This window comes from Pinibacter aurantiacus, from assembly GCF_019130065.1.
Classification (GTDB): domain Bacteria; phylum Bacteroidota; class Bacteroidia; order Chitinophagales; family Chitinophagaceae; genus Pinibacter; species Pinibacter aurantiacus.
Map to the genome: position 1 here is coordinate 57,672 of NZ_JAHSPG010000015.1, position 230,686 is coordinate 288,357.

Sequence of the window (230,686 nt, forward strand, 5' to 3'; positions counted from 1 at the left end):
TCAATTCTGGGTATTGAATTTTGGCAAAAAACCGGCGTTTCGTCCCAACTACATCGTACCTAATCTTAACTCAATTGTGCGCTGCCTAAGCGGCGGCAATGGCCTTGCTGTTATTCCCGATTTTCTTTGCTATTCAGAAATAGAACGTGGCCAGATCCAGTTGATATGGGAAGGCGACACAAAACTTACGAACACCCTTTATTTTGGCACAAGAAAGAAAAATGTTCACCAGCAGGAGATTGAACATATTAAGAAGTTGTTCAGGAAGGTGATGAGGAAGTTGTGAGAGAGTTGAGAGTTGAGAATGGAGAGTTGAGAGTTATAATATCACTCTCAACTCTCAACTCTCCATTCTCAACTCTCAACTAAAAAAAACCCAGTTGTTTAGGTTGACAAATTTCACCGTTGATGATTTCATACTCCTGGCCGGGTCTTGAAAGGGCCTTGCGAATCGCCTGCATCTGCGCATCTGAAGCCTCAAATTCTTTCAGAAACTTATTGCCCATTTCCCTGTCTTCCGCGCTTTGCGAAGCAAGCAATCCTTTTACCTTTTCGATCATTGATTTTGTCAACATAGAAACAAAGAAAAAGAAAATCAGGTATTTTTTCAAGCTGACAATCTTTTCAAGGATGCCATGAATTTATCATGAACACTTTTACCAATCAAAAAAAATACCTAAGTTCACACTCTTACTACCTGATTCCTATCTATAACAGAGTATTAAAACAACCAAAACGCCTGGAATTCGTCTGAGATCCTCATTGCCATGAAAACATTTTTTTTAGCTATAACCCTGCTCTCGACAGTGGGACTTGCTGCGCAAAACAAACTGCTGTTTGATACAAGCAAAGTCGATGCTCACACTAAACTAATCGGACGATATGATCAATTCGATAAACAAAAATCCTTCAGTTTTTTGAACTTCATTATCGAGGATCCGGCCACCATAAAAAAAGTTCTTACTGCTTTGCCACTAGGTGCCGAAGAAAAAACAGATTATTCAAATCTGGATTTCAGGATTGACATCATCCAAAACTTTCACAAAACGCAATCATGGATGATCAATCCAAATACGAACAGCATATTGTTCAACGACAGTTTATATGCATTCAACATAGATAAAGTGAAAGCACTGGCAGAAAAATATCCATTTGACTACAGGTTTGATGCGCTGCCATTCAATAACCAGGATCAATTCGATGAGTATTTGGCGAAGCAGGAAAAAGACAAATTCTTTCTGTTTGCCTACGTCAGCTCTTTTGCGTTTGAGGGCACTTTCGAAATACAATTTCCCCGCAACCAAAAATTTCCGAACCCAACAGCCATCCACGACTCTCTTGCGCCGCAAATTGAAAAATTTGTGCCCAAGGGCAAATACAGTATTTCATACATTCTGGACGAAAGAAATCTTGGGGACCCAACACAGTTTATCATAACGATTTATGGCAGCCGTAAACTTTATGATAAATTACGCGTGGAATATTTCCGGAACGAAAACTGGAAACAGAATGTAGCGAAGGGATATTTTTTTTACAGAACCAACTAACACTTGACTGCAACATTGTCGATTGTCGACGTTTTCGATTCACCACTAAGGCACTAAGGCCACTAAGCCTCACTAAGCTATTTTTACACACTCAACTTTTTAGTGAAACTTAGTTCTCTTAGTGTCTTAGTGGTTTTATTTTGGATCTTCTTTCCAGTACTGCTCGGGTATTGTAGTAGTGTTGCCATCACGTTGCGACCTGTAATGTGGCGACATAATCTCAACGCCTGCTTCGGCGCAGCAATCCTGAATATTTTGATGGAGCTGCGAATATATATTTGCGGACTCATTGGGACTTTTCGTGTAGGCATTGAGTTGATAGGAAACATAAAAATCATCAAGGCTCGTTTGCAGCACGAAGGGTGCAGGCTGCTTTAGAATTAAATCTGTTCTGTTGGCTGCTTCTATTAATGCATTTGTTACCTGTTTCCATGGCGTATCATACCCTATCGTAACAGTTGTATGCAGAATAAGGCCCGTATCGGTTGCTTGTGTATTGCTGGAATAATTGATGGTACTGCTCGATAACACACTCGAATTGGGAATAGTAATATCTTCATTTTTGATGGTTCTGATGCGCGTTACAAGCATATTTTTTTCTATCACATCGCCGATCACATCACCAATCTGAACGCGATCGCCAAGTTTAAACGGTCGCATGTAGGTGATAACAAGTCCCGATACAATATTTGAAATGGCGCTGCTGGAACCCAATGACAGCAACACTCCTAAAAACACCGATACTCCCTGGAATGCCGGCGAATGAGAGCCCGGCAAATAAGGAAATATGATCACCAACATAAACGCGTACAATAAAAACCGGAGTATATTAAATGTAGGTTTTGCCCAGTCGCGATGAAATCCACTTAGTCGAATCTTCTCGTCCTCAATTTCCAACACAAAATACCTGATGATCTTGATGAGGTAATTAAACACGAAATAAATGACGAGTATTGTAAAGAGATCTGGCAGGAATCTAACGAAGGCGCGCCACAACGCTTTTGCAGGCGTCAATATCCAGCTTAGCAAGGTTTCAGTCCAACCCATGGTTGTAGGAAAGAGGCTGAAAAGAAATGAGAGAGATGCGTATATCATCAACAGGATCAATCCTGCTTTTATAAATTTCAGCGAACGCAGAAAGAGACTTAAATGCTTCCGTTGAGAGATCAACTGGAATTTTCTAAATGTAATGCCCTTGAAAAATCTGTCGCGCCTCGCACGTGCATAGCCGGCAATTCTTCTAAAAAACAAGTTGATAAGTCTTATCAACAGCAACAGGGCAGCAAGAGTTCCAAGGGCCACCAGAATTCTTCTCAGGCGGTTTTTGAAACTGTATTCCTCCCTTTCCTTGTCGATCTCTTGGGCAATTATGGTCTTGTAGTGTTCTGCCAACTGTTGCTTGCTTTGACCGAACCACATTGCATCCAGATTGGAAACGGACAGAACGGTAATGTCATTGTAAACGATATCCAGATCTATTCCGTTGTTGACAATATTAAATGAATCCTTGTAGTAAAAAGGCAGTTCGTATATCTTTTTAATTTTTCCGGTGATCGCCTGTGTTCTTTCTTTTGTGCCGAATGCGCCGATGCCGACATAAACGAGAAACAGCGTATCATCATGAAGCATAACCGGGTGGCCAGTTGTAATTTTTTTCAGAGAATCTATTGTTTTCAGTTCACGTGCCCTTCGCAGTGAATCTTCAATAAGAATCTTGCCAATATTGGATTCCAGCGCCTTTCTTCTTTTATCGGGCTGGCTATCAAGAACATTTTTCCATTGCTCTTTTAGTACAGAGTCAAGCTGGTTTTGCTGTTGCTGTTTGATCAGTAATTGTTCTACATCAGTGCGGCGTATGGTATCAGCGTTTACACCGTTACTATCTTTTTGTTGACAGAAAGCAATGCCAGCTGTCAAAACAAACAGCAAGAGGAAAGCGAGCAGTTTAACGGATGCACCCGCTTTGGGAATTAAGAGCGCCATCCGGAAGTTTTTATCAAAAGGCATAAACTAACTATAGTATTCTAGCCAACAATTGAAGCGCATTATTGTTCAATAGGTTGCAAAACCGAATGCTGAAAACAAGCGACTGTATTAGTCCTATACATTTTTCTATTTTCAGAAAATATTCTAAGTTCACTCAAAATAACTCCCTACAACAATACCTAAACCATGCAGAAACGTTTTTTAGCTTATCTTCTTTTTGGCATTGGCGTCATCACCGTTACATTTTTTAGACACTATTCGGGCGAAATCATCCCCTATCCGTTTTTATTCTGGCTGTCAGGATTCGCGCTGTTTGGCATTGGTGTATGGCTTCTTCGCAATACGCCTTCTGCTGCAGAAGAGAACATTCAAAAACGCCTGGCCGAAGCAGTTAGCGACCTAAAGGAAAACGGAGAGAAAATCCGAATAGACCTGACGGAATGCGAAGTCAAAGAACATAACTACATTGAGGAAAGAGAAAAGGAAAAAGGCCCCAATGATCCGCTCTTTCTGGCAATAGAACAGAGCATTTATAGCGGAAACACCGGTACTGGTTTCGATAAGCCAAGTTTCGAGCAGGTACAAGTTAAACAAACCGTCATTGTTTTTTCAAGATATAACAGCCGCACTGGACTTACAGATAAATTTGTAAGCAGGGTAATTCCGAAGGACAAGGTGAGTTTATCATTTTACCTCGATCAACAAAAACACACGTTTCTTTACGTAGACAAATCCAATCCCGCCCGCTATTATTTCGATCTTGATTTTTTGGTATCATAAAGCAGCACACTATTGACCTTCGCCTGACATCCGCTCATTAACATCTTCTTTTTACCACCAAGGCTCGTCCCGAATGGATTCATCCGGAGGGCACTAAGCAACACCAAGCCACACTAAAAAGTGCCTGAATTTTACGCACCCCTTAGTGAAACTTAGTGCTCCTTAGTGCCTCAGTGGTTTAAATTCGAGACTTGCCCATAACCCAACTCCAAAAAAGTCAGATTGCTTTGACTGTCAAATGCCACTTTTGAAAATCTCTCCTATTTTTAAAAAGAACGGACTTATTAATAAACGCATATTTCCCCGCTCACGATACATTCGCCAACATTTATCAGCGCTTAAATAACATTAAACACTCCCCCGGAATCCTGGCCGTTCAGAACTTATTTATAAAACACTTATTGTATGCCTGTTTTTTACAAAAGAATTATTGCTCCAATCATCATTATTGTATTAAGCACTTTGCAGTTTCATTTTTTGCAGGCGCAGGACATTTGCGGATTTGACAAATATCAAAATGACCTTATGAAGGATCCGCAGTATAAGGCTTTTGTGATGGAAAAAAATGCGCAAATGCAAACTTATATTGCAACACATCCCAACCTGAAAATATCCCAAAGAAGTGCGGGCCCGTTATATGTCATTCCGGTGGTCGTGCATATAGTTCACACTGGAGAAGCAATAGGCTCTCTTTACAACCCTGGCGACGATCAAATAAAGGCAGCAATTGACTATCTCAATAGTGTTTACAATGGCTCTCTTCCAGGTATCGAAGGAGTTGGCGATGTGCAAATACAATTCGAACTTGCAAAAAGAAGCCCTGATTGTAATACGACAAACGGCATTGACAGAGTAAATGCGTCTTCCATACCGGATTATGCAACATATGGCGTAGTTCGCAACACAAGTTCCGGTGTACCAGCCAACCAGATAAAAGATTATTGCAGATGGAATACAGACAATTACTACAACATTTACGTTGTTAATAAAATTGACGGGAAAGACGGTACATCCGGCCAATATACCGGCGCATTTGCCGCGTTACCGTCGATCACCCCTGCATACGATGGCACGATAATACTCGCCAACGTTATGAGATCCGGCAACAAGGCATTGTCGCATGAAATAGGACATTCGCTTGACTTATATCACCCGTTTGAGGGCTCTTCACAATACAATCAATGCCCCGCAAATAATGATTGTACAAAGGATGGAGACTTTATCTGTGATACTGATCCTATTACCTTTAATCAAAATAATGGGGTAATTGATTTTACGTGTCGTACAAACACTAATTCATGCACAGGCAAACCGTATAGTATCAACACAGAGCACAACTTTATGAACTATACAAATTGTGCAACTCTTTTTACGGCAGATCAAAAAACCAGGATGCTGGCAGCCATGGCCACCTACCCGACAAGAGCTAACCTGGTTGCTAAAACAAACATGGCGCTGGTTCCTACAAACGCAACTCCTGCCTGCACGCCAAAAATCAATTTTGAGATAAAGGAAACATTGATACCGGAAGCGACATCTGCAACCCTCGACTGCAGAGGATATAAGGACTACACATTTAACATGAGCATAGGAAGTGCACCTGTAGGCGCTGATGCAGTTGTCCACCTAAATGTCTCCGGGACTGCCTATGCGAAAGCAGATTTTGATTTAACAACGAATGGCGACTTCAGCAATCCATCGACGGCACTTACATTTCCCGTTGGCTCAATAGCTGCACGATCCTTTACGGTAAGGGTGTATGATGACAAAGCAAATGAACCCACGGAGTCTGTTATTATTTCTTTTTCAGTATCTGGAAGCGGGGCTGTAAAAGGAGAACTGGCGCCAACGCTTACCATTAACATAGCAGATAATGACTCGCCGCCTATTATGCCGGGCACACCCGCCAGTTCTTCGATTGAAAACGGACTAACTTCCTTTGGCCTAAGAACATTCAATCAGACTACATACAGCAAGGTAAAATCACAACTGCTTTACACTGCCTCTGAGCTTACAGCAGCAGGTATACCGGCTAACGTGTCAATTAATAGCATTTCGCTGAACATTCAACAAAAAAACACAACAGCTCCATTTACGGACTTCACAATTAAGCTTACAAATACTTCAACAACTTTTTTAAGCGATGCGACAAAGCATCCGTTTACAGCGCTCACAACCGTAAAAACTTATAATTCCTACAGCACGTCTGCTGGCTGGAACGAGTTTACGTTTGACATTCCTTTTGTTTGGGATGGAGTTAGCAACTTAGGTATAGAGATTTGCTGGGATAATGGAACCACAGGCTCAGGCTCAGATTATGTTCTGGGTTATTTGGATGATGGAGGAGCAGCTTATTCTAATGTTATTTTTAGCAACGGTCCAACGATGAATTGTGCGACACCATCGTCGTTTACTGGCGCTACCAGCCCCGGTTACAAACCTAATCTTAAAATAACATACGGCCTGCCTGGCAATACAGTGGCTACCGCTATCTCAACATCTCAAACAGAATACCTCGGCCCCTATGCCGATGTGTATTTTGTTTCGGCTGCAGGTACTGTATTGGCACGTGTCAAAAATCTTACAGATCATGATTATGGCTGCACATCAGTTTCTATTGACAGGCAGGGAACAAATGCCAGCAAGTTCTGGGATACTGACCCGTCTCATTATCTGGCTGATAAAACATTTAAAATAATTCCGTCAAACAATACACCAAATGGCAGTTATTTGGTTTCACTGTATTACAAGAATGGAGAAATAAACGGATGGCGCACTACCACGAGCCAAAATCTTGATAACGCCCAAATCGTAAAAGTGTCCAATGGTTACTATGTCCCCGATGTTGCACCTGCTTCTCCGCATAGCTCGAGCGTCAGTTACGTGAATGCAACAAACAGTCAATATGCATCGGACTTTATAGTGAGTGGTAATTTTTCCAATACAGGCTTTTCAGGATTTGGATTAGGCATACCGGGTGTAACACCATTGCCAATTGATTTTCTTTCATTCAAGGGAGCAGCAAACAACAATAAAGCAATATTGGATTGGCAGGTTGCTACAAACAAGGGCATAAGCTTGTTTGAAGTGGAAAGAAGCGACAATGGCATGAACTATTCGAAGCTGGGGACAGTTTCTGTTTCACAGTTGCCGGAGATGTCTAATCATTATGTTTTTACCGACAACGATCCCCTGGAGGGAAACAACTACTATCGCATTAAAGAGATTGAATTAAACGGGCATATTTCATATAGCAAGGTTGTCACATTGAATTTTGCAGAGCAGGACAATTTCACTATTTATCCGAACCCTGTGCAAAGCATGTTAATTGTTGAATGCAATAAAGAAACAAGCAAAGCGGTGATGGCAACCATTTTCTCTATAGACGGAAAACTAATAAAACAAATAAAGGCATCGAATTTTGGCAAAAAAATGAATGTAGATGTTGTCAACTTGGCTGCCGGACAATACATCTTACGCCTGGTACCAGGAGATGGCAAAGTAGTTAATATGAAATTTATTAAGCAATAAGCTTCAAATCAGGTAGAGAGATGTGTGTTATGACAGCACTCAATCACCAGGTTTTATACTTAGCCTATTGATTGAGTGCTGTCCTTTTAGTTATGTTTGATTTTTTGGGGTGAATGCAATTCGGTTGAAAAAGGGCGAATGCAATTCGCCCCTACCATTTTCAATTTTCAATTATTTCACACTGTGATCGTTTGGAAAATCTTCTCCGCTCCATATTTTTTGTGCGCTCCATTTTTCTGCTGGCTTTGCCCAAAAATCATCTGTTGCAGGTAGACCGAGAGGCAAGAAAATATTTGAGCAGATATACGGACTTCCCGAGTTGTTATAGAAATCACCGAGGCTTGGTTGTGAGCCATACAAGCCAATGGTTAACCAACCTTCTTTCGTGTAGGTGGTTGGGCTTTCCAATGTTTTCCTGATCACGGCTGTCAACGCGCAGCGTACGCTTGCAGGTGAAAGTTGCGCTGGTAATCTCTTTCTCCATGCCATATCTGCAAGGTGATGAAATGCAGCACCGCGATAAATAATTGATCGACCCGTTGCAGGATACGTGCCGTCGGTGTTGATCAATCTTTCCTGGATGATCGCGTAACGCTCGTTTCGTTTATAAATCTTTGGGATCAATTCTTTGTACGCACTGGTCTTTGTTCCAATGATGTCGCAAATAGTAGCGAGATAAGGATGAATTACATAACTGTTGTAATAATCAAAAGCATAGCCTTCTCCATCGGAGTACATGCCATCTCCGCGGTACCATTGTTCCAGTTGCATCATTGCAAAGTCAACACGCATCGGATCCCACTCGTAGCCAAAGTTTGCGAAGAATGTTTCGTTCATAGCAGAGAAAAGCAACCAGTTGGAGAAAACAGGTTTGAACTGTCTTGTCGTTTTAATAGATGCCACCAATCGTTGCTTGCTTACTGTGTCAAGGTTTTGCCACAACCACGGCGCTCTTATAAAGGCGTAGGCGAGGTAGGATGCATCAACCAGCTGTTGGCCGCCGATGTCAAAACGCATGAAATCTTTTGCAGAAGAATCCAATGCATTCTTCACGCCTTGCAATGCCCACTGGCGATATTGGTTGCGTAACGCCACTTCTTCCGGCGCACCACCTTCAAGTTGCAGCCATGGAGCGATACCGCTTAGTGTGCGCCCCAATACTTCAAGGTAAGCGACTTTCTTACGATGTTCTGCATTATCAATATGTATGGAAACAGTAGTTGGCATGTTAATGCGCAAACTGTCGTGGGCAAGGCTTCGCATCACCGGTTGCACCATTTTATCTAACTGAGCGATCCAAAATTTCCGATCATCTGATCCCGTTACTTCGGTTTTGGTTTCTGTTTTTGTTTTGCTTTTTTTCTGTGCAAATCCAATGCTTCCAATACACAATCCACCTACTAGCAAGAGCCATTTTGTTTTCATAATAAACACGTTGATTATTTTATTGAGAATATTATTTTACCACACACTCCAAAACGCTTACCATTTCTGGCTTTAGATTCGCTTTACCTTCGCCATCCACCTGTTCTGCTTTCTGAACAAATAGATGCAGTCGGTGCTGTTTTTTCCAAAGCTCCGTATCGTATGTCGGTTCCCAGGCGCCTACGTTTTCTTCGTAAATATCTTTTACTGTCCAATTGTTTGCCGACAAATTCTCACAATAAGCTAATGAAATTTTACTGCCGCGTTCAGCATCGCGAAACAACAAGGCTGCTGAAAATTGTTTTCCTGCCTGCCATGCAACGATCTGCGGACGAGCGATAGGAATGCGTTTCGTTCCTGCGCCGCTTAATGAAAATGGTACTTTTCTAAACGACAAAGCATTGGCTTTCCACTCGCCATTTATTTTGTACACTACATGATACTGAGGCACACTGTCGTTCAATTCGCGCCAGTATGTGGCAATGTAAGGATTTCCTGATTTATCAGCGACCATGGATGTTTGATTAATCAACTCGCTGTGCTGAGGAATATGACTTACAACTTCTGCAGTTGAGGCGGTAATGGGTAGTGTATATTTTTCGCCGCCTGATTTTTGCCACGTCATACCTCCATCTTTTGAAACGGCATAGCACAAGTCATGATTGCTTGCTACATCCGGGCTTTCTCTCCACACCCATGAAATGTGAATACCACCCTGTTCATCTGTACATGCCTGCCAGTAAGCATTTCGCTGCCCTTCGCCGTCAATAAGATTTTGTTGTACGCTCTTCCATTGCTTGTCGTTAATGGAATATTTGTTGATGAGCAGGTTGCCATTTCCCGAGCCTCCATCGCGATAGAAGAATAACAGATCGCCATTTTGCAACCGGTAAAATTCAGGATAACTTACTTTGTCTTCGTGCATGCCGGTCATGCCGGTTTGCGACGAAAACTCAAGGGAGCCGGGTGATACAGACTTTGCATAATGCAACTTATTGTTATGATGATCCCATGCGATGTGCAGGTAGCCATCACCATCGGTCATTATGCTGATCACATTATGTGCATCATCTGCATTGCCGGTGAAAGCTGTTCGTTGCAGCTGCCATTTGCCGGAAGGCAATGTTCTTTTTCCTACGACAACAAATTTATCCTTGTCGTAAAATGCAATGTATTGTGTGTTGTTGTTTGTTACCAGGGAGTTTTTTCTAAAGACAGTGACGTTGACAGAGTTGTTTGCCCAGCCTTCACCAACGGCTGATGTGCCGGCAACTGTTATGCCTTTTTTCTGTGCGAGACAACCAAGGGTGCAGCATGCAATGATAAATAAAAGGCAATATTTGATCATGTTGTAAAACGCTTTTTTATTTCTTCAAGGTTTGAATTTATGCAAATAATCGGCAAAATCGTATCGTCATTGCGAGCCCTGCCGAGAATGAAGCTCACATTTAAACAAGATGCCTCTACTAAGCGAATCGGGCGAAGCAATCTCAGTGCTACACGCTCGCTAGAGATTGCTTCGCCCGCTTGCTAATCTTTGACTTTTATTTTTTTCATTTGATCATTCATTCTCCGCAGGGCTCGCAATGACGATGCATCAACGCTTAACAATTGTAGCACCTCAATCATTCCGCTTCAGTTATTCAGTTATTCAGTTATTCAGTTATTTCCTCTCATTCAACACTGGTTTACTCAAGCTGCTTAACTCTTCCTGCGGCTTCAGCAACTCCAGCACCACTACTTCGTTCTTTCCTTTTTTCAGCCACTCTACCGGAACATACAATGTTTGTTGTGGCCCTATGGACCAGTATCTGCCGAGGTTGTGGCCGTTTATCCATACACTTCCCTTGCCCCAATTGCGCATGTCGAGGTAAGTATCTCCTGTTTCTGTCAGATTAAAATATGCCCTCTTAAGTACGGGTTGATCTGTTGAAGATGCGGTCTTGGCAAACTTAATGTCGTCTATATGTTGAAAAGGCAATGAATACATATCCCAACCTTTCAACACTTTTCCATTCAACGACACGCTTGTTGTAATGCCTTTATTGTTCTTTAATAAGTTGGGACCAAAGTTGATGCGGCCCATGTTTTCAACGAGGATATCTATTGTTGCTTCGCCTGCCGGTAAATCAATGACAATGCTGTCTTGCTTCAAACGCCTGTCGAGAACGCCGATCCTTTTTCCGTTGACAAACACTATACCGTAGTCTCTTAATTCTTTTATTGATAACGTTCCGTTGACGCCGCCAGCCTGCTTGGTGCGATACAAAACAAATCCGTAAGGTTGGTGCAATGCTTCAAATGTTTGTGGCATTTCTGTATGAACCGGCTTTGGCAACATTGAAGTAAGGTTAACAGTTTCTATAAAATGAATAGTAGGTAAAATAATTGAAGGCTTTGCTGCAGGAACATCAGGCAATGGTTGATTTGCAGGAAGATGTTTTTGAATTACCTGCCTGAATTTCATAAACTTATCTGTAGCATTTCCTGCTTCATCGAGTGGCGCATCGTAATCATAGCTGCTGATCTGCGGCTCGTAGAAGCCCGAATCGTAACAGTTTGCTCCATTCATAAAATCTCTTGTGGTGCCGCCGTGAAACATGTACATATTTACAGAAAGACCTCCGCCTAGCAGCGTATCTAATCTCCCCATATATTTTTCTGCAGGTACAGTATGGTGAGTTTGCCCCCACCAGTCGAACCATGCAGGGTACCATTCTGCTACATAGAATGGTCCTTTATTGTTGTGATACTTTTGTACGATTGATTTTACTCTGCCCGGATTATCAGTTCCATTTACTGCCGGAAGAAAGCCGGGCAAATAGCCTTTCTCTACATCCTTTGCCGGATCGCATGTGTAAAGGATTCCGTCAAATCCTGCTTCGCGAAATAATTTTTCATTAATGGCTAAATACTCTTTGTCAGATCCATAAGAGCCGTACTCATTTTCAATCTGCACCATCAGAATATTCCCACCGTGTGTGATCAGATAAGGAGACAATTGTTTGCCTACCTGTAAAATATATTTTTTGTATGCTTCAAGGTACTTAGGGTTTTTGCTGCGCACGATCAATCCTTCTTCATCCTGCAGCCAGTATGGGTAACCGCCAAACTCCCACTCTGCGCATACATAAGGGCTAGGTCTTAACACGACCCACAATCCTTCTTCCTGTGCAATTTTTACAAACTCACTAATGTTACTATTGCCTTTGAAATCGTATTGTCCTTTTTGCGGTTCATGCACGTTCCAGAAAACATAAGTACCAATAGTATTGAGGCCCATAGCTTTCGCCATTTTCATTCTTTGTCGCCATGCTTCGCGCGGTACACGCGGATAATGGATTTCGCCGGAAATCATTTGAAAGGGTTTGCCATCCAGCAAAAATGCGGAATCGCCCAATGCAAATGTGTGCTGAACGTTCTGTGCGGTTAACTGTGGGCACAGCGCTATAAGACCCAATGAAAGGAATAGTAATATCTTCTTCATATCTCTCTTTATGGAACGGAATTATCGATTAAGAAACTCAAGACTTCACATATTAATGTCCTACGGACAAAGTTCTTTCTGTTGCATCGTTTCTATTGATATTGATGCCCTACGGGGCAAAGTTGTCATTGCTAAACACCTCCTATTTATGTTGACGATTATACAATCACCATTTCCCGTAGGGAAAAAATATCAATAGAAACACCAGCAATCCATCCTTTTTTGCCCGTAGGGCATTAATGAGCATTCAGCATTTCGTTACTAAACAATCATTTGAAAAATTGGCAGCAGTTTGTTGCTGCTGCCAATGTATTTTGTCTATTAGTTATATCCAGGGTTTTGTTCCAGTTTCGCATCTTTGTTAAGATCGATCTGGCTCTGTGGAATTGGCATCAAAAGGTTTGTTGTCGTAAGCCCTTTGATGGAATATGTTGCAGGATTTGCAACAGCGTTATATTTCAAAGCTCTGTCAACAAGTGTGCCCGTACGAGTCAATGTCAAACGCCTGTTTTCTTCACCTACCAGTTCTCTCGCACGCTCGTCAAGCAGGAAGTCCATTGTCATATCAGCAGCACTTACCTGTGGAGCTTGTGCTCTTGTGCGCAATGCATTGATTGAATTTGCAGCATCTGTTGTTTTACCTTGTTTGATCTGCGCTTCGGCGAGTAACAAATATGTTTCGCCCAAACGCATTAAGATAAAGTCTTTGAGTGTTGCATATCCAAAATCATCTTTAGGATCATAGAAACCCCATTTGGTAGAATACGGGCAGGTTCTGAAGATCGTATCTGCATTGTTAAGTGGCACCGGTTTGCCATAAGTTGCAGGGAAAGCCGGATCGTTATAGATTAATGTTCTGTGAATGTTGAATTGAGAATTTCTCATATCACCAGACGGATACAAACCATACAGGAACCAGTTGTTCAAACGCAAACGTGCAAGCCCTCTTCCACCCAGTGAATCACAAATCTTCATTCCTGAAATAGCATAGTAAGCAGCCACCCACACACGGCGTTGTTGGGCGTTATCCACGTTACCTCCTGCTACAGAGGAAGGATTCTCCTGCTCCAAAACCCAGAGCGCTTCCTTGTTACCTTGCACACGACGTTCGTTACCATACTGGAACATATCGGAGTAGTAATCTCCGGCTCTTCCTGTGTTAATACCATAACGTTTGCTGGTAAGGCTGAACTGACCACTGTTAATAATGGCTTGCGCCTGTTGTTCTGCGAGGTCATTTTTATTCATGCGCAGATAAGTTTCCGCCAGCAATTGCATTGCCTGGTATTTATTTGCACGGCCATATAGTTTTCCTTTTGAATTGCTTTTTACAGCTTCAATGTCGGGCAGGTTGGTTGCGCCAAATGAAAGGTCCTCTACAAGCAGCGCATTGATTGAATCTACGGAAGCGCGTGTGAAATCAGTTTTTGGAGTAGTGATTGGTTTTGTTACCAATGGAACTTTACCAAAACACTGTACCAGTTGATTGTAGCAATATGCCCTGAAGAAACGAGCTTCTCCATCTATCGCTTTTTTGCTGGCTTCGGTCATTCCTTTTAACGAAGGACTTTCAACGTTTGCAATGATCACGTTACAGTTGTTGATAGTTTGGTAGCACCATGTCCACACGCGGTTTGATGCACCATCTGTTGAGTTAAGCAAAGTGTAGTTGTAGTATGGCGTTTCGATTCCTTCCGGTTGGCCGCTATAAGCGATATCGGTACCTACCTGCCACACGCATAACCATCCCTGGTTGTTGGACCAGCAGAGATAGGCTGCAAGGCTGTTGTATAAACCTGTTGCAGAGGCTTCGAATCCGAGTGAATCGCTTAGTGTTGTTGGACTGTAGGCTGACATTGGTTTTTCATCCAGCCAGCTCTTGCTGCAGGACGAGAAAGTGAGCAGCCCTGCAAAAGCAATGAAGATTATGACAATAATTTTTTTCATATCGAATATATTTATCGCACTATCCATGAATGTTCTTTGTTCTCTTTTCTTCTTCATCATGAATGTATTTGTGCGTCTTTATAAAATGGTAGAATTATTTTAATGAAACATTTAAACCAAACACAAATGAACGGATGGTTGGATAGTTGTTTGTCCATGAACCAAGCGTACCGTCTGTACCTGTACCTCTTAGTGCTACGTTGTTTTCAGGATCCCAGCCGATCCATTTTGTCCATGTGTAAAGGTTTCTTCCACTGGCATAAGCTGTTACGCTTCCCAATTTCAGTTTATCTACCAGTCTTTGTGAAAAAGTATAGCTGAGTGTAATGTCTTTTAATCTTGTGTAGCTCGCATCTCTTGGATAAGCGTAACCACGTCTTCCTGTGTTGGCAGCGGTTGTAAGCGCAGGAAACTCCTGGCTCTTGTTTGCTGCAGTCCAGTAACCCACTTCTTGCGGTGTATTACGACGGCCAGACTCATCTACATAGTTCAGGTCGTTGTCATTTTTTGTAACGCCCTGTACCGTTTGCAAGAAGATGCTCAGGTGGAAATTTTTGTAATGGAAAGTATTGGTAAAACCACCCAGCCATTTTGGAGCTGTTTGTCCCTGTACAACGCGGTCGCTGTCAGCAGTAATTTTTCCATCGTGATTGATATCGGCAAATTTGATGAAGCCTGGTTTTGCTGATGGATCTTGTTTGGAAGCATCTTCCCCTTCCTGCCAGATACCTGTCATCTGGTAGTCGTAAATGATGCCCACTGGTTGACCTATGAACCATTTGTTACCCACATCACTTTTTCCATCTCCATAAATATCAACCCATTTGTTTTTGTTACGAGAGAAGTTGATGATGCTTTCCCAACGGAAATCATTGGTAACAATATTTTTCGTGTTCAATGTTACTTCAAAACCCTTGTTGTCAAGTTTACCGATGTTGTCATACACCGATGTAAAGCCAGTCATAACAGGAATGTTGCGGTTTAGAATGATACCGTCTGTTTGGGTGTGATAGGCATCAATTGAACCACTGATGCGGCTGTTCAGCACAGCGAAGTCAATACCAAGGTTCAGGCCTTTAGTAGTTTCCCAATGCAGGTTGCTGTTACCGAGGTTGTCAGCCACCACACCTGTTGAAACCAATCCATTGAATGGATATCTTGCCAATTTATCTTTTGTAATTGTCTGGTAAGGACCCGGAATTGCTTCATTACCTGTTTTACCATATGAACCTCTCAGTTTAAGGCTATTGATGGCTTGCAGGCCTTTCATAAATTTTTCATTGCTGATGTTCCATCCAAAGCCAACAGATGGGAAAACACCGTATTTATCAGTATTTGCACCCATTAAGGAAGAACCATCTCTTCTTACAGTAGCAGTGATCATATAACGGCTGTCGTAGCTATAATTTACACGTGCCATTTGAGAATTGATCCTGTATTGGTTCGCGAACGAAGCAGAAGTTTGAGTAGCACCAGCTCCAAGGTTGTTAAACGACAATTGGTCGTTGATGAAACCTACTGCACCACCTCTTGTTGAGTCGAACAACTTTTGTTGTGCACTGTACAAGCCTGTGAAATCGATATGGTGCTTGCCAAAGTCTTTTGTATAACTCAGGATATTTTCTACAATGTAGCTTCTTGTTTGTGTATTTGTTTTGCTGGCGGTTCCATTCAGGTCGTTTGCCATACGGCCAACGTAGCTACCTGCCAGTGTAGGCAAATACGTGTAAGCACCGTTCAGTCTGAATTTCAAACCTTTCAATGCGCCCGGGAATTTTATTTCCGCATAGCCGTTGCCATTCACATTCGTGCTACGGTTAACCTGGTCGGTGTACTGAGGCAACATCGGGTTGGTGTACAGCAATTCTGCATACATTGGATAGATAATGTATTGACCGTTTGCGTCTGTTACTTGTGCATAAGGGCTCATCGCCGTTGCATTCAGCATATTGATGCGGCCACCATCATAGTTATTGTTGGCAAAGAACAGAGAAGTACCCACGGTAAGAAAATCGGTGATATTAATATCGAGGTTAGAACGGATACTTACTCTTTTATAGTTGAATCCGATCAACGGACCTTTCTCATTCAGGTAGTCACCAGAAACATAATACTTCACATCTTTGTTTCCTCCGGAAATGCTAAGGTTGTGATCTTGTATGATACCTTGTCTGGTTACCACATCCATCCAGTCAGTGGTCTGACCAGAGTTGTAGTATGGAAGCTCGGCGATATTTGGTACATCGTACTGCGGAGTTAACCCGGATTGTGCGTTATAGTCTTTCCATTTTTGCACATAAGAAGCACCTTCTCTTGGTTTAAGAATGTGAGCGATATCTTCTGTACCGTAATATCCATTATAGCGGATCTGCGCTTTACCGCTTCCTCCTCTTTTTGTGGTAATAAGAATTACGCCACTTGAACCATTCACTCCATAAATAGCAACGGCAGAAGCGTCTTTCAAAATTTCAACCGAAGCAATATCATTCGGGTTAATATCATTAATAGAACCGCCGGTTTTGGTTAACGGAACACCATCTACCACCACAAATGGCTCTGTACTTGCATTCACTGAGTTTTGGCCGCGTATATTCACAGAGGGTGTTGAACCCGGAACAGATGATCCGGAAGTAACATTCATACCAGCCACAACACCTTGTATCGCCTGGTACACGTTGGTCACCGGCAACTCGGATAGCCTGGCTTTAGGCACAGAAACCACTGCACCGGTTACGTCTGATCTTTTTTGTGTACCATAACCCACCACTACTACGTCGTTCATCATTTTTGCATCGTCCTCTTTCATGATAACGGAAAGTGATTTATCGCTTTCCACTTTCACTTTGAATTCCTGGTAGCCTATGGCTGTAATGTGTAAAACAGCACCTTTGGCTGCATTGATCTTAAAGGCACCGTTGGCGTCTGTAGCAGTTGCGGCTTTGCTTCCCTCGACAGCAACAGTAGCACCAGTGATCGGAAGGTTTTTGGAATCTGCTACTCTTCCGGCAATCGAGAGTGTAGCATTTTGAGCGTAAGAAAACGGAGCAGCAAATAAAAAGCAGGCTATTAGCAATAGCAGCAGTTTGGTCTGCCGGTGAAGGCAGTGGTCTTTTTTCATATAACGTTTTTGTTTGGTGAGCAATCAGATCGCAGGAATTTGCACCCACCTGAAAAATGTTTGCAAGCAATCCTATGACCCTGTTTGGTACTGTAATATTAGTTTTGAAACAATCCTGAGACGGGGGGTAAAACTTTTAAAAAGGGTGGGTAAAATCACAATTTTGAAAATACCCACCCTTCATCCGCTATGCCTTCCCTTTGATTTTGATCGTGTTATACGTATTATTGAAAGTGTGGCGGTATTTCCTGATATACTCGGACGGTATTACCCCGAACAGCTTTACAAATTGTTCGCGGAAATAACGGGCATCACCAATGCCAACATAATTTGCTGACTGCGTGATGTTCATGTCGCCGGTCAACATTAACACGGCGGCTCTACGTAAACGGATCGACCGGATAAATGCATTGGGTGACTGGCCGGAGATGGCTTTAATTTTTTGGTACAACCTGGAGTGACTCATTCCCATTGCCCGCGCAAATTTTTTCATGTTGAAATCATCTGCATCGAGATTATTCTCCACTACTTCAATGCATCGCTGCAAAAAGTCCTGGTATTCCGCAGATACTTTTACAGAGGATGTGCGCAAGGTGATGTTGTCGAAGAAATATTGTTGCAGTTGACTGCGATTGCGCAGGATCGTTTCTACCCTGGCAGTGAGCAGATCTTTGTCAAAAGGTTTGGTGATGTAGTCGTCCGCCCCGCCTTCGATGCCTTTCAAGCGAACGGCGGCATCTGTGGAAGCGGTGAGCAAAATTACCGGTATGTGATTGAGCCTGGATGACTGTTTGATCTTGGCGCACAATTCAAGACCATCCATTTCGGTCATGTTAATGTCGCTGATGATGAGGTCGGGCAAATGCTCGTCGGCAAGCGCCAAACCTTCTACCCCATCATCGGCCATGTACAAAATGTATTTGTCGTTAAACAAAAGCTTCAGATAATTTCGAACGTCGCGACTATCATCCACCAACAAAATGGAACGTTTTTCTGTGATTACTTCCGTCACTGTTTTTCCGGAAGCAGGCATTTCTTCTGCCAGTGTTTCGGTGAACTTGTCGTCATTTCCCGCCGCCAGCTCTTCCAGCAATTGGTTATTATTGGTTTCTGCAACAGGTTGTGCAACAACGGGCAGGTGCTGTTTTCCTTTTTTCAATTGTATGGAAAATGACGACCCGCTGTTTATCTCGCTGCTGATTTTGATGCTTCCTTTATGTGCTTCTACAAAATGCTTGACCAGGTAAAGACCAATGCCGAATCCGGATTTATGAGTAACGGCATCTGCCGCTTGCGCAAACTTCTCGAAAATCTTCGCCTGATCGCTTTTTGCAATACCGCAACCGCTGTCTGTTATGGTAATAATTACGTTGTCGTTTTCCTCTTCAATGGTAAATGTGATGGAGCCTTTTTCCGGCGTGAATTTGAAAGCGTTGGACAACAAGTTAAAAATGGCAATTTCTATTTTCTCCACGTCCACACATATATTAATGGGTGTGTTCGGAGCATTGAACTGATATTGTATTTGCTTTGCTTTTGCCTGCTGTATGAAGCATTGATAAACGCCATCGCACAACATTTGCAGATTGACCGGCGTAATTTTTAGCATGTCCTCGCCGCTGTCTGCTTTGCGGAAAAGCAATAACTGATCCACCAAACTCAACATTCTCCTTGCATTTCTGTACGCAATGGTTAATGCAAAATCCGGTGCTTCGTCCAGCTTTTCTTTAATCGGATTGATGATGAGCGACAATGGTGTTCTGAACTCATGTGAAATGTTGGTAAAGAATGACAGTTTCTTTTCCGCCATTATTTTATCCTGTTCATTCTTTACATGCGCCAGTTTGATTTCGTATTTAAGTCGCTCCTGTCTGCGTGCATAGGTGATGTAAGCGAAAATCATGGCTGCGGCGATCAATACAAAAAGTGAATAGGCCCACCATGTTCTGTACCACGGCGGCAGTATGATCACCTGCAACAATTTTGTAGCACTGCTCCAACTTCCATCAGCATTGGATGTTTTTACCAGGAAAACATACTTGCCTTCAAGCAGTCGCGAGTAGTTGGCTGTTCTTCCTTTGTTTACATAGTTCCAGCCTTTGTCCCAACCTTGCAGCATGTATGCATACCGGATCTTGTCGGACGTTGAATAATCGAGTGCTATAAAATCAAGTGACAGAGAAGAGCGATCAAATGGCAAAGTGATCTGCCGGATGGTTTGACCATCCACTTCTGCAGAGGATGCGTCACCTTGCGCCGGTTTGTTGTCAACTCGCACACTGGTTAAAAAAATGTTGGTGTTGTCTTTGCGAACAACTACACTATCAGGATAAAAAATATTAAAGCCGTTGATGCCACCAAAAATGAACTCGCCGGAAGACAGCGCCAGCCCGCCATTGAAGCTGAACTGGTTACTTTGCAATCCATCCGATTGCGAGAAATTGTTACAGGCATAAGTGTTGGGATCAAACTTCACAAGGCCGTTGTAAGTGCTCATCCACAGGTTACCGCTCTTATCTTCCAGCATACGAAGAATGGTGTTGCTTGGCAAGCCTTCTGAAGTGGTGAAGCGTTTAAAATTTCCTGTTGCACGATCAAACAGTAACAATCCTCCATCCTGTGTGCCCAGCCAGAAGCGGCCCTTTGAATCTTCCCTTATGCAACGAACAGGATGGCCAATTGCATACACCTGGTGCTTTTTGTTTATCCTGTCAATCTTGATGAGCGAGGTATAATTGCCCGCCCACATATTTCCCTGCTTGTCTTCTGCAATGGTTTGAAGATTGGCAATGGAAGGATCAAATATTTCAAACTTGTTTTCTTTCTTGTTAAAAAGATAAAGACTTCCATCGTTGGTAGTGCCGGCCCAAATATTTTTCTGTGCATCCTGGTACACGAGCCATGCATTTGGTTCGCGGCTGTTGGTGTTGGGATTATATAATTCGAAACGCTCAAAGCGATTGCTGTTTTTCCTGAGCCTGTTTACACCACCGAACCACGTAGATATCCAGATATCCTGCTGGTCGTCTTTAATGATATTGGTTATGAAATTGCTGCTGATAGAACTGCCATTTGCAGGATCGCTTTTGTAGGTGACATAACTGTTGCGACGACGGTCCCAATAGCGCAAACCCGCGCCATCTGTGCCTATATACACGTTATGTTGCCCATCTTCACAGAATGAAAGAATGAAATTATCTACCTTACTTGGAACATTTCCTTTGTACACTACATGTTCAAAAAACGGCTCACTGCATTCCACAAGGTTAATGCCACCGCGCAGTGTACCAATCCATTTGCGATCATTTTTATCGCAACAAACGGAATATACTGAGTTGCTGTTTATCAGTTCTGTTCCATTGGAAGATTTGAAAGACGTGGCCGTCCTTGCATTTGCAGGCAATTCAAAAACACCGGCACCATCCGTACCGATCCACAATGCTTCTTTTTTATCAAAACACAAACTGGTAACCGTCGTGCTCAGCGGAAGATGGTTGTATGAAAGTTCCTGCGTGTTGGCATTGTAATAAACCAGGTCGCTGTTTGTTCCCAACCATAAATTTCCCTGCTTGTCAATCTCCATCACGTTCGCCTGTATTACCTCCGAACTCACCCGCACTATTTCATTTGTTTTGATATCAAATAAAAAAATGCCTTTCCCTTTTATGGAGAGCCAAATCCTTTGCCTTGCCTCGTCATACCTGATGGCGTGCACTTGATAGTTCCACTCCTCTTTGCCGCCAACCTTTAGTGGCAGCTGGATACCAGGGTGCCATGCACCCTTGAAAACAATGAGACCATTGGTGCGTGTGCCCACCAACACCAGTTGATCCTTTATGTTTAGAATGGAAAGCACCTCGCCCTGCAAGTGTTGCTGGGCACCATTTCCATGAACGAGATAAATTGGGTTGGAGAAAGTTTCGTTGTGCTGGCTAAAAATATTGAGTCCGTTTTGCGTACCAACCCAGATGTTATTTTTGCCATCATCGCAAATGGACAACACGTTGTTGGTAGACAAAGAAGTACTATCGCCAATGATGTTCCTGAAAACTTTAAAATTATATCCGTCGAAGCGATTGAGGCCATCATACGTTCCGATCCACATAAAACCGCGGTGGTCCTGGTAGATGGTTGTGATGACGTTATTGGAGAGCCCCTGCTCTATTCCTAAATAGCGAATGGGCAAATCTTTGGCTTCTAATATGGCGCAGAAAGCCAGTAAATATACCAGCAAAAAAGTCTTTCTTATCAGCATCGTTAGTTTTGTGATCCTTATTGTCCGCAAATAAGTGTGAATCGTACAATTAAATTAGCTTTTTCAGAAAAACTTATCAAGTATTTACCCACTTTTGTTGAAAAAAATATTACGCGCAGGAATTCGATGTCATCACGTTATGCAACTGGTATTAATGTTGCATTGCTGCACCAGACCTGACAGGTTTTAAAACCTGTCAGGTCTCGCGGACTCTCCGACATTAACCGCAAAGAACGGAGAGTAGTTTACAGCGAAATGAATAGCAAGTCACAAGAGCGCAAAGGAAACGAAGAGTGTCTTAATGTTCAACACTCTTCGTTTCCTTTGCGCTCTTGCATGTTGCACCAATATTTTGAAACTAAACTTCTTTGCGCCCTTTGCGGTTAAAAAAACGACGCAGTCGGCCAGAAGCCTACTTACCCAAGTATCTATATATTTCACAGGCAGCCAGCAAGAACGCTCCCACACCGAAGTTTGCAGTTGAATTTTTGTCCACCACCTGACCGGGAATGGCCCTGTCTCCTATTGGTTGCACATAACCAATCTTTCCATCTTGCTGCATGGCAGTTTTAGACAGATATGTCCATGATTTTTTTACAACGGGTAAAAATTCGTTTTTATCGAGATAGCCGTTATTCATCCCCCATATTAAACCATAGGTAAAAAATGCAGTACCACTGGTTTCAGGTCCCGGTGCATGTTCCGCATCCTGCAGGCTTCTTGACCAGTAGCCATCAGGCTGTTGCAAAGTTTTTAACGCTTTTGCCATGCCGGTAAATTTTGCGATGTATTCGCTTCTATGTGCATCATTTACAGGTAAGTCTTTCAACACTTTTGCAAGCGCTGCGAAAACCCATCCGTTTCCTCTTGCCCAAAAATCTTTTTTTTCATTCACGGTTTTGTGCGCCGGAAAAACATAGCGGGCATCGCGGTAGTAAAGCTTCTCGGTGGAATCGTACATGATGGAATTGGCGTACTCAAAATATTCGTGCATCTTGTTGAGATACTGAGGATTTTGTGTCACCTTGTGCAACTTCACCATCACGGGCATTACCATGTACAGTCCATCTGCCCACCACCAATAATCATTTTTTGAGGTGGCCATTTCATATTCCATCACCTGTTTTGCCCGGGCTATTTTCTTTTCATCTTTTTCCAAATTATATAGATCAACATAGGTTTGAAAGCAACATTGCCAATCGCCGAACAACACAAAGTCAGGCTTTTCACCGTATGAATATTTCCACTCCGTTGTATCATCAGAAGTTGCACCTTTCCAGTTGTTGTAGCTCGCCCAGGTTTCCGCATACTGCCTGTACTTTTCATTTTTTGTAATCGCATATGCTTCCATATTGCCTGTCTGGTAAGCCGCTACATCCCAAAATGACCGCTGTTCAGGCGCGTGCGTCGATTGCCATTTATCGTTTACCAGATTGATAATATCCAACACTTCTTTTGAACTGCTGTCAAATTGCTTTGTGTTTTTTTGTGTCTTACAGGAAAGAAAAAACAGCGATCCTGTGAGTATGAATAAACTGAGGCTTGCAAATCGTTTCATAGTAAAATTGTGTTTTAAAATTGCACCTTACCGGTTTTAATATCAATTGACCACGGCTTGGGTTCCGGCAGCCACAACTTGCCATCACCAGTTTGAAGCGGCATCCACAGGTAGCGTGAGTCCCACTGTGTTTTGGGTTTCCACTGATCGGCCATAAAAATTACCGTAGTATCTTTTGTTCCTTCCACTTTGAGCATCATGGTTGATTGCGAGCTGTAGGTATTGGTTTCAGGCGGCGCAATATCTTTAAATTCCGACCATGGGCCTTCGAGCGATTTTGCAGTTGCGTATTTATTCGGGTTGGGGTTCCAGCCGGTGAGTGCAGAACCAATGGCATAATACAATCCTTTATAATGCACGATAGCGCCACCTTCCAATGGGGCATTGATCAAACAAACTTCTTTTTCCACTTTCAGATAATCATCGGACAACCTGGCGATGAAGAATCCCTTAGTGGGCCAACTTTCGAAAACGAGATAAGCGGTTCCATCATCATCGATGAACTGGCCGATGTCCCTGCTTTCTTTTTCCAGCGGACGAAAACTTTCACGGTATGTAAATGGTCCTTCGGGTTTGTTACTCGTTGCAACGCCTACCCTCGCCAATTTGTAGCGGGCATCATCCAAATGAAAGTACATCACATAGGTTTTCGTTTTCCTGTTGAAATAAACTTTTGGCCTCTCCAATACCCAGTTACTACCGAGATGCTCGGGGTCGGAAAGCTGTAGCGCATCTCCCATGAACTGCCAGCTCGCCAAATCTTTTGAACGATAACAACTAACGTAGCGAAGGCCGGTATCCAAACCTTGCCTTCGCTGTTCACCATACCAGTAATAATATTTGTCAATTTTTACAATACCGCCTCCGTGTGCCTGGATGTGATTGCCTTTATCATCCGGCCAAACTTCACCGGGATTGATCTTTTTTTGTGCGGTCGCAGAGGTAAGCAATACAATGATTGCCACCATTAACAGAATGTATTTGTTGCCCGGGCGGCAAGCATTCGTTTTATCTTTCATAATAATAAATGATTGAAGGAAAGACTTTTAGCAAAACGAAAGTAGCCTTACAGGAGGTTTTATACAGGGGGTAAATCCTGCTAAAAAGGGGGGCATTTTAATAACTGAATAACTGATTAACTGAATAACTGAAGGTTCAAAGTCAAAGACCCTGCCTGAATATAAACGTTCAGTTATTCAGTTACTCAGTTATTCAGTCCTCAAGCTCTTCGCCGGGTTGGCGATGGCGGCCTTGAAGGCCTGGAAGCCAAGTGTGAAAACTGCTATAATAATGGCTATAAATCCGGACACCACGAAGATCCACCAGTTTAGCTGGATGCGGTAGGCAAAATCCTGCAGCCACTTATTCATCATGAACCAGGAGAATGGAACTGCTACCAGCATGGAGAGCATGATAATTTTCAACAGACTTCCTGTGAGCAACATGGTGATGCTGCCGACGCTGGCACCCAGCACTTTTCTTACACCAATTTCTTTTACCCGCTGGCCAACGGTGAATGTGATCAAACCAAACAAACCAAGACATGCGATGCAAATAGTTAAGATGGTAAAGGCTAGCAATATTTGCCCCTGCTTTTGCTCGGCCTGGTATTGTGCGAGGAAATTTTTATCGAGGAACTGATAGTCGAACGTCGCCGAGGGGTCAAACTTTCTGAATGTTTTCTCCACGTCAACCAAAGATTGCGAGAGGTTGCTTTCATTTAAACGGACATACATGTTATCGCTTTCCATTGCATTCTTTGGCAGCTGCATGATCATCGGTTCTATTTTGTGCTGCAAAGAATAAATGTGATAATCTTTTACAACACCAATAATGTTTGCCGCAGTAATTTTACCCGTTGAATCTTTGCCCCTGGAAATCCTTTTACCGACGCCACTTGTCCAGCCCTGGCGCTGAAGAAAGGCTTCGTTCACAATTATATCATTACTATCGGAAGCTATGTTTTTCGAAAAATTTCGTCCTTCTTTCAAATGTATTTGCATAGCAGGAATAAAATCAGGATCGATTGTTAGGCCATTGGCGAGATTGCTGCGATCTTCGAAGACACCATTTTTTTCAACACTGTAATCTTCCATGCCAATGTTATTATTACCAATCGGATTGCCTGCAGACGCAACTGCTTTCACATTTGGATTTTGCAATAAGGCTTCGCGAAGTGCGGATACTTTTCCTCTCACATCCCTTGAATCAATATGAAAGGTCATCATTTGATTTTTATTGAAGCCGAGGTCTGTATTGCTGACATAGCGAAGCTGTAAATAAATAACGAGCGATGATGTTATTAAAACTACCGTAACGGCAAACTGAAAGAGTACCAATGTTTTTCTGAAAACGACCTGCCCTTTCACATCGCCCAATTGATTTTTCAAAGCAGGAATCGCTTTGAAGCGCGATAAAAACAACGCCGGATATAGGCCCCCAATAAGTCCTGCGATCAGTGTAAAACATAGGAGATAGAAAATGCTTGCAGGCAAACCGAATCTCCATACCGATAACGTTTTTCCTGTAACATCATTGATCAGAGGCATTAGCAACGCTATCAATACCACACTGATAAACGCAGCGGTAATGATCATGCTGATGGACTCTGCAAGAAATAAACTAACGAGATTATTTTTACTGGAACCTACTATTCGCCTGACCGCCACTTCACGCAGGCGCACGGATGCACGGGCCGTGGTGATATTGACATAGTTGATCAAAGCGATGATCAGAATGAGCAAACCAACAATGGACAAAACATAGATGTATTTTATATCGTGGTTCCCGCCCAACTCATACATTAAATGAGAGCGAAGATGTATGGACGTTAATGGTTGCAGTTCAAGATTGAAATGAATGTTCTGGGCATTGATTGTAAGATATTTTGTAACAAATGCCGGCATTTTTGCACGCAGCTTTTCTATGTCTGCATTCTTCTTTAAAAGGAAGTATGAGTAAATGCTAAGATTGCTCCAATCCCCTTTGTAATCAGGAGAAAATGGGCGCAGTGCATTAAATGTAAAATGTGAATTTGCGGGAACGTCTTCTATAACCGCTGCCACATTCACCGGACTTTTATCTATGTAAACTGTTTTGTTGATCGCTGCTGTTGGATCACCAAACAATTTTGCCGCGAGTGTTTTTGTGAGCACAATGGCGTTAGGATCTTTTAGTGCATTTGTGCCGCCGGCGATGAAATGATAAGTAAATACATCGAAGAAAGAAGGATCAGTAAAAAAGATATTCCCTTCTTTAATTGTTTTGTCATTGTAAGTGAGTATGCCACCGCCTTCGGGATCGATTCTTACAGCATCTTCCACTTCCGGAAAATCTTTTCTGAAAGCTGCAGCCGATAATCCTGACGTACCTGTTATGTCAAATTTCTCTTCGCCCCACCATCCGTGAGAAACGAGTCTGAAAATTCTTCCTGCATTTTGGTGGTAGCGATCATAGCTTAATTCATCAGCGATGTACAATGAAATGATCCAAACCGCGGTAAGGCTCAATGCCAGCCCTGAAATATTTATAAAAGAAAAAGCCTTTTGCCTGGTGATGTTGCGAAAAGCTGTTTTAAAAGAATTTCTAAGCATTGAGTATTGTTTGCAAAGCAAAAGATAATAATATGCCAGAAATATTTCTTCAGTATTATCAAAGGTTTAGCAGTTATCGGCACATAGCGCATGTTTGATTCCGATACAAAAAGTGTACGGTTTTGGTACACGAGAGAGCACGCAGATGACACTGATTGAGCTGATCTACACGGATCAATAATTGAATAATTGAATAACTGAATAACTGAAATGCAAGGTCGGGCGTGTTCTCGGTTATTCAGTTACTCAGTTATTCAACTTGTAAAAGATCAGCGCAAATCATTCCAATCAGTGTCATCTGCGTGCTATAAAAAATCAGTTCCTGCAATACTTCCTCACCAGTTCATCATACACACCTTTCCTTCTTGCTTTTTTAGCACGATGCAAAAGCAACGGCGTTATAAGTTTCAGAAATCCCGGTAGTCTTGTATCAGACAAATCAAGCAGTAAAGCAAGATGATCAAGTTTTTTGGGAATGCCGCTCTTGTTTGTGAGCCCATCTTCTGCAAGGCCATAGCTGATCTGCAGGCTTTGCAAAAAGCCTTGTGAGGCCGGAGATATTTTTACATGAAACTTTATGTCGTTGCTCGTGGGATTGAAAAAACGATGCAATTTATTTACGGGCACCGTGGATGTTTCGCCGGGCAATAGTTTATACTCCTTGTCGTCAATTCCTACGCCCAGTACTCCCTCCACAGGAATAAACTCTTCCGAAAAACTGGTGTGATAGTGCAGTGAATTGCCGCCCTCCGGAGCGAGTTCTACCTCGAGCAGCAGGTATTGATTGTTCGTTTCATGCGCCTCTTTGAGCACAGTAACCTTGTCTTTGAATTTGGGGTTTTGAAAAACGCGTAGTTGCATGGTGTGTTTTTCATGCGAACTTATGGAGAAGCGGAGCGCCCTACAATGCGAGAATGGGCGAATTGTCTATTGTAATGCATGAGTCGTAACAAGTCCGAAAGAGAGCACGCCGATGGCACTGATTGGGCTGATTTGCGCTGATCAATAATTGAATAACTGAGTAACTGAATAACTGAAATGCAATATCGAACGTGTTTTCAGTTATTCAGTTACTCAGTTACTCAGTTATTCAACCCGTAAAATCAGTGTAAATCCGTCAAATCCGTGTCATCTGTGTGCTCCCTACTGCGTCGATGGTAGTCCGAGGTTCGAATAATCCCACGCCCTGTCGGCCGACAATCTCCATTGGGAATCTGTCGCAGATGTACCTTTTGTCGTTCCCCAGTCAGCGCTGGGATCTTTCACAGTGCCTTTGCGCCAAATGGTTCTGTTTCGGGTGTCCAGCGCTTCTCCGGCGATAGACCAGAAAAAATTGTTTCTGCTGCTGCTGCTGCCGGCAAACATTATACGTGCCACATTCGGACTTCCAAAAGCATCTATGATTTTGTAAGCGGTACCATCAAGCATGTATGTTCCTGCCGCATCTTGTTTCAGTAAAGCAATGCCACTGTTACCACTTAATTGCAACGGCTTGCTCGCATCACCGCTCGCAGTGCTGGTAGTTCCCCACGAGATGTCTCTTTTTACACTGGCATCCGCTTGTGTTGATGCGATAACGTAGCAATGTCCGCTTTCAAGCGATCCTGTTAATTTCAAATAGGTGGTATTGTCGGGAAAGCGCCAATCTCTTAATGTATTGGCATCACTAACAGCATCATAACCTATCGCATAATGCGAAAGGTCAACATCGTTTCTTGTCCCGTTGTATAACTCTACGTAGTGATTACGCACACCACCCGCATTAGGATCGGTGTTGATCGCAGTTGCTATTTCTGAGATGATGACATCTGACGTTTCATTATCCGGTGGTGGCGCTTCAGGAATGGTGAATTCCACTTTCGAGCTACAGCCCACCATTGATAAAGCGATCGCTATTGTGTATATCAGTTTCATCTGTTTACTTTTTATTTTATTTTGATCAGATGCCCGCCTGAATGACGTCGTCGGGCAGGGCATTCGCATGAAAAATAATCATGCCTTTGGGTTGGTAAATTGTTGTCATACTCATTTCATAATTGCGACTTTAGAATGAAAGTTGTACGGCCAGGTTACTGATCCATGTGGTCTTGTCGGCAATTGCACCATGTTGCTTTATGCAGGTAGTGTTAATACCAATGCGAAACGCGTTGTTCATTATGTATTTGTTGATACCAATCGTAAACCAATCCTGTTTTTGAATAAGCGAGGTAGCGGTATCAAACTCAGGTTTCACAAATGAGTAACGCCCTTCAAAAGCCCAGCCATCCTTGAGTACATAAGATGATTGCAGATTAAGCCCACTTCCCAGGTTATATTTTGAAGAGGCAATTGCAGGCGACATTCTCACCGATGCAGCAGCATCCGTAAAAAGATTTTTTCCATACACAGAGGCATCGGTATATTCACCCACAAACGCGAAGCCTTTGTATTTAAATATGGCATCGACTACGAGTTTGCGATAATCCGCATAAGCGGCATTTCCACTTTCATCATAGATGCCTGTTACTGTACCATGGCCTCCACCTAGTGCGTTGCTTGCTTTTACATTGTAACTTCCTGCAACACCAATACCTAGTTTTGGCGTAGGCTCGCGATAAATATCCTGCGCTATGAATGCATTGTTTTTAATAAAATCACCCATTGGCATAAAGTCTATCCGGCCACCATATTTGAATCCGGCATCGGTCTGTGTGTCCCAAAAGCCTTGCCCTTCGCCAGTTGTAACAGACACCGATGGATACAACCTCATCTTATTACTGATGGTAAAATTAGTTTCGAAGAAAATTCCTCCCTCTCTTGTTGAACCCACAAAATTTTGCATCAATCCCCCGTATATACTTCCGTCAGTCGACTTCCCTGCTGTTGTCGGCCCCATCACTGATGCAAATTTTTCATCTGCCATGGCAAGCCGGTTATTGGTGTTTGTTTGTCTTTCACCGAGTACCAATCTGTATTGTTGATTTTTTGAAGCAAATCCCAACCAACCTTCCAATATACCTGTAGTGCCCGTAAAATCAGATACAAGGCCCATCGTAAGCTGGTTGTTAAATGCAGACACATTGAATGCAAGGCGAACGAGATTAAGCGACATGCGGTTTGTGTGCGTCACTTTGCTGCCGGTGTCAACATCCATCGTTTGCATACCAGGCTGCAGTGTAGCGTTGATGTTGAAAATGAATTTGTCTTTTTTACTGAGCCTGATATACGTGCCTTCTCCAGGTACATAACGGAAGGTTGAATCAATTCTCCCCGACTCAGAAACCTGCGCCTGGGAAGCACTGAAAGCAACCATCGTTATGCAAAATATCAATAGCTCGTATTTGCGCTTCATAGCTGGCATTAATTAGTGTGTAATTGCAATAATTGCTCTTTGGATATTCGATATATCGGGATTTCCTTTTCGTCAAATTTTTTCTTGATAATATTATTCGTGTACATTGAGTTCGCTCCTTCCGGTTCTATAAGGTCCGCAATCACGTTGCTCATGCGCTGATGCGTATCTATTACCAATGCGCCTGCAGGTATGGTTACATCGCGATCATTAAGGTTGACCGAGCCTTTCTTTTCTTCTACATATTGCTGCACTTTCGTTTGCAGGGATTGCGTTACTTCTTTAAACTCAACGCCAGACACCGACAACACTGTTTTTATTTTTTCCGAAACCGGAAAAATCACAAATGCTTCAGGCTTGGGTCTCGCGATAACTGCTGTTTGGGTAATGTTGTAGTTCGCATTGAATGTTATCGTTGTATCGGAGACGGTGCATTCATTTACAAACACGTAATCTTTTTTAATTTTTTCGGGTTTTGATGTGGCCACAGAAGGGCTGCTCGCAGCAATCGCACGAGCATCCGCTTGTGTGAGTGTTGCCTTTATTTCACCAATATTCTGATAAGCTATTTGCAGATATGAAAGGGCTGTGATGGCCGCTGTTTCTATTCGTCGCTTTCCCGCTTTTTCTTTTTCTGACAAACCGCGAATTTCCATCAGCATCGACACACGATTTTGCAATGCATAATTTGTTGCACTTGACCGGCTTGCTATCCCGCCTATATTCAACCAAACTTCATCATCTACTCTAAAAGTGGTTGAGTAATCTGTTACGCGACGCCCTTGCTCTGTTACAGCTTTTTTTGTTGGCTCAACAAACATGTTGCGTATCATGTCACGAATAGCTGGATCTACATTCAAATTGCCAGTGTACAAAAACAACTCATCATAAGAAGATGTAAAACAGTCGTTCAATTCTTTGTAATCTTGTCTTGCAGGAGAATATTCGTGAAAATCTACAACTACGTGCGGATCAAATTTGTTAATTGCCGTTTTAATATTGATGCTTTCTTCAGCATCTAAAATGGTGAGGTCGCGATTCAAATCCACACCATTATTTGAAGCCCTCGATTCTGCATGGCGACCATCAGCATTTACCATCGGCATTACTTGTATAATCACTTTATCAAGAATGGGCAAATACTTCTGATCCTGCATGAGCAGGTATATAAAGTATAACATGCCTTCTGTTGCCAGCGGTTCGTTTCCATGAATGCAACCTATAAATGCCACACGCAGTTTTTCCCTATCATCTATGCTGCTCTTTCTTGTGATCTGTACCATTGGTTGCACCCTGTTTCTTTGTGTTCTGCCAATTGAACCAACGGACATTAAATCAGGATGTTTTTCTGCCAGCTGGCGTATAAACTCCATGACGTTTCTGTAGCTTGTATAATAGTTCTCGTCTGACTTTCCTGACACAATCGGCAGCGGCATGTCATGCGCCGGTTCAGGGAAATACTTCTGGTATATGTCAACTGCCTGCGCACGTAAAGCGGTTGCGCCGTAACAAACAATTATTATAAACAATAGCAGTTTTTTCATATCCCTTAGAATTGAATAGTAAACATTACCTGTCCGTAGATATTTCCTTTCACATCAGAAGTTTTAAGATTTTCTTTATACTCTTGATAACCAGCTTCAATATTTAGTTTCAAATCATGTTCTCTGAAATACCGTGTACCCACAAACGAATAATACCTGTTTTGATCTGCGAAATTTGCAGAGTAAGTGTCATTGTACAATTGGGAGTATCGGGCGGCGCATGCCCATTTACCAAAACAATATCCACCCTGGATGTTTACACCACTACCCAGGTTAATTCTGTTCAATACTGTTGCCTTGATCTGCTCAGGAGTTTGTCCGGTATAAGGAGTAAATTTTCCGCTGAGGTTAAACTCTCCCGCAATACCAGACGGCACAGTAGCATGTGCATATACATACTCACCAAACGCATACCAGCCGCGGTATTTGAACATAAAGTCAAATCCTGCCTTTAAGTAATCAGGCAAGAGTTCGTTCGCCGCGGAGTCGCCGTAAATGTATCGGCCACCATTGGTTCCTTTTGCAGAAGAAATACCATCGGTATAACTAAAAGTAACGCCCACAATTAATTTTGGCACCCGTTCACGAGCGAGGTCATCCATGTAATATTCACCACCTTTGGAGAAAGTTCCGAATGGCAACCAGTCCAGCCTAACCCCATATTTGAAGCCTCCATAATTCTTTTGCAACGCAGCCGTGCCGTCGCCGGTAGTGACTGAAACATAAGGTTTCAAAATGTTGCTACCTCCAGCTTTTATCGTTCCATAATAGCGAATACCATAATCGAAGATGGGATCAAATGCAGTAGAGACGGCACTTCGCTCAATGAAGCCGAGCGATTCACCTTCTATCCTCGCCTCTCGCGTGTCGGCATAATCTGCACGCACGCCAAAGTTGAATCGGTGATTTGTACTCGGTCTATACTCGATCAACGCATCCTGTAAAGTATTGTTGAATGATCGCGTACCTGTGGTGGTGCTTTGAAAATTGCCGGCTAAATTTAAACGTAGTCTGAAATATACTTTATCGTTAAATAAAAATCCTCTGAAGTTAAATCTGGCTCTACGAATATCAAACTGCGGGCTGGTATTTTTGAACTTATCGAGCGTACTCATACCATTTAGCAATTGAAGGCTCTGCGTGAAATTCAAACGCATTTTGGAGGACTCCAGGGTAAGCCCATCGCCCAGTTGATAATTTCTCTTTAAACGAAGAAACTGCGTATGATCCTGATCTTTGGCCGATTGCTCTTCATTTTCTGTAGTCGTTTCGGGAGCATCATCCTCCTGCGCCTTTGCAACATTAAAAGCGCAGCAGCATAACAACAGTATGAACAATTTTCTCATTTTCATTTCCTTGATCAGGATAAGAGTTTATTTATGGGCCAAACAGGCGAATACCGTTGCTTATAAACAAACAGGCGATCGAAAAAGTTCAGCGTGCGAAATCGTTTCCGGAAACGCTGCGGGTGCGGCAGGGCGAATGCAATTCGCCCCTACCATTTTCAATTAACTCTCCATTCTCAATTCTCAACTCTCAACTTTCTCAAAGCTTCCATACACCATTATCTTTCCGTCCTGCATCATTATTCTTCCACGGGCAATGACATCTGTAAGATTAAAATCCGGATCAAACAAACAGATATCGGCATCACCACCAACACGAATACGTCCTTTATGTTTGAGTGACAGGTTTTTCGCAGGACCTGAGGTAATGAGTTTAATCGCTTCTTCTATTGGCACTTTACCGTCCCTGATAAGCTTCTGCACCTGTTTATAATTGAGATCTATCGGCGCTTTCTTAAAGCCCGCAGGGTTCCCGTCTTTATCTTTCAATCCTATGCCTGCATTGCCGTCGCTACTGAAAGTCATATTATCCATTGACACACCTTTTTCAAGCGCATATAATACTTGCTTATAAGGTTCGTCGAACTTAGTACCACCTGTTGTGATGTCGATCATGCCGCCAAGTTTTGCGAAGCGTATTGCTTCTTCAAACAATGGCACCGTGCGGCCAACGTGTGTTGGAGAAATATTTTTGATAGGAAAATGATATTGCTCCACCAGTTCAAGAAGAATACCCATATTGGTTGGCAGCGCTCCAAGGTGTATATGCATGATACCGCCTTTGCCGGAAGTGAGTCCACCAACATGCACATCTTTCAATATGGCAAGCAATTCTTTCGCAGTGGGAAATGATGAACGTTCATCACTTATTGCCACTTTGCAGCCAAGCACTTTATCGATTAGTATCATGTCTTCCAAAACTGTTCCTGTTATGGTAATTGGTGGAATACCAAAGTAGCTGGTAAGCATGTATGCAGTGATGCCTTCGTTATCAAGCGACCTGGTTTTTGCATACAGCGCTTTCAAACTTTTTGTGGCGCCATCAGTGCCCAGCAAGCCCATTACTGTAGTGGTGCCGCAAATGATGAATTCACTCAGCATAATTTCAGGGGTGAGCGAATGGAAGCCGTGCTTACCGCCAGCTCCGGTGATATGCACGTGTTGATCAATAAGGCCAGGCGTTAAAATTTTTCCATCCGCATTAATCACTTCAACGCCAGGAAGATTGGGAGCTATTTGATCATCAATCAATGCTATTTTTTCTCCGCATACCAAAACATCTTTTACACCCAGCAACTCCGGAGCATATACGCGTGCCTGTTTGAACAGTTTGAACATGGAGATCTTTTTAAATGAAAAAATGGTAAACCAGCATAAACACCAATGCTGTTATTAAAGGGATGACGTTTCTTTTTGCAAGATCGAATGGCGACACGCCTGCAATTTTTGCGATACCAACAATCACTCCTGCAATGGGCGACATGGCTCTTCCCATGCTGGAAGCGAACTGCATAGGTAAGATAAGCTCTGCCGCTGGTTCACCTAGCTTCGCCGCAATGTCGGGCACAAGTGGTGCAAATGAAAAGAAAGAGGCATTGCCGCTGCCCATCAGCATGGATGCAAAAAAGATAATGACCGTCATTAAAATACCTATACCCACTGCACCGAAGCCCATGCTTACAGATGCACTGGTGAGGCTATCGATAAAGCCCAACGCTATCAAGCCTGTTGAAAATATTTCTGCACATACGATCAGCGTAACAACAGATGCAAACACTTCGCCCATTCCTTCCCAGAAAACTTTGAGCGAGTCGAAGACTTTTTTCAGGCTGCGTGTTCTTATCAACTCCATCGCCATTGCAACGACCAATGATATCAGCATTGCGGTGGTTGTATCGAGTTGAACAGTAGCGGGAAAAATATGAATGATGGGAGAAAATATGATCAGCAATATCAAAGGCAATACCGGTAACATGGCATAGATAACAGGCGCTTTTGATGTAAACGCTTCTTTTACTACCTCTTGCTCTGAAGGTGCTTCGGGATTCTTGCGATCGTAGTACCTGTTCACAAAAAAATAAACGACCATCAGCAAGAGTGTCATTGGAATGGCAAGCGGCAATTGGCTTTTGATAAAATACTCTACGTTGTGCATCTGCAACAACTGCGATGCACGCGCTGTATTTGCCGACGCCGGCCCCATATCAAATATTGTACAGGCAGAAATAACAGCGACTGCCGATATTCTGCTTACTCCCAAAGAAACCAACACCGGGAAAACGGACGCAACAAGCAACAAGCCCAATCCTGCAGCAGAAGGTGTGCATATAAAAAGCAACTGACCAATAGGAATGACAATAGACGCTGCAATGTAAGGGGATTTCTTAAAAATACTCAGTGGCTTCATGGCCACATACACCAATGCATCACTTGCTCCTATCGCTTTCATATAGGCAACAAAGCCACCTATCGCCATGATCATTAGACCAACATTCGCAGCCTTATCTGCCAGCGATTCTTCAATGCGTTTAAACAGATCAAAAAAGAAGGCACCGGAAGGCTCCTGGAGTTTGGGAATATCATAATGCAGCAACCATGCTATAACTATCATGATAAGGCCCATAAAAAGTAATACAGCCTGTGGATTGAATTTCTTTACGAGCAGGTAGGCAGTAATGCAAATAAATAGGATACTGTTAACCAAACCGACATAATTCATATGCTGATATTAACCGTGTTAATGATTGATTCGCGGGTAACAGATAAAGAATTAACGTGGATGTATTCGGGTTAGCATGAAAATATTGAAAAAAAGAAGACGAAGCAAGAAGGGACGACGGACGCCGGTCGCTTGTTTCGTGGAGCACGTCGTCAAACTGGCTACCAGTGGCCTGTTGCCGGTGGCCAGCGACTAACTAACGTGTATGATTTTACTGTAAAATGGTATTGAAAAAGAAGAATAAACTTCTGCCTGCGTTTAACTGGCGATTTAATTTTATTTGATTGGCGGTAACGACAGACTTATAATTGCCGAGTAGCTTGATATATTTCATACTTCACAATCTCCCAGTGCTTTCCTTTTAGACAAACCGGATCGAAATCGTTGTCTGCTATGGAGTGATTATTCAATTGGCTAATCAACTTTACTTCATCATGCAAATACTCATGTCGTTCTTTGTGAAGGTGAATAAGCTGTTGAAGCGAATGATGATTTAATATTTCATGTATATCCCAAAAATCCTTTTTTCGTCCTCCCCGCAAAATCACATCCATTTTCATTGCTGCTATTTCTTCAACGCTTGCCAGTCTGATGCCATCATGCAATTCAACCTGTCGCATGAAATTATCATTCGTATAATACACATCAAGTTTTATCGCATTGCTGGCATTAGATCCTATCAAATAGGAACATCCCATCCCAATCAGTCCTGTGCCATTAGTTTGAAAGAAGGGAAAAGTATTTCTTAAAAAATTCTCAATGAGAGAATAGTCAATTGAACCATAAGCACTGTCTGTAAATAAATCAATATCAATTGACATTCTGTGTCCAAGATGCAAGCTTAACGCCGTTCCGCCGACTAACCTGAACTGCGCCAAAGCGCTGTTTTGCATCAAAACATTTAAACTCTCCCGTAACGCCGGGTCCACAGTATTCCATTGTAACATTCGCCTCCGGTTTTATAATTCTCCCAAAATTCTTTCTACTTCCTTATTTCCGTAAAATTTTTTGATCTCCTTTTTTTCCTGGCTTGATCCTCGCTCAAACACTCGTTGAATAACAGATCTTTTTTGTTTATGCCAGTCAATATTTTCAATAGTAGTATCCCAAAAAGTAGTTTTTTGAAACTTTGTAATGTCAGGTCTGGATTTGGAAAGCCTGCTTTCTTTTATCTTTTTATAGTCATAAAAAACTTGCAGAATCATAAACAAACCTTCTTCCAATTCTAATTCAGTTTCAATTTTCATCGCAAGAGCTGTGTTCATGTCTCTTTTACCATTGGTAATCGCGCCCAGCGTTTGAGGGTATTCATTTATCGACAATGCAAAACGGCCTTTAGGGAGTTTTCTTTTCTTTAATTCATTATCAAGAAAAATCCCCGGATGTATTCCTTTTAGCTTGTCAACTGCCTCAAAATTCATAAATACAAATGTTAGGTAACTAATGATTATCCAAAACTAAGTAAACTTTTTTGTGTAAACAATTTTGTTTACTTCAAAAAATAACTACCTGATAACAAACAATCTAACAAAATCAGATTTGGCTTGTAAACACAAAAAAGCCGGGCCACCACTAGCCCGGCTGCGTACACACCATGAGTAAGAGTAAACAAAGTTCAGGTCTCTTTTTCTTTAGTCAATATTTTTCGCAAGGCTTGGCCCTCCCATCACTTCTTGTAATTTATCGGTTATCGCTTTTTCATCGCCGGAGTACACCAGTATTTTTCCATCTTTATCCAGTAATACATAGAAAGGTATGAAAGTCGTCATGTACAAACTTCCCACTCGTGCCGGCATGTTCTTTTCCGGGAATTCATCGCAAACTTGCGTCCATGGCATTTTCTCAACATCCATTGCTTTTTTCCACGCATCCCATTTGCTGTCGTCTGAAACGCTAACGATCTCAAGACCTTTAGAATGATATTGGTCGTATACTTTTTTCCAGTGTGGAATGGCTTGTCTGCAAGGATGACACCAGCTTGCCCAAAAATCGATCATCACATATTTTCCCTTTAAAGAAGAAAGTGTGAAAGAACTGCTATCTCTTTTACGAAGCGTAAAATCTGGCGCTGCATGGCCGGGTGTTAATGCAACTCGTTTACCATGATTATCTGCTACGTATTTGTAATAGTTTGACGACGCAGCGTCACCGGTGAAGTTGTGCAGCATAGAATCAACCTGGGTAAGACGTAAGTTGCTTTCGTTAAAAGTGTAGAGCTGACTAAATATATAGGCCCCTACAACAGATGATGGATTTTTTTTCGAATAATCGTCGATCCATTTTAGCTTCGCCGCTGTCTGCAATTTGCTTACAGAGTCGGCTTTGTCCCTATACGCATATTCAGCATCTTTATCTTTTTGCTGTTGAGATATTTGGTAAAACTTTGTGATAACAGAATCATACTGTTTGATGGCTGGATCACTCTCGTATGTTTTCCACACATCATTACCGGGAGAGCCCGTAACGGTGAAGTCCTCTAATTGTGCCCATTTTGAACCGCCGTATTGCGTCTGATCATAATACTTTGAACCGGCAGTGTCGGCATCAACCGTGATATCTGCGTTTTCCGCAAACACATCGAAGCCAAAGGTCCAGTCTCCAGCTGCTACCTGAACCATCATCATTTCTGGTTGTTTCAGTTTACCGGTAAAAACAAACTGGCCACTCTTTACAGGCACGCTGTCGATGGTTTCGGGATTACGATAATCTGCGCCACGGTGAATCAATTTTGCATATCCGTCGCCGAACTTTTTGATATTCACCTTGATATTGAAACTGTCTTTGCTTGCCGTAGCTCCGGATACGGACTGATTATTGTTGCAGGCCGCGATGCCAAGCAAGGCCGCCGCACAGGTAAATAAGGTAAAGGTTGTTTTGTGTGCCATCATGAATAGAGTTTTAATTAAGTAGCAGACTCTCTGATCGGAAAATGCGACTATCAGAAAATGAAAAAAAATTTGTTAAAGCGTTCAAATGATCTTGTGTACGCGGACGAGCAACGTGACCCAATTACGAAGAATGATGAATGATGAACCGATGAAGATGCCGACAATCTTAACCCTATTCATCGTTTATAGCTCACCATTCATCATTGTATTAAAAACTTAACTCAAAACTTTTCTCCACTGGCTGCAAACACTGGCGAAGATTGCAGGTTTGGTAATACAGACCCGCATTGATCTTGCCCGTTTTCGCACTTGCAGCTTTTACCGCCTTTTGAATGAACACTGCTTCGGTCTCGTAGATCAACACACCGGGGTCATTTACGGTAGTCGTTGGCTCTGTTGCTTGCCATTTGCCCACTGCGTGTACATTGTCAGGCAATTGCAAAATGTGATCTATAGGTATGTAAGGCATATTATCCGGCACATAAGAATAGATGTGCCATCCCGGTGCGATTGCAACTTTTACAATAACGGCAATGCTATCATCGCTGTTTACTATTTGCGCATTCAATGTTACAGGCTGCTGCTGACTCGGCATATCGCATTTCAATTGCTTTGCGGCGTCCGCTATTTTTTTATCGAAACCACTTTGCGCATTGGCAAACAATACCGGAAGCAACAATGCTATAAGAATCGTTTTCATCAGTTATACGTATTGATCATGAATCTGTATCCGTTCGTTTCCGAGAAATATAATTTGCTTCTGTTTTTTGCAATCCATTTCTTCCACTCTTTTGCAGTGGTGAAATTTTCTGCGGTGTATTTTTTCAATACGCTCAAAGCAAGAGCCGGATCGTTGTTATCTTCCATCATTTTAACACAAGTATCAAGTAGTTTGATGCTGTGATTGGAAACGCCAATCTTTTGAACAGAAGAGTCAATGGTATAGTCGTAAAAAGCCGCAGCATCACAATACACATAGTCGAGGTTGTCATTGATGTATTTTTGAAATCCCGTTACATCGTTTCCAAACGTTGCAGCATATTTTCCCATGATGCGTGTTGTAAACTCTTCCCATGTTGAAATTGCTTCCTCTCTGCCGATATACATCAACGATTCCTCTTCAGATGATGTTAATGTTTTACCTGCTGCTTTTTTCTCGTCTAGTTCTTTTTTTCGCTTCGCGTTTTGCGTGTTGAAATCTTTGATCATTGCAACGTAATCATCATACTTTGCTCTCGTCAGTTCTTTCGGTATTTCTCTCACCTGGTCAGTCGTCGCCATGGTTTGGTTATACTTTTTTGTAATTGCCATTTTACCGTCAAACTGTTTCATGTACGCTACAACATTTACAAATACTTTCTGTGCTTCGTCCGTCATGTCAGCCGGAGAAGAACCAAATCCCCACAAAAAGAAATTACCATGCCTGCCCAAGGCCACTGCAGTAACATCTTTCTGACACACGCCGCTTGAAATCACTTCAGCATCGGGCCCTTCTGTAAACCTGCTTCCGCGTGACACAAGGCCGATCCTGCATTCGCCATCCAGATACCCTGTTTTATCTACTCTCCACATGGGTAATTGCTTAGGCATAGTATCTCCGGATGAATAATGAAAAATACCATCGGGTGTGTTCTTCATCACCATTGTTGGAGAAACTTTGTTAATCGGCCCTTTGAAAATGGGATGTTGCAAGTTCATGTGGTGTGCATCTGCATCGAGGCATAAACACAACCAGTCAAGTTTCAAACCAATTCTATCGCCCATTTCATTCGCTGTACTCGCAATAAAAACAACGGGCTTCGAAAAATTATCCGGAAGATATCTCGCCGACACATACTTGGTTGTTCTACCATTGGCATCGGTGTCTTGTCTCGTAGGTTCTAATTCTTTTGTTTTAAAATCAAAAATGGTAACATCATAAGGATCAGAATCAGAAGGCTTCCAATCTCTGCAATCTATTGTTGCCACTTCTGTGAAATACTGGCTCAGCAATGCTTTGAACGCAGGCATCCGAACCGGGTATTCTTTTGCAAAAAGTTCTTTGCTCATCATGCCGGGATAAGAGCGCTTAGATTCGGGCATTTGCTTAGATGGATCATAGCCTACAAACAGGACCTTCATTTTGGCCTTTGCAACTGTTTGAGCGGAAAGTTGTCCGCCCAAGCAAATGACAGCAACAGCCAAAATCAATTTTATGATTCTATGTTTCATTTTATTTTCTGTGTTTAAAGTGTTACACCCATTTAGTTATGTCATCAGTTTTGATGCTTAACAAGGCTTCAACAAGCTCTGTCTGACAATCCGCTCACGCTGTCAGGCTGAGCTTGTCGAAGCCTCTGCTGTTAATTCAAAACCTGGTCAAGCTTTTGCTGTAGCATTGCTCCGCGCACATCTTTTGCAATTATTTTTCCGGAAGGATCAACTAGAAGATTGCTCGGTATGCCTTGTATTCCATAGTAAGTGGAGAGTTCATTTTTCCAACCCTTAAGGTCGGAAACCTGTGTCCATGGCATTTTATCGGCAATCACTGCTTTCTTCCAGTTGGCCGATTTGTCATCGAGTGACACGCCTACTACTGTGAAATTCTTGTCTTTGTATTTATCGTATGCCTTGAGCACATTTGGATTTTCTGCTCTGCATGGTCCGCACCAGCTCGCCCAAAAATCAATCAGCACATATTTACCTTTAAATGCAGAAAAATGAACAGGCACGCCACTTGTGTCAGCTTGTGTAAAATCGATCACTTCACTGCCGATGGCACTTCTTTTCAAAATGTCCATTCGCTCAGTAAGCATTTTACCACTTGCAGTTGCAATGGCTTTTGCACTAAGCTGATCGTATAGTTTTTTCACCTCACTGTAATCCATGCCGTATGATGCTCTGGAGGAAACAAGATACATGCTGTAATAGCTGCCTGGGTGTGCAGCAATGTATTTCGCCGCTCTCTCATTCTTTTGAGTCTTTATGTCTTTCAATTTTGTTTCCAGAGCAGCTTGTTCTTCTTCGCTTACATGTCCATACTTCTGATATAACGGACTTTCCTGATCGCTAAGATCTTTGATGGACGCTTCGAAAGCATTCGCTTCGTCCTGCATTTTAGAGCCGGTGATCTTGTAAGAATCTACAGAATCACCAATGCCTGTAATTGATATTTTTCCTTTGTCCGCAAAAAACGGATACGCCCTGTTTGGCAAAAAAAGATACACTTGTGTAGGCTCGGCAATATTTGTTTTCCACACAAACTTTCCGTCAACCACTTTTACAGTGTCTGTCTTGCGTGTTGAACCATCAGCGTATGCGAATTGGATATTTTCGGCTTTTAAACCTTTCAGGTTACCATTCACCGTTGTGCTTTGCGCTGTAGCGGATTGTATGGATGCACATGTTGCGATTGTTATAAGCAACTTGCCTTTTATTCCTTTTATCATAAATTATTGAATTGATATTTTTTAAAAACTTGGTATTGGAAAAACGACTTTAGGATCGTCCGGCTGAATGGTCATTGCCTGTCCGTTATTGTCTGCTGCTGTTCTTGTCATGGGCAAACCGTTGCGGAAATAATCATAACTCGAATGGCCCTCAAACGCAAGCTCTATGCGCCTTTCCTTAAGCACTGCTGCCAATACAGCTGCGTCTGACAGGTTATCAATATCAGATGCCGGTAACCCTGCACGCGTATGTATTTTTTTAAGATCCGCTCTTGCCTGGGTAAAATCACCTGCCTTTGCTGATGCCTCTGCCCTGTTGAGATACACTTCACCCAAACGGAAATATATGTTTGGCGCATAAGTAATCCATGCCATGTTCAGGCAAAGCCATTTGGTTGTTTCTGTGTAGCCGGATGCATCGTTCATCTTCAAAAACGAACCGCGCACATCGCCCGCTGCAATGATGGACTTGAAGTTTGCCGATGGCAAAAAAGTTGCCCCCACATCACTGCCGTAATAATTAACGTAGTGAAACTCCTGCCCCATCTCGCTGCCACCCTGCGCGTTATCATATGCCCAAATAATTTCGTGGTTACTGGCAAAAGATGATTTACCCAGATCTCCAAACTCATCGTCTCCAAACATTTTGATATAATCCGCGCCAGTTGCCAGGGAATATTTGCCGTTGCTTTGATCAATAACGCTGTCTGCGTAAGTCGCAGCAGCATCATTGAAAGTTTTATCAGGGCTTGTGGTAGTGCCACCCATGTAGAGATAAACTCTCGACAACAGGGACCATGCTGCTGCGGTGTTTGCAAAACTGTTTGTTTTTGTTACAGGAGCTTTCATTAGTTGCGCGGCTTGCTGCAGGTCCGCTATAATGAAGTCATACACTTCTTTTACAGTAGAGGGTGCTGGATTATCACTTATACTGCTGCTCTTTTTGATTGGTACGCCAGAGCTGGTTGCAGCATTTTGATAATATGGTTTGCCATAGATCCTGATGAGGTTGAAATAGGTAAACGCACGCAGGAAAATGTTTTCGCCTTTTGCGTAAAGAAATTTGTTTTTGTCTGCGGCCGTCAATGAAGTGAAGCCGCCGGTTTCAAATGCCTGCATACCTTCTAAAGTGGTGTTCACGCTCACGATGATTTGAAACGAACCGCGATAAAAGTCAGAGCTGTAGCCAGATGCAGCGGCAGGGCTGTTTTGAAAGAAATAAGCATCGGTTTCCTTTGAAACGGGACCAAACTGTTGAAGGGTAACGTTATTACCGCGGCCCTCAGAGATATTAAGCCCCGGCAGGTCATATGGCTTGAAGTTTCCACTTGATGCAAGCAAAGTATAATTACCAACAGTTGTTTCGATTATGCCCGCAAGAGAAGACAATTCTCCTTCTGCGCTTACCTTCGTAAGGGGTTTTATGGCGTCTATCTGTTTGTTACAGGATGCCACGATCAGAGATAAAAATATGATGACGAATAGCTTGTTCATGTTAAATGTTTTTTGACGTTTAACTAAAAAGTTAACTGTATACCAAAATTGTATTTGCGTGGAATACCCAGACGAAAAGAAGACTGGCCAAAATCCTGCGCTTCTCCTACTGAAGGACCTTCAGGGTTTGAAGCAACAATTGATTTTGAGTAAATGGTGTAAAGGTTATCTCCACTAAAATAGAAGGTACAGTTGCTTAGCTTCAATTTACTCAGCGTAGCTGCAGGTAAATCATAGCTTAACCGCACACTGCGAAGGGAAGCATTGCTTGCATCATGAATATATTTACCAGATCCATAGTAAGAGGTATTTGCCTGGTAGTATATCCATGGCTCAGTGGCATTGGTTTGTCCCGGCGTTGTCCAAACTGTTTGATTGTTTCTGTATTTTAACTGGTTAAAATCTGCCGGTGATGTTCCCTGGTTCTGTTGGGCCAACCCATCGCTCATCACATATTTCAGAGCATAGGTAATGAGAATATTTAACGAGAATTGTTTGTATGTAAATGAGTTGGTCAACCCGCCATAATATTTCGGCTGAAATGAGCCCATTGTCTGGTTCTGCCTGTTGTCTACCGCCGCGCCAGCTTCTGCAACTGTATTCACATACTCCACACCAGTCTTGGAACCGCTGCCATCAAAAATCAATTTTTCAAAAAGAGGCTTTCCTGTTTGTGGATCTACACCTGCATACTTTACGGCCTTTAACGCATTGATGTCATCTCCCTTGTTAAGATAATAGCCGGTAGAGCCCCAACCTTGCGCAAGAGAATCATTTGCTACGCTAAGAATTTTGTTTACGTTATGGCTGAAGTTGAACGAAGCGCTCCACTGAAAATTCTTACGATTAATAATCCGCGCATTCATCAATACTTCAATACCGCGGTTTTGAACGCTCGCAACGTTTTGCCATTGCGTTGGGAATCCATATGTCGGAGGTAACGTCACTTTCTGCAGCAGGTCCTCAGAACGGCGGTTGTAGGCATCCACTGTTACATCCAGTTTCTTAAATATAGTAAAGTCAATACCGCCACTTAATATTTTGGTTACTTCCCACTTCAAATTAGGATTACCCAATACAGATATGGTTGCACCTCCTTGTCCGCTGTATAAGGTGCGAGGGTCGTATAAGGTTTGCGTAAGGAAGTTGTCACCAAGCTGCGAGCCCGTGGTACCGTAGCTTCCGCGCAGTTTGAGATTATCCACCCAGCTTACATTTCTCATGAAGTTTTCCTTGCTCACAATCCAAGCAGCTCCACCGGAATAGAAGTTTCCATAACGGTTGTCTGCACCGAAACTACTTGATGCGTCGGAGCGAACAGAACCGCTGACTGTGTACTTGTCTTTGTAGGTGTACCCCACTTCGCCAAATGCAGAGAACAATGCCTTTACATCTTTACCGCCTTCTACGTTGCCAGATTTTGTTTGAGGGATGCCGTAGATAGAAAAATCGTATTCAGCACCTACTTGCCTTGCCAAAGAAATTTGTGGGTAGCCGGCTCTCACCTGGTTAACATTGGTTGTAGTGTAATCGTTGGTGGTTTGTCCATATTCCATTGCCACCAATGCTCTTAAGGCATGGTCACCAAATTTCTTTCGGAAGTTCAATTGGTTCGAGGTCAGGTAATTGGAAAGATTGTTTGTATTCGTTCCCAAAAATCCTTGTGGAGCATACCATGTTCCACTACCTGAGTAGGTCCTCACGTCGACGTACTTTTGATTCTTGGAATAATTAAGGCTGCCCGAGTTGGTGCTGGAAATGCTTAACCAGTCAGTAATGCGGTAATCAAGTCTTACAGATCCGGAAAACAACTGCGATTGAATTGTATAGAAATTGTACATCTTGTTAAACAGCGGATTGTCTGTAACTACGTTTGCGCCATCCAACTTGTAGTTGAGCGTTTGGGTGATGTTGCCGTTCGCATCATAAGGATTGGCCCATGGGATCATTGAATAATATGTGGTCACATTTCCATCTGGGTCGCGCTTGCCGTTGTTCAGAATGCCGTTTAATGCAACACCCAGTGAAAGCCTGTCTGTCAAACGTGTATCGAGGTTCATCCTGAAGGTTCCTCTTATCAAACTATTTTGCACACCTGTTGCTTTCTCATTGTAATAGGTACCGCCAAAATAATATTTTGTTCTGTCGTTACCGCCGCTGGCCGCCAGGTTGGCTTCCATTGTTCGGCTTGGCATAAACGTAAACCTCGACCAGTCATAACCATTCGCAACAGCTTCCTGTGTTGGAAGCTTGTACTTGAGATAGTCTTCCACAGTTGGATACCGGGGAGAAAGACTTGCCTGGTTAACACCATAATCTGCTGTGTAATATTGTTTTTGATAGTCGTAAAGCTCCTGCGCATTCATGAACTTCATCGTTCCCTGGTTTGGTTGATTGAAGCCATATTTTGCTTCAACACTTAAACGGGGCTTTACGTCACGCCCTCTTTTCGTGGTTACAACAATTACACCCGCTGCGGCCCTGGAACCGTACACAGCAGTTGCCGCAGCATCTTTCAACACAGTAATGTCCTGTATTTCCTGCGCAGTTACCAACTCTTTTAAGTTTTGGTTGGGCATGATCACGCCATCCAATACGATAAGCGGACCGTAGTTCAACGCAGGCATTACAAATTCATTCACCTGGTCAACGCCCACACCGGCAATACTACTCTGGCCGCGTAAAAATATTTGCCCACCTGAACTTGTTGGGTCTCCTGCATTTTGTTCGGATATGTAAATGCCCGTCGTACGGCCTTTTAAAAGCGATGTAGGGTCAGATGTTGTGAGCCCCTTTCTCAGCTCATCTCCTGAAATCCTTTGCACAGAACCTGTGATCTCACCTGTTTTCTTAGAACTATATCCTGTTGAAATAACAATTTCTTTTTCTTCTACCGGCACCAGTTCCATCATGAAACTCAGGCTCACCGGCTCATTCGACACGGTTACTTTCTTTGTAATTTTTGAATACCCAACACTTGAAATCTCCAGTGTATAGTTTCCCGCAGGTACATTGGGAAACACAAATACGCCGCTTTCATTGGTACTTGTTCCAATGTTCAGTGGCTTCAAATTTACTGAGGCACTAGCCAGCGGCGCTCCCTTATCGCCTACAATTCTTCCGCGAATATCGAACGCGGCAGCTGCCTCAATGGGAGGCTCCGCCGAAACGGCGGGGCGCGTGTACACCACTCTGTTCGGGTCCTGGCGGGATATGATGATCGTTTTGTTTTGGAAACTATACCTCAATGATTGATTGAGGAGAATTGCATCGAGGAACTTATCGATTGACAAATTCTCTGCTTTGATTGAAACGGGTTTTGCGTTCTTCAAAATTTCTTCATCGAAGAAAAACACGTACCCTGTTTGTTTTTCAACAGCGCTAAAGATTTTTTCGAGAGATTCATTTTTAGCGGAAAGTGTAATTTTTTCCTGGGCCACTCCATTTGCATAAACATGTAAAGCTGTCGCAAGAATAAGAATAGAAGTCAGCTTCATAACGAGAACAGTTTTGGTAAAGCAGCGGTGTCTCCACCAGACTCTCCGCATGCAGTTAGCAGTTTTTTGCATACTTTTGGTTTGATTTGGTGATTTAATAAGCAGTCTCGTAAGGACTATTTGATTGCCAGATTTTTCGCCGGAAATGTTCCACCATTTCCGGTTTTTTCTGGATAAAACTTTTGCTCTTATTTACATATAAGTTGTTTTCGTCAGCAATTTTTCTATGGCTTGTAATTCGCTACCAGTCTAGTTTGTAACAACCAGTGTTCTTCCTTCTACTTTAAAATTCACTTCCACATCTTTTAAAATAGCCAGCACCTGCATCAGGCTGAGATCGCGTGTTATTTTTCCTCTGAATGTTCTCTGGGAAATGGTCCCTTCGTATTTCACATCCAGGTCGTACCAGCGTGCAAGCTGGCTCACTACCGATTTTAAACCGGCGTGTTCAAAATCAAACAAACCGTTTTTCCAGGCCATTACCTGGTCGAGGTTCACATTGTTTACAACCTTAAGCTCACTATTATCCATCGAAGCCTGCTGCCCGGGTTTCAACACACAAACCTGCTGGTTGCGTGAAACTTTTACACCACCATCGAGCAACGTGGTGTTGATCTGCGATTCATCTCCATAGGAATTGATATTGAAACGCGTACCCAGCACCTGAACGTCCATGTCATTTACTTTTACATGGAAAGGCTTGGTATGGTCTTTGGCAATTTCAAAATAGGCTTCACCGGTGATCGTTACATTTCTTTCCTTTCCCTTAAATGCTGTGGGATAAGTGATCGAAGATGCTGCATTGAGCCACACCTTGCTACCATCGGGCAATACAAGCTGGTACTGCCTTCCATTGGGCGTACTCATTGTATTGTATACGGCATCATTCGTTGTGGCATCATCTTTATATATCACGCTGCTATTATGAATGCTAACGGTCGCACTTCCCTGTGTTGACAATACACCATTGCCAATGCTATCAAGCAATACTTTACTACCATCGGACAAAGTAAGAATTGCACCATCCTTTCCCGGAGGCAGATCATTGTTGGTTTTTACATTACTTGCCACAGGCTTTTCCGTCTTGCTTTTGTTGATCAGGAAAAATGCCGTTCCACCCACTCCCACGATCAAAATAACAGCCGCTGCATACCGTACCCAGCGCTTGCCAATCGACCTGACAGGCGTGCGTTCCGTTCGCAAGATCTGGCTTATCACAGGCTCCCAATACATAGGGTCATACGAGGCATCGGGAGATGTTGATGAGGCCATTTCTTCCAGTTGCATTTGCAACACCTCGTCTTTCTCATTCAGTCTCAGCCATTCAAAAAGTTGTTCAATCTCGTCATCTGTCGCCTGGTTAGTGGCATACTGACGCACGAGGTAATTAATACGGTTCTCGTCCATTTTGGTTTTTTTAGGCAATTACGTTAAGCAAAGGGATCGCCCCTACGTTAAGCAGACGCGCTAGTGAAGAAATACGACTAGTAGAATTGAAAAAAAAATTTTGGTAGCCTTGCGAATGAAATCTGTAATGCTGTGAACAGCGTTTACAATGTGGTTTTTTACAGTGTTTGGAGAAATACCAAGTCGTTCCGCAATTTCCTTATGGGCAAGACCCTCATTACGGCTTAAAGTGTAAGCAAGCTTTTGTTGAGGTGAAAGGGTATCTATGGCTCGTTTCAGAAGTTCCTGATTTTCGCGTAAAAACATTTCCTCCTCAATCATGTTTTGCTGCCGTAGTTCCACCATTTCTTCTTTTACTTTCTCAATGAAGCGTCTTTCGATGGACTTTTTCCTTAAATATGAAATGGAAAGATTCGATGCAACAGTAAACAGCCACGAGGAAGGATTGTCTTTCCGGGCAACGCTTTCGCGATTGGTCCAGAGCCTTAGAAATACATCCTGCACAATTTCTTCGGCAACGGCATCAGATTTTACAATGCTGAAAACAAAGGGCTGTAAGCGCGGTGTATAATAATGGAAGAGCTGACGAAACGCCTGTTCATCTTCTGCCGCCAGGCGGACAAAAAGTTCATTGTGCATCAGAGCCTCTTGCATTAGTTTGGTTGGTTCGTTTGCTAAAATAGGGATTTGTCAATTAAGAATTAGAAATTAGGAATTAAGAATTGTTCCTGTGTACCATACATGACGGAATTGAACCTTTACTCAAATCAGTGAAGTTTAATAAGCAAAAAGGCTCCGACAAGCTTTGACTGACATCCCGCTTTCGCTGTGTCAGGCTGAGCTTGTCGAAGCCTCGTCAAACAGAAACAATGATTGCCAGCTATTATTAACCCGCCGACATCGAATTCTTAATTCCTAACTCCTAACTCCTAATTCCTAACTCCTACTCAAGCATCCGGAATCACCGGCTCTACCAATCTCATCAATTTATCCAACGATTCCTGCCAGCCCAAATAGCACATCTCAGCAGGTATCACGTCTGGTATTCCTTCCTGTGTAATTTTTATTTCTGTGCCCACGATCACTTTACGAAGCGTAACAGATGTGATCATTTCTCCGGGCAAATTAGGATCATCAAATTTATCAGTGTATTTCAAAAATTCATTGGGCTTTACTTCCAGATACTCACCACCGAATGAATGGCCGTTGCCTGTTGTAAAATTGAGGAAGGACATTCTAAAAGAACCACCCACTTTTACATCCATTTCATGAACGGTACAAAGAAATCCATATGGTGGCAACCATGATGCAATTGCAAGAGCTTCAGTAAATGCACGATACACTTTTTCCGGCGAAGCTTTAAGTACTCTGTGCAGGGAAACACTGTTTGGCATAAGAAAGTTTTTTAGCTCCTACTCGTGTGGCTTTTCGGTTCCGCCCGTTTTTAAAGTGTTGCTGCTCCACTGTATTGTTTATTGGTTGAAATCAACACAACAAAGATGCCAGTAAAATTTGATTTGGAAAGAGGCGAGATAAGACAAAGAGTGGGTTGTTTGCGACGAGAGGAGGTCATTAGCACGCAGATGACGCTGATTGAACGGATTTACACGGATTTTTTCTTGCCGCGTAGTTTTCCTTCTGCTCCGATAGCGGAAAAATTGCAGAGAAATTACCTGTAGATTTTACTACGCAGAATCTCATCGCAAAAACATGTTGCCAAAATATGGAGTGAATAATATTTCCACATTGCTGGCCCTGGCAATAAGGGAAGATTTATTAGACATGTAACGTGTTTCAATAAAAAACAGATCCGGCACAATGGCCGGACCTGTCTTAAAATTTGCGATCGCATCACCCATGTGGATCGACTTATTTACCAACCATTTGCCATTGGTAATTGCTCACTGTTTCCCAACAATGCTTTATCTATGTATTTTTTCAGATCCTCTTTAGCTTCAGGTTTCGGGCAACGGATCTCAATCCATTTTCCGTGTTTGTCAATCAACATGAATCTTGGAATGGCCGTAAGCTGATATTTTCTTCCAAATGCTTTTCCAAAATCATCGATCAATTGCACACCACCGAGTTGTTTTTCATTGACCATGTTCATCCACTTTTGACGGGCATCCATTTTATCAAGTGAAATGCCAACAAAAACGATGTTCTTATTGCCCGCATATTCTTCTTCAATCTCTTTCAAAAAAGGCATTTGCGCTTTGCATGGACCGCACCAGGTTGCCCAAACGTCGATCAACACGACTCTACCCTTAAAGTCTTTCATTGAAACCATTTTACCTGTACTGTCCGGAAGGGAAAAGTCATAGGCAGATTTTCCAATAAAAGCAGTATCTCCGGCATATGCAGCAAAAATGCCTTTATAAGCCTCATTTGCCGGAGAAAGCTTCGCATACTTTTTAAGTGGCTCAAATATTTCCCTGAATTCGCTAAGATTGTTGATTTCAATCTGATCCATTTGATCTTTAAAAAGATAAGATTTCAGCGTGTCATTGCTGATCGAATTTATCATCAACTTTAGCTTTTCGCCTTTTGACAACTGGTCCTTTTTTTCTTTTGGCAAAGCGCCCACATTCAACAGGGCGTACAGTTTCATATATTGCCTTGTTTCTCCTATTTTCAAAAGGGATGTGGTATTGAATTTACCCGGCTGAATAAATGTTTTATAAAAATCAGGGACATCATTGAAATCTTTAGGCTGAGGTCTATAAGCACCTATTTTTTTTGCTGAAAGCTGAAACAATAAATTTATTGGCGCTAATTCTTTGTCAATACAAAGCGCCTCACGAATTTGTGTCTTTACAGCATTGTCTTTAATATCAATATCCTTCACAAATGCGTCCATAGAAGGCTGCAATTTTTTATAGTTATTGACATAAGATGTTAAATCAAAATTATCAGAATTGAATGTTGACAGATTATATCCATAACTGGTGACAGGCAATGTTAGCTGCTGCCAATTATAAAGAATCTGATTCACCAATGATCCGTTAACAGATGAAAGAAAACCCGTTTTGTTGTCAACTTCAACCTGCAGGTTATCTAGCGGTTGTAAGTAAAACCGCGATTTCCAACGAGGCGATACCAGATAATAAAATCCTTTCGATTTTACATTTACCGGAATGGCAAACTCACCTTTACTATTCGTCGTTACAGTAGTCACATTCTTCAACTCTCCTTCTGACACTGTATTTAATGACACCATACTAATTGTTACATTCTTTACAGAGCCAGCCACCAAAGCAAATTTCGGAGACGTGGCGAGTTGTTTTACCTCCCACCCTTTTTTCTGCAGAGAATCAAACTTTGAAGGAGTAATCGACAACGAATAATCTTTATCTGGACTCAAAGGCAACGTAACTAAACAAATTTTATCATTCGTAAAATGACGGCCATGAGGCTTCATTACATTCAACTGAAAACGGTACAACGAGGCTGAGTCCTTTGGAATGGCAAACAAAAAACTTCCGTTCGAAGGTGAAATTTTATATTCTGCCACTCTTTGAATTTTGTTACCATCCAGCTTATTTACCCACAAATCGGCATTCACTTTTTCAGTAACAACGCCGGTTACAATATGGGTAGAACTTTGACCCGATACTGATATCGCAACGAACATCAACGCACCTACCAAAGACTTCTTAATTACTGATTGCATGATCATTCTTTTTCAATGTTTCTTCAATAAGTTCTTTCAACGCTGAATTTGAAGGACGTGGCGCGTCTACACTAACAATCTTTCCCTCCTTATCAAAAACCATAAATCGTGGAATTCCGCCGATATTATAGTACTTCATTATCGATTCATCGAAGTTTGATAACAGCTCAATGTTTGTATATCCTTTCTTCGCAACAAAACCTTTCCATGGATCTTTCCTTGACAACCCGTCAACTGATACTCCAAGAAACACGATGTCTTTTTGATCTTTATACTCTTCTTCCAGTTTCTTGAAATTGGGTTTCTCCGCAAGGCAAGGCGCACACCACATGGCCCATATGTCAAGCACTACCACTTTCCCTTTAAAATCGGACAATGAATAGTGTTTATCGTTGTTGTCGTATAGGGAAAAATTATAAGCCGGTTTTCCTTTTGCATAAGCACTCAACTCATTACATTTTTTTTGATAGTAGTCTTGCAATCCTGCGTTGTCAATGATTTGCTTAAACGGTTGAATTTCTGCAACAAACTGCTCGTAGTTGGTAAGCTGCCCCATATGCGCTGTTGCATAGACCGCACGAACTGTATCGTTATCTATTTTTTTTATTTTTTCCAGGAAAGACGCTCCTAACATTTCTTCACCGCTTTTATACTGCTGAAAAAACTGATAGCCCAGTAAATAGTTTAACATTTCCAAACCGTGTTCAGATTGCAGCAGGTCCGTCTTATCAATGTTTTGCTTTTTTAAGGTTTCGTAAAACCATTGACGGGAGGCAGCGGTATCATATCCTGCATTCATTCTTTCTCCGCAATTAAAAAAAGCAGCAGCTTTAAGAAATAAAACCTCGGTGTTAATCTTATCAATTAAGAGATTGTTGAAATACTTATTTCCAGTGGTGCTCGTTTTCTTTATTTTATCCGCTGTAGCGAGCAATTCCTTATAAGCATCAAAAAACTGATCCCGCTGATTTCTATTTTGCGCCAGTTTATATGATTGATTAAAGATGCTTATCCATTTTTTCAATGAAGCAGTTTCCTTATTGGGATTCGCAATTTTTATACTGTCGAAATCACTTCCCTGGTTATTTGGATAGATATCCACCTTTTGCTTATCTCCCGGATGCAGGTAGATCACATGAGTAAATTCAAACAAATGCGCCCCACCCTTGCGCAGGAAATAAATTGCATCGCCGTCAGCCTGAAATGAAAACTTACAGTTGTTTTTCGCATCGGGACGTTTAAAGCCGAGGCTCATAGCCTGGCCATTCTTCACTCTGTAAAGAAAAACAGCACTCCCTTTATTGTTGTGTACCTGGCAGTTGACTTCCGTTGGTTTACTTCCCGCTGCATAAGCATTGAAGACCACCGGAATAATTAGCAAAGGAACTATCTGTAAGATTTTTCTTATCATCTTTCAAAAATTAAAACTGATTTTTTAAACCTGTTTTGATTTGCTGAGCTACATAGATCAAATGATCTTTTGTGTCTTTGTCTGTAGCCGTCGGAATTGCAGCCAAAATTTCGCTTCGTAGTTTTTCAAGATGCAGGGCAAGATAAGAGCCTACATCTGACGACATTGTAACCGGCGTATTTTCCTGCGCGGCAGCCCCGCCCATGAAAAGAGCGATCAGATTACTTCCCGCTTCTGCCTCTTTAATGGCGGCAAAAACATTCGAAATATAATTCTTCTGAATACTGCGACGATAAATATCTATCGGCTGCTTTGTTTTCAACTCACTCCAGATGCCGGATTTCAAATCATTTAAGAATGCGATCATCGTATAGCAGCTGTCTTTGCCATATCTTCTTTCATGCATCAACAAAGTGTACAATACCCTGTCGCTTAATAATTGGTCAAGCACTCTCGATTGTACGGTGCTCACGCTTCCTAAACGCACGGGATTGCTTATTTTGTTGAGAATATCACTACTAAGCAACCAATCAGGCGTTGTAAATACTTCTTTATTTAAAAACGCAACCGCTTCTCTTTGTTTTGCTGCAGGTTCGGGTGCGTAGATGTTACCCGGTTGCTCTACTGTTTTCCACGTTTCATAAGTGCTGGCAACATTCTTTGTCACATGTAGTACATAACGCAGGTACTGGCTAACTACCTGGCGGTATACACCTACCAAATTAGTATAAAGATCGTTGTCTTCTTTTGTCCATTCGGCCAAATGGGCCATTACATATTTAAGGTTCTTAATGCCGTATTCATTCGCCTTCATGTTGTCGTCACCCAAATCTTCTGATTGACAACGGGCATCATTATTCATGCCCTCTCCACCAAACCATAATCTTGGATTGGCTTTCAGGCTGTCGACGATCCACTGCGAAACGATCTTTTTGTCCGCCTCATCATCTTTTGCATCGGTCCATGTATATCCCCATTTTATTGCCCATTTATCATAATCGTTGATTCGCGGCATAAGTCCGGCCTCGCCAATGCTGTCTTCAGGTTGCGCCACATAGTTGAAACGGGCATAATCCATAATAGAATTTGTGTGACCATGCGCTTCTACCCAATGCTTATCACGTAATTTTTCAACCGGGGTCAGACTACTGCTACCCATGTTGTGACGCAAGCCAAGTGTATGGCCCACTTCATGCGATGACACAAATCGAATCAACGTACCCATCAATGAGTCGCTGAACTTCATTTTGCGTGCGCGTGGATCGTTTGGTCCTGCCTGAATCATGTACCAATCGTGCAATAAAGTCATAACGTTATGATACCATCCCACATAACTTTGCAGCACTTCGCCGCTCCTGGGATCGTGAATATTAGGGCCATAAGCATTTGCTACTTCAGAAGGGAAGTAACGTACAATTTTGTAACGGGCATCTTCCAAACTCATTGTAGTATCATTTTCCGGCCACTCTTTACCCACGATCGCATTTTTAAATCCGGCTGCTTTAAATGCCTCGTTCCAGTCATTGATACCTGCTATAATGTATGGGCGCCATTGTTTAGGAGTTGCAGGGTCCACATAATAAACGATCTGCTCTTTGGGTTCCACCAATTCTCCTCTTTTGTATTTTTCAATATCTTCTGGTTTGGGCTCAAGACGCTGACGTACAATAAAAATTTTAGTATCGGCTTTTTGCTGTTCATCAGCAAACTCATTGTACGCGTCTGCGAAGTAGCCGACTCTTGCATCAAACCTGCGCGGCATCATCGGCTTTTCGGGCATCAAGAAAATGGAAGTAGAAATTTCAAGTGTGATTGCACCTCCAATTTGAGCCGCTTCCAATGGTGCAGCCGCCGGACGCGCGCCTACTCCAGCTGGTGCGCCACCTCCTGATGCTGAATATGTCCGCAACATTTTCACCTCCACATTGATCGGATAGGCCGCAAAGCTTTTTACAAAACTGCGATCTGGCGCCATTGAACCAACTGACAACCCTCTTTTAACTTCTGAGTTAAGTATGGTAAATGAATTTTCCTTTTGAAGAAAATCGGTAACGTCAATGATCGAGGACCTTCCACCGGTGCCTTGCGATTTTACATCAAATAAAACCGCGATTGGGTTGATGTTGGAATTTTTTATTGCTTTGGAGATAGCGTTTGTGCTATCTGTTTCCTGAAGTATGGTAACAACCTTTAAAGCAATTTTTCCTCTTTCTTTTTCAAAAGTTATTACGCGGGTATTCATTACTTCCCCGCCAAACTTGGGACTTCCTCCCGGCACCTTCACGAGCCATGTAGTCAGCAATAGCTGTCGGCCCAGTAATGAGTCAGGTATTTCAAAAAAATATTTATCGTCCGTTTTATAAATGGAAAACAATCCTTTTTTGCTAAGCGTTCCGGGCTTAACAATCTGATTATAGGAACCCGATGTTGTTTTTATTGCAGTTGGCGCAGCTACGTTTGTTTGTGCATAACCAATTGCAGAAAGAAAACCACATAATATTATAGATAAGAAAACTTGTTTCATCCGTTTCGTTTATTTGTGAGCCGCTATTGCGACTGATATGTTTAATACAGACAAGTATTTTTTACGCACTTAGTCTTTTGGATTCAGCTTTTTTCTCAGTTTCGCTTCTACATATTTTAAGTGTGCAAGCGTCATTGGATCCGTGCAAGTTGCTGCAGCAGTTTTGCAGCGATTCGCAATGCTTTCCATGTGAGCACGTACCACAGCAGGAATATCGGTTAGAGAAATATCTGGTGATGTGCTGCCCGGCTCCGGTGTTTTGGACGCTTCTTTCAGGACATTTCCAAGACTTTCGATCCATGATTTCTGCAAGCTTCTTCTATATGTATCTATTATGGTCGGCTTACTATTCAATTCACTCCACAAACCTTTTTCAAGATCTGTCATCAATTCATCTACAGTATAAGTATTCTCTTTTCCATAACGCATTGTTTCAGTGGTCATCTTATACAAGCGGTCAGTTTTGAGCACGTAATACAAAGCATCATACTGTATTCCAATCAATTTTTCTTTTTTAACCGGTTTGCTGAATTTGTTCAGCACGTCAGGGTTCATCAACCATGTTGGCGTTTGAAACACTTCCTTTTGTAAAAAGGCAAGCGCTCTTTTTTGTTTTTCTTTTGGAACAAGGGTATAAACATCGCCAGATTGCTCCACTGTCTTCGCATTTTCATAAGTACCTCCAAGCTGCGTATATGCATGGCGCGTAAGCATTTTGTACCAATCAACAACATCATTGTATGCTCCAGCTGCGTTGTCATACATATCCATATCTGCCCTTGTCCAGCTCAGTAGGTTAGTCATTACAACTTTCAGATTCTTTATACCATACTCGCATGCCTTTACCTGGTCGTTGCTCAAGTCTTCAGTTTGCGCACGCGGATCGGAAGGATCATTGAGGTTGGGATTTACTTCAGCCTTAAAGCTGGTTTTAGCATCCACTGTGCTGGTTGTAAGTTTTGCTAACAGGTCCTTTTCTTTTTCAAAATCATTGACACCTGTATAGCTATATCCATACTTTATGGCCCATTTGTCGTAGTCTCCAATTCGTGGAACAAGACCCTTTGCTGAAATTTTGTCTTCCGGTTGCGCTATATAGTTGTAATGCTGGATATCCATTATTGACGAGGAAAATCCATTGTTCTCCACCCAGTTTTTATCACGAAGTTTTTCTACCGGAGTAGCATAGCTTGCAATGAGGTTGCTGCGAAGTCCAAGAGAAATACCCACCATTCTGCTAATTTCAGCCTGGATCAGCGTACCCATCAATTCATTACTGAATTTTACATTTCTTGCTGCAGGATCAACAGCTGACGCCTGAACAAAATACCAATCGTGCAACGCCTGCAAATTACTATGTGACCATCCGATATATGTTTGCAGTATTTCACCACTGCGCGGATCGTACACTTTAGGTACAGTTGACATGGCCTGGCTTGAAGCGAAATAGCGTATCACTTTATATCTTGCATCTTCCAGCTTCATCGTTGTATCGTTCTCCGGCCATTCTTTACCAACGATAGCGTTTTTATAACCCGCAGCTTTAAATGCCTCGTTCCAATCATTGACACCAGCTATAATGTATTGGCGCCATTGTTTAGGGGTTGCAGGATCTACATAATAAACAATAGGTTCTTTGGGTTCTACCAGTTCGCCTTTTTTGTATTTTTCGATGTCCTCAGATTTGGGCTCCAAACGCTGACGAACAACAAAAGTTTTTACGTCTACTTTTTGTTGATCATCTGAAAACACTTTGCTGCTTTCTGTGCTGTATCCAACACGTGGATCGGCGTATCTCGCATGCATAGGTGCATTTGGAAGCAGCATAACAGAGTTGCTCAACTCAAATGTTACACCAACACTTGGACTTGCATCTGGACCAGCTGCACCCATAGTGTAGGTCTTTAACGTTTTAATCTCTATATTTTGTTGATAAGAATCTGCTGCTAAAAGATAAGATCTATCTGGAGCAACGCCGCCCAATCCCATATTTTTCTTGGCACCAGCATCGAAGCCCGTTATGACATTATCTTTTAAGAAGAAATCTGTAACATCTACAATAGAGCTCTTATTATTTTTTCCGCGAGCTTTAACATCAATTACCATGATGATAGGGTCCATAGATGAGTTGGAAACTGCTTTTGCGATAGCCTGACCGGGAGCAGCGGTAGCTACATTTGTCAGCGCCTTCACGTATAGTTTCTCTTCACTTGCCTTTTCAAAATACACGATAATACTGTTCACCATTTCTCCGTTGAACATTGGACTGCCTGTAGGCACTTTAGCCAAGCGGGTGGAGAAAAGAACGTCCCTGTTAAGCAAAGAGTCAGGGATTTCGAAGAAATATTTTTCATCCTGCTTATATACCGTGAACAAACCATTTTTTGCCACAGCTCTTGAAGTGATGACTTCTGAATATGATTTAATTTTTGGAGACTCCGCCTTTTTTACACCGGTACTATCCTGCGCAACTACATAGTTTACCGCACTTACCAGCGAAAGAAAACCAAATACCTTTTTTAGATTCATAACTAACTTTTGAAATATTATTTCTGTTTCACAAGAACCTTAAAACTACCTCTGTTTAAAGAATAGATTCAAATAATAGGACCAATTTGAAAAAACTTTTGACCAATTTTTAAACAGCCGTTATTACTGATGTTTGAGTATATAAAAAACATCTGCACTAAGGCGCAGATGTTTTGGCAAAACCGCTCCAGGTTTATATTTTGGAGACAGTTGTATTACAAAATAAGATCGCTTCGCCCCGATCGTTACAGTTCCTTCTTTCCTGTATTTTCCAGAACCATATTGTCAAAAGGGGCGAAGCGATCTTCGTTCAAAAAAAATGCAAAAGCGAATACTAACTTTTGAGTCAGCGTCCTACAGCCCCAATCCTTTCTTAAAGGCGATATCTACAATTTTATCAAAGCCAGTGTAGACTGCAAGAGGATTAGTGTTTATATCGCCTGTTGATGTAATACTTAAAAAATAAACTTTATTTCCCTGACCACTCGCTGTTTCATCCGTAGCAACCACCAATACTTTGCTTTCTGTTGAAGGCGCAGTTGTATAGCCGGATTTGAAAACTTTCATTGCCTTAACGACTGTTCCTGCCGGGAATGTGTACCCTACAGCAGAAGTAGATGTAGCGAGCGTCCCAATGGTACAAGTATTAATAGTATTACTGTTTACGTAATAGAATTTCCCTGGCAGGGTTAAAAAAGTTGGGAAAGCAAAAAGCGTAGCTGCATTAATGCCCGGCACTTTTGCTGTTGAAAGAAAGTATCTGCCCGTGGTGTTCGTATTTGCATTTGCGGTGGTTACGGCAAATTGATATAGCCATGTAGAATCGCTTGCGTCATTTCTGAAAACACAACTAAAGGTTGCCGGGGTTGCGGATTGAGGCTGACTGTTTTCTGCATAAAAAAGATTCTTACCTATGCGATTCATATCAAATCCAGAACCAGTAACAGGGTCCAGCGGGGCAGTTCCTTTAGAATATGCGACAAAGTGACCATTCGGAATATCGGTAGTAACATTCACTAACGCACCAGTTTGTGCATTATATTGTAAAAAACATTTGTTCGACTGATCATAGAGTGTTAAAAAATAATCACTCAAGCCGGCATTTAAAACAAACGGAGCAAGCGTCCATGAACCCAATACTGGCGCATTAAACAGAATGGGTGGTGACTTAATAGAGGTTGCATTCACCGCTCTGTAATGTAGCTGGTTATTGTTGATCAAATATTCATATTGGAAACCCTGATTGATGCCGTTTGCCTGCAAATTAATGGATGTAGGTTCAGCAAAAAACCAGCCTGAAGTATAACTAGAATCTGCAAAATCAGTTGACCGCACCTGAACTCCCCCATTAGGATAGAAGAAGGAAACTTTCTGGATACGCAGCGACGCCGAGTAGTTAAGTACATTAACCTTACTTGTACCTGTCGGTAATTTTTTTCCAAAATTTCCAAGGGAGTATAGGTTAGGATACACGGTCCCGGTGCCGGATGTACCGTCTTTTGTTGCAATCAGGGAAATGTCACACCCGCCTTGTGAAGGCTGATCCTGTAATACAACCCAGCCCTCTCCACCCCACGGTGAGGTGTCAACATTCAGCGAATAAAATTTATAAAAGGAAACACCGGTTGTGTTGTCTGTAACCTTTAGCACCAGGCGATACAAATTTGGTGACAGGTTAATTCTTGTTTTTAACTGCTGCGTCGTACCTACAATATATTGAGCAGGATTAGAAATGTTTTGTGCTGTTTGAATAATCATCCATTGATAGGAAAGATTACCAGAAGCCTGGGTTTGAGATAACAGAACGTTTACCGTTAAACTATCAAACTGTTTTACAGAAATAGAATCGTTGGTTATAACTTTACTGGCATCTACATTCAAAGAGTCGGTTGTAACCGTTATTGTATTGATGGCAGTATAGTTATAATTGCCCTTATCCTTTTTACAGGCAACGAATATGAATATAGTCAGCACGGCAACAACAAGTGTGCTCCAAATATTTTTATTGTTCATTGTTTCTAAAACTTTTTTCTCCATTAATAATTTGCTTGTCCTACTTGTATAACAGCATTATTTGCATCAGGATCCCGCAGCGTAGCTCCTACTCCCACGGGAGAAGAGACATTACCCGGATAGTTTGTTCTGATATAGTTTCTTACCAACTGCAAATACTGGGGATAGATAACCGGCGGTTGAGCTTTGGTACCAGGAAACTCGGTAATGGTTGAATCTCCAACAGGATCGTACAAAGCATCAAGGATCAGCTTGTATTTCGTTCTTGTCCAGGTACCAAAATTGGTGATAGAACCCGCCCATTGAGTACCGTTGGTTTCACCCCATGAAGATGGTTTTTGCAAGTACGCGGTCTTTATTTTAATGAAGCTTTTTTTCGTAAACCCCAGCTTAAAATTATTGTTCACCTGAAGCCCCAGAACAAATGTTGCTGTTAGGCTATCCAGATCCGGCGTACGATAGACTAATACCGGTATTTGTGTAGTTACCTGGTTGGCAGGCATTTTATATGGTGTCAATAATTTGTAATGCACGCCTTCTTTCGCATTAATAGCTGAATCTGCCACTGTTTGCACAATGATTTCGCGATCCGCATTTACCGGACTGCCTAAAACTGTAACAGAAACCTTAACGGTATCAACAGTACGACTTGGGTATTTGGCAAAACTGTATCCTAAACTATCGGATGCTGCACTAAAATAAACGGCATCCTGTTCATTGAACATTGTGGGAGACTCTTGCTTGCATGCGGCAAAGCCTGCAGCAACAGCCAATAATATTATGATGATGTACTTTCTTTTCATACTTGATTAATGATTGTATTCGTTTTCAGCATCAGGGATTGGAAATGTATAAACACCGGCAGGAACTGCAGCTGCGGTGGTAGTTACCTGTTTCAGATCTTTGTTCAGACGTTTGTAGTAAAAGAATGTCTGGCCTTCCTGTACAAATTCTTTTCTGTACTCAGCCATGATTTCGCTGGATAAACTGTCGGCATAGTTGATACCGCTGGCATTCAATGCCGGTAAGCCACGGGCTTGGCGAACATTATTTAAGAACATTACACCAGTTGGAATGTCACCATTTGCGTTAGCAGCTTCTGCAGCGATATAATACATTTCAGATACACGTATTACAGGAACATTGCCTTGCAGATAGTAAGGTAAATTGTCATCCTGGAAATACTTGGAAGGCACCTGCACTCCTCCTGTACTTTTGTCAAACCAGGATATAAAGCGATAATCGCTTGCCGCACCACTGCCTTTTCTGTAATACAGGTATTTGTTTCCGACACTATCTGCAGCTGTCGGCGTCGCACCTTTTGTTGCCAATACTTGTAGCGGTGTTCCACTGCTTTTGTTAAATAAATTAAGATTATAAGTTTTCAGATTGCTCGAGTACACTGAGAACACAAGCTCCTGGGAAAACAGCCTGTCTCTTACAGCATTGGTTTGCAGCGCCACATTGGAAGTAATCAGTGGGAATTTTCCGCTGGCAATAACAGCTTTCGCATATTTATCGGCGTTTATCATATCGCCTTTGTACAAATACACACGTGCCATCAAAGCTTCCACGGCCCAATAGTTCATATGATTTTGTGTATATGAAGTAAACGGATCATCTACCGCTTTTAATACAGCGGAGGTATCGGTTTGCGCCAGGATATCTTTTGCCGCAGAGAGATCGCGAATGCATGAATCCAACGCGTTGCTCAAACTGACAAATGGTGTGGCTGTAACTCCATAACGTGTAACATATGGGATGGCTGGCTCATTCATGCCTTTTAAAGGAGCTTGACCAAACATACGTGCCAGATCGAAGTGTAACAAGGCCCGCAATGCCGTAGCCTCTCCTTTTATCCTGTTATAATCATCCCCTTTAAATACCCCTTTCTTATCATCAATCTGGGAAAGCAGGTTGTTAATATTGGCAATATTGTAATACATGCCATTCCAGATATACATCTGCTCGGCTTTTATGGTAGCATCTGCATAGTTGTACGAAGCCAGAGTGAGAAAGAAACTACTGTTTGAACCGACATTTGCAGTTGCTGCATTGTCATAGTCATAAGCAAGGGTAGACAGCATGCTCATAGACAAATTACCTGTGTACAAACCGAAAAGAGCGGCTGAACCTGTAGGTTTGTCAATACCAAGATAAACCCCATTCAATGCATCTTTGAAACCTTGTGCGTCCTTAAATAGTTCCGGTTGCGGCACTTTGTCTTTTGGCCGTACATCTAAAAATTTGTTGCACCCACACAATGTGGCTACTAGCAGGAACACAACAGACGTATAAACCGACATTATATGCTTCGGCATGTTCCCTGTTTTTCTTTTATTGCTATATAAATTGCTCATTGTTATTTTTTAAAAAGTGGTAGACAATCCAAAACTATAGCTACGCGCAAATGGATAAGACGTTCCTCTTTCCGTTTTTATGGTGCCTAAATGAAATGCATTGTTTTGCGTAATGGCTAATCTTGGAGTAGAGAGTCTCAATCTGCGCACCCACCATAAATTGGGAGAAAATGAATAGGCGACTGTGAGACTGCTTGCATCTAAATAATTGTTGTCTTGCACAAATCGTGAAGTGGCATAAGTTGCCTGCAATCCGTTTGTTCCATCAGCAACCAATGCCTTGAACGGAACATGGTCGCCTGGCTGTTTCCATCTTTGCGTGATCACACGCTCATCAGCATTGGTTGAGCGGAGGTCAACATTTTCCACTTTATCAACCAGTGTCTGGTTATACATTTGTCCACCCCACTGAAAGCTCATATTAATGTTCAACGAAAATCCTTTGTACGTGAAATTTGAACCAAATCCTCCTTTTAGTTTAGGCGCAGCATCACCAATCGGTTGTTTGTCTTTCACATCCCACAAAAATGTTTTGCTGCCGTCCAATTTCTGGTACAGTTCTTTACCGGTTGCCGGATCTATGCCTAAAGATTGTACAGCCCATATCTGGCTAAGCGATCTGCCAACCACATATTTTGGCAATGCCTGTAGTTGTTGCTTTATTGAAACCCCTGTGCTATCATACCGTGCATTGATAGCCGCTACTGCAGGAGATAGCGCTGTAATGACATTTTTCGCATGACCAACGTTTAAGGATAAAGACCAGAATATATTTCTTTTACGATCGCGAATGATCGGTGCAGAAAAAGTCACCTCATATCCACTGTTTTTGGTGGCTCCAAGATTGTCCTGGTATTGCAAAAATCCTGTAGAAGGTGCGACGTCTAGCGGCAAGATCAGGTTGTTGGTTCTTTCCTGGAAAACGTCGGCTGAGACATTCAGACGCCCATTCAATAGGACCATAGTAACTCCCAGGTTATTTTTAAGTGTCTGTTGATATTTTAGATTGGGATTTGCATACGCAGGAGCTGTTGCACCTAACTGTAACCTGTAATTATTTTGAATGTTGTACAGATAGATCGATTGGCTTTTGTCCTGAAAATTCTGGTTACCGGTGATACCAGAAGTTAATCTGAATCTCAATTGCTGGATGGTGCGATTGCTAACAAAAAACTTTTCTTTATCTACATTCCATCCTATGCCTCCCGCCCAAAAAGGTGCAAACCTATTGTTTGAACCAAACAGCGAAGACCCGCTCACATTACCGGTAACTTCTGCAGTGTAGCGTTCTGCATAATTATAGCTTAAGCTTGCGAATGAAGAAATGGTGCGGGTGATACCCTGATTGGTTTGCGGCCTCTGTTCAAGTCCATAGCCATTCGCCATGCCGAATTCACCCAGGTGCTCATTAGGTATCCCGTTGACTTTAACCGTTGTTGCATTGGTTGACGTAGCCTGCACTTCAGTGCCTATCGCTGCAAAAAAGGTATGAGCGTTTATTTTTTTATAGTAATCCAGGTTTAGTTTTCCATCAATCACGTTGTTGTTACCTCTTGTTCTTGAATACGAACCCATTGTGCCAAGACCTGCGGACAAAGCGTTAACAAAGCTGGTATGATCAGCCGGTAAAAACTGTTCGACACCCGGTGTGTTGGTACTGTAACTTAAAGCTGCTCTGAATTTCAGATTGTTGTTGATCGTCCATTCGAGATTGGTATTATTCAAAAAGTTGTAATAATATGAGTAGTCCTTAACATTCAATGTTGAGTTGTACGCAGCATTGGTAAAAGTTCCGCCGGGTGCAGGCAGGCCAATACCTAATGTGGTATAATTCGGTTCGAATATCTTGATCACATTTCCAGCTGAATCATATGGCTTAAAATATGGAAACTGACGGGCGTATTGGCTAAAGCTTCCCCATGGAGAATTATTGGCCTTATTGTAACCTACGGTTGTTGAATTGCTCAGGCGAATCTTTTTTCCATTATAAGAAAGGCTATAGCTCAATCCAAAATTGTCACGGCCAGAGCCTTTCATTACACCCACTCCATTATTGTAGTTAAGTGCAAGATTATAGCGAATAGCCCTTGTGCCGCCGGAAACGTTAAGACTATGATTCATTCCAAAACCGGTGCGCACCGGCTGCGAAAGCCAATAGGTATTTGCACCGCTCTGCACCTGTTGCAAGCGTTGATCGTACCACTGCTTCAGTGCCACATCGTTATAATGGTTGTTGGGATCTGAATATATACCCGCCAAACGCTGGGCCTCCAGCAATTGTTTTGCATCCATTAAATGATACGAAGTCAGATCCGGTGCTTGCAGGTTAAAATTTACGGCATAGGAAACCTGAGCTCTTCCCGGCAACGGCTGTTTGGTTTCTACCACAATTACACCATTCGCAGCTTTGGCACCATATGCGGTTGTAGCCGCAGCGTCTTTTAATACGGTAATGCTTGCGATACGGTTGATGTCCATATCAAAAAGCGTTTGTAATGTAGTTTGAAATCCATCGAGGATGATCAATGGCTGATTTGGATTAGACAAATAACTTGACATAATATCACCGCTGGAAACCGCTGAACTATAGTAATCAGACGAGCCGCCTTGCGTAAAAACCGGCAAATTATTCTGACCTCTCAGCTGAATAACGGGCAAACTGTTCGGATCGCTTCCCATTGCATTGTTCTGTTCAATACGCACAGAAGGATCTGCCATTGATAATGCCTGCAAAATATTGGTAGGATTCAACATTTTTAAATCGTCACCACTGTAGGTTTTTGCTGCGCCAGTAAAGTTGCCAGTCGGTCTTTTGTATAACCCGGTGTTCACAACTACTTCATTCATCATGTTTGATGACTGAACCATCTTCACTGCAATGTCGTCATCTCCTTTTTTTACTTTTATTGTAGTAGCAGCATGGCCCACATAAGAAACCCGAAGAGTGGCACCTGCTTCTACATTATGCAATTCAAAGCTACCATCCTTACCGGTAACGGTATGAATATTGGTTCCTTGTATAAAAACCGTGGCGCCAACCAACCGTTCGCCCGCATCATTTTTAACGACTCCTTTCAACACGGGAATTTTCTCCTGCGCAGAAAGCGAAATACAAATAACAGAAAGCACGAGAATCACCAAAGACATCTTCGCGGATATGATTGCGCGGAACTTTATTGATAGTATATTTTTTAGACAGTTCATAATTTCTTTCTCGATTTGATTATTCCGGTTTTATAAAAACATAAGATGCGTTTGACACAACGGGGACCTTAGTATAAGGCAGCGAGGAGAACGGAATATTTTTCCTCTTGTAGTAGAAAAACACCTGTCCTTCACCCAAAAATTCCTTTTGATACTCTTTGCCAATTTCAATATTAATGCTGTCTCTTTTCAATGCTGTTTGAGTATACTTGGGAAGATTGCGATGCACCCTTACTGTATCCAGAAGATTTGTAGCGGTAAGAGAGTCAGCCGCTGCATTGGAAGCTTCCGCAGCAATGTAATAGAGCTCCGTTAAACGGATCATAGGAAGTGCATTTACACTTACCGAACCATTAGTATAAAACTTTTTGGGAGAAATGGTATTTCCAATAGCGGTGCCGGAAGCCGGGTCAACAAAAGCGCCGAGTTTTCTATAATCATTTCCTGATCCGCCTCCCGTTACAAATAAAGAGTTCTGGGAAGTCGGAGATAAACCCAGGGGTTTCACAAATACAGACTTGTTGTAAGCCAGTGCAATATTGCTGCTGCTGTATAACAAAAACAATTGCTCTTTGGTGAACATGAGGTCGGTGTTATTGGTTGCTAATGGAAACATATTACTGTTGATAACAGCCAACGCAGAGCTTTGAGCGTTTGCAAGATCCCCCTTATACATATAGATCCTGGCGAGTAATCCCTTTACTGCCCATATGGTGAAACGGGAGGTTGTCATGTCCGAACTGCTTAGCAAGCTTTGCGCAGTCAACAAATCCGAAATGCATGAATCTATTACAGCTCCGGTTGACAAAACAGGTGAAGCGTAAGGGGAAATTTTTGTTACATAAGGAATAGCAGGTGCGCTTAAACCCGATGCAGCTGGCGAAGGAGCAAACAAACGCAAGAGATCGAAGTGTATGAAAGCACGCAACCCTAAAGCTTCTCCTTTTATTGTGTTGTAATTTCCAGCGGAAAAGACATTTTGCCTGGAGTCGACGTTTGCCAGCACATTGTTCAAATTGGCAACGCATAAATAAAGACTGTCCCAGGCATTTGCAAACGTATTTTTTACGCTGTAATGTCCCACATTATAAGCGGCACTTTGGTAAAACAAAACATCTGTTTGCTTGAAGGAGGTATCATAACTTCTTCCCATGATGGAGAGAACGCCTGTAGTCAAATCTCTTCCATATAAGCTCTGGCTTCCCATTTGCAGGTAAACACCATTTAATGCATCCCTGAATCCTTGCTCACTTGCGAACAATTCATTTTGATCTACCTGCAATTGCGGCTCTACATTTACCCATTTCTGGCATGAGCTAAATGAGAGTGCCGAGATAAGCACAAGAAAAACAACTATATAATTTCTGCTTAACATCTGCTACTATTATGATTTTAAAAACTTGTTGTTATTGAAAAAGTGTACATGTGCTGAAAAGGATAATAAATACCTCTTTGTGCTTTCATTGTGGATGATTGAAAAACATTGTTGGCCACAACTCCAAACATGGTATTCTTCGCACCGATCTTTGAAGAGATCTTGTCTGACAGTTTGTAGCCCAATGAAATTGCAGCGCACTCAAGAGCATTATTTTTTTCTACAAATCTTGTTGTTGCATATGTAGGTGATGTTTTAAGACCATTCACCGACAGGGCTTTGTACAGCGCCACATCTCCCGGCTGTGACCAGCGATTGTTTGCTGCTCTTTCGTCAACATTATAAGTGATATCTGCATTCTCTACATAATCTGCCAATGTTTGATTGTAATAGGAAGCTCCCAGCTGATAAGTGAAATAAACTCCTGCTGAAATGTTTTTTACGGAAACAGTTGTACCAAACGAGCCGCGCCATTTTGGATTAAAATCGCCGGCCAACACTCTGTCGGCTGCATCCCATGTAGAAGTTTCGGTGCCATCTGCTTTCAAAAATTTCTCCTGTCCTGTTGCAGGATCAATGCCAAGAGAACGAACGGCCCAGATACCGGTTAATGACTGCCCCTTTACATAATTAGGCTGAGGCATTGTGTTATCAACGTCAGTATTTGCGTTTAACGCTTCTACGTAGTTGGAAATAGACGTAACGCGGTTTTCATTGTGAATTCCGTTTAGACTTACGGACCATATTATTCCCTTCTTGATATTATTGATAACACGATAGTTTAAAGCAAACTCTAGTCCTTTACTCTCGATAGCTCCAAGATTATCATAGTAACTGAAGTTTAGGAAACCGGTTGAAGCAGGAGATGATACCGGCAGAATCAAATCGCTTGATTTGTTTTTGTACGCATCGATCATAACAGATAACCTGTCCTTAAATAACATTGCCTCTAACCCGATATTTTGCTTTTCAGTTTGCGGAACTTTAAGCGCATTATTAGGATATGCAGTTAAATAAGCACCCTGACCAACGCCAAGAGTACTGTAGCTGCTATTGGTTGGAATATATTGCCTGTCTGTGTAATAATTGTAGGTTGTATGAGATAAATAGGACTGGTAAAATTGATTTCCGGTTGTACCAATGCTACCCTTGATACGTAAACTGCTTACAAATCTATTGGGGTGGAAAAACCTCTCCTGATGCAGGTTCCAGCTTGCGCCAACTGCCCAATAAGGAGCTGTTGTATTTTGGCTGAATTGCGAGGATTGATCGGCGTGACCTGTTAACTCCACTTGATAACGGTTATCATAACTGTAAGTGAAATTGCCGTAAGCAGAAGCCAACCTCGTAACAATAAGGCTTGCTGCTGGCTTGCTGTTCAGGTAAGCACTTCCAAAAGCAATAGAAGACAGTTTGTCGCTTGTAAAACCAACTAATGCAATACCTGCTGACTCACTTTTTGTTTGCATTGCCGTTACTCCTGCAGAACCGTAGAACTGATGCAGTCCTACCCTCTTCAGATAATTCAGATTGAGTCCGCCTTCCATACTCGAAAAATCACTCGACATTTGAATGTAAAGACCCCTTAAGAAAAACATCTCTGGAGTAAAATTTCCGAACGCTGTATGCCCTGGCGGCAGAAAAAAATCAGTTACATCGGATTGTTTATTTGCGCTCACATAGCCATCTGCTTTAAAGCCGTGACCAATGTTCAAGCTCAAAGAAAGCTGGTCGCTAAATCTTGTATACCTGGTTTTATTTGTGGTGGACAATGTGCTATTGTATGCTGGATTGAAAATGCGAACACTATCTCCCTGATATCTGTACTCGTCAAGCACTTTCGAAAAACTTCCCGTCACAGAATCATAGGGGTTCCAATATGCATTTAGTTGCGCATAGTCGAAAAGACTTCCATAAGGAGAATTAAAAGCGTTGGAAGAGGTATATCTGAGGTAATTATTGATGGTGAAGTTTTTCACGCGTGTGCCGATGTAGCCTCCAATATTTACATTCTGCCTCTTTGCGCCCTTCATTACACCTTCAATATCATTATACGAAAAGTCCAAACCATAGCTCAAGTCATCATCACCACCACCAAGCGTCAAATAATGTTTTGATCCAACACCTGTTCTTGTTGGAATAGAAAGCCAGTCCGTATTTACTCCGTTATTGACAAATGCCTGACGTTTTTGATTAAGGGCTGCGTTGTCTCCCCAAAAACCGGCATCTTTTTCCAACTGCAGTTTGTCTGCAGCATTCATTAAATGATAAGAAGACAGATCCGGGGTTGCAATTTGAACTTGGCCCGAATACGTAACATTAAACAGTCCTTTCGCAGGTTTCTTTGTCTTTACCAGCAAAACCCCTGTACCGCCGCGCACACCGTATACGGCTGTAGCTGCCGCGTCTTTTAAAATAACAACCTGACTGATGCGATTGATATCCATGTCAAGTACCGTTTGGAGCGATACCTGTACTCCATCCAATAAAATAACGGGCTGGTTTGGATTTGCTACGTTGCCGGCCACGAAGTCACTGCCAGACGGGTTCAATTGTACATTGGTATTATTAATTCCCGGATAGCTCGCAATGGAAGCAGAAGCAGGGAAATTGTACAAACCACGAATGTTTGTGGATGGCGGAACATTTGGATTATCTCCGTTGTCATTATCTCTTGTGACCAAGAAAGAAGGCGCATATATTTTCAGTGCATCAACAAAACTTACCGGATTTAATCTTCTCAATTCCTCGCCCTCAACTATTGTAGCGGCGCCTGAAAAATGTTCAATGGGTCTTTCATAAAGACCGTTTGAATAGGTATTTGCGAAAGAACCTTCTTTCCTCGCTAAGCGTAATGTAAGTGATGGTTTTGCGATTTTCGACAACGAAAAATATCGATCTAGTGACGTCACAACGATCGCTTCTTTTGGAACGCTGTCAAACTCAATATAGCCATTGGCATTTGTAAACCCTCTTTTCGCACCTGCCATAACCAGTACGCTGTCGAGAGGCAACCCATCTGCCAGATCTTTTACTGACACCCTTACTTTAGGAATAATTCGTGAAGGAACAGAGTCTCTTGTAAAATTGCCCGGGGTTTCTCCAAATGACTTATTGAATGAGCAAAGGAAACTAATGCAGCAAAAAAAACTACCAAACAGTAATCGTATCATGATACGTTGTTATGTGATTTTATTCTAATTAGAAATTCAATTCAGTTGATACAAGATTATTATCCTAGAAATTCAAGGCAGATAAGGTATAGGCAAGATGTGTATTGTCCAGGGGCGCCTGTTTTCAATATGTCGTAAAGAGGATTTGCGGTATGCAGTTTCCTTTTTTCCAGCTCTTAAATTCAGATGCGATGTTAAAGTAGGTAACATTTCCTTAACACATGATAGGCATTTGACATGTGCGACTTTTGATTACATCAATTGCAGAAATTAATTGACGAATTCTTCGTCCGTTAAATGACCAAATTCATCTATAAAATTTTCAAATATGTCAATCAATCGGGAAAATGATTTAACTATTTGATCATTTTAGGGAACGAATTAATCATTATAGAGTGTAAATTGTGAGAGAATTGAATTTAAATATATACCCGGTGCTGGCACTCCCCTTCAAAAAAAATCGCTTTGTCGTCTTTGTTATCCATTGGATAACATGGCTTTTTTTGCATTTTATCATATTTCTGCCGACCCTGGTGAATATGACAAAAATTTCCACCGAGCAGTTCTTTTTTAACCACTTTGTTCTTATTACACTCAACTTTCTCCTTTTTTACGTAACAGCCTTTCACGTTATGTCGCTGATTGGCTCGTTGCAGAAAAAATGGTTTTGGGTGCTGCTGGGTTCTTTGATTTTAACGATAGCATTCACCTATTTCAAATTCAGGCTTGAAGTCTATAATACCGATTACCTTTTAAGTAAAACCCCGTTTAATACTGGGTTACAAAGAAAAGCACCACCACAGCCACTTGGTTTTTTCAGCTATCGCTTCCGGAGTTATTTTCAACTTAACATTTTAACCAACTTTTCGATCGTTGTTGTTGGCTTTGCCTATCGGCTTTTGCTGAGTTGGCTTCAGGGAGAAAAAATCAGGAAGGACCTTGAAACTCAAAATCTCAGAACCGAACTGTCTTACCTGAAAATGCAGGTGAACCCGCATTTTCTTTTTAATGCACTGAACAACATCTACTCCCTTGCTGTAATAGAAGAAAGTACAAGAACAGGCAATAGCATTTTGAAGCTTTCTGAGCTCATACGGTATATGCTGTACGAAAAAGAGGATGACTCAAATAAAGTGAGTCTGCATAAAGAATTAAGGCACATTAACAGCTATATTGACCTGGAGAAACTGCGGCATTCGGAAGATGTGTATATCAATTTTTCAATAGAAGGCGATATTTCCGGCAAACGCATTGTGCCTTTACTGTTATTCCCGCTTCTTGAAAATTCATTCAAACACGGAATAATTACTGACTGTAAGAAGCCTGTGGTCATTGAGATGACCATAACTGATAAGGAGCTGAAGTTCCACATTGCCAACTACAACAACAACTATCAAAAAGATAAAGTGGGCGGAATTGGCTTGCAGAATGTAAGAAAACGGCTCGATCTTATCTACGCGAATAACTATACTTTCGACATTCAACACACGAATGATATGCATATCGTGAATTTAATTTTACCTTTATAGCAATAACGTCAAGTATGCTATGCTAAAGTGCACTATTATCGATGATGAACCCCTTGCAACTGCGCTGCTGGAAAATTATATCAGCAAGGTTCCTTTTCTTGAATTGGTCAAAACGTTTAACAACCCAATGGACGGTTTGATTGATTTCAACACTAACCCTGTTGACTTGATTTTTCTTGATATTCAAATGCCACAGCTGACGGGTATTCAGTTTATGAAGCTGCTGCAAAACCGTGCGCAGGTTATTATCACTTCTGCATACGAAGAATATGCAATTGAAGGTTTCGAGCACAATGTAACGGACTACTTACTTAAACCCATTTCATTTGAACGATTTTATAAAGGGGTTGAAAAGGCATACAACCTGACGAACCCAACGCAAAAAATAGAAGGCGCTCCCGAGCTGCATGCCCCAACCGGTGGCTACATTTTTATTAAGGTGGAAACTAAAATGGTACGAGTTGAGCTCGATGACATTTTGTTTATCGAAGGGCTAAAGAACTACGTTTCCATTTACACAAAAACACAGCGCATCGTTACGCTGCAGGTAATGAAACAATTGGAAAAAGTATTGCCTCCCAATCGTTTTGTAAGAATACACAAATCATACATTGTTGCGCTGGACAAGATCGTTTCAATCGAGCGGCAGGAAATTCACATTAAGGACCAAATCCTTCCAATTGGAGTTACTTACCAGGAAGGTTTTTTTAAATTGCTTGAGTCGAGGAAAGCCTAGAGATATGCGAAGTACGGTGTATGGTGTATGGTGTATGGTGTACGATATTCATCAAAATGATACTCTCTATTGCATTTCGTACACCATGCATCGTACCTCTCTAAAAATATACTCCAGGCACCAGATCTTCCAGTAATGAATTCTGCACCGGCTTCCAGCCAAGCGTTTTGCGGCTTTGCTCACTTGAGGCAAGGCAGTTAATGGATGCAAAATGCATGAACCAACCGAAATGAGCTTCAGCCTCTTTTCCATCTTTACTTACTGTTGGCAAATGCAGGCCTTCACCAATCGCCGTTGCAATCCTGCGAAAAGTAATGCCTTCTTCTGCAACTGAATGAAAGATTCTTTGCGCGGGCTGTTGTTCAATAATCAAACGATACATTACTGCTGCATCTAGGCGATGGACTGCCGGCCAGTGATTGCTGCCTTCGCCGATGTAAGCGGATACGCCTTTTTCTTTCGCCATTCCTATCACCATCGGCACAAAACCATGATCGCCTTTGTCATGCACTGTTGGCGGGAGTCTAACGATATAAGTTTTTACCCCTTGTTGTGCAAGGGCATTGGCCGCTTCTTCGGAGGCTGCACGTGGAGCAACATCTGAGGCGGGTGGATTGTCATTTTCTGTAAGTGCTTTGCCGTAGTTCATTATCCCCACTCCGGAGGTAATAACGAATGGCCGACCAGAACCAGCCAGTACAGAACCAATTGCAGTGATCACTTTCCGATCATCTTCGCAATTCTCTTTGAAGCGGCTAAAATCGTGATTGAACGCTGTATGAATGACCGCATCGCATTGTGAAGCGCCATTTTTAAGACTTTCCAAATCATTGAGATTGCCGCGATATACTTCTGCCCCAGTTTGGCTCAATGCTTCTGCAGCGGTGTCTGAACGAACCATTCCCAACACTGTGTGGCCAGCCTGCAAAAGTTCTCTAACAATGGCAGAACCAACAAATCCTGATGCTCCTGTAACAAATACACGCATATGATTGACTTAATTTTATGATGCAAATTTCAGTCACGCCGATTTGAAAAAAATGGTCATTTGACCAAAATTCCATCAACGATTTATTTGTGCATGACGGATACGTGTCAGCGTTTTTATTGAGATGCCGAGGTAAGCGGCAATCATGTGAAGAGGTAATCGTGCAAGCAGGTCAGGGTAATGTTGAACAAAGTCATTATACTTCTCTTCTGGTGTTGCGCTGAGAGATAGGAATAGACGTTGACGGCTGTTGTAGCTGCTTCCCAAAATCAGTTGCTGTGAAAAGGTCATCAATTCCGGCACCTCTTCCAGCAAGAGATCAAAATCTGTCTTCGTCCAAAGCAATACTTCACTTTTTTCTATGGCAGCAATATTGAATGATGAAGGGATTTGTTTGTTATAACTTTCCGCATCCACTATCCATGAATGCTCCTGCGAGAAGTACAAAATGTGCTCGCTGCCATCCGCCACTGTCCCAAAGGTTCGCAGCAAACCTTTTACTACAAATGTTTTATAACGGCATACTTGTCCTTCCTGTAGCAATAGCTCGTTGCGCTGAAGCATTCTCGGCATTGCCAGGGAACTTGCCCTTTCAATTTCTTCGCTGCTTAAGTTGGTATGCGTTTGTAAATATGTTTCGAATCCGGAAACCATAGACTGTTCAAAATTACATGATCCGGCGAGAATAATTTTCCTGTTTATTTGCCATAGCACTGTCTTTTTCGGTTGGAGATGTTTAAAGTTATTCAATGCCTGCGGTCAATAAGAAAAGCCCGCTTGCAATACGCCATGTTATCGCCACAAATATGAAGGCCTGTAAAAATCAATGATCTTACAGGCCTTGATACTTTAGCGTATTCGATCCGTTAATTATATCTTCTTATCCTGAACGAACAACTGAAATCATGCACCGCAGAATTATCAAATTCAATCAGTTTGCTACTGAACGACCCACTGATAAAACCTCCAATTTCACCGAATTCCGTAATGGTCAGGGGAATCTGTACTGGCCAATAGCCTCGACCGCTCGTAAATGCAGGGGAAAAAACTTCGGTTAGATAATGTGTACTACCAATTGTCTTGTTTCCGTCAAACTGAAAACTGATCTGTGGATTGTTGTTTACATTTCGACTCAAGGTTACGATCTGCGTACGAATATTTGTTGAAGTATCAGGAGTCATTGTAAGATAGTAGCCTCCGACAGTATCTGCCGGTTCTGTCAGGGAAGTAGTGACGCCGTCGATGGTGTAAGTAATATTTCCCATTGTGCTGGTGCCGCAAGCTGTTAAAGTACCAAGATTGTTCGTGCCTGCCGTTATTGTTATAACCTGCGGTGTGCCTTGAAGATTTGTTGCGTTGTCAACCGCCACAACATTTACTGAAAGATTACTACATGCAATTCCTGTAAAACTGAATGCGCCGTTTACCACGGGAATTCTGTTATAAAATCCATGATCATAAGTTTGAACGTATCCATTCTGCACAGGTTTGCTTGCGCAATTGTTCACAGAGCCGCTGATTGTCACAACGCTTTGTCCAATATTGCCCGTCACCTGGCCAAGATCTATATCAGTCGAGGTCGTTGTGAAATTTTGTGCATATGCAGCAATGGCGCAAGGTGTAAGTACCTGCAAAATAAGATTGCTATTTGCAAATACAGCACCACTGATATTACCGTCGGCATCTGTGTATCCAAAGCGACCATAACCCGCATTCAACGGCATGCCCGCAACGGTAACGCTCACGGGTACATGCGACAATGGATTGAGTGATGCATCAACGACCCTCGCTTTAAAATTAACAAGGGGAACACCCGCTGCCCCTGCCCAAAAAGAGAAGTGCGAAGTAGTACCGCAATATGTATTGTCTTTCTTAACCGCTGTACCTTCTTGCTTCCATAATCCTGTACCTTCATTAAATGACCACAACGTTATGGACTCTGGCGCTGATGCCGCAAGAGAAGACGAAATGGGAATGAAAATACTGGCAGTTTTCCCTTGCGCAATTTGTAATGCCTGACCGTTGTCGCCTGTAAGTTCTACTGCTACTGCGCCATAAGAACGCAATGCTTTCAAATGACCCACGCTATCTGTGGCACGACCGTCGCCGGGCATACCGGCCTGAAAATTCTCTGTCGCTGAGGGGTCAATATTTTTTATGGAAACGTGCACCTGCCCGGTGTAAGCACTGCTGGTTGCAGCAGCTACAACACCGTTTGCAGGCAATATGATTTTGCCCCCATCGTTCGTCGCGATCTCACCCCCGGATGCTGCGGAAACAACACCTGTCTCACTTTTTGTAAGCAATTGCATTCTCACAAATCCACTTTTATTTTTTTCAGGCACAAACGTTTTATACCCCATGAAATAACCTTTGCAATAGACTTTCACAACACCTGCCGCTGCGGGTACTTCAGTATTTGACAAAGAAAAATAACCATATTCATCTGTTAACATTTGTGAGCTTCCAACTGACACAGTCGCCATAGCAACGGGTTTGCCGGATTCATTCATCACATAACCAGAAATTGAAGTACTAATTTTAGAAATAAGATCCGGTGTAATCGGATCGGGCTCTTTAACAGAGGGTTGGTCATTTTTTCTGCAGCCGGTATTAAAGACAATGGCTAGCAGAAGGAGCGCTTTTAGGAGGTTTTTCATAACGTAAAAGGGTCAACGCTGTTGTAGCGTTGACCCCTGAACGAACTTTCTGGTTTTTTATTTTGCAAATTCCATCCTTCCTTCAACACCTACCCAAGATTCACTGCATAGTGCACATTACCGGTAACCTCTCTACTCAATACTCGAAAAACTATACTTGCCTGAACCCACTTTCAGCACCACATATCCTTTTTCTGTGCCGGCAACCTGGATGTCTTTTTGCGCAGCCAAAGCCTTTCCTCCTTCCATAACCTTGTCAGCATTTGTTGCGGGCACGTAAACCGTTGCAGTTGTATTTGCAGGAATTTCTACATCCAGTGTTAGTTTGTCATTTTCTTTTTTCCATTCTGCACTAAGTCTTCCATATGGTACCAAATAACTTGCTGAGGCTTGTGTGAAGCCGCCTCCAACATGCGGTTGAATGCGGATCTTTTTATACCCAACGCTATCTTCATCCAAACCAACCATTACGCGATACATCCAATCTCCTATCGCTCCGTATGCATAGTGATTGAATGAGTTCATTGTTTCGGACTGAAACGTGCCATCTGTTTTTATACCATCCCAACGTTCCCAAATTGTTGTGGCGCCCATCTTCACAGGATATAACCATGAAGGATAGCTTTCCTGCAGCAATAATTTATACGCAACATCGGAATAACCGAAACGACTGAGCACATGACAGAGATAGGGTGTTCCTAAAAAGCCTGTTGTCAAATGATTGTTGTATCGTTCAATATTTTTCACCAAACGATCTGCCGCTTGCTGGCGAAGGCTTTCAGGCATCATATCAAACTGAAGCGCCAATACATAAGAGGTTTGCGTGTTTGATATGGTAAGGCCATTGGGAGTAAGATACTCTCTTACAAATGCATCTTTAATATTTTTCAGCAACGCAGTATATTTAGCAACGTCATCTGTTTTACCCAATACTCCCGCTGCATTGATCAACAGTTGTGTGGAGTGTGCGTAGAAGCATTGTGCAATTAGATTTTTGTCCGTTACAGCAGAAGCTCCATCGGGATCGTTGTTACCAACGCTATAGAAAAGCCAGTCGCCAAAGTGGTTGCCATTTTTCCATAAATTATCAACTGCTTGCCCCTGCATATAACCTACCCACTTTTGCATACTTGGGTATTGCGCTTCTATAATTCTATTATCGCCATATGCGAGATAGAGGTTCCATGGAATAATCGTTGAAACGTCGGCCCAGCCTGTAGAACCGGCATCCCAATTAGCGAGGATATTGGGTATAACGTGCGGAACACGACCATCGGGCATTTGGTCAGCGGCAACATCTTTTAACCATTTCGTGAAGAAATTATTCGCGCCGCGTAAAAAAGTTGCTGTGCGTGAAAACACCTGTGCATCTCCCGTCCATCCCAGTCGTTCATCTCTTTGCGGACAATCAGTTGGCACATCTAAAAAGTTGCCTCGCAATCCCCACTCGATGTTATGCTGCAATTGATTGATCAGTGCATTGGAAGAATTGAACGTTCCCGTTTGCTCCATATCTGAATACAAAACAACGGCAGTGAAATTTTCAGGTTTTAATTCGCCGGGATAACCTTCTACTTTTATGTAACGGAAACCATGCCATGTAAAATGCGGTTCAAAGACTTCGTTTGCATTTCCTTGCAAAATATAATGATCCTGCGCTTTTGCATTCCTCAAGTTTTCTGTATAAAAATTCCCCGTTTTGTCTAACACCTCTGCATGTGATATTGTGATCTTATCTCCGGCCTTACCATTGGCATTCACTACAACCCAGCCCACCAGGTTTTGTCCGAAATCAATCACCTGTTCGCCCTTAGGCGTAGTGAAAATTTTTACGGGTTTAAATGTTTCATGTTTTTTAACCGGCTCGTTGTAAGTGGCTACCAGCAAATCTTTCGAAAAATCATTTACTTTAACGCTGCTCCATTTCTCATCATTATAGCCGACGGTTGCCCAACCTTTTTTATCAAGACGTGCATCAATTGTTTCTCCTGCATAAATGCCATTTGAGCGAATAGCGCCCGTTGAAGACTTCCAACTATCATCTGAAACGATTCGCTTTGTGGTACCGTCAGTGTATGTTATATCCAACTGAAAGAGTAAAGAAATATCTTTTCCATAATGATTTCTACCGTGGTCAAATGAAAAGGCTCCGCGGTACCAGCCATCGCCAAGCGTTACGCCAATGGCGTTTGTTCCTTTTTTTAGCAAATCAGTTACATCGTATGCCTGGTATTGCAAGCGCTTGTTATAACTTGTCCAGCCCGGTGTAAGATAAGCTTCCCCAATTTTCTTTCCATTGAGTTGCGCTTCATACAAACCATGTGCGGTAATGTATGCTGTGGCTTCTTTTATTTTTTTATCGCTTGCAAATTCTTTTCTCATCAACGGCGCTGCCCAAACACTATCTTCCTGGTAACCCGGGCTTATCCATGAAGCTTTCCAGTCTGCAGGTTGTAATAAGCCCATTTGAAAAGATGCCGGGGTACTCCATGCAGAAACCTTGTTGTTATTGTCCCAAACGCGAACCTGCCAGTAATAGTGCTTTCCGGCAACTAATGATGGCCCCTGGTATGCAACAAGAATGGATTGACCTGAAGAAATTCTACCGGTTTGCCATAACACTTTATTTTTTGTCAAACGTGCTTTGTCATCGCTTAGTTTTATTTCATAAGCGTTTTGCACAACATTTCTTTTCTCGGAAATAAGTTGCCAACTGAAGCGTGGCTGTGTAACATCTAACCCAACAGGATTTGTAAGACTCTCTGTTTTCAAGCGTTGCACGCTAACCTGTGCGTTTGCACACATAACAATTGCATGCAGTACAAAAAGGAGAAATGGTAGTTTCTTCATGGTACTGGTGAAAGTTAATTGAAAATTGAAAGTTGAAAGTTGAAAATGAACGGGAGGCAGAACGCAGTTTTTCATGATTGTCCTGATTTTTTAAATAGTATAACAAGATCATGAAAAATCTTGACAATCATGAGAATCTGCGTCCTGCTTTTTCTCATTTTCAATTTTCAACTTTCAATTTTCAATTTTCAATTAAACTAAATTATTCTGTTCTCAAACTTTTGACAGGATTGGCCGACGCGGCTTTGATTGCCTGGTATACGACTGTGACAAACGCAACAAACATAATGAGCAACAGCGGCAGGAAGAAAAACCAAAGGCCTATGCTGATATGGAATGCATAATCCTTCAGCCAGTTTTGAAGCAGTAAGTACGCAACAGGTATGGCGATCAATCCCGCATACAGCATGAGTTTAATGTAGTCTCTGGTAACGAGTGCGGTGATCTGTGCAATATTTGCACCAAGCACTTTCCTGATACCAATTTCCTTTGTTCGTTTGGCTATACTGTACAACGACAAGCCGAGTAAACCAAGATTGGCTATGATGATCGCAAGCACAGTGAACCACCAAAGCACTGTAGAGAACAATTGGTCATCTTTATATTGGCGATTGAAAAATTCATCGAGGAAAAAATACTGCAAGGGACTTTGGGGAAAAGCAGCGGACCACGTTTGCTTGGCGCGTTCGATTACCTGTTCAATATTACTTGTTTTTAACTTCAGGGAAAAATTGCCCATGTTAATATGCCTGTTAGGATAGTAAATAACAGGATCATAATTATATCGAAATGACTGCTGGTGATAATCGTTCATCACCCCTACGATCTTGCAAGTGGCTCCATTACTGGCTTTCAGCACCTGGTTGACCGCCTCGGAGGGTTTGGCAAAGCCAAATACCCTGGCTGCTGTTTCGTTAACGATAACGTTTACCGGCTTAGTTGAATCGTTGGTAAATGGCACGTCCTTGTCAAAATTTCTTCCCGCTAAAATACTCAATCCAAAATGCGGTATGAAAAGCTCATCGATACCAAAAGTTCTGCAACGCTTGTCATCATTGGAAGACAGCAACCTGAAGCCTTCGGTGCTTCCCACTTCGCCGCCGGGCACATCGGTAGAGGTGGTAACATATTCAACGCCGGGAATTTGCTGCAAATCGTTTATTGTTTTTTCAACAAGGGCAATCTTACTGCTATCCAGATCGACTGTTTGCTTCAACACAAGCGTTTGATCTATGTTGATCCCCAGATCACGGCTACTCATGAATTTTAGTTGTTTGTAAAAACCAATAGCACTTCCAATCAAAATGATGGCAATTGAATATTGAAGAATAACAAGCGTTTTTCTGAAGAACGCCTTGTCTTTTACGTTAGCAACTCCTGCAGCAGACTTCAGTGTTTGTACCGGTCTGAAAGATGACAACACAAACGCAGGATAAAAACCGGCAACCAATGTGCTGATAATAAACAACGCTGTGATGCCCAGCCAGAAAGCCCAACTCGTTGTTTGAAGGGCAGCGGCGTCCTGGCTAATGAGCCGGGCAAAGAACGGCAATGACAACTTGAAAAATACTATCCCCAAAACGATCGCTATCATGTTCACCAAAAATGTTTCGGCCAGGAATTGTCGCACCAGTTGTTGCTTCGATGCACCTACTACTTTACGCACGCCAACTTCTTTAGAGCGTTCCAACGAATGAGCTGTTGAGAGATTCACGTAGTTGATCAATGCTATCAGCAAAATGAATAGCGCCGCAATGCCCAAATATTTTAGGTACGAAAGGTTACCACTGCCAGCCATTTCATAATCGTAATCAGATTTTGTGTGAATGTCTTTTAGCGGTTGTATATTAAATGAAACGTTGTAGCCGCTCGTCTTCATAAGGTCTGCCATGTAACGCTCCGCAAACGCGGGCATTTTCTTTTGCAAAGCAGCAGCATCTGTTCCCGGCTTCAATAAAAGGTAGGTGTAAAAGTCGCTCCATGTCCAGCTGTCATTTGCTCTTCCTCCGGTGATCTGAATGTATTTATTGTAGTTAAGAAGAACGTGAAACTGCAAATGTGAATTGGCCGGAATTTCTTTCAACACCGCTGTTACTTTATAATCCTCATGATCATAGTGCAATAGTTTTCCGACAGGGTTTTCATTGCCGAAATATTTCTGAGCAGTGGAGTGTGTAATAACCGCATCATTCAATTCTGTAAACGCGCTGGCAGCGTCGCCTTTTTCAAAAGGAAAAGAGAACACTTTGAACACAGCGGGATCAACATAGTAAATCATCCCTTCTTCAAAGATCTTCTGATCCTCGTGTTGCATTACGCCCCAACGCTTTCTGAAACGCACCACTTCTTCTATTTCAGGAAAATCTTTTTTCATGGCTGGTGCAACGGAAGGAAATGTAAAAGCAAATGCTTGCGGCTTTCCGTTTGTTTCGCTGATCATCATTGGCACACGATAGATGCGATCTTTATTAGCATTGAACGTATCAAAACTGTATTCAAAACGCAGGTAGTGTACAATCAGCAAAAACGCTGCAATACCTATTGACAAACCAGATATATTGATGAATGAAAAAGTCTTGTTCTTGAGAAGATTTCTCCATGCAGTTTTAAAATAGTTCTTGATCATACGAGATTTTTTTAAGGCGAGATGCTATTGTGCATGGTGGTACTTGCCAAAAAAATGCCAATCGTTTTAAATACTGCAAGTCAATTGATTAGCGTAATTAATCTGAAACCATTGTCCGGTTTTGATACAATCGAACGTTCACTATTGAGCAATGACTGAATAACTGAATAACTGAATAACTGAACTTGAAAGTCAGCGTTGCATCAATAATTCCATTATTCAATTATTCGAATAGTCAACACTCATTATCTTCGGCCTTTCAACCGTTACCCCAATGAATCAGTCAAAAGTCTTTTTCTATCTAGCCATATTCAATGTATTGCTTGCTTTGACCGTTATAGCTGATTGCCACTTTCTTCCCCGAAAAATAATAAACGAAAAATTTGATTTCGTTTCGGGAGTAGAAAGCAGATCAAGAAGCAGCCACTATCACACCACCTACTTCGTTTGTAAATCCGGTAGAAAATACCAGGTGCCGGAAGATTTCCATTTTGAGCTAAATGGAGATTCAAGCCTGGCCGTTCAACAATCTGTCATTTTTCAAATTCCAATGACGATATCATCACCTTCTGCCTCCCTGCAGAACGAGTCAAGCATCAGTCAAATAGACATACCGCTGTTTTTAGGGGTAATAATTGGCTTGATAATTACTTCATTCTATGTAATAGTAAACAAAAGAACTATCTCAAGCTCTGGTTACGATTTTTTACTTTTCTGCATTGCTTTTTATGTTGGGTTCATTCTAATAGTTTTTTGGTAGAACACAATGACAATAGAGGAGATTACTATCTTTCTACACCTGCACTCGCTCATCACGTCCTCACCAGAGCCACCATTCAGCGCCAAACCCAATGTATTGCCCAAAGCTTTTGCTGCCGGTTTGTTGCAGATAATCGGAATAAAGATTGTCGCTGGCGAATTTGTTGTAGAAGGCGATTTCGTATATAAAGCGCAACTGCGGCCTGCTCCAGACGTCGCGTTTTGCGAAAGGCACTATGGTTGGAATGATGCCAAGTTTAAACATTGTAGCATAAGGTTGCGTGCCATCTTTTCGGGCTGCGTAGTTGGCCTCATGCATCAGGTGGAACCAATTGGTGATGTACCATGTTCCCCGGAAGCCGACGGCAATATCCGTTTTGCGGTTAAACACCATTCTGCCCATAAAGTCTGGGGCTTTATTGCTACTGTCAGCCGCGCCTTTACTATGGGTGTAAATGGCATAAGCATTCAGTGAATAATCGCGATTAAAGTTGGCCAGGAAATGTTCTGTCAGTGCAAGGGAAGACGCTTTTTTAAATTTCTGGGTACTAATATTTGGCGCGCCGTAGGTAAGAAAGGTCCTTGAACCACCGCCGTCCCCGCCATTTGCAATGCCATAGCCATATCTTATCGTAAGCTGCTGGAAAGAACCTGCCAGCAACTTCTTTAGCTCGATCTGATGCTTTACGCCCAACACAAAACCAAGATCTGCAGGATAACTGTAATTAGCTGTGTCGTTTTTTGAGGCATCGTTCAATTTGTGAAACTCGCCCATCAGCTTGAATTGTCCGTACTTGTTGAACAACTGCTGCTCTATGATGTAGACTTGCCTGCCGCGAAGTCCCAGCACCGGTGTGGTATCGCGAATGTTCAAATAAAAATAAGGAGGAACTGAACTATTGGTATCCACCGCGCCGGGCAGCATAACAGAAAATTGCGTGTTCTTATATTTGACACCAACTCCCTGGCTGCTATGATCGTCGAAGTGAAAATAGTCGATGATGTGTATGTCTCCGCCGCGAAAATAACGGGCACCGATCCACGCGGACCAGTTGGAACCGGCAATCTTTTTGGCCTCCACATATAGCTCCGGTATTGTAGTGGTGATGCTGCCGTAAGACTTTGAAGTACTGTTTCCAATCAATTGCCCTTGTGTGGGAAAGAACCCAAAGCGTATCTGTGCATCCAGCGTAGAAGTGTCTTTGTTTGCAGTGCCCGGAAAAAAATGGAAAGCGGTACCAAGCTCAAAATAGTCTCCCTGCTCGAGCCTGCCACCAATGGCACCCATGCCCTTCAAATTTAGACTGCGCCCTACTTTGCCGGTAACATCGGGCGCCCAGCCGACACCTACGCGGCCGTAGGAACCAATGGAAAAATACTTGTTTTGAATAACGGGCTCTTGTGCCGCCGCTGAAAACATCAGCATAATGGCATAACAGCCAAATATAACAGGCAAGATCGAACGGCGCATGGCGTGGGATTTGGTCTATTAACAACCCAGTTCGGATTGGGTTTAATTTCCGGAAAAAGATTTCAGGAAGGGCGGAGAGACTGAATAACTGATTAACTGAATAACTGAGTGGTTTGAATGAAACTCCCAAACTATCACTTGAAACATTCAGTTATTCAGTTAATCAGTTAATCAGTTATTCAGTTAATTCTCCCGGCAATATCCTTCGCTATCTTCATTGCATCCTGCGCTATTTCCCGTATCTGTCCTGTGGGGCTTATCCAGTAACCGCAGAAATACAATCCATCTTTTCCGAAATACTTTTGATGATCTACGCTCACCAGCAAGTCACCAAAACGCTCTTTTTCTACGTGAACGATTTTTTCGTTTATAGTGCGAAATCCAATAGCAGCAATGATCGCGTCAAACTTATCTACCCTTCCGTTTTTGAAATACACTATGTTGTCAGCAATGTGGTCAACCCCTCCCATCACCTGTATATTGCCTTGCCGGATGTGCTTGATCGTTCCTACATCAAGTACAGGCGCTTTATGATCTCTTTGTATTTGCGTCAAAGGTCCATATGGCATTTGCTGTAATCCAAGTTTGCCAATATCGCCTATCAACAACTTCATCAGTGGCTTGCTGATCAGGTCCGCAACAGGAGGTGGCAAAGGATTCAGTAAAATACTTAGCTCGAGCACAGGAATGCCGAGCACGTCCCGCGGCACTATGTTAACGCGTGAACGAACGGACATCACGGGCTTCGCTCCCTGCTCAAACAAGTCTATAGCTATTTCGCAGGCAGAATTGCCGAAACCAACCACCAACACCTTTTGTCCGCTAAAGTCTGCTCCTGTTTTGTATTCACTGCTGTGCACGATCTTTCCGGGAAATGTTTCCATCCCTTTAAAGAAAACAGTTCTGGGTTCGGCAAAAGCACCGGTTGCCATCACCACGTATTTTGATTCTATGACCTGTTTATCTGTCTGTGTGATCCATACGCCGTCAATTCTCTTTACGGAAAATGCTTCCGTGTTGAAGAGCGGCTCGATATTAAAAGCAGATTTGTATTCGTTTAAATATTCTATAACCTGTTGTCTCGCGGGATAGCGAGGAATATGATGATCAAATTTTTTGTATGGAAGATGCGAAAATTTTTTACTGGTGTGTAAATGTAAACGATCGTAGTGCCTGTGCCATGGAGCAGCAATGCAATCGCTTTTTTCAATAATAGCATATTCAATTCCCTGCTTTTGTAAAGAAGCAGCAACGGCCAAACCGGCAATGCTTGCGCCAATTACAAGCGTATTGATGACCATAGGAAACAATTAATAATGAATAAAGAATAATTACGAGGGAAGCATTCGTTATCGACGAGAGTCTGTGGTTTTTCGGGGCTTTATTGGCGTTGCTTTTCTTTCAATTATAACAAGATACAAAAGTTAGACAGATTTTATGCACACAAGTCTCCGAGCCTGGGATCACGCTTTCATTTTCCATATTTTTTGTGTAAATTCATGATACAGCGTGACCGGCATCATTGAGAACCCGACTAGTTTATCCGCTATTTACACTTCTTAAAACTAACGATCATGCATACGAAAAAACTGCCAGACAATTTCGAGTACATTCCTGAAATGTCCAACGACGACTTCTACCCACCTTTCCTGGTTGACAAATTAAAAAACGTCATCAAAGAAACAGTCGACCAACTTGAAAAAGGCAATCTCTCTAACAGAAATATCCAGGAATTGTTTGACAAGATGATCCTGAAAACAAATGACTTACAAGATGAGTTTTTGGAGCATGACAGCGAATTCGACACGACTGCCCTTGAATCTATAGAAATGACTGTTGATAGAATATTGAAACATTTTGAAATTACGCTGAACGTAGAGGAAGCAATCAGAGAGAGGGACTGGTGAAAAAATTGAGAGTTGAGAATTGAGAGTTGAGAGTTATTTGAAGAATAAGACTTAAACATTTTTTGATATCAGCAATAAGCCTTGTTTAAACTTTGCTTGCGACGCTCCGTTCAACAGAAGTAATTCTTATTATCGAGGTAATGTCGCCATAAAACTTATCAATAGATATCATCAGTTGAAGAGTGCGACGCAAGAAAAGCCCAATCGAAGCCGTACCGATGCCCCCAAAATAAAAAAGTCTGCATAATGCAGACTCTCAATTATCTATTCATTGTTTATCACAAAAACAACTCTCAACTCTCCCTTCTCCACTCTCAACTAAAACTGTACGGTACATACTCATTGCTAAAAGTTCCATCATCGTAAAGGTTCACCATTGCATATCCGTTCACAGTTTGGTAACGTTTTCCTTTCCACCAGTTGCCGCTTACAGCACCGTTGCTGATGTATGTTACACCATTGTAAATAATTTGCTCGTACAAATGAATGTGCCCGCTGAGGCAAAGTTTTACGTTGGGGAATTTATCAAACAGCTCCACAATTCTTGCTGCATCTATATGCATAGAACCAAGCCCCAAAACATAACCCTGATCTCCTTTCACTTTATTATCAACCACCACTGTTGCAGCAGACACAAGTGGTACATGCGAAGCAACAATAACAGGTGTTGTTGAAGGCACGGCAGCCAAATCTTTTTGCAACCAATCAAATTGTTCATCATCCAATACGCACTCATACCATGTGCCATCGTTCTTTGGCTGAATGCTATCCAATATAATAAAGTGCCAACCTGCTTTATCGAAGCTCCTGTATGGCTTCGCCAAACTCATTTTGTCCAGCGCATATTTCTTACCATATAAAGGATCTTCTTTTTGCCCGAAGCCCCAGCAATCATGATTGCCAATGCAATATTCGATTGGCAAACTGTTTTCCTGTTTCAATATATAGTTCCACAAGGTCCATTGCGTTTCGACTCTGTCCTTTGGTTGCTTCAATGCATCGAAGATGCAGTCACCTGTATTCAGGATAAAAGATGGCTTTTGCTTTTGCAATTGAATGCTATGCAAGCAACTTGCAAAACCCTTTGGTGCATTCATTTCCGGTTCTATGTGAACATCGGTAAGGTGTGCAAAGCGAAGTACTTGTTTCTTACCACCTTTATTGTCATTTGCAAAAGAAGTAAGTCCGGAAAAAGCAGGAAGCAATGAAAACAATCCCGCGCTTTTGAGTAGTGATCTGCGATTCATTGTATGTTGATGTAATGGTTAAAGCGCAAACTTATTAAGGTGTGAACCATGATTTGCGATACCGCTATTATCAAAAAATTATCTTTTTTACTTGCTATATTTATACAACAATTCAATCAACAATATTCAACCTAAAGGAACACTCTTATGTCATTTCAAGCGTACATCGATAACATCAAAGCCAAGACAGGCAAGTCTCCTGAAGACTTCAAAAAATTAGCGGAGAAAAAAGGATTCTTAAAAAAAGGAGAATTGCTTGCTACGGTTAAAGCGGGGCAAATTGTAGAATGGCTAAAAGAAGATTTTGAATTGGGTCATGGTCATGCAATGGCGATCTATGCAACATTTAAAGGAAAAACGGAATAACTCGTAGAGACACATGAAAAGGCGTCTCATGAATTTGTTACGTGCCCGAGAGAGACACATGAAAATGCGTCTCCCGAATTTGCTACGTGCCCGGGAGACGCATTTTCATGCGTCTCTACATTGATGATTTATTTACACCGTTCTTCCCATAACGGGATCTGTGAAACTTTCTTTTCCTGTTTCCACTCTTCCTGCAAAACGTTGCGCAAAACTTGCAAAACCATTTACCGAAACAGTAAAATCATGCCAGCCGAATGTCTTTTGCAGGTCCAAAACGATTTGTGTTCTACCCGGTGCAGCTTGTTTTTTTAATTGTTTTTGGTGATAACCGTTGTCCTGCAACACAACATCGTAAGTGTTAGCTGTGTGTTTGTTATTGATTGTCAGTTCAAGATTTCCCGTAGGCTTTCCTGTTAAGCGATTCAATTCATAACCCAACCAAATCTCCACCAATGGATCATTTGCATCACCAACAAACTCGCGATAGTAGCCGTTTGGTGCGCTTACCCGCAAATTATATTGACTGGCATCAAAAGATGCAAGCGGCCATTCGTATTCCAGTGTATCACCTGCTTTTGCAGCGAAAGACCAGTTCCTGTTCTCAGTGCCATTTTCATACACCACGGGTGTGTACACGGTAAATGGAGCACCCAAAGCATCTTTGCCAAACACCTTATTGGCAGCCTGTAACTTCATGCCAAATGTTTTACCATCTTTACTTATGCTGCCATGCACATACAATTCATATGGTAACGCACATGATTTACGAATGCCTTTCTCCTGCTCCGGTAGAATATTATGGCTGGCTCTATCTTTTGTTGTAGCTGCAATTTCCTCTGCAGTCAATTTTCTGAATCCATTTGGCATCTCCTTGAATTTTGCATTGTAGATGGTTTCTACAAATGCATCCCGTTGAAGAAACGGCAGCTTATCCTGAGCCGGATCAAACGGGGAGAAGACTGATGTAAGATTTCCGGAGATGGTTCGGCGCCACTCGCTGATGTTCTCCAGGTGAATATTCTTGTTGTACTTTCTATTGATGAATGTTTCAAGGAATTGTAATGTAGAAGTATGTTCAAAAACCTGCGAACATACTTTTCCACCACGGCTCCATGGTGAGGCAATAATCATCGGCACACGAAAACCAAGACCAATCGGCGCTTCACGGGCTTCCTTTTGTTTTACACCTTGAGCCAATTCATTTTCCAATCTCACAAATTCCACTTCTGTATCAATACCTGCAGAGCATTTTCCGGTTCCTGGTTTGTTGTTATCAGGAATAGAAAACGGAGGAATGTGATCGTAGTAGCCGTCGTTTTCGTCGTATGTAAGAATGAAAATTGTTTTCTTCCATACTTCAGGATTTTGTGTGAGAATATCTATTACTTCAGACACGTACCATGCCCCATACCAGGGCGCACTCGGGTGATCGGAAAAATTCTTTGGTCCCGCCAGCCATGAAACAGTTGGCAATTTGCCTTCCTGTACATCTTTGCGGAACTGGTATAAAATATCTCCAGCAGGAACGGTGGTTTTGCGCTGCACCCCATTATCATCATATTCGATTTCAGCAATGCTGCGATAGTTGGGATCAGCTGCATTTACCACAAACGCATTTTGATGCAATTGTTTTTGCATCGCAGAAAGCTCATTGAAATTTTTCTCATTGAAAGTTTTCAATTCTTCCTTAGCGGCTTGCAACACTTCCTGTTTTTTGGCTATCGTTTTCTCTGCCTTCTCTCCTGGCTTTTCGCCACCAATCGCCGCATTCTGCAGACTTTGAATTTCTGCTGAAAGCGTATCTACCTGAGTTTGTAAACGTTGCCTGTATCTTTCTATAAACTTTACATTGTAAGCTTCAAAAAATTCAAGATTGTTACAACCAAAGTTTCCGAGCCATGCTCCTTCATCTTCTTTAAAACCACCGGCGGCGCTTAATTCATTCTGGTAAAATTTCCACTTAACATTATTATTGGTAAGCAGCTCAGGAAATGTTTTCCATTTCTTGGCACCAAATGTATAATTGGGATTGCGAATGTTGGCTTTGGGTCTGCCGTCCTCAATATCATTGATCATTCCGCTCCAAAAGAACGCACGGTTTGGCGTGGTGCTTGACATTACCGAACAGAAGTTCTGATCGCATATGGTAAACGCATCTGCCAGCGCATAGTTGAAAGGAAGATCTTCTCTTGTATAGTGCCCAAGCGTTAAAGGCATATCTGCATAGCTATTATTGCCAGATCTTTTTGCCTTCAACCATCCGTCATGTTTACCGCCGTTATAAGCATCTACCTGGCTGGAGCGAACATGTGGCAGCGAGCCCATCCATGTAATTTTAGATTGTTTGATATCCAGTCTGAATGGTGCATAGATATCGCCATGTTTATCTGTTTGCAACCAAACAGGATTTCCGTTTGGCAGCGTAATGGCTCTTGGATCATTGAAGCCACGCACCCCCTGCAAACTGCCAAAGCAGTGATCAAAGGACCTGTTCTCCTGCATCAGAATCACCACATGCTCCGCGTCGAGATAAGTACTGCCCGGAGCAGGATCAATGTTAAGCGCTTTCTGTATAGATGCAGGAACCATTTGAGAAAGGCCGGTTGCACCGGAAAGCAGCATCGTTTTTTTTAGAAATTCCCGTCTGTTGTCCATGAGGAGTTTTAAGTTATGACTTTTGGGTTATGAGTTTTGGATTACAGGTTTTGAGATAGGTAGCACACTAAATATGGTAATGCAATATTTTGCACCCTCTCATAACTCACAACTCATAACTTTTTCGTGCGCGAAAATCTGTCGCGAATATTACGTGAATGTTACCAATTCAGAATTTCTACAGAATTGAACAATTGTACCCGACAAAACATATAATGTAATTATTCGGTTGTGCGTAACCGATAACATCATTTTAACATAACGTCTGGATAACATAAACTTAACATCGGGGGTCTACTATTGCGGCCTGAAAATTTTCACAATCAAACTTTTGACAAAAGAAATGCAGTGCGAGGCGTTGATCAGCTCTCATGCTTCATTTCTTACCAAATCAAACTCAAATGAATCTTTCTACCGCAATTTGCCTTGGGCCCGAAACGCCCGGCAGTGCTTGCTTATCCGCCATCAATTCGCCGGCAGGTGTAAGCAGCAGAAAACAAAAACTAACTTCTCTTTTGAGCATTATTGCACTGGTATTGTTTTGCGGCGCTTCTTTTGCGCAGCAAAAACTGGTATCAGGTTCAGTAAAAAATGCAGCTGACAGCAAGCCTGTTGCAGGAGCTTCAGTAATGATCAAGAAATCGAAGAAAGGCACAAACACAGATCTTGATGGGGTGTTTAAAATCAATTGTACGGAAGACGATACATTGGTTATCTCCGCTGTTGGTTTTAAACCAAAAGACGTTAAAGTTGGAAAGCACACACAGCTTAGTGTTACACTGATAGGGTCTGCAGAAGATTTGCAGGAAGTACAGGTTGTAACGGCGCTGGGTATCAGACGTGCCAACAGATCTCTTGGTTATTCCACTACAACTGTGAAAGGTGAGCAATTAACAGAAGCAATGGCAGGTAACTGGACGGATGCATTGTCTGGTAAAGTAGCCGGTTTAAATCTTATCAGATCAAACAGCGGCCCTGCAGGTTCCAACAAAATTATTCTTCGTGGTGAAAACAACCTGACCGGCGATAACGAAGCGTTGATCGTTGTGGATGGCGTGGTGATTAACCAGGGAAGTGGCAGAAGGACGTCTAATGGTGGCGAAACTGTTTATGGTACAGGTAGTGATAACATGCCTGCAGATTACGGTAGCAATTTAAATGATATCAACCCGGAGGACATCGAGTCTGTAACAGTGTTGAAAGGCCCTGGTGCCGCTGCATTGTATGGCCAAAGAGGTGCTAACGGTGCAATCGTTATTACAACAAAGTCTGGTGGCGGAAGCAAAAAAATGAGCGTAACTGTTCGCTCAAATGCGAGTGCTGAAAGAGTTAACCGCTGGCCGGATCTGCAATACGAATATGGCCAGGGCCTTGCCGGTGCTGACTATTATTCCTATGGTGCAGGCGTTGATGGTGCGAGCACAAGTGGTACGAGTTCTGCATACGGACCAAAATTCGATGGACAAAAATTCTATCAGTTCAACCCCGGTACACAGGCACAGGATTCAATAAGAACGCCGTGGGTTCCTTACAAAGATCAAAGCCGCGAATACTTTCAAACGGGTCAAACATACACGAACAGTATCAGCGTTGAAGGTGGTACTGAAAAAACAACTGCAAGATTTGGTCTTACAAATGTTTCCAACAAATGGATTCTTCCAAATACGGGCTATAAGAGAAACACCGTTTCTATGTCTGTTAACTCAAAGTTGAGCGACAAACTGACCATCTCTTCAAAAGTTGATTATAACAATAAATGGAGCGACAACTTGCCTGGCGCGGGTTATGGCAATCAATCAATCATGTACTGGTACATTTTCTGGCAGCCAAGTGCAGATCTTAACTGGTTGAAAAACTACTGGCAAAATGGTAAAGAAGATAAAGCAATCGAATATCCATTCAGCTCTTTCCCTGAAAACCCTTACGCTGTAGCCTATGAGTTCATCAACAGAATGAACCGTAATGCTGTAACAGGTAACATCCAGGCTACTTACAATTTCACTAAGGAATTGAGTCTTCAGGTAAGAACGTCTTTGGATATGTCTTACGAGCAACGCGCCCAGGAGCGCCCTTATGATGCCGGTGCGAAATTCCCTAAAGGAAGCTACCGCACTCAGAATATCTTCTCTATGGAATCTGGTGCTGACTTCTTCTTAAGATATACTAAGAAGATCAATCACGATTTCGACATCAATGCTTCTATCGGTGGAAGCATGTTGAGAAACAATTACAACAAAGACGAAGTTCGCGCAGATTCACTTACTTATCCTGGCATCTATTCAATGGCTAACGCTGCCGGTCCTTTGGTTACCGTACCGGTGAAAAGCAAATACAACATCAACAGCTTGTACGGTATGATCACGGCGAACTATAGAAATATGGTTTACCTCGACCTTACAGGAAGACAAGACTGGAACTCTGTTTTGGCAACGCCAACACGTACTGAGAACGCAGGCTTCTTCTACCCTTCAGCTAACTTAAGTTTCATTTTATCTGATGCCGTAAAACTTCCGCAAGCAATCAGCTTTGCAAAACTTAGATTCTCTGCATCTGGCGTAGGTAGCGGCGGTACAACTCCTTACATCACTTCATTCAACTACACATCTGCAGGCAGCTTGTTTAATGGTGGTTTGGAAAACCCAACAACACTGGCTAATCCAAACCTGAAACCACTTAAAACAATCACTTACGAAGCAGGTGCAAATGTTGAGTTCTTCAAAAACCGCTTAGGATTTGATCTTGCTGTATACCAGGGTAGCACAAAAAACCAGATCCTCAGACGTATAGTTGACCAGTCTTCAGGTTATCCGTATTCAATGATCAACATTGGCCAGGTTAACAATAAAGGTATCGAGCTTGCAGTTAATGCAACACCGATCATGAACCCTCATGGTTTCAAATGGACAACAGGTCTTGTTTTCTCTAAAAACGTAAACACGATCAAGCAATTGGCTGACAGTTCAGTTGTGTTGTTTAATGGCCCTACAGGCGGTGCGCAATTGGTGGCGCAAGTTGGTGGAAGCATCGGCGATTTGTATGGAAGAGGCTATGTACGCGCCCCGGACGGACAGGTGGTATATGATGGCACTACAGGTTTTGCATTGATCTCAGATAATGTAAAAAAATTAGGTAACACTAACCCTAAAGGAAAAATTGGTTTCACCAACGATTTCACTTACAAACAGTTCCACATGCACTTGTTGTTTGATGCGCAATATGGTGCAGTTGCTTACTCTCTTACTCATTACAAAATGGCAGAGCAAGGTAAGATCACAAGCACCCTTCCCGGAAGGTACAGCGGTATTATTGGTAACGGTGTTGTTTTGGGCAAAGATGGTTCTTATACAAAAAACACAACGATCGCCACTGATATTGATAACTACTACCGCTCTCATTTTGGTGTTGATAATGCTGAGGGAAGCACATTCTCTACAGACTTTATCAAGTTCAGAGAGTTGAGCCTTGATTACACGATCAATCCTTCTATCACAAAAAGAATCGGCGTTCAGCGTGTAACAGTGGGTGTTTACGGAAGAGATCTTTTCATCTGGAGCAAATGGCCGGGCTTCGATCCTGAGTTTGGAACATTGAATGGTTCTGACATTCTCCAGGGTTTTGAAATTGGTCAGTTCCCATCTACAAGATCATTCGGAGCTAACATCATCGTTGGTTTGTAACATTATTAAGAGCAATTATTATTTACGATTATGAAGACAACTTTTTATAAAATTTCAACTGCAATAATCGCGTTCAGTGTTGCACTTACTTCCTGCACAAAAGATTTTACAGAAGTAAACACTGACCCGAACAATACGCCACACGCACTGCCACAGCAGCTTTTGGCGCCTGCTTTAGCAAGCACTTTAAACTATAACCTGCTCAGAAATCGCAACGTTAACAACGAGTTGATGCAGGTGACTGTTGACATGGGCGATGGACAAGGAGAGATCTTCAGATACGACATTCGCGATAACGTATCTGACTACCTGTACAATGGCTGGTTCACTGATCTTACCAACTATAAAGATCTTTATACAACTGCCAGCGATTCTCTTACCCTCAACACTTCGTACATGGGTATCTCCCAAATCTGCCAGGCATGGGTTTATTCTATGCTTACAGATACTTACGGAGATGTTCCATACTTCCATTCAAACGAAGGAAGAGATAGCCTGAATTTCACTCCTGCTTTTGACAAACAAAAAGACATCTATGCAGACATTTTTAAAAGACTGGATGCAGCTGATACTTTGCTGAAAAAAGCAACCGCTATCGTCCCTAACAGTGATCCTGTTTACAATGGAGATGTAAGCAAATGGAGAAAGCTTGGCAATTCATTATACCTGCGCTTATTGCTTCGCATTTCAGGCAAAAAGGAAGTTGCAGACGACTGCATCAAACAGATCCAAAGCCGCATTGCAGATACGGTTAACCATCCGATCATGACAAGCAATGCTGAGTCTGCGATCTTGAAATGGACAGGCGGCGCGCTAGTTTCTCCTTACGTGAGTGTGAGGGCGCAAGACTTCAGGGCTCCTGCAATTTGCAGCTTTTTTATCGATCACCTTTCTACATGGGCCAGTCCATTCATCGACATTCCTACCTACGGTACAAACGGTGTGTGCAGATGGGGCATCGCTCCTGCTGCAGGTAATTTCATTGGGGTGCCAAGTGGATATTCACCGGGTACCGGCGCACCAAAAGGTGCTTATTTCTATGGAACGGACCAAACTGTCAACAATGCTGTTCCGCTGACATTGCAAACAGATCCGAACACAGGTATCATCATGACTTACTCTGAGTTGAATTTCATTATGGCCGAGTGCATAGCAAAGGGATGGATCACTGGAAATGCTGCAAACTATTACAATGCAGGTATTCAAAACTGTATTACTCAGTGGATCCCAACATGGAACAAGAAGATCACAGACTACACCGGCGCTGCTGATATCACATGGGATGATGCCGCTACTTTGGATGAGAAAATGGAAATGATCCACTTGCAAAAATATTATGCATTGTTCCTTACAGATATGGAGCAGTGGTTCGAATACCGTCGTACCGGCCACCCTGTGTTGCCTAAAGGGGCAGGTTTGCAAAACGGTGGTGTAATGCCGGCAAGATTAAAATATCCGGTGTACATCCAGTCAACAAACCCAACCAACTACAAAGCTGCTGTTGCGGCACAAGGAACGGATGCGATCAGCACACAGGTTTGGTGGCAGAAACCGTAATTAGTCGGAGTGCTGTAGGGGCGAATCGCATTCGCCCTGATGCACAAACCGCAAGGTTAAATTGAAAACTGAAAGTTGAAAATTGAAAATGATTTTTCAGTGGAGAGTTGAGAATTGAGAGTGGAGAGTTGTTAAAGCAGTTTGCAAAATGATAACAGTTTTCAACCTCTCAGAAAAATTAAATTAAGCAAGCACACATTTGAAACGGAAGACAACAGGTTCACAAAAAAATCCCTGCCCGACTAAGTCTGCAGGCGGGTGTGTAAATCAGTCCAATCAGTATCATCAGTGTGCCAATCAAAAAAACTTATAATGAAACAAATATTAAAGTATTCCTTCTTCGCGCTATCATTAGCTTCATTGTGGGGATGCAAAAAAGACGTTTATCCGGGCGGCGTTCTAAGCCCTTATATTTCTGTATTTGACGTGAGACCATTGTATAAAGGAACTGACGTAATACTTACACGGGAAAACCTTCAGGATGCTGACAGTATCGCTGTTTTGGTTGTTTCTGATTTTTCTGGTGGCAACATGCCTGCAGGACTGTTGGCAGTGCAGGACGCACGCCGCCTGTCTAAAGTAAGAGGTATCTCTATCGACCTCGGAACAGCAGCAACAAAATATACAACGGGTGATTCACTGGTGGTGAAAATATCTGGCGGTACTTTGACGAGACCCAATGGCATTCTTAAAATCACCGGTCTTACAGAAAGCAACATCAGAAAAGTTTCTTCAGGAAATGCTATTCCGTCAACCCTTGTACCTAACAATTTGATACTTGCCAATCCGGACAACTACGAAAGTGCATTGATTACCATTTTAAAAGGCGGTTTCGATCCATTGCCTGCTCCCGGAGAAACTTTGAAGGGAGATAAAAACCTGAATGATGGTAACGGCAGCATTACGCTGCACACTGAGGCCACTGCATCTTTCGCTGATACCGTAGCCCCGGTATTGGCTAACTTCACAGGAATTGTATTCACCAGCAATGACGGTAAAACATCTAAAGCAACCTTCCGTTTGCGTACCGCCAAAGACATACAGTTACTAAGTTCGGAGGTTAAAGTTGCTCCTGTTGTGATCACAGGATTCCTTGCCGATCCTTACAACGAAACAACTAAAAACGAAGCAAACTACGAGTACATTCAATTAAAGGCTACAAAAGACATCGATTTTTCTAAAACTCCTTTTGCAGTAGTAACCACAAACAATGCAGGAGCTTCTACACCGGTAGGAAACCCTACCACAGGCTGGGCTACCGGCGGATTGCGCACTTTCAAATTCAACCTTTTCTCAGGAACAGTTAAGAAAGGTGAATTCTTCTACGTAGGCGGAACCGGCAAAAAAATCAACGGTGAAACATCCGGCGACATCAGTGCTGCAAACTGGATCAGAACTTTCGACTACACTAAAATTCCGGGCGATGGATTCGGTGCTGTAACAACAAATATCCTTGCAAACAGCGGAAACGCTTCAGGTATAGCAGTTTTCGCAGACAGCGCCGTAAACGCAAACTCTGAGCCTGTTGACGTTATGTTCATAGCTACTGGTGGTACAATATATGCCGCTGGTCCTCCTGAAGTAGGTTATCGTATCACAAATACTGACTACTACGATCTTAAACATCCACAAACATTGAAGTCGCAAGGCTTTTATAGAGCAGGCTCCAACACACGTGCACTTGCCTACCCTGCAGCAAATATTGGTTACTTTGAGTTGCTGGGCGGTGTGTATGATACCAATCTTGGAAGATGGACAACTGCAAGATCGCAAACGAACGTGTTGATCCCTTCAAAAGGCGGCACCATCGATATGATCGAAACAAACGGCACTGTAGTTAAATAAAAAATTCAAAACTCAAAAGTCAAAAGGTCTTAGGTGCAAGTTGCGCCTGAGGCCTTTTTACTTTTGAGTTTTGAATTTCTACTTTTTAATTGACGGAACCGACAACATTTCACAAGGTTGTTTGTTGTTTTGTTGGATTTCACAGGTCGCAGGTGGCTGGCTACCGGTTGTAAATGGTTAAACGCCAATTCTAATCCAGCATTCATCATGTTCGTAACTACATAACAATCTTGCACATAAGCTCCGGTGCCTGGCAACTTGAACCTTGTAGCTATCTTCTTACATCATTTCAAAAACATCTTGTATGAAAAAGATTATTTGCCACCTTTTAGTGTTTTCCATTTTCATGCTTTCAACGCATTTTGTTTCTGCTCAAATGCCAACAGCCTCCGAAAGAGCAACAAAAACAACCAACTGGATGAAATCCAACCTGCAATTGACAGATGACCAGGTTTCCAAAGTGCAGGACATTAACTTAAAGTATGCGAACAAAATGGATGATTTGAAAAACAGTACCGACACCAAGAAACAAAAAATGGCAACCATGAAAAGCGATGAATCTTCAAAAGACGCTGAGTTAAAAACTGTATTAAACGACAGTCAATATCAAACCTGGTTACAGAAAAAAGAAGAAATGAAAAAACAAATGAAAGAAAAGATGAAAGAGAAGAAAAGCCAGAAATAAAAATTAAAAAGTCAAAGTCAAAAAGTCCTGAATGCAAGTTGCATTTGAACTTTTTGACTTTTGATTTTTGACTTTGACTTTTGACTTTCAACTTTTTACTTGCATTGACAACCTCCGAAAAATTTTGTAACTTATAGGAACTAAAACTTCTACAGTGCAACAGGCACTTGACATTCCAGAGGTTATACAACGAAAAACAAATGCAGCACTAAACGGAAATGTTTATGAGATGGGGGTTGTTTTTGAATTTCTCCGTCCAAGACTGTATGCACTTGCACTTAGAATTTGCGCCAACAGTGCCACAGCGCAAGACGCCGTGCAGGATACGTTTATAGCAGCCTTTACGCACTTGCAAACACTTAGGAACAATCATTCTTTTTATCCCTGGTTAAAGCATATTCTCATCAATAACACTTATCAGCTACTTCGCAGGAAAAAGTTTGAGGAATATAGCGAACCAATGCTCATGAAAGAACAAATGATCTTTCACTCGGCCCAATCTGCTTTGGAGAAAACATCGAACCAGCAACAATTATACACGTCGCTACAGGAACTCTCGGAAGAATTGCGGTCATGCGTGCTGCTTCGTTATTTCAGCAATTACAATAGCTACGAAGAAATCGCCGCGATATTATGCATACCGGTCGGCACTGTTCGCAGCAGGTTAGCAGCGGCCCGTCAAAAGCTTTCACAGGTCTACAACAAATTCGATGATGCTGGCGATACAATTCTAAAAAATGCCAAAGAATGGTCAGGCTACTACTATCGCCTCTGGAGCAATCTGTATGATGACGCATACATGCGTAACGAACTATTTGACCACCTTCACCCCGCTATCAATATTCGTTTCACCAGTGGCAAATGCGGTAAAGGGAGACAAATCGTTGAAAAAGAAATAAATGAAGACCTCGTCCTGGGCACAAGGTTCAACGTACAGGAGGTGGTAAGTTGCGGAAACATTTCCGTTGTTGAAGGCCCAAACACCAATACGCCTGAATATCCTGACCGCTGCGCACCTTCCTCTGTATATGTTCTGTTCCGAAATCCGGCCAAGATGGTAGAAACCATCCACGTTTATGACGCTCCACGAAAATAATTTTCGTTTCCATCCGAACTTTTTGCATAGCTCATGTATCTCTCTAAAAACATAACCTATGCGCAACAAAATCATTTTACACGCAATCATTATTGCATTGCTTTCAGCCAATGTTTCTCTTCAAACACAAGCTCAAAATCAAGCACCAGCCGCCTTCACTAACCTCATGAAACTTCTTGGAAAATGGGAAGGCAAAGCCACTCTCATGACCGGTGGACAAAAGCATGAGTTCACCTACTACGTAGACTTTAAAAAAACCGCAGATGGCAGCGGTTTATACATGGACGAATGGTTCACCGACCCGCAACTTGGCACGCTAAAGGGATCAAATCTTGTTGGGTACAACAGCAATGACAACAAGATACACTGGTTCAGTGTCGACAACTTCGGTACAGCCCATGATCACCTGGGCGTTTGGAAAGCTGATAATCATTTTTACATGCAGGCAAACGAAATCCAGCAAAAGAAAAAGTTCCTCGAAAAAATAGACCTGGTGTTCAAAGACGACAACACGCTTGAATTTGCCTTGGTAAGTTTTTTGGATAACAAGGAGATAGAAAAAGGCAGCGCCGTTTTTCATAGGACGGAGTAAGTTAAAATTTAAAAAGTCAAAATTAAAAAGTCAAAAGATTTAGAGCGCAACTCGCACTCAAGACCTTTTGACTTTTTAATTTTGACTTTTTTATTTTCCCAATAAGTGTTAATTTGACACTCAACATTTACTTACCGGAATAACAAAATTGAACGCTATCATGAAAAAACGCTTCTTGCCATTTTTGCTGCTTGCAGCACTGGGCTCGCACGCACAATCAACAGACTACTCTATCACGGGAGTGCCATTTACTCAAGTAAAACTCAATGACCATTTCTGGCTGCCACGAATTCAAACCAATCGCACCGTAACCATTCCTGCTTCCTTCCAAAGATGTGAAAGCACAGGACGTGTCAGGAACTTCGAAATGGCCGCCGCAAAATCGGGCAAATTCTGCACCACCTTCCCTTTCGACGACACAGACATTTATAAAACACTCGAAGGCGCTTCCTATTCGCTGAGCGTTTTCCCTGATCCCGCTTTATCAAAATACCTTGACACACTGATCGATAAAATTGCAAAAGCACAAGAACCCGATGGTTACTTGTATACCGCAAGAACCATTGATCCAGCGCATCCGCACGCATGGTCGGGACAAGAAAGATGGGTGAAAGAAGCCGAGCTTAGTCATGAGCTTTATAACTCGGGCCATCTGTATGAAGCCGCTGTTGCGCACTACCAGGCAACCGGCAAAAAGAACCTGCTGAATGTGGCTCTGAAAAATGCCGATCTTATTTGTGCTGTTTTTGGACCAGGCAAACGCGGTGTTGCCCCTGGTCATGAAATTGTGGAAATGGGTTTGGTAAAATTATACCGCGTTACAGGCGACAAGAAATACTTAGAGACCGCAAAATTTTTCATTGAACAACGTGGCCAGCGAAAAGACTACGATGCGAAAAACAAGAACCCATGGAAAAACGGTTCTTACTGGCAGGACGATAAAAGTGTGTACGACCAAACGGAAGCCACGGGGCACGCTGTTCGTGCAGAATACCTTTACTCCGGAATGGCAGATGTAGCAGCGCTTACTGGTGATCAAAAAATGATTGCTGCTATCGACAACATCTGGAACAACGTGGTAGGCAAAAAAATGTATGTGCAGGGAAGCGTTGGAGCTATTCCTGACGGCGAGCGTTTTGGTGATAATTATGATCTGCCAAATACAACCGCCTACAACGAAACTTGCGCAGCTATTGCCGGTGTGTACTGGAACCAACGTATGTTTATGCTACACGGCGAATCCAAATACATTGATGTACTTGAAAAAACTTTGTACAATGGTTTGATCTCAGGAATTGGCTTGAACGGCAAATCGTTCTTCTACACCAATGCCATGCAGATCACCAACAACTTCTCCCACACAGCTATGGAACCTGAGCGTTCCGGATGGTTCGACTGCTCCTGCTGTCCTACCAACCTCGCAAGATTCATTCCCGCACTTCCGGGCTACGTGTACGCACAAAAAGGAACCGATGTATATGTAAACCTGTTCGTAAGTGGCGATGCGTCTGTTAACATAAACGGAAAACCGGTTCAGATAAAGCAGGAAAACAATTATCCATGGGACGGCAATCTTTCCTTCACCATCGATCCTAAAAAAGCAACGCCGTTCAACCTGCTCGTACGTATTCCGGGTTGGGCAAACAACGAAGCAATACCTTCTCCACTTTATAATTTTCAAAACAATTCGGCACAAAAAACTGTTGTAAAAATCAATGGTAGTGCGGTGGAATATACCGTTGACAAAGGCTATGCAGTACTCGCCAGGACGTGGAAAAAAGGTGATAAAGTAGAAGTTATTCTACCAATGGAAATAAGAAAAGTAGTAGCCAGCAACAATATTAAAAACGACATTAACAAAGTAGCACTGCAACGTGGCCCTCTCATGTACTGCGGCGAATGGAAAGACAATGACGGTCGTGTAAGCAATATTATTTTACCGGGAACTTCGTCATTTACAAGCGAATACAATGCGGCATTACTTAACGGAGTTACGGTGTTAAAAGCGAGTGTACCGGCTGTTGATATCAGCAACGACGGCCTGAACGTAAGTACCCGTGCACAATCTTTTACCGCCATTCCTTACTACGCATGGGCCAACCGTGGCAAGGGCGAAATGATGATCTGGTTCCCGGAAAAAGTGAAGGATGTGCAGTTGATGGCAAGCGATGAAGTGCTGACACCGGTTGTCAATCACTAACTACCTGTCTTTTAACCGCAAAGGACGCACAGTGGGCACCAAGAATGGAGGATACTTAGATATTTACCACTAAGACACTAAGGTTCACTAAGACACCCTAAGTGCGGCTAAGTGTCCTTAGTGCCTTAGTGGTAACTCTTCGCGCCCTTTGCGGTTGATATCCAGGCGCCAACAGCGCCAGTTCTAAAAATATTTTTTTAATTCTCACAATAAGTGTTACTTTGACACTAATATAATTTACGCTTGCCAGATCATTGAGCTTGTCACCTTTCAAAACAGGCATAATTGTCTTGCGGCGCAGATATAAAACAGTTTCTAAAAACCAATACAGCAATGACACAGAATGCCTTTGTAATAGGTGTTGACTTTGGCTCAGACTCCGTTCGTTCCATCATTGTGAACGCCCTCAACGGTAAAGAAGTAGCCTCCTCTGTTTTTTATTACCCACGCTGGAAAGCCGGTCTTTATTGCGACGCTGCCAACAACCAGTTCAGACAACACCCTCTTGATTACATCGAGGGAATCGAAAAAACAATCAAAGACTGTTTGGCAAAAGCTGGTGCCGACGTAGCTAAAGATGTAAAAGCGATCTCGGTGGACACAACCGGCTCTACTCCTGTTGCAGTGGATGACACAGGAACGCCGCTCGCTTTGTTGCCTGCATTTGAAAACAATCCAAACGCAATGTTTGTATTGTGGAAAGACCACACGTCAACAAAAGAAGCAGCTGAAATAAACGAACATGCAACAAAATTCGACACGAACTACTTGCAGTTTGTCGGCGGCATCTATTCTTCGGAATGGTTTTGGGCAAAGCTTCTTCACATCCTTCGTGTAGACGACACAGTTAGAAAACAGATTCATTCATGGGTAGAACATTGCGACTGGATACCTTTCCTTTTAACCGGCGGAAAAGATGTTAGCAAACTAAAACGTGGCGTTTGCTCTGCTGGTCACAAAGCCTTATGGGCAAAAGAATTCGGCGGTCTTCCTCCAAATGAATTCTTCGCGTCACTCGATCCATTGCTGGATGGATTTACTAAAAACTTATTCAACGATACATATACCTCATCAGAAGCAGCTGGCTATTTGTCAGACGAATGGGCAAGCCGTCTCGGTCTTACCACAAACGTTGTCGTAGGCATTGGCGCCTTCGACGCACACATGGGTGCAGTAGGCGGACAAATTGAACCATATCATTTGAGTAAAGTAATGGGAACATCAACTTGTGATATGCTGGTGGCTCCTTTTGATGAAGTAGACGGCATATTGGTAAAAGGTATTTGTGGTCAGGTCCCCGGTTCCGTTATCCCGGGCATGATGGGTATGGAGGCCGGACAGTCTGCGTTCGGCGATTGCTACGCATGGTTCAGAAACCTGTTGTCATGGCCTTTGCAAAATGTTTTGAAAAACAGCAAACTTGCTGACGGACAAACACTGGATGCACTGATCAACGAGACCACTGACAATATGATTGCTGAGTTGAGCAAACAGGCAGCAAAAATTAAAGTAGACGAAAAGGCCGAACTGGCAACAGATTGGCTCAACGGTCGCCGTACACCGGATGCGAACCAATTATTAAAAGGCACCATCACTGGATTAAATCTTGCAACAGATGCGCCTAAATTCTTCAGGGCAATTGTAGAAGCAACATGTTTTGGAGCGAAAGCGATTGTTGACAGGTTCAATGCAGAAGGCGTTCCTGTAAAAGGTTTGATCGGTTTGGGTGGTGTTGCGAAAAAATCTCCGTTCATCATGCAAATGATGGCAGATGTAATGAACATGCCGATCCGCATTCACAGTTCAGAACAAACCTGCGCATTGGGTGCCGCAATGTTTGCCGCAACTGCCGCAGGATTGTATGAAAAAGTAGAAGACGCGATGCACGCGATGGGACAAGGCTTTGATGCCGAGTATCATCCAAACGAAGCCTTGGTTCCTGTATATGCAAAACGTTATGGGAAATACATTGAACTGGGTAATGCTACATCGAAAGCTGCTGTTCAAAACAAACTAGCTGAAGCAATTAACAATTAATAATTAAGAATTAACAGGGCAGCCTTTATTAGAAAAAGGCTGCTTTCGATATTGTAAAACGGCGACAAACCATACTCTTAGAGAGTTACGATATTAATTGTTAATTATTAATTATTAATTAAAAAGCACAGTCCTAATCTCACAAACAATAAAATGAGTAAGTACATCCATATTCAAGAAGCAGCTTACGAAGCAAACATGCAGCTGCCGAAACTAAACCTTGTGATCTTTACATTTGGCAACGTAAGCGCCGCTGACAGAGACTTAGGCGTGTTTGCCATTAAGCCAAGCGGTGTTCCTTACGAAGATCTCACGCCCGCTAAAATGGTGATTGTTGATTTCGAAGGCAAAACAGTGGAAGGAAATCTGCGTCCTTCTTCCGATACATTAACCCATGCTGTTTTATACAAGCACTGGGACAAGATCAATGGCATTGTACACACGCACTCTACATATGCAACGGCGTGGGCACAGGCACAGCGCGACATTCCGATCTTCGGAACAACGCACGCCGACCACACCACCAACGATATTCCCTGCGCTCCGCCAATGGATGATGAAATGATCAAAGGCGATTATGAATACCAAACAGGTTTCCAGATCATGAACCATTTTAAAGAAAAAGGCTTGAGCTACGAAGAAACAGAAATGGTGCTCGTTGGCAACCACGCTCCTTTCACGTGGGGCAAAACACCTGCGAAAGCGGTATACAACAGTGCCGTTTGCGAAGCTGTGGCTCAAATGGCTTTTTTAACTGAGCAGATCAGAAACGACAGCCCACGTTTGAAAGATGCACTTATTCAAAAACATTTCGAACGCAAGCACGGCCCGAACTCTTACTACGGACAATAACAAATACACCTCACAAATAAACAATCGCAAAAAAACAGTACATGATAAACCTAAAGCAACTGGAAGTTTGGTTCGTAACCGGAAGCCAGCACCTGTATGGAGAAGAAACTTTAAAGCAAGTAGCGGAACACTCACAGGTCATCGCGAAATCTTTAAATGAAGCATCACAAATTCCCGTAACCGTAGTATTCAAACCTACTGTAAAATCAACGGAAGAAATTTATGCCATTTGCGCAGAAGCAAATGCAGCAAAGAATTGTATCGGTATCATCGCATGGATGCACACTTTTTCTCCAGCAAAAATGTGGATCACCGGTTTGAAAATCTTACACAAACCATTATTGCATTTACATACACAATTCAATCGCGATATCCCTTGGGGCGAGATCGATATGGACTTCATGAACCTTAACCAGTCTGCACACGGTGACCGCGAATTCGGTTTCATCGTTAGCCGCATGCGCAGAAACAGAAAGGTAGTGGTTGGCCACTGGCAAGATCCTGAGGCACTTGAACAAATCAATGGCTGGACAAGGGCTGCAGCGGGATGGCACGATTGGCAAGGTGCAAGATTTGTTCGTTTTGGCGACAACATGCGCTTTGTAGCTGTAACAGATGGCGATAAAGTAGAAGCTGAATACAAGTTCGGCTATTCAGTAAACACACATGGTATCGGCGACCTGGTTGCGGTGATCAATCAAATCAGCGATGCTGAAATTGACAAACTCGTTAAAGAATACGGCGACTCTTATAAAGTTGCAGATAGTTTGCTAAAAGGCAATGCACAATATCAATCTCTTCGCGAGGCTGCGAAAATCGAACTTGGCTTGAAAGCATTTCTTGAAGACGGCAATTTCAAAGGTTTCTCAGATACATTTGAAGATTTGCACGGCATGGTTCAACTTCCGGGTATTGCAGCACAACGCTTGATGGGCGCTGGTTACGGCTTTGCCGGCGAAGGCGACTGGAAAACCGCAGCATTGGTGCGTGCAATGAAAGTGATGGGTAGTGGCTTACCGGGAGGTAACTCTTTCATGGAAGATTACACTTACCATTTCGATCCAAGCAATCCAATGGTATTGGGTTCACACATGCTCGAAATTTGCGAGTCTATTGCAAAAGGAAAAGCTTCTTGTGAAATACATCCTTTAGGCATCGGCGGCAAGGCAGACCCAGTAAGACTTGTATTCAACGTGGCTTCCGGCCCTGCTATCAATGCATCTTTAATTGACATGGGCAACCGCTTCCGTTTGCTCGTGAACGAAGTGGAAGCTGTTGATGCACCACATGATCTTCCAAAACTTCCTGTGGCCCGCGTATTGTGGAAACCGTACCCGGACATGAAAACAGGTTGCGCTGCATGGATCCTTGCTGGTGGTGCGCACCACACAGGTTACAGCCAAAACCTGACTGCAGAACACATGCAGGACTTCGCTGAAATGGCAGACATAGAATTCACACTGATCGGTAAAAACACAAACCTCTATCAATTCAAAAATGAATTGCGCTGGAGTGAAGCGTATTATAGATAAGGAATTAGAAATTAGAAGTTAGGAATTAGTTTATGTGCGGCCCCGGGAGATTTTCCGGGGCTTTGCTTTTGTTTTACTTGTTAGTATGGGCCAGACGGCATTGCTACTATTGAGCTTTGGTTGCGTCGCACACTTGTACAGAGAGAATGCTATTGAGCGCTTTGTGTGCAACACCGTCATTGCTAGCGCACCATCATTATGTCTGGAGTTTACAATGCATGCCACACATTTTGATAGCAGCGAAGCAATCTCGAGCACCCGAAGCAGGAGATTGCTTCCCGCTTCGTTCCTCGCGGTCGCAATGACATGTTATACCGAAAGCCTTTGTCACAGTCGCAAAGATTGTAGCTTTGGGCCATCATTTTCAACTTTCAACTTTCAATTTTCAATTACTAAAACCTTACTAAATTTACGCAGCAAAACACACCCCGAGATGAGAAACATATTTCTACTGCTTACTGCATTCCTCTTTTATTCTAATGTTTCCCCCGCACAAAAAACAACAAAAGGTAATTACGTGCTCGTCATACACGGCGGCGCAGGAACCATTTTAAAAAGCAAGATGACGCCTGAAAAAGAAGCCGCTTACAGAGCGGCTTTGCAGAAGGCACTAGAAACGGGCTATGCAGCGTTACAATCAGGCAAATCCAGCGTTGATGCGGTAGAAGCAACCATTCATGTCTTAGAAGATGACCCTCATTTTAATGCCGGCAAAGGCGCGGTGTTTACACATGATGGACGCAACGAACTCGATGCAGCCATTATGGATGGCAAAACACTTTCAGCGGGCGCGGTTGCAGGCGTACGCACCATTCGCAATCCTATCAGTGCAGCAAGAGCAGTGATGGAAAAATCAGAACATGTACTCCTCACCGGTGCAGGTGCCGATCAGTTTGCAAAAGAAGCTGGACTGGAAATCGTTGACCCAAGCTATTTCTTTACGCAAGACAGGTGGGACAACTTACAACAAGCACTTAAAGAAGACAGCATCAAAGCAAAGAAAAATAGTGGTTCCAATGAAGACCCAACACCTTATGACACGAGCGAAACAATCCTTACTCAAAACAACAAATACGGCATCACCAACGTCGATAACAAGTTTGGCACAGTAGGTTGCGCAGCACTTGACCTCTATGGCAATCTTGCGGCAGGCACATCAACTGGTGGCATGACCAATAAAAAATATGGCCGCGTTGGCGACTCTCCTCTCATTGGAGCGGGTACTTATGCAAACAACAATACAGTAGCTGTTTCGTGTACCGGTTGGGGAGAATACTTTATTCGTTGCACCGTAGCATATGATCTTTCTGCAATGATGGAATATAAAAAGATGTCAGTGAAGGACGCGGGCAAAGCAGTGATCGACAAAGTTGCCAAACTCGGTGGCAACGGCGGCTTGATCGCCCTCGACAAAAACGGTAACATGACGATGCCCTTCAACACAGAAGGAATGTACAGAGGAGCAGTGACGAGAGACGGGAAGATTGAAATTTACTTCTATAATAATTGAAAATTGAAAGTTGAAAATTGAAAATGAGGTACCCTAAAATATCTGGCTCACATCTGTTTTATAAAATGCAAAAGGTCGAACAGAGTAATAAATGTTCGACCTTCTGCATTTTCAATTTTCAACTTTCAATTTTCAATTAGCCAAATGGTTCTTCGTCAGCAAATAAATAACCGCCAGCATTATAAAATAAAGCACATACAAAAAGCCACTCAGCCATTTTACAATTGAGAAAAACTTCATCCAGATAACACCTCTTCTGTTGGGCTGCCGCATGAGCGATAAGGTAAACATGTTCTCCGTAATGTCCAGCGCCCACGTCAAAAATGGGAGTAACCGAACCCAAGACAGCGCACAGATCCAAACATCATTCACACTGTGATTGTATGCCAGGCGATGCTTCACGTATGTCGCAACAAAAAACATACACAGATACAAACATGGCATAAAGAAAAAATCAAGGATCAAATTCAATCGCACTGCTTCTTTTGCTTTGGCTGTCATGTTCGCAAGTGTATCCGTAAATCGTGCGAAGGTCTTAGGCATCTCCAACTCGATGATAGACAATCGCTGCCCCTTTTTGTTCATCACAAATTTGCTCGCATTTAACATCATTCTTCCTATAGCCATCGCGCTTAGGAACGAAAGAAAAATGGCAAACAACAATAAGTTGTCAGGACAATAAATTCTGATACAATAGTCGATCGGTTCCATAACTACTTTTTAGGGGGTTGATTTGGATTAACGTCAACAGTATTATCCGGTTTTTTTCCAAAGCTTGCTTTTCTCTTCAACCTGTTCTTTGTTGTAATGGCTTCGCCGATAAACAACACACGGTCTATTTTGTAATTGTTCCAGTTAAAGGAAACTTCTTCTGTGCTATAATCTTCTGTGCGGAACTCACATTTTTGATCCGGGTAAATATTGATCTTCTTTCCCCTGAAGCTCAACGCTGTTCCGCATTTCACGAGATACTGAATATCCTTCGCACGTTTTTGCAAGTCATCATTATTCACCAGGAATATAGCAGCAGTAAGCGCTCCACGAAAGAACAATTCAATCTTGTCTTCATCACTCAAATTAAAATTCAACCAGTTTATTTGTCCTGTGTCAATGCTGCGGATTGTTTTCTTAAAAATATTATGCTTGGAAATAAAATCCCGGTCGTAGAAATAGCGCATCGTCGAAATCATAGAACCCACGAGCTTTCCCATCGTGTCGATGGTATTGGAAGTGGCATCATCTTCAAACTCAAGCTTGATGCCCACCGTTGGTTTTATGGGTACAGGCGAGCTCGGATTGTAAAAAATATTGACGGGAAAATTAGAAAGCATCCCACCATCCACCATCAAGGCATGCGTATCTTTTTCCTGCAATCGTTTATCAATATTGAGCAAACATTTCCATTCCTTTTCAATCACGGCTTTTTGCGCCGTCACATAATCCACTTCGAAAGGTTTAAAGAAAAAATGAACAGACATGGAGGCCCTGACGTACCGTGCGGGAGAAATATCAAAATCTTCGCCCCAGTACATTTTATGCATTGCAGGAAATTCAACCTTGATGCCATTCGTTATATCGGAACTCACAATAGCGATCTCCTTATCAAAGGATGATTTTGTTTCTTCATCATGGGACTGCTCAATTTCCGCGCTATTTTCCAGATCTTCAGGTTGCTGTTGGTTGTTTGCAACAATGTCTCTTTCCGTATCCATTCTTGCTTTTGCCGCTATGATCTCCTGGAACCCTTCTAGTAAATTAGCTGCAAGATCCTTCCGGCCGCGTTGCTCAGGTTTAATCTTTTTTGAAAGTGCGACCAGCTTATCGGTCATTTCATCCAATATGTCGTCTTTTGTTCGAAAACTGGCATCATCAGCTCTCACTTTAGCGACTTCTATATCTTGTTTCGCAATCTCTATTGCATTCACAAACGGCTCGGTTTCTACCGGTAAATTTTTACTGTCGTACTTTATCTTGGAAGGGTAATAAGCGGGGTTGAAACAATTACGTTCCAGCTGCAATTTGTTCTTAAGATGCGAGACATTTTTTATACCGTTCTCTTCCATGATCTTTGTAAGCCAATCCTCGAAATCTTTTCCGGGGTTAATGCCAAACCGTTCTGCATTTCTATACAATAACCTTCCGACCAAAAATTGCCCGAGCAGGTAACTGATGGAAAAAAAGATGACCGCAACAGAAATAGCCGCCACCCACTTGAAGAGTTTTTCTATCCAGTTATCACAACAATAAAGATCTTGATTGCAAGTGATAAATACCAGTCCCGATGCGGATACAATGAGCAACCCGAAAGCAGCCAACGCAATAAGGCTCCAGACTTTCATCTTTGTGAGATAATCTTTAACCGACTTTACATTCACCGTGTTTTGAAAGAGATGCAACAACAATTTGCGCCACATGATATGTCCATCTACCAGATCGCTCAACTTCTTTTCACATAAATATTTCAACAATTTTTCCGAACGCGTTTCATAATAATCTTCGGCCTTCACACTAAATGGATGGTATTTTAGCGCATCGTTCCATACATCGGTTGGCGTATTGACCGGTTGTTTAACACACTCCTGCAACTTTAAAATTTCAGCCTTTGTATTCACGGCACTCAGCAGCAAGGTATTGATGGCTCCGGCGCTGGTTCCGGCCATCTTCATAAATGACACCCCCATTTTCTCCAGCACATATGTGTAACCCGCGAGCGCAATGCCATGCACACCACCGCCTTCTTGCACAAGATCAACATACTGCGATCCGTTGTCGTCCACAACATCTGACAAGATCAAATTGCTGCGACGCTCACCATTTCCGTAATGTTCTTTTTTTACTGAACTGTCGCCATTGCTACGCTGCAGATATTCGATAAGCGGAGCCACTACCAGGCGAAAGTCTTCGAGTGTAAGTGCAGATTCCTCACCGTTCGTTCCGGCCATATTATAAGGTTTAGGTTAAATAGTGTTTACGAATTAAACAGCGGATACCATGCCGTTTAACTTTGTTTCATAAGCCGGAAAACATTGCTGTAATTGAGTTGTAGAGTGCGGAAAAAGAAGAAGTGCTTTTAAGGAGATATTGGCATGCTTACTAAAAATAATAATAGTTGGGCTGAAATGCAAGTAAAATCAATGGTTTTCGGGCTTACAACATCAGCAACGGCATTATTTACCCGACGCCATATCTTTCTCACCCAACCTTACAAGACGGCCGGGAGCCGCGCCGGACCAGGCATTGTCTTTTATAAATTCTCCTTTTGAGTTTCGTTTAGTGTACAACACGTTCTCGTTTTTGACAAGAAATTTTGTTTGCCTCAGCTGGCCATCCACATAATAATTGGAGTAAACGGCAAACGTATAATGATTGGATGATGAATCCGCAACAACAAACTTTTTCATACCCTGCAATTCCCAACAACCAAAGTAGATGCACTCAATTTTATTAACCAGTCTGGGGAGCACAATGGTTGTTTGTCCTGTAATAATTTCCTTCGGTATATAGCCTGCAAATGTGCAGCGAACAGTTCTGTCTGCTGTAACACGCACCCTGTTCTTCTTCGCCTGGTTATTAAAACTAAAGTCGAGCCGATTGATATGTTCAGTATCTTCCCTTACGATGTTTCCATTTGCATCGATCAATCTTTTGATGTGCCGAAACGTGAGTATAACAGAATCGCTGTTCACTTTCTCCTCCTTCAATTCTGATTCAACAAATGGCTTTAATGCTAATAGAGGGTTAAGCACAACCGTATCCCCCGAAAGTATCCAGTGTCCTTTTTCCTCAAACTTCTCCAAACGATAAAACATCGGGTACTCCGGCGCAGAATAACTGAAGGTGGAATCTTCGCTCAAAATCAATTTGCATATTTCTGAACCCGGCCCACTGGCATAACTTCCTGCGATGCTTCTGCTTTGCGCAAAAGCATTGAATGACGCACAGAAAAGAAACAGTAAAAATATGACGCATCGCATACTGGCCGTTTTTGATGAGTCAAAAATAAATAGCAGATTGCTCATTTGAAATATACAGCCACTACTTTCGGTTTACCTTAACAATAGCGAACATTCTATTTGCAAAGCTGTTAACTAACGAATAAATAGTTTACATTTATTTGACACACACTTTCATTTTCAGAAAACAATATTTATGACAGCATCACGCTTACTTAAAAATCTTTTCATTGGTTTATTTGTACTGCTCGTTGTTATCACAATTATTGTTCTGGTAAAAACAAAGCTGTACCCTTTTACCAAATACACTGATGCCCATAGCGGCTACTTGATTACAGATACTTCCACAGCAGAACTGCAACGATTCGCCGGCGGCATAAGAATACCCACCGTAAGCAATTCAAATTATAGTCAAACAAACTTCAAACCGTTTGATGATTTCAAAGCTTATCTGCGACAAACATTTCCTGTTGCATATCAATCAATGGACACGGCAACCATCAACAATTACGGTTTGGTTTTTCACTGGAAAGGAAAAAACAGTTCGCTAAAACCTGTGCTATTTTTATCGCATTACGATGTGGTGCCTGTTAATGGTTACGATCCCTATGCCGACGCAAACAACGCTGTCATCTTTAACCCTAACGACAAACCTGTTGACCATATCAATACCGTTCAAAAAGATTGGGAGTATCCGCCTTTTTCCGGTGCGGTTGCCCACGGCCGCATTTACGGACGCGGAACACTTGATATGAAATGTATGTTATTCGGATTGATGGAAGCATCTACACAACTAATTGCTAAAGGATTTCAACCTGGCCGTGATATTTACTTTGCCTTCGGTCACGATGAAGAAGTGAGTGGCATGAATGGCGCAGGAAAGATCGTAGAATATTTCAAGTCTAAAAACATTGAGTTTGATGCAGTGTATGACGAAGGAGGAATCATTGCCGCACCGGGCATTGCAGGAATTCAGAAACCGATAGCGTTGATTGGCACCGCAGAAAAAGGCTTTCTCACTTTAAAGATCAAAGTGAAAGGAACCGGCGGTCATTCATCTATGCCGCCGCGAAACAGCTCGCTTGTGCTGGCTGCTGAAATTATTCAGCAACTTGAGAAAGAACAATTCAAACCAGACATTATTCCTCCTGTACAAAATTTTTTAAAGAATGTTGGGGGTGAAATGAGTTTTATTTCGCAAATGGGCATTGCCAATCAATGGCTGTTAAAACCATTACTGATAAAGACTTTAACCAAAGCACCAAACACCAATGCGCTGGTTCGCACAACCACTGCCGTTACAATGGCAAAAGGAAGCGATGCGGAAAACGTGTTGCCAACAATTTCAGAGATCACTGTAAATTTTCGTTTGCTCCCGGGCACAACTGTTGCTGACGTTGTTGGCCATGTACAAAAGATTTGCAAACCCTACGATACCGAAATCAATACACTTTCTGCACGTGAAGCATCTGGCATTTCGCCAGTTCCTACAGAAGGTTATAATAACATGAAGAAAAACATTGAAAGGATTTATCCCACTGCTATCATTACTCCATACCTCACCATCACCGGCACTGATGCTTACAAATATGAAGCGGTGAGTAAAAACGTCTATCGCTTTCTACCTTTGGAAATAAATGAATACGAACAAAAGATCATTCACGGCTACAACGAATATATCAGCATTGAAAATTACAGAAAGGTGATTGATTATTTCAAGGGAATGATGGAAGCGGAGTAACAACTCAAGAAAAGCGAATGCTATTTGCGCCTGCCTCAATACGCACGCATAAAAAACGCTTCGGATCTTCTATAAATCCGTCTTGAAAACCGCAGATTGCAAGCAAACAGAATATAATATTCTGCATGTCCATAAAACCAGCGGGGATAAAATTCCACTGTTCTATCGGTACCAGTTTTGCATTCCTTAATAAAAACAATATGGACAGTATAAACAGGCAACAACCAGAAAGTAATCGTAAAGATTTGCAGTGGGATGAAGCCCTCGAGAAAATAAAAGAACTTACAGATAAAGCTTCCACCTGCTTTTTTTGTACAAATATCAATACGGGAAAAGCATTTTCTACTCGTCCGATGTCCGTTCAAAAACTCGACGAGAACGGCATTTTCTGGTTTCTAAGTGCAAATGATAGTAATAAAAACGCTGAATTACAACACGACCCTTCCGTTCAACTTTTGTTTCAAGGCTCAAACTATTCCGACTTCCTGACCATTTATGGCACCGCAGTTGTAAGCGATGACAAGGAAAAGATCAAAGAATTGTGGGAACCCATTTTAAAAACATGGTTCACCGAAGGCATTGACGATCCACGTATTTCTGTAATCAGCGTTGATCCGGTAAATGGTTATTACTGGGATACGAAACATAATATGGCAGTTGGCCTGATAAAACGTGTTGCCGGTGCAATAGTGGGCAAAACATTAGACGATTCTATCGAAGGAACGATAACTTTATAGTTTTAACCACTGTTTAAAAAAGACATGGCTTAAACAAGATGTTTAAGCCATGTATCTGAGAAACTGAAATTACTTTGAATGTAAGAAAAGTTCAACCAGTGATAACACATACGTAATTTCTTCCGGTGGCGCACTGGTTGTAATTTCTCCTAAATAATCGCCGTGTCCTCCCGGCAAGATCGCAAGTTGTCCGTTTGAAAATAGCCTGTACAAAGCCACTGTATGTTCTGGTGTCATTACATCATTTACTGCAGCAACAACAAGCGTTGGCGCTTTGATTGATTTAATATCAGCCTCGTTCCAATCCTTAAAATTCTGCATGCGCACAGCGTCTCTTTTAAACATAGTCATTAGCCCGGCTGAGTCGTTATTGATCTTCAGATACGCATCACGCAATTGCTTTGGCATGTTGTCGATAGTGGCATGGTTCATTCCATCCCAAAAAACCTGCGGTATCCCATCGCGTCTGTACATAGAAGAAGCGATAATCAGCCTGTTCACTAAGTTCGGATGGCGGATAGCAACCTGCATAGCCGTATTTCCACCGTTACTGAACCCAAAGAATGAAGCTTTGCTAATGTTTAGTTGTTTAAGCAAGGCCGCAACATCATCAGCATCCTGTTCAAAACTGGAAGGCGCATTTCTATCCGATGTATGACCGTGCGCCTGTAACTCCACAGCAATCACCTGGTTGTATTTCGCCAGCGCCGGAAGTATCTTGCCAAAAGTGGCGTAGATCGTTGAGCCGCCACCATGAATCAACACCAACGGTTGCCCGCTACCGTGTATTTCATAATACATATTGATGCCGTTAACACTGGCATATTTACCATTGCTTCCGGTTTGTTGCGCTTGCATTGTATTGAGGTTCATAATCATTGAAATTACCATGATTGAGGCTGCTATCAAAAAACGTTTCATCATCCTGATTTTCCTCAAAATTAAAAATCTCCGTCCAACTTAATAGCGTGTAAATGCGACAATTAGCGGGTTTGTTTTACCATAATATTATTTTCCACATACTGAGGTTTGTCACTTTTTTCTTCGTAGGCTTTTCGTTAACTTACTGGACATAACCAACAAGTTTACCTGAAAAACAACGATGCTATGCTAAGAGATTATTCAACCATCAGTCCATCTGCCAGGGCTTTGCTATTAATGAAAGGAATTACAGACATTCCGTATGCCAGGGAAGCGGCCGAACTTATGATGCGTCCCGAACCTTATGAACCGGATTACGACAATAAAGACGCGAGGTTATGGGCAAGAATATTACACTTTGAAGCGCGTTATTTTAGTATTAATGAAATGCTTGAAGATATTGACGCACATAATATTCTTGAGCTTTCTTCGGGCTTTTCTTTTCGCGGTTTGGAAATGACCACGGTTAAAAACCATCTGCACTATATCGACACAGACCTTCCCAATATTATTGAATCAAAAAAAGAAATTATCGAAGACCTTGTAGATGATGTCCGAAAACACAGTAAGCTTGAACTATTGCCTTTAAATGTGTTAGACGATCATCAATTTTCTAAAGTAGTAAAGCATTTTGAAAAAGGACCGATAGCAATTGTGAACGAAGGTCTGTTAATGTATCTTGAAACGAAGGAGAAAGAAAAGCTTTGTGAGATCATCCATCACATACTCAGAAAAAGAGGCGGCTATTGGATCACAGCTGATATCTATTTTAAAAAAGATCTCAGCAAAACATTGAAGCGTAAAGATGCATTGGGAGAGTTCACAGAAGCTCATCGCATTGATGAAAAGAAATTTGATGATGAACAAACAGCCAGATACTTCTTTGATCGCATGGGTTTTGTGATCGACAAAGTGAATGAGATCGATTATAAAGAATTAAGCGCCTATCCTTATTTTGTTGAAAATCTTACGCCAGATCAGGTGGAAGAATTCCGCAAGATCGGCAAAATAAGAGAAACATGGAGGTTGAAGGTTAAGTAGAAGATAAACACCGGAAAAGATCACATACTAAGAGTGCATAAAAACTTGAAAGAATGTTGCTTGTCATCCCGAGGAACGAGGGATCTGGGTCTTAAATCAGCTTCCCGTTGTATACAGTCACCCAGATCCCTCCTTCGTCGGGATGACAAGCAGTCATTGCCTATTAATGCGTCTTTGAACTAAGGCCAAAAAAATCCGTGTAAATCAGTCCAATCAGCGTCATCTGCGTGCCCTCTCCCTACATCGTTTCCTTCATCTCTTTTTCAGTTTCTCGCGGCCTCACAGTGAGCGTATTCGTTTTACAATTCCATATGTTTACATAATGTTCGCTAACTACCACATATTGATCCCATTCTGCCATCTTTTCATAAAGCATCAACGTGCAAATGTCTGTCGCGGTAATAAAATCACCCGTTTGCGAATTGTGCGAATGAATGGAGCCCACTGATTTTTTGCCATCCTTCTCTCCATAATACGAAGGCAAAATATTGGCATGTAGTTTCTTTTTTGTCAACACCTTTCCATCCTTATCAAACGTTAGCAAATAATCATTTCCAAAAATAACAACGCCTTTCTTTTCGGCACCGGTAAGAATATATACTTTCCTCTCCCCCTTAACAACAATGGGAATGAGATTCAATGATGTATTTTGAAAACTCTCGAACAAAGTATCTGATACCATCAATTTCTTCGCGGCTTCTCTTATCACAAACAGTTCTTTCTCGTTTTTTGAAAATGACCTCTCGGTAACATCAAGCCTTGCAACACTTGTGCTGTATGTGCTATCAAACGTGATCGTACCGAGCACTTTCGGTTTCTCGTTATTCGAATAAAAGACACATCTTGTTGAATCCCCGTCAGCGTAAGAAAAGTATCCCCCGATATTGCCTTTGTCGGTATATTTCTCCAAAAATAAATCTGTACCGTACCACGAAGCCATCTCCGATCGGTAAAGCATTTTTCCTTCTTCCACAATTGGCGCCGCCATTTCCGACAGATCTTTTTGAGCAAAAGCAGTGAAGGAAAAAGAAAAGAAAGTGATTAGAGAGAGTGCGGTTGTCTTCATACGATTGTTGTTAATTCAGCCATTAAACAAAAGTAAATTAGGAATTTAAAAGCAATAATTAAGAATTAGGAATTAAGAATTGTCTATGTGCGATAGTCAATATCAAAAGTACCTCTTCAGAACATGCTAGAAAATAGAACACAACTGAACAGAGCCAAACCTAAAGCCTAACAACTTTCAACTATCAACTCTCCATTCTCCACTCTCCACTCTCCATTTTCAACTCTCCACTCTCAACTCAAAAAAGGCAATGGCCCCGGAGAGCCGGAGCCATTTTTGTAAACCTTAAAAACACCCTGATACACCTTATTGTAACTGCAACATTTGGACTATCTTTTTTGTGTCATTTCTATGAGCAGCAAAATTGCGTTGTTTGTTAATCCTTCTATTTCTACTTTATCAATGTCTTGCAGGCCCAATCCATCCCTTGCATGCAGCAACCTTTGATCTACTTCGCTTTCACCTTCTATTGCAAAAACATACAATGAATTTGCAGGATTTTCCATAAAATAGGCAACCTCTTTTTTTGAAGAGAGTTTGCAAATGGTCACCCTGAAAGAAAGGGCCGGATTAATCTCTTTCAATTTCATATCAACCAAAACATTTTTGTAACCATCAATGTCAAACTGAAAGAGTTGTGGCTTTTCAAATTTTTCCATAAACGATCCAACAATACCGATTTGCAAATAATTCACCAGTGCAGATTCATATGGGTTCTTAACCACAAACCCTGAATTCTTCTTGTAGAAACCGCACTGCATTTCACCAGAGTGAATCACCGCATGCGTTCCTTCGTTATCGGCATACTCAACGGTGCCCACAATTGGCAGCAACACTGTGTACATATCTTCCTCAAACTTTGTAAGCGAAACATGGTTGCCTGCCAGTGTATTATCATTTAATAAATGCAGGGGGCCAAAAGCCTTTTTATGTTCGTTGAAATATGTACCGTAGTTAAAAGTTGCAAACACTCTTAGATGATCGTTTTCAAAATGACCGCGTTGTTCCGCGATATACATTTTTGCACGTAGTTGACTAATCATATCTCCAATGTTTGAAGTGTATAAATTCCTAAGTTTTCACTAAGGCGAAACTGGTTGATGATCATTTCACAATCATCATCATTGTAATTTTCAGAAGTAATCATTTGGTCTCCTACAGTGTCATGCCATATCAAAGGCTGCGACATAAAATAAATTGCCACCGCATGTGATGCACTGTTTGTAATATCGGATTGAATGATCTCAAACTGAAAATTCCTGAATCGTAAAAAAGATCTTCCTAAGTTATTCAGCACATCGGGCACCTGGTCATTCAATTCTTTCAAATAATCAATGATGGCGGCACTTACAAGGAAATTCAATTTATTGGCGCCGGACACGTCATCAATCATTTGTTTGTACGTCGTGTGCTTCTTCTGCTGATTGTAGAATTGTGCCTGCATCTTAAACTCTTGGTAAGTTGCAGCAAACACATTTCTGCACCATTCATCGCTGTAATTGGCATCTATTATTTTCTTGTAACAAAGTGTAATGATCCTTCGCTTCATAGTCTGTGCTTTATTAGGGTTCAGGCGGCCGATGGCCTGCTGCCAGTGCGTTGAACAACGACGTTTGCTCTGGTAAATTTTGCAGCGCTTCATTCATGAAATCCGATGCATTTAAAGCTCCGGCTACCGGCAACTGGCCACTGGCAACCATTCACCTTATGCATTTGCTTTAATGGTAATAGACAGCTCAAAACCTTTATCAACACTGCCTGTCACAGTTGCCATTTCTTTCGCTACAGAATCGCTGAAAACATTGTCTGCGTTGTTATATGTGTAACCACTGGTTCCTTTGGTATAACCGTATGCAGAGCCTGTGCTGTTCACCGTGATGGCTAATGTGTCTGGAAATGCTATTTGTGTAACAAGCAAGGAAGTGCCACCTGCGTTGTATACATGCACATGTATATGCGTGGCACGACCTTGATACCAACCAGGGAAAATAGATTCGAACGTTACGAGACCGTTGGCGTCTGTTACCTGCCTGCCGCGTAACCAATGCACAGCTTGAAAGTTGGTAGACTGCATTTGCGTGCCGCCATACTCGGAGTAATTGCCATCTACATCGCAATGCCAGATGTCAACGATCGCTCCTTCAAGCGCTGTACAATTATTTTTACTGTTAACAATGGTAATTTTTGCCGTAAGTGGCGAGCCTATTCCATCACCTTTTGTAATGTCACTTCGTACGTACGAAGAAGGTTGTTTTGTTGGAAACGGACCTCCTGTTTCTGTGGGAGAAACCGAGCAACTGGTATCTGTCGTAACATCGCTGCTACTACCCGAGGACTCGTCCGATGAGGTTGAAGCAGAGTCGTTGTTTTTACTGCACGCATGTATTAACGGAGCGACAGCGACAATGCCTAAAGCAGAGAATGCATGCTTTACGAAAAGCTTTCTGTCCATAAAAATTGATTTTAAAAAAACAAGGGAGTAGAATTATAGCATGGTATTCTCTGTATTGTTCTATCCGAAATTATATGAGAATACAATCGGATAGAGCAATGTCTCGGTAAACAAAGGCGATGTACCGATGAAGCGAATTAATAATTAATAATTAGTAATTAACAGGGGTTCAAAAGTGTTTGCAACACACTAACGACGCATATCTTGATAAGTTCGCAGTCTTAAAAACGAAAGATAAAAATCAGTGCAAATCAGTCCAATCCCTGCCCGAACAAATTCATTTCGGCGGGAGCGTCATCTGCGTGCCTCTCTATCTGCGTGCTATCTCCTGCAGACTTGCGGCATAGCTATTTCCAACAGGAAGTTCCCTGCGGGACGTAAGGGTTACTTTTTTCGAACTAATGAGTTTTATTCCGGCGACTGGAATGATATAACTGCGGTGTATACGAATAAATTTAGTGGCAGGTAATTTCTCCTGAACGCTCTTCAACGTCATCAAAGACAATACAGGCTTATGATTCAACTGATGAAACAACACATAATCTTCCCTTGCCTCAATAAATTCTATTTGTGACAGATCAATTTTTACCTGCTTGTATTCACTCCACACAAAGAAGTCTTCCTGAAGTGTTTCTGTTCCTTTTTCATTACGCTTAAGCACCTGCAAAGCTTTCTTCACTGCTTTTTCGAAACGTTCAAAGCTAATAGGCTTTAGAAGGTAATCCACCGCTTCGAGTTCAAAACCTTCGAAAGCGAATTTTTTATATGCTGTGGTAAAAATAACCGCGGGTTTCTCGTCAAGTGAAGCAACCAATGAAAGCCCCGATATATCGGGCATATTGATGTCTACGAACAAAATATCTACAGGATTATTGCGCAAAAATTCGCTACCTGCAATAGCATCTTCAAATGAATGCAACAGCTTCAGCTCCCCAATCCTGCTGATGTATTCCTGCATAAGAGCCAATGCCAGAGGCTCGTCATCAATCGCTACACATCTGAGTTTCATACTATTCGCTAAATTGTAAAGTTAGTTTCACATCGTAATAACCATTCGCATTTTCTATTTGCAAACTGTGCTTGTCAGGATAAAGCAGTTGTAATCTCTTGGTTGCATTTTCAATTCCCTGCCCCGCTCTTTCCAGTTGTTCACTTGCTAAGAATATCTTGTTGTGAGTGGTAAAAACAAGCTGCGTATCCTCTACCGTTAAATGAATGTTCAACACTGAGGTTTCATGATTACTAACGCCATGCTTGAAAACATTTTCGATAAAAGTCATCAGCAGCAAAGGCGCAATCTCTCTGTCGTCACTGTCTCCTGTAATTTTAAAACACAACTGCACATTCTTGCCCAACCGTAATTGCTGAAGATAAATGTAATCTGCAATGCAATCCAGCTCCTCCTTCAACGACACAAAATCTTCATGCACATCATCTGTTACATACCGCATTATGTTCGATAGCTTCATGATGGCGTCCGGCGTTTTCTCATTTTTCAGCAACGAAAGAGAATATATATTGTTAAGCGTGTTAAAAAGAAAATGCGGATTTATCTGAGCCTTCAAAAAAGAAAGTTCTGCTCTCGCCTTTTCAGACTCTGTGGTGAGTAGTTTTTGCTCCGCTTTTGCGAGCCTCCGCGAATTCTCTAAAGCCAGGCTCAGCGCTATGATCAGGAAGTACAGAAATAGGCTTACAATATCGATGTGCTGCCCCCTTCTTTGCCCAAAACCATTTGGCGGTGGAGGCTGTACATTCTGTGGGTTGAGGCTGGGAGGCCGCATTTCTCCCGGATCACGTGGCATGGGGGCCAGCGGCATCCTTTCGCGAAACATTCTTCGTTCGCTATTGGTCATCTCTTTTTCATTAAACTCCCTTCGCTTGAATGTAAGCAGATCAAAGGGCCGCAATGTAAGTGTCAGAAAAAATAACGCAATCAATATCAACGCGTACCAGATCTTCTTACCAGCGAAATAAAGCTTTGGCAACAGCACAAGTGTGTGGACATAAAACAGCGAACAATAGAAAGCAAAATACACCCAATACGCACCCGAAAACAAAAAACGTCCAATACCGTTACCATTGTTATACCCTGCAAAAAACAATACCGGCAGGGATAAAAACAATATCCAGCCGATGAAATGCACAAGTATAACTGAGATGTTTAGCTTCATTATGACAACGAATATAGAGACAATTAGGAATTAGAAATTAGGAATTAGGAATTAGTTGCTGGCGCAGGCGCTCCGATTTATGTTAAACACTATAATTATCAACCAGCTAAAACTTCTTTGCACAAATGCACTTTTCTAATTCCTAACTTCTAATTCCTAATTCGCCCTCACTTTGTCGCAGTCTCCCCTTTTGCCTGCAAAACTTTGCAAGTATTTTTAAGTATTCATTTGCATCACATGCCTGCATCCGTCTCATCTGCTGTTCCATTAACAACGCCGAAAGCGACACGCCGCGAATGGCTGGGCCTTACTGTGTTGGTACTGCCAACAATGCTTGTGTCTATGGACATGACCATTACCTATCTGGCGCTACCGGCCATCAGCGCGGCATTGAAACCAACAAGTGCAGAACTCTTGTGGATAACGGACATCTACGGTTTTCTTGAATCAGGCCTGCTGATTGTGATGGGTACTTTGGGTGATAGAATCGGGCTTAAAAAATTGTTGATAACGGGTTGCATTTGTTTTGCAGCCGCATCAACATTGGCTGCGTTTTCAACGAGTGCTTTCATGTTGATCGTATCCCGTGCCATCATGGGCATTGCAGGCGCAACACTGCTGCCGACCACTTTATCCATCATTCGGAATCTGTTTCACAATGATGTTGAGCGCACTTTCGCGATGGGCCTGTATACGACTTGTTTTTCATCCGGCACAATGATCGGACCAATGGTGGGCGGGTTTCTGTTGAATCACTTTTGGTGGGGCTCTGTATTTTTAATCGCATTGCCGATCATGTTTTTGCTTTTGTTGTCCGCACCATTTCTTTTGCCGGAGTTCAAGGATAACAATGCCGGCAAACTTGATCTGCGAAGCGCGGCATTGCTCATCTCTTCCATGCTGTCTGTTATTTTTGGCGTGAAGCGATTGGCCGAAGATGGCTTCTCCTTAACTCCTTTACTGTTCATTGCAACAGGAATTGCCGTCATGATACTGTTTATAAAACGCCAGCAAACCCAGCAGCATCCATTGTTTGAGCTTAAGCTATTTAATAGCGTTTCCTTTACAACCGCACTACTTTCTTTGTTTATCGCACTATTCAGTTGGTCGGGAATGTTCTTCTTTGTGGGGCAATACCTGCAATTGGTGGTTGGGTTTGATTCGTTTACTGCAGGCCTTTGGACAATCCCCTCCTCGACAGGCAGCATTATTTTGTGTATGCTGGCACCCTTATTGGTAAAGCGTTTCCCAAGAGGTCGCCTTATTGTAAGTGGCATTATCATTCTCGCTATTGGCATTGGCCTGATTTCGTTTATATCAACTACTTCACTCGCATTGTTGATCGTCGCAACTGTGCTAATGTCGGGCGGCTGCGGCCTTATCGTTACGCTTGGAATTGACATGGTAGTAGCAAGTGCGCCCCCGGAAAAAGCAGGCGCTGCCGCAGGAATATCCGAAACAAGTACGGCCTTGGGTGGCTCGCTCGGGATAGCGCTGCTGGGAAGTTTTTGGACGCTCTTGTACCGGCATCAGATCGCCAAACATATTCCTGCATTAACTCAGCAAAAAGATACAGAAACAATAAAAAACACACTAGGTGGCACCGCAGCCATGGCAAAAAAATTCGCAACTTCGGAAGCAACGAACATCTTAAACGAAGCCCGTATCGCCTTCGTGCATTCGCTCAATATTACTGCAGCAATTTGTGCATTGATTATTGCGTTCGTTGCAATTCTCACTGCGAAGAAATTTGGAGCCCCAAAAAATCCTGGTAGACCTGCCTGAGTTTTTCTGTTAAAATACATATAATAAAATGCCTTTTTGCTATCGTTTAAGAATCAATGCTTTCTCTATCATTTGCCATAAAAACAACATTTGTAACTGATTAAAAACATGCCTTTAACAAAATGCTTTTGATCGATGTCATAAAATGCCAAACTAACAGGCTGTAGGTTTGCCTAAGTTTCCTTTCGATTTTTTTACTAACGATTGCTTGCCATATTCTTAAACGATTGCTTGCCATATAAACCAAGAATGTTTATATGGATTTAGGTTACAACACACCGGCACAGGTCATTGACTACGTAGTAGAAACGGGCCATAAAAAATCTACACTTCCCGCAATAAAAATGTTGCTTCTCGGGATTATGGCCGGCATTTTTCTTTCACTTGCTGCACACGCTACCGTCATCGTAACACACAACGTACCCTATCTTGGTTTTGCACGTCTCATAAGTGGTTTGATATTTCCGGTTGGTCTTGTTTTGATCCTCTTAAGTGGATGCGAGTTATTCACCGGCAATACGCTGATCATGGTGAGCTGCCTGCAGAAGAAAGCAAGCTGGAAAAATTATGCAAAAAGTTTATTCTTTGTTTACATAGGAAATTTAATCGGTTCATTGCTGGTAGTTGTTTGTTTGTATTGCTACAACCATGACTGCCACACCGATAATCTCGTAAGCGCATACAACATCAAAGTTGCTGCCACTAAGAGTTCTATGACTCCTTCAGCAGCACTGATTTCTTCCACCTTTGCCAACCTGCTCGTGTGCATGGGCGTTTGGTTCTGCTATACCGCAAAAGATGTTGCGGGCAAGATCTTGGGCATATTTTATCCGATATTTCTTTTCATCGTACTTGGCCTCGAACACGTAGTTGCCAATATGTATTACATACCAATGGGCCTACTTGCAAAAACAAATTCTGCTTATCTGCAAGCTGCAAAAGACATGGGAGTAAGCGCAGAAAAGCTTTGCAACCTTACTGTATCAAATGCCATCATTAACAATATTATTCCTGCAACTATTGGCAACCTTGTTGGCGGAGCACTTATGGTGGGTGCATTTTATTGGTGGATGTTTTTAAAGAATGACCAGAAATCAGTGAAGTCAAAACATGATTGTTACTGATCGATTTTAATAAAATTTAAACAGTATTATTATGAACACAGACCTTTCTTTAAGAGAGTTTAAAAAAGGAGCATGGAACAAAAACATTGATCCTGCAGACTTTGTAAAAAACAATATTACTCCGTATGAAGGAGGAGCCACTTTTCTGCAAGGCCCCAGCAAGAAAACGCTTCGAGTATGGAGCGCAGCTAAAGTAGCTTTGAACGAAGAAAGAATTAACAACGGCTGTCGTTCGATCAATACAGAAGTGGTTTCAAATATAACGGCGTTTGGCCCTGGCTATATAAAAAAAGATGACGAAGTGATTGTTGGTTTGCAAACTGAACTTCTGTTGATGCGTGCCATGAAACCTTTTGGCGGCATCAAACTGGTACAGTCTGCGGTGGAAGAAAGAGGTTTAAAAGTTTCTGAACGCGTGGTTGATATTTTTAACTATGCAAGAAACCACAACCAGGCAGTGTTTGATGCTTATGATAGCGAAATCAGAGCATACCGCTCCAATCACGTGTTAACAGGTTTGCCCGACAACTACGCCAGGGGCCGCATCATTGGCGACTTCCGCCGAATGGCACTCTATGGGGCCAATGTACTTATTGAAGCAAAAAAATTTGACTATGCCAATGTTTCAGGAGAACTGACTGAGCATAAAGTTCGCCTGCGTGAAGAGCTTTCTTTGCAGATCAATGCATTGAAAGATATGATAGTGATGGCGAAAGGGTATGGCATTGACGTAACACGCCCTGCCGAAACTGCACAGGAAGCGATACAATGGACATACATTGGTTATTTAGCAGCCATCAAAGAACAAGATGGTGCCGCAATGTCTCTTGGTAACGTATCTTCTTTCTTTGATATTTACATTGAACGCGACCTTGAAGCGGGCATTATCACAGAAGAAGAAGCTCAGGAAATGATCGACCAGTTTGTAATGAAGCTTCGCCTGGTTCGCCACTTAAGACCTGCATCTTACGATGAAATATTTGGCGGTGATCCTACATGGGTAACAGAATCTATTGGCGGACAATTCCACGATGGTCGTACAAAAGTTACCAAAACATCTTTCCGCTTTTTGCAAACATTGTACAATTTAGGGCCTGCACCTGAGCCAAACCTTACAGTGCTTTGGTCAAATGATTTGCCTGAAGAATTCAAAAGCTTCTGCGCACAGGTTTCTATTGATACTTCCTCATTACAATATGAAAATGATGATGTAATGAGATGCGTTCGCGGATCTGATGATTATGGCATCGCGTGCTGCGTTTCTTACCAACCAATCGGCAAACGCATTCAGCACTTTGGTGCAAGGGCAAACATGCCAAAAACATTGTTGCTGGCACTAAACGAAGGACGCGAAGAAGAAAAAGGCATTCAAATCATTAGCGGCGTTCCTGCAATACCCGAAGGCGCTTTAAGCTACGACCTCGTGTTGCAACAATTCAAATTTGCTTTGAGCGAATTGGCGAGAGTGTATGCAAAATCAATGTTTATTATTCATTACATGCATGATAAATATTATTACGAAAGGGCGCAAATGGCTTTGATAGATACAGATCCGGGCGTTGACATTGCTTACGGTGCAGCGGGCATTTCAATCATTGCAGATTCACTGAGCGCTATTAAATATGCAAAAGTCACTCCTGTTCGCAATAGCAAAGGACTGACTGTCGATTTCAACATCGAGGGCGATTTCCCTAAATATGGTAACGATGATGATCGTGTTGATAATATTGCGAAAGAGATCACTTCTTTCTTTATCGGGGAACTGCGCAAACATCAAACATACAAAAACGCAGTACCTACATTGTCATTGCTAACCATTACATCCAATGTAATGTATGGCAAAAACACTGGGGCAACTCCAGACGGACGTAAAGCAGGTGAATCATTTGCTCCCGGCGCAAATCCAATGCACGGAAGAGATTGCACAGGAGCAATCGCTTCTTTGAACTCAGTTAGCAAACTTAGTTATGAAGATGCGCAGGACGGCATTTCCAATACCTTCTCAATGATCCCTAAATCATTGGGTTCCACAAAAGAAGAACAGGTTGAAAACCTTGTTGCTACTTTGAATGGATATTTTGGTCATGGTGCACATCACCTCAATGTAAACGTGCTTAATCGGGAAACATTAATGGATGCCTATAATCATCCGGAACAATATCCTCAGTTAACAATACGTGTTTCAGGATATGCGGTTAATTTTGTTCGGTTGTCAAAAGCACACCAACTGGAAGTGATCGCGAGAACATTCCATGAAAGCATGTAGTTTTAATTGAAAATTGAAAGTTGAAAATTGAAAATGCCTTAGGTTAAAATTTGTTTAGGGAAATTAGGCATTCATTGTCCGCTAAAGAACATGGAGTGTCGCACAACCAACAACTTCATTTTCAACTTTCAACTTTCAATTTTCAATTAATGCTTCAGTTATTCAGTCATTCAATAATTCAGTCGCCATGGCCCTCTATTTTCCACTCCAGGACACCGAGCAGGATACGTTAAACACTCTGCATCCGAATGATCTTCGCATTCATTCGCTTGAAACATTTGGAACGCACGATGGTCCTGGTGTTAGAATGGTGATCTTTGTGCAGGGTTGCCAGTTTCGGTGTCTGTATTGTCAAAATGTAGATACGCTGGATGTGAATGGCGGCACAATGGTTTCCATCGATGAATTGGTAACACGTGCCATCAATCAAAAAGATTATTTTGGTCACAAAGGAGGCGTCACTGTTTCCGGAGGCGAGCCGCTGTTGCAAAGGTCAAAATTGATCACCTTCTTTAAAAAACTTCACGACAATGGCATCAACACCTGCCTTGATTCCAATGGCAGATTGCTTGATAATGATGTTAAAGAACTACTGCATCATACAGACCTGATTCTTCTTGACGTAAAACATATTGATGACGACTGGCACCACAAACTATGCGGTGTTTCGAACAAGCCTACTTTAAAGGTTGCAGAATATTGCGAAAGCGTTCAGCAAAAAATGTGGCTGCGTTACGTACTGGTACCGGGCTGGAACGACCAACCGGAATTTGTTGAAAAATGGGCCCGCCAATTTACAGGTTACAAAAGTGTGGACCGTGTTGAAATTCTTCCTTACCATCAACTGGGTATGCACAAATGGCGTATGATGGGACTGCCTTATCAATTAACAGACGTCACAACTCCTTCTACTGAGATCAAAGAAAGAGTGTTACACACTTTTCAAAAATATTTCGCTGACGTGCGTTTGAAGTGAGCGCACAGATGACACTCCCGCCTGATCGGACGGGCAGGGATTTGACTGATTTTCACTGATCTTCTATCGATATATTGCCTACTTGAAAAAGTAAAGTCCCCAAGTGAGGGACTTTTTTAGTTTAGATACTTCACCAAATCCGGTCTTACTAAATACTCGAAAAAATCCGTGTAAATCCGTCCAATCCGTGTCATCTGTGTGCATTCTTTGTAACATAAGCTTCGTTGATTAAATTTGATCAATAATTCTTCAAATTGTAACCATGGACAACATCACACTTCAGTTAAACGACAGAAACCGCGGCGCTTTTTTTTACGAGGAAAATGATCAACAAATAGGCGAAATGGAAATTGGCATTAACGGACATGATATGGCTGTATACCACACTGAAGTAAAACCGGAAGCAGAAGGCAAAGGCATTGCCAAAAAGCTGCTGGAAACAATGGTGAACTATGCACGACAGCACCAGTTGAAAGTTATTCCATTGTGCCCATACGTTCATGCGCAATTTCAACGACACCCTGATCTGTACAATGATGTCTGGAAAAAATAATCCGGCATAATTTCTGTCACCAATATTCCTTAAAACAAAAACCACCCATCGTGTTGCCAACAAATATTATTGCCACGGCTGAAGCCGAAAATAACGGTGAGCTGTATACGATCAACCTAAATGTAAACGGCCACAGTCTTATAGCAGATGAACTTACGGAAAAAGGAGGCCTTGACCTTGGCCCTGCTCCCGGAGATTATATCTGCATGTCGCTCGCATCCTGCACTGTTATTACCCTGCGTATGTACGCCAATCGCAAAGGCTGGAATCTTCAGAAGATACATGCCAAGGTTAATCTTGTATCAGGCAAGGCATTGCCATCGGGTAACAACACATTTTATGTAGAGCTTTCATTCAGCGGTGATCTTACCGACGAACAGCGCCAGCGTTTGATGGAGATTGCAGATGCTTGTCCTGTTCACAGGCTGTTAAAAAAACCGAATGACATTATCACGATGCTTGCGTAGGAATTCATTTAAAGTCAAAAGTGAAAAGTAAAAAGTAAAAAATGGGTTGCAACCTAACGTATAGGGAGTGAGAAGGGTGGATATAAGGTTTTGACTTTTGACTTAAACCGCTGCCAAATTATTTTTGTATGGAGAAAAAGATCGATCACATATTAGAAGGAAGAGAAAAAAGCATAGGCGAAGAAACTATTTTACAACCTTTACCACATAAGGATTTCCGTTTTGCGAACCCATTTATTGTTTTGCATCATTTGCCGGAGCATCAGTATTCACCACACTCTCCTGCGGAACGTGTACATCCGCATCCGCACAGAGGGTTTGCACCGGTAACGTTTATGTTTCAGGGTTCAGGATACCATAAAGACAACCAGGGCAATGAAGGTGTTATCAATGCAGGAGATGTGCAATGGATGTTTGCAGGAAGTGGATTATTACATAGCGAAGGGCCAACAAAAGAATTTCTTGAAAAGGGTGGTAACTATGAATTCATTCAGCTTTGGATAAATGTACCTAAGGCGCACAAATGGGAAGCGCCCAACTATCAACAAGTCTCCGCAAGCCAAATGCCATCGCTCTTTAACGAAGAAGGCATCAACTTAAAACTAGCCAGTGGTGAATATGGAAATTTCAGCGGACCGTTGCAATCATTCACTCCTATCGTTTCTCTTTTTGGAAGCATAGCAAATGGCAAAACGATGAAACTCGCTGCCAAAGAGGGTTACTGGACCTTGTTATATTTTTTAAAGGGTGCAGCAAATGTGAATGGCAGTCATGTAAAATCGCACGAGCTGATCATCTTTGAAAAAGATAACACAGACATTCAAATAGCAACTGAAGCTGACTGCAAGATCATTTTTCTATCTGCCGAGCCAATCAACGAGCCCGTTGCCGCCAAAGGAAATATCGTAATGAACACCGAAGAAGAAGTTCTGCAAGCGGAACAAGATTACGCCGATGGAAAGTTTGGAACGCTTGATTACTAGTTGATAGACTCGGTGCCCCACCTTATTCCTAATTCCTAATTTCTAATTCCTAATTTCACGCATGATCCAGGACAACATCCTCCTTATAATATCTCTATTACTTGGCGTTTCCATGCTGGCGATGCTTAGCGACAAGCTGCGCATTTCTTATCCTATATTTCTTGTTGTGTCGGGACTTTTCATCAGCATTATTCCCGGCATTCCTGATATACAATTACAGCCGGACCTCGTATTTCTGATATTCCTTCCACCATTGTTATATGCTGCTGCATGGAACACATCCTGGAAAGATTTCTGGAAATGGAAAAGGCCCATTTCGTTGCTGGCCTTTGGTTTGGTAATCACGACGGCCTGTGGTGTTGCATTCTTTTCATCTTATATCATTCCAAATTTCGGATTGGCATTTGGCTTTTTATTGGGCGGCATCATTTCACCACCAGACGCTGTTGCCGCAACAACAGTAATGCAAGAATTAAAACTACCCAAACGAATTGTTACCATACTTGAAGGAGAAAGCCTGGTAAATGATGCAGCGAGTTTGATCGTATTTCGCTTTGCGCTAGCCGCTATTCTTATTGGCAACTTCAACATCTGGAAAGCTGAGGCCAACTTTTTATACGTTGTTGCATTAGGTGTATTAATCGGTATTGCCATTGGCTTTGTCATTTACTCGATACACCGCTACTTACCCACCACGCCAAGCATTGATACAGCTGTAAGTTTGATGACACCTTATATCATGTACATCGCGGCGGAGCATTTTCATAGTTCAGGTGTGTTAGCTGTGGTAAGCGGCGGTTTATTTCTTACTTACAGATCACAAGATATTTTTTCATACAGCTCGAGATTACAAATGCAGCATGTTTGGGATACAGTTGTTTTTATGCTGAATGGTGTTGTATTTATTCTGATTGGCCTGCAACTGCGCAGCATTATCAATGGTATCCAGGAATACTCCATCATTGCTTCCATTGGTTATGCATTGTTGATTACTCTGCTGGTGATCGTTATCAGAATAGCGTGGATATTTCCAAACACATACATACCAAGGCTTTTAAGTAAAAAGATCAGAACAACTGAGCCTAAACCAACATGGCAAAATGTGTTGATAGTGGGTTGGAGCGGAATGCGGGGTGTGGTGTCGCTCGCATCAGGATTGGCAATTCCCTTAACATTATCTGATAAAACGCCTTTCCCCCATCGCGATCTTATTTTGTTTATCACATTTATCCTGATCCTTGTGACATTGGTGTTTCAGGGCTTAACACTTCCCTGGTTGATCAAAATATTGAAAGTACATTCTGAAGAAGATGAATCGCAACTGGAACTGGCTGTACGTCTACGATTGGCAGAAGCTTCGCTTGAGCACATGGATAGCCACTATTCAGAACTTGCAGACAACGATGCCTATATTCGAGTGAAGGAACGTTATGCCCGCATGATAGATATAGCAGGCAAGCGTCTTAACATGGAAACGAATGCAGCAGAGGCTCCTGCATTTCTTCCCAAATACAGACAAATGCTAATTGATCTTGTTGCCATCAAAAGAAATGAACTCAACAAAATGCGCCACAACAATAGCTTTCCTGATGAGTTGATACGCAAGAAAGAATTAGAACTGGATTTGGAAGAAGCGCGATTGCACAAATGAGGGCGAACGCCAAACGCTGAAGGCTTAACGCTTATAGTGCAAGCTTCAAAACAATTGTAACGGCTTTCTGCATTTCAATTGAATTATAGAAAGCGCAATCAAGACTTCAGCTAGTCGAAAAAGATCAGTGCAAATCAGTCTAATCAGTATCATTCGTGTGCTAATGGAATTTACTTCAGCGCGACTTCCGCTTCCACTTTAGGTCGTACATACGTCTTTGCAGGTAACTTAAATGCAGGAACAAGTGCAAGCGCAATAATGATTGCCGCAATTACAAAACCATCTTGCAGCGCAAAGTGCTCTGCTATAATGATAACGTCATTTTTATCGAGATAATAGTTGTAAATATATTGATGCACTACTCCACTGATCGCAATTCCGATAGAGCCGCCCACCTGCTGTACTAAACTATTTAACGAAGTGGCTGTTGCGGTTTGAGCCTCACTTACGGCATTCAACAAAGCCGTGGAAACAGGCGCTACCAATATTCCCATACCCACTCCACGCACTACCATTGCGACGATGATCAACCATATACCTGAACCAACATTGATGCGGGAGAACAACAACATAGAGATAGACACAAGTATTATTCCTGCTGCGGATATATTTCTCACGGCGCCTTTATCTGCATACCTTCCTGCAAAGGGTCTTACAATAATCATAACAAGTGCATTCGGCAGCATAAGCATGGCAGACTGAAATTCCGAAAAGCCCAACAAGCCTTGCAATAAAAACGGAAGAAAAAACAAGCCTCCATACAATGCAATAGATCGTATTGCGACAATAACAATACTATTTAAAAACACGCCGGATCTAAACACCGATAAATCCAATAACGGAGCAGGTCTTCGTGCAGAACGTATGAACAGGGCCAATGACAAAATAGAAACACCAAAACCAACCAACACATGCCACGAAAGCGGATCGTATTTCGCGATGCCTGCAATGGCATACTGTATGGCAATAATGAAAAGCCCGAAAAAAGCAAAGCCTTTTATATCGAATCCATACTTATACCGTGGTTGTTTCTTTAAAAAATTTAGATGCTTTATTGTTAGCAATATGGTAACAATACCTACGGGAATGTTTACGTAAAAGATAGACGGCCAGCCAAGATATTGCGTCAACACGCCTCCTAGTGTTGGTCCAAGCGCAGGCCCCATCACATTTCCAAGCCCCCACCAACCAATGGCACTTCCTCTTTCCTCTTTGGGAAATGTTTCTGATACAATTGCTAACGATGTGGGACTAATTGCACCGCCGCCAATGGCTTGTATTACTCTTGCGATTACCAGCATCGGCAAATCAACGGCGAGGCTACACAGCAATGAACCGAGTGTAAATATTGCCACACTTAACAAATACAAATTGTAGTAGCCGATCCTGTTTTTTACCCAATTGATCAATGGAATGAACAATGAAAACGCAACCATGTAAGAAGTGATCACCCATTCTATTTCATCTACCCGTACATCAAACTCAGCACGCATTACAGGCAATGATACATTCACGATGCTGGCGTCAATCGCTGCCATGAACGTTCCGCACATGAGCGTAATGAGTATGAGTGTTTTATTTTTCAAAAGCTATATGTTGTAACAGATTTGCTAAAAAATTGTTCCAGCGAAGGGCAGGTTCCGGTGGTCAGTTATAGCAAAAAAAATGCGAGGCTTTTGGCCTCGCACGGTAGTCGAATATATGCTTGCTTACAAAACACTAATTAAATGAACCTGTTCACAAGATTTTCGAAGTATTCTTGTTTACCACTCTTAGTAGCAGGTTCGCCGTTTTCAATTGCATAGGCGCGAAGATCTTCGAGAGAAAGTTTGCCTTGTTCGTATTCTTTTCCTTTGCCGCCATCAAAAGATGCATAACGCTCAGTACGCAATTTTTTGTAGTCAGATTTGTTAAGGATATTATCAGCAATGATCAACGCTCTTGCAAAGTTGTCCATACCGCCAACGTGTGCGTGGAAGATATCATCGATGTCAGTAGAGTTTCTGCGGATCTTCGCATCGAAGTTGATACCACCACCCTGGAATCCACCAGCTTCAACAATTACAAGCATTGCTTCAGCCATTTCATTCAGGTTGTTAGGAAACTGGTCAGTATCCCAACCATTTTGATAATCACCACGGTTTGCGTCGATACTACCCAACATGCCCGCATCTGCAGCCACTTGTAGTTCGTGTTGGAATGTATGACCAGCCAATGTTGCGTGGTTTACTTCAATGTTCAGTTTGAAATCATTCAACAGATCGTACTGACGCAAGAAACCAATTACAGTTTCGCTATCGTAATCATATTGGTGTTTAGTTGGTTCGCAAGGCTTAGGCTCGATGAAGAACGTTCCTGTGAAACCGTTCTTCCTTGCGTAATCTTTTGCTGTATGCAGGAAGCGTGCAAAATGTTCTTTCTCACGTTTCATGTTTGTGTTCAACAAACTCATGTAGCCTTCACGACCACCCCAGAACACATAGTTCTCACCTTTCAATGCAATGGTTGCATCGATTGCGGCTTTCACTTGTGCGCCAGCGTGTGACAACACATGAAAATCAGGATTGGTAGATGCGCCGTTCATATATCTTTTGTGTGAGAATACATTTGCAGTACCCCACAAAAGTTTAACGCCGCTGTCAGCTTGTTTTTGTTTTGCATATTCCACCAATGCAGCTAAACGTTTTTCGTTGTCAGCTACATTGTCAGTATAGTCTACAACATCCGTATCATGGAAGCAGTAGTAAGGAAGATTCATTTTTGTAAGAAACTCGAAAGCTGCGTCCATCTTGTCTTTCGCTCTTTCAACAGCATCAGCTTTTGCGTCCCACTCGTGAACGATGGTTCCACCGCCAAATGGATCGCTACCAGTTGCGCAGAAAGAGTGCCAGTAAGCACCTGCAAAGCGCAAATATTCTTTCATTGTTTTTCCGCCGATCACACGGTTTTCATCATACCAGCGAAAAGCAAGCGGGTTGTCAGTTTGAGGACCTTCAAATTTAATTTGTCCTACTCCTTTAAAGAACTCTTTCGAGCCAGTTACAATCTTTGACATATCGTTTGTTTGTTTTTTATTTATGGAACGCAGATTGTCATGATTTTCATGATTTGTTATGATTTTTTAAAAACATAATTAATCATCGTATCGAACAATCAACGTTTTTGCCTATCCAATTTTGAGCTCAGATTTTATGTGGTTATTAAGAACAATTGAGACAATTTCAAAATCATACAAATCATGACAATCTTGAAAATCTGCGTTCGTTCTCTTTTCAAATAAACTTCTGTAGCAACTGTTTCCAATCAAAATAGAACTCGTCGAATGTCTTCGTCTCCGTAGGTTCGATCAGTTGCAAAGGCTTCTCGTCAGCAAATGCTTCTTTAGGTGTGCTGTATGCGCCAACACCAATACCAGCACCAATTGCAGCGCCCACGCTTCCATCACACTCGTACAACTCAACAGGAACGCCTGTTGCATTTACAAATGATTTTGCAAAAAGATCGCTTAAAAAAAGATTTGCTTTACCTGCACGTATCACTTGCGGGTTCATGCCATTTTCACGCATGATATCCAAACCATAACGAAACGCAAAAGCAATACCCTCCTGCGATGCACGTTGCACATGTTCCTGCGAATGCAGATTCAAATCGATATTATGAAAATGAGCACCTACTATTTTGTTGTTCAGCATTCTCTCCGCTCCGTTTCCAAAAGGCAATACACGCAGGCCGTCACTACCTGCAGGAGCCTTCCTGTGCGAATCATTCATTTGCGAATAGGAGATCGCAGGCGTAAATGTATTTTTAACCCAACGGTTCAGAATGCCTGTTCCATTAATGCAAAGCAACACACCAAGGCGTTGTTCATCCTCACGGTGATTCACATGCGCAAATGTATTTACGCGGGATTGCTTATCGTAAGTCAATTCATCGCTCACACCGTAGATAACACCCGAAGTACCTGCTGTTGCTGCTACTTCGCCAGGTTCCAGCACGTTCAACGACAATGCATTGTTTGGCTGATCACCGGCTTTGTATGTTACGGGAATACCTTCTTTCAATGAGAGAATGTGCGCAACGGATGCCTGCAGTTTTCCATGTTCAGAAAAAACAGGGTTAATTGCAGGAATCACGTCTTTGCTAAAACCGTAGTAATTAAAAACGTCGTCAGACAGTTTGTTTTCCTTAAAGTCCCAGAAAATACCTTCTGACAATGCAGATATGCTTGTAGTAATATCACCTGTTAATTTCATGGCAATGAAATCACCTGGCAACATTGCTTTGTCAACTTCGCTGTACACGGCAGGCTCATTTGCTTTTACCCATGCAAGTTTTGATGCAGTGAAGTTGCCGGGAGAATTCAATAAATGGCTCAGGCTTTTTGCTTCGCCGATTGCGGCGAAAGCCTTGTCCCCAATTTCAACTGCTCGGCTATCGCACCAGATAATGGATTGACGAAGCACCTGCTGTTGTTTATTTACCAATACCAAACCGTGCATTTGGTATGCGATACCTATGGCCCCTATTTCCTTCGGATCGTATTTTTTGGTTGCGTTTGCTTTTAGAATGGCCTGTTGTACGTGTTCCCACCACATCTCCGGCTCTTGTTCTGCCCAGCCCGGTTTTACGGAGTTAATCGCAGATTCTGTTTCGGGATACTGCGCCGAAACAATGCTTTTTCTTGTAGATGCGTCTACAACAGATACTTTAATGGAAGAAGTTCCTACGTCTATTCCTAATAATAGCATATGGCAATCAGTTATTCAATTATTCAGTAATTCAATCTGTCAATCTTGACTCGAAATTATAAACCCTCCGAATTTAAAACTGCTATTTTATTAATCAAAACTTATACAATATTAATCAAATCAGCATTTTTTGAGCACGATAAACCGTAATATTGTATTATGAAGACTTTTATTGAGAAATTGCCCCTCGCAGTAGATTCTTCGTTCGTCGCAAGAACGCACAGGACTCCCCTGTTTGAAGTTCCATGGCACCAGCATATTGAGTTTGAGCTGATTCTTTTTACGGAAGGTGGTGGATTAAGCTTTGTGGGAAACGCCGTAGACGAATTTGAAGTAGATGATATTTTCTTTCTTGGCTCCAACTTGCCTCACACCTTTCAGAAAAGCACGGAAGATCTTATTACCAGTGCGGTCGTGATACATTTCAGAGACGATTTTTGGGGACAGGATTTTCTAAATCTACCGGAAAGCAAATCTGTAAAAAAGTTACTTGCAACATCCGCACACGGCATGAAGATAATGGGCGAAACAAAGGCAGTACTCAAACCTTACATCAAGGCACTGGAGTCTGAGAGCGGCTTCAGTAAAATTGTTCGCCTTTGTGAATGTTTACAAATACTGGCCGAGACAAAAGATTACACACTTGTTTCCACGCAGCAAATCAAAGCGCTTAATCCGCACGAACAAAAGCGCATTGATAATATTTTCCAGTACACAATGGCTAATTTCAAATCACCAATTGAGCTAACTGTGATCGCAAATATTGCCAACATGAGTGTACCTGCATTTTGTTCCTATTTTAAAAAAAGAACCCGCAAAACATACCTCGATTTTGTGCATGAAATTCGAATTGGCTATGCATGTAAATTGTTGCTGTCTACGCAAATGAGCATTCTTGATATTTGCTATGAAAGCGGCTTTGAAACAATCGCCAATTTCAACCGGCAATTTTTAAGAAGAAAGGGAATGACGCCGGGGAAATTCAGAAAGAGCTATTGATTAATGGAGAATTGAAAATTGAAAATTGAAAGTGGTCGCCTTTAAAAAAACAGCCATCAACTATACTAATCATTTTCAGTTTTCAACTTTCAATTTTCAATTCAATAAATTTTCAATTTAGGAAATGCTAAACTGCTGCGACAAATCATAAAACATTCTTGCAGTATCGATAGAATCCTTGTAGAACACAGGTTTGATCACGTATGAGTAAGCGCCAAGGCGAAGACATTCTTCTTTCTCTATTGCGTTTAATGAAGTAGAAAAAATGATAACAGGTATATTGATGAACTTGTCGTTGCCTTTTAAAAAACGAAGAATCTGTGTTCCATTCATCTTCGGCATGTTAAGATCAAGTATGATGAGGCATGGCAGAGAGTCACGGTAAAAGCTTTGTTCCAGGTAATTCAACGCGTTTTCGCCGTTCTCTTCAAAGTGCAAAATATCACTCACTCCGATCTCTTTGAATGAATCCTCAATCAAAAAGCGGTCCTCCAGATCATCATCCACCAGTAAAATTTTTGCCTGCGTCATGCTGTGTAATTTGAAAATTTGAAGATTTGAAAATTTGAAAATGAAATGCGCATCTCTCTAATTTGTCTATTCATTCTTGCAAAACGATCTGGCTAAATTAGGCAATGAATCTTTCACAAAAAGAATTTTCAAATTTTCAAATCCTCAAATTATCTAATTATTTCTTCCCTGTAATTGCTCTAGCAGAATCCAAATGCTTTTGTATTGCAGGAATTGTGTTGGTAGCAAACTCTTTGATAGTTGAATCAGAAAGATCGGCAGATGCTTTTTGAAACATATCAAGTACATCCTTGTGACCATTCAACATCATGTCCATATACTCTTTATCAAAATCTTTACCTGTTTTCTTGTTTACGTTGTCTACCATTTTTTGTTGATCATCACTCATGTTAGATGGCAAAGTAATATTTTCCATTGCAGCACGACTCTTAAGATCATCATTTGCTTTTGAGTGATCATCCACCATCATTTGACCAAAGGCTTTCACTCTTGGGTTCACAGCTTTTTGCGCCGCAATTTTTCCAAGCTCCACTTCCATAATTCCACCGCTGGTGGCTTTCACCGCGAAGTCGGAAACTGATTTATCTACAGGCTTTTGTTCTTTATTTACAGCTTTGGCGCTGTCTACAGCGTCTTTATTTTCAGTAGTTGTACCACTGTTGCATGATACCATCATATAAGAAGCAAGGGCAAGGCATGAAGCAAAAACAATCCGTTTCATAATGTGACTTTTAGGTTTACAAAAAATATTGTACTACCTAAGCATCAAATACTAAGCCTTTGGTAATTATGAGGATAAAGCAACAATTTGAGGATAATATTCTGCACAAGTGAGCACGCAGGTGACGGTGATTGAGCTGATGGGCGCTGATTTTGATGGCACACGGATGACACGGATTGGACTGATTTACACGGATCTTTTACAAAGCTGACTAGCCGAATATTGAATGACGAACAAAAAGTTTGCAGATTGACGCCTAGACAAAATCCGTGATAATCTGCTTAATCAGTGTCATCTGTGTGCGTCAAAAAAAATCCGTGTAAATCCGTCCAATCCGTGTCATCCGTGTGCCTTCTAAAAACAAAAAATCCCGCATTTCGCGGGACCTTTCTTTTTATGCATTTCTGTTTATACAGTTCAAATCGGTAAATGCTACTTCCAGGCGTTTGATAAAACTTTCCTGGCCCTTGCGAAGCCATACGCGTGGATCGTAGAATTTTTTGTTTGGCTTATCAGCGCCTTCAGGATTTCCTAATTGACCTTGCAAATAAGCTTCATTCTTTTTGTAGAAGTTCAATACGCCTTCCCACATTGCCCACTGCATATCGGTATCGATGTTCATTTTGATGGCACCGTAACCAATAGCTTCGCGGATCTGGTGTTGAGGAGAACCGCTACCACCGTGGAATACAAAGTATACAGGTTTTGGACCTGTTTTCAATTCTTTCTCAATGTACACCTGGCTGTTGTTAAGAATTACAGGACGCAATTCTACGTTGCCCGGGCTGTACACACCGTGTACGTTACCAAAAGCTGCAGCCACTGTAAACAGTTTACCTACTTTGCTCAACTCAGTGTAAGAGTAAGCAACGTGCTCTGGTTGAGTATATAATTTATCATTTTCAACACCGCTGTTGTCAACGCCATCTTCTTCACCACCGGTAACACCAAGTTCGATCTCGATGCTCATTCCAAGTGGAGCCATGCGTTTAAAGAATTCAACAGATGTGTGAATGTTTTCTTCTAAAGGCTCTTCAGAAAGATCAAGCATGTGAGAGCTAAACAAAGGCTGACCTTTCTCTTTATAAAATTGTTCACCGGCATCCAGCAAACCACTGATCCAGGGCAACCATTTTTTTGCCGCGTGGTCAGTGTGCAACACTACAGGAACACCGTAGTATTTTGCTACGCTGTGTACGTGCAGCGCTCCGGAAATAGCACCGGCAATGTTTGCTTGCAGATTATCATTTGGCATTCCCTTTCCCGCAAAGAATTGAGCGCCACCATTGCTAAACTGAATAATTACTGGGGAATTTACTTTGGCAGCAGTTTCCAAAACAGCATTGATACTGTCTGTTCCAATTACGTTTACTGCTGGAATAGCAAACTGGTTATCTTTAGCATCATTGTACAATGCTTCCAGTTCGTCGCCAAATAGAACCCCGGCTCTATACTTTTTCATCTAAAAATTGTGTTTTTTCGTTTTATACAATTGAGTTTGGTCAAAATTTATCGGCCCGCTAAGATAAGAAAGTATTTAATTGATCACAGAGATTTAAATTCTGTTTCAAAGGCCTGATAATGATTATTATCACACCTCCGGCAATTCATTATCAGCTAAAATAAACAGCGCTCTTATCTAAAAACAAAATGACGTTTATCCTTGGGGATCTGCTGTAGATTTTTGATTAGCTTTTGTTTCATTTGCAGTTTTAATACTGCGCCCATTGTGGTGCATTTCAAAAATCGCGGCTGATTATAAAATTCTGCAAGTTCTGTTTTGAGCTGGTTTACCTTTTCGGGTGGGGCTATGTTGTCCTTCACCATGATGTTCATAATCGATTGCATACGCAATTTTGAAGACACCAACCGGAAGGTCATCAACGTTCTTTCTTCAGCCTGGTATTGTTCTATAGACTCTTTGTTTAGGTGAGAAAGGCAAAGTTTTACAAGCTCGTAATTGTCTTTAAAAAATTGCGGCAAATATATGTTTTTGCGCCCTTCATAAGATTGCTGGTCAAAATCTATGGCCTGTATCTTATAATGATAGCCTTCAATATCCGGTGTTACATTCACCACGAAATTATAACTACGCATATCGCCCAACAGCCGGATAAAGCAATGCTCATTGAACTTTACAAACTCCTTTGCAAAACGCACCTTGTTTGTATGCTCGTCATTTAATTCTTTTTCTATAAATATGTCACCAGGAATACCCGGAATATGCTGTTCTACCAAAGTATTGTAGTTCGTAAAAAAGAGCATACGATTGGAAGAAAGTATGTGTTCAAGCTCCAAACCATAAATACGCGACGCATCAGCCTGCTTTATGTAATAGTGGTCACAATTGTCGTTAAATCGATTAATGATGCGAATCCTGAAAGGACGCGAATTTCCGAATGGGCAATAATCAATACTTGCTACATCAAGATGATCATTGTAACTGTTATTCCCTTCTATTTTTAAAATGGCATAGATCTTTACAAGACCTTCACGCAGGTATTCCCATTCGCGCATATCGTAGCTCACAGTTTCCCAATGCGTGTCGTTGCCATCTTTATCAAGTCGCGGAATGGAAAAACGAAAATGTAAAAGATCATCGTAAGATACAGGCAACGAAACTTCTCTTCCCCATCTTATCAGGTAATCACGCAACTCATCATTCACCGGATATATTTGTTTCCTGCGAGAAGGTTTACCTGGTTCTTGTGAATGTATTATATTTCGATCGTATAGTAGATTCATCATTCTCAATGACTACAAATTAACGAAACTTCTTTTACAAGGCACTCAAAATAGTCAATCGCAAGCAGCATGCGGCTTCCGTACCAACTGAACATTTCGCCATCAACGAGTTTTATAACAACATCGGGCAATTCTTTTTGCAACTCATCGATGTGCTTTTGTTTGAAAGGATATGGTTCAGAAGAAAGAAACAAAACTTTGCAAGATGAATTTCGAATGTCTTCTACTGTTATTTCAGGATACCTTTTTTGCGAAGCGAATACATTTTGAAAACCACATGCATCGAGCATATTGTTGATAAACGTGTCGCCGCCAACCGTCATGAGAGGATCTTTCCAAATCAAGTAACCGACTGGAATTTTCGTTGAAGGAACAAGCGAATGCAATTCAGAAAATCCTTTGATAATAGTATTTGTCAAATCATTTGCGATGGCGTCTTTTCCTGTCATTGAACCAATTTGCAAAATCATGTCACAAGCTGATTTCATGTCTTCCACATCGCTTACCCACACAGAGAATTTCCCGGACAAATATTCAATCTGCTCCTTTACGTTTTCTTCTTTGTTGGCAAGAATAAGATCAGGATTCAATTGTTCTATGATGTCAAATTTCACGTCCTTCGTTCCTCCGACACGGGTTTTCGCGTGGAACCATATTTCGGGATGCACACAAAATTTTGTGATGCCAACGACTTCTTCGTTCAGCTCTAAAGTATAGAGTAATTCAGTTTGAGAAGGAACAAGTGAAATGATTCGTTTAGGAAGATTTGCGAGAGAAATAGTATTGCCGGTTTGATCCGTGAAGAAATGCATTCAAATGATTTGTGGCAATTTATCGCATTATTGAAAAACGGCAGCAAGAAATTGTTAGAGGTCTGGCTAAGATGCTAGTTTCCTCCTGCTAAAGAATCTTTAATTAGCAGGAGGTTACTGGATTTTGATTAGTTTCTCGGGACGGATAGTCTGGACTTGGACTTTGGACTTTAAAAAACTTCTACTGGTTTTACGGACTTAGGACTTTTTGGTTTTTCTCGGATCTTGGTTTTCGGTTTTAACGGACTTGGACTTATGGTTTCAAAGAAAATTGGATAAAAAGAAAGTTGATTGATACTGGATTTTGTTTGGTTTTTCTGATACTGGATATTGGAATTACCGTGTTTTAAGCGGTAGGTTTCTCTTGGATTTGGATATTATTGATCTGGTGATCAATCAACTTCTAATGCAAACATACAACCGCACCGCCTCCCCCACAAGAGCACATCTGCTCAATTTGGGTGGTGCAGTAAATACACAATTATCGTAATACAACTATCGTATTATTACGAACTCTATATGTTTTACGGCTAAAAAAATGGATTGAGAGATAAAAGAAGGTAGAATGTATTACAACAAAAACCGAGCCACGGAGACAATTGAAAGTGGGAAATTGAAAATTGAAAATGATTATTTAATGTTGACGCCCAAAAAACGTAGAAATAGCCCCTGGCGCGCATTTCGATGGGTTAAAAAAAAGTACCCACGGAATTGAAAATTGAAAATTGAAAGTTGAAAATGTGCTTTTTACGCTAACCTCTCTGCAAATAAAAAAGCAGCACCATTGTGCTGCTTCAATATATTAGAAAACGACCCAGAGAAATCCATTTTCAACTTTCAACTTTCAATTTTCAACTAAAAAACCACTTCTCCTTCAAGGTCATAATCATACGCTTTCGTGATTTTTACATTCACGAATTCACCAACGGTCAATTTTTTGTCGCTGTTGATTACTACCTCATTATCAACTTCTACGCTGTCGAATTCGGTTCTGCCGAGGTAGCGGCCTGCTTCTTTTTTATCGATCAAAACTTTGAAAATCTTACCCACTTTTTCCTGGTTTTTCTCGTAGCTGATCTCTTGCTGCACTTCCATGATCTCCTGCGCTCTTCTCTCCTTTTCCTCTTGTGGAACATCGTCTACAAAATCGTACGCAGAAGTACCTTCTTCATGGGAATACGGGAAAATACCGACTCTATCAAAACGCTGTGCTTGCAAGAACGCTTTCAATTCTTCTATATCATCCTGTGTTTCACCTGGGAAACCGGCGATCAAAGTTGTACGCAAGCAAATGCCAGGTACTTTTTCGCGGATGGCAGCAATCAGTTCTTCCATTTCACGACGGGTGATCTGGCGTTTCATTGCTTTCAGCATATTATCTGCAGCGTGCTGCAAAGGCATGTCGAGGTATTTACAAATATTGTCGCGCTCGCGCATTACATCAAGCACTTCCATCGGGAATTTATGCGGGTAAGCGTAATGCAAACGGATCCATTCAAGGCCCTTCACATCAGCCAGTTTGTTCAGCAGATCGGCCAGCATTCTTTTCTTGTACAAATCCAAACCGTAGTATGTAAGCTCCTGAGCAATGAGCATGATTTCTTTCACACCACGTTTTACCAGGTTTTCCGCCTCAGCCACAATCTCTTCGATGGATTTGCTCACGTGGGTACCACGCATCAGGGGAATAGCGCAAAACGCACAGGTACGGTTACAGCCTTCTGCTATTTTCAGGTATGCATAGTGTTGAGGCGTGGCCAACAGTCTTTCTCCCAACAATTCGCTTTTATAATCGGCTTCAAATTTCTTGAGAATAAGAGGCAGTTCCATTGTTCCGAACCATGCGTCCACTTCCGGAATTTCAGATTCCAGATCGTCGCGGTAGCGCTGGCTAAGGCATCCTGTAACATATACTTTGTCCAGTTTACCTTTTTGTTTCAATGAAACCTGCTCAATGATCGTGTTGATGGATTCTTCTTTGGCTTTGTCGATAAAACCGCAGGTATTCACGATCACGATATTATGATCACGTTTCGCACTTTCATGCACTACATCAATTTCATTGGCAGCAAGCTGGCCACTTAGCACCTCGCTATCCACCATGTTTTTGCTGCAACCCAACGTAATGATGTTTACCTTATCTTTCTTAAGCGTTCTTGTCTTCATAATTGAGCGGCAAAGGTAATTTGAAAATGTGGCATTGGAAACCTGGAACGCTGATTTTTATGATTGTTAAGATTTTTTAAGATGTTATTCGGACATCCTATAATTGGAAAGGCTCAAAGCGAAACCGCTCCGAGCCTTTGCAATTATTTAGACTGCACAGGGCGAATGCAATTCGCCCCTACAAGTTAATTTGAAATTCCCACTCTGCTCTTCACATAATCACCCTGTTCCAATTCTTTCACAATAAAGTCAGCAAGATCTCCGGCGAGTATCTTTCCTTTACCCCAGGCCGGGTAGTTTTTTGTAATGTGATAATGTTCTGTTACGATACCTTCCTTCACAGCTGCAGGGCAAACCAATGTCCAATCAAGTTTTGAATGTTTCAATGTTTCCATTGCTTTTTTCAGCTCATCACCTTCGCATTTGTGGGTTTCAGGATAAAGATCTGTATCTACCAACAATGCGTGATCCTCTTCACTGATATCCAAAACTGCTGTAGTGCCTAAAGAAATGATGCGCTTGATGCCAGCTGCTTCCATTTCTGCAACAATTTTCTTGGTACCTAAAGACAGGGTAACATCTGTACCGTCATTACGTGCCTCTATAATAGAAATCACAGCGTCAACACCTTTCAAAGCTTCGCGAATGTCCACTTCGGCGAAAACAGATCCTGTAACAAGTTCAACGTGGTCAATCTTTGTCACGCTTTCCAATACGTGGCGTCCAAAAACCCTAACATCTATCTTTTTTCCAACTAACTGATTTATCAAATGCTGTCTTGCGATGTTTTTACCAACAATCATTACTTTCATTTCACTATGATTTGAGATTCGAAATTAGGACTAGAAATCTGAGATTTGAAATTTGAAATTAGAAATTTCATATTCGAGTGTCAATCTCAAATATCAAATTTCAAATTTCAAATTGAATTATTTTTCAAGGTTAAACAGAGAGTCAACAAACTCGTGTTTGTTGAAAACAAGGAGGTCTTCCATTTTTTCGCCGACCCCGATAAATTTCACAGGAATCTTGAACTGATTAGCAATTGCTAAAACTACGCCGCCCTTTGCAGTGCCGTCGAGTTTTGTAATAGCAAGTGCTGTTACATCTGTAGCGGCAGTAAAGTGTTTTGCCTGCTCCAGAGCATTCTGTCCTGTAGATCCATCGAGAACCAGCAACACTTCGTGTGGTGCATCAGGAATTACCTTTTGCATTACGCGGCGAATTTTACTCAACTCGTCCATGAGGTGGGCTTTGTTGTGCAAACGGCCCGCTGTATCGATCAGGATCACATCGCTGCCTCTTGACACACCGCTTTGCACGGTATCGAATGCAACAGCTGCAGGATCAGATCCCATATCTTGTTTAACAATTGGAACACCGGCTCGTTCACTCCAGATGGTCAATTGATCAACAGCGGCAGCGCGGAAGGTATCAGCTGCTCCAAGCAATACGTTTTTGCCTGCTTTTTTAAAATTATGTGCGAGTTTCCCTATTGTGGTGGTTTTGCCTACTCCGTTCACGCCCACTACCATGATTACATAAGGCTTGGAGGGTAATTCAGAATCGAATGCGTAAGAATTTGCGCTTGGGGCGTCTACCAGCATGGCTTCGATTTCCTGCTGGAGAATATTATTGAGTTCGGTTGTGTTAAGGTATTTATCCTTTGCTACACGGGTTTCGATGCGTTCTATGATTTGAACTGTCGTATCTATTCCCACGTCTGCGCCAACAAGTGCTTCTTCGAGGTTATCAAGCACTTCCTCATCTACGGTACTTTTACCGGCTATAGCCTTCGTTATTTTAGAAAGAAAGTTTTCTTTGGTTTGCTGAAGTCCCTGATCTAATGTTTCCTTTTCTTTTTTTCCAAAAAGTTTATTGAAAAATCCCATAGTTGAGGCATTTAGTTAAAACGGAAAAAGCCGTCCTGTAAACCATCAGAACAGCTTCTTACAAAAATCTCTTTACTTGTAAATTATTTACCGGCAAGAAAATCTTTCACCTTATCCTTGTGCACGATTTGCTCTTTAAAAGTGTATGCACCAGTTTTCGGGCTACGAACCGCCTTAATAACTTTAGTCCAGTTTTTCGCTTCAGCAGATGCTTTAGCATCTTTTACCTTCGCGTTCTTAGAAGCTGCTTTTGCCATAATGAATCAATTTATGAGTTATCCTTTCGGATTTACTTATTTAATTTCTTTGTGTACAGTGTATTTTTTCAGAATAGGGTTGAATTTTTTCAACTCTAAACGTTCAGGAGTATTCTTTTTATTCTTTGTGCTGATGTAGCGGCTCGTACCTGGTTGACCACTTGTTTTGTGCTCAGTACACTCCAAAATCACCTGAACTCTGTTGCCTTTCTTTGCCATTTTATAAAAAATTTATTAATTAAACCAATAGGTTTGAGTAGTAACGGAATTAATTAGATTTTAACACCTTTTGCTCTTAACTCTTTTACTACGGGATACAATCCGTTCTTATTGATTGTGCGGATTGCCTCTGAAGACACTTTCAAAGTGATCCATTTGTCCTCTTCTACAAGGAAAAAACGTTTAGTTTGCAAATTTGGTAAAAACCTGCGTTTAGTTTTAATATTCGAGTGAGAAACCTTGTGCCCGCTGATCGGTGTTTTACCTGTTACCTGACATACTCTAGCCATGACTTGGAAAAATTTTGGACGGCGAAGGTCGGTAAAAGTATTGAATTGACAAAAAGAATTTGAAAGAAAGTTATGAGTTTTGAATTATAAGTTTTGAGTATTCAACTCTGTTTTACAACCAACTTCATGCTAGACATTGATAATCAACGTTAGCAATACAAAGATAAGCTAAAACTTATTTCAGTATTTATCCGGCAAAAACATCGTTCATTTTTTTGACATGCCTTTAAAGTACAAAACTTACAACTCAAAACTCATTACTCATAACTCACGACAAATCATAACAATTACTTAATTTCAAGCAGCCTTTATATTTCATTTATTTGGCAAAAAAGGCGCAAATGTTACTTCAGGAAATGAGAAATAAGACAATTATCAGGGATATCAGCTGGCTCTCGTTTAATGCAAGGGTTTTGCAGGAAGCGGGGGATAAGAATGTGCCTTTGAAAGAACGAATTCGCTTTTTGGGTATTTTTTCCAATAACCTGGATGAGTTTTTCCGCGTAAGGGTGGCTACCTTGAAGCGTATGTTTGAATTGGGGGGCAAGGCCAAATTAAATATGCACCTGGAAACTTCTCCTGAGAAAATCATCGATGAGATACAGATGATCGTTTTGCGCCAACAAACTGAATTCAACCGTATTTGGGAAGATATTAAACTGGAAATGGAGAAGGAAAAGATATTTCTCCTTACAGAAAAAGACCTGACGCGGGAGCAGAGAGTGTTCGTTATCAAGTTTTTCGAAGAAAATGTGCGGGCCAATACTATCCCTCTGATGATCGAAAGCATTCCTCAATTTCCTTATTTGCGCGAAAAATCAATTTTTCTTGGGGTGGTAATGTCCAAAGTGGACACCGCTTATGCCCAAAAATATGCATTGATTGAGGTTCCAAACCGTGCAGTGGGACGTTTCATCCAGTTACCTTCTCCCGAAGGGGAGCATCATATTATACTGCTGGAGGATGTGGTTCGCTACAATCTCCCTTCTATTTTCAGCTATTTCGGCTATGACAAATATGAGTCATGGGTTTTTAAAGTGACCAAGGATGCTGAAATCGATATTGACAATGACGTTTCTACGAACATTGTCCAAAAAATTGAGAAAGGGCTAAAAAACCGCAGAAAGGGAAAGCCTGTAAGATTTGTGTACGATAAAGAAATGGATCCGGGCTTGCTGGAGTACCTTATTCGCAGATTGAACCTGGCGAAGAAAGGGAATTTAAGTCCTGGGGGAAGGATTCATAATTTCCGCCATTTTATGGAATTTCCGGATGTTTTCAAGAAAAATCCGAGAAGGAAACCGTTTATGCACCCGGGCCTGATAGATAGCCATCGCGTTACTGATATTGTTTTGCAAAAAGACATTTTACTCAATTTCCCATACCACTCTTTCAACCCGGTTATTGACCTTTTGCGCGAAGCTGCAATCGACCCGAGCGTCACTTCCATTAAGATAACAGCTTACCGATTGGCATCGAATTCCAAAATTATAAATGCGCTGATCAACGCGGTGAGAAATGGCAAACAGGTTACAGTAATGCTGGAACTAAAGGCAAGGTTTGACGAAGAAGCGAACCTTGAATGGAAAGAGCAGTTGGAACTGGAGGGGGTAAAAGTGCTGATCGGTTATCCGAATATGAAGGTGCATGCGAAGATCTGCATGATCAGAAAGAAGGTAAACAACAGGACGGTAAGCTATGGTTTTATAAGCACGGGTAATTTAAATGAGAGCACCAGCCGCATTTATGGGGACCATTGTTTATTAACTGCGAACCGGAACCTGATGGCGGATGTAAACAGAATGTTCAACTACCTGGAAAAACCAAAACCGGATAATAATGTTTTGAGCCTTTGCAAAACACTTATCCCCTGCCCCACTTCTTTGAGGAAGGAGTTGATCAAACTGATCAATAACGAGATCAGGATGGCGCAGCGCAAAAAGAAGGCGAAGATCATTTTGAAGATGAACTCGCTGTCTGATGAAGAGCTGATTTTTAAGTTGAACGATGCAGCAATTGCGGGCGTTGAAATAAGCCTGATCATTCGCGGTATCATTTGCATGTATACGGAAAATAAAAAATTCAAGGAGCCGGTGAAAGCGATCAGCATTGTAGATGAGTACCTGGAACACGCAAGGGTATTTATTTTCCATAATGGTGGTGATGAAAAAGTGTTCATCTCATCTGCTGACTGGATGGTGCGCAACCTGGATCACCGTGTGGAGGCGACTTGCCCGATCATTGACAAAAACATCAAAAAGGTAATCAAGAATATATTGAAGATCCAACTGAGCGACAATGTGAAGGCGAGAATTCTGGACAACAATCTCAGAAACGAATATGTAACTCATCCGGCAGACGAAAAACCTATTCGTTCGCAAATAGAAATTTATAACTACCTTCTTTCAAAGGGCAAAAAGAAAGAGGATAAAAAAAAGAGCGATGGAACACAGGTGGTTAACGATGATGAGCAAAACATTTCTGCTGTTTCCATTGTAACACAGGGATAGATGTGGCGAGGTGCGAATTTTGCCACTTAAGTTTTGAACTTTACTTTTGAACTTTTTATTTACGAATGAAATTATCCGCTATAGACATAGGTAGTAATGCCGCCAGGTTGTTAATTACAGAGGTTGTAAAATCTACTGATGGCAAGCCGCAGTTTAACAAGCTAAATCTCGTGCGTGTGCCCCTTCGATTGGGTTTTGACGTTTTTGACCAGGCGAAGATCTCGAAGGACAGAGAGGATATGTTTATCAAAACCATGCGGGCTTATCGCGACCTGATGGACGTTTATGATGTGAAATATTACCGGGCTTGCGCCACGTCTGCCATGCGCGATGCAACCAACTCCAAACAAATCATTCAAAAAGTAAAGAAGGAAACGGGAATAGAAATTCACATTATTTCCGGAAGTGAGGAGGCGTCGCTCATTTACGAGAACCACATTGCGGAAAATATGGATAAACAGAATTCTTATCTGTACATTGATGTGGGAGGAGGTAGCACGGAGCTTACTTTTTTTAGCAACAATCAGTTAGTGTTCAAAGAGTCTTTCAACATAGGAACGATTCGCCTCCTTAAGAACCAGGTGGAGGAAGCACATTGGGCGAACATGAAGAATTTTATCAAGGACAAAACAAAGGGCTTTCCAAACGTTGTTGCCATTGGTTCAGGAGGAAATATCAACAAAGTGTTTTCGTTGTCCAAAAAGAAGGATGGTAAGCCACTTACACTAGAGCTGCTGAAGGACTACCATAAAGAATTATCAAGTTTTTCCGTTTCGGAGCGCATGCGCCTTTATAACCTTCGTGAGGACCGCGCGGACGTAATTGTGCCTGCACTTGCGATATACATCAATGTTATGCGTTGGGCAAATACAGAGCTGATTTTCGTTCCCAAAATAGGGTTGGCCGATGGGCTTGTGCAGTCGTTGTATGCAGAGCTGACAAGTAAGAAGTTGGTGAACGTGTGAGGGATTGGCACACGGATGACACGGATTGCACTGATTTGCACGGATTATGCTTATGCGATCAGCAACACTGTTATCGAACTTTTTTTATTAAAGTTTGTCATCGCCATTCTAGTGCTTCATAATAAAATCCTCAAGCTTTTCTTTTTCAAAGACAACATTCATCTATTTTATTCTCTACAAATTTTCATTTCAATGCAGCCCATAGAACTTCGTCGGACAAATCACGGACTTTAAAACATCCGTGTAAATCAGTGCAATCCGTGTCATCCGTGTGCCATTGTATGTTTTTTTACTAATTTCGCTTTCCACTTGGGCAAATGCGGACAGATATGTTTTATTCTAACGCAGATCCATATTACCATTTGCCACCTTTATTCTAATCTTAAAATTGCAAACATGTCTGTTCACAACGAAGTAAAAAAAGTTACCACCAATACGCTGTTGCGTATGAAAGCTGCAGGAGAAAAGATCGCCATGCTTACTGCTTACGACTTTTCATTTGCACGCGTTTTTGATGCGGCGGGTATTGATGTAATATTGGTAGGTGATTCTGCAAGTAATGTAATGGCCGGCCACGAAACCACTTTGCCCATTACGCTCGACCAAATGATTTATCATGCCTCTTCTGTTATTCGTGGCGTAAATAAAAGTCTTGTGGTGGTTGACTTGCCGTTTGGGACTTACCAGGGCAACTCGAAAGAAGCATTAAGTTCTGCGATTCGTGTAATGAAAGAATCCGGCGGACATGCTCTTAAACTTGAAGGTGGAGAAGAAATCGTAGAATCTGTCAAAAGAATTATTTCTGCCGGTGTTCCGGTAATGGGGCATTTGGGTTTAACGCCTCAATCTATTTATAAATTCGGCACATACGCTGTAAGGGCTAAAGAAGAAGCCGAAGCGGAAAAACTAAAACGCGATGCCATATTGCTGCAGGAAGCAGGATGTTTTGCTGTGGTGCTGGAAAAAATTCCTGCCCAGTTAGCAAAGGAAGTTTCCGAAAGCCTAACCATTCCAACCATCGGCATTGGTGCAGGCCCACACTGTGATGGACAAGTATTGGTAATGCACGATATGCTGGGCATCAACAATGAATTCCAACCACGCTTTTTAAGAAAATACGCAAACCTTCACGAGCAGATCACTAATGCTGTACAGCAGTATGTGAAGGATGTTAGAAGGAAGGATTTCCCGAATGAGAAGGAACAGTACTAGTAGACTGAATAACTGAGTAACTGAATAACTGAGTGGTTGAATGTCGAAAATCAAGATCGAATATGAGCCTTCAGTTATTCCGTTACTCAGTTATTCAATTATTTCAACAAAAGCGAAAAGCCCGCCCCCACGGCTACACTTTGGAAAGTAGTTTCAAAAATATATTCTTGAGTGGTTTGCCGTTGTGATTTATAATTCTGCTCCGTTGTTGTATATACCAAGCGAACAGATGGAGAATAGAGATAATTAACGCTCATATTTACCGCCAATATTTTGGTAACCCTGTAGGAAAATGTGCACGCAGGTGAAAAAACCCAACCAATTTCCGTGGATGCATCCTGGTTCCAATTGTAAGTCATATCAATAATTTCATTGCCTTGTTTCTCTTTCAGATGTAGAGTATAATTGTTCATCATTCCGTCATAACTATTGATGCCAAATAACAATTTCGGCATGATCATGAATCTGCCGGTTGTAATTTTATAGGTAGGTCCTATCATAAAACTGACTACGCCTGCGTCAATATTATTTTGCGGCCACGGAGCAGTTACATAATATTTGCTGGTAAATTGGTTGATCAAATATTGTTGGGCCTTCCCCGCGTCCGATGACTTTGCGATCCATGGCAAAAACTCAAACTCAGCGCCCCATTTTTTTGAAAAGAAATAAGCTATCCTGCCAATCACAAAACCACCAGCATCACTTATGTTGACTGAATTTTTAAAAAAAGGATCCTGAATGGAAAAGCCATGAACAGGGATAAGGCCTCCTCCCTCAAGGCTCATCATAAACTTTGATCGTTCCGCATATAATTTCTTTTTTTGTTGCGCTTGTATATTGGCAAGACAAAACAGAAGCGCTGCCAGAATAAAAAAATAAGCTTTCATATTAGATGAGATGGGTTACGACAGAGGTTTTTTCAAATTGTTTACCACTCGCCACTGTGACCACTACACGAAATTGACACTGTGAATATTCAGATTCGTGCATGAGAATGAAATTATAATCGATAGGCATAGGCTCTTCTGTAAAAGTGTAAATAGGTTGGTTAAAGACACCATTTGCCGGAAGTGGTTTTGTGCCGTCAATAAAAAAATAGGAAGTAACGTCTGAACCTGCTTTGTGTGTGGAGTCGAAATCTATTGCAGTAAATACTTGTACGGTCTGGATGGTATCCCTGGAATCGCCGGTGAAACCAGAGGTGCAGCAACGATTCGCGTAAGCTGATTCCAGGAATAACGGCTTGTGCACCTTTTGTTGCCCCACCTTTATGGTTTCGAGTTCGACCCTTAGTCCATAGCATTTTTTACAAATCGAGTCTGCACCTGTTATTACGGGTACCTGGCCACCGTTATCTAAAACCTCAAGTTTTATTTTGTCAATCGCAAACTGATATTTTAATCCTTCGGGGCAATGGCAGCAGGCTTCTATAGTACCGGCAATCATCGGCAGCAGCAGCCAACATAATATACGGGTAAGTTTCATGGTTTGGGTGTTTTGGAGGCTGACAGTAGGTTTAACAAATCCGTTGCACAAGATAATTCCGGCGTCAAGTGAAAAGACGAGTATTGGCTAAACTTTCACAATTCGGTTTTGAGTTTTAGGTAATTCTATCCCATGCAACCGGATCACTTCCAAAGTATAGAAATGCCGGCTCCAATGGTCAACCACTGCGCACGAAACGAATCGTGTGTAACTGAAATGGTAGTTTGATTTGTTTTGTGACTGTAGGATTCTTCTGTATAAGAATTTGAAACACTCGATCTGTAGTAGCTAATATCCAAGTTAGCGCCCAGCCATTTCGTTGCCCTGTACGAAACACTCAAGCCTGGAGATATTGCAAAAGAAACCTTCTCTTTTCTTTGCGGAGCATAAGTCAGGTCAATTAAGTCGCCTCCATTTTTTTCCTGCAACATTGCTTTTCCAGTATTGAAGCCAAAGGTGTTTATACCAAACAACAATTTAGAAACAACCAGTACTCGTCCTTTTGAAAATTTATATACTGGTCCGGTTAACGCGTTGACGACAAACTTTGTACCGTACGAATTTCCGGTAACTGAATCGCAGTAACGGTTACCATATTTGCTGTCAATGTAATAATCAAAGCGGGTAACGAAGCCATGTACCGTATCAAATCCATAATCAGCCCCATAGGGTGCCGGATGAATTTTGAAATTAATTTCAAAGCCCCACTTTTTATACACAAAAATATCCATAGCAAATGGCTGCACGTAGACATCACTGCTATATAGCATCAAACTGCCCATTGGTGTATTGTTGGGTTTCACTAATGGAACACTGCCACCCAATCCAAAACTGGTAAAGTAGGTTGATTTATTTTCGTAACGCTTATCCCATGTTTTTTTCCTTTTCCCTTTATGAAAATTTTCCCACTGATTTTTCTCCTGGGCGAAGATGGGGAGACTGGTTGCAAGTAATAGCAGAAAACATATAATACGGACAAGGTTCATCGTTCAGGGTTTATAGGGTGACAGAAAGGTGAAAATTTCCGTTGCACCAAAAATAAAAATTGAATAACTGAGTAACTGAATAATTGAACTTTTGAGGCAAATTTGCCTTATAACTACAGTTATTCAATTATTGAGTTATTCAATTATTTCCTTACATTTTCCATCGTTAAATTTGCCATATGGAATTCTTACAAAAATTACACATCGACAACGATAATAACGGCGTATCCACGGGTTTGGAATGGCCGGCTGCCAATGGAGAAAAATTATTTTCCTACTCTCCTGTTGATGGCAAATTGATTGCAGCAGCAAGTGGTGCAGACAAATCAAATTATGACGCCGTAATTGCAAAAGCAAAAGAAGCATTTGCCAAATGGCGCTTGTGGCCCGCTCCTAAACGTGGCGAAATTGTGCGCCAGATCGGCGAGGCGCTGCGTAATAAAAAAGAGGAGCTCGGCAAACTTGTTTCTTACGAAATGGGCAAGAGCCTGCAAGAGGGCTATGGCGAAGTGCAGGAGATGATCGACATCTGTGACTTTGCCGTTGGCTTGTCGCGCCAGCTTCACGGGCTTACCATGCACAGCGAAAGGCCTGCACACAGAATGTACGAGCAATATCATCCACTAGGCGTTGTGGGCATTATTTCCGCATTCAATTTCCCTGTTGCGGTATGGAGCTGGAACAGTATGCTGGCCTGGATCTGCGGCAATGTGACCGTTTGGAAACCATCCGAGAAAACACCTTTGTGCGGCATTGCGTGTCAAAAAATTGTAGCTGAAATATTTGCCAAAAACAACGTTCCCGAAGGCGTGAGCAACCTCGTGATCGGCGGTCGCGACGTGGGAGAATGGATGAGCAACGATGTGAATGTTCCGCTTGTTTCTGCAACGGGTTCTACACGAATGGGCAAAGCTGTAGGTGCTGCTGTGGGCGCAAGATTGGGAAAGAGCATTTTGGAACTGGGCGGCAACAATGCTATTATCATTTCAAAAGATGCCGACCTTGATATGTCACTGGTCGGCGCAGTGTTTGGTGCAGTGGGCACGGCAGGGCAACGTTGTACTTCTACACGCAGATTGATCATACACAAAGACGTTTATAATACATTTACTGACAAGCTAAAAAATGCCTACAAACAATTACGCATCGGCAACCCGCTTGATGAGCACAACCACGTCGGCCCTCTTATTGACAAAGATGCGGTGACGATGTATCTCAGTGCAATTGACAAATGCAAAGCTGAGGGCGGCAACTTTATTGTAGAGGGTGGCGAAATGACCGGCGATGGATTTGAGAGCGGTTGCTACGTAAAACCGTGTATTGCCGAAGTAAAAAACGAATACAGCATTGTGCAGCATGAAACTTTCGCTCCTATTTTGTATGTGATGAAATACGATGGTATTGACGATGCCATTGCGATGCAAAATGGTGTTCCACAAGGCTTGTCATCTGCTATCATGACACTCAACCTTCGGGAAGCAGAGGCTTTCCTTTCCCATGCCGGAAGTGATTGTGGCATTGCCAACGTTAACATCGGAACGTCAGGCGCTGAGATCGGCGGTGCTTTTGGCGGCGAGAAAGAGACCGGCGGCGGTCGTGAAAGCGGCAGTGATGCCTGGAAAGCTTATATGAGACGCCAGACAAACACGATCAACTATTCTACCCAATTACCTTTGGCTCAAGGTATTAAGTTCGAGTTTTAGCAGTTTGTTAACCGATATTTTCCGGATGCTGAGATTTTGGAATTAGTTGTTAAAAGACTTAAAACGTTTATGGTTGATTCAGGTAACTCTTGCTCTTATTCGATGACATATAATTTTTCGTCCGAAAGTCTAAAACTCTCTGCATCCGGCAAATACCCGGGTCAAATATCTTTTTTGTGAACGGTATTCTTTTGTAAGATATTAATCCTCATATTTGATCCGCTGAAATTGTTGTACTGCAACCTTTTGCTGGAAAACAGCGTTTTATTTCAGTGAGGAAATTATAAAACCCAAATTTTTACAAGTGAAAAAAATTATCATTTTAGCGGGATTTGCTCTTGTGGTGAGTGGTTCTACATATGCCCAGGGAACATCCGTAAAAACAGATTTGCCCCACGGCTGGCAATTGCTTGACAAATCGAAGGATGGCGTGTACGGCTTGAGTATGGACAAAGCCTATGAATTCGTAAAGGGCAAAAAAACAACGACAATCGTTGTTGCGGTAATCGATGCGGGTATCGACACTTTGCATGAAGACCTGAAAGACGTGTTATGGGTGAACCCAAAAGAAATTCCGGGCAATGGCATCGATGATGACAAAAACGGTTACGTAGATGATGTGCATGGATGGAACTTCATTGGTGGCAAAGATGGTCGCTACGTAAAAGAAGATTCTTATGAAGGCATTCGCGTTTACTATCAGTTCAAAGACAAATACGAAGGCAAAACAGTTGATGTTGCCAAATTCGACCAGGGCCAGAAGGACGAGTATGAAATGTGGTTGAAAGCGAAAGAGAAAGTAGTAGGTGATGCAACAGGCGGTGTAGATACGAAAATGTTACAGAAGGTTTTAGAAATGTCTGTTAAGAACGATTCCATTTTGAAAAAAGCTATTGGTAAAGACGTTTACTCGGGTAACGATCTTGACACTTTTGCAGCGGTTGCTCCGGATGCGGCAAGAGCAAAAGCAGGTTTTCTTTACTTGTTGAAAGCAAACAACATGATGGAGTCTACCAACAAAGAATTCATCGACGGCCTTACTGAATACGTAACCAGCGAAGAAAGAAAAAAAGATGGTGCTACCAACCCTCCAAAACCTTACCGCGCTGATATTGTGAAGGACAACGAAATGGACATCAACGACAAATACTACGGTAACGCTGATGTGATGAGTGGCAATCCTTTCCACGGCACGCACGTAGCGGGTATCATTGCTGCAAAACGCAACAATGGCCTTGGTATGGATGGCGTTGCTGACAATGTAAAAATCATGGCGATCCGCGCCGTTCCTGATGGCGACGAGCACGATAAAGATATTGCACTTGCTATCCGCTATGCAGTTGACAATGGAGCAAGAGTGGTAAACATGAGTTTTGGCAAAAGCTTCTCCCCTGAGAAAAAATGGGTTGATGATGCGGTGAAATATGCTGAATCAAAAGGCGTTTTGCTTGTACATGCTGCAGGTAATGATGCTGCGAATGTAGATTCAGTGGACAACTTCCCTAATCCATATTTAAGAGCGAGTGGTGCAAGAGCTACCAACTGGATCACCGTGGGTGCAAGCAGCGATCCTTCTGCAGAAAGCTTTAAAAGTTACACAGCATCTTTCTCTAATTACGGAAAAGGAACTGTAGATGTTTTCGCTCCTGGTACTAAGATCTATTCAACCATTCCGGGTGGCAACACTTATGGCAATGCACAAGGTACAAGCATGGCATCGCCTGTTGTTGCAGGTCTGGCTGCATTTATCCTTTCATACTACCCTGATCTTACTCCTCAGCAGGTGAAAATGGTAATCGAACAATCTGCCACTAAATTGCCTGAGCAAGTAAAAAAACCAGGTTCTGATGACATGGTGAGCTTGTCTGACCTTTGCTCTTCCGGCGGCGTTGTTAATGGTTACGAGGCTATCAAACTGGCTTCTACATTGAAACCTGAAGGAAAGAAAATGCCAAAATCTTCTTTGAAGAAAGGTAAGAAAGACTAAGACAATTAAGAATTTAGAGTTCATTATAAGCAGAATGCCGGACGAGAGTCCGGCATTTTTTATTGTTGTGAGCATTTGAATATGAATTGGGCTAACGTTGCGACGCTCCGTTCAACGGTATATCTTTGATGAGCAATTGTCGAGACGTGTTGAACGCGTCCCCTTCCAATCATTGTCGCATTAAACCCCTGAATTGTCTTTTGCACACCGCCCCGAATTCTAAAATTCGTTTCAATTTTGTATTGTCGGTAAGTTCGAAATAAAATGAAACTCAGTTATGAAAAACTTATTCAAGACAAACAAGTTTCTTAAATCAATATTAATAAGCGTAATCGTCATGTCCACAACAAACCAATCCATGGCACAACAAAGCAAACCTATTGAGAGTGGTTATGCTCCTGTTAATGGCATTAAAGTATACTATGAAGTCTATGGCCAAGGCATGCCGATAGTGCTGCTGCACGGAGCGTATTACACTATCGATATGAACTGGGGACAATTAATCCCGGAATTATCAAAGACGAGAAAGGTAATCGCTATTGAAATGCAAGGTCACGGGCATACTCCGTTTTCGGAGAGAAAATTATCCCGCACTACTTTAGCAAGTGACGTTGAAGCCGTAATGGATTATCTAAAAATTGACAGCGCGGACGTGGTAGGATATAGCTTTGGTGGCTCTGTAGCTTATCAATTTGCTATTCAAAGTCCTAAACGACTGAGAAAATTAATAATTATTTCTGCCACCTATAAAAGCAGTGGTTGGCTGCCTGAAGTAACAGAAGGATTTAAAAATATGAAACCTGAACTTTTTGATAACACACCATTGAAAACAGCGTATGATGCCGTAGCACCGGATAAAACAAAGTGGACAAAATTCCTTGAACAGATGATTGGCTCCGCTACAACGCCATTCGATTTGGGGGACTCCAACATTGCAAAGATTACTGCACCCGTATTACTAATTTCGGGCGATAATGACGGAATGGATAAAATTGAACTGGTTAAAACTTATCAGTTGCTTGGCGGTGCCGGCGATTTTCGGATTACTCCGAAATCACAGTTAGCAATTGTTCCGGGGCAAGGGCATGTAAGCCTGATGATGCAGACACAAACGCTATTAGGCTATATGGAAAGCTTTTTAAACTAATGAACGGCATTTGACTATTGTAGAGACGCATGATAATGCGTCTCCGGTTAATCATTCGACGGGCTACATATTTACGCGCATTTTTCCGCTGTTTGCACAGGCTGTCATTATGTGGAACAGAGACGCATTATCATGCGTCTCCTGTTAAAACATTCAACCTGCTACACATTTCTATGCGCATCTTCGCGTTGTTTGTGCAGGCCGTAATTATGTGGAACGGAGACGCATTATCATTCGTCTCTACGGGGAACGAAATAAAAAAGGCCGGATCAAATCCGGCCCTTTTATTGCAAAGACGCATTATCATGCGTCTCTACGATTTCATATTTACATATTGCAAGGCGATTCCAAGATTCCAGGCTTTGCTGGCTTGTATCACCTCCTGCAGATCATCAATTTTCTTTGCTGTTACACGCACAATATCATCCATGATGGCAGCCTGCACTTTAAGGCCGCTGTCTTTAATATGTTTTACTATTTTCTTCGCATCTTCTTGCTTAATGCCATTGCGGATGGTAACTTCTTTTTTCACAATCTTTCCGCTTGGGTAAGCCTCTTTGCTAAGATCAAATACTTCAGGAGGCAACCCCTGCTTCATGCTCCTGCTGATCAATACATCGATGATCTGGTTCAATTGCATGTCACTGCCAGATTCAAGTGCGAGCGTCAAATCCTTTTTATTCAATTCAATTACAACGTGTGCGCCTTTAAAATCGAAACGATTAGTTATTTCTTTTTTTACTGTATTAATGGCATTATCAACTGTCTGTACGTCTACTTTACTTACGATATCAAAAGAAGGCATAAGAAATCATTTAATGGTGAAGCTGTAAAAGTAGGATTTTAGTTGAAAATTGAAAGTTGAAAATTGAAAATGTAGGGGCGAATTGCATTCGCCCTGGCAATCCACAATGTCAGCATTTAATCTCGCTGTTTGAAAATTACACCTACATCCACCAATAAAAAAAAGGAACACAGCTCACCAACTGTGCTCCTTAGGTTCCACAAGTAACTATGCTGCTATTTTAAGGGTATTTCAAGGTGTAAGGTTTAGGAATTAGTTGAAAATTGAAAATGTTTTGTGTGGTGCATCGCTGGTAGTAGGCAAACATCTCCTATGTTCAGTTTTCAACTCCCGGCGGGGGCGGCAGGGCGAATGCGATTCGCCCCTACGGCTACCCATTTTCAATTTTCAACTTTCAATTTTCAATTAATCGCCGCCTCCACGTTTTACACGGTTGCTTTCATCATCTGCACCACCCGTGCGTCTGTTTTGCTGGGCGTTTTGAATTTGTTTACCAAATCTCCAAACAAATGAAAGGTTCACTACGCGGCTATCTCTATGTTGATTGAATGTTGCTTCTGTTTGCTGAAAGTTGATCTCGCCTTTTATTTTTTGTGTGTACAAAATATCACGTGCATTTAATTTGATCGTTGCCTTGTCTTTCAAAATATTTTTTGCAACACCCGCAGACAACTGTCCAAAAGGATAAAGCAATATCTGACCTTCTATGCCTTTTGTTCTGTAAAAGCCCGACAACTCCGCACTCCAGCCCTTATTGAATTTAAACTGGTTGTTGATGTTGGTCATAAAGTTAGTGGCTTCTATATTCAACGGCTCATTATACAATGTACCCTGGTAGTGGTTGTAGTTCACATTTGCATACACGCTTGCTGTCCACCATTTTGCTATAGGAATTTGCGCACTTACCGCTACACCGGCATTATCGCGTTTTCCAATATTTCCGCGGTGAATGATCGTTGCATTTCCTTGCTGCTCGAATGTTTCAGCGAAAATGTTTTTGGTATGGCTGTAGTTCAAAGTTGTTGTCAGGAACTTTTTGTAAGTGTGTGAAAACTCAATGTTGTTCGTGTACTGAGGCTGCAAATATGGGTTACCTACCATGTACGTATAGTTGTCCAGGAAGAACATGAACGGATTCATATCCTGGTAAGCTGGCCTGTCAATACGGCGACCATAGTTCAGGTTCAAATCATTCTTGTCGTTTATTGAATAGGTTAGGTAAGCTGTAGGAAACAGGTTATGATATGAGTTGGTGAACGACGAATCTTTCTGCGCATTGTTTCCTGCCTGTTTACCGTTGTTGTTGGTATTCTCATATCTAAGACCAGCCTGCAAGCTAAATTTCTTGCTGAATTGTTTGTTGAAATTTAGGTACGCAGCGTTGATGTTTTCTTTGTACGTAAATGAGTTGGTCTTATTGTTATCTACCGTTTCGTTACCATTTTCAATGTTATAAAAATTAGCACTGTTCACAGTAGTTACGTAGCTGCTTTTAAGACCGGCTTCCAGTTTTGCATTGCCTTTCAGTGGTTTTGTATAGTCAACTTTGCCAGAATAAATGTTCACATCAACAGGCATGTATGCACGAAGGTTTTGCACTCCTGTCAAAAGCCACTCAGGGTTATAACTGTTGTTGGTAAAATACTGATCGCCTTTGTTGGTATAGTTTGCAAAATCAACATCTGCGGTGATCTCCTGTCCTGTAGTATCAAACTGATGGCGCATGTTCAGGTTCACGCTTCCGCTGTTATATTTCGTGTCGATCGTGTTAATTGAAGAGGTGATAGAATCTGTGTTATAGTTAGGATCTTTTAAGTAAATGGTGCTTTTACTGTAGTTCTCTTCCTTGTTTAAATAACCGTTTAGCACAACACCCAATGTTGTTTTCTTATTCACGAAATAATCCATCCCTACTTTCAGGTTGTTGTTTCTTTCTTTAAACTTCATCCAGCTGTCTTGTGTAAAAATGCCGTTGACCTGTTTTGTGTTTACATCCATGAACTTGCGGGTAATATACAGCTGGTTATAGCCGTTCCAGATGCTGTAGCTGTAGTTGGCAAAAATGTTGAACTTGCCGGTACGGTAGTTAAGGTTCAGGCTGTTGTTTGTTTTCCAGTACGCACCTTGTCCGTAGTTAAGCGTGAGGCTTCCGTTAAAACCTTTCTGTTTGTTCTTTTTGGTCTTCAGGTTAATGATTCCTGAATTACCCGCAGCATCATATTTTGCAGATGGATTCGTCATGATCTCGATCTGGTCCAAAGCGCTTGCAGGAAGACTTTTCAGGTAGTTGGTCAAATCTGTGGATGACAGGTAAGTTGGTCTGCCATCAATCATAATGGTGACGCCTTGCTTACCCTTCAGGCTGATGTTGCCGTCTTTATCGATTGTAATACCGGGTGATTTTTCCAGCACTTCCAAAGCGGTAGCACCAACGTTGGTAACGGACGCTTCTACGTTTACGACTGTTTTATCGGCCTTTAATTCAACCGGCGGTCTGCTGGCCACAACTGTCACGTTGTTCAGTTCCTTGCTGGCTGTGGTAAGTTTAACGGGCAGGTCTTTTGAGGTACCTGTTTGGCTAACTTCGATCGATTCTGAGGTAAATTTTTTATAGCCAATAGCAGTGATGGCTATTAAATATTTGCCTTTGATAAGGTTTTTCAGTTCAAAATGTCCCTTTGCGTCACTTTTGCGAACAAGGACCTGGGAAGAGTCCGTGGCCCGTAAAAGCAAAATGGTCGCATCCTGAACGGGGTTTCCTTTGTCGTCATTAACGGCACCAATAATTTGGTTACCAGGTGTTTGTGCTTGGCTGAAATAAGATAAGGTTACTAGTGTTAAGACCTTCAGCATAGTCAATAAATGTCTCATGGTGTGGTGTATAGTACTGTTTATTGATAATTACAACACAAACTTAGGTACTATGCATTACAAAGTACATTGTTTTATGTCGAACGGTGTTTGTTACTGATATTCGGTAGTAGGTAAGACAGGACAGGTCATTTTCATGTTACACTTTCCGGGTTGTTTGGTATGAGAGGTATTTAGAACAGTTGAATGGGATTTCGGAGATAAGTTGGCGGAGGACAAGACAATTTGAAAATTTGGGATTTAAAAATTTGAAAATGGGTCCACCGTAGGGGCGAATCGCATTCGCCCTGATACAACCGCGGGGAATTGAAAATTGAAAGTGGAAAATTGAAAATGGGATTTGCCACATTGTGTCCCACCCCAACTTTTCACTCTGTTGTTTGTTTTAATAATGCCTGGTTGTTAAGCAGGAGAAAAATCCACTAATGCAATGGGCGATGCGTTGGTACAAGAATTTCTGTTTTAATTAAACTTAACGCGGCAGGAATATGTCAGAGATGGAGGGTAGATTTTGGAAGTATTGCTGTTCGTTAAGTTAGCATCAAACAAAGAGAATTAATAGATATTTCATTCCTTGCCAACATATAATTTTAATAAGAATAAACACTTATCAATTGAACCGAAAACAAATTTTATTTCATCTTTACGAGTCTCCAACACAATATTTCACAAGCTTTTACCCTTAATGTTTTTTATCTTTACATAGATGATCTACGAAGACCTTAGTAAAACATTTGTTAAACAGTTTTACCGGTAATTCAAGATGTTTTCTTGCTTCGTTAATTTGTATAGTTAATAATTTTTGACGTTTAAGTTCTATCAAAAGGAAGATTATAATATGACAACAAAACAAGTATTCTCAATTATTTTAATTAGCGCCGCTACTTCAGTTGGAAGTATGTGGGCGTATAATAAAATGACGACCCAAACGGCTTACCAGTATCCGGTGGCCGACAGTGGTAAGCTTCCGTCCAATTATGCAGGTTTCTTTGATGGAGTGGCCGGTGGTGCACCTCCCACAGATTTTACACAGGCTGCTGCTGCTGCCATTCCTGCAACTGTTCACATTAAAACAAAAGCCACACGTACGGCTTCTAATAATTTACCAAGAAAGAACCCTTTGCTGGACCTGTTTGGTTTTGATTTTGACGACGATGGTATGGGCAGCATGCCTCGCTCCATTCCTTCAATGGCTTCCGGTTCAGGTGCTATTATTAGTGAAGACGGTTACATTGTGACCAATAACCACGTTATTGAAGATGCAGATGAGATCAACGTTACACTGAACAATCAAAAAAGCTTTAAAGCGAAACTGATCGGTACAGACCCAAGCAGCGACATTGCTGTTATTAAGATCGATGCGAAAGGATTGCCATTCTTATTGTATGGCAACTCTGATGACGCAAGAATCGGACAGTGGGTATTGGCCGTAGGTTATCCGCTTACATTAGAAACGACAGTAACAGCCGGTATCATTAGTGCAAAAGGAAGAACCTTGAACATTAATGGCCGACAGAGCAACACGCCTATCGAGTCGTTCATTCAAACGGATGCTGCGGTGAACCCGGGAAACAGTGGCGGTCCGCTTATTTCAACGGATGGCAAAATGCTGGGCATTAACTCAGCGATCGCTTCTCCTACTGGTTCGTTCGCAGGTTACTCGTTCACCATTCCGGTTAACATTGTAAAGAAAATTGTTGCCGACATCATTAAATATGGTACTGCACAAAGAGCTTACCTCGGTATCAACTACCTGAGAGATGACATTACCGAAGAGCAAAAAGCACAAGCCGGCATTAAAAACGGTGATGGTGTGTATGTGATGGATGTTGTGAAAGAAGGAGCGGCTGCTTCTGCTGGTATTAAGAAAGGCGACTTTATCGAAAAGATCAACGATGTTACTGTTGCAACAAGTGCTGACATGGTTGGCCAGATCGCGACCTACCGCCCTGGTGATAAAATCAAGATCAGCTACCGCCGTGATGGTAAACTGAACGACGTAATGGTAATATTGCGCAACAGCGCCGGCACCACTGATGTAGTTAAAAACACCGCAGCAGATAAACTGGGTGCAGAACTTGAAACGCTTTCAAAGAAAGATGCCAACGAATTAGGTGTTAAAGGCGGCGTTCTTGTTAAAACCCTTAAATCCGGCGGATTGCTTGAACGCTCAAAGATCCAGGAGGGTTATGTAATATTAAAAGTAAACGGCCAGGAAGTGAAGACTGTGGATGAGTTTAGAAAAGCCATTGAAGGTTCTGGCTCCAATGCCAAACTGGAAGGTGTTTACCCTGGTTATGAAGGTATATATCCATACCCATTGAGATTGAGTGACAATTGATGTTATGCAATCTAAAAAATAAAAAGGCCCTACTGGGCCTTTTTATTTTTTAGATAATTTGAGAATTTGAAAATATGGTAATTTGAAAATTAGAAGTGTAGCCGCGAAACATCTATGTGCATTCCCCATCAACCACTTCTAACAACTATCAACTAACAACCAACAACTTTATCCCAACTCTCAACTATTCGCAGCCGCAGGGCGAATGCGATTCGCCCCTACAACTCTCAACTCTCAATTCTCAATTCTCCACTAAATAAATCCTTTGCAATTCGGCGCGCCGCATCTGCACTTCAACTTTCCATCGTGGTGGGTTTCTCCGTAATTGCAGGTAAGCTCCTCTCCTTTTTTGATTGGCTTTAATGTGTAGAATTCCACTTTCCCGTGTGCAACACGCATGTAAGTGTTGGGACCGCAGGAATGATTGATAAAATTCAGTTCGTTCTTATTTACGCTGCCGTTTAATGCGCGGCCATCGCCAAATTCAACACATGCAATACGTTTTTGCGAAGCCACCAGCAGGCGGGCTTTGCGAAGGCTGATAATTTCTCCGCCCATATTGCCGAGTTTTTTCCTGGCAGGAATATTTTGCAAAGCAAAAGTGCCGGTGCCGTCAATCTTGCTTTTCTTCGATTCGAGTTTGTAAGTTAAAGACATGATAGAATTAATGAGTTGCCACAAAGATGGAGAATGTTAATTCAAAAGTCAAAAGTTAAAAGTCAAAAATGCGGTGACGCTTTTTGACTTTTAACTTTTGACTTTTAGATTTAGACGGCCCATTATTCTTTGCAAAAAACTCAAATGTATCGTACCGTTGGGCAAGCTTTACAGGCCATGCTTCCTTCCTGAGCGTACCAGCGGCATTCCGGCCTTATACTGCAAGGAGGCAATTGTTCATCTTGTATTTTTTCTTCCATTGCGGTTAATACACGTTTTATTACGCCGCATTCAGATCCTGTCCATTGTTCACATCCGCTTTTCACGCATTTATTTACAAAACGGAATTTTTGTTCCGCAGCTTTTCCGGTATTCGCGGCCTTCATAAAAACGTCATCCACTTCCAGGGGCGTAGAAAGAATATCCACAGAATTTTCCTTTACTACACCAAGCAGCTTTGAGCCCTCGTATAAAGGCGCACTCGGGCAAAGGAATTTCTCTTTCATCCTACTGAGTTTCGTTGTACAATACTAACTGGACCCACAGCATTTGCAAGTCCGTGTTGATTTTCAATCTGGGAAATGGCACCCAATAATTCTTTACTCATCAGCTGCATGATTCTGCCGCCGTTGATCAACCATTTTTGCAAAACAAAGGACCCGCCGACTGCTGTTGGAGCTTCTGTTTTTGCCTTTCCGCCAGCCAGATCCAGTTCGCCGAGTTTGTGTATGAATGCCTGGTTCAGTGCTTTGCTTATTTCAGCCTGATACTTTTCAGGAATGTCCAATCCATCGACTTCAATCGTGAATTTTAGTGATTTTGACATATGACTAAGGTTTAAATGGCGCCTACTCGTTTAGCGGATTTTCGGCAAGTTTCCGTAGTTGACATAGACGTTATTTAAAGAAGACGGGCAAACAAATGGTGAAATCTTTGTGCAAGTAAAAATTCATCACTATTTTTCAGGCGGCTTACTGCTGAAATGTCCATTCATCCACGATAATTCCATTTAGAAAATTCCTCTTTCCCTTTTATTCAACGCTGAACCCTTAATCATGAAAGGAATATTTTTCTCTTCGGTTTTTCTTTTATTGTCTTTTTCCAAATTACATGCACAGAGTGGCTGCACCGATGCGGCAGCGAACAACTATAACGCTTCTGCAAAAACAAACGACGGTTCCTGCAAGTATAATGATATAATGTTGACGCCTTCCATAAAGTACGCCATGGACAATACTTTGCGGGAAACATCGGGCTTGTTGTGGTGGGATGGCAAAGTGTGGACCTTCAACGATAGTGGCGGATTGCCTGCTATATATGCCATCGATTCTGCAACGGGCACCATCACTAAAACAGTCACCATTTCGAACGCAACGAATATAGACTGGGAAGAGATCACGCAGGATGATCAATACATTTACATCGGTGACTTTGGTAACAATGCCAGCGGCAATCGCAAAAATCTGCGCATCTATAAAATTGCAAAGGCCGATGTGCAATCATCGACAAGTGTTACTGCACAAGCAATCAATTTCTCCTATAGCGATCAAACTGATTTTACTGCAACAGCGAGCAACCAAACCAACTATGATTGCGAAGCTTTCGTAGCATATAACGACAGTCTGTTTTTGTTTAGCAAAGACTGGGTTGATTTTCACTCAAGATTGTATTCTTTGCCCAAGACCCCAGGCACTTATACTGCCCGTTTAAAAGCAGATATTTTGGTGGACGGGTTAATTACAGGAGCCACTATTTTGCCTTCGCAAAAAACAATCGTGTTAACCGGCTACTCCACTGTGCTGGTGCCATTTTTATACCTGTTGTACGATTTTTCCAACAACGATTTTTTTGCAGCCAACAAGAGAAAAGTACAACTGAATTCAGCCTTTACACAAATGGAGGGAATTGCCTCAATTAGCGACACGTACTTTTTTGTAAGCAATGAATTTTTCCAGCGCTCTATAATTACTACACCCGCAAGACTGCAATCAATCAATCTCGCTTCATTGCTCACTGCTTATTACACAGCGCTTCCTTACGAGCTGCAATCTTTCCAGGCAATGGTAAATGATAGTGATGTTACACTACGCTGGCAACTGAATAGTGGCAACGATCTTACAGGCATTACAGTGCAACGCAAGAAGAACACAGAGGCTAATTTTAGTGACTTGCAAACAACCGGAGTGAATGAAACAACCTATATAGACAAAGACGCTTTGCAGGATAATAGCACGATTCAATACAGGTTAAAATTGACCGATAAAAACCAGGAAGTTCATTACAGTAAAGTTGTTGCAGTGTCAAAAAACAAAAGCAATGCTGTTACAATAACGGCCACATCTGACAAGCTGAAGATTATTTCTGCCAATAACATTTCAGGTACAATAGATATCATTAGTACAAATGGAAGTCTTGTAAACAGATCAACCATTTCAGGAACAAATCCTACCATAGACATTTCCAATTTACCTGCAGGTGTTTATGTAGCAAGGCTTTCAATGAATGCTTATAGTCAGTCCGCAAAGTTCTTTAAGCAATAAAAAAGCCCTGAAAAATTTTCGGGGCTTTTTTATTGCTCGTTATTTTTTTACGACGTAAGTCTGCGTCCATCTGTCATGCCATGGATGACCACCAAACGCACTAAATACTTCGAACGGAACTATTCGACTAAATGATCTTTTAAGTGCGTCACCGAAGGTAATGCTGCTACCATCTTCCTTTACCACTCTGGTTCTGGTTATTAGTTTCCCCAATGTCCTTCCTTTCAAAAGCCCCTCCGTAATAGTGTAATATATGATCACGGTAGAATAAAGACATGCGTATACCAAAAGCGTGCTGTCCTGAAAAATATTGCTGCCTGAACGAACAGATCCTATAATTCCAAAGACAATTACTATTGCGTAAACGCAAAGAATATCTATCAAATAGTTGGCAAACCTTTGGCCAACAGTGGCATGTTCAATTACAATTTCTTGTTCAATTTCCTGAAGTAAATCCTGTGTTTCCATGTTTAAGATTAAAGGGTTAAAAAAATAGATAAAGATCTTGCTAAAAAAATTTAATTCTGATTCGACAAGTAGTTATAGTCTTTCAATATTGTTTCCAAAAATGTTACATCATCTTCATACTCCTGGATGCCAAGCACTTCGCGGATCTTCGCCGTTGTTCTGTACAAAAGCGCAGTATTGTTTTGCTTAACAGCTGCATCCAGCACCCCCTTCACGAGGTTCATGTCCCGGTCGCTCAGGCGCAACACATTGGTGTACCTTGGTTTGTAATCATCTCCAAGTTCAAAGAAAACTGTTTCATTCAAGTCGGACGTAAGTTTTGTATCAATCACCATTGTGCCTGCCGCCAAATCTCCCAGGCGCTGGTTCTTTTTGGTGGACATATAACTGATCAACCCCGGCAACACAAACGTAATGTCAACAAATCTCAGCAACCAGCGCAGCACCAATTGATGAAAAGCTGCCCTACCCCCGTTATCACTGATCACCCTGACCTGACAGGCTTTTTTCCCAAGGCTCTGGCCGTTCATTAAACTCTCACACACAAGGTGATACAATAAAGCGGGCAGATAAAAAATCATCTGCAGTCCCGATAAATTATATAATAAAGGCAGGTTCTCGGACGTTGAATCCGTGTTGAAGGAATCTATAATTTTTGAGGTAATATAAAAGTATGCACCGATAATGAACCAATCAATTATCATCGCAAAAAAACGCTTGTGAAAAGGGGCCGACTCAAATTCCAGTTCTATATTCAAACTAGTCTGAACTGTAATTTTTTCCATATAGATTTAAAACATTTGTTAGATTGTAAAGTAATTCTATTTTCGAAGATAAAACAACCCTAATTGAGAGAAGCGCAATTCATAAAGAAAAATAGAGATCGCTGGCTCCAAATGCAACACTTACCCGGCGATCAACCAGATGAAATGGCTAACGAATTCATTCAGTTAGTAGAAGATCTGGGCTATAGCAAAACATTTTACCCTACCAGTCGCGTTACAAAATATCTTAATGCAGAAGCCGGTAAGAGATACCTCGGTATCTATCAAAATCAAAAACAATCCAGATCACGAATAGTCAATTTTTTCAAGTACACATTACCACTTACTATAGGGAAACACTTAGGCTTATTGTTAATTAGTTTTTCTCTTTTTGTAATATTTGTCGCCATCGGATTTTTTTCTGCCAAAACAGATGAAAGTTTTGTGCGCATGGTGATGGGCGATCATTACGTGAACATGACGGAAAAAAACATCCAGGACGGCCATCCTTTTGGTGTATATGGAGAAGGAAATGAATTTCTAAGTTTCTGCTACATTTTCGTAAACAACGTAGTGGTATCACTGAAAGAATTTGCCGGCGGCATTTTACTGGGCATACCAACGGTATTGGGTTTGATGTACAACTCAGTAGTGGTCGGCGCTTTTGAGTATATGTTCTACAGCAAAGGTTTAATCAACGATAGTTTACTCACCATTTTAATCCACGGCACCATTGAGCTTTCAACTTTTGTAATTGCAGCAGCATCGGGATTGGTATTAGCGAAGAGCTGGATCTTTCCCGGCACCAAAAGCAGGCTGAACGCATTGAAACAAGGTGCAAAAGAAGGTGTGATCATTGCCTTATCAAATGTCCCCATGTTGTTTATCGCAGCAATATTTGAAGGCTTCATCACCCGCCATACCGATATGCCGCTTGTGTTAAAGCTGTTTATAATAACCATCTCCCTATGCCTTGTTCTTGGTTATTTCGTTATTTATCCGCTGAAGCTTATGAAACAAGCGAAGCAGGAAAGCATTGCAAAATCATGAAGAAAAGATTCTACCATCCACCATATCCTTTATTTGTTTTACTGGCATTCTTTTTCGTTTGCAGCAGCCATGCTTATGCTCAGGATATAAACCTGGATTCCCTGAAGAAAGCCGCACTGGAACAGATTAAAACCGACGGAGAACAACACGAAAAACATATTTACGATTCCTCCGAAAGATTCTTCAACGCGAAGTTTTATTCGGACCAGCCTTTTGCAGCGGATAAATTTTCAGGAAAAACAATATCGCCGTCACTGATAGATTCTTTGAAAAAAGATAAGGATTTCTGGTATGCAAGCGCAGTTGAAAAATTTAAAGTAAAACAAAAAGCATACCTGCAATTTGCAGATTCTGTAAAAAGAGTTAATGCGGACAACCCCGAGCCTGCATCAAAACCAGATGAGAGTTTTGAAGATGATTCACCAAGAATAATAAACATTGGCCCCGGCCTTCAATATCTTTTGCTAGGCGCTGCAATCCTCATTTTCCTGGGAGCACTGGTTTACTTTTTATCTTCAAACAAAGTCGGATTTTTTGCGCCTTCGAATAAAAATATTGATGACCAACCGGAAGAAACCGATCTGGGAGAAAACATATTTATACTTCCTTACCAGGACCTGCTGAACAAAGCGATAAAAGACAAAAACTACAGACTGGCAACGCGCATTTTGTATCTGCAAACTTTGAAACTGCTGTCTGAAAATGGCATCATTACTTTCAAGCCTGACTCTACAAACATTCACTACTTAATGCAGCTGAACAAGACTGCTTATTACGACGACTTTTTTAAAGTTACAAGGCACTATGAATATGTCTGGTATGGAAAATTTGACGTTACGCCGGAGATGTATGAAAAAATAAGCAAGGATTTTTCCACTATGCAAAAGAAAATAATTCCATCCTATGAATAAGATATTGCCATTTGTAATTGTGGGCGTGGTAATTATTTTGGCGCTGCTGTTTATTCCTACCAAAAAAGGTAAACAATTCGATTCCAGATTTACGCTGAACCCCAAAGATAAAATTCCCTACGGGACCAACGTTTCGTATTCACTATTATCGAAACTGTTTCCTTCGGCAAAAGTGACGGTGAATCGAAATGAACCCGGAGCATGGAAAAACCTCAATGTAGATACCGGCAAACAGGTGTTGATAATTGTAGCGTTCGACTTCGATCCGACTGAAGAAGAGATGGACAACATTCTCAGTTTTGCACAAAAAGGAAATTATGTTTTCATCAGCGCCATCATGTACAACTCAATGGCAACAGACGTTTTCAAAGTAAGGCAAGCTTATAACAGTGGATACGATCTCAAAGATAAAATTAATGACATCATCAGGCCGGACTCATTCAGGGTAATGCTTGACACAGGAGCGTTTCATACGCCTGTTGCATACACTTGCCCGGGCTCGTCATATGACAATAGTTTCCTGGATTACGATTCTACAATTACTTATCCATTAGGGTATTCAGACAATGGCAACCCGAATTTACTTGCTATGAATACCATAAAAGGCACGGTGTTCCTGCATTCGGCGCCTCTTACATTGACAAACTTTTTCCTTTTATACAACAACAATCACAAATACCTTGAGCAACTGGCAGCAATGGTTCCTGTAAAACCTACGCATGTTGTCTGGGATGAATATTATTTGTTTTCTGCCGACAGGCCAAAGAAAGAAAGCGACAGCAAAGGCATTTTATCTGTGATCCTCAACTACCCTAATTTTCAGTGGGCATTCTGGTTAACGCTTGCCGTGCTTGTGGTTTACCTGTTCACAGAAAGCAGCCGTAAGCAAAGACAGATACCGGAATACAGCAAACCGAAAAATGAGCACATGGAGTTCATTTCCACAGTAGGAAAGTTGTATTTTGAAAAAGGCGACCACCTCAATCTTGCATCGAAAATGAGCCAGTTTTTCCTGGAGCATGTTCGAACAAAATATAAACTAAACACGAGCCACATTAACGACGACTTTGCGAAAGCATTGGCCATAAAAACAGGTGTGCCACAGGAAGAAGCCAACGTGATTACCGGATACATCCAACAAACACAAATGGGCGCCACTACTGTTGACGACCTGAAACACTTTTATAACCATTTAGAAAATTTCTACAAAAAAGCCTGATATGGAAGAAACCTTATTTGAACAAAGAATAAATGTAAGCGAACTGAATGCTGCCGTTGCTAACCTCCAGGCAGAGATCAGGAAGATCATTGTTGGCCAGGACGAAATGGTGCAACTCATCATTACGGCTATCCTTGCAGACGGACACGTGCTGATCGAAGGTGTGCCCGGCGTGGCAAAAACACTGGCGGCAAAACTGGTTGCGAAAAGCCTGCAAACGGGCTTCAGCCGCATTCAGTTTACACCAGACCTTATGCCGAGTGACGTATTGGGAACAAACATCTACAACCCCGGCAACACCAGCTTTGAGTTCAAGCGCGGCCCAATCTTCAGCAACATTATTTTGATTGATGAAATAAACCGTGCCCCTGCAAAAACACAAGCCGCTTTGTTTGAAGTAATGGAAGAAAAACAGGTTACCATCGATGGCATCACCCACAAAATGGAATTGCCTTTTATGGTGCTTGCTACGCAAAACCCAATCGAACAGGAAGGAACGTACAGATTACCGGAAGCGCAACTTGACCGCTTTCTGTTTAAAATAGTGGTTCCTTATCCTACAGAGGCGGAGGAGTTAACCATTCTTCAGCGTTTCGGCTCAATGGACAACGACGCAAAAACGGATGCAGTAAATGCTGTGATATCAACCACTGAAATAATGCATTTGAGACAGCTGGTAAGAAGTGTAGTGGCAGAAGAAAAGCTGTTGAACTTCATTGCAAAAATCATTGTGGCAACAAGAAACGATAAAGCGATTTACTTAGGCGCTTCACCTCGTGCATCATTGGCGCTATTGCAGGCGGCGAAAGCAACTGCAGCCATTTTAGGCAGAGATTTCATTACACCCGATGACATCATTTACGCAGCTGTTCCCGTACTTCGACACAGGATCATTTTAACACCGGAAAAAGAAATGGAAGGCGTGAGTGAAGATGATGTGATTTTAAAGATTGTGCATGGAATAGAAGTTCCGAGATAAGGCAAATGGCTTAACGCCAAACGCTGAACGCTTAACGCAGGTTGCAAGCACTGGAATCCGCGTTAAGCATTAGGCATTGAGCGTTGAGCGTAAAAAAAACAAATGAAGAAAAAACATTCAGGCATACCGTTCTACTTCAGCAGGCTTTTCTACATCATCATGGGATGTATCATTGCTGCTTTTGCATTGGCATTTTTCTTTCCGCAGTTGATGCTGATTGCAAAGATGGCAACGCTGTTTGTTTGCATTGCTGCATTATTTGACCTGTTGCTGGTCTTTGGCAAAAAAATTCCCGCAACGGCCGAGCGCATTTGCACGGATAGATTCAGCAATGGAGATGATAATCCTGTTACGTTAAAAGTGCACAATCATCTTGGCTATGCAATCAACGTGCAGTTATTGGATGAAGTGCCGGTGCAGTTTCAGCTAAACAATGTAGGTACGCACCTTAAAGTTCCCGGCAATGGCACATCCTCTTATTTGTACATGCTCAAACCAACAGAGCGTGGGGTCTACAATTTCGGCATCATTAATATTTTGTTTACCGGCCCGCTGAATATGATCGTGCGACATATCAGAAGTGGTGAAGAAAAAGATGTGGCTACCTACCCTTCTTACATGCAAATGCGTCGCTTTCAATTGATGGCTGCAACAAACCAATTGATGGAAGTCGGTTCGCGACAACTGCGTAAAATAGGCAACAGTCTTGAATTTGAGCAGATCAAAGAATATGTCTCCGGCGATGATTACAGAACAGTAAACTGGAAAGCGTCTGCCCGCAGAAACACTTTGATGATCAACAACTATATGGATGAGCGCAGCCAGCAGGTTATTTGCATCATCGACAAAGGACGTACCATGAAAATGCCGTTCGAAGGCATGACATTGTTGGACTACGCCATCAACGCGTCGCTAGTGTTGAGCAACATGGTTTTGACGAAGCAGGATAAAGCCGGTCTTATCACCTTCGGTAAAAAGATGGGACAAACTGTAATGCCCGATAAAAAAGGCTCGCAGCTTGGTCTTATTCTGGAAAGTCTTTATCGCCAGCAAACAGATTTCCAGGACAGTGATTTTGAAAGCCTTTACAGCAATATCAGGTATAAAATAAAGCAACGCAGCCTGCTCATACTTTTTACGAATTTTGAAAACATGTATAGCCTCGAAAGGCAATTACCATATTTGAAAAAACTCGCGAATCATCACCCTTTACTGGTCATATTTTTCGAAAACTCTGAGCTATCATCCTTCCTTAATGAAAAGGCACATACCATTGAGGACATCTATACACATACCATCGCAACCAAATTTGCCTTCGAGAAAAAACAGATTGTGAAAGAGTTACAAAAGCATGGCATCATGTCGCTGCTCACAGAGCCGAATAAGCTCACCGTAAATGCGTTAAATAAATACCTGGAGCTTAAAGCGAGACAGATTGTGTAGAGACGCATTGCATGCGTCTCAGTTGCACATAATGACTGCTTGCACAGACAATGCAAAGATGCAGTTAACATGCATCACGCTGAATGTTTGAACGGAGACGCGTTCAACGCGTCTCTACAGCTGCATGAGGTGTTTCAATCCATTTAACCTCTCTCCTTCCCTCCGTGAAAAAATCTCCTTAACTCTGTGGTAAAAAAGCTGGCAAAGTGTAGGAAAGCCATCAAAATGCCACGCCTAAAAGTATTTAGCACGCCACACTTCGTACATCGTACACAAATTCTTAATATTGCCTCCGGTTCAGTTATTCAATTATTCAGTTATTCAGTCATTGGCATATGCAAACTACCGATAACATTCTCATGATACGTCCTGTGCAGTTCGGCTACAATGCGCAAACCGCTGTGAACAATGCGTTCCAGGTGGACGGCGATGATGGCAACGTTCAAAATAAAGCCCTCGAAGAGTTCGACACTTTTGTAAAAGTGCTCCGCTCAAATGGCGTGTCAGTAACGGTTGTGGAAGACACACCAAAACCACACACACCCGATTCCATATTTCCCAACAACTGGATATCCTTTCACTCAAACGGTGCTGTTGTATTGTATCCCATGTATGCAGAAAATCGCAGAATGGAACGCAAGCAACATGTACTGGAAACCATCAGTGAAAACTTTGCAATAGAGCGCATCATTGATCTTACGCATTACGAAGATGATAACATTTTCCTGGAAGGCACCGGAAGCATGGTGCTGGACAGAGATAAAAGAATTGCATACGCCTGTATTTCGGCAAGAACAGATAAAACGGTGCTCGAAGATTTTTGCGATAAAGCAATGTATCAACCAGAAGCTTTTGAAGCAGTAGACAAAAACGGAAGCGCTATTTATCACACCAACGTAATGATGTGTGTTGGCGATAGATATGTTGTCATTTGCCTTGACAGCATTCACATTGCATCAGAACGCGATCATGTGATCAACACTATTAAACACTCCGGAAAAGAACTTGTAGACATTACACTTGACCAGATGAATCACTTTGCGGGCAACATGTTGCAAGTGGCCACCAACAAGGGAGAGAAATTATTGGTGATGTCTACTCAAGCCTACGAATCACTAACAGTAGAGCAAATAAAAAAACTCACCGGCTTCAATCGCATCGTACACTCTTCACTCAACACCATTGAGAAAAACGGCGGCGGCAGCGCGAGGTGCATGATGGCGGAGATTCATTTGCCGACAATAGAATAGTTGAGAATGGAGAGTTGAGAGTTGTTTAGCCTAACATAAAAAATGCCTGCGAGGCAAAGCCTGCAGGCACTTTAGAACTTTCGAAACAAATTGTATCTTGTTAGGCATAAATTTCTCAACTCTCAACTTATTTCAATTTATTCAAACTCTCCTTAAAAGCCACCGGCTCAAACCCCAAGTCTGTTCTCGCTTTCGTAATATCGAGCCCGGTCTTAGGTGGACGATTCGCGGGTTGCGTAAAAACGGATGCATCCACTTTCTCAATCAAATCTTCATTCAGGCCGAAATGTTCCGCAGTAGCGATAGCCATTTCGTATGGCGTGAGTACATCTTTTCCGGCAAGATGATAAATGCCCTGCGCTTGTTTGCTAATAATTAATTCAATACCGCGTGCAAGATCTTCTACAAATGTTGGCGTACGCACCTGGTCACTCACCACCTTTATTTTCTTGCCTTCGGTGAGGCTATTTTTTACCCAGCTAACAATATTGCTTCGCGTACCGCCGATCACATTGCCGTACACCAGGCAAGTGCGTACGATCGTCCACGGCATTTCACTCATCTCCACCATGCTTTCAGACTGGAGCTTTGTAAAGCCATAAAAACTCACCGGATTACAATCATCCGTTTCGTTGTAATTCCCTTTTACACCATCAAAAACAAAATCGGTGGAAATGTAAATGAAGTGCTTGCAAAAAGCTTCTGCATCGAGCAGCACCTGCGCCGTTCCCTGCACATTCACGCGTTCGCATTGTTCCGGCTGCAATTCGCAATCATCAATTTGTGTCATCGCTGCGGCATGCACCACAACATCCGGCGTTTCATGTTTTAAAACTTCATGCAGTGAAAAACCTTCAATCACATCGATATCATAATAAGTGAAAAGCGGACTCTCATTCTGAGTCAATCGCTGCTCACCTTTGCCCGTGGCGATCACCACATAGTTTTTCTCCAGCAATAGTTTTACAAGATGTTGCCCCAGCAAACCGTTTGCGCCGGTTATCAAAACTTTTTTCATCCGTACATTTTTATTTTATTTTGGTCAGATGCCCGCCTGAACGATGTTAATCGGGCAGGGAATTCGCACGAATTAAGCATGTCTTTGAATGGCAAATTGTTGTCATGCTCATTTCATTTTGCAATGATAAATTTTCCGTTAATTATTCCCCGAAAAAAACGCCTCCTTATTTTTTTACCTGACCAAAAAACAGCTAAACCTGATGCATATCAAATAAAAATTTGAAAACCTGAGCTAAAACACTAACAATGCTCAGCATTGCTAAATTTAATTCAATAAAAACAGTTTGTGTTTCACTTTCATGCACAGCTATTCATTCCAAATCCTTATTTTTGGGACTTGTAGAACTAATCATTGAACCGCTGTTATTTTGCTTAACCCAAACATTATATTTATATGACTGACAAAAAAGTTACCCGGATCGGAGTTTTGACTTCCGGCGGTGACGCTCCGGGCATGAATGCTGCTGTAAGAGCAGTTGTTCGTACCGGAATTTATCACGGGCTGGAGGTATTCGCCGTTATGCGTGGTTACCAGGGAATGATTGAAAATGATATTGTAAAAATGGAGTCCCGCTCCGTTGCCAATATCATTCAAAGAGGCGGTACTATTTTGAAAACAGCGAGAAGCAAAGAATTTTTCACCCCAGAAGGCAGGAAGAAAGCCTACGAAAATCTGAAAAGCCACGGTATCGATGGTTTGATCGTTATCGGCGGAGATGGTTCATTTAACGGCGCTTTGAAATTCAGCCAAGAATTTGATATCCCTTGCATAGGTTTACCGGGAACAATTGACAAAGACATTGCGGGAAGCGATTTTACCATCGGTTTTGATACAGCAGTAAACACTGCTATCAGCGCGATCGACAAAATACGCGATACAGCAGACGCTCACGATCGTTTGTTCATTATTGAAGTAATGGGTCGCGATGCCGGCTATATTGCGTTACACAGCGGCGTTGCTACGGGTGCTGAGCACGTTTTGATTCCTGAACATAAAACAGATATTGACGAGGTTATCAATTCATTGCAGGAAAAAGAAAAACGTAAAAAATTGATGAACCTGATCGTTGTAGCAGAAGGAGATGAATTTGGCGGTGGCGAACAGGTTACCAAATACATTAAGGAAAAACTCCCTAACGCAGACATCAAGATCACCGTATTGGGACACATCCAGAGAGGTGGTTCTCCTACCTGCGCCGACAGAATACTGGCGAGCCGCATGGGTTACCACGCTGTTCTTTGCCTGATGGAAGGTAGAAATAACGTAATGGTAGGTATTGTAAACGATCAGATGCACTATACTCCATTGGTGAAAGCGGTGAAGGCAAAGCAACAGATCGACGAAGACTGGTTTGACATGATAAAAATATTGGCTTCCTAGTAAGCCATTTTTTTATGCGTCAACTACGTATTGTACATTTGCACCGAATTAAAAACAAATATTAAACATTTACGAACAAACGACCGACACTCAACGAAAAATTCATTATCATGTCTAAAAACATTTCAAAATATCTCCATAAGGAAATGGACTCCACAACAGCGATCAATCACTCATTCCACAGAACAAAGATCGTTGCTACTGTAGGACCAGCTTGTGACACTTACGAAAAACTGCTGGAACTGGTGAAAGCCGGAGTAAACGTTTTCCGTCTTAACTTCTCTCACGGAAAGCACGAAGACAAAGCACAGATCATTCAACACATCAGAAAAATAAACGCTACAGAGCCAGTTAACATCTCTATTCTTGGTGACCTTCAGGGACCAAAGCTAAGAGTGGGTGAAATTGCAAACAACGCATTACCGGTAGTTCCAGGTGACATCCTCACTTTTACCAACGAAAAATGTGTTGGTACAATGGAAAAAATCTATGTTTCCTACCCTAACCTTGCAGGTGATGTTGTACTTGGCAACAAGATCATGATCGACGATGGCAAACTGGAAGTAAAAGTTATTGAAATCACGCCTTCAAACGATGTAAAAGTTGAGGTTATCCTCGGTGGCGTGATCTCTTCTAAAAAAGGCATCAACCTTCCAGATACGAAAATCTCTCTTCCTGCATTGACAGAAAAAGACCTTGAAGATCTTGAATTCATTATCGATCAGGAGCTTGACTGGGTGGCGCTTTCTTTCGTACGTAGCGTAAACGACCTTACATTACTACGCGACAAATTAAAAGCAAGAAACAGCAAATCAAAGATCATTGCCAAGATCGAAAAACCTGAAGCATTGGTTAACATCCGCGATATCATCATCGAGTCTGATGCAATCATGATCGCACGTGGAGATTTGGGTGTTGAGCTTCCTGTTGAGCAAGTACCTTTGATCCAGCGCCAGTTGATCCGCAAATGCCGTCACAGAGCTAAGCCTGTAATCGTGGCTACTCAAATGATGGAAAGCATGATCGACCGCAGCAAACCTAACCGTAGCGAAATCACCGACGTAGCAAACGCCGTGTTGGAAGGTACAGATGCGGTGATGTTGAGCGGTGAAACAGCAACGGGTATGCACCCTGCATTGGTGGTAGAAACTATGCGCAAAATCATTCTTGAAGTAGAAAATACAGAATACCGTTATAACCGCGAAGATGATTTGATTCCTCAGCCGCACTCTCCTTCATTCCTGAGTGACGCAATTTGCTACAACGCATGTAAAATTGCGAAAGATGCAAATGCACAAGCTTTGATCGGTATGACGCAAAGTGGTTACACAGCCTTCATGCTGAGCAGCTACAGACCAAAATCAAGTTTGTATGTATTCACAAAAGAAAGATCTTTGGTGAACCAATTGAGCTTGAGCTGGGGCGTTCGCGCTTTCTACTACGATGAAGAAGAAAGCCTTGATGATATCATCAATGATGAGATCACAGTATTAAAAGAAAGAGGTTTCATTAAAAGCGGCGATATCGTTGTAAACACAGGTAGCACGCCTGTTCATTTACACTTGCCAACAAACTTGTTGAAAATTACAAGAGTTGAATAACATTGCCCGGAAAACTATACGACAAAGCGGTTCCTGTGCAAGCAGGACCGCTTTTTTAGTTGAGAGTGGAGAATGGAGAGTTGAAAGTTAATTGAAAATTGAAAGTGGAAAATTGAAAATTCTTTAGCGTTCAACTCTCCAATTTCAACTCTCCACTCTCCACTAATTTTCAACTTTCAACTTTCAATTTTCAACTATCGGACCATGATCAACTACAACAACAAAACCTTCCGCTCCGTCGAAAACACGGAGAACGGCGAAGTAAACGGTGATACAACATTTCATTATAAACAAAAAGGCAACATCGTAACAGCCACTTACAGCGGTGGCAGCATTGTTGAAGGACACCTGATTGCACTGATGACAGAAAACGGGGACCTGACTATGCGCTACCATCACGTTAACAACCAAAACGTGTTAATGACAGGCGTTTGCAGATCCATTCCTGAGATATTATCCAACGGCAAAATAAGACTTCATGAGCTTTGGCAATGGACGAGTGGAGATGGAAGTACGGGAAGGTCGATTGTAGAGGAAGTTTGAATTAGTTGAGAGTTGAGAATGGTGAGTTGAGAGTTATTTTTCAAAGTCAATCAGTGGTGATAATATCGCAGACGCTTTGTATCTTCAGTGATTTGATTTTTCTCAACTCTCAACTCTCAACTCTCAACTCTCAACTCTCAATTATTTCCCCCCTCGCACAATCAATCCACCCAACGGTATCGTCAGGTTTTCCTTACCGTAAGCCCTTGTTATTTCTTCTGTGAGTTTTTGTTTGATTGCCTGTAATTTGTCCGGCCCTCTTTCATTGATGAAGTTGATCATGGGGGAACCTTCGAGCATGCCCCTGGCCGCATTTTCTGCGCTGATATTATGTCCCTCAAGATCCGCGTCTTCTATTTCTATATTGTTGAATCCGGCTGCCGTCATATCGTTTCGAATTTGATCCCTGTCGTAATACGAGAATGGAATATTGAAAAAAACCGGCGGATTGTCCGGGAAAAATACCTTTACCACATCATTGGCTATAACGGTGATGGGATTATCTTCCAGCGATTTACAGGTGACAAAAATGAACTTTCCATCGCTCTTTAGAACGCGAAATGATTCTTTGAACCCCTGTAATTTATCAGGATAAAACATTACCCCAAACTGAACAACCACAGCATCGAATGATGTATCTGTGTATGGCAGTGACAATGCATCTGCAATCTCCCAATGCACATTTGACAATGCGGGAAATTTGTTTTTGGCAAACTCCAGCATTGGAGGATTCAGATCTGTCGCGGTAATAGCTGTGCTGGGTAATTGTTGGGACAAATATTTTGTAAGTCGACCCGTACCGCAGGCAATTTCGAGCAATTTTGCTGGTTGCAGCACAGCCACACGTTTGGCCATTTCTTTTGCATATGGCTCGAAAAACATATCCCCCATACCTCCATCATAGTTCTCGGGAATAGAGCCTACAAAAGCTATGTTTTTTGGATTTTGTTCCATACGGCGTTGTTTTGAGAAAGGTAGAAAAATTAACGCCAAATGCAAAACGCCTAATGCCAAATGCAAGTTCTGCGTTGGGCGTTAGGCGTTCAGCATTAAGCTCCTGAGGCTTCAGAAAGTTCCGGGCAAAAAAAAAGGGTCACACTGTAGAAACAGATGACCTCTAACGATTGCTTGCCATATGAAAAAGAGTTCAAAATCTATTTTGAAACAAGGTCAGATTTACTTTTCTATTCTCACTTTTTCCTTTTCTGATCTTGTGGAAACGTTTTGTCTTCGTTTCTGATGTAAAAGTATATCAGAAATCATGCCCGCTAAAACCAAATAATAGTTGATTTAATTATGACAAACCATCACTAAAAAAAATGAAACGCTTTACAGTAAAGCGTTTCATCATTTTTTTAACCTTATGCCCAACTTATTTTTCGCCTCAATTTTTTCTTTCTTTTATCAAATAGTAGCGTCCTGGGGCAGGAATTGACACAAATTGATAAACACCAAAACCTACAATGCGGCTTCTTTCACCTTTGCAAGCTTTTTGATCGTCTCCTTGTATGTTTTCAGCCCCTCAGTTTCCTGCCGGATGAACGAATTGTCCCTGAGGCTTCCCACTACTGCATCCATTTCTTTGTCATTTTCATACACCATTTTCTTAAACGGATTCTTGTAGTCCTTTGCGCGTGAATCAAAAATGCCTTTGGTCATCCATTCTTTGGTTTCCACGCTCTTATTTAAAATAACGGGGAGCAATTCGCGGATATTCTTTTTGAAGCCTGCGCCATATACAGCTTCATACGCAGCAATGGCATGTACAAGTTTTTGCTCGCTATACAAAATGCCCTGCTTTTCGTAGAAGGCATGAACAGAATCCCAGTTTTTCACTTTTCCACTTATCAATTGCTGTAAGAGCTTTTGCAATTCTGTTTCAGGCATCAGCTGTCCGCCCACATTCACCCATTCGCCCAAGGTATTGCGTGATGGAATGATGGCTGCCAACTCTTCAATACCTGCTTTTTTATTTTGCTTCAGCCAACTTACCAGCTGGTTAGCAACATAATAAGAAACCAGCTCGCGGAACAAATTGTAACAATAAGCAACCTTGATGATCTCTACTTTGCGATTGCTGTTTTCAAAGCCTTCTGCCAATATTTCCAGTTCGTTTACAACAGGATCATTATTCAGTAACAGCTCCTTACCCTTCGCGATCATCTTCTCTTCATTTACTTTTCCTTCAGGAAACTTCCTGTAATATGCCTTTCCGGTAAATTTCTCGAACAATGATAATGCATCTACAATTTCGTTAATTGTATCTGGTGCGAGATAGTCATACTCTATATGCTGCAGTTTTTCTATCCGCTTATCCCTGTCAATATATTTGCCGGCATTGCGTGCCAATGCATACATGTTGTATTTGAACCAGTAACCCGGCATGATCACGATCTTGTCAAGATGTACTTCATTTACCACTAAGCAAAACGGGATGGGAATGTTCAGCTCTGCGGGATAGTCGCCCTTTGCCAGCAAAATATAGGAAGCGAATTTTGAATTGTGTTTCAGGCTCACACATAGGCCCGGCCAAAAGCCGCGTCCGGCAACTATTTCACCATCTGCCGCGCGTGAGTTATGGTTAGATCCGATGGTGGCACCTGCGGCCATATTGCTTTGTCCCATAACCAAAGCAGCACACAGGAACGAGTTGTTGTGGTGCTGCTCATGCGCCGGAAAAATAAGCGAATTCAATACTTCGCAACAGGAAATGGTAGCGTTGTTTCCCAAGTAAGAGTTGATCAAACGTGCACCATACTTCAATTGTGAGTGCGAAGCCATTACAAAACGAACAGCTTTTACTCCGTAAAATATTCTGCAACCAACATCTATTATTCCGTTCACCAGCTCGCAGCCCTCACCTACCTGTGTTGGAGACTCAGCGGTGGAATTGATCGTAAGATTTTTGAGTTTATTCGCCCCTTTTATGTAGGCATCCGTACCAATCCAAACGTCTTTGATAATCGAGCAGTTTTTGATAACACTTCGATCTCCTACTTTGCCGTAGTAACCTCTTAATTTATCGAATTGTCTTTCTGTAATTTCAAGAAAGCGGGCCTGTAACTCTTTATTGTCGCGGTACCTGGACCAGAGAAAAGCATCACCGGGAAGCATTCCGCTAAAAGGAACAATGCTTCTCCCTCCGTTTTCATTGCACACTTCAAGCCAGATTCGTATGTTTTCCTGCTCTCCTTCTTTAAGAACCCCATTACCAAACTTTGTGTGATCGGTAGTGGCCATTTCATTGATGTTAACCAGAAAAACTTCGTTGCCAATAATATAGTGAGAAAGGTAGTTTACGTTATCCACCACAACATTGTCACCAAAATCGCAACTGATAATGGTACTGTTATACAGACCAACCGGCATTTTGATGTTGTTGAACTCAAGAAAATAAGGCTCGAGTTTCCCAATCCGTACCAATCCGTAAAACTTACAGTTCTTAACGAGCTCCGGATTAAAGGCATCCGATACCAATATGTTGTTCCAGTTGTCGGAAGTATTTCTGTTGCGAACGAGCACTTCAATCTCATAAGCCGTCAGGTGCTTATACTCAATACCACTGCGGTTTTGGATATTGCGCAAATGATATTCATTCTTTCCTTTTGGCAAGTATTCGTTCGGAATAAAACCGTAACCCAGCGCATTGATCGGCTGTTTGGAGATGATGTTCATGGTGTGAAGTATGAAGCGTTAGTTTAAAGCAGAATTAATAATTAATAATTAATAATTAGTAATTAATAAAGAGATGCGTCATGGCTTATGAAAGCAATGTTACAAGTCTGTTTAAAAAATCATAGAGCTACATTCAATAATGATTGTAGCCCTATTAATTCTTAATTATTAATTATTAATTACTCAACTGTTACACTTTTCGCGAGGTTTCTCGGCTTATCTACATCGCAGCCTTTTGCAATACCAATGTAATATGCCAGCAATTGAAGCGGAATCACACTGATCAATGGCGCTACCAGTTCATCAGCAAATGGAACAATCATTACATCGTCGGCCATTTTTTCAATGATTTCATCATTCTCGCTGATTACCGCCAACACCTTGCCTTTACGAGCTTTGATCTCCTGGATATTGCTAACGATCTTTTCGTGGTAAGAATCTTTGGTGGCAACAAACACGACAGGTAAATTTTCATCTACAAGCGCGATCGGCCCATGCTTCATTTCTGCTGCAGGATAACCTTCGGCGTGTATGTAGCTTATTTCTTTCAATTTTAATGCGCCTTCAAGAGCGATTGGGAAATTATAGCCACGACCAAGGAAAAGAAAATCTCTTGCATCTTTATATTTTTCAGCCAATACTTTAATGTGATCGTTGAGCTTTAAAGCAGTCGCCACTTTTTCAGGAATGTCCTGCAACTCGCTCAGCAACTTGCGATAACGCGTTTCATCGATAGAACCTTTTTCATGACCCACTTTCAAAGCAATCATTGTAAGTACTGCTAACTGCGCCGTAAATGCTTTTGTACTTGCCACGCCAATCTCAGGACCAGCGTGTGTATATGCACCCGCGTGCGAGATACGTGCGATGGAACTTCCCACCACGTTCACTACTCCAAAAATGGTGGCACCTTTTTCTTTGGCACTTTCGAGAGCCACCAAAGTATCTGCTGTTTCACCACTTTGAGAAATAGCAATGATAACATCTCCTTTGTTTACAATTGGATTTCTATATCTGAACTCAGATGCATATTCCACTTCAACAGGAATTCTGCACAACTCTTCAAAAACGTATTCTGCCACCAAACCCGCGTGCCAGCTGGTTCCGCAGGCAATGATCAAAATACGGTTGGCATTCTTAATTTGATCGATGTGGTTTTGAACACCCGCCATGGTAATTGTACCGGCATTTACATCCAATCTTCCACGTAAGCAATCGAAGATGGTGTTAGGTTGTTCAAAAATCTCCTTCAACATGAAGTGGTCATAACCATCTTTTTCGATAGCCGCCAGCTCCATGTCGAGCTTAGTGATATATGGAGTTATCTTTTCGTTACCAAGGTTTTTCAGAATCAATTCATCCGCTTTGATGATCGCCAGTTCGTAGTCATTTACGTACACTACTTCTTTGGTGTATTCAATGATTGGAGATGCATCACTTGCCAGGAAATGTTCGCCCTTGCCAACGCCTATTACCAGTGGGCTTCCTTTTCTCGCTGCGATCAAAGTATCAGGATTGTCTTTATCCATCAGGACAATTACATATGCGCCAACAACTCTTTTAAGAGCAATGCGTACAGCTTCTTCCAGTCCGCAATTATTGTTTTGCTGGATGTCTTGTATGAAGTTTAGCAATACTTCCGTATCAGTATCACTTGTGAAAGTGTAACCTTTTTTAAGCAGTTCGCTTTTTATTTGTGCGTAGTTTTCAATGATTCCGTTGTGAATCATTGCTAATCTGCCGTCATTTGACATGTGAGGGTGGGCATTGCGGTCGCAGGGTTCACCGTGCGTTGCCCAGCGGGTGTGGCCGATACCGATGTTGGAGTGGAGATCTTTTCCTACGAGACTTTCTTCGAGTTCTGCTACTTTTCCTTTCTTTTTATAAACTCTTAGATCTCCGTTTTGAAGGGCAACGCCACTACTATCGTAGCCGCGGTATTCGAGTCGTTTTAAACCTTTCAATATCACAGGGTACGCTTCTTTAGGCCCGATGTAGGCTACAATTCCGCACATAAATAGTTTTTTTAATCAATGGGTAAAATAGTTCAATAATCAGAATTCATTGTAGACACAACGAAAGCACAATATTATGAAGAACAGGCGAAAGTGAGAAGTAATTGAAAATTGAAAGTTGAAAATTGAAAATGGCTTGCGCAGGCCGTTTTATCGAAATGGAGACCTCTTTAAATTTTTTATAAATGATTAATATCTTTTATAAAATTATTAAAAAGAAAAATGACACTAAGTGGAAGACATTTCAGCAATTCGTAAACTGTCTATCAACAAATACAAGCGCTTCTTTGATTATCTTATCAAATTATCAAAATCTTGAAAATCTGCGTTCCTTCTCTCTCTCATTTTCAATTTTCAACTTTCAATTTTCAATTACCTTCGTCCTTCCTAAATATTTAAACATGATAAAAACGGTTGCAGTTATTGGCGCGGGAACAATGGGGAATGGTATTGCGCATGTTTTTGCCCAAAACGATTTTAAGGTAAATCTCATCGATGTATCTGCCCCACAAATTGAAAAAGCATTACACACGATCGCCAAAAACTTTGATAGACAAATTGCCAAGGGAACGGTTACAGAGGAGCAAAAAAGCAAAGCTCTCGCCAACATTGCCACATTTAACCAAATACACGCCGGTGTGGAAGATGTGGACCTGGTGGTAGAAGCCGCTACTGAAAACATTAATCTAAAACTCAAAATATTCCAGGAGCTGGATGAAGCGGCACCTGTAAATTGTATTCTCGCTACAAATACGTCCTCTATTTCCATCACAAAAATTGCTGCGGCTACAAAACGTGCGAACAAAGTAATTGGTATGCACTTTATGAACCCGGTGCCTGTAATGAAACTGGTGGAAATTATCAACGGCTATGCAACGGATAAAGAAGTAAGCGACGCAATTGTTTCGCTAAGTAAAAAGCTGGGAAAAATTCCTTGCGTGGTGAACGATTATCCGGGATTTATTGCCAACCGCATTTTAATGCCCATGATCAATGAGGCAATCTACAGTTTGTACGAAGGCGTTGCAGATGTTGAAGCAATCGATACTGTGATGAAACTTGGCATGGCGCATCCAATGGGACCGCTGCAATTGGCAGACTTTATTGGCCTGGATGTTTGTCTTTCTATTTTGAGAGTTTTGCATGATGGATTTGGCAACCCGAAATATGCACCTTGTCCGTTGTTGGTTAACATGGTTACTGCAGGATATCTTGGTGCAAAAAGCGGCGAAGGATTTTACCAATACGTTGCAGGAAGCAAGGACCTGGTAGTGAGTGAGCGATTTAAATAGTCCGAACGACAGATGGCACACAGATGACACTGATTGGACTGATTTGCACCGATTTTGATCGAATATTAATATGTAATAAAATAACTCCATAAAACGCGGTGCGCAGCGGTTCGTGTCTTCACGAACCGCTTGTGTTTTGGGATGGTTCGTGAAAACGCGAACCATGGGAATACTGCCATTTTAACTGAAATCATCCTAATATCAATCCATTAACGCACGTCGCAAATCAAAATCCGCGTAAATCCGTCCAATCAGTATCATCAGTGTGCTCCCTTTACACGAAATTTGTAAAAGAAACGTTAGATAATAGTCCCTCGATTAATCCTTTTGCTTTTTAGACAGTCTCATTATATGGCAATTATGTAACACTTTGCATATCCCAATCGTATGTTAATATCGTTGGCTTTCAGTGGTACATATTTTGACCTATATTATTTTTAATCAAACTTTTGAAAATGTTAACAATCCTATTCTCGATGCTCAGTTTCTTTGGCGTTGTGCAGCACAACGTGGATGCGGACTGGCCCCGGGAAATACAAACTGACAAGGGTAAGATCATCATTTACCAACCACAGCCGGAAAAACTTACCGGTAATCAGCTGGAGGCTCGCGCGGCCATTTCCATTGAAGGCACCGACGGCAAGCAACCTTCATTCGGTGCCATGTGGTTCAAGGCCCAAATGAATACCGACAGAGGTACACGCACTGCGGTGTTGGAAAATATTGATGTTACCAATCTTCGTTTTCCTGCTATTACAGATTCTTCCAGAAAAGAAGATCTTATCAACATGATTGAAGGAGAAGTTCCTAAATGGCAACTGCAAATGAATCTTGATGATGTGGTATCAACTTTAGAGCAAAACAGCGCGGAAAACTTACCTTCTTTCAATAACAAAGCGCCTGAAATTGTGGTAACGGAAAAACCATCTTTGCTTGTAGTGCTTGATGGATCTCCCAAAATGGCAGATTACAACAAGCAATTCAGCAAAGTGGCCAACACACCATATTTCTTGGTAAAAGACAAGGACAACAGCCAGTATTATTTGTATACGCAAAGCAGCTGGTACACTTCTCCTAACGTGATGACGGGCTGGAGCAAAGTCAATAAGCCTTCTAAAGATTTGAGAAAACTGGAAGATGACATTAAGAAGAACGAGGAAAAAAATAAAGACAACAACAATTCAGGCAACAATGACAGCAACGGCAATGATCAGAATGTAGCGAACCAGGATCTGCAAATTATCGTGAAAGATCACCCTTCCGAATTGATCGCTTCTAACGGTAAACCAAACTTTGTTCCTGTTCAAAACACTTCGCTTTTGTATATGGATAATTCCAATGCAGACGTGTTTATGAACATTGACAACAATCAGTATTACACTGTATTGAGTGGAAGATGGTACAAGGCACCAACTACAAGCGGCCCTTGGACATTCATCGATGCAAATCAACTTCCAAAAGATTTTGCAAACATTCCGCAGGGTTCACCAAAGGACAACGTTTTGGCCTATGTACCAGGCACCGATGCTTCAAGAGATGCATTATTGGACAACCAGATTCCGCAAACGGCTAGTGTTGACAGAAATTCAGCAAAAGCAAGTGATGTAACATATGACGGTTCTCCTTCTTTCAAACCTGTTGAAGGAACGAATCTTCAATATGCACAAAATACGTCAAGCACGGTGTTCCGTTCAGGCAATACTTATTACCTGTGCGATAATGCAGTGTGGTTCCAATCGAATTCACCTTCTGGTCCGTGGGCAGTTTCTACAAGCCGCCCTCCGGAAATTGATAACATTTCACCGTCTAATCCAAACTACAATACGAAGTATGTATATATATATGATGTAACGCCAACTACCGTTTATACCGGCTACACACCGGGATATTTGGGTGCCTATTCATATGGACCAACAGTTGTGTATGGCACGGGCTGGTATTACCCCGGCTGGTATGGAGCTTATTACTACCCGCGTCCTGTAACATGGGGATTTGGTTTTAACTATAATCCATGGTCAGGTTGGGGCTTTAGTTTCGGATTCAACTATGGTTGGTACGATCCATGGTACAGCTTCGGTTATTGCTATGGCGGTTATGGTGGATGGTGGGGCCCTCCCGTTTATCACCCATATTACTACAGACCGGCGTATTATTATGGTGGCGGCGGTTTCTATGGCAAACCTTATTACAGACCAGCAAGCTATTATGGCAGACCAAATAACGTTGTTGTGAATAATAATGTGACCATCAATAACAATCGTTACAATAGAAACATGTATAGCTACCACACAAACGGTGTAACCACACGTAATGTCGGCAGCAGAGGTTCAGTAAGAGATGTAAACAACGTTATTTCAAGACCTCAGCCTGGTAATAACAGTAACAACAACTACGGAAATGCCCGCCCGGCATCTATATCACCAAATGGTGCCGGTAATGTAAACAGACCAAACAATGTTTACACTGACAGACAAGGAAATGTATACAGGAGAAATAACAACAGCTGGGAAGTGAGAGATGGCAACACATGGAGACAGGAAAACAGTCAACGACCTTCTTCTGTTGGCAACAATGGAAGTGTTAGCAACAACAGACCATCCAGCATTCCTAACAACAACGCAACAAGACCAACACAACCGGATTATAGTAACAGGCCACAAAGCATTCCACAGCAGCAGCCACAACAGCCATCTGCCAACAACAGACCTGCATATCAACCTCAAAACAGACCTGAAATGCAAAGACCTGCCGATGTTCAAAGGCCAATGCCTCAGCAGCCTTCTTACAGACCTGCCCAGGGAACAATGGATCGCTCGAGCTACGACAGGCAACGTGGTGCAGACAGAAGCGCGAACTTCCAGCAAAGTCAGCAACGCAGCTTTGGTGGTGGTGGAGGTGGTGGATTTTCACGCCCTTCAGGTGGTGGCAGTAGCGGAGGTGGAGTCTCACGCCCTTCCGGTGGAGGTAGCAGCGGAGGCGGAGGTGGAAGACCTCACAGATAATGTCAAAAGTTTGATTACAATAGAAGGAGTTTCTCGAAAGAGAGCTCCTTTTTTAATTAATAATTAATAATGAATAATTAATACCGCAACACACGAAGAGAGCTGCATTCACTCGCTATGCCACACATTTTAATTATTAATTATTAATTATTAATTGCCATCAAAATGGCCTCAGCTACTCTCTCCCCATCCATCGCGGCGCTTACAATGCCTCCGGCATAACCGGCACCCTCACCCGCAGGATAGAGATTCTTTATTTGTGGATGTTGAAGATCGGTTTTGTTGCGTGGGATACGCACCGGTGAAGACGTTCTTGATTCCGTGGCAACCACCACTGCATCATTTGTAAAATAGCCTGGCATCTTTTTGCCGAAGGCGATAAAACCTTCACTTAGCCCTTTGTATACAAAAGGAGGCAATACTTCTTTCAGGGATGCAGAATGTAGTCCGGGCAAATAAGAACAATCCGGAAGTGTGGCAGATAATTTATTCTTTGAAAAATCAGCCATGCGTTGCGCAGGCGCAACTAAAGCGCCACCTCCCGCTTTGTATGCTTTTTGTTCCACCATCTGCTGGAAATACATAGCGGCAAGTGGGCTGTTTACGTCATGTTGCTTTGCAAATTCTTTTGAAGCAGCAATGTCTGCTATTTCAACAGAAACCACCATTCCGGAATTGGCAAATGGATTGTTACGCTTTGAAGGGCTCCATCCGTTTACCACAATTTCGTTGTGATCTGTTGCGGCAGGTGCAATAATGCCGCCAGGGCACATACAAAATGAAAACACACCTCTCCCCTCCACCTGCTGCACCAAACTATAAGAAGCGGGTGGTAAAAAATCACCACGCAAAGCGCAATGGTATTGAATGCTGTCAATAAGTTCCTGCGGATGTTCGATACGAACGCCCAATGCAAAAGGTTTCTGCTCGATCAATATTTTTTTCCGGTCAAGCAATTGAAAGATATCTCTGGCTGAGTGACCAGTGGCAAGTATCACGGCCTTCCCTTCGAATGTATCGCCCACAGCAGTCTTCACTCCTGTTATTATATTACCACCAACAATGAAATCCGATACCTTTTGCTCAAACAAAAATATTCCTCCTGCATCTTTGATTGCCTCGCGGATAGCAGTGATGATGTGTGGCAATTTGTTGGTTCCAATATGCGGATGCGCCTGGTACAAGATCTTTTCATCAGCGCCATATTGTACAAGAATATTGAGAATACGATCTATGTCCCCGCGTTTGCTGCTGCGTGTATATAACTTTCCATCGCTATATGTTCCGGCACCGCCTTCGCCAAAACAATAATTGCTTTCAGGATTTACAATGCCTTCCTTGTTCATGGCCGCAAGATCGCGTCTGCGTGCACGAACATCTTTTCCTCTTTCCAGGATGATGGGTTGAATGCCCTGTTCGATGAGTTTCAATGCCGCAAATAGCCCGCAAGGACCTGCTCCTATCACTATGACCTTATCTGAAGCGGATGCAACATTTCTCAGTTCAATCTTTTTTACCATACGTTCCTGGAAAGGTTCGTTGATAAACGCATGAACAGTAAGGTTGCACCACACTTTCCGGCTGCGTGCGTCCAGCGATTGTTTCATGATGTGAAACCCATTTATCTGAGATAATGGCTTTCCTGTTTCGCCCGCAATATATTCCTTGATAATCTGATCATCCGCCGCTTCGGATGGCAGCAATTTTATGGAGATGGTTTTCTGCATTGTAGTTGTTAGGTTTTTATCCTAAAAGTGAGGCAAAGGTACATTAATGACTGAATAACTGAGTAACTGAATAACTGAATGGTCGATGTTGTAAGAGACCTCGTATTCAGGGCACTCAGTTATTCAGTTACTCAGTTATTCAGTTCTACAGTCGTTCAGGTATTATTTTAAAACAAAAATCTTTCTTATAAACTTTCAGTTTGAAAGACTGTTATGAAGCAAGAAGTTTTAGTATATGACAAACAGGGAGGCAGATTTTGTGACTTTCTGAAAACAAAAAAAGTCGGCAATTTTTTTCCGCAAAAAAATTTGATTCAGATCAAGCGTTTTTCACGCATTATACACATTATCAAAAGCTATCATAATTTGTTGTGAATAAAAAAAACATTTCGCGTGTTTTCCACATTTTTTTATGCACAAAATTTAAATTTTGGAATAAGTATTGCTTCCTTTTTTTATTTAATCTATCTTACTAAAATGATTAAGCAACACGAAAAATCTCTGCATAAATTTATCATCCCTAAAAAAGATTTTATGAAAACGTCTTTGCCATACAGTTCAAAAAACGTAAATCATATTCACTTCCATCACTGCCTTTTACTTCAGAGAAAATTTTCACTAATTACCTCGACGGTTTTCTAAAACACTTTACCATCAACTACTCTAAAAGAAAGTTTGTTTTTTAACAAGGGAAAATTTCTTTTTTAAAGAAATAAAAAACTTTGAAAGCCTGCCCGGATACTATGCTTTTTTTTGACAGGAACCATTAAAGCAACTGGGTATTTTTCAGGATTTTTTTTCGACTCTATCAAAAGAAAAAAAATAAAATTTGTTTTGATGCCAATCTGTAGTTACTGGAACAAAAACAAGGGAATAAAAAATTTTTTTTTCAACAAATTCTTTTGATATTCGCTCCCCTGCAAAACTTTTTTTGGACTCAATTAAAATCCTTTTTTAAGAAAAACTGAGAGAGAAATTTTATTCTTTATCAACTTAAATGTTACAATACTGCAATGGTTAAAGCTGACGAATTAGATAAAGTTTGGAGTAATTGTCTTGATATAATAAAAGATATTGTAGAGTGGCAGCATTTTAATACATGGTTCGAGCCTATCAGCCCGGTAGAGTTGAGGAATAATGTTTTGGTGATCCAGGTACCTAGTCAATTCTTTTATGAATATTTAGAAGAACACTATGTTACCCTGCTTGGCAAAACATTAAGAAGAGTTCTTGGCAAAGAGGCCCGCCTGGAGTATCGCATCATGGTTGATAGTGGCAATCATAAAAACAAGCCATTAACTATGGACGTGCCGGCACATGGATACAAGACATTTTCAAATAACGAAATGGATTTCCCGTTGGTTATAAACAACCCGGTGAAAAATCCGTTTGTTATTCCCGGTCTGAAAAAAATGCAGATCGACCCTCAGCTGAATCCTATTTATACCTTTGACGCTTTTGTGGAAGGTGATAGCAATCGTGTAGCGAGAAGAGCGGGTAAAACGGTAGCTGAGAAACCAGGAGCCAATTCATTTAACCCACTTGTTATATATGGTGGCGTAGGTTTGGGGAAAACACACCTTGCCCAGGCCATAGGAAATGAGGTAAAAAGACTACACCCTAATAAAGTGGTGTTATATGTAAGCTCAGAAAAATTCATCAACCAGTTTATTGATCACAGTCGCAATAATGCCATCAACGATTTTATACATTTCTATCAACTGATAGACGTATTGATCCTTGACGACGTTCAGTTCTTCATGCGTGCAGAAAAGTCACAGGATGCGTTCTTCGCCATCTTCAACCACCTGCACCAATCCGGCAAGCAACTGATCTTAACTTCTGACAAACCACCAAAAGATCTGGATGGTGTGCAGGAAAGATTATTGAGCCGTTTCCGCTGGGGACTTAGCGCAGACCTTCAAGTGCCTGACTACGAGACCCGCATTGAGATACTGGAAAGAAAGATGAAGAATGACGGTCTGGACATGCCTAAAGAGGTGGTAAAATACCTTGCTTATAATATTAACAGCAATGTTCGTGAACTGGAAGGTGCGTTGATCTCTCTTTTGGCACAATCTTCGCTTAACAGAAGGGAAATTGATTTAGACTTGGCAAAGAAAGTGTTGAGAAATTTTGTTAAAACCTCATCCAAGGAAATCACGATCGAAGCCATTCAGAAAATGGTTTGTGATTTTTACGACGTCCCTTACGACAAGCTTTTACAAAAGACGCGTAAACGTGAGATCGTACAGGCGCGACAGATCACTATGTACCTTGCGAAGGCTTTTACAAAGAACTCTCTGAAAACAATAGGCGAACATTTCGGCGGACGCGACCATACTACGGTAATTCACAGCTGCCAAACAGTAAAGGACCTGATGGATACCGACGGGCTATTCCGTGAAAACGTAATGGAACTTCAACAGAAAGTTCAGCTTGCAGCCATGTAAACTAACACACCCCTCATACCAACGTATTGTAAAACCCGGATTTTGTCCGGGTTTTATGTTTTCTTCCCTTTTACATCTTACGACTACGAGTTTATTGCGAACGCATAAGGCTGAACGCTTAAAGCTGAACGCGGGATTCTCTATTGTCCAGTTGTTGGTTGTTAGTTGATAGTTGTTAGGCTTTATACGCAGTTTTCCTTCTAACAACTAACAACTATTTCCGCTGCAGAGTTTTACACTTCAGTAAACCAGCGTTATGCGTTTTGCGTTAAGCTTTAAGCTTTAACACTAGCATATGAACAAACACCTTTCCCTTGCATTGTGCCTGTTGCTCTCCTTTTCGGTTACGCATGCACAAATAACAGAATTCAAAAAAGGCTGGACAACAGAACTGAGGTTGCAAAGTGGCATGGCTACTAATTTTGATGGCAATAGCCCGGATATGTTCACCGGAGGTCTGTTGCTCACAGAGCATGTAACAGCCGTACCCGGCAAATTAAAAGCCGGCGCCGTTGCCGGAGGCATATACTACAATAAAAAATTACAGGGCCTGTTTGGGCCCGAAGTCCTTTTCAAGATCAAGGATTTTAATGCTGGAGAAATGGGCAGTATCGGCAATTTGCATTTATCAGCCAACTGGTTGTTTGGCACAGAGCATGAACAACTTGTTGGCGGCGGTATTCATGTAAGCGCCTTAAACCTGCTCACCATCGGTGTAACTGCACACAGGGATTACAACTTAAACAGTTGGTGGTTCCAGTGTGTCGTTTCAGTAAGGATAAGTAAAATTAAAAAGATAGAAGAACCATTTAATAAATGACTTTGCCAGGCTTCACCATTGTCTGATAAGCTTACACCGGGAACATTTTCAAATCTTCAAATTTTCAAATTAATAAGTTATGCCAAAAGCATTGGTCATTAGCGGAGGAGGTTCAAAAGGCGCATTTGCAGTAGGCGCCATCAAGCAACTGCATCAGCAATTCTCTACTTTTCATTTTGATATTGTTGTTGGAACCAGCACCGGTTCATTGATTGCACCTCTTGCAGCAACAGAAGAATTTGATCTGCTCGAAGAATTATATACCACACAAACCACCCAGAATATTGTGTTGAAAGATAACCTGGGCAACAGGCTCAATCAACATTCCATATTCGACGCAAACCCACTGTGGAACCTGATTACACACTACTTCACAGATGACTTGTACAACAAGATTATGAATGGCAATAAACAGATTTACATCAACACAACCTGTTTGCAAACCGGCGACATTACAGTATATACAAACAACCAAAACCCGGCGCCCTCCGATACTTACATTGTTCGTACATTTCAAAGTGCAGATCATTTTAGAAGAGCAATAATGGCTTCCGCATGTCAACCTGTGTTCATGCCGCCGATCCAAATTAATAAACAAGTTCCCGGTGAAGCACATCCGGAATATCAATACGTAGATGGCGGTGTGAGAGAATATGCCGGTGTTGAAATGGCTATTGACAATGGCGCCACACTCATTTTTACTATCCTGCTTTCTGCAGAAACCTTTCCTCCAACGCCCGGAGAATTTCAAACATTGTTTCCTATTCTGGAACAAACGCTTGACATCTTTACCATGGATGTTGGTAAAAATGACATCATCATACCGCAACTATACAACAAGGGCCTTCTATACATTAATGCTGTAAAAAATAAAATGAAAAGCGCAGGTATTGACCAGGCAACGATTGATGGTTATTTCAACATTACATTACCCGACAATCCTTTCAAAAATAAAGTGCCCTTAAAGCTTTACATCATAAGGCCAAAAGAGCCGTTGAATGGCGGCCCGGGAGGCCTTGTATTCGATCCTGACACAATGAAGCAAATGCTGGCAACAGGACAGTCGCTAACAGGAGAGTTTCTCGCGTCACTGCCTCCTTCGGAGACTGGAGAATGGTTGGTTTGAGTAAGTTGAGAGTTGAGAGTGGAGAGTGGAGAGTGGAGAGTTGAGAGTTGTCGATGGAACTCATGATTTGAAATTTAATGGCACACGGATGACACGGATTAGACGGATTTACACGGATATTTTGCTGGTTGTGCCGTCAACTTTCAAAATTTGACACCAAGGAAAACATCGACTAATGGTTTTGAAATTACACAGAAAGCATTCTTAATTCTTAATTCTTAATTGCTTCCCTATTAATTATTCTTTATTAATTATTAATTTCTTCAAATTCTCCAGCTGTTTCCTGATAAGCACCTTCGCGCTCTCATCTGTAAACTCGCCATTGTCGTTAAACTTTGAAGGAGCTTGTGCAATCAACACTTCAGGTTTATAAACAGGCTTCATGTTGAGAAATTGAAACACCGCATGAAAGGCCAATTGCATACGAACTGTTCCCCACATGCCGGTGGTTGCACCCATTACAGAAACGGGCATGTTTAGCAAAGGTGCATCTGCTCCGCGAGAAGCCCAGTCAATCGCATTCTTCAGGCCGCCAGGTATAGAGTAATTATATTCCGGCGAAACGATCACCAATCCATCTGCCTTTGCAAGTGCATTTCTAAATGTTACTACAGACGCTGGTCTTTCTGCAGCTGCAGGCACATCCAAATCAGCATTGTATAAGGGAAGATCAATAGAAAGAATCTCCATTGTTGTGTCTTCCGGCAATAGCGTAGAAACCGTATGAAGCAATTTGGTATTGTAAGAACCCTTACGCAAACTCCCTGAAATTCCTGCAAAATGTACAGCCATTAGTTTTGATTTTATTGTTTGATAAGATAATCATTTAAGTATGAATTAAGAATTGGGAATTAAGAATTAAGAATTCATCCTGTGCCGCATTTGGGTTTTCAATCATAAACCGTATGATGGCTCAGTCAACAATTCTTAATTCTTAATTCCTAATTCTTAATTGTTAATTATTAATTGAATCAGTGTCTCTTAAAATACTGCACTTCCTTCTCATGTTTCTTCGCTGCCTCGAGGCTGTCAAATGTGCCTAAGTTTCTACGCTTATTTGTCTTTGGGTCCTTCTTCCTCGAATACAAACGATACTCACCGGATTTCAATTTGCGTATCATAATGCTGCATTTTAATTGTGAAATAATATATAACCAGTGCATTAAAAAATTGTTCCCAAACAAAGCCGGAAGCAGAATGAATTAAGAATTAAGAATTCTTTCTGTGCAGCATTAAGTTTGCTGACAAACGGGATAACAGCTCAGTCAACAATTCTTAATTCCTAATTCTTAATTCTTAATTCTTAATTCCCCATTAAACATTCTACTTTCCTGATTGTTAACCCTTCATGTTACATCAACTACTACATGAAATTGGTTATCGCGGGAGACAGTTGCAATGGGTAATTGTTGTGTGCCTCTGTGGTTTACAGGCTAAAACGCAAACCAATAGAACAACCTTGAATGACTGCTTTGTGATTGCGCAGAAGAACAATGTGCTGATCAGCCAGGCGAAAACATCTTTGCTGGCAAGACAATATTCAATGCAGGCAGAGAAGCAGTCGTATTTACCCAAAGTTGACCTGCTGGCGAGTTACAGCTACTTGAGCAAACCCCTGGAAATTAATCTGCAAACGGTTAGAGACGGCATTATCACGGGTTCGTCTCTGCAAGCAGTTAACACGGCGAACCAGGTATATAAAGAGATAACAGGGCAGAACATTTCCTCCGATGCGGCACAAAGAATTGAAAGCACTTCACGCACGATCATCAACGCGGCTTATCCAAATTACAATCCACCGCTTAGCAAGCAATCGTATTTCCTGGCAGGCCTCGGCGTTCGCCAACCCATTTATCTTGGCAACAAATTAAGAACAGTGCAGGATGTTGCAACAGCAGAATTCCATGCGGGACAAGTCAATCTCGACCTTGTTCAAAAGGATATAAAGTTTGCCATCGCATTGCAATATATACGGATCATGTACCTCAATGCCATTTTACAAAAGGAAAACACTATCGTATCGTCATTACAAAAAAATGACAACTACGCCAATGAAATGGTGAAGGAACAAATACTTCCGCCCTATCAGCGTAACTGGGCGAAAGTAGCGCTGATACAGGGAAAAACGCGGCTAAGCAATCAACAACTCGAAAAACAAAATGCATTGGTAGAACTAAACAAATTGCTTGGCGCGCCACTCGATTCAGTCATCATTATAACAGACACACTGATATACAAGCCAACAAAAATAGATACGGTCAACAATGAATTTTATCAAACGAATCCCGGTTATCAGTTTGTAAACAGTAAAAGCGCACTGGCAGAAGCAACATTGAAAGGCAGCAAATCTTTTTCACTGCCAAATATATTCGCAGTGGGCAATCTTAATCTCTATCAAAATGATTTGCCGGTAACCATTCCGCCGTGGTTTGTAGGTGTGGAAATGCAATGGACCATCTTCAATGGAACGCAAACAATTAAACGTGTGAAAGCCGCGCAGCAACTATTAGAAGAATCAAAGCTTGCAACAGAAAACGCCAAGTCACTTTTAGAGATGCAGTTGAAAGTAGCCATCAATAAAATGCAGTCTTTGCAAAATGATGTGGCAGCGCTGGACAGCGCAAGACAGGAAGCCAACACAACTTTTTCGTTAATTGAAGAAAGAATGCGCAACAATCTTTCTTCACCCAAAGATGTAAACGATGCATTGTTGATTAAAGAAGAAATTGAAAAGGCTTACTATACTGCTGTACTCGGCTACTATCTCGCAATGGCAGAGTATTTTAACATTGTAGGAACGCCGGAAAAAATATCAGCATACTTACAATAACACATTCTAAATAAAATTGAATGAGCAAATTCTTAAAAAATTATTGGGCACTTTTTATACCGCTGATCATTCTGATTGTTGCGTTGATCTTTTTGGTGAAACGTCCGAAGGCAAAGGAAGACAACACCGTGATCGGTATGGTAGATGCAGACTTCCTTGATGTTGCCGCAGAGTTTCCCGGCAGGCTCGACAGCCTCATGGTGAAGCAGGGCGATACCGTAAAGAAAGGACAATTGCTGGGCGTATTAAGAACCAATGAGATTGACGCCATCCGTAATCAGACGCTATCTGCCATTGACGCGGCAAAAAGTCAATTGGCATTATTGCAAAAAGGCGCAAGACCTGAAGTGATCAAATCAGCTGCCAACGTGTATTCCATTGCGCAGGAGCAGTATGACCTCGCTTCAAAAACCTACGAGCGCATGAACAATCTCTACCAAAAAGATGTGATCTCGGGTGAAGAAAAAGATATCATCTATTTCAAATTGCAAGCGGCAAAAAAGGAAATGGAAACAGCAAAGCTCAACTGGGATCTGTTACAAAAAGGCACTCAACCAGAACTGATACAAGCAGCAACAGCGGTGCTAAAGCAAGCAGAGCAAGGCTATGAACTAACAAAATCATTGACAGACAACACAAGAGTGACGGCGCCTGCAGATGGCATCATTTCAACCCTCGTGATACACGAAGGTGAAATTGTTTCGATTGGCTACCCGATGATCACTTTGCAAAAACACGATTCCTATTTTGTACGCTTCAACATTCGGCAGGATAAAATAAAGGGACTGCAACAAAACAGCAGGGTATCAATTAAAATTCCCGGTGCAGAACCGGAGGCATTTGATGCAGTGGTATCGCGCATTGCGCCGTCGTTGGAGTTTGCCAATTGGGTGCCTACAAAGGAACGTGGACAGTTTGAATTAAGAACATTCACCATTGAATGCAAACCGGTCAATGTAGCGAACATTAAAGGTTTAAGACCCGGCATGACCGCGTCGATGCAGCTACCATAGTCATCTAGCTATCATTTCAAACACACTATTATTGAACACCATTTTTAAAATAACATTTCGTGAATGGAAGCGTATTTTTTCGCTCCCGGCACATTATTGGGTGTTGATTGTGATTCCGCCATTGCTCTTTTTCCTCTACGCTTATATTTATGAAAAACAAAAAGCTGAAAAGTTACCCGTTGCCATTTTTGATGAAGATCATTCTGCCATTTCACGCCAGTTGATTTTTTTAATGGAACAAACAGAAAGCATTCATTTCACTACCACTGTCAATAGCTACAAGGAGCTGCAAACCAATATGCGGGAAGGAAAGATAATGGCAGCGGTATATTTTCCACAGGGGCTTGAAAGAAATATCAAAAGCCGGAACCCTGCAACAGTAGGGTTTTACACGAATGCATCTTTTATGGTTACCGCCAAACTCATGTATAAAGATGCAGCCAACGTTTTGATCGCAGGAGGTTTAGGTGTTGTGTTACAAAAACTTGAAAAAAAGGGAATGCCCGCCGACAAAGCAATGGCACTCATTCAACCGATCAAACTCATTACGTATCCATTATACAACCCACAGTTCAATTACCAGGAGTATTTGGTGCCGGGTTTGATCACCGTTGCCATGCAAATGATCATCATTCTTATTGGCGTATTGCTGTTGAACTATGAATGGAAAACAAACACGATTCATGAATTGATGTTGATTGCAAATGGCTCTGCATCCAACATCATCATTGGTAAATTGATTGCGCATCTTGCAATTGCATGGTTGAATTTTATACTCATCGCTGGCATCATATTTCCCATTTTTGAGATCGGCAATTCAGAAGGAATGTTTTCATTTTTCGTTTTGTATACACTCTTAGCTATTGCTTGTCTCGGTGTTGGTTTTTTGCTGTCATCCATTTTTGCGGATGTGATGTTGTGTACAGACATTGCCATCTTCTATACCTCACCGGCATTCGTTTTCAGCGGCTATACTTTTCCAAGATGGGCCATGCCCTGGTATGATCAATACTATGCGCAAATCATGCCCTACGCTCCTTTTCTCGATGCGTTCATCAAAGTAAACAATATGCAGCTTCCACTTCGGTATGCACAACCTGAAATGCTAAAGTTGCTTTGCTTCATCATCATTACTTATCCACTGGCAATTATCTTTTTTCAAAAAAAATGCAATCAACTATATCGAACAGCATGAGTTTTCTATCCAACATATGGAACATTACAAAGCGTGAAACTGCAATGATTGCAAAGGATCACAGTCTCCTGCTTACACTGCTCATTGCTCCCATTGTGTATGCATTTTTTTACGGAAGCATTTATATCAACAAAGAAGAAACAGAAGTTAAACTCGCCGTTATCGATGCCGATCATAGTAGCTTATCGCGATTGCTGGCGGAGCAATTAAACAACACTCAAACGATTGATGTGATAAGTGCTGCATCTGTAGAAGATGCGCAAGAACTTATGAACGACGGCTATTGCCAGGGTTATTTGTATCTGGAAAAAGGAATGGAGAAGAAGGTTTTGTCCTTGCATCAATCGAAGGCACTGCTTGCGTTAAACGTTGGTCGCTTCTTACCATCAAGCGATATTTTAAGCGCAGTTACCGAAGTGAGCCTCACCGTGAGCGCCGGGGTTCGTTTGCAATATTTTCAAAAGAACGGCATGACGGAAGCCATTGCCATGCGCGAAACAATGCCTGTAAGCCTTGACTACAGGCCACTCTACAATGAGCGATCTAGTTACGGAGCCTTTCTGTTGCCCGGTTTGCTAATGCTCATTTTGCAACAGACATTACTCATCGGCCTTGCATGCAGCTTCGCAGGTGAGCGCGAAAAAAACACATTGCCTGAATTGCTGCAATTATCCAACCATCACTATTCACTTGCCGTTTGGGGAAAAGGATTTTTCTATTTTATACTTTTCGGATGTTATGCTTTCTTCTTCCTGAATGTAAACTTTACCATTTTGCATTTGCCCAACCGTGGCAATGAATGGCAACTTACCTTATTGCTCATGCTTTTCATTTGCTGTCTCATCAGTTTTGGTACATGGCTGGGCTCACTTTTCAGCACACAATTAATCGCTGCGCAAATAATGACATTCACCACTTACCCTATTTTTCTAATCACGGGTTATGTGTGGCCATTTGATAGTCTGCCGCCAGCTATTCAATGGCTATCCGCATTACTGCCAACAACACCGTTTTTAAAAGTCTATCTTTCCATTGTGCAGCAGGGAGGTTCGCTCACAGAAAATGCACCTGCTATTTTACACCTCATCATTTTATGGTTCCTCTACTCTGCCCTTGCCACCTTGAGAATACAGCGGCTCTCCAAAAAACTTTCATACGTTTAATGCAACTACTTAGGGTATAGAGTTGTCTAAAACTAAAAAGCGGGTTAAACCGTTAGTAATATTATGATGAAGAAATACCAGGTAAGCATAGACTTTTCGTGGGACGACGAATTTATGACACTTGTACCGGCGCATCGTACCTACATCAATTATCTCATTAACAAGGATATAGTTGAGTATTATGCCGTAAGCATGGAAAAAAGACGCACTTGGATCACCATCAATGCGGAGGATAAAGAGACTGTGGAAGCGTATCTCATAAAATCTCCCTTATATAAATACTGGACCTACGAGATCGACGAGCTTTTTGTGTTGGATGGCCATGGGTTCAGGCTGCCATCGCTACAGATGAATTAAAAATTAAAAAGTCAAAAGTCAAAAATTGGAAACCTCTTTTTGACTTTTGACTTTTTAATTTTGACTTTGTTCTTATAGAATTTCTTCTACTGGCAAATGCGCCATACCAAACGTATCCGCTACAGATTTGTACACGATCTGTCCGTTTACCACGTTCAAACCTTTTTTCAGACCTGCATCCGCGCGGCAAGCGTCTTTCCAGCCATTGTTTGCCAATTGAATAACATAAGGCAAAGTTGCATTGGTAAGTGCCAATGTAGAAGTATAAGGCACAGCACCCGGCATATTTGCAACACAGTAGTGCACCACATTATCAATTACGTAAGTTGGATTTTCGTGAGTTGTAGGTTTACAAGTCTCGATACAACCACCCTGGTCAACAGCAACGTCCACCAATACACAACCTTTTTTAAGGTCTTTCAGCATATCGCGTGTGATCAGGAACGGAGCTTTTGCACCCGGAATCAAAACCGCACCTACGATAAGGTCAGCTTGTTTTGCCAGTTCGCGGATGTTGTAACGGTTTGACATTACAGTTTTCACGTTTGCAGGAAGCACGTCAGACAAATAACGCAGACGAGGAAGGCTCACGTCCATAATGGTAACGTCAGCACCCAGACCAGCAGCCATTTTCGCCGCTTCTGTTCCTACCACACCACCACCAAGGATCAACACTTTTGCAGGATTTACACCCGCAACACCGCCAAGCAAAATACCACGACCGCCAAGAGGTTTTTCAAGGTAGTTGGCGCCTTTCTGGATCGCCATACGACCAGCTACTTCACTCATTGGAACCAACAATGGCAAGCCACCGTTTTTCTCAACAGTTTCGTAAGCAAGACAAACTGCTTTGCTTGCTACCATTGCTTCTGTTAGTGGTTTGTAAGATGCGAAGTGGAAATATGTAAACAGCAATTGGTTTTCTTTTACCAATTTGTATTCAGATTCAATTGGTTCTTTCACCTTCACTATCATTTCGCCGATAGCGTACACTTCTTCAATAGTAGAGAGAATTTTTGCACCAGCACTTTGGTACTCTTCATCAGAAAATCCACTTCCTTCACCTGCAGTCGCCTGCACATACACAGTGTGTCCGTTAGCAACCAATTCTGAAACTCCGGCCGGAGTCAACGCTACACGGTTTTCGTTGTTTTTAATTTCTTTAGGTAACCCGATAATCATTTTTCTAATGTTTAATTTTTTAACTAAACCCATTCATTCTCAGTTATTGACGAAATCTGATCTCCATATGGCATAACAGGAAAATGCAGGGGTTATAATTTGCTCCGCAAATTTGGAGGATAATTCCGGATTATGAATCAAAAAATTGACGAAACCGCCATTTAGCATCACGTACAACGAACATCCGTTTTCAAAACATCAGAAAATGATTGCCTTTGTTAAGTTTTTTCTAAATAATTGAAAGTTTTGCTTTTATCTGTGTGAGGATTTTTTGTATTTGAAGAAGAAAAAATAATTAGGGAGTGTACGGTGTACGAAGTACGATGTACGAGATTCATTTTGAGTGTTTGCCACAAAGCATCTCGTACTTCGTACTTCATACATCAAACACACCCGCTACTGCACTATCATTTTCGCAAAATCCATAACGCCTTGCAAATGTTCCTTCATGGTGGCCTGCGCCCCTGCGGCATCGCCTTCTTTTATTTGTTGGAACAGCAGCGTGTGTTCGTTGAGCGCTTTATCTGTAATGGTATCGCAGACTTTAAAAACAGAATAATTGGAGATGATATCGGGAATGATGATGAGTAAAAGCGACTTTAGCACTTGGTTTTTACTAACTTCTGCAATGGTCAGGTGAAACATAAGATCTTCATCTACGGCCTTTATGCCTTGTTTTGCTTTGGCGAGATAGTTATTCAATGAAAGCTCCAGTTTTTCAATATCCGCCTCCGTTCTGCGCTCTGCAGCCAGTGCCACTGCTGATGTTTCAAGCAAAACACGCGTTTCCACGAGGGACATAAAAGAATAGGCATCTATTTTCAGAATATCACTTATCAAACCCTCCAATGCGGAAATGCCAATGCCTGCCACATAAGTTCCACTCTGCGGCTTGGTTTTTAAAATGCCATAAAACTCGAGCTTTTGGATGGCCTCGCGCACATGGGTTCTACCCACACCAAACTTCTCGGAAAGCTTTCTTTCCGGCGGAAGCTTGTCCCCCGGTTTTAACTGACCGGAAATCAGCAACTCCTTGATCTGTCGGATAATAACATCCACTGGTTTTTCAACCACCACTTCCTTCAAATCGTCCAAAACATCTTTCATTCAACAAAATTTACAATCTTCAAATTTCAATACCCTTTAGTTAAGCAATTCTAATTTGCTTTATTAATGTCCTACGGACAATAAGATTCATGTTGCTAGATTTTCTATTGACATTGATGCCCTACGGGCAATCCTTTTCCGTAGGGAAATAATATCAATAGAATAACAGCGAAATCGCCACATTGCCCTTAGGGCATTAACGTCATAACTAAGTGACGTCAATCTCAAAATTATTAAAATAAGCGTCAAATCAAAATTGGACGACCAATTTTCAAGTTAAAAGTAAACATTCAAAAGTCAAAAATGCTGCAACTCATTTTGACTTTTAACTTCTGATTTTAGAATTAGCGCTGTTTTCGCGCAAAATTCGACCCCTTCGCCTTAGTTTGGCGTAACAATGAAGTACGAAATTTTAAAAAATTGCTATTTTAAAACACAATTGGTCAACCAATTTTTAATACTTTCATACCCGATTTTATCCTCAACATTTACCAACTATGCAAAGCAAAGAATTCTTACTGGAGCAGGAAATGCAATTTGAAAGTACCGATCCGGGCGTTAAACGTCAGATAATGGGTTATAACGACGATGTTATGATGGTGCGTGTAGTATTTGAAAGCGGAGCCGTTGGCTATGAACACAAGCATCCGCATATTCAAACGTCCTACGTTGCCAAAGGTGTTTTTGAAATAACAATTGATGGCAAAACGCAACGCTTGAAACAGGGCGAAGGTTTTTTTGTTCCGTCAAATGTTTTGCATGGAGCAAAATGCATCGAACAAGGAGAACTGATTGATTCGTTCGCACCTATGCGTGCAGATTTTTTGAAAAAATAAACAACAGTTTGTGAGTTGTGAGTGGTAAGCCGTGGTAAAGAGCATCTCAAAACTCATCACTCTCAACTCTCAACTCTCAATTCCCAACTCATAACTTACGCTTGCCCATGCTGAAGAATCTCAAAACACTTACAACCTGCCTGCTTTTCGCGTCGTTTTCATTTGCGCAAAGCAAACACCCCAACCTCATTCTTACCAAAGATGGAGTACAACAAATAAAAGCGGGACTTGGAAAATATCCGTTGCTCGACAAAACATTTGCCGAAGCAAGAGCCGGTGTTGATGCTGATATCAAAAACGGCATCGATGTGCCCTTCCCAAAAGACCCTGGCGGCGGCTACTCACACGAAAAACATAAACTGAATTACCAGAACATGCTGAACGCGGGAATCATCTGGCAGGTGACCGGCGATAAAAAGTATGCTGAGTACGTGAAAACAATGTTCCTGGCGTACGCCAAAATGTATCCTTCCCTGGGAGTGCATCCTGAAGGAAAAAACTCAGGAACACCTGGAGTGCTTTTCTGGCAAAGCCTCAATGATGCAGTTTGGCTCGTGCACGCCGCGCAGGCCTATGATTGCGTGTATGACTATCTTTCCAAGGATGATAAAAAATTTATTGAAGATAGTTTGCTGCGCAAATTTGTACAATACATGATAGTGAATGATTCGAAAACATTCAACATGATCCATAATCACGGAACATGGTCCGTTGCAGGGGTGGCTATGACAGGCTATGTTATTGGCGATACAGACATGGTGAACAAAGCGATTTATGGCGGCAATAAAGATGGCAAAACCGGCTATCTTAAACAGATACAGCAATTGTTCTCTCCGGATGGATACTATACTGAAGGCGCTTACTATTTGCGTTACGCCATCCAACCTTTCCTTGTACTTGCAAAAGCAATTGATAACAACCAGCCATCTTTAAAAATATTTTCTTACAAAAACGGAACACTTGCCAAAGCGACATCTGTGTTGCTACAAATGACAGACGCAGATGGATATTTTCTTCCGTTCAATGATGCCTTGAAAGACAAATCCTGGGAATCAGGCGAAGTGGTGTATGCTGTTGACATCAGCTATGGATCCGTTAAAGAAGATCCGTCCCTGCTGTATGTTGCACAAAAACAGGATCGCGTTTTATTAAGTACCGATGGTGTAAAAGTAGCTAAGGCGGTTGCTGCAGGCAAATCCACGAATTCTTTCAAATGGCATTCGATGGCTTTGACAGATGGTCCCGATGGAAGCAAAGGCGGCGTCAGCATTTTGCGAAGCAACGAAACTCCTGATGCTGTAAGTGCATTGCTAAAGTATTCTGCTTATGGAATGGACCACGGACATTTTGATAAACTTGCCATTCAATTGTACGACGGAGAGAAAGAAATCTTAACCGATTACGGAGGCACGCGTTTTCTCAACATCGAACAAAAAAGAGGAGGCCGTTATTTACCTGAAAACAGGACATGGTCGAAACAAACTATTGCTCACAACACAGTGGCTGTTGACGGCAAATCGAATTACGAAAACAACACCAAAAAAGCAGAAGCTGCAAATTCCTTTTCCTACACACATTTCAACGACCTTAGTAATAAAGCTTTCCAGATCACCAGTGGAAAAGATACAACCGCTTACAACGGTGTAGGGATGCAAAGAACCCTGGCAATGGTACAGCCCGAAGGCATTGAAAAGCCTTTCCTCATTGATGTTTACAGGCTTTCTTCCAAAGAACAACATCAATACGATTATAGTTTCTATTACCTGGGATCACTTATCGAAACAAATATTAAATACGCAGCTTCGCCGCAAATGTTTCCGTTCGGTAAAAAAGATGGTTATGAATATTTGTGGGTAAAAGCAAAAGGAACGGCCAACACGAACAATAGTTTGTTCACGCTTTTTAATGAACATAATTTTTACACCATTGTTACTGCCACATCTAATAATGCAGAAGTTTTCTTTACAGAGATCGGGGCAAATGATCCTGAATTCAGTTTGCGTAACGAGCCTGGCATAACCATTCGCGAAAACGGCAGCGATCATGTGTTTGCATCAGTCATTGAACCCCACGGCTCTTTCAGCGCTACTTCTGAAGCAAGTAAAGATTCTTACGGAAGCTTCGCAAAAATTGAAGTGATAGGCAGCAACGATGAAGCAACGGTTGTAATGCTCACCAATAAAAAGAATGAAAAATGGCTGCTGGAAATTAATAATGGAAAGGCATCTGCAACAGATGCGCATACCGTTACCTTTGACGGAAAATCGTACAGCTGGACAGGGAATTATTCATATAAAAAAGTAAACTAGAAGAAAGTAACAATCAAAAAATAAATCATCAATATGGCTACCAATTATGAACTGCGCCATGCTGCGCATCCCAACGATGTAAAGAATTACGACACAAAAAAAATAAGAGAGCATTTCCTTATTGAAAAGCTTTTTGAGAACGACAATGTGAACATGGTTTACTCTTTGTACGACCGCGTGATTGCGGGCGGTGCTGTTCCTGCTTCAGGCAAACTCACACTTGAAACGATTGATCCTCTGAAAGCAAATTATTTTCTTGAGCGTCGTGAAATTGGTTTTATCAATGTTGGCGGTGCGGGCAAAATAACGGTTGACGGAACAGTATATGAACTGGATTACAAAGAAGCTTTGTATGTGGGTCGCGGCAATAAAGAAATCACTTTTGAAAGCAACGATAAACAAAAGCCTGCTTATTTCTATTTCAACTCCGCTCCTGCACACGTGAATTTTCCAACAAAAAAGATCACAAAGAACGAAGCGGAAATCGTAAACCTTGGTACACCTGAAACTTGCAACGCACGTACCATCAATAAACTGATTGTAAACTCCGTTGTACAAACATGCCAGATACAAATGGGCATGACAGAACTAAAAACGGGAAGCGTTTGGAACACTATGCCTTCGCATACGCACGACCGCAGAATGGAAGTTTATCTATATTTTGAAGTTCCGGAAAACCAGGCAATATGCCATTTCATGGGCGAGCCGCAGGAAACAAGACACGTGTGGATGAAAAACTACCAGGCGATCATTTCACCGAACTGGTCAATCCACTCCGGTGCAGGCACAGCAGCTTATACCTTCATCTGGGGAATGGGCGGTGAAAATCTTGACTACGGCGATATGGATGTGGTTCAGCCCGGAGACTTGAAGTAGGAATCAGGAAATAGAAATTAGGAATTAGAATATGACCTAAAAGTGAAATGCCTAACAGAGACTATCTCAATGTTAGGCATTTCACATTATAACGATCATTTTCAATTTTCAATTCTCAACTCTCAATATCCCGTCGCACCATCCCTCACCCTCACTTTCTTCTTACCTGAATTCTGTTTCTCGAAATCTTCTACTTCTTTTGGTTTGGAACTCGCTTTGGCAGCGTCCTTTTTAACGGAAGTCGGCGAATCTGTGGAAGCGGCTTTAGCCAGTGGGTCCGCGTCTAATTTTCCTAAATGGTAGAATTCTGTTTTAGTGACAAATCCGGTTGTCGGATCGAAGTATTTCCAGGTACCGTGCTTTAATGATGCTCCTTCGTTTTTAATGATCACGCGAGTAAAATGTCCGGGGTCATCAACGTTTTCTACATCAATTGTATCGTATTTCTTGTCAGGATTAATTGCCAGCCAGCTTTCTTCTATCGCAACATTTCCTGTCAGGCTGCTGTAGTATAAATTGCTGCCGTCTTTCATGCCCCATTTATAATTTTCTACTGCCAGCAAATCTCCCATCAAGCTGTATTTGCGCCATGTATCTTCCTTGCGGCCGTCAACAAACACGCCCTCTTCCTCGTACCCCGGCTCACCGCGAAGTGATTCAATTCTAACCACCCATTTCCCTTGCTTTTTGTCTTGCTTGTCAACACGGTTAAGTGTATCGCCCTTCACCCCAACAATGTAACTCTTCCACTGCTGCGCCATTGAAGTGCCCACAATAGAAAGCATAATAAAAACCACGATAGAAAATCTCAGAGCAATCTTTTTCATGTTTATTAAACGTACTGATCAAATAATTTATTCTATAAAAGAAATCTAAAATTCTAACACGATAAAATACTTTTTGTCCTACTTGAAGCCATTTTAACAAAATGCAGGCTACACCGAAACAATTCTTAATTCCTAATTCCTAAATCTTAATTGAATACATTTGCGGGCAATCAACAATTATGGGGCCGCTCAAAATCATCCTTTTTGCAACATCCTGTTTATTCCTTTTCCTTTCCGCAAATGCACAAAACAAACAGACGGCGCCGCCCGCACAATCAGCAGTAGTTGTACCAAAAACAATACCGCAAATAAAGGAAGGAATCGAGAAATCCTACAACCCCATTTTGTACACCCGCGACATTTTAAAGAAGAAATACAAGATTGATACGGTGGTGGTGATGAACACCTTACACTTCCAGGGCGTGGCGGACAGCATTGCCTACCACGGCAAACCCGGCAAAGTCTATGGGCCATTCCTGACCAGAAAACTGGACAAATATCTCGTGGAAGTTCTGGCACAGGAACCCAGCACATTCAACCGCATCAGCCAGGTTTTTATTGACACCTCTATACTTACTTACCGTGTAGCAGATTCTCTCTCAAAATCAATCCTTAACCGCATCAACAATGGCGAGGCAACTTTTGAGGATATGGCGGGAATGTACTCAATGGGGGGAGAAATAGCTACCAAGGGAGATCTGGGCTGGATAGCAAAAGGCCATATTTTACCGGAAATTGAACAGCAAATTCTGGCTCACCGCAAAGGAGATGTGTTTATTGTTTGGAGCCGGACCGGCGTGCATATCATTAAAAAGGCAGACAACATGAAACAGGATATTGGGTATGCGCTGTTGCTTCGGATATTTTTGTAGCTATGTGAAATTGATTTTTGTAACCAGATCGGATGCGATCCGTGATGCCCAGGGCGAATGCGATTCGCCCCTACTGATCTTGTAAAAATATTGGTCCCATTAAACACCCTTTTATCACTATTTAATACCCAGTTTTTAACATATGGCATAATTTTGCGTGCCAAATCGCATGAAACCTTGCTTTGGGCTATTTTAACGATTTCTTGACTATGAGATAAAGATTTTTGCGGCCTTATCATTAGAAAATTTTAAAACCCTTACATGCAATCTAAAAAAAGCCTTCAGCTATTAGTGGCACTTGTCCTGTCTGTGCTATCCATAGCTGCAAATGCTCAGGAAAAGTTTAGCATCAGCGGAACAGTAAAAGATTCCGCCACCGGTGAAGATATGATCGGAGTGTCCGTTTATATCAAAGAACTAAAAAATGCCGGCATCGTCACCAACTCTTATGGTTTTTATTCACTCACTGTGCCCAAAGGGAAATACACCCTTGTAGCACAATCAGTGGGCTTTAACGTACAATCGTTTTCGTTGGATGTCAATAAAGACATCCGGATAAATGTGCAACTGGCAAGAACCAACAGCACATTGCAGGAAGTAATAGTAAGCAGCCGTAAAAAGAATGAAGCGGTGCTGCGTCCTGTTATGGGTGTTGAAAAAGTAAGCATGAAGGAGATCCAAAACATTCCGGTCATTTTTGGAGAGAAAGATGTTTTGAAAACGATCCAGCTTTTGCCGGGTATTCAATCCGCCGGCGATGGAAATTCCGGTTTCTATGTGCGTGGCGGAAGCGCAGATCAAAACCTTATCCTGCTGGATGAAGCACCAGTGTATAATCCTTCTCACATGCTTGGCTTCTTCTCTGTTTTCAATTCAGATGCCATCAAAGATGCGACCATCTATAAAGGCACTGCGCCTTCGGAATACGGCGGCAGGTTGTCTTCTGTTGTTGATTTAAAAATGAATGAAGGAAACAATAAACGCGCAAGTGTAAGCGGCGGTATTGGTTTGATTTCTTCAAGGTTAAGTGTTGAAGCACCTATCGTAAAGGACAAAGGCTCCTTCATTGTTTCTGCACGACGCACTTATGCAGATCTTTTCCTTAAATTATCAAAAGATACCACGGCAAAAAACTCAACGCTTTATTTCTACGACATCAACGCAAAGGCCAACTACAAACTGGGAGATAAGGATAGAATTTATTTATCTGGATATTTTGGTCGCGATAATTTTAACTACAACAAACAGTTTGGACTAGATTGGAGCAATTCAACTGCAACGCTTCGCTGGAACCATATCTTCAACAGCAAATTGTTTTCTAATACCTCTCTTATTTTTAGCAACTACAATTATCATATCCTTCTTAATAACAATGGCGATGATGTTAAGATCACTTCTGCCATACAAGACTGGAACTTCAAGGAGGACCTTCAATGGTATGTGGGCGGTAACCACAACGTAAAGTTTGGTATCAACTCCATCGCCCACACATTCATTCCGGGTGAAGTAACGGCAAATCCTAAATCCGGCATTAATAACATGGAGCTGCAGAAAAAACACGGTTGGGAAAATGGCGCTTACATCAACGATACGTGGACATTCTCTGATCATTTAAACATAAACTACGGCATTCGTTTCAGTTCATTTTCATTGCTGGGACCGGGCACGTTTTATACCTACAATGATGACAGCAGCATAAAAGATTCTTCGGTGTACAGCAAAACAGGTTTGGTAAAAACATACTTCTTTGCAGAGCCAAGAATATCGTTAAGCTATATCATAAATGATGAACACTCCATTAAAGGAGGTTATTCCCGCAATACGCAAAACATGCACCTGCTAAGCACTTCATCAACTTCCTCACCTTGGGATGTGTGGATTCCAAGCAGCAATAATGTAAAACCAGAAGTTGCGGACCTCTTCTCTGTTGGTTATTTCAGAAACTTTAAGAACAACCAGTACGAATTCTCAACTGAGCTTTATTATAAGTTAATGCAGAACCAGATCGACTATAAGAATGGAGCAGATATTTATGGTAATGAGAATGTAGAGTCGCAATTGTTGTTTGGCAAAGGAAGAGCTTATGGCGCAGAATTTTTGATCAAGAAAAAATCAGGCAAGCTCACTGGTTGGATCGGTTATACATTGGCGAAAAGTGAAAGACAATTTGCAGAAATAAATAAAGGCGCATGGTTTTCTGCGAGACAAGATCGTACGCACGACATTTCCGTTGTAGCGATGTATGAGCTAAGCAAAAAGTGGACATTCTCTGCTGATTTCGTTTATTACACCGGCAATGCAACTACTTTCCCAAGTGGCAAATATGAAGTCGACAACCAGGTTGTTAACTATTACACAGAAAGAAACGGCTATCGCATGCCAGCCTACCACAGGCTCGATCTTGGCGCCACTTATATTGTAAAGAAAACAGCTACTAAAGAATCAAGCTGGACATTCTCTTTATATAACGCTTACGGCAGAGAAAACGCCTACACGATCAACTTCAAAACGAATCCGGATGATCCAACCAAGACGGAAGCTGTTCAGGTTGCTTTGTTCAAATTCATTCCTTCTGTAACGTACAATTTCAAATTCTAATGAAAAGTATTCAATCAATCATATCAATAGTACTTGTGCTTGTTGTAGCAATAAGCACAACATCGTGTGAAAAGGTGATCGACATTAATACCAATAACTCCATACCTCAACTGGTAATAGAAGGAAATATTTCCAATGTTCCAGGTCCATACACGATCAAGCTCTCAACAAGTGTTAACTACGATCAAACGAACTCTTTCCCTGCAGTACAAAATGCAGTGGTGAAAATTTCTGATAATAAAGGGAATAGTGAAACACTTAAAGAAACCACCGCCGGCATTTATCAAACGGCAACATTGAATGGCACCGTTGGCACAACATATACACTGTATATAAAAACAACCGACAACAAAGAGTATACAGCCAGCTCAACAATGCCCGCTCTCGTGGCATTGGACGACCTTAAAATACAGAAATCAACCTTCAAATCCAGCGACGAAGACACGCTTGAAGCTGTTGTTTATTTCACAGACCCGAAAGGTTTGGGTAACAACTATCGCTTCATACAATACATCAACAGTGTAGCGTCTAAAGCCATCAATATCACGAACGACAAATATTTTGATGGCAACTCGACAAACTTTTCTCTTTTCAGAAAAGATAAAGAATACATCAAAAAAGGAGATTCAGTTTCTGTAGAAATGAGGAATATCGACAAGGCCAACTACGATTATTTTAATTCTTTGGAAAACATCGTTGATCGCCCGGACAATCCTGCTCCAGCCAATCCTGTCAGCAGCATCACCGGCGGCGCGTTGGGGTACTTCTGTGCGTACAGCGTTTCACAGAAATCAGTTATTGTTAAATAGCCGAATTTGAAAATTTGATGATTTGAAAATTTGAAAATGCATTAAGCGCGGTCCCGTTCTATTATTGGCTCTCAGACATTCCGAGAGTGAGTTAAAAAAAGAACAAAGCTCACAGAAAGAATTTTCAAATTTTCAAATCCTCAAATTTTCAAATTAACCAGGGTCTTAACCTATGAAGAATCTCACCGCCAGCTCATACCCTTTCATCCCCAGCCCCGCAATCGTTCCTTTCGCTTTCGCAGAAACGTGCGATAGTTTTCTGAAATCTTCACGCGCATGTACATTGCTGATATGAACTTCAACTACTGGCGCTTTAATTGCCGCTATTGCGTCGCCAATTGCCACTGAAGTATGTGTATAGCCACCGGGATTCATTATAATACCGTCATAGTCAAAGCCCACTCGCTGCAGCTCATTGATCAATTCACCTTCCACATTGCTTTGAAAATAATGAAATGAAATATCAGGAAATAACTTCTGCAGATCTGCATAAAACGCTTCAAAAGTCTGGCTGCCATAAATACCAGGCTCCCTTGTTCCAAGAAGATTAAGATTAGGTCCGTTGATGATAGCGAGCTTCATTAATTGAAAGTTGAAAATTGAAAATTGAAAGTTAATATTAAAATCAGTATTCTCCGACTACTTACTAAGGCCTTTCTGATACAAAATAAAAAAGAGGCTGCGAAACGCAGCCTCCAACATTTTCAATTTTCCCCGCCCGAACGACGTCAGTCGGGCGGGAACTTTCAATTTTCAATTGACTACTTGTTGTCTTGAATCAATTTGATGAAATCATCAAACAAGTATCTGCTATCGTGCGGACCCGGAGTTGCTTCAGGGTGGTATTGCACAGAAAATGCAGGTTTACCTTTCAATCTGATACCTTCAATTGATTTATCGTTAAGGTTAACGTGTGTAACCTCGATGTGATCTGCTTTTTTAACCGCCTCAGGATCTACACCAAAGCCGTGATTTTGTGTAGTGATTTCGCACAAGCCGGTGATCAGGTTTTTCACAGGGTGGTTCAAACCTCTGTGGCCGTGGTGCATTTTGAAAGTAGGAATACCATTAGCCAAAGCCAGCAACTGGTGTCCCAAACAGATACCAAAAACTGGTTTCTCCGCTTTCAAAATTTCTTTTACAGTCTCAACAGCGTAAGGCATTGCCGCCGGATCGCCGGGGCCGTTTGATATAAAATAACCGTCAGGATTAAACGCTTTTAGCTCCGCTGCCGAAGTTTTCGCAGGGTGCACTTTTATGTAAGCGCCTCTTTCCACCAGACAGTTAAGAATATTCTGTTTTACACCAAAATCGATCACCGCAACGCGAATGGATGAGTTTGGATCACCCATTTCGTATGTTTTATCTGTACTAACAAGAGAAGCAAGTTCCAAACCATCCATTGAAGGAACTTTCGCCAACTCAGCTTTCAGTTGTTCAACATCCAGGATTTCTGAAGAAATAATGCAGTTCATCGCACCTTTCGTACGCACATGCTCAACCAGTGAACGTGTATCAACATCTTCAATCGCAACCAGGTTGTTTGCTTTCAAATAGTCGTTCAGAGAACCTTGTGCCATGCGGCGTGAATAAGTCTCTTCAAGGTTGCGTCCGATCAACCCGCGGATTTTAATAGAACCACTTTCTACATCTCCATCTTTAACGCCATAGTTTCCAACGTGCACGTTGTTCATAATCAAAACCTGGCCATAATAACTAGGATCTGTAAATACTTCCTGGTAACCTGTCATACCAGTGTTAAAGCACAATTCACCCGTTGTAGTGCCAATAACGCCAAATGCTTTACCATAATGTACGGTGCCGTCTTCCAGCACCAAAATCGCTTGTTGTTGAGTAGTATTAGACATGGAGATTTTTAATTCGCTGCAAATTTAGTTGTTATTGAAGTCAAAATTCAAAAATCAAAAGTCAAAAATTTGTCCGTTATGGAAACTAGCCCCGATAATCCGCACAGACTGGTGTTTTACGCCGCCAATTATGTTGTCAACTGTATATCCTTGATTCAACTTTTGTTGCGTCGCACACTTGTACAGCAGTAATTTTATTCAGCTACAATGCAAGTTGCCAACATTTACGCCGCACTTTTGAATTTTGACTTTTTCCTTTTGAATTAGCTAAAAAAAAGCTCCGATAATAATATCGGAGCTTCTATATAAAGAATGAATGATCATTTCCTTATTCTGCTGCTTTAGTTTCTTCACCAGCTGCAGGTGCTTCGTTAGAAGCTGCTTCATCAGAAGCTTTCTTTTTAGCTCCACCAGCACGACGAGTTCTTTTAGCTGGTTCTGCTTTAGTTTCTGCTGTTTTACCGTAGATTTCGTTGAAGTCTACAAGTTCGATCATCGCAGTTTCAGCGTTATCACCCACACGAGCACCCAATTTGATGATACGAGTGTAACCACCTGGACGACCAGCAACTTTTTCAGCAACCGCACCGAAAAGTTCTTTGATAGCTTCTTTATCTTGCAAATAGCCGAAAACAATACGACGTTGGTGTGTGCTGTTTTCTTTAGCTTTTGTGATCAATGGTTCAGCATACACTCTTAAAGCTTTAGCTTTAGCAAGTGTAGTTACAATTCTCTTGTGCTGAATCAATTGACAAGTAAGATTGCTCAACAAAGCATCTCTGTGTGCTTTTGTACGACTTAAATTTTTGATTTTGTCTCCGTGACGCATGACGTTAATTTTTAGATTCGGCTGTACCGTGTCAGGAATTACAGCCTACTGTTTACAATGTATAAATAAGGCTCATGCAAGGTTTTCACACAAGCATAAGCCTTAAGTTATTTAGATATCATCTTTATCTACACCCAATTTCGCAAGATCCATTCCGAAGTGCAAACCTCTTTCGTTCAACACTTGTTCGATTTCGCTCAAAGATTTTTGACCGAAGTTGCGGAATTTCATCAAGTCTTCTTGTTCGTAACCAACCAACTCGCTCAAGCTGTTGATTTTAGCAGCTTTCAAGCAGTTGAAGGCACGCACTGAAAGATCAAGATCTTCCAAAGGTGTTTTCAATACTTTACGCAATTGTAAAGTTTGTTCGTCTACCAGGTCTTCTTTTTTCTCTTCCTTATTATCAAAAGTGATGTTTTCATCAGTAATGATCATCAGGTGTTGAATCAGAATACGTGAAGCTTGTTTAACAGCTTCTTCTGGATGAATAGTACCATCTGTGCTAACTTCCATTACCAACTTTTCATAGTCAGTACGTTGTTCCACACGCGTATTTTCGATGCTGTATTTAACATTCTTGATCGGAGTGTATACGGAGTCAATAGGAATGTAACCTACAGGCGCGTCTTTCAATTTGTTCTCTTCAGAAGGTACATAACCACGACCTTTTCCAATTGTAAGTTCTATGTCCAACTTTGCAGAAGGGTCCATAGTACAGATCAGCAGTTCCGGATTCATGATCTGGAAAGACTGAGTACCTTCCTGGATCATGCCCGCAGTAAATTCGTTCTTACCTTTAATGTGCAGGGTAATTTTTTCATTCACCGCTTCGCTATCTACGATTTTCTTGAATCTTACTTGTTTCAGATTCAGAATAATTTCGGTAGCGTCCTCTGTTATACCCTTGATAGTAGCAAATTCATGCTCAGCCCCTTCAATCCTAATTCCCGTGATAGCATATCCTTCCAATGAACTCAGCAATACGCGGCGCAATGCGTTTCCGATAGTTACGCCAAAGCCAGGTTCCAAAGGGCGGAATTCAAATTGTGCTTCAAAATCGGTTGCTTTTTGCAAAACAATTTTGTCAGGTTTCTGGAAATTTAAAATGGCCATATATCTGTTTCAGATTTTAGTTTTATATTTTCTTTGTTTAGCCTTACTGTTCTGCAATTAGCACTGAAAGAAAAATCTTCCGGCCACTAACTGCGCTGATCATTATTTAGAGTACAACTCTACAATCAGTTGTTCCTTGATGTTCTCAGGAACGCTTTCTCTTTCAGGGTACGCAATGAAAGTTCCTTTTTGCTCAGTTTCGTTCCAGTCTAACCAGTTGAATTTAGCATTTTTACCGCGGAATTGGCTAGTGATGCTAGAGTTAACGCCAGATGCTGGTTTCAAACCGATGATGTCACCTGGTTTCAATTGGAAAGAAGGTACGTTCACCACTTCACCGTTAACGGTAACGTGTTTGTGAGATACCAACTGACGAGCGCCAGGACGAGAAGCTGACAAACCTAAACGGAATACAGTGTTATCCAAACGTGCTTCCAGCAATTTGATCAGGTTTTCACCTGTTACACCACGACGACGAGAAGCCTCATCGAAAGTTTTGCGGAATTGACGCTCCAATACACCGTAAGTATATTTAGCTTTTTGTTTTTCACGCAATTGCAAAGCATATTCACCAAGGCTTTTACGTTTGCGGGAAGCACCGTGTTGACCTGGAGGGTTGCTGTTTTTGTTTAACCATTTGCCATTGCCTAAAATTGGCTCACCGAAAATTCTGGAAATTTTGGTCTTGGGACCTGTGTAACGTGCCATAATTGTAATTGGAGATTTTTTTGGTTACGATGTACGATCAGTAAAAATCTTAAAAAATCAATCGCACATCCTTGTAAAATACAAAATATATGAAAAGCAAAAATGTACGGTGGGATTCACCGTACATAAACTCTTTATAAAGATTAAACTCTTCTTTTCTTCGGAGGACGGCATCCGTTGTGTGGAAGCGGCGTCACGTCTTTAATCTGTACTACTTCGATACCTGAGTTAGACAGAGAGCGAATAGCTCCTTCACGTCCTGAACCAGGTCCTTTCACGTAAACATCTACTCTTTTCAAACCAGCATCCAAAGCTACTTTTGCTGCGTCAGCTGCGGCCATCTGAGCTGCGTACGGAGTGTTCTTTTTAGAACCTCTGAAGCCCATTTTACCAGCAGAAGACCAGGAAATAACCTGACCGTGCTTGTTTGTTAAGCTGATGATGATATTGTTGAAGCTTGCTACGATGTGTGCATCACCATAAGCGTCAACTTTTACGATTCTTTTTTTAGCAGCGACTTTAGCGCTGTTTTGTTGTGCTTTCGCCATGACTTTTTAAAGGTAATCTTGTTTTAATTAAATATTCCGTGACCGGAATCGAACCAACACTCCGTCGCACCCTGACATCTGTAACTGGTTCTTAATAACAGGTGCATATAAAAACAGCTGTCAATAAGCGATTGAGCTCATCAACAGCTATTAATTATTTCTTAGCGGCCTTTTTCTTACCGGCAACTGTCTTACGTTTACCTTTACGAGTACGGCTATTTGTTTTGGTGCGTTGACCACGAACAGGCAAACCTTTACGATGACGTAAACCACGGTAACATGCGATATCAAGTAAGCGTTTAATGCTCATTGATACTTCAGAGCGCAAAGCACCTTCTACTTTAAATTCATCATTGATAATGTTACGAATAGCAGCTTGCTCTTCGTCATTCCAAGTATGAACTTTTTTATCAAAGGAAATACCTGCTTTCTCCAAAATGTACTGGGCTGATGAACGGCCAATTCCGTAAATATAGGTTAAACCTATTTCGCCTCTCTTGTTTTTTGGTAAATCAACACCGGCAATACGAGCCATAATTCTATTTTAATTTTCGATTTTAATGTTTCAAACTTCGGTAATCTCAAGATTATCCTTGTCTTTGTTTGTAACGAGGATTTTTCTTGTTAATTACATACAGCTTTCCTTTTCTCCTCACGATCTTACAATCTGCGCTGCGCTTCTTGATTGATGCACGAACTTTCATTGTTATTTAATTTAAAACGTTTAGCCTTTTAATACGGATTATTTGTATCTGAAAATAATCCTTCCCCTTGATAGATCGTATGGACTCATTTCCACACCCACCTTATCGCCTGGTAAAATTCTGATGTAGTGCATCCTCATTTTTCCTGAGATTGTTGCCAGAATTTCATGCCCATTTTCCAACTTCACCTTGAACATCGCGTTTGACAATGCTTCTAAAATGATTCCATCCTGTTTGATTAATGCTTGTTTCGCCATACTATTTTTGGGAGCGCAAAGATAGGAGTTTATAAATTAATAATAAAATAAATGGAGAAAAAATTCCTTTTTATGCATATTATTCTTAAATACGGCATTAAAAATAGCAAAAAATTTGAATATGCCTAGAAAAGCTTAAATTAACTTATTTACCAATAATTGAATAACTGAATTATTGAATTATTGAGAAGACACTGAATTTCAGCATTTTACTCAATAATTCAATTATTCAGTCACTCAGTTATTAAAAAGAGGCAAATTACTTTGCCCCTTTTCCTTACTTATTAAACCAGCTCAACTTTTGTCATTTGTAAATAGTGATTTTGAAGTTGATGAACCGCTATCGGCATCTTTATCAGACGGTGATCTTCCCGGTACCATATTTCAAAATCCTCGAAACCTTTGGAATTTAGCAGCACTCTGAAAGGCCCCTTTTTGAATTTCGTATAATTGTTTTCGTATGATTCTTTTTCAAACCCAAGTTTAACCAACTGGTTTTCATCTAAAGGTATGGGATAAAGATCCTCCGGCTTGAACCAGAATGTCTGCACATCTGTTTTTACACAAATTTCTTTGTCTTCATGATTCAATTCTGTCACCACTCCTTCTTTTGTCTGGCCCTCAAAGTCGGCCATTACGTAATCGCCTTCTTTTAATTCATTGATTTTTATCATAATGAGCAAGTTTTTTTGTTTACTTTAAATATACTAAAATGATACCATAGCTACAATGGGTTATTTTAGTGATCACAGATATTTAAAGAGGAGATAACACTGCCGAACAAGATTTTATTGCTGAAGGCAGGATTGAATTCAAAAGTAAAAAGTCAAAAATGGATGACTCTTTGATATTTTGAATTTTTACTTTTTACTTTTGAATTTTTACCATGACTAAAATTGGACTCATCTCTGATACGCATAACTTCCTTGATGATGCTGTTTTCAACTATTTTGATAAATGCGATGAAATATGGCATGCAGGAGATTTTGGAACTGCTGAAATTGCTGACAAACTAAAAGCCTTCAAACCGCTCAAAGGCGTATATGGCAACATTGACGGGCCGGACATTAGATATTCATACCCTGAGGAGCTTGTTTTCAATTGTGAAGAGGTTACTGTTTACATGAAACATATTGGCGGTTATCCAAACAAGTATGCTCCCGGCGTTAAGCAGAGAATTATGGAAACCCATGCAGGCCTGTTTATAAGCGGGCACTCGCACATTTTAAAGGTTATGTACGATGAAAAACTAAAATGCCTGCACATAAATCCAGGAGCAGCGGGAAAACAAGGTTGGCACCAGGTGCGAACGCTTATCAGATTTGATATAGATGGCAAAAACATCAAAAACTGCGAAGTAATAGAGCTGGGGAAAAGAATCTGAGGAAAGTTTTTCTTACCTTACAAAGACCAAAACCAACACTATTAAACATGACCATGCAACGCCGAGAAATGCTGCGCAATACAGCTTTGGCTGCCGCAGCTTTTGCATTTAGCAGAGATACATTTGCCAGAAAAACTGAATCCCGCATTATTACCAACTTCCCTCCTTCAAAAACTATGATAAGATTGGGGTTTAATGAAAACCCATACGGACCTTCGCCAATGGCGCGCAAAGCCATGATGGAAGCCGTAACAGCGTCGAACCGTTATCCCATGGATGCTGTTGATCAATTAAGAGTGAGAATTGGCAAAGAATATAATCTAAACGCTTCTAACGTTGTGATCGGTGCAGGATCTTCTGAACTCCTTGGCATTGTGGGTGCATGGACGGTTTTGAAGAAAGGAACGGCCCTTGTTCCGGAAGTAAGTTTTCTTTCCTGGACACCGGCTGCAAAAAAGATAGGGCTTGACATCAAGACAGTGCCGCTAACTGGTTCAAGAGTCATCGATCTCAACGGAATGAAGAATGGTATTGAATCAAATACGAAGCTCATTTATTTGTGCAACCCCAACAATCCAACGGGGACCGTGTTGCCGCCGAATGAACTGGAAGCATTTATACGCAATGTCGCTCCTAGTTGTCCCATTTTACTTGACGAAGCATACACGGAGTTTAATGACACTCCGAGCATGGCTAAACTGGTAAATGAATTTCCCAATTTGCTTGTTGCAAAAACTTTCTCAAAAGTATACGGCATGGCCGGTGCAAGGCTGGGATATATTCTTGCTCATCCGCAAACCATCAGTGAAATAACTTCATTGCAGCCGTGGGCAAATGCCAGTGCGAGCGCAGTATCTCTTGCTGGCGCATTGGCGTCTATGGATGATAAAAACTTTGTCAACTATTGTAAAACGGAAAATACAAAGGCGAAGGAAATATTCTACAATGCGCTTAAAAAAGCGAACATTTCATACATACCTTCCAGCACAAACTTTGTGTATTTCAATTGCGAAAATTATCCGAAAGATATCGTTGCCCAATTAGAAGCAAAAGGTATTGCAGGCATCAGAACGTATGAGAAAAACACCAGGTGGTGCAGGCTTACTATAGGGACTGTTGAAGAGATGGGTAAAGTAGCAGAAGCGCTGTTAATTTGAAAATTTGAGGATTTGAAAATTTGAAAATGCTTTAAATGATAGATTCAAACCGAAACATTTAATCTTCGAAATTCTAAGAGTTAGTTATCTCTTAAAATGTAACACTCAACACATTTTCAAATTTTCAAATCCTCAAATTTTCAAATTTCCTAAATCCAGCCTCTTCCAGCTCCAGCCATTCTTCCTGGCCAAGGAATGCTTACAAGGATAATCACGAGTGCCACGAGGTATAACCAGAATGCCGCACCGTAAGCAGCTTTTTTCACTTTACCGCGAGCAATGGTAATTAACACGATTGCGATAAGCATCCCTGTTATATGCTCTACTGCGTAAAATCTGTATACAGCATCTTTCATTACTGCGCTCATGCCAAGATTGGTAATGTTTTTCAACCCCCAAGGACCAACGATCCACTGGTATAAACCAATCAGGAAAGTTGTATGCGCAGAGATCAACAGAAACAAACTTGTTTTCTTAAGTTTTGCGCCTGCTTCAGGATTACTTTTAGCAGTAAACGCCTGAACCAAACCAATCAATAATAAAATCAGGATAACCCAACGTAAAAAGCTATGCAAGTGTAAAAGACCAGTATACATAAAGTGTAGTTTGGCCGCTAAACTAAAGAATAATTTGAGAATTTGGGAATTTGAAAATTTGAAAATGAGGGAGAATGCAGATTTTCATGATTGTCATGATTGGTCAAGATTAGAAATCTGAAATTTAAAATTTGATACACGAGAAAGGGGCTGATTAATTTCAGTATCAAATCAAAAGATCATTCAAATCATGAGAATCATGAAAATCTGCGTTCCATTTTCAAATTTTCAAATCTTCAAATTTTCAAATTGCCTAACTTGCCTCCATGGAACGCAACTTTTACATCTTCACTTTTTTCATGTTGGCGATTGTTTTGATAGGCTGTAATTTTTTCGATAAGAAAGGTAAATCAGAGAACGAGAAAATACTTAAGTCGCCCCCATTTGATGTATTGACTGATAGTATCAGATTACTACCGGACAATGCAGATCTCTACAAACAAAGGGCGGGGCTTCTTTCCCAAAAAGGATTTCATGAGCTTGCAACGGAAGATTTCAAAAAAGCATGGAGCTTGCAGCCGGATGAGATTACTGCTACATCCTATGCTTCTAATTTAATGATTACAGGAAACCTTAATGAAGCGCTGGATCTGCTGCACCAATGCATGAAGATGTATCCTGCCAATACGGATTTCAAAAGGAAGATTGCTGAAATATACGTTAGTGAAGGCAAGAGAGAAGATGCGCTGGCTTTATATGACGATATGATCAGTAAAGACAGCAACGATTTTGAAGCTTGGTATGAGAAGGGCACGCTACTTGCCGCTCTCGCCGATACGACGCAGGCGATTGCTGATCTTGAGAAATCTTATACTATCCAGCCTTTGCAGCTTTCTGGTCTTGCGCTTGCTAATTTGTATGCAGAGACAAAAAACAAGAAAACGCTTTCTCTTTGCGACGCTTTGCTCAAAGCCGATTCCACCGGTGAATTGATCGATGCCGTTTTTCTGAAAGGAGTGTACTACTCTAACATAAATGATTACGCGAACGCTGTCGCGCAATTTGACCAATGCATAAAAATAGATTGGAAGTTTACCGACGCCTATATTGAAAAAGGAATTCTTTTTATTGAACAAAAAAAACCACAGGAAGCGATCACTACGCTTCAACTGGCCACAACTGTTTCCAACACTGATGCAGACGTTTACTACTGGCTTGGTAGGGCTTACGAAGCTGCCGGCAATAAAGAGGAAGCGTTAAATAATTACATCAGGGCAAGTCAGCTCGACCGCAATTTTACCGAAGCAAAAGAAGGAATTAAGAGAGTAAAAGGCTAGTTGAGAGTTGTTCTTTTTGTAAAGACTGACCCCTTAGACATAACTCTCAACTCTCCATTCTCAACTCTCAACTAAATTGCTATCTTGCCAACCAAAAAAATACACATCATGCCCATCATAGCACCATCACTACTTGCGTCTGATTTTTTACACCTTGCTGATGAATGTAAAATGCTTAATGAAAGTGAAGCGGATTGGTTTCACCTGGATGTGATGGATGGACGTTTTGTTCCCAACATTAGCTATGGCTTGCCGGTGATTGAACAAATTCGCACGGCAACTACAAAAATTTGTGATGTGCACTTAATGATCGAAGAGCCTGAAAAATATGCACAGGACTTTAAAAATGCCGGCGCAGATATTTTGACGGTTCATTATGAAGCATGCAGGCATTTGCACAGAAACATTCAGCAAATAAAAGACCTTGGCATGCTGGCCGGTGTAGCGCTTAATCCTCATACACCTATTCAGTTGCTGCAAGACGTAATACAGGACATTGACTTAGTCCTGATCATGAGTGTGAACCCTGGTTTTGGAGGACAGAAATTCATTCCTCAAACGCTAAAGAAAATCAAAGCGCTTCGCGAAAGAATCGATATGCTGGGCCTAAATACAAAAATTGAAGTAGATGGTGGCGTAACATTAGCAAATGCAAAATCTATTATCGAAGCTGGCGCCCATGTGCTAGTGGCTGGCAGCACCGTTTTCAAATCGAAAGACCCGAAGCAGACGATACACGAGCTGAAAAGCATTTAAGAAAAGGAACGCAGATTTTCACGATTGTGATGATTTGATTTAAAGCACACGGATGACACAGATTAGACGGATTTACACGGATTTTTTCCCGTGGGTGACTACGTTGAAGCTGATGTGTTTTTATTGGTACTGTGATTCTAAAATTTAAAGTCTATGTTTTGTTAGCGCCTCTTTAAAGGTTAAACTTATAAAACAAAAATCCGTGTAAATCCGTCTAATCTGTGTCATCCGTGTGCCCATCTCAATCTCAAATCACGACCATCGCGACAATCATGAAAATCAGCGTTCAATATCTCTCCCCTTTCTCGAATTAAAAAGTTAATATTGCTGCGAACAAACCATTGCCGGTAATGACTTTAAGAAGATCATTTGCAATATTATTCCTCCTTTTCCTTATCCAATTTGTGTCCGCGCAGAAAAAAACCGCTTTTATTTCTGGTAAAGTGCTGGATGAAAATGAAACCCCGATAGCACGTGTTTCTGTTGTGGTTTTGGGTCAAACAAATGGGATCTTCACAAGCGACTCTGGCACCTTTAAATTGAAAGTTCCTGCCAATAAAGCATTCGCGATTGTATTTACTTACACAGGTTATAAACAAGAGCAACGCAATTTCATTTTGAATGAAAACGAAAATGAAACGGTTGTTGTTCGGATGGAAAAAAGTGCGAAGGAACTGGAAGAAGTGATCATTACAAACGATCGCAAGCAACGCGAAGAAGCAGGACTGATGCTCATCAATCCGAAACAGGTCATCAATATTCCCTCTCCCACCGGCGGTATTGAAAGTATGATCAAAGTATTTGTGGGCAGCAATAATGAGCTAACATCAAATTATTCTGTTCGCGGTGGTAACTACGATGAGAATCTTATTTATGTGAATGACTTCGAAATATTTCGGCCATATCTCGTAAAAAGCGGGCAGCAGGAAGGCTTAAGTTTTATCAATCCGGAACTGACACGCACGGTAAGCTTTTACAATGGCGGATTTCAAGCGAAGTACGGAGATAAGATGTCTTCTGTTTTGGACATCCAATACAAAAAACCAAAACGTTTTGGAGGCTCTGCATATATCAGTTTACTGGAACAAGGTTTTAATGTGGAAGGAACTGATAAGAAAAACAAGTTCACCTATTTGCTTGGCGTAAGGAACAGAAGCAATCAGAATCTTTTAAGTAGCCAGGAAACGAAGGGAAGCTACATTCCATCTTCGACAGACTTTCAGGGCTTGTTCACTTATCAGCTTACTGACAAATTATCTGCAGAACTGTTAACCAATTTTTCCAAAACCAAATTCACATTAATTCCAGAATTTAGTAGTCAAACTGCTTCTGTTTTCTCGGCCTATTACACTTCAAATTTGGGTCTTGATACTTACTTCGAGGGCCGAGAAAAAGACGAATACAAAACCAATTTTGTTGGCTTAAGTGTGATCCAGCAACCGCGTAGTAATCTTCGTTTAAAATGGATGGCGAGTTATTTCCAGGACAACGAAAAGGAAACGGTTGACATCACCGGTGCTTATATTTTTGGCGAAAGAAGTTTTGATAAAACACAAAGTGATTACGGCCAAATTACCAATCCGCTTGGTGTCGGCCAGTACCAGCAATACACCCGGGACCGCCTGAACATTGATGTTTGGAACATCAGCCATAAAGGAACACTTCGCAAGAACAGGAACTTTTGGCAATGGGGTGCTACCGCAGAAAAGCAGCTTGTTCACGACAAAATGCACGAGTGGGAACTGCAGGACTCTGCCGGCTATACTTTGCCATACAACACGTCGCAGTTGAACATGTCAAGCTATTTGCATTCTTCGGCAGATCTTGATATCAACAGGTTTTCAGGTTACATACAGGACAATATAAGCTTTCACGATTCATCGGGCTTTACATTGCAGGCAGGAGCAAGATTCAACTACAACACTCTTAACAAAGAATTTCTAGTTTCTCCCCGTGTTGGTTTGTCATGGACGCCTACACACTGGAAAAGAGACATTGTTTTCAAAGGTGCCCTTGGATTGTACCAGCAGCCGCCTTTTTATCGTGAAATGAGGCGTTATGATGGAACGCTTAACACTGACCTCAAATCCCAAAAAAGCTGGCAGGTAACTGCCGGAATGGATTACAATTTCGTCGGCCTTAACGATCGCGCATTGCGCTTTACAGCAGAGGCATACTACAAAGGCATGTGGGATGTGGTTCCTTATGATATCGACAATGTAAATCTTCGCTACTATGGACAAAACAGCGCGAAAGCATATGCAACAGGCCTTGAGATGCGTTTGTTTGGTGACATTGTAAAAGATGCTGAAAGCTGGGTGAGTCTTGGCTTTATGCGCACCAGGGAAAATATCGAAGGTGATCACTATTATGACTACACACTCGATTCACTGAATCATCCGGTTGACAGCACTTTGCACGAAGGCGGCTGGTTCCGCAGGCCGACTGATCGCCTGATCACTTTTGGTTTATTTTTCCAGGATTATTTGTCGACAAATAAAAACTTCAAGGTTTATCTCAATACGCTTTATGGAACCAATCTTCCGTACAACGTTCCAGGAAGTGTGAAGTATCGCAACGCTTTAACCATCGATCCATATATTCGTGTCGATATAGGTTTCAGTGCATTGCTGCTTGACAGCGATCGCAGCAAACGCCGCAGCCACAGTCCTTTCAAAGGTTTTGAAAACATCTGGGCAACGCTTGAAGTGTTCAATCTGCTCGATCGTGACAATGTTATTTCCTATCAGTTTATAAAAGACTACTCGAACACAACCTACGCGATTCCAAACAGGTTAACGCCGAGGTTGTTGAACATTAAGGTGGTTGCTCGTTGGTAAATTTGAAGATGTGCTGATTTGAAAATTTGAAAATGACTTGTGCGATACCGGCCTGCTCTTGAAACACCAAAATGTTACGCAGAAAGAATTTTCAAATTGCCTCGCGAGAGAGGCTGTCATTTACAGTTCTCCAAAGGCCCAAAGGGTTATCATTCTTCAATTCATCTGGCAGCAAGCTATCCGGCCAGTTTTGGAAAGAAATAGGGCGAACGAAACGTTTGATGCCATCTGCGCCTACAGATGTAAAACGGCTATCAGTAGTGGCTGGATAAGGCCCGCCGTGATTCATGCTCAAACATACTTCAACCCCAGTCGGTACGCCATTCATGATGAAGCGTCCGCAAATATTCTTGATGGCTTCAATCAATGGTTCGTGTTGCTGCACATCATTTTCCGTTGCGATAATGGTGGACGTTAATTGTCCCTCAAGATGCAATGCCACTTCCATCATTTGCTGATCATTTTCACAGATCACCAATATTGAATATGGGCCAAACACTTCCTGGTGCAACAAAACATTTTTTAGGAATTCATCAGCGCTTACCGTTGCAATCGTTGGCAAGCCTTGATTTTCCTGCGGTTGTTGCGAAGATACCGCAGCTACATGCACACCATTTTGTGCCAGCGCCTTTTGTCTTTTTTCTACAAATGCCTTTGCTATGCCGGGATGCAGCATGGTGGCGGGTGCAATGTTTTTTATTTCGTCCGATAAACTTTTTAAGAAGCGATCCAATGCCTCGCCTTTGATGCCAATTAAAATTCCTGGATTGGTACAAAACTGTCCAACGCTTGCCGTAATAGACGCGGCGTACATTTTAGCTGTTTGCTCAGCAGACTGCTTCAATTTTTCAGGCAATAAGAAAACAGGATTTACGCTGCCCATTTCAGAGAAAACAGGAATGGGTTCTTTGCGCTGATTTGCCACATCAAACAACGCTTT

General features: G+C 41.8%; 176 protein-coding genes (2 of these 176 only partly in view). 71 read left to right on the top strand and 105 right to left on the bottom strand.

Annotated features, from left to right (window positions below; genetic code table 11):
* On the top strand, positions 1-286 hold the 3' portion of the coding sequence (locus KTO63_RS18780) for a LysR family transcriptional regulator (protein WP_217793213.1). It extends 617 nt beyond the left edge of the window; the window shows 286 of its 903 coding nt (coding positions 618-903); the start codon falls outside the window, past its left edge; it ends in the stop codon at positions 284-286.
* 79 nt (positions 287-365) lie between these two features.
* Here KTO63_RS18780 and KTO63_RS18785 read toward each other — a convergent pair whose 3' ends face one another.
* Positions 366-611 carry a hypothetical protein gene (locus KTO63_RS18785; RefSeq protein ID WP_217793215.1) on the bottom strand — a complete coding sequence of 82 codons (246 nt, stop codon included), beginning with the start codon at positions 609-611 and terminating at the stop codon, positions 366-368.
* Positions 612-767: 156 nt separating this feature from the next.
* On the opposite strand from KTO63_RS18785, the gene KTO63_RS18790 reads away from it, so the two are divergent.
* Positions 768-1,547: a hypothetical protein gene (locus KTO63_RS18790; protein WP_217793217.1), complete on the top strand. Its 780-nt coding sequence runs from the start codon at positions 768-770 to the stop codon at positions 1,545-1,547.
* Positions 1,548-1,682: 135 nt separating this feature from the next.
* Here the strand turns inward: KTO63_RS18790 and KTO63_RS18795 are convergent, their stop codons facing one another.
* On the bottom strand, positions 1,683-3,530 hold the full coding sequence (locus KTO63_RS18795; protein WP_217793218.1) for a mechanosensitive ion channel family protein: 1,848 nt from the start codon (positions 3,528-3,530) through the stop codon (positions 1,683-1,685).
* Positions 3,531-3,719: 189 nt separating this feature from the next.
* On the opposite strand from KTO63_RS18795, the gene KTO63_RS18800 reads away from it, so the two are divergent.
* Positions 3,720-4,313 carry a hypothetical protein gene (locus tag KTO63_RS18800; protein WP_217793220.1) on the top strand — a complete coding sequence of 198 codons (594 nt, stop codon included), beginning with the start codon at positions 3,720-3,722 and terminating at the stop codon, positions 4,311-4,313.
* A 405-nt stretch (positions 4,314-4,718) separates the two neighbouring features.
* Positions 4,719-7,844, top strand: a complete 3,126-nt coding sequence (locus tag KTO63_RS18805; RefSeq protein WP_217793222.1) for a zinc-dependent metalloprotease — start codon at positions 4,719-4,721, stop codon at positions 7,842-7,844.
* Positions 7,845-8,015: 171 nt separating this feature from the next.
* On the opposite strand, the gene KTO63_RS18810 is transcribed toward KTO63_RS18805, so the two are convergent.
* From KTO63_RS18810 to KTO63_RS18940, 27 genes are all read right to left on the bottom strand, one after another.
* Positions 8,016-9,269: a DUF2264 domain-containing protein gene (locus tag KTO63_RS18810; RefSeq protein WP_217793224.1), complete on the bottom strand. Its 1,254-nt coding sequence runs from the start codon at positions 9,267-9,269 to the stop codon at positions 8,016-8,018.
* A 31-nt stretch (positions 9,270-9,300) separates the two neighbouring features.
* Entirely contained in the window at positions 9,301-10,617 is a 1,317-nt protein-coding gene (locus KTO63_RS18815) for a BNR repeat-containing protein (protein WP_217793226.1), read from the bottom strand.
* Positions 10,618-10,932: 315 nt separating this feature from the next.
* On the bottom strand, positions 10,933-12,756 hold the full coding sequence (locus KTO63_RS18820) for a glycoside hydrolase family 35 protein (protein WP_217793228.1): 1,824 nt from the start codon (positions 12,754-12,756) through the stop codon (positions 10,933-10,935).
* A 321-nt stretch (positions 12,757-13,077) separates the two neighbouring features.
* Positions 13,078-14,703, bottom strand: a complete 1,626-nt coding sequence (locus KTO63_RS18825) for a RagB/SusD family nutrient uptake outer membrane protein (protein WP_217793230.1) — start codon at positions 14,701-14,703, stop codon at positions 13,078-13,080.
* Between the two features lie 94 nt (positions 14,704-14,797).
* The gene (locus tag KTO63_RS18830; protein WP_217793232.1) at positions 14,798-17,821 is read right to left on the bottom strand and encodes a SusC/RagA family TonB-linked outer membrane protein; all 3,024 of its coding nucleotides are present in this window, start codon (positions 17,819-17,821) and stop codon (positions 14,798-14,800) included.
* A gap of 187 nt (positions 17,822-18,008) precedes the next feature.
* The gene (locus KTO63_RS18835) at positions 18,009-22,076 is read right to left on the bottom strand and encodes a hybrid sensor histidine kinase/response regulator transcription factor (protein ID WP_217793234.1); all 4,068 of its coding nucleotides are present in this window, start codon (positions 22,074-22,076) and stop codon (positions 18,009-18,011) included.
* Between the two features lie 412 nt (positions 22,077-22,488).
* Positions 22,489-23,634, bottom strand: a complete 1,146-nt coding sequence (locus KTO63_RS18840) for a glycoside hydrolase family 88/105 protein (RefSeq protein WP_217793236.1) — start codon at positions 23,632-23,634, stop codon at positions 22,489-22,491.
* Positions 23,635-23,648: 14 nt separating this feature from the next.
* Entirely contained in the window at positions 23,649-24,653 is a 1,005-nt protein-coding gene (locus KTO63_RS18845) for a family 43 glycosylhydrolase (RefSeq protein WP_232373251.1), read from the bottom strand.
* Positions 24,654-24,842: 189 nt separating this feature from the next.
* On the bottom strand, positions 24,843-27,227 hold the full coding sequence (locus tag KTO63_RS18850) for an ABC transporter permease (RefSeq protein WP_217793238.1): 2,385 nt from the start codon (positions 27,225-27,227) through the stop codon (positions 24,843-24,845).
* Positions 27,228-27,542: 315 nt separating this feature from the next.
* A complete protein-coding gene (locus KTO63_RS18855) occupies positions 27,543-28,088 on the bottom strand; it encodes a cupin domain-containing protein (protein ID WP_217793239.1) in 546 nt (181 codons plus the stop codon).
* A gap of 282 nt (positions 28,089-28,370) precedes the next feature.
* The gene (locus KTO63_RS18860; RefSeq protein WP_217793241.1) at positions 28,371-29,141 is read right to left on the bottom strand and encodes a lamin tail domain-containing protein; all 771 of its coding nucleotides are present in this window, start codon (positions 29,139-29,141) and stop codon (positions 28,371-28,373) included.
* Between the two features lie 130 nt (positions 29,142-29,271).
* The gene (locus KTO63_RS18865; RefSeq protein WP_217793243.1) at positions 29,272-30,558 is read right to left on the bottom strand and encodes a hypothetical protein; all 1,287 of its coding nucleotides are present in this window, start codon (positions 30,556-30,558) and stop codon (positions 29,272-29,274) included.
* Positions 30,559-30,566: 8 nt separating this feature from the next.
* On the bottom strand, positions 30,567-32,102 hold the full coding sequence (locus KTO63_RS18870; RefSeq protein ID WP_217793245.1) for a M14 family zinc carboxypeptidase: 1,536 nt from the start codon (positions 32,100-32,102) through the stop codon (positions 30,567-30,569).
* A gap of 5 nt (positions 32,103-32,107) precedes the next feature.
* Positions 32,108-33,448: a porin family protein gene (locus tag KTO63_RS18875; RefSeq protein ID WP_217793247.1), complete on the bottom strand. Its 1,341-nt coding sequence runs from the start codon at positions 33,446-33,448 to the stop codon at positions 32,108-32,110.
* Between the two features lie 183 nt (positions 33,449-33,631).
* Positions 33,632-34,786, bottom strand: coding sequence for a beta-aspartyl-peptidase (iadA, locus tag KTO63_RS18880; protein WP_217793249.1), 1,155 nt, complete (start codon positions 34,784-34,786; stop codon positions 33,632-33,634).
* A 10-nt stretch (positions 34,787-34,796) separates the two neighbouring features.
* Entirely contained in the window at positions 34,797-36,167 is a 1,371-nt protein-coding gene (gene dcuC, locus KTO63_RS18885) for a C4-dicarboxylate transporter DcuC (RefSeq protein ID WP_217793251.1), read from the bottom strand.
* A gap of 302 nt (positions 36,168-36,469) precedes the next feature.
* Positions 36,470-37,114, bottom strand: coding sequence for a nucleotidyl transferase AbiEii/AbiGii toxin family protein (locus tag KTO63_RS18890; RefSeq protein WP_217793253.1), 645 nt, complete (start codon positions 37,112-37,114; stop codon positions 36,470-36,472).
* Positions 37,115-37,126: 12 nt separating this feature from the next.
* Positions 37,127-37,588 carry a helix-turn-helix transcriptional regulator gene (locus KTO63_RS18895; protein WP_217793255.1) on the bottom strand — a complete coding sequence of 154 codons (462 nt, stop codon included), beginning with the start codon at positions 37,586-37,588 and terminating at the stop codon, positions 37,127-37,129.
* A 210-nt stretch (positions 37,589-37,798) separates the two neighbouring features.
* Positions 37,799-39,055, bottom strand: coding sequence for a TlpA disulfide reductase family protein (locus KTO63_RS18900; protein ID WP_217793257.1), 1,257 nt, complete (start codon positions 39,053-39,055; stop codon positions 37,799-37,801).
* A gap of 208 nt (positions 39,056-39,263) precedes the next feature.
* A complete protein-coding gene (locus KTO63_RS18905) occupies positions 39,264-39,755 on the bottom strand; it encodes a protein-disulfide reductase DsbD domain-containing protein (protein ID WP_217793259.1) in 492 nt (163 codons plus the stop codon).
* Positions 39,755-41,266 carry a hypothetical protein gene (locus KTO63_RS18910; RefSeq protein ID WP_217793260.1) on the bottom strand — a complete coding sequence of 504 codons (1,512 nt, stop codon included), beginning with the start codon at positions 41,264-41,266 and terminating at the stop codon, positions 39,755-39,757. The genes KTO63_RS18905 and KTO63_RS18910 overlap by 1 nt, the downstream gene beginning before the upstream one ends.
* Positions 41,267-41,397: 131 nt before the next feature.
* Positions 41,398-42,483, bottom strand: coding sequence for a TlpA disulfide reductase family protein (locus KTO63_RS18915; protein WP_217793262.1), 1,086 nt, complete (start codon positions 42,481-42,483; stop codon positions 41,398-41,400).
* Between the two features lie 21 nt (positions 42,484-42,504).
* The gene (locus KTO63_RS18920) at positions 42,505-43,977 is read right to left on the bottom strand and encodes a RagB/SusD family nutrient uptake outer membrane protein (protein ID WP_217793264.1); all 1,473 of its coding nucleotides are present in this window, start codon (positions 43,975-43,977) and stop codon (positions 42,505-42,507) included.
* Positions 43,978-44,000: 23 nt separating this feature from the next.
* Positions 44,001-47,474, bottom strand: a complete 3,474-nt coding sequence (locus KTO63_RS18925; RefSeq protein ID WP_217793266.1) for a SusC/RagA family TonB-linked outer membrane protein — start codon at positions 47,472-47,474, stop codon at positions 44,001-44,003.
* Between the two features lie 249 nt (positions 47,475-47,723).
* Complete coding sequence (locus tag KTO63_RS18930) at positions 47,724-48,881, bottom strand: FecR family protein (RefSeq protein ID WP_217793268.1); 1,158 nt, start codon at positions 48,879-48,881, stop codon at positions 47,724-47,726.
* A 60-nt stretch (positions 48,882-48,941) separates the two neighbouring features.
* On the bottom strand, positions 48,942-49,535 hold the full coding sequence (locus tag KTO63_RS18935; protein WP_217793270.1) for an RNA polymerase sigma-70 factor: 594 nt from the start codon (positions 49,533-49,535) through the stop codon (positions 48,942-48,944).
* 293 nt (positions 49,536-49,828) lie between these two features.
* Positions 49,829-50,275: an SRPBCC family protein gene (locus KTO63_RS18940; RefSeq protein ID WP_217793272.1), complete on the bottom strand. Its 447-nt coding sequence runs from the start codon at positions 50,273-50,275 to the stop codon at positions 49,829-49,831.
* 105 nt (positions 50,276-50,380) lie between these two features.
* On the opposite strand from KTO63_RS18940, the gene KTO63_RS18945 reads away from it, so the two are divergent.
* Positions 50,381-50,560, top strand: coding sequence for a hypothetical protein (locus tag KTO63_RS18945; protein WP_217793274.1), 180 nt, complete (start codon positions 50,381-50,383; stop codon positions 50,558-50,560).
* Positions 50,561-50,578: 18 nt separating this feature from the next.
* Here KTO63_RS18945 and KTO63_RS18950 read toward each other — a convergent pair whose 3' ends face one another.
* The 11 genes from KTO63_RS18950 to KTO63_RS19000 form a co-directional block, all read right to left on the bottom strand.
* Complete coding sequence (locus tag KTO63_RS18950; RefSeq protein ID WP_217793277.1) at positions 50,579-50,740, bottom strand: hypothetical protein; 162 nt, start codon at positions 50,738-50,740, stop codon at positions 50,579-50,581.
* A gap of 14 nt (positions 50,741-50,754) precedes the next feature.
* The gene (locus KTO63_RS18955; protein WP_217793279.1) at positions 50,755-52,554 is read right to left on the bottom strand and encodes a TlpA family protein disulfide reductase; all 1,800 of its coding nucleotides are present in this window, start codon (positions 52,552-52,554) and stop codon (positions 50,755-50,757) included.
* On the bottom strand, positions 52,538-53,965 hold the full coding sequence (locus KTO63_RS18960) for a TlpA family protein disulfide reductase (protein WP_217793281.1): 1,428 nt from the start codon (positions 53,963-53,965) through the stop codon (positions 52,538-52,540). The genes KTO63_RS18955 and KTO63_RS18960 overlap by 17 nt, the downstream gene beginning before the upstream one ends.
* A 10-nt stretch (positions 53,966-53,975) precedes the next feature.
* On the bottom strand, positions 53,976-56,489 hold the full coding sequence (locus tag KTO63_RS18965) for a zinc-dependent metalloprotease (protein WP_217793283.1): 2,514 nt from the start codon (positions 56,487-56,489) through the stop codon (positions 53,976-53,978).
* A gap of 69 nt (positions 56,490-56,558) precedes the next feature.
* The gene (locus tag KTO63_RS18970) at positions 56,559-59,018 is read right to left on the bottom strand and encodes a zinc-dependent metalloprotease (RefSeq protein WP_217793285.1); all 2,460 of its coding nucleotides are present in this window, start codon (positions 59,016-59,018) and stop codon (positions 56,559-56,561) included.
* Positions 59,019-59,372: 354 nt separating this feature from the next.
* Positions 59,373-61,031: a PKD-like family lipoprotein gene (locus KTO63_RS18975; protein WP_217793287.1), complete on the bottom strand. Its 1,659-nt coding sequence runs from the start codon at positions 61,029-61,031 to the stop codon at positions 59,373-59,375.
* Positions 61,032-61,054: 23 nt separating this feature from the next.
* Positions 61,055-61,834 carry a DUF4843 domain-containing protein gene (locus tag KTO63_RS18980; protein WP_217793289.1) on the bottom strand — a complete coding sequence of 260 codons (780 nt, stop codon included), beginning with the start codon at positions 61,832-61,834 and terminating at the stop codon, positions 61,055-61,057.
* Between the two features lie 6 nt (positions 61,835-61,840).
* Complete coding sequence (locus tag KTO63_RS18985) at positions 61,841-63,391, bottom strand: RagB/SusD family nutrient uptake outer membrane protein (RefSeq protein WP_217793292.1); 1,551 nt, start codon at positions 63,389-63,391, stop codon at positions 61,841-61,843.
* Between the two features lie 9 nt (positions 63,392-63,400).
* A complete protein-coding gene (locus tag KTO63_RS18990) occupies positions 63,401-66,595 on the bottom strand; it encodes a SusC/RagA family TonB-linked outer membrane protein (RefSeq protein ID WP_217793294.1) in 3,195 nt (1,064 codons plus the stop codon).
* A gap of 19 nt (positions 66,596-66,614) precedes the next feature.
* On the bottom strand, positions 66,615-67,970 hold the full coding sequence (locus tag KTO63_RS18995; protein ID WP_217793296.1) for a RagB/SusD family nutrient uptake outer membrane protein: 1,356 nt from the start codon (positions 67,968-67,970) through the stop codon (positions 66,615-66,617).
* Between the two features lie 17 nt (positions 67,971-67,987).
* Positions 67,988-71,143 (bottom strand): SusC/RagA family TonB-linked outer membrane protein, encoded by a 3,156-nt coding sequence (locus tag KTO63_RS19000; RefSeq protein ID WP_217793298.1) that lies wholly within the window; start codon positions 71,141-71,143, stop codon positions 67,988-67,990.
* A gap of 539 nt (positions 71,144-71,682) precedes the next feature.
* Here KTO63_RS19000 and KTO63_RS19005 point away from each other — a divergent pair.
* Positions 71,683-72,672 (top strand): sensor histidine kinase, encoded by a 990-nt coding sequence (locus KTO63_RS19005; RefSeq protein WP_217793300.1) that lies wholly within the window; start codon positions 71,683-71,685, stop codon positions 72,670-72,672.
* A 19-nt stretch (positions 72,673-72,691) separates the two neighbouring features.
* Positions 72,692-73,408, top strand: a complete 717-nt coding sequence (locus KTO63_RS19010; RefSeq protein ID WP_217793303.1) for a LytR/AlgR family response regulator transcription factor — start codon at positions 72,692-72,694, stop codon at positions 73,406-73,408.
* A 100-nt stretch (positions 73,409-73,508) separates the two neighbouring features.
* Here the strand turns inward: KTO63_RS19010 and KTO63_RS19015 are convergent, their stop codons facing one another.
* From KTO63_RS19015 to KTO63_RS19035, 5 genes are all read right to left on the bottom strand, one after another.
* The gene (locus KTO63_RS19015; RefSeq protein WP_217793305.1) at positions 73,509-74,396 is read right to left on the bottom strand and encodes an SDR family oxidoreductase; all 888 of its coding nucleotides are present in this window, start codon (positions 74,394-74,396) and stop codon (positions 73,509-73,511) included.
* 75 nt (positions 74,397-74,471) lie between these two features.
* Positions 74,472-75,050 (bottom strand): Crp/Fnr family transcriptional regulator, encoded by a 579-nt coding sequence (locus tag KTO63_RS19020; protein ID WP_217793308.1) that lies wholly within the window; start codon positions 75,048-75,050, stop codon positions 74,472-74,474.
* 212 nt (positions 75,051-75,262) lie between these two features.
* Positions 75,263-77,056 carry a carboxypeptidase-like regulatory domain-containing protein gene (locus KTO63_RS19025; RefSeq protein ID WP_217793310.1) on the bottom strand — a complete coding sequence of 598 codons (1,794 nt, stop codon included), beginning with the start codon at positions 77,054-77,056 and terminating at the stop codon, positions 75,263-75,265.
* Positions 77,057-77,188: 132 nt separating this feature from the next.
* Positions 77,189-79,906, bottom strand: a complete 2,718-nt coding sequence (locus KTO63_RS19030) for a glycoside hydrolase family 78 protein (protein ID WP_217793312.1) — start codon at positions 79,904-79,906, stop codon at positions 77,189-77,191.
* Between the two features lie 202 nt (positions 79,907-80,108).
* A complete protein-coding gene (locus KTO63_RS19035; protein WP_217793314.1) occupies positions 80,109-82,532 on the bottom strand; it encodes an ABC transporter permease in 2,424 nt (807 codons plus the stop codon).
* Positions 82,533-82,806: 274 nt separating this feature from the next.
* Here KTO63_RS19035 and KTO63_RS19040 point away from each other — a divergent pair, with 274 nt between their 5' ends.
* Positions 82,807-83,292, top strand: coding sequence for a hypothetical protein (locus KTO63_RS19040; RefSeq protein ID WP_217793316.1), 486 nt, complete (start codon positions 82,807-82,809; stop codon positions 83,290-83,292).
* Positions 83,293-83,352: 60 nt separating this feature from the next.
* Here the strand turns inward: KTO63_RS19040 and KTO63_RS19045 are convergent, their stop codons facing one another.
* Both KTO63_RS19045 and KTO63_RS19050 read right to left on the bottom strand, forming a co-directional pair.
* A complete protein-coding gene (locus KTO63_RS19045) occupies positions 83,353-84,762 on the bottom strand; it encodes a carbohydrate porin (RefSeq protein ID WP_217793317.1) in 1,410 nt (469 codons plus the stop codon).
* Positions 84,763-84,941: 179 nt separating this feature from the next.
* Entirely contained in the window at positions 84,942-86,063 is a 1,122-nt protein-coding gene (locus tag KTO63_RS19050; RefSeq protein WP_217793319.1) for a flavin-containing monooxygenase, read from the bottom strand.
* Positions 86,064-86,336: 273 nt separating this feature from the next.
* Here KTO63_RS19050 and KTO63_RS19055 point away from each other — a divergent pair, with 273 nt between their 5' ends.
* On the top strand, positions 86,337-86,669 hold the full coding sequence (locus KTO63_RS19055; RefSeq protein WP_217793321.1) for a DUF5713 family protein: 333 nt from the start codon (positions 86,337-86,339) through the stop codon (positions 86,667-86,669).
* Between the two features lie 314 nt (positions 86,670-86,983).
* On the opposite strand, the gene KTO63_RS19060 is transcribed toward KTO63_RS19055, so the two are convergent.
* On the bottom strand, positions 86,984-87,916 hold the full coding sequence (locus KTO63_RS19060; protein ID WP_217793323.1) for a metallophosphoesterase family protein: 933 nt from the start codon (positions 87,914-87,916) through the stop codon (positions 86,984-86,986).
* A 147-nt stretch (positions 87,917-88,063) separates the two neighbouring features.
* On the opposite strand from KTO63_RS19060, the gene KTO63_RS19065 reads away from it, so the two are divergent.
* Complete coding sequence (locus KTO63_RS19065) at positions 88,064-88,282, top strand: DUF4287 domain-containing protein (protein ID WP_217793325.1); 219 nt, start codon at positions 88,064-88,066, stop codon at positions 88,280-88,282.
* Between the two features lie 132 nt (positions 88,283-88,414).
* Here KTO63_RS19065 and KTO63_RS19070 read toward each other — a convergent pair whose 3' ends face one another.
* Positions 88,415-90,937: a phosphocholine-specific phospholipase C gene (locus tag KTO63_RS19070; protein WP_217793326.1), complete on the bottom strand. Its 2,523-nt coding sequence runs from the start codon at positions 90,935-90,937 to the stop codon at positions 88,415-88,417.
* A 401-nt stretch (positions 90,938-91,338) separates the two neighbouring features.
* Between KTO63_RS19070 and KTO63_RS19075 the strand changes: the two genes are divergently transcribed.
* The 11 genes from KTO63_RS19075 (at position 91,339) to KTO63_RS19125 (ending at position 108,520) form a co-directional block, all read left to right on the top strand.
* The gene (locus KTO63_RS19075; RefSeq protein WP_232373252.1) at positions 91,339-94,614 is read left to right on the top strand and encodes a SusC/RagA family TonB-linked outer membrane protein; all 3,276 of its coding nucleotides are present in this window, start codon (positions 91,339-91,341) and stop codon (positions 94,612-94,614) included.
* A gap of 30 nt (positions 94,615-94,644) precedes the next feature.
* On the top strand, positions 94,645-96,171 hold the full coding sequence (locus KTO63_RS19080; protein ID WP_217793330.1) for a SusD/RagB family nutrient-binding outer membrane lipoprotein: 1,527 nt from the start codon (positions 94,645-94,647) through the stop codon (positions 96,169-96,171).
* 312 nt (positions 96,172-96,483) lie between these two features.
* Positions 96,484-98,016 carry a DUF5689 domain-containing protein gene (locus KTO63_RS19085; protein ID WP_217793332.1) on the top strand — a complete coding sequence of 511 codons (1,533 nt, stop codon included), beginning with the start codon at positions 96,484-96,486 and terminating at the stop codon, positions 98,014-98,016.
* A gap of 304 nt (positions 98,017-98,320) precedes the next feature.
* Positions 98,321-98,701: a DUF4890 domain-containing protein gene (locus KTO63_RS19090; protein ID WP_217793333.1), complete on the top strand. Its 381-nt coding sequence runs from the start codon at positions 98,321-98,323 to the stop codon at positions 98,699-98,701.
* A 154-nt stretch (positions 98,702-98,855) separates the two neighbouring features.
* Positions 98,856-99,797 carry an RNA polymerase sigma factor gene (locus tag KTO63_RS19095; RefSeq protein WP_217793335.1) on the top strand — a complete coding sequence of 314 codons (942 nt, stop codon included), beginning with the start codon at positions 98,856-98,858 and terminating at the stop codon, positions 99,795-99,797.
* Between the two features lie 58 nt (positions 99,798-99,855).
* A complete protein-coding gene (locus KTO63_RS19100) occupies positions 99,856-100,389 on the top strand; it encodes a hypothetical protein (protein WP_217793337.1) in 534 nt (177 codons plus the stop codon).
* A gap of 160 nt (positions 100,390-100,549) precedes the next feature.
* Positions 100,550-102,589 (top strand): glycoside hydrolase family 127 protein, encoded by a 2,040-nt coding sequence (locus KTO63_RS19105; protein WP_217793339.1) that lies wholly within the window; start codon positions 100,550-100,552, stop codon positions 102,587-102,589.
* Positions 102,590-102,922: 333 nt separating this feature from the next.
* On the top strand, positions 102,923-104,626 hold the full coding sequence (locus KTO63_RS19110; protein ID WP_217793340.1) for a ribulokinase: 1,704 nt from the start codon (positions 102,923-102,925) through the stop codon (positions 104,624-104,626).
* A 153-nt stretch (positions 104,627-104,779) separates the two neighbouring features.
* Positions 104,780-105,478: an L-ribulose-5-phosphate 4-epimerase gene (locus tag KTO63_RS19115; RefSeq protein ID WP_217793342.1), complete on the top strand. Its 699-nt coding sequence runs from the start codon at positions 104,780-104,782 to the stop codon at positions 105,476-105,478.
* 41 nt (positions 105,479-105,519) lie between these two features.
* Positions 105,520-107,010, top strand: a complete 1,491-nt coding sequence (gene araA / locus KTO63_RS19120) for an L-arabinose isomerase (protein ID WP_217793343.1) — start codon at positions 105,520-105,522, stop codon at positions 107,008-107,010.
* Positions 107,011-107,443: 433 nt separating this feature from the next.
* Entirely contained in the window at positions 107,444-108,520 is a 1,077-nt protein-coding gene (locus KTO63_RS19125) for an isoaspartyl peptidase/L-asparaginase family protein (RefSeq protein ID WP_217793344.1), read from the top strand.
* Between the two features lie 132 nt (positions 108,521-108,652).
* On the opposite strand, the gene KTO63_RS19130 is transcribed toward KTO63_RS19125, so the two are convergent.
* The 3 genes from KTO63_RS19130 to KTO63_RS19140 all read right to left on the bottom strand — a co-directional run bounded on the left by KTO63_RS19130 (position 108,653) and on the right by KTO63_RS19140 (position 112,494).
* Positions 108,653-109,231, bottom strand: a complete 579-nt coding sequence (locus KTO63_RS19130; protein WP_217793345.1) for a hypothetical protein — start codon at positions 109,229-109,231, stop codon at positions 108,653-108,655.
* A gap of 2 nt (positions 109,232-109,233) precedes the next feature.
* Positions 109,234-111,462 carry a patatin-like phospholipase family protein gene (locus KTO63_RS19135; RefSeq protein WP_217793346.1) on the bottom strand — a complete coding sequence of 743 codons (2,229 nt, stop codon included), beginning with the start codon at positions 111,460-111,462 and terminating at the stop codon, positions 109,234-109,236.
* A 225-nt stretch (positions 111,463-111,687) separates the two neighbouring features.
* The gene (locus KTO63_RS19140; protein ID WP_217793347.1) at positions 111,688-112,494 is read right to left on the bottom strand and encodes a hypothetical protein; all 807 of its coding nucleotides are present in this window, start codon (positions 112,492-112,494) and stop codon (positions 111,688-111,690) included.
* Between the two features lie 175 nt (positions 112,495-112,669).
* On the opposite strand from KTO63_RS19140, the gene KTO63_RS19145 reads away from it, so the two are divergent.
* Positions 112,670-114,214: a M20/M25/M40 family metallo-hydrolase gene (locus tag KTO63_RS19145; RefSeq protein WP_217793348.1), complete on the top strand. Its 1,545-nt coding sequence runs from the start codon at positions 112,670-112,672 to the stop codon at positions 114,212-114,214.
* Positions 114,215-114,339: 125 nt separating this feature from the next.
* Positions 114,340-114,951 carry a pyridoxamine 5'-phosphate oxidase family protein gene (locus KTO63_RS19150; protein WP_232373253.1) on the top strand — a complete coding sequence of 204 codons (612 nt, stop codon included), beginning with the start codon at positions 114,340-114,342 and terminating at the stop codon, positions 114,949-114,951.
* Between the two features lie 69 nt (positions 114,952-115,020).
* Here KTO63_RS19150 and KTO63_RS19155 read toward each other — a convergent pair whose 3' ends face one another.
* Entirely contained in the window at positions 115,021-115,824 is an 804-nt protein-coding gene (locus tag KTO63_RS19155; protein ID WP_232373254.1) for an alpha/beta fold hydrolase, read from the bottom strand.
* A gap of 234 nt (positions 115,825-116,058) precedes the next feature.
* On the opposite strand from KTO63_RS19155, the gene KTO63_RS19160 reads away from it, so the two are divergent.
* The gene (locus KTO63_RS19160; RefSeq protein ID WP_217793350.1) at positions 116,059-116,913 is read left to right on the top strand and encodes a class I SAM-dependent methyltransferase; all 855 of its coding nucleotides are present in this window, start codon (positions 116,059-116,061) and stop codon (positions 116,911-116,913) included.
* 238 nt (positions 116,914-117,151) lie between these two features.
* Here the strand turns inward: KTO63_RS19160 and KTO63_RS19165 are convergent, their stop codons facing one another.
* From KTO63_RS19165 to KTO63_RS19190, 6 genes are all read right to left on the bottom strand, one after another.
* Entirely contained in the window at positions 117,152-117,979 is an 828-nt protein-coding gene (locus KTO63_RS19165; RefSeq protein WP_217793352.1) for a hypothetical protein, read from the bottom strand.
* A gap of 329 nt (positions 117,980-118,308) precedes the next feature.
* Positions 118,309-119,022 carry a pirin family protein gene (locus tag KTO63_RS19170; protein ID WP_217793354.1) on the bottom strand — a complete coding sequence of 238 codons (714 nt, stop codon included), beginning with the start codon at positions 119,020-119,022 and terminating at the stop codon, positions 118,309-118,311.
* Positions 119,019-119,528 carry a hypothetical protein gene (locus KTO63_RS19175; protein ID WP_217793356.1) on the bottom strand — a complete coding sequence of 170 codons (510 nt, stop codon included), beginning with the start codon at positions 119,526-119,528 and terminating at the stop codon, positions 119,019-119,021. Before KTO63_RS19175 ends, KTO63_RS19170 begins: the two co-directional genes overlap by 4 nt.
* A gap of 156 nt (positions 119,529-119,684) precedes the next feature.
* Positions 119,685-120,431 (bottom strand): dioxygenase family protein, encoded by a 747-nt coding sequence (locus KTO63_RS19180; protein WP_217793358.1) that lies wholly within the window; start codon positions 120,429-120,431, stop codon positions 119,685-119,687.
* Between the two features lie 310 nt (positions 120,432-120,741).
* Positions 120,742-121,440, bottom strand: a complete 699-nt coding sequence (locus KTO63_RS19185; RefSeq protein WP_217793360.1) for a LytR/AlgR family response regulator transcription factor — start codon at positions 121,438-121,440, stop codon at positions 120,742-120,744.
* A 1-nt stretch (position 121,441) separates the two neighbouring features.
* Positions 121,442-122,602, bottom strand: a complete 1,161-nt coding sequence (locus KTO63_RS19190; protein ID WP_217793361.1) for a sensor histidine kinase — start codon at positions 122,600-122,602, stop codon at positions 121,442-121,444.
* A 237-nt stretch (positions 122,603-122,839) separates the two neighbouring features.
* Here KTO63_RS19190 and KTO63_RS19195 point away from each other — a divergent pair, with 237 nt between their 5' ends.
* The 8 genes from KTO63_RS19195 to KTO63_RS19230 all read left to right on the top strand — a co-directional run bounded on the left by KTO63_RS19195 (position 122,840) and on the right by KTO63_RS19230 (position 132,407).
* Positions 122,840-124,387 carry an MFS transporter gene (locus tag KTO63_RS19195; RefSeq protein ID WP_217793363.1) on the top strand — a complete coding sequence of 516 codons (1,548 nt, stop codon included), beginning with the start codon at positions 122,840-122,842 and terminating at the stop codon, positions 124,385-124,387.
* Between the two features lie 257 nt (positions 124,388-124,644).
* Positions 124,645-125,511 (top strand): formate/nitrite transporter family protein, encoded by an 867-nt coding sequence (locus KTO63_RS19200; RefSeq protein ID WP_217793365.1) that lies wholly within the window; start codon positions 124,645-124,647, stop codon positions 125,509-125,511.
* A gap of 31 nt (positions 125,512-125,542) precedes the next feature.
* On the top strand, positions 125,543-127,777 hold the full coding sequence (gene pflB, locus KTO63_RS19205; protein ID WP_217793366.1) for a formate C-acetyltransferase: 2,235 nt from the start codon (positions 125,543-125,545) through the stop codon (positions 127,775-127,777).
* Between the two features lie 187 nt (positions 127,778-127,964).
* Positions 127,965-128,753, top strand: coding sequence for a pyruvate formate-lyase-activating protein (gene pflA / locus KTO63_RS19210; RefSeq protein WP_217793368.1), 789 nt, complete (start codon positions 127,965-127,967; stop codon positions 128,751-128,753).
* A gap of 262 nt (positions 128,754-129,015) precedes the next feature.
* On the top strand, positions 129,016-129,306 hold the full coding sequence (locus KTO63_RS19215) for a GNAT family N-acetyltransferase (protein ID WP_217793370.1): 291 nt from the start codon (positions 129,016-129,018) through the stop codon (positions 129,304-129,306).
* Positions 129,307-129,356: 50 nt separating this feature from the next.
* Complete coding sequence (locus KTO63_RS19220; protein WP_217793372.1) at positions 129,357-129,773, top strand: OsmC family protein; 417 nt, start codon at positions 129,357-129,359, stop codon at positions 129,771-129,773.
* A gap of 128 nt (positions 129,774-129,901) precedes the next feature.
* Positions 129,902-130,756 (top strand): pirin family protein, encoded by an 855-nt coding sequence (locus KTO63_RS19225; protein WP_217793374.1) that lies wholly within the window; start codon positions 129,902-129,904, stop codon positions 130,754-130,756.
* Positions 130,757-130,817: 61 nt separating this feature from the next.
* Entirely contained in the window at positions 130,818-132,407 is a 1,590-nt protein-coding gene (locus KTO63_RS19230; RefSeq protein ID WP_217793376.1) for a Na+/H+ antiporter, read from the top strand.
* 170 nt (positions 132,408-132,577) lie between these two features.
* Here the strand turns inward: KTO63_RS19230 and KTO63_RS19235 are convergent, their stop codons facing one another.
* The 3 genes from KTO63_RS19235 to KTO63_RS19245 form a co-directional block, all read right to left on the bottom strand.
* On the bottom strand, positions 132,578-133,993 hold the full coding sequence (locus KTO63_RS19235; RefSeq protein ID WP_232373255.1) for an MDR family MFS transporter: 1,416 nt from the start codon (positions 133,991-133,993) through the stop codon (positions 132,578-132,580).
* Positions 133,994-134,130: 137 nt separating this feature from the next.
* A complete protein-coding gene (gene xylA, locus KTO63_RS19240; protein ID WP_217793379.1) occupies positions 134,131-135,462 on the bottom strand; it encodes a xylose isomerase in 1,332 nt (443 codons plus the stop codon).
* 217 nt (positions 135,463-135,679) lie between these two features.
* The gene (locus KTO63_RS19245) at positions 135,680-137,155 is read right to left on the bottom strand and encodes a xylulokinase (RefSeq protein WP_217793381.1); all 1,476 of its coding nucleotides are present in this window, start codon (positions 137,153-137,155) and stop codon (positions 135,680-135,682) included.
* A gap of 159 nt (positions 137,156-137,314) precedes the next feature.
* Between KTO63_RS19245 and KTO63_RS19250 the strand changes: the two genes are divergently transcribed.
* Positions 137,315-138,154, top strand: coding sequence for an AraC family transcriptional regulator (locus KTO63_RS19250; RefSeq protein ID WP_217793383.1), 840 nt, complete (start codon positions 137,315-137,317; stop codon positions 138,152-138,154).
* 117 nt (positions 138,155-138,271) lie between these two features.
* Here KTO63_RS19250 and KTO63_RS19255 read toward each other — a convergent pair whose 3' ends face one another.
* From KTO63_RS19255 to rpmB, 11 genes are all read right to left on the bottom strand, one after another.
* Positions 138,272-138,685 (bottom strand): response regulator, encoded by a 414-nt coding sequence (locus KTO63_RS19255; protein ID WP_217793385.1) that lies wholly within the window; start codon positions 138,683-138,685, stop codon positions 138,272-138,274.
* 157 nt (positions 138,686-138,842) lie between these two features.
* Entirely contained in the window at positions 138,843-139,406 is a 564-nt protein-coding gene (locus tag KTO63_RS19260) for a DUF4142 domain-containing protein (RefSeq protein WP_217793386.1), read from the bottom strand.
* 394 nt (positions 139,407-139,800) lie between these two features.
* Complete coding sequence (fbaA, locus tag KTO63_RS19265; RefSeq protein ID WP_217793387.1) at positions 139,801-140,868, bottom strand: class II fructose-bisphosphate aldolase; 1,068 nt, start codon at positions 140,866-140,868, stop codon at positions 139,801-139,803.
* 173 nt (positions 140,869-141,041) lie between these two features.
* Positions 141,042-142,154, bottom strand: coding sequence for a hypothetical protein (locus tag KTO63_RS19270; RefSeq protein ID WP_232373256.1), 1,113 nt, complete (start codon positions 142,152-142,154; stop codon positions 141,042-141,044).
* Positions 142,155-142,156: 2 nt separating this feature from the next.
* Positions 142,157-142,963, bottom strand: coding sequence for a helical backbone metal receptor (locus KTO63_RS19275; protein WP_217793388.1), 807 nt, complete (start codon positions 142,961-142,963; stop codon positions 142,157-142,159).
* 855 nt (positions 142,964-143,818) lie between these two features.
* Positions 143,819-145,129, bottom strand: a complete 1,311-nt coding sequence (gene rimO, locus KTO63_RS19280; protein ID WP_217793389.1) for a 30S ribosomal protein S12 methylthiotransferase RimO — start codon at positions 145,127-145,129, stop codon at positions 143,819-143,821.
* Positions 145,130-145,314: 185 nt separating this feature from the next.
* On the bottom strand, positions 145,315-145,941 hold the full coding sequence (locus KTO63_RS19285) for an NAD(P)-dependent oxidoreductase (protein WP_217793390.1): 627 nt from the start codon (positions 145,939-145,941) through the stop codon (positions 145,315-145,317).
* A gap of 117 nt (positions 145,942-146,058) precedes the next feature.
* On the bottom strand, positions 146,059-147,021 hold the full coding sequence (ftsY, locus tag KTO63_RS19290) for a signal recognition particle-docking protein FtsY (RefSeq protein ID WP_217793391.1): 963 nt from the start codon (positions 147,019-147,021) through the stop codon (positions 146,059-146,061).
* Positions 147,022-147,104: 83 nt separating this feature from the next.
* The gene (locus tag KTO63_RS19295; RefSeq protein WP_217793393.1) at positions 147,105-147,278 is read right to left on the bottom strand and encodes a DUF4295 domain-containing protein; all 174 of its coding nucleotides are present in this window, start codon (positions 147,276-147,278) and stop codon (positions 147,105-147,107) included.
* Positions 147,279-147,314: 36 nt separating this feature from the next.
* The gene (gene rpmG, locus KTO63_RS19300; protein ID WP_217793395.1) at positions 147,315-147,497 is read right to left on the bottom strand and encodes a 50S ribosomal protein L33; all 183 of its coding nucleotides are present in this window, start codon (positions 147,495-147,497) and stop codon (positions 147,315-147,317) included.
* A 53-nt stretch (positions 147,498-147,550) separates the two neighbouring features.
* Positions 147,551-147,787, bottom strand: a complete 237-nt coding sequence (rpmB, locus tag KTO63_RS19305; protein WP_217793397.1) for a 50S ribosomal protein L28 — start codon at positions 147,785-147,787, stop codon at positions 147,551-147,553.
* A 356-nt stretch (positions 147,788-148,143) separates the two neighbouring features.
* Here rpmB and ppk1 point away from each other — a divergent pair, with 356 nt between their 5' ends.
* The 3 genes from ppk1 (at position 148,144) to panB (ending at position 152,474) form a co-directional block, all read left to right on the top strand.
* The gene (gene ppk1, locus KTO63_RS19310) at positions 148,144-150,297 is read left to right on the top strand and encodes a polyphosphate kinase 1 (RefSeq protein ID WP_232373257.1); all 2,154 of its coding nucleotides are present in this window, start codon (positions 148,144-148,146) and stop codon (positions 150,295-150,297) included.
* A gap of 65 nt (positions 150,298-150,362) precedes the next feature.
* Positions 150,363-151,262, top strand: coding sequence for a Ppx/GppA phosphatase family protein (locus KTO63_RS19315; protein WP_217793401.1), 900 nt, complete (start codon positions 150,363-150,365; stop codon positions 151,260-151,262).
* 396 nt (positions 151,263-151,658) lie between these two features.
* Entirely contained in the window at positions 151,659-152,474 is an 816-nt protein-coding gene (gene panB, locus KTO63_RS19320; RefSeq protein ID WP_217793403.1) for a 3-methyl-2-oxobutanoate hydroxymethyltransferase, read from the top strand.
* Between the two features lie 98 nt (positions 152,475-152,572).
* Here the strand turns inward: panB and KTO63_RS19325 are convergent, their stop codons facing one another.
* The 3 genes from KTO63_RS19325 to KTO63_RS19335 all read right to left on the bottom strand — a co-directional run bounded on the left by KTO63_RS19325 (position 152,573) and on the right by KTO63_RS19335 (position 154,945).
* Entirely contained in the window at positions 152,573-153,361 is a 789-nt protein-coding gene (locus KTO63_RS19325) for a hypothetical protein (protein WP_217793405.1), read from the bottom strand.
* Position 153,362: 1 nt separating this feature from the next.
* On the bottom strand, positions 153,363-153,959 hold the full coding sequence (locus tag KTO63_RS19330) for a DUF5034 domain-containing protein (protein WP_217793406.1): 597 nt from the start codon (positions 153,957-153,959) through the stop codon (positions 153,363-153,365).
* Between the two features lie 143 nt (positions 153,960-154,102).
* Entirely contained in the window at positions 154,103-154,945 is an 843-nt protein-coding gene (locus KTO63_RS19335; RefSeq protein WP_217793408.1) for a hypothetical protein, read from the bottom strand.
* A 179-nt stretch (positions 154,946-155,124) separates the two neighbouring features.
* On the opposite strand from KTO63_RS19335, the gene amaB reads away from it, so the two are divergent.
* The 3 genes from amaB (at position 155,125) to KTO63_RS19350 (ending at position 159,782) form a co-directional block, all read left to right on the top strand.
* Positions 155,125-156,648, top strand: a complete 1,524-nt coding sequence (gene amaB, locus KTO63_RS19340; protein ID WP_217793409.1) for an L-piperidine-6-carboxylate dehydrogenase — start codon at positions 155,125-155,127, stop codon at positions 156,646-156,648.
* A 304-nt stretch (positions 156,649-156,952) separates the two neighbouring features.
* Positions 156,953-158,635, top strand: coding sequence for a S8 family peptidase (locus KTO63_RS19345; protein WP_317195785.1), 1,683 nt, complete (start codon positions 156,953-156,955; stop codon positions 158,633-158,635).
* A gap of 277 nt (positions 158,636-158,912) precedes the next feature.
* A complete protein-coding gene (locus KTO63_RS19350; protein WP_217793410.1) occupies positions 158,913-159,782 on the top strand; it encodes an alpha/beta fold hydrolase in 870 nt (289 codons plus the stop codon).
* A 313-nt stretch (positions 159,783-160,095) separates the two neighbouring features.
* Here the strand turns inward: KTO63_RS19350 and KTO63_RS19355 are convergent, their stop codons facing one another.
* Entirely contained in the window at positions 160,096-160,587 is a 492-nt protein-coding gene (locus KTO63_RS19355) for a YajQ family cyclic di-GMP-binding protein (RefSeq protein WP_217793411.1), read from the bottom strand.
* Between the two features lie 405 nt (positions 160,588-160,992).
* Positions 160,993-163,458, bottom strand: a complete 2,466-nt coding sequence (locus KTO63_RS19360; protein WP_217793412.1) for a TonB-dependent receptor domain-containing protein — start codon at positions 163,456-163,458, stop codon at positions 160,993-160,995.
* 838 nt (positions 163,459-164,296) lie between these two features.
* On the opposite strand from KTO63_RS19360, the gene KTO63_RS19365 reads away from it, so the two are divergent.
* Entirely contained in the window at positions 164,297-165,799 is a 1,503-nt protein-coding gene (locus tag KTO63_RS19365) for a trypsin-like peptidase domain-containing protein (protein WP_217793413.1), read from the top strand.
* A 252-nt stretch (positions 165,800-166,051) separates the two neighbouring features.
* Here KTO63_RS19365 and KTO63_RS19370 read toward each other — a convergent pair whose 3' ends face one another.
* The 3 genes from KTO63_RS19370 to KTO63_RS19380 form a co-directional block, all read right to left on the bottom strand.
* Positions 166,052-166,456, bottom strand: a complete 405-nt coding sequence (locus tag KTO63_RS19370) for an SET domain-containing protein (RefSeq protein WP_217793414.1) — start codon at positions 166,454-166,456, stop codon at positions 166,052-166,054.
* A gap of 140 nt (positions 166,457-166,596) precedes the next feature.
* Positions 166,597-166,962 (bottom strand): hypothetical protein, encoded by a 366-nt coding sequence (locus KTO63_RS19375; RefSeq protein ID WP_217793416.1) that lies wholly within the window; start codon positions 166,960-166,962, stop codon positions 166,597-166,599.
* Positions 166,959-167,282, bottom strand: coding sequence for a hypothetical protein (locus tag KTO63_RS19380; protein WP_217793419.1), 324 nt, complete (start codon positions 167,280-167,282; stop codon positions 166,959-166,961). The genes KTO63_RS19375 and KTO63_RS19380 overlap by 4 nt, the downstream gene beginning before the upstream one ends.
* 229 nt (positions 167,283-167,511) lie before the next feature.
* On the opposite strand from KTO63_RS19380, the gene KTO63_RS19385 reads away from it, so the two are divergent.
* Entirely contained in the window at positions 167,512-168,996 is a 1,485-nt protein-coding gene (locus KTO63_RS19385; protein ID WP_217793421.1) for a T9SS type A sorting domain-containing protein, read from the top strand.
* A 39-nt stretch (positions 168,997-169,035) separates the two neighbouring features.
* Here the strand turns inward: KTO63_RS19385 and KTO63_RS19390 are convergent, their stop codons facing one another.
* Complete coding sequence (locus KTO63_RS19390; protein WP_217793423.1) at positions 169,036-169,464, bottom strand: RDD family protein; 429 nt, start codon at positions 169,462-169,464, stop codon at positions 169,036-169,038.
* Between the two features lie 50 nt (positions 169,465-169,514).
* Positions 169,515-170,249 (bottom strand): RDD family protein, encoded by a 735-nt coding sequence (locus KTO63_RS19395; protein WP_217793425.1) that lies wholly within the window; start codon positions 170,247-170,249, stop codon positions 169,515-169,517.
* Positions 170,250-170,393: 144 nt separating this feature from the next.
* On the opposite strand from KTO63_RS19395, the gene KTO63_RS19400 reads away from it, so the two are divergent.
* The 6 genes from KTO63_RS19400 (at position 170,394) to ctlX (ending at position 177,080) form a co-directional block, all read left to right on the top strand.
* The gene (locus KTO63_RS19400; protein WP_232373258.1) at positions 170,394-171,278 is read left to right on the top strand and encodes a stage II sporulation protein M; all 885 of its coding nucleotides are present in this window, start codon (positions 170,394-170,396) and stop codon (positions 171,276-171,278) included.
* Positions 171,275-172,189 carry a hypothetical protein gene (locus KTO63_RS19405; protein WP_217793429.1) on the top strand — a complete coding sequence of 305 codons (915 nt, stop codon included), beginning with the start codon at positions 171,275-171,277 and terminating at the stop codon, positions 172,187-172,189. Before KTO63_RS19400 ends, KTO63_RS19405 begins: the two co-directional genes overlap by 4 nt.
* Positions 172,182-173,408 carry a DUF4350 domain-containing protein gene (locus tag KTO63_RS19410; protein ID WP_217793430.1) on the top strand — a complete coding sequence of 409 codons (1,227 nt, stop codon included), beginning with the start codon at positions 172,182-172,184 and terminating at the stop codon, positions 173,406-173,408. The genes KTO63_RS19405 and KTO63_RS19410 overlap by 8 nt, the downstream gene beginning before the upstream one ends.
* Position 173,409: 1 nt before the next feature.
* A complete protein-coding gene (locus KTO63_RS19415; RefSeq protein WP_217793432.1) occupies positions 173,410-174,387 on the top strand; it encodes an AAA family ATPase in 978 nt (325 codons plus the stop codon).
* A gap of 102 nt (positions 174,388-174,489) precedes the next feature.
* Positions 174,490-175,830 carry a DUF58 domain-containing protein gene (locus KTO63_RS19420; RefSeq protein ID WP_217793434.1) on the top strand — a complete coding sequence of 447 codons (1,341 nt, stop codon included), beginning with the start codon at positions 174,490-174,492 and terminating at the stop codon, positions 175,828-175,830.
* A gap of 335 nt (positions 175,831-176,165) precedes the next feature.
* Entirely contained in the window at positions 176,166-177,080 is a 915-nt protein-coding gene (gene ctlX, locus KTO63_RS19425) for a citrulline utilization hydrolase CtlX (RefSeq protein ID WP_217793436.1), read from the top strand.
* Between the two features lie 127 nt (positions 177,081-177,207).
* Here ctlX and KTO63_RS19430 read toward each other — a convergent pair whose 3' ends face one another.
* Entirely contained in the window at positions 177,208-178,098 is an 891-nt protein-coding gene (locus tag KTO63_RS19430; protein WP_217793439.1) for an SDR family oxidoreductase, read from the bottom strand.
* A gap of 396 nt (positions 178,099-178,494) precedes the next feature.
* Between KTO63_RS19430 and pfkA the strand changes: the two genes are divergently transcribed.
* The 3 genes from pfkA (at position 178,495) to KTO63_RS19445 (ending at position 181,625) form a co-directional block, all read left to right on the top strand.
* Complete coding sequence (pfkA, locus tag KTO63_RS19435; RefSeq protein ID WP_217793441.1) at positions 178,495-179,481, top strand: 6-phosphofructokinase; 987 nt, start codon at positions 178,495-178,497, stop codon at positions 179,479-179,481.
* A gap of 110 nt (positions 179,482-179,591) precedes the next feature.
* Entirely contained in the window at positions 179,592-181,082 is a 1,491-nt protein-coding gene (gene pyk / locus KTO63_RS19440) for a pyruvate kinase (protein ID WP_217793443.1), read from the top strand.
* A 204-nt stretch (positions 181,083-181,286) separates the two neighbouring features.
* Positions 181,287-181,625 (top strand): hypothetical protein, encoded by a 339-nt coding sequence (locus KTO63_RS19445; RefSeq protein WP_217793445.1) that lies wholly within the window; start codon positions 181,287-181,289, stop codon positions 181,623-181,625.
* A 141-nt stretch (positions 181,626-181,766) separates the two neighbouring features.
* Here KTO63_RS19445 and KTO63_RS19450 read toward each other — a convergent pair whose 3' ends face one another.
* The 3 genes from KTO63_RS19450 to glmS form a co-directional block, all read right to left on the bottom strand.
* On the bottom strand, positions 181,767-182,579 hold the full coding sequence (locus KTO63_RS19450) for a class I SAM-dependent methyltransferase (protein ID WP_217793446.1): 813 nt from the start codon (positions 182,577-182,579) through the stop codon (positions 181,767-181,769).
* 504 nt (positions 182,580-183,083) lie between these two features.
* The gene (locus KTO63_RS19455; RefSeq protein ID WP_217793448.1) at positions 183,084-185,300 is read right to left on the bottom strand and encodes a DUF4954 family protein; all 2,217 of its coding nucleotides are present in this window, start codon (positions 185,298-185,300) and stop codon (positions 183,084-183,086) included.
* Between the two features lie 179 nt (positions 185,301-185,479).
* Positions 185,480-187,315, bottom strand: coding sequence for a glutamine--fructose-6-phosphate transaminase (isomerizing) (glmS, locus tag KTO63_RS19460; protein ID WP_217793450.1), 1,836 nt, complete (start codon positions 187,313-187,315; stop codon positions 185,480-185,482).
* Between the two features lie 401 nt (positions 187,316-187,716).
* Here glmS and KTO63_RS19465 point away from each other — a divergent pair, with 401 nt between their 5' ends.
* Positions 187,717-188,607 (top strand): 3-hydroxybutyryl-CoA dehydrogenase, encoded by an 891-nt coding sequence (locus KTO63_RS19465; RefSeq protein ID WP_217793452.1) that lies wholly within the window; start codon positions 187,717-187,719, stop codon positions 188,605-188,607.
* Positions 188,608-189,062: 455 nt separating this feature from the next.
* Positions 189,063-191,609, top strand: a complete 2,547-nt coding sequence (locus KTO63_RS19470; protein ID WP_217793454.1) for a hypothetical protein — start codon at positions 189,063-189,065, stop codon at positions 191,607-191,609.
* Between the two features lie 143 nt (positions 191,610-191,752).
* Here the strand turns inward: KTO63_RS19470 and KTO63_RS19475 are convergent, their stop codons facing one another.
* Positions 191,753-193,336 (bottom strand): NAD(P)/FAD-dependent oxidoreductase, encoded by a 1,584-nt coding sequence (locus KTO63_RS19475; RefSeq protein ID WP_217793457.1) that lies wholly within the window; start codon positions 193,334-193,336, stop codon positions 191,753-191,755.
* Between the two features lie 1,013 nt (positions 193,337-194,349).
* Between KTO63_RS19475 and dnaA the strand changes: the two genes are divergently transcribed.
* The 3 genes from dnaA (at position 194,350) to KTO63_RS19490 (ending at position 197,735) form a co-directional block, all read left to right on the top strand.
* Positions 194,350-195,789, top strand: a complete 1,440-nt coding sequence (gene dnaA / locus KTO63_RS19480; RefSeq protein WP_217793458.1) for a chromosomal replication initiator protein DnaA — start codon at positions 194,350-194,352, stop codon at positions 195,787-195,789.
* Between the two features lie 295 nt (positions 195,790-196,084).
* Positions 196,085-196,609 carry a hypothetical protein gene (locus KTO63_RS19485; protein WP_217793459.1) on the top strand — a complete coding sequence of 175 codons (525 nt, stop codon included), beginning with the start codon at positions 196,085-196,087 and terminating at the stop codon, positions 196,607-196,609.
* 79 nt (positions 196,610-196,688) lie between these two features.
* Positions 196,689-197,735, top strand: coding sequence for a patatin-like phospholipase family protein (locus KTO63_RS19490; RefSeq protein WP_217793460.1), 1,047 nt, complete (start codon positions 196,689-196,691; stop codon positions 197,733-197,735).
* A 237-nt stretch (positions 197,736-197,972) separates the two neighbouring features.
* Here the strand turns inward: KTO63_RS19490 and KTO63_RS19495 are convergent, their stop codons facing one another.
* Positions 197,973-198,527 carry an NADPH-dependent FMN reductase gene (locus tag KTO63_RS19495; protein WP_217793461.1) on the bottom strand — a complete coding sequence of 185 codons (555 nt, stop codon included), beginning with the start codon at positions 198,525-198,527 and terminating at the stop codon, positions 197,973-197,975.
* Positions 198,528-198,706: 179 nt separating this feature from the next.
* The gene (locus KTO63_RS19500) at positions 198,707-198,856 is read right to left on the bottom strand and encodes a hypothetical protein (RefSeq protein ID WP_217793462.1); all 150 of its coding nucleotides are present in this window, start codon (positions 198,854-198,856) and stop codon (positions 198,707-198,709) included.
* A gap of 227 nt (positions 198,857-199,083) precedes the next feature.
* Here KTO63_RS19500 and KTO63_RS19505 point away from each other — a divergent pair, with 227 nt between their 5' ends.
* From KTO63_RS19505 to KTO63_RS19525, 5 genes are all read left to right on the top strand, one after another.
* Positions 199,084-200,565, top strand: coding sequence for a TolC family protein (locus KTO63_RS19505; RefSeq protein WP_217793464.1), 1,482 nt, complete (start codon positions 199,084-199,086; stop codon positions 200,563-200,565).
* A gap of 20 nt (positions 200,566-200,585) precedes the next feature.
* Positions 200,586-201,578, top strand: a complete 993-nt coding sequence (locus tag KTO63_RS19510; protein ID WP_217793465.1) for an HlyD family secretion protein — start codon at positions 200,586-200,588, stop codon at positions 201,576-201,578.
* Between the two features lie 31 nt (positions 201,579-201,609).
* Positions 201,610-202,773 carry an ABC transporter permease gene (locus KTO63_RS19515; protein WP_217793466.1) on the top strand — a complete coding sequence of 388 codons (1,164 nt, stop codon included), beginning with the start codon at positions 201,610-201,612 and terminating at the stop codon, positions 202,771-202,773.
* The gene (locus KTO63_RS19520) at positions 202,770-203,936 is read left to right on the top strand and encodes an ABC transporter permease (RefSeq protein WP_217793467.1); all 1,167 of its coding nucleotides are present in this window, start codon (positions 202,770-202,772) and stop codon (positions 203,934-203,936) included. The genes KTO63_RS19515 and KTO63_RS19520 overlap by 4 nt, the downstream gene beginning before the upstream one ends.
* 63 nt (positions 203,937-203,999) lie before the next feature.
* Positions 204,000-204,293: a hypothetical protein gene (locus KTO63_RS19525; protein ID WP_217793468.1), complete on the top strand. Its 294-nt coding sequence runs from the start codon at positions 204,000-204,002 to the stop codon at positions 204,291-204,293.
* A gap of 72 nt (positions 204,294-204,365) precedes the next feature.
* Here the strand turns inward: KTO63_RS19525 and ald are convergent, their stop codons facing one another.
* Together ald and KTO63_RS19535 are read right to left on the bottom strand one after the other, a co-directional pair.
* Positions 204,366-205,475 (bottom strand): alanine dehydrogenase, encoded by a 1,110-nt coding sequence (ald, locus tag KTO63_RS19530; protein ID WP_217793469.1) that lies wholly within the window; start codon positions 205,473-205,475, stop codon positions 204,366-204,368.
* A gap of 396 nt (positions 205,476-205,871) precedes the next feature.
* Positions 205,872-206,582, bottom strand: a complete 711-nt coding sequence (locus KTO63_RS19535; protein WP_217793470.1) for a FadR/GntR family transcriptional regulator — start codon at positions 206,580-206,582, stop codon at positions 205,872-205,874.
* A 497-nt stretch (positions 206,583-207,079) separates the two neighbouring features.
* On the opposite strand from KTO63_RS19535, the gene KTO63_RS19540 reads away from it, so the two are divergent.
* From KTO63_RS19540 to kduI, 3 genes are all read left to right on the top strand, one after another.
* Positions 207,080-207,418, top strand: a complete 339-nt coding sequence (locus tag KTO63_RS19540; protein ID WP_217793473.1) for a cupin domain-containing protein — start codon at positions 207,080-207,082, stop codon at positions 207,416-207,418.
* A gap of 107 nt (positions 207,419-207,525) precedes the next feature.
* A complete protein-coding gene (locus KTO63_RS19545) occupies positions 207,526-209,727 on the top strand; it encodes a heparinase II/III domain-containing protein (RefSeq protein ID WP_217793475.1) in 2,202 nt (733 codons plus the stop codon).
* Positions 209,728-209,760: 33 nt separating this feature from the next.
* On the top strand, positions 209,761-210,603 hold the full coding sequence (gene kduI, locus KTO63_RS19550) for a 5-dehydro-4-deoxy-D-glucuronate isomerase (protein WP_217793477.1): 843 nt from the start codon (positions 209,761-209,763) through the stop codon (positions 210,601-210,603).
* Between the two features lie 122 nt (positions 210,604-210,725).
* On the opposite strand, the gene KTO63_RS19555 is transcribed toward kduI, so the two are convergent.
* Positions 210,726-211,430 (bottom strand): toxin-antitoxin system YwqK family antitoxin, encoded by a 705-nt coding sequence (locus KTO63_RS19555; RefSeq protein ID WP_217793478.1) that lies wholly within the window; start codon positions 211,428-211,430, stop codon positions 210,726-210,728.
* A gap of 179 nt (positions 211,431-211,609) precedes the next feature.
* On the opposite strand from KTO63_RS19555, the gene KTO63_RS19560 reads away from it, so the two are divergent.
* From KTO63_RS19560 to KTO63_RS19570, 3 genes are all read left to right on the top strand, one after another.
* A complete protein-coding gene (locus KTO63_RS19560; RefSeq protein ID WP_217793480.1) occupies positions 211,610-212,302 on the top strand; it encodes a peptidylprolyl isomerase in 693 nt (230 codons plus the stop codon).
* Between the two features lie 261 nt (positions 212,303-212,563).
* Positions 212,564-214,900 carry a TonB-dependent receptor gene (locus KTO63_RS19565; RefSeq protein ID WP_217793482.1) on the top strand — a complete coding sequence of 779 codons (2,337 nt, stop codon included), beginning with the start codon at positions 212,564-212,566 and terminating at the stop codon, positions 214,898-214,900.
* Positions 214,900-215,709: a DUF4249 domain-containing protein gene (locus KTO63_RS19570; protein ID WP_217793484.1), complete on the top strand. Its 810-nt coding sequence runs from the start codon at positions 214,900-214,902 to the stop codon at positions 215,707-215,709. The genes KTO63_RS19565 and KTO63_RS19570 overlap by 1 nt, the downstream gene beginning before the upstream one ends.
* Positions 215,710-215,874: 165 nt before the next feature.
* On the opposite strand, the gene aroQ is transcribed toward KTO63_RS19570, so the two are convergent.
* From aroQ to KTO63_RS19620, 10 genes are all read right to left on the bottom strand, one after another.
* A complete protein-coding gene (gene aroQ / locus KTO63_RS19575; RefSeq protein WP_217793486.1) occupies positions 215,875-216,291 on the bottom strand; it encodes a type II 3-dehydroquinate dehydratase in 417 nt (138 codons plus the stop codon).
* Positions 216,292-216,470: 179 nt separating this feature from the next.
* Positions 216,471-217,577, bottom strand: a complete 1,107-nt coding sequence (carA, locus tag KTO63_RS19580) for a glutamine-hydrolyzing carbamoyl-phosphate synthase small subunit (protein WP_217793488.1) — start codon at positions 217,575-217,577, stop codon at positions 216,471-216,473.
* A 328-nt stretch (positions 217,578-217,905) separates the two neighbouring features.
* Positions 217,906-218,406 (bottom strand): 50S ribosomal protein L17, encoded by a 501-nt coding sequence (rplQ, locus tag KTO63_RS19585; RefSeq protein ID WP_217793490.1) that lies wholly within the window; start codon positions 218,404-218,406, stop codon positions 217,906-217,908.
* 111 nt (positions 218,407-218,517) lie between these two features.
* Positions 218,518-219,519, bottom strand: a complete 1,002-nt coding sequence (locus KTO63_RS19590) for a DNA-directed RNA polymerase subunit alpha (protein ID WP_217793492.1) — start codon at positions 219,517-219,519, stop codon at positions 218,518-218,520.
* A 102-nt stretch (positions 219,520-219,621) separates the two neighbouring features.
* Positions 219,622-220,227, bottom strand: coding sequence for a 30S ribosomal protein S4 (gene rpsD / locus KTO63_RS19595; protein ID WP_217793495.1), 606 nt, complete (start codon positions 220,225-220,227; stop codon positions 219,622-219,624).
* A gap of 143 nt (positions 220,228-220,370) precedes the next feature.
* Positions 220,371-220,775, bottom strand: coding sequence for a 30S ribosomal protein S11 (gene rpsK / locus KTO63_RS19600; protein WP_217793497.1), 405 nt, complete (start codon positions 220,773-220,775; stop codon positions 220,371-220,373).
* Positions 220,776-220,929: 154 nt separating this feature from the next.
* A complete protein-coding gene (gene rpsM, locus KTO63_RS19605; protein WP_217793499.1) occupies positions 220,930-221,310 on the bottom strand; it encodes a 30S ribosomal protein S13 in 381 nt (126 codons plus the stop codon).
* A 52-nt stretch (positions 221,311-221,362) separates the two neighbouring features.
* Entirely contained in the window at positions 221,363-221,479 is a 117-nt protein-coding gene (gene ykgO / locus KTO63_RS19610) for a type B 50S ribosomal protein L36 (RefSeq protein WP_046369371.1), read from the bottom strand.
* A gap of 38 nt (positions 221,480-221,517) precedes the next feature.
* Positions 221,518-221,736: a translation initiation factor IF-1 gene (gene infA / locus KTO63_RS19615; protein WP_217793501.1), complete on the bottom strand. Its 219-nt coding sequence runs from the start codon at positions 221,734-221,736 to the stop codon at positions 221,518-221,520.
* Positions 221,737-222,020: 284 nt separating this feature from the next.
* A complete protein-coding gene (locus KTO63_RS19620; RefSeq protein ID WP_217793503.1) occupies positions 222,021-222,410 on the bottom strand; it encodes a hypothetical protein in 390 nt (129 codons plus the stop codon).
* 212 nt (positions 222,411-222,622) lie between these two features.
* On the opposite strand from KTO63_RS19620, the gene KTO63_RS19625 reads away from it, so the two are divergent.
* Both KTO63_RS19625 and KTO63_RS19630 read left to right on the top strand, forming a co-directional pair.
* Positions 222,623-223,120 (top strand): metallophosphoesterase family protein, encoded by a 498-nt coding sequence (locus tag KTO63_RS19625; protein WP_217793505.1) that lies wholly within the window; start codon positions 222,623-222,625, stop codon positions 223,118-223,120.
* Positions 223,121-223,167: 47 nt separating this feature from the next.
* Positions 223,168-224,277, top strand: a complete 1,110-nt coding sequence (locus tag KTO63_RS19630; protein ID WP_217793507.1) for a pyridoxal phosphate-dependent aminotransferase — start codon at positions 223,168-223,170, stop codon at positions 224,275-224,277.
* 149 nt (positions 224,278-224,426) lie between these two features.
* On the opposite strand, the gene KTO63_RS19635 is transcribed toward KTO63_RS19630, so the two are convergent.
* A complete protein-coding gene (locus KTO63_RS19635; RefSeq protein ID WP_217793509.1) occupies positions 224,427-224,873 on the bottom strand; it encodes a hypothetical protein in 447 nt (148 codons plus the stop codon).
* 266 nt (positions 224,874-225,139) lie between these two features.
* Here KTO63_RS19635 and KTO63_RS19640 point away from each other — a divergent pair, with 266 nt between their 5' ends.
* The 3 genes from KTO63_RS19640 to KTO63_RS19650 all read left to right on the top strand — a co-directional run bounded on the left by KTO63_RS19640 (position 225,140) and on the right by KTO63_RS19650 (position 229,746).
* Positions 225,140-226,150, top strand: a complete 1,011-nt coding sequence (locus tag KTO63_RS19640; protein ID WP_217793510.1) for a tetratricopeptide repeat protein — start codon at positions 225,140-225,142, stop codon at positions 226,148-226,150.
* A 108-nt stretch (positions 226,151-226,258) separates the two neighbouring features.
* Complete coding sequence (rpe, locus tag KTO63_RS19645) at positions 226,259-226,906, top strand: ribulose-phosphate 3-epimerase (RefSeq protein ID WP_217793512.1); 648 nt, start codon at positions 226,259-226,261, stop codon at positions 226,904-226,906.
* Positions 226,907-227,256: 350 nt separating this feature from the next.
* Positions 227,257-229,746 carry a TonB-dependent receptor gene (locus tag KTO63_RS19650; protein WP_217793514.1) on the top strand — a complete coding sequence of 830 codons (2,490 nt, stop codon included), beginning with the start codon at positions 227,257-227,259 and terminating at the stop codon, positions 229,744-229,746.
* A gap of 91 nt (positions 229,747-229,837) precedes the next feature.
* On the opposite strand, the gene KTO63_RS19655 is transcribed toward KTO63_RS19650, so the two are convergent.
* Positions 229,838-230,686, bottom strand: the 3' portion of a protein-coding gene (locus KTO63_RS19655) for an aldehyde dehydrogenase (NADP(+)) (RefSeq protein ID WP_217793516.1). The gene runs 636 nt beyond the window's last position; the window shows 849 of its 1,485 coding nt (coding positions 637-1,485); its start codon lies off the right edge, out of view — the gene reads right to left on this strand; the stop codon is at positions 229,838-229,840.

Bases quoted from the DNA above. Each gene is read 5' to 3' on its own strand.
- KTO63_RS18790 (WP_217793217.1), top strand. From the start codon at position 768: ATGAAAACATTTTTTTTAGCTATAACCCTGCTCTCGACAGTGGGACTT.
- KTO63_RS18795 (WP_217793218.1), bottom strand. From the start codon at position 3,530: ATGGCGCTCTTAATTCCCAAAGCGGGTGCATCCGTTAAACTGCTCGCT.
- KTO63_RS18800 (WP_217793220.1), top strand. From the start codon at position 3,720: ATGCAGAAACGTTTTTTAGCTTATCTTCTTTTTGGCATTGGCGTCATC.
- KTO63_RS18805 (WP_217793222.1), top strand. From the start codon at position 4,719: ATGCCTGTTTTTTACAAAAGAATTATTGCTCCAATCATCATTATTGTA.
- KTO63_RS18810 (WP_217793224.1), bottom strand. From the start codon at position 9,269: ATGAAAACAAAATGGCTCTTGCTAGTAGGTGGATTGTGTATTGGAAGC.
- KTO63_RS18815 (WP_217793226.1), bottom strand. From the start codon at position 10,617: ATGATCAAATATTGCCTTTTATTTATCATTGCATGCTGCACCCTTGGT.
- KTO63_RS18820 (WP_217793228.1), bottom strand. From the start codon at position 12,756: ATGAAGAAGATATTACTATTCCTTTCATTGGGTCTTATAGCGCTGTGC.
- KTO63_RS18825 (WP_217793230.1), bottom strand. From the start codon at position 14,703: ATGAAAAAAATTATTGTCATAATCTTCATTGCTTTTGCAGGGCTGCTC.
- KTO63_RS18830 (WP_217793232.1), bottom strand. From the start codon at position 17,821: ATGAAAAAAGACCACTGCCTTCACCGGCAGACCAAACTGCTGCTATTG.
- KTO63_RS18835 (WP_217793234.1), bottom strand. From the start codon at position 22,076: ATGCTGATAAGAAAGACTTTTTTGCTGGTATATTTACTGGCTTTCTGC.
- KTO63_RS18840 (WP_217793236.1), bottom strand. From the start codon at position 23,634: ATGAAACGATTTGCAAGCCTCAGTTTATTCATACTCACAGGATCGCTG.
- KTO63_RS18845 (WP_232373251.1), bottom strand. From the start codon at position 24,653: ATGAAAGATAAAACGAATGCTTGCCGCCCGGGCAACAAATACATTCTG.
- KTO63_RS18850 (WP_217793238.1), bottom strand. From the start codon at position 27,227: ATGCTTAGAAATTCTTTTAAAACAGCTTTTCGCAACATCACCAGGCAA.
- KTO63_RS18855 (WP_217793239.1), bottom strand. From the start codon at position 28,088: ATGCAACTACGCGTTTTTCAAAACCCCAAATTCAAAGACAAGGTTACT.
- KTO63_RS18860 (WP_217793241.1), bottom strand. From the start codon at position 29,141: ATGAAACTGATATACACAATAGCGATCGCTTTATCAATGGTGGGCTGT.
- KTO63_RS18865 (WP_217793243.1), bottom strand. From the start codon at position 30,558: ATGAAGCGCAAATACGAGCTATTGATATTTTGCATAACGATGGTTGCT.
- KTO63_RS18870 (WP_217793245.1), bottom strand. From the start codon at position 32,102: ATGAAAAAACTGCTATTGTTTATAATAATTGTTTGTTACGGCGCAACC.
- KTO63_RS18875 (WP_217793247.1), bottom strand. From the start codon at position 33,448: ATGAGAAAATTGTTCATACTGTTGTTATGCTGCTGCGCTTTTAATGTT.
- iadA (WP_217793249.1), bottom strand. From the start codon at position 34,786: ATGTTCAAACTGTTCAAACAGGCACGCGTATATGCTCCGGAGTTGCTG.
- dcuC (WP_217793251.1), bottom strand. From the start codon at position 36,167: ATGAATTATGTCGGTTTGGTTAACAGTATCCTATTTATTTGCATTACT.
- KTO63_RS18890 (WP_217793253.1), bottom strand. From the start codon at position 37,114: ATGTTACAATGGAATACTGTGGACCCGGCGTTACGGGAGAGTTTAAAT.
- KTO63_RS18895 (WP_217793255.1), bottom strand. From the start codon at position 37,588: ATGAATTTTGAGGCAGTTGACAAGCTAAAAGGAATACATCCGGGGATT.
- KTO63_RS18900 (WP_217793257.1), bottom strand. From the start codon at position 39,055: ATGATGGCACACAAAACAACCTTTACCTTATTTACCTGTGCGGCGGCC.
- KTO63_RS18905 (WP_217793259.1), bottom strand. From the start codon at position 39,755: ATGAAAACGATTCTTATAGCATTGTTGCTTCCGGTATTGTTTGCCAAT.
- KTO63_RS18910 (WP_217793260.1), bottom strand. From the start codon at position 41,266: ATGAAACATAGAATCATAAAATTGATTTTGGCTGTTGCTGTCATTTGC.
- KTO63_RS18915 (WP_217793262.1), bottom strand. From the start codon at position 42,483: ATGATAAAAGGAATAAAAGGCAAGTTGCTTATAACAATCGCAACATGT.
- KTO63_RS18920 (WP_217793264.1), bottom strand. From the start codon at position 43,977: ATGAACAAGCTATTCGTCATCATATTTTTATCTCTGATCGTGGCATCC.
- KTO63_RS18925 (WP_217793266.1), bottom strand. From the start codon at position 47,474: ATGAAGCTGACTTCTATTCTTATTCTTGCGACAGCTTTACATGTTTAT.
- KTO63_RS18930 (WP_217793268.1), bottom strand. From the start codon at position 48,881: ATGGACGAGAACCGTATTAATTACCTCGTGCGTCAGTATGCCACTAAC.
- KTO63_RS18935 (WP_217793270.1), bottom strand. From the start codon at position 49,535: ATGCAAGAGGCTCTGATGCACAATGAACTTTTTGTCCGCCTGGCGGCA.
- KTO63_RS18940 (WP_217793272.1), bottom strand. From the start codon at position 50,275: ATGCCAAACAGTGTTTCCCTGCACAGAGTACTTAAAGCTTCGCCGGAA.
- KTO63_RS18945 (WP_217793274.1), top strand. From the start codon at position 50,381: ATGCCAGTAAAATTTGATTTGGAAAGAGGCGAGATAAGACAAAGAGTG.
- KTO63_RS18950 (WP_217793277.1), bottom strand. From the start codon at position 50,740: ATGGGTGATGCGATCGCAAATTTTAAGACAGGTCCGGCCATTGTGCCG.
- KTO63_RS18955 (WP_217793279.1), bottom strand. From the start codon at position 52,554: ATGCAATCAGTAATTAAGAAGTCTTTGGTAGGTGCGTTGATGTTCGTT.
- KTO63_RS18960 (WP_217793281.1), bottom strand. From the start codon at position 53,965: ATGATAAGAAAAATCTTACAGATAGTTCCTTTGCTAATTATTCCGGTG.
- KTO63_RS18965 (WP_217793283.1), bottom strand. From the start codon at position 56,489: ATGAAACAAGTTTTCTTATCTATAATATTATGTGGTTTTCTTTCTGCA.
- KTO63_RS18970 (WP_217793285.1), bottom strand. From the start codon at position 59,018: ATGAATCTAAAAAAGGTATTTGGTTTTCTTTCGCTGGTAAGTGCGGTA.
- KTO63_RS18975 (WP_217793287.1), bottom strand. From the start codon at position 61,031: ATGAACAATAAAAATATTTGGAGCACACTTGTTGTTGCCGTGCTGACT.
- KTO63_RS18980 (WP_217793289.1), bottom strand. From the start codon at position 61,834: ATGAAAAGAAAGTACATCATCATAATATTATTGGCTGTTGCTGCAGGC.
- KTO63_RS18985 (WP_217793292.1), bottom strand. From the start codon at position 63,391: ATGAGCAATTTATATAGCAATAAAAGAAAAACAGGGAACATGCCGAAG.
- KTO63_RS18990 (WP_217793294.1), bottom strand. From the start codon at position 66,595: ATGAACTGTCTAAAAAATATACTATCAATAAAGTTCCGCGCAATCATA.
- KTO63_RS18995 (WP_217793296.1), bottom strand. From the start codon at position 67,970: ATGTTAAGCAGAAATTATATAGTTGTTTTTCTTGTGCTTATCTCGGCA.
- KTO63_RS19000 (WP_217793298.1), bottom strand. From the start codon at position 71,143: ATGATACGATTACTGTTTGGTAGTTTTTTTTGCTGCATTAGTTTCCTT.
- KTO63_RS19005 (WP_217793300.1), top strand. From the start codon at position 71,683: ATGACAAAAATTTCCACCGAGCAGTTCTTTTTTAACCACTTTGTTCTT.
- KTO63_RS19010 (WP_217793303.1), top strand. From the start codon at position 72,692: ATGCTAAAGTGCACTATTATCGATGATGAACCCCTTGCAACTGCGCTG.
- KTO63_RS19015 (WP_217793305.1), bottom strand. From the start codon at position 74,396: ATGCGTGTATTTGTTACAGGAGCATCAGGATTTGTTGGTTCTGCCATT.
- KTO63_RS19020 (WP_217793308.1), bottom strand. From the start codon at position 75,050: ATGGTTTCCGGATTCGAAACATATTTACAAACGCATACCAACTTAAGC.
- KTO63_RS19025 (WP_217793310.1), bottom strand. From the start codon at position 77,056: ATGAAAAACCTCCTAAAAGCGCTCCTTCTGCTAGCCATTGTCTTTAAT.
- KTO63_RS19030 (WP_217793312.1), bottom strand. From the start codon at position 79,906: ATGAAGAAACTACCATTTCTCCTTTTTGTACTGCATGCAATTGTTATG.
- KTO63_RS19035 (WP_217793314.1), bottom strand. From the start codon at position 82,532: ATGATCAAGAACTATTTTAAAACTGCATGGAGAAATCTTCTCAAGAAC.
- KTO63_RS19040 (WP_217793316.1), top strand. From the start codon at position 82,807: ATGAATCAGTCAAAAGTCTTTTTCTATCTAGCCATATTCAATGTATTG.
- KTO63_RS19045 (WP_217793317.1), bottom strand. From the start codon at position 84,762: ATGCGCCGTTCGATCTTGCCTGTTATATTTGGCTGTTATGCCATTATG.
- KTO63_RS19050 (WP_217793319.1), bottom strand. From the start codon at position 86,063: ATGGTCATCAATACGCTTGTAATTGGCGCAAGCATTGCCGGTTTGGCC.
- KTO63_RS19055 (WP_217793321.1), top strand. From the start codon at position 86,337: ATGCATACGAAAAAACTGCCAGACAATTTCGAGTACATTCCTGAAATG.
- KTO63_RS19060 (WP_217793323.1), bottom strand. From the start codon at position 87,916: ATGAATCGCAGATCACTACTCAAAAGCGCGGGATTGTTTTCATTGCTT.
- KTO63_RS19065 (WP_217793325.1), top strand. From the start codon at position 88,064: ATGTCATTTCAAGCGTACATCGATAACATCAAAGCCAAGACAGGCAAG.
- KTO63_RS19070 (WP_217793326.1), bottom strand. From the start codon at position 90,937: ATGGACAACAGACGGGAATTTCTAAAAAAAACGATGCTGCTTTCCGGT.
- KTO63_RS19075 (WP_232373252.1), top strand. From the start codon at position 91,339: ATGAATCTTTCTACCGCAATTTGCCTTGGGCCCGAAACGCCCGGCAGT.
- KTO63_RS19080 (WP_217793330.1), top strand. From the start codon at position 94,645: ATGAAGACAACTTTTTATAAAATTTCAACTGCAATAATCGCGTTCAGT.
- KTO63_RS19085 (WP_217793332.1), top strand. From the start codon at position 96,484: ATGAAACAAATATTAAAGTATTCCTTCTTCGCGCTATCATTAGCTTCA.
- KTO63_RS19090 (WP_217793333.1), top strand. From the start codon at position 98,321: ATGAAAAAGATTATTTGCCACCTTTTAGTGTTTTCCATTTTCATGCTT.
- KTO63_RS19100 (WP_217793337.1), top strand. From the start codon at position 99,856: ATGCGCAACAAAATCATTTTACACGCAATCATTATTGCATTGCTTTCA.
- KTO63_RS19105 (WP_217793339.1), top strand. From the start codon at position 100,550: ATGAAAAAACGCTTCTTGCCATTTTTGCTGCTTGCAGCACTGGGCTCG.
- KTO63_RS19110 (WP_217793340.1), top strand. From the start codon at position 102,923: ATGACACAGAATGCCTTTGTAATAGGTGTTGACTTTGGCTCAGACTCC.
- KTO63_RS19115 (WP_217793342.1), top strand. From the start codon at position 104,780: ATGAGTAAGTACATCCATATTCAAGAAGCAGCTTACGAAGCAAACATG.
- araA (WP_217793343.1), top strand. From the start codon at position 105,520: ATGATAAACCTAAAGCAACTGGAAGTTTGGTTCGTAACCGGAAGCCAG.
- KTO63_RS19125 (WP_217793344.1), top strand. From the start codon at position 107,444: ATGAGAAACATATTTCTACTGCTTACTGCATTCCTCTTTTATTCTAAT.
- KTO63_RS19130 (WP_217793345.1), bottom strand. From the start codon at position 109,231: ATGGAACCGATCGACTATTGTATCAGAATTTATTGTCCTGACAACTTA.
- KTO63_RS19135 (WP_217793346.1), bottom strand. From the start codon at position 111,462: ATGGCCGGAACGAACGGTGAGGAATCTGCACTTACACTCGAAGACTTT.
- KTO63_RS19140 (WP_217793347.1), bottom strand. From the start codon at position 112,494: ATGCGATGCGTCATATTTTTACTGTTTCTTTTCTGTGCGTCATTCAAT.
- KTO63_RS19145 (WP_217793348.1), top strand. From the start codon at position 112,670: ATGACAGCATCACGCTTACTTAAAAATCTTTTCATTGGTTTATTTGTA.
- KTO63_RS19150 (WP_232373253.1), top strand. From the start codon at position 114,340: ATGTCCATAAAACCAGCGGGGATAAAATTCCACTGTTCTATCGGTACC.
- KTO63_RS19155 (WP_232373254.1), bottom strand. From the start codon at position 115,824: ATGAACCTCAATACAATGCAAGCGCAACAAACCGGAAGCAATGGTAAA.
- KTO63_RS19160 (WP_217793350.1), top strand. From the start codon at position 116,059: ATGCTAAGAGATTATTCAACCATCAGTCCATCTGCCAGGGCTTTGCTA.
- KTO63_RS19165 (WP_217793352.1), bottom strand. From the start codon at position 117,979: ATGAAGACAACCGCACTCTCTCTAATCACTTTCTTTTCTTTTTCCTTC.
- KTO63_RS19170 (WP_217793354.1), bottom strand. From the start codon at position 119,022: ATGATTAGTCAACTACGTGCAAAAATGTATATCGCGGAACAACGCGGT.
- KTO63_RS19175 (WP_217793356.1), bottom strand. From the start codon at position 119,528: ATGAAGCGAAGGATCATTACACTTTGTTACAAGAAAATAATAGATGCC.
- KTO63_RS19180 (WP_217793358.1), bottom strand. From the start codon at position 120,431: ATGGACAGAAAGCTTTTCGTAAAGCATGCATTCTCTGCTTTAGGCATT.
- KTO63_RS19185 (WP_217793360.1), bottom strand. From the start codon at position 121,440: ATGAAACTCAGATGTGTAGCGATTGATGACGAGCCTCTGGCATTGGCT.
- KTO63_RS19190 (WP_217793361.1), bottom strand. From the start codon at position 122,602: ATGAAGCTAAACATCTCAGTTATACTTGTGCATTTCATCGGCTGGATA.
- KTO63_RS19195 (WP_217793363.1), top strand. From the start codon at position 122,840: ATGCCTGCATCCGTCTCATCTGCTGTTCCATTAACAACGCCGAAAGCG.
- KTO63_RS19200 (WP_217793365.1), top strand. From the start codon at position 124,645: ATGGATTTAGGTTACAACACACCGGCACAGGTCATTGACTACGTAGTA.
- pflB (WP_217793366.1), top strand. From the start codon at position 125,543: ATGAACACAGACCTTTCTTTAAGAGAGTTTAAAAAAGGAGCATGGAAC.
- pflA (WP_217793368.1), top strand. From the start codon at position 127,965: ATGGCCCTCTATTTTCCACTCCAGGACACCGAGCAGGATACGTTAAAC.
- KTO63_RS19215 (WP_217793370.1), top strand. From the start codon at position 129,016: ATGGACAACATCACACTTCAGTTAAACGACAGAAACCGCGGCGCTTTT.
- KTO63_RS19225 (WP_217793374.1), top strand. From the start codon at position 129,902: ATGGAGAAAAAGATCGATCACATATTAGAAGGAAGAGAAAAAAGCATA.
- KTO63_RS19230 (WP_217793376.1), top strand. From the start codon at position 130,818: ATGATCCAGGACAACATCCTCCTTATAATATCTCTATTACTTGGCGTT.
- xylA (WP_217793379.1), bottom strand. From the start codon at position 135,462: ATGTCAAAGATTGTAACTGGCTCGAAAGAGTTCTTTAAAGGAGTAGGA.
- KTO63_RS19245 (WP_217793381.1), bottom strand. From the start codon at position 137,155: ATGCTATTATTAGGAATAGACGTAGGAACTTCTTCCATTAAAGTATCT.
- KTO63_RS19250 (WP_217793383.1), top strand. From the start codon at position 137,315: ATGAAGACTTTTATTGAGAAATTGCCCCTCGCAGTAGATTCTTCGTTC.
- KTO63_RS19255 (WP_217793385.1), bottom strand. From the start codon at position 138,685: ATGACGCAGGCAAAAATTTTACTGGTGGATGATGATCTGGAGGACCGC.
- KTO63_RS19260 (WP_217793386.1), bottom strand. From the start codon at position 139,406: ATGAAACGGATTGTTTTTGCTTCATGCCTTGCCCTTGCTTCTTATATG.
- fbaA (WP_217793387.1), bottom strand. From the start codon at position 140,868: ATGAAAAAGTATAGAGCCGGGGTTCTATTTGGCGACGAACTGGAAGCA.
- KTO63_RS19270 (WP_232373256.1), bottom strand. From the start codon at position 142,154: ATGATGAATCTACTATACGATCGAAATATAATACATTCACAAGAACCA.
- KTO63_RS19275 (WP_217793388.1), bottom strand. From the start codon at position 142,963: ATGCATTTCTTCACGGATCAAACCGGCAATACTATTTCTCTCGCAAAT.
- rimO (WP_217793389.1), bottom strand. From the start codon at position 145,129: ATGAAGACAAGAACGCTTAAGAAAGATAAGGTAAACATCATTACGTTG.
- KTO63_RS19285 (WP_217793390.1), bottom strand. From the start codon at position 145,941: ATGAAAGTAATGATTGTTGGTAAAAACATCGCAAGACAGCATTTGATA.
- ftsY (WP_217793391.1), bottom strand. From the start codon at position 147,021: ATGGGATTTTTCAATAAACTTTTTGGAAAAAAAGAAAAGGAAACATTA.
- KTO63_RS19295 (WP_217793393.1), bottom strand. From the start codon at position 147,278: ATGGCAAAAGCAGCTTCTAAGAACGCGAAGGTAAAAGATGCTAAAGCA.
- rpmG (WP_217793395.1), bottom strand. From the start codon at position 147,497: ATGGCAAAGAAAGGCAACAGAGTTCAGGTGATTTTGGAGTGTACTGAG.
- rpmB (WP_217793397.1), bottom strand. From the start codon at position 147,787: ATGGCTAGAGTATGTCAGGTAACAGGTAAAACACCGATCAGCGGGCAC.
- ppk1 (WP_232373257.1), top strand. From the start codon at position 148,144: ATGAGAAATAAGACAATTATCAGGGATATCAGCTGGCTCTCGTTTAAT.
- KTO63_RS19315 (WP_217793401.1), top strand. From the start codon at position 150,363: ATGAAATTATCCGCTATAGACATAGGTAGTAATGCCGCCAGGTTGTTA.
- panB (WP_217793403.1), top strand. From the start codon at position 151,659: ATGTCTGTTCACAACGAAGTAAAAAAAGTTACCACCAATACGCTGTTG.
- KTO63_RS19325 (WP_217793405.1), bottom strand. From the start codon at position 153,361: ATGAAAGCTTATTTTTTTATTCTGGCAGCGCTTCTGTTTTGTCTTGCC.
- KTO63_RS19330 (WP_217793406.1), bottom strand. From the start codon at position 153,959: ATGAAACTTACCCGTATATTATGTTGGCTGCTGCTGCCGATGATTGCC.
- KTO63_RS19335 (WP_217793408.1), bottom strand. From the start codon at position 154,945: ATGAACCTTGTCCGTATTATATGTTTTCTGCTATTACTTGCAACCAGT.
- amaB (WP_217793409.1), top strand. From the start codon at position 155,125: ATGGAATTCTTACAAAAATTACACATCGACAACGATAATAACGGCGTA.
- KTO63_RS19350 (WP_217793410.1), top strand. From the start codon at position 158,913: ATGAAAAACTTATTCAAGACAAACAAGTTTCTTAAATCAATATTAATA.
- KTO63_RS19355 (WP_217793411.1), bottom strand. From the start codon at position 160,587: ATGCCTTCTTTTGATATCGTAAGTAAAGTAGACGTACAGACAGTTGAT.
- KTO63_RS19360 (WP_217793412.1), bottom strand. From the start codon at position 163,458: ATGAGACATTTATTGACTATGCTGAAGGTCTTAACACTAGTAACCTTA.
- KTO63_RS19365 (WP_217793413.1), top strand. From the start codon at position 164,297: ATGACAACAAAACAAGTATTCTCAATTATTTTAATTAGCGCCGCTACT.
- KTO63_RS19370 (WP_217793414.1), bottom strand. From the start codon at position 166,456: ATGTCTTTAACTTACAAACTCGAATCGAAGAAAAGCAAGATTGACGGC.
- KTO63_RS19375 (WP_217793416.1), bottom strand. From the start codon at position 166,962: ATGAAAGAGAAATTCCTTTGCCCGAGTGCGCCTTTATACGAGGGCTCA.
- KTO63_RS19380 (WP_217793419.1), bottom strand. From the start codon at position 167,282: ATGTCAAAATCACTAAAATTCACGATTGAAGTCGATGGATTGGACATT.
- KTO63_RS19385 (WP_217793421.1), top strand. From the start codon at position 167,512: ATGAAAGGAATATTTTTCTCTTCGGTTTTTCTTTTATTGTCTTTTTCC.
- KTO63_RS19390 (WP_217793423.1), bottom strand. From the start codon at position 169,464: ATGGAAACACAGGATTTACTTCAGGAAATTGAACAAGAAATTGTAATT.
- KTO63_RS19395 (WP_217793425.1), bottom strand. From the start codon at position 170,249: ATGGAAAAAATTACAGTTCAGACTAGTTTGAATATAGAACTGGAATTT.
- KTO63_RS19400 (WP_232373258.1), top strand. From the start codon at position 170,394: ATGGCTAACGAATTCATTCAGTTAGTAGAAGATCTGGGCTATAGCAAA.
- KTO63_RS19405 (WP_217793429.1), top strand. From the start codon at position 171,275: ATGAAGAAAAGATTCTACCATCCACCATATCCTTTATTTGTTTTACTG.
- KTO63_RS19410 (WP_217793430.1), top strand. From the start codon at position 172,182: ATGAATAAGATATTGCCATTTGTAATTGTGGGCGTGGTAATTATTTTG.
- KTO63_RS19415 (WP_217793432.1), top strand. From the start codon at position 173,410: ATGGAAGAAACCTTATTTGAACAAAGAATAAATGTAAGCGAACTGAAT.
- KTO63_RS19420 (WP_217793434.1), top strand. From the start codon at position 174,490: ATGAAGAAAAAACATTCAGGCATACCGTTCTACTTCAGCAGGCTTTTC.
- ctlX (WP_217793436.1), top strand. From the start codon at position 176,166: ATGCAAACTACCGATAACATTCTCATGATACGTCCTGTGCAGTTCGGC.
- KTO63_RS19430 (WP_217793439.1), bottom strand. From the start codon at position 178,098: ATGAAAAAAGTTTTGATAACCGGCGCAAACGGTTTGCTGGGGCAACAT.
- pfkA (WP_217793441.1), top strand. From the start codon at position 178,495: ATGACTGACAAAAAAGTTACCCGGATCGGAGTTTTGACTTCCGGCGGT.
- pyk (WP_217793443.1), top strand. From the start codon at position 179,592: ATGTCTAAAAACATTTCAAAATATCTCCATAAGGAAATGGACTCCACA.
- KTO63_RS19445 (WP_217793445.1), top strand. From the start codon at position 181,287: ATGATCAACTACAACAACAAAACCTTCCGCTCCGTCGAAAACACGGAG.
- KTO63_RS19450 (WP_217793446.1), bottom strand. From the start codon at position 182,579: ATGGAACAAAATCCAAAAAACATAGCTTTTGTAGGCTCTATTCCCGAG.
- KTO63_RS19455 (WP_217793448.1), bottom strand. From the start codon at position 185,300: ATGAACATCATCTCCAAACAGCCGATCAATGCGCTGGGTTACGGTTTT.
- glmS (WP_217793450.1), bottom strand. From the start codon at position 187,315: ATGTGCGGAATTGTAGCCTACATCGGGCCTAAAGAAGCGTACCCTGTG.
- KTO63_RS19465 (WP_217793452.1), top strand. From the start codon at position 187,717: ATGATAAAAACGGTTGCAGTTATTGGCGCGGGAACAATGGGGAATGGT.
- KTO63_RS19470 (WP_217793454.1), top strand. From the start codon at position 189,063: ATGTTAACAATCCTATTCTCGATGCTCAGTTTCTTTGGCGTTGTGCAG.
- KTO63_RS19475 (WP_217793457.1), bottom strand. From the start codon at position 193,336: ATGCAGAAAACCATCTCCATAAAATTGCTGCCATCCGAAGCGGCGGAT.
- dnaA (WP_217793458.1), top strand. From the start codon at position 194,350: ATGGTTAAAGCTGACGAATTAGATAAAGTTTGGAGTAATTGTCTTGAT.
- KTO63_RS19485 (WP_217793459.1), top strand. From the start codon at position 196,085: ATGAACAAACACCTTTCCCTTGCATTGTGCCTGTTGCTCTCCTTTTCG.
- KTO63_RS19490 (WP_217793460.1), top strand. From the start codon at position 196,689: ATGCCAAAAGCATTGGTCATTAGCGGAGGAGGTTCAAAAGGCGCATTT.
- KTO63_RS19495 (WP_217793461.1), bottom strand. From the start codon at position 198,527: ATGGCTGTACATTTTGCAGGAATTTCAGGGAGTTTGCGTAAGGGTTCT.
- KTO63_RS19500 (WP_217793462.1), bottom strand. From the start codon at position 198,856: ATGATACGCAAATTGAAATCCGGTGAGTATCGTTTGTATTCGAGGAAG.
- KTO63_RS19505 (WP_217793464.1), top strand. From the start codon at position 199,084: ATGTTACATCAACTACTACATGAAATTGGTTATCGCGGGAGACAGTTG.
- KTO63_RS19510 (WP_217793465.1), top strand. From the start codon at position 200,586: ATGAGCAAATTCTTAAAAAATTATTGGGCACTTTTTATACCGCTGATC.
- KTO63_RS19520 (WP_217793467.1), top strand. From the start codon at position 202,770: ATGAGTTTTCTATCCAACATATGGAACATTACAAAGCGTGAAACTGCA.
- KTO63_RS19525 (WP_217793468.1), top strand. From the start codon at position 204,000: ATGATGAAGAAATACCAGGTAAGCATAGACTTTTCGTGGGACGACGAA.
- ald (WP_217793469.1), bottom strand. From the start codon at position 205,475: ATGATTATCGGGTTACCTAAAGAAATTAAAAACAACGAAAACCGTGTA.
- KTO63_RS19535 (WP_217793470.1), bottom strand. From the start codon at position 206,582: ATGAAAGATGTTTTGGACGATTTGAAGGAAGTGGTGGTTGAAAAACCA.
- KTO63_RS19540 (WP_217793473.1), top strand. From the start codon at position 207,080: ATGCAAAGCAAAGAATTCTTACTGGAGCAGGAAATGCAATTTGAAAGT.
- KTO63_RS19545 (WP_217793475.1), top strand. From the start codon at position 207,526: ATGCTGAAGAATCTCAAAACACTTACAACCTGCCTGCTTTTCGCGTCG.
- kduI (WP_217793477.1), top strand. From the start codon at position 209,761: ATGGCTACCAATTATGAACTGCGCCATGCTGCGCATCCCAACGATGTA.
- KTO63_RS19555 (WP_217793478.1), bottom strand. From the start codon at position 211,430: ATGAAAAAGATTGCTCTGAGATTTTCTATCGTGGTTTTTATTATGCTT.
- KTO63_RS19560 (WP_217793480.1), top strand. From the start codon at position 211,610: ATGGGGCCGCTCAAAATCATCCTTTTTGCAACATCCTGTTTATTCCTT.
- KTO63_RS19565 (WP_217793482.1), top strand. From the start codon at position 212,564: ATGCAATCTAAAAAAAGCCTTCAGCTATTAGTGGCACTTGTCCTGTCT.
- KTO63_RS19570 (WP_217793484.1), top strand. From the start codon at position 214,900: ATGAAAAGTATTCAATCAATCATATCAATAGTACTTGTGCTTGTTGTA.
- aroQ (WP_217793486.1), bottom strand. From the start codon at position 216,291: ATGAAGCTCGCTATCATCAACGGACCTAATCTTAATCTTCTTGGAACA.
- carA (WP_217793488.1), bottom strand. From the start codon at position 217,577: ATGTCTAATACTACTCAACAACAAGCGATTTTGGTGCTGGAAGACGGC.
- rplQ (WP_217793490.1), bottom strand. From the start codon at position 218,406: ATGCGTCACGGAGACAAAATCAAAAATTTAAGTCGTACAAAAGCACAC.
- KTO63_RS19590 (WP_217793492.1), bottom strand. From the start codon at position 219,519: ATGGCCATTTTAAATTTCCAGAAACCTGACAAAATTGTTTTGCAAAAA.
- rpsD (WP_217793495.1), bottom strand. From the start codon at position 220,227: ATGGCACGTTACACAGGTCCCAAGACCAAAATTTCCAGAATTTTCGGT.
- rpsK (WP_217793497.1), bottom strand. From the start codon at position 220,775: ATGGCGAAAGCACAACAAAACAGCGCTAAAGTCGCTGCTAAAAAAAGA.
- rpsM (WP_217793499.1), bottom strand. From the start codon at position 221,310: ATGGCTCGTATTGCCGGTGTTGATTTACCAAAAAACAAGAGAGGCGAA.
- ykgO (WP_046369371.1), bottom strand. From the start codon at position 221,479: ATGAAAGTTCGTGCATCAATCAAGAAGCGCAGCGCAGATTGTAAGATC.
- infA (WP_217793501.1), bottom strand. From the start codon at position 221,736: ATGGCGAAACAAGCATTAATCAAACAGGATGGAATCATTTTAGAAGCA.
- KTO63_RS19620 (WP_217793503.1), bottom strand. From the start codon at position 222,410: ATGATAAAAATCAATGAATTAAAAGAAGGCGATTACGTAATGGCCGAC.
- KTO63_RS19625 (WP_217793505.1), top strand. From the start codon at position 222,623: ATGACTAAAATTGGACTCATCTCTGATACGCATAACTTCCTTGATGAT.
- KTO63_RS19630 (WP_217793507.1), top strand. From the start codon at position 223,168: ATGACCATGCAACGCCGAGAAATGCTGCGCAATACAGCTTTGGCTGCC.
- KTO63_RS19635 (WP_217793509.1), bottom strand. From the start codon at position 224,873: ATGTATACTGGTCTTTTACACTTGCATAGCTTTTTACGTTGGGTTATC.
- KTO63_RS19640 (WP_217793510.1), top strand. From the start codon at position 225,140: ATGGAACGCAACTTTTACATCTTCACTTTTTTCATGTTGGCGATTGTT.
- rpe (WP_217793512.1), top strand. From the start codon at position 226,259: ATGCCCATCATAGCACCATCACTACTTGCGTCTGATTTTTTACACCTT.
- KTO63_RS19650 (WP_217793514.1), top strand. From the start codon at position 227,257: ATGACTTTAAGAAGATCATTTGCAATATTATTCCTCCTTTTCCTTATC.